Source organism: Streptomyces sp. NPDC047880, assembly GCF_040706515.1.
In the GTDB taxonomy this organism is placed as follows: domain Bacteria; phylum Actinomycetota; class Actinomycetes; order Streptomycetales; family Streptomycetaceae; genus Streptomyces.
In genome coordinates this window covers 1-225,903 of sequence record NZ_JBEZOK010000007.1, presented here as the reverse complement: position 1 = coordinate 225,903, position 225,903 = coordinate 1, and the positions used below count along the sequence as shown (strand labels likewise).

205 protein-coding genes and 22 pseudogenes (1 of these 227 only partly in view) are annotated in these 225,903 nt (G+C 70.5%); 113 read left to right on the top strand and 114 right to left on the bottom strand.

Translation table 11 applies throughout. The features are described from left to right. On the top strand, positions 1–2 hold a 2-nt sliver of the coding sequence (locus AB0937_RS14140) for a carbohydrate ABC transporter permease (protein WP_366711743.1). 817 nt of this gene lie to the left of the window's left edge; only 2 of the gene's 819 nt are visible here; the start codon falls outside the window, past its left edge; only part of the stop codon is in view: it crosses the left edge, with 2 bases visible at positions 1–2. Positions 3–35: 33 nt separating this feature from the next. Further along, positions 36–1,778: a trehalase family glycosidase gene (locus tag AB0937_RS14135; protein WP_366711742.1), complete on the top strand. Its 1,743-nt coding sequence runs from the start codon at positions 36–38 to the stop codon at positions 1,776–1,778. A 165-nt stretch (positions 1,779–1,943) separates the two neighbouring features. Here the strand turns inward: AB0937_RS14135 and AB0937_RS14130 are convergent. After that, positions 1,944–2,195: pseudogene (locus tag AB0937_RS14130) on the bottom strand (rhamnogalacturonan lyase); the annotation flags it as partial. Here AB0937_RS14130 and AB0937_RS14125 point away from each other — a divergent pair. Continuing rightward, entirely contained in the window at positions 2,170–2,319 is a 150-nt protein-coding gene (locus AB0937_RS14125; RefSeq protein WP_366711881.1) for a hypothetical protein, read from the top strand. The pseudogene AB0937_RS14130 and the gene AB0937_RS14125 overlap by 26 nt on opposite strands. A gap of 129 nt (positions 2,320–2,448) precedes the next feature. Then, positions 2,449–3,156, top strand: a complete 708-nt coding sequence (locus tag AB0937_RS14120; protein ID WP_366711741.1) for a GNAT family N-acetyltransferase — start codon at positions 2,449–2,451, stop codon at positions 3,154–3,156. Between the two features lie 20 nt (positions 3,157–3,176). On the opposite strand, the gene AB0937_RS14115 is transcribed toward AB0937_RS14120, so the two are convergent. From AB0937_RS14115 to AB0937_RS14100, 4 genes are all read right to left on the bottom strand, one after another. Further along, entirely contained in the window at positions 3,177–3,839 is a 663-nt protein-coding gene (locus AB0937_RS14115; RefSeq protein WP_366711740.1) for a 1,4-alpha-glucan branching protein, read from the bottom strand. Between the two features lie 85 nt (positions 3,840–3,924). Then, the gene (locus AB0937_RS14110; RefSeq protein WP_366711739.1) at positions 3,925–4,197 is read right to left on the bottom strand and encodes a hypothetical protein; all 273 of its coding nucleotides are present in this window, start codon (positions 4,195–4,197) and stop codon (positions 3,925–3,927) included. Continuing rightward, entirely contained in the window at positions 4,194–4,742 is a 549-nt protein-coding gene (locus AB0937_RS14105; RefSeq protein ID WP_366711867.1) for a SigE family RNA polymerase sigma factor, read from the bottom strand. Before AB0937_RS14105 ends, AB0937_RS14110 begins: the two co-directional genes overlap by 4 nt. 14 nt (positions 4,743–4,756) lie before the next feature. After that, on the bottom strand, positions 4,757–6,298 hold the full coding sequence (locus tag AB0937_RS14100; protein WP_366711737.1) for a sodium:solute symporter: 1,542 nt from the start codon (positions 6,296–6,298) through the stop codon (positions 4,757–4,759). 225 nt (positions 6,299–6,523) lie between these two features. Here AB0937_RS14100 and AB0937_RS14095 point away from each other — a divergent pair, with 225 nt between their 5' ends. Both AB0937_RS14095 and AB0937_RS14090 read left to right on the top strand, forming a co-directional pair. Beyond that, positions 6,524–8,689: a carbon starvation CstA family protein gene (locus AB0937_RS14095; RefSeq protein WP_366711735.1), complete on the top strand. Its 2,166-nt coding sequence runs from the start codon at positions 6,524–6,526 to the stop codon at positions 8,687–8,689. Next, the gene (locus AB0937_RS14090) at positions 8,686–8,871 is read left to right on the top strand and encodes a YbdD/YjiX family protein (protein WP_366711733.1); all 186 of its coding nucleotides are present in this window, start codon (positions 8,686–8,688) and stop codon (positions 8,869–8,871) included. The genes AB0937_RS14095 and AB0937_RS14090 overlap by 4 nt, the downstream gene beginning before the upstream one ends. A 10-nt stretch (positions 8,872–8,881) precedes the next feature. Here AB0937_RS14090 and AB0937_RS14085 read toward each other — a convergent pair whose 3' ends face one another. From AB0937_RS14085 to AB0937_RS14075, 3 genes and pseudogenes are all read right to left on the bottom strand, one after another. After that, a complete protein-coding gene (locus AB0937_RS14085) occupies positions 8,882–9,484 on the bottom strand; it encodes an acetoacetate decarboxylase family protein (protein WP_366711731.1) in 603 nt (200 codons plus the stop codon). 159 nt (positions 9,485–9,643) lie between these two features. Continuing rightward, a pseudogene (locus AB0937_RS14080) lies at positions 9,644–9,945 on the bottom strand (ABC transporter ATP-binding protein); the annotation flags it as partial. A gap of 93 nt (positions 9,946–10,038) precedes the next feature. Continuing rightward, positions 10,039–10,407 (bottom strand): hypothetical protein, encoded by a 369-nt coding sequence (locus AB0937_RS14075; RefSeq protein WP_366711729.1) that lies wholly within the window; start codon positions 10,405–10,407, stop codon positions 10,039–10,041. A 100-nt stretch (positions 10,408–10,507) separates the two neighbouring features. Here AB0937_RS14075 and sigJ point away from each other — a divergent pair, with 100 nt between their 5' ends. Continuing rightward, positions 10,508–11,425, top strand: coding sequence for an RNA polymerase sigma factor SigJ (gene sigJ, locus AB0937_RS14070; protein WP_366711727.1), 918 nt, complete (start codon positions 10,508–10,510; stop codon positions 11,423–11,425). Between the two features lie 56 nt (positions 11,426–11,481). Here the strand turns inward: sigJ and AB0937_RS14065 are convergent. Together AB0937_RS14065 and AB0937_RS14060 are read right to left on the bottom strand one after the other, a co-directional pair. Next, positions 11,482–11,580: pseudogene (locus AB0937_RS14065) on the bottom strand (IS5/IS1182 family transposase); the annotation flags it as partial. A gap of 168 nt (positions 11,581–11,748) precedes the next feature. Beyond that, positions 11,749–12,761, bottom strand: a pseudogene (locus AB0937_RS14060) (xylosidase); the annotation flags it as partial. 126 nt (positions 12,762–12,887) lie between these two features. Between AB0937_RS14060 and AB0937_RS14055 the strand changes: the two are divergent. Further along, positions 12,888–13,661: pseudogene (locus tag AB0937_RS14055) on the top strand (IS701 family transposase); the annotation flags it as partial. 216 nt (positions 13,662–13,877) lie between these two features. On the opposite strand, the pseudogene AB0937_RS14050 reads toward AB0937_RS14055, so the two are convergent. The 3 genes and pseudogenes from AB0937_RS14050 to AB0937_RS14040 form a co-directional block, all read right to left on the bottom strand. Then, a pseudogene (locus tag AB0937_RS14050) lies at positions 13,878–14,183 on the bottom strand (transposase family protein); the annotation flags it as partial. 1,441 nt (positions 14,184–15,624) lie between these two features. Then, positions 15,625–16,119, bottom strand: a complete 495-nt coding sequence (locus tag AB0937_RS14045) for a lactococcin 972 family bacteriocin (RefSeq protein ID WP_366711726.1) — start codon at positions 16,117–16,119, stop codon at positions 15,625–15,627. Positions 16,120–16,576: 457 nt separating this feature from the next. After that, positions 16,577–17,868, bottom strand: a pseudogene (locus tag AB0937_RS14040) (IS256 family transposase). Between the two features lie 43 nt (positions 17,869–17,911). Between AB0937_RS14040 and AB0937_RS14035 the strand changes: the two are divergent. Then, positions 17,912–18,778 (top strand): annotated as a pseudogene (locus AB0937_RS14035) (ATP-binding SpoIIE family protein phosphatase); the annotation flags it as partial. After that, entirely contained in the window at positions 18,775–18,936 is a 162-nt protein-coding gene (locus AB0937_RS14030; protein WP_366711879.1) for a hypothetical protein, read from the top strand. The pseudogene AB0937_RS14035 and the gene AB0937_RS14030, both read left to right, overlap by 4 nt. 28 nt (positions 18,937–18,964) lie before the next feature. Here AB0937_RS14030 and AB0937_RS14025 read toward each other — a convergent pair. Then, positions 18,965–19,102, bottom strand: a pseudogene (locus AB0937_RS14025) (LacI family transcriptional regulator); the annotation flags it as partial. 195 nt (positions 19,103–19,297) lie between these two features. On the opposite strand from AB0937_RS14025, the gene AB0937_RS14020 reads away from it, so the two are divergent. The 5 genes from AB0937_RS14020 to AB0937_RS14000 all read left to right on the top strand — a co-directional run bounded on the left by AB0937_RS14020 (position 19,298) and on the right by AB0937_RS14000 (position 23,229). Next, entirely contained in the window at positions 19,298–19,768 is a 471-nt protein-coding gene (locus AB0937_RS14020) for a hypothetical protein (RefSeq protein WP_366711725.1), read from the top strand. Next, entirely contained in the window at positions 19,765–20,613 is an 849-nt protein-coding gene (locus AB0937_RS14015; protein ID WP_366711724.1) for a hypothetical protein, read from the top strand. The genes AB0937_RS14020 and AB0937_RS14015 overlap by 4 nt, the downstream gene beginning before the upstream one ends. 38 nt (positions 20,614–20,651) lie before the next feature. Continuing rightward, positions 20,652–21,173 (top strand): roadblock/LC7 domain-containing protein, encoded by a 522-nt coding sequence (locus tag AB0937_RS14010; RefSeq protein ID WP_366711722.1) that lies wholly within the window; start codon positions 20,652–20,654, stop codon positions 21,171–21,173. A gap of 59 nt (positions 21,174–21,232) precedes the next feature. Beyond that, complete coding sequence (locus tag AB0937_RS14005) at positions 21,233–21,607, top strand: hypothetical protein (protein WP_366711720.1); 375 nt, start codon at positions 21,233–21,235, stop codon at positions 21,605–21,607. Between the two features lie 107 nt (positions 21,608–21,714). Further along, entirely contained in the window at positions 21,715–23,229 is a 1,515-nt protein-coding gene (locus AB0937_RS14000) for an FAD-dependent monooxygenase (protein ID WP_366711719.1), read from the top strand. A gap of 32 nt (positions 23,230–23,261) precedes the next feature. On the opposite strand, the gene AB0937_RS13995 is transcribed toward AB0937_RS14000, so the two are convergent. From AB0937_RS13995 to AB0937_RS13975, 5 genes are all read right to left on the bottom strand, one after another. Beyond that, positions 23,262–23,756 carry a lamin tail domain-containing protein gene (locus AB0937_RS13995; protein ID WP_366711717.1) on the bottom strand — a complete coding sequence of 165 codons (495 nt, stop codon included), beginning with the start codon at positions 23,754–23,756 and terminating at the stop codon, positions 23,262–23,264. A gap of 156 nt (positions 23,757–23,912) precedes the next feature. After that, the gene (locus AB0937_RS13990; protein WP_366711716.1) at positions 23,913–25,277 is read right to left on the bottom strand and encodes an FAD-dependent oxidoreductase; all 1,365 of its coding nucleotides are present in this window, start codon (positions 25,275–25,277) and stop codon (positions 23,913–23,915) included. A gap of 176 nt (positions 25,278–25,453) precedes the next feature. Beyond that, positions 25,454–28,189: a SpoIIE family protein phosphatase gene (locus AB0937_RS13985; protein WP_366711715.1), complete on the bottom strand. Its 2,736-nt coding sequence runs from the start codon at positions 28,187–28,189 to the stop codon at positions 25,454–25,456. A 132-nt stretch (positions 28,190–28,321) separates the two neighbouring features. Continuing rightward, positions 28,322–28,867, bottom strand: a complete 546-nt coding sequence (locus tag AB0937_RS13980) for a hypothetical protein (protein WP_366711714.1) — start codon at positions 28,865–28,867, stop codon at positions 28,322–28,324. A gap of 28 nt (positions 28,868–28,895) precedes the next feature. Beyond that, positions 28,896–29,480, bottom strand: a complete 585-nt coding sequence (locus AB0937_RS13975; RefSeq protein WP_366711713.1) for an ATP-binding protein — start codon at positions 29,478–29,480, stop codon at positions 28,896–28,898. A 230-nt stretch (positions 29,481–29,710) separates the two neighbouring features. Between AB0937_RS13975 and AB0937_RS13970 the strand changes: the two genes are divergently transcribed. Together AB0937_RS13970 and AB0937_RS13965 are read left to right on the top strand one after the other, a co-directional pair. Beyond that, on the top strand, positions 29,711–29,941 hold the full coding sequence (locus AB0937_RS13970) for a DUF397 domain-containing protein (RefSeq protein ID WP_234849312.1): 231 nt from the start codon (positions 29,711–29,713) through the stop codon (positions 29,939–29,941). Between the two features lie 151 nt (positions 29,942–30,092). After that, positions 30,093–31,004, top strand: a complete 912-nt coding sequence (locus AB0937_RS13965) for a helix-turn-helix transcriptional regulator (RefSeq protein WP_366711711.1) — start codon at positions 30,093–30,095, stop codon at positions 31,002–31,004. A gap of 50 nt (positions 31,005–31,054) precedes the next feature. Here AB0937_RS13965 and AB0937_RS13960 read toward each other — a convergent pair whose 3' ends face one another. After that, positions 31,055–31,882, bottom strand: a complete 828-nt coding sequence (locus AB0937_RS13960) for an SAM-dependent methyltransferase (protein ID WP_366711709.1) — start codon at positions 31,880–31,882, stop codon at positions 31,055–31,057. Positions 31,883–32,061: 179 nt separating this feature from the next. Here AB0937_RS13960 and AB0937_RS13955 point away from each other — a divergent pair. The 3 genes and pseudogenes from AB0937_RS13955 to AB0937_RS13945 all read left to right on the top strand — a co-directional run. Beyond that, positions 32,062–32,932: pseudogene (locus tag AB0937_RS13955) on the top strand (molybdopterin dinucleotide binding domain-containing protein); the annotation flags it as partial. Then, positions 32,929–33,419 (top strand): annotated as a pseudogene (locus AB0937_RS13950) (hypothetical protein). The pseudogenes AB0937_RS13955 and AB0937_RS13950, both read left to right, overlap by 4 nt. Before the next feature lie 217 nt (positions 33,420–33,636). Then, entirely contained in the window at positions 33,637–35,322 is a 1,686-nt protein-coding gene (locus tag AB0937_RS13945; protein ID WP_366711707.1) for a hypothetical protein, read from the top strand. A gap of 9 nt (positions 35,323–35,331) precedes the next feature. Here the strand turns inward: AB0937_RS13945 and AB0937_RS13940 are convergent, their stop codons facing one another. Continuing rightward, the gene (locus AB0937_RS13940; protein ID WP_366711706.1) at positions 35,332–35,976 is read right to left on the bottom strand and encodes a hypothetical protein; all 645 of its coding nucleotides are present in this window, start codon (positions 35,974–35,976) and stop codon (positions 35,332–35,334) included. A 147-nt stretch (positions 35,977–36,123) separates the two neighbouring features. Here AB0937_RS13940 and AB0937_RS13935 point away from each other — a divergent pair, with 147 nt between their 5' ends. Continuing rightward, the gene (locus tag AB0937_RS13935; RefSeq protein WP_078885282.1) at positions 36,124–36,297 is read left to right on the top strand and encodes a CsbD family protein; all 174 of its coding nucleotides are present in this window, start codon (positions 36,124–36,126) and stop codon (positions 36,295–36,297) included. Here AB0937_RS13935 and AB0937_RS13930 read toward each other — a convergent pair. The 5 genes from AB0937_RS13930 to AB0937_RS13910 all read right to left on the bottom strand — a co-directional run bounded on the left by AB0937_RS13930 (position 36,287) and on the right by AB0937_RS13910 (position 40,396). Next, positions 36,287–36,814, bottom strand: a complete 528-nt coding sequence (locus AB0937_RS13930) for a S26 family signal peptidase (RefSeq protein ID WP_366711866.1) — start codon at positions 36,812–36,814, stop codon at positions 36,287–36,289. The two genes, AB0937_RS13935 and AB0937_RS13930, sit on opposite strands and share 11 nt — an antisense overlap. After that, a complete protein-coding gene (locus tag AB0937_RS13925; protein ID WP_366711705.1) occupies positions 36,814–38,697 on the bottom strand; it encodes an ABC transporter ATP-binding protein in 1,884 nt (627 codons plus the stop codon). The genes AB0937_RS13930 and AB0937_RS13925 overlap by 1 nt, the downstream gene beginning before the upstream one ends. Further along, positions 38,694–39,248, bottom strand: a complete 555-nt coding sequence (locus AB0937_RS13920) for a redoxin domain-containing protein (RefSeq protein ID WP_366711704.1) — start codon at positions 39,246–39,248, stop codon at positions 38,694–38,696. The genes AB0937_RS13925 and AB0937_RS13920 overlap by 4 nt, the downstream gene beginning before the upstream one ends. Before the next feature lie 332 nt (positions 39,249–39,580). Beyond that, positions 39,581–40,132 (bottom strand): MauE/DoxX family redox-associated membrane protein, encoded by a 552-nt coding sequence (locus AB0937_RS13915; RefSeq protein WP_366711702.1) that lies wholly within the window; start codon positions 40,130–40,132, stop codon positions 39,581–39,583. Positions 40,133–40,204: 72 nt separating this feature from the next. Then, complete coding sequence (locus AB0937_RS13910) at positions 40,205–40,396, bottom strand: hypothetical protein (protein ID WP_366711701.1); 192 nt, start codon at positions 40,394–40,396, stop codon at positions 40,205–40,207. A gap of 305 nt (positions 40,397–40,701) precedes the next feature. Here AB0937_RS13910 and AB0937_RS13905 point away from each other — a divergent pair, with 305 nt between their 5' ends. Both AB0937_RS13905 and AB0937_RS13900 read left to right on the top strand, forming a co-directional pair. Further along, positions 40,702–41,700 carry an XRE family transcriptional regulator gene (locus AB0937_RS13905; RefSeq protein WP_366711699.1) on the top strand — a complete coding sequence of 333 codons (999 nt, stop codon included), beginning with the start codon at positions 40,702–40,704 and terminating at the stop codon, positions 41,698–41,700. 155 nt (positions 41,701–41,855) lie between these two features. After that, entirely contained in the window at positions 41,856–43,490 is a 1,635-nt protein-coding gene (locus AB0937_RS13900) for an RICIN domain-containing protein (protein WP_366711697.1), read from the top strand. Between the two features lie 48 nt (positions 43,491–43,538). On the opposite strand, the gene AB0937_RS13895 is transcribed toward AB0937_RS13900, so the two are convergent. Continuing rightward, positions 43,539–44,984 carry a glyceraldehyde-3-phosphate dehydrogenase gene (locus AB0937_RS13895; protein ID WP_366711696.1) on the bottom strand — a complete coding sequence of 482 codons (1,446 nt, stop codon included), beginning with the start codon at positions 44,982–44,984 and terminating at the stop codon, positions 43,539–43,541. A 160-nt stretch (positions 44,985–45,144) separates the two neighbouring features. On the opposite strand from AB0937_RS13895, the gene AB0937_RS13890 reads away from it, so the two are divergent. The 4 genes from AB0937_RS13890 to AB0937_RS13875 all read left to right on the top strand — a co-directional run bounded on the left by AB0937_RS13890 (position 45,145) and on the right by AB0937_RS13875 (position 49,866). Further along, a complete protein-coding gene (locus AB0937_RS13890) occupies positions 45,145–46,005 on the top strand; it encodes a hypothetical protein (protein ID WP_366711695.1) in 861 nt (286 codons plus the stop codon). 178 nt (positions 46,006–46,183) lie between these two features. After that, positions 46,184–46,621 (top strand): Fur family transcriptional regulator, encoded by a 438-nt coding sequence (locus AB0937_RS13885; protein ID WP_366711694.1) that lies wholly within the window; start codon positions 46,184–46,186, stop codon positions 46,619–46,621. Between the two features lie 68 nt (positions 46,622–46,689). Further along, positions 46,690–48,915 (top strand): catalase/peroxidase HPI, encoded by a 2,226-nt coding sequence (katG, locus tag AB0937_RS13880; RefSeq protein WP_366711692.1) that lies wholly within the window; start codon positions 46,690–46,692, stop codon positions 48,913–48,915. A 165-nt stretch (positions 48,916–49,080) separates the two neighbouring features. Next, positions 49,081–49,866: a carbonic anhydrase gene (locus AB0937_RS13875; protein WP_366711690.1), complete on the top strand. Its 786-nt coding sequence runs from the start codon at positions 49,081–49,083 to the stop codon at positions 49,864–49,866. Positions 49,867–49,916: 50 nt separating this feature from the next. Here AB0937_RS13875 and AB0937_RS13870 read toward each other — a convergent pair whose 3' ends face one another. Together AB0937_RS13870 and AB0937_RS13865 are read right to left on the bottom strand one after the other, a co-directional pair. After that, the gene (locus AB0937_RS13870) at positions 49,917–51,308 is read right to left on the bottom strand and encodes a Tat pathway signal sequence domain protein (protein ID WP_366711688.1); all 1,392 of its coding nucleotides are present in this window, start codon (positions 51,306–51,308) and stop codon (positions 49,917–49,919) included. 113 nt (positions 51,309–51,421) lie between these two features. Beyond that, positions 51,422–53,140 carry a VanW family protein gene (locus tag AB0937_RS13865; RefSeq protein WP_366711687.1) on the bottom strand — a complete coding sequence of 573 codons (1,719 nt, stop codon included), beginning with the start codon at positions 53,138–53,140 and terminating at the stop codon, positions 51,422–51,424. A gap of 216 nt (positions 53,141–53,356) precedes the next feature. Here AB0937_RS13865 and AB0937_RS13860 point away from each other — a divergent pair, with 216 nt between their 5' ends. The 3 genes from AB0937_RS13860 (at position 53,357) to AB0937_RS13850 (ending at position 56,326) form a co-directional block, all read left to right on the top strand. Next, positions 53,357–54,619, top strand: coding sequence for a glycosyltransferase family 4 protein (locus tag AB0937_RS13860; protein WP_366711685.1), 1,263 nt, complete (start codon positions 53,357–53,359; stop codon positions 54,617–54,619). Continuing rightward, positions 54,616–55,473, top strand: a complete 858-nt coding sequence (locus AB0937_RS13855; protein WP_366711683.1) for a transferase — start codon at positions 54,616–54,618, stop codon at positions 55,471–55,473. The genes AB0937_RS13860 and AB0937_RS13855 overlap by 4 nt, the downstream gene beginning before the upstream one ends. A 190-nt stretch (positions 55,474–55,663) precedes the next feature. Then, positions 55,664–56,326 carry a YceI family protein gene (locus tag AB0937_RS13850; RefSeq protein ID WP_366711681.1) on the top strand — a complete coding sequence of 221 codons (663 nt, stop codon included), beginning with the start codon at positions 55,664–55,666 and terminating at the stop codon, positions 56,324–56,326. Positions 56,327–56,379: 53 nt separating this feature from the next. On the opposite strand, the gene AB0937_RS13845 is transcribed toward AB0937_RS13850, so the two are convergent. The 6 genes from AB0937_RS13845 to AB0937_RS13820 all read right to left on the bottom strand — a co-directional run bounded on the left by AB0937_RS13845 (position 56,380) and on the right by AB0937_RS13820 (position 61,774). Then, entirely contained in the window at positions 56,380–56,871 is a 492-nt protein-coding gene (locus AB0937_RS13845) for a molybdenum cofactor biosysynthesis protein (RefSeq protein ID WP_366711680.1), read from the bottom strand. A gap of 427 nt (positions 56,872–57,298) precedes the next feature. Then, a complete protein-coding gene (locus AB0937_RS13840; protein WP_366711679.1) occupies positions 57,299–58,297 on the bottom strand; it encodes an MASE1 domain-containing protein in 999 nt (332 codons plus the stop codon). A 60-nt stretch (positions 58,298–58,357) separates the two neighbouring features. Beyond that, positions 58,358–59,188, bottom strand: coding sequence for a PP2C family protein-serine/threonine phosphatase (locus AB0937_RS13835; protein WP_366711677.1), 831 nt, complete (start codon positions 59,186–59,188; stop codon positions 58,358–58,360). Positions 59,189–59,311: 123 nt separating this feature from the next. After that, a complete protein-coding gene (locus tag AB0937_RS13830) occupies positions 59,312–60,115 on the bottom strand; it encodes a DUF817 domain-containing protein (protein WP_366711675.1) in 804 nt (267 codons plus the stop codon). Between the two features lie 27 nt (positions 60,116–60,142). Continuing rightward, on the bottom strand, positions 60,143–60,757 hold the full coding sequence (locus AB0937_RS13825) for a hypothetical protein (RefSeq protein WP_366711673.1): 615 nt from the start codon (positions 60,755–60,757) through the stop codon (positions 60,143–60,145). Between the two features lie 18 nt (positions 60,758–60,775). Beyond that, positions 60,776–61,774: an inorganic phosphate transporter gene (locus AB0937_RS13820; protein ID WP_366711672.1), complete on the bottom strand. Its 999-nt coding sequence runs from the start codon at positions 61,772–61,774 to the stop codon at positions 60,776–60,778. A gap of 138 nt (positions 61,775–61,912) precedes the next feature. Between AB0937_RS13820 and AB0937_RS13815 the strand changes: the two genes are divergently transcribed. The 3 genes from AB0937_RS13815 (at position 61,913) to AB0937_RS13805 (ending at position 64,791) form a co-directional block, all read left to right on the top strand. Beyond that, positions 61,913–62,512: a DUF998 domain-containing protein gene (locus AB0937_RS13815; RefSeq protein WP_366711670.1), complete on the top strand. Its 600-nt coding sequence runs from the start codon at positions 61,913–61,915 to the stop codon at positions 62,510–62,512. A gap of 89 nt (positions 62,513–62,601) precedes the next feature. Then, positions 62,602–63,807, top strand: a complete 1,206-nt coding sequence (locus tag AB0937_RS13810) for a glycoside hydrolase family 64 protein (RefSeq protein ID WP_366711668.1) — start codon at positions 62,602–62,604, stop codon at positions 63,805–63,807. Positions 63,808–64,119: 312 nt separating this feature from the next. Further along, complete coding sequence (locus tag AB0937_RS13805; protein ID WP_366711666.1) at positions 64,120–64,791, top strand: hypothetical protein; 672 nt, start codon at positions 64,120–64,122, stop codon at positions 64,789–64,791. Between the two features lie 223 nt (positions 64,792–65,014). On the opposite strand, the gene AB0937_RS13800 is transcribed toward AB0937_RS13805, so the two are convergent. Both AB0937_RS13800 and AB0937_RS13795 read right to left on the bottom strand, forming a co-directional pair. Then, the gene (locus AB0937_RS13800; protein ID WP_366711664.1) at positions 65,015–65,440 is read right to left on the bottom strand and encodes a DUF6003 family protein; all 426 of its coding nucleotides are present in this window, start codon (positions 65,438–65,440) and stop codon (positions 65,015–65,017) included. Positions 65,441–65,712: 272 nt separating this feature from the next. After that, complete coding sequence (locus AB0937_RS13795; protein ID WP_366711662.1) at positions 65,713–66,519, bottom strand: restriction endonuclease; 807 nt, start codon at positions 66,517–66,519, stop codon at positions 65,713–65,715. A 358-nt stretch (positions 66,520–66,877) separates the two neighbouring features. Here AB0937_RS13795 and AB0937_RS13790 point away from each other — a divergent pair, with 358 nt between their 5' ends. Continuing rightward, positions 66,878–67,186 (top strand): hypothetical protein, encoded by a 309-nt coding sequence (locus tag AB0937_RS13790; RefSeq protein WP_366711661.1) that lies wholly within the window; start codon positions 66,878–66,880, stop codon positions 67,184–67,186. Positions 67,187–67,393: 207 nt separating this feature from the next. Here AB0937_RS13790 and AB0937_RS13785 read toward each other — a convergent pair whose 3' ends face one another. Next, positions 67,394–67,639: a hypothetical protein gene (locus tag AB0937_RS13785; RefSeq protein ID WP_366711659.1), complete on the bottom strand. Its 246-nt coding sequence runs from the start codon at positions 67,637–67,639 to the stop codon at positions 67,394–67,396. A 108-nt stretch (positions 67,640–67,747) separates the two neighbouring features. Between AB0937_RS13785 and AB0937_RS13780 the strand changes: the two are divergent. Beyond that, a pseudogene (locus AB0937_RS13780) lies at positions 67,748–68,104 on the top strand (maleylpyruvate isomerase family mycothiol-dependent enzyme); the annotation flags it as partial. 67 nt (positions 68,105–68,171) lie between these two features. Here the strand turns inward: AB0937_RS13780 and AB0937_RS13775 are convergent. Next, the gene (locus tag AB0937_RS13775; RefSeq protein ID WP_366711658.1) at positions 68,172–68,570 is read right to left on the bottom strand and encodes a nuclear transport factor 2 family protein; all 399 of its coding nucleotides are present in this window, start codon (positions 68,568–68,570) and stop codon (positions 68,172–68,174) included. Positions 68,571–68,674: 104 nt separating this feature from the next. Between AB0937_RS13775 and AB0937_RS13770 the strand changes: the two genes are divergently transcribed. Further along, entirely contained in the window at positions 68,675–68,977 is a 303-nt protein-coding gene (locus AB0937_RS13770; RefSeq protein WP_366711657.1) for a hypothetical protein, read from the top strand. On the opposite strand, the gene coaD is transcribed toward AB0937_RS13770, so the two are convergent. Both coaD and AB0937_RS13760 read right to left on the bottom strand, forming a co-directional pair. Next, positions 68,956–69,372: a pantetheine-phosphate adenylyltransferase gene (gene coaD, locus AB0937_RS13765; RefSeq protein ID WP_366711656.1), complete on the bottom strand. Its 417-nt coding sequence runs from the start codon at positions 69,370–69,372 to the stop codon at positions 68,956–68,958. The genes AB0937_RS13770 and coaD overlap by 22 nt on opposite strands. Positions 69,373–69,567: 195 nt before the next feature. Beyond that, entirely contained in the window at positions 69,568–70,314 is a 747-nt protein-coding gene (locus AB0937_RS13760; protein WP_366711655.1) for a dienelactone hydrolase family protein, read from the bottom strand. Positions 70,315–70,421: 107 nt separating this feature from the next. Here AB0937_RS13760 and AB0937_RS13755 point away from each other — a divergent pair, with 107 nt between their 5' ends. From AB0937_RS13755 to AB0937_RS13745, 3 genes are all read left to right on the top strand, one after another. Continuing rightward, positions 70,422–70,904: a MarR family transcriptional regulator gene (locus AB0937_RS13755; protein ID WP_366711654.1), complete on the top strand. Its 483-nt coding sequence runs from the start codon at positions 70,422–70,424 to the stop codon at positions 70,902–70,904. Between the two features lie 441 nt (positions 70,905–71,345). Beyond that, the gene (locus AB0937_RS13750; RefSeq protein WP_366711652.1) at positions 71,346–72,080 is read left to right on the top strand and encodes a hypothetical protein; all 735 of its coding nucleotides are present in this window, start codon (positions 71,346–71,348) and stop codon (positions 72,078–72,080) included. Positions 72,081–72,255: 175 nt separating this feature from the next. Then, on the top strand, positions 72,256–72,699 hold the full coding sequence (locus AB0937_RS13745) for a hypothetical protein (protein WP_366711650.1): 444 nt from the start codon (positions 72,256–72,258) through the stop codon (positions 72,697–72,699). Positions 72,700–72,724: 25 nt separating this feature from the next. Here AB0937_RS13745 and AB0937_RS13740 read toward each other — a convergent pair whose 3' ends face one another. Continuing rightward, positions 72,725–75,301, bottom strand: a complete 2,577-nt coding sequence (locus AB0937_RS13740; protein WP_366711648.1) for a hypothetical protein — start codon at positions 75,299–75,301, stop codon at positions 72,725–72,727. 178 nt (positions 75,302–75,479) lie between these two features. Here AB0937_RS13740 and AB0937_RS13735 point away from each other — a divergent pair, with 178 nt between their 5' ends. After that, entirely contained in the window at positions 75,480–75,773 is a 294-nt protein-coding gene (locus tag AB0937_RS13735; protein WP_366711647.1) for a hypothetical protein, read from the top strand. A 25-nt stretch (positions 75,774–75,798) separates the two neighbouring features. Here the strand turns inward: AB0937_RS13735 and AB0937_RS13730 are convergent, their stop codons facing one another. Next, positions 75,799–76,374, bottom strand: a complete 576-nt coding sequence (locus AB0937_RS13730) for a dihydrofolate reductase family protein (protein ID WP_366711645.1) — start codon at positions 76,372–76,374, stop codon at positions 75,799–75,801. A gap of 455 nt (positions 76,375–76,829) precedes the next feature. On the opposite strand from AB0937_RS13730, the gene AB0937_RS13725 reads away from it, so the two are divergent. Further along, positions 76,830–77,591 (top strand): ZIP family zinc transporter, encoded by a 762-nt coding sequence (locus tag AB0937_RS13725; RefSeq protein ID WP_366711644.1) that lies wholly within the window; start codon positions 76,830–76,832, stop codon positions 77,589–77,591. 114 nt (positions 77,592–77,705) lie between these two features. Then, positions 77,706–78,920: an acyltransferase gene (locus AB0937_RS13720; RefSeq protein WP_366711643.1), complete on the top strand. Its 1,215-nt coding sequence runs from the start codon at positions 77,706–77,708 to the stop codon at positions 78,918–78,920. Between the two features lie 40 nt (positions 78,921–78,960). Here the strand turns inward: AB0937_RS13720 and AB0937_RS13715 are convergent, their stop codons facing one another. Next, positions 78,961–79,845 (bottom strand): NAD(P)-dependent oxidoreductase, encoded by an 885-nt coding sequence (locus AB0937_RS13715; RefSeq protein WP_366711864.1) that lies wholly within the window; start codon positions 79,843–79,845, stop codon positions 78,961–78,963. 170 nt (positions 79,846–80,015) lie between these two features. Between AB0937_RS13715 and AB0937_RS13710 the strand changes: the two genes are divergently transcribed. Then, complete coding sequence (locus AB0937_RS13710) at positions 80,016–80,654, top strand: TetR/AcrR family transcriptional regulator (protein WP_366711641.1); 639 nt, start codon at positions 80,016–80,018, stop codon at positions 80,652–80,654. 49 nt (positions 80,655–80,703) lie between these two features. On the opposite strand, the gene AB0937_RS13705 is transcribed toward AB0937_RS13710, so the two are convergent. Further along, positions 80,704–81,426 carry a YoaK family protein gene (locus AB0937_RS13705; protein WP_366711639.1) on the bottom strand — a complete coding sequence of 241 codons (723 nt, stop codon included), beginning with the start codon at positions 81,424–81,426 and terminating at the stop codon, positions 80,704–80,706. A 55-nt stretch (positions 81,427–81,481) separates the two neighbouring features. On the opposite strand from AB0937_RS13705, the pseudogene AB0937_RS13700 reads away from it, so the two are divergent. The 3 genes and pseudogenes from AB0937_RS13700 to AB0937_RS13690 all read left to right on the top strand — a co-directional run. Then, positions 81,482–81,721: pseudogene (locus AB0937_RS13700) on the top strand (MFS transporter); the annotation flags it as partial. A 396-nt stretch (positions 81,722–82,117) separates the two neighbouring features. Then, complete coding sequence (locus AB0937_RS13695; RefSeq protein ID WP_366711638.1) at positions 82,118–84,199, top strand: SpoIIE family protein phosphatase; 2,082 nt, start codon at positions 82,118–82,120, stop codon at positions 84,197–84,199. Positions 84,200–84,370: 171 nt separating this feature from the next. Further along, entirely contained in the window at positions 84,371–86,527 is a 2,157-nt protein-coding gene (locus AB0937_RS13690) for a SpoIIE family protein phosphatase (protein WP_366711637.1), read from the top strand. Between the two features lie 96 nt (positions 86,528–86,623). On the opposite strand, the gene AB0937_RS13685 is transcribed toward AB0937_RS13690, so the two are convergent. Continuing rightward, a complete protein-coding gene (locus AB0937_RS13685) occupies positions 86,624–87,811 on the bottom strand; it encodes a type III polyketide synthase (protein WP_366711636.1) in 1,188 nt (395 codons plus the stop codon). A gap of 524 nt (positions 87,812–88,335) precedes the next feature. Here AB0937_RS13685 and AB0937_RS13680 point away from each other — a divergent pair. Further along, on the top strand, positions 88,336–90,312 hold the full coding sequence (locus AB0937_RS13680; protein WP_366711635.1) for a glycosyltransferase family 2 protein: 1,977 nt from the start codon (positions 88,336–88,338) through the stop codon (positions 90,310–90,312). Between the two features lie 67 nt (positions 90,313–90,379). On the opposite strand, the gene AB0937_RS13675 is transcribed toward AB0937_RS13680, so the two are convergent. Then, positions 90,380–91,264, bottom strand: a complete 885-nt coding sequence (locus AB0937_RS13675) for an NAD-dependent protein deacetylase (RefSeq protein WP_366711634.1) — start codon at positions 91,262–91,264, stop codon at positions 90,380–90,382. A 347-nt stretch (positions 91,265–91,611) separates the two neighbouring features. Here AB0937_RS13675 and AB0937_RS13670 point away from each other — a divergent pair, with 347 nt between their 5' ends. Continuing rightward, the gene (locus tag AB0937_RS13670; RefSeq protein WP_366711632.1) at positions 91,612–92,427 is read left to right on the top strand and encodes an alpha/beta hydrolase; all 816 of its coding nucleotides are present in this window, start codon (positions 91,612–91,614) and stop codon (positions 92,425–92,427) included. A gap of 125 nt (positions 92,428–92,552) precedes the next feature. After that, the gene (locus tag AB0937_RS13665; protein WP_366711631.1) at positions 92,553–92,831 is read left to right on the top strand and encodes a GlsB/YeaQ/YmgE family stress response membrane protein; all 279 of its coding nucleotides are present in this window, start codon (positions 92,553–92,555) and stop codon (positions 92,829–92,831) included. Between the two features lie 150 nt (positions 92,832–92,981). Here the strand turns inward: AB0937_RS13665 and AB0937_RS13660 are convergent, their stop codons facing one another. The 10 genes from AB0937_RS13660 to AB0937_RS13615 all read right to left on the bottom strand — a co-directional run bounded on the left by AB0937_RS13660 (position 92,982) and on the right by AB0937_RS13615 (position 104,097). Beyond that, complete coding sequence (locus tag AB0937_RS13660) at positions 92,982–93,803, bottom strand: endo alpha-1,4 polygalactosaminidase (protein WP_366711630.1); 822 nt, start codon at positions 93,801–93,803, stop codon at positions 92,982–92,984. Next, a complete protein-coding gene (locus AB0937_RS13655) occupies positions 93,800–94,462 on the bottom strand; it encodes a spherulation-specific family 4 protein (protein WP_366711629.1) in 663 nt (220 codons plus the stop codon). The genes AB0937_RS13660 and AB0937_RS13655 overlap by 4 nt, the downstream gene beginning before the upstream one ends. Continuing rightward, the gene (locus AB0937_RS13650; protein WP_366711628.1) at positions 94,459–95,361 is read right to left on the bottom strand and encodes an NAD(P)-dependent oxidoreductase; all 903 of its coding nucleotides are present in this window, start codon (positions 95,359–95,361) and stop codon (positions 94,459–94,461) included. The genes AB0937_RS13655 and AB0937_RS13650 overlap by 4 nt, the downstream gene beginning before the upstream one ends. A gap of 7 nt (positions 95,362–95,368) precedes the next feature. Beyond that, entirely contained in the window at positions 95,369–96,082 is a 714-nt protein-coding gene (locus tag AB0937_RS13645; protein ID WP_366711627.1) for a sugar phosphate nucleotidyltransferase, read from the bottom strand. Positions 96,083–96,158: 76 nt separating this feature from the next. Beyond that, positions 96,159–97,160, bottom strand: a complete 1,002-nt coding sequence (locus tag AB0937_RS13640; protein WP_366711625.1) for a GDP-mannose 4,6-dehydratase — start codon at positions 97,158–97,160, stop codon at positions 96,159–96,161. A gap of 48 nt (positions 97,161–97,208) precedes the next feature. Then, entirely contained in the window at positions 97,209–98,627 is a 1,419-nt protein-coding gene (locus tag AB0937_RS13635; protein ID WP_366711623.1) for a hypothetical protein, read from the bottom strand. After that, complete coding sequence (gene pelF, locus AB0937_RS13630; protein WP_366711622.1) at positions 98,624–100,141, bottom strand: GT4 family glycosyltransferase PelF; 1,518 nt, start codon at positions 100,139–100,141, stop codon at positions 98,624–98,626. The genes AB0937_RS13635 and pelF overlap by 4 nt, the downstream gene beginning before the upstream one ends. 97 nt (positions 100,142–100,238) lie before the next feature. Beyond that, positions 100,239–102,368, bottom strand: coding sequence for a hypothetical protein (locus AB0937_RS13625; RefSeq protein ID WP_366711620.1), 2,130 nt, complete (start codon positions 102,366–102,368; stop codon positions 100,239–100,241). 400 nt (positions 102,369–102,768) lie between these two features. Then, on the bottom strand, positions 102,769–103,293 hold the full coding sequence (locus AB0937_RS13620; RefSeq protein ID WP_366711618.1) for a hypothetical protein: 525 nt from the start codon (positions 103,291–103,293) through the stop codon (positions 102,769–102,771). A gap of 315 nt (positions 103,294–103,608) precedes the next feature. Further along, complete coding sequence (locus AB0937_RS13615; RefSeq protein ID WP_366711863.1) at positions 103,609–104,097, bottom strand: helix-turn-helix domain-containing protein; 489 nt, start codon at positions 104,095–104,097, stop codon at positions 103,609–103,611. Between the two features lie 260 nt (positions 104,098–104,357). Between AB0937_RS13615 and msrA the strand changes: the two genes are divergently transcribed. From msrA to AB0937_RS13600, 3 genes and pseudogenes are all read left to right on the top strand, one after another. Beyond that, positions 104,358–104,867, top strand: a complete 510-nt coding sequence (gene msrA / locus AB0937_RS13610; RefSeq protein WP_366711617.1) for a peptide-methionine (S)-S-oxide reductase MsrA — start codon at positions 104,358–104,360, stop codon at positions 104,865–104,867. 118 nt (positions 104,868–104,985) lie between these two features. Next, positions 104,986–106,235: pseudogene (locus AB0937_RS13605) on the top strand (aldehyde dehydrogenase family protein); the annotation flags it as partial. A 104-nt stretch (positions 106,236–106,339) separates the two neighbouring features. After that, positions 106,340–106,531, top strand: coding sequence for a hypothetical protein (locus AB0937_RS13600; protein WP_366711615.1), 192 nt, complete (start codon positions 106,340–106,342; stop codon positions 106,529–106,531). Positions 106,532–106,791: 260 nt separating this feature from the next. Here AB0937_RS13600 and AB0937_RS13595 read toward each other — a convergent pair whose 3' ends face one another. Both AB0937_RS13595 and AB0937_RS13590 read right to left on the bottom strand, forming a co-directional pair. Next, complete coding sequence (locus tag AB0937_RS13595; protein WP_366711613.1) at positions 106,792–106,995, bottom strand: hypothetical protein; 204 nt, start codon at positions 106,993–106,995, stop codon at positions 106,792–106,794. Beyond that, positions 106,967–107,455: pseudogene (locus AB0937_RS13590) on the bottom strand (ATP-binding cassette domain-containing protein); the annotation flags it as partial. The pseudogene AB0937_RS13590 and the gene AB0937_RS13595, both read right to left, overlap by 29 nt. A 280-nt stretch (positions 107,456–107,735) precedes the next feature. On the opposite strand from AB0937_RS13590, the gene rph reads away from it, so the two are divergent. Next, on the top strand, positions 107,736–110,336 hold the full coding sequence (rph, locus tag AB0937_RS13585) for a rifamycin-inactivating phosphotransferase (RefSeq protein ID WP_366711611.1): 2,601 nt from the start codon (positions 107,736–107,738) through the stop codon (positions 110,334–110,336). 120 nt (positions 110,337–110,456) lie between these two features. On the opposite strand, the pseudogene AB0937_RS13580 reads toward rph, so the two are convergent. Beyond that, a pseudogene (locus tag AB0937_RS13580) lies at positions 110,457–110,776 on the bottom strand (MerR family transcriptional regulator); the annotation flags it as partial. Further along, positions 110,777–111,142 carry an STAS domain-containing protein gene (locus AB0937_RS13575; protein WP_366711609.1) on the bottom strand — a complete coding sequence of 122 codons (366 nt, stop codon included), beginning with the start codon at positions 111,140–111,142 and terminating at the stop codon, positions 110,777–110,779. It lies immediately after the preceding pseudogene. A 219-nt stretch (positions 111,143–111,361) separates the two neighbouring features. On the opposite strand from AB0937_RS13575, the gene AB0937_RS13570 reads away from it, so the two are divergent. Beyond that, positions 111,362–111,778 carry an ATP-binding protein gene (locus AB0937_RS13570; protein ID WP_366711608.1) on the top strand — a complete coding sequence of 139 codons (417 nt, stop codon included), beginning with the start codon at positions 111,362–111,364 and terminating at the stop codon, positions 111,776–111,778. Between the two features lie 66 nt (positions 111,779–111,844). On the opposite strand, the gene AB0937_RS13565 is transcribed toward AB0937_RS13570, so the two are convergent. Continuing rightward, on the bottom strand, positions 111,845–112,255 hold the full coding sequence (locus AB0937_RS13565) for a DUF6069 family protein (protein ID WP_366711607.1): 411 nt from the start codon (positions 112,253–112,255) through the stop codon (positions 111,845–111,847). Beyond that, positions 112,252–112,863 carry a TetR/AcrR family transcriptional regulator gene (locus tag AB0937_RS13560; RefSeq protein WP_366711606.1) on the bottom strand — a complete coding sequence of 204 codons (612 nt, stop codon included), beginning with the start codon at positions 112,861–112,863 and terminating at the stop codon, positions 112,252–112,254. Before AB0937_RS13560 ends, AB0937_RS13565 begins: the two co-directional genes overlap by 4 nt. A 335-nt stretch (positions 112,864–113,198) precedes the next feature. On the opposite strand from AB0937_RS13560, the gene AB0937_RS13555 reads away from it, so the two are divergent. The 3 genes from AB0937_RS13555 to AB0937_RS13545 all read left to right on the top strand — a co-directional run bounded on the left by AB0937_RS13555 (position 113,199) and on the right by AB0937_RS13545 (position 116,767). Further along, positions 113,199–113,819 (top strand): pyridoxamine 5'-phosphate oxidase family protein, encoded by a 621-nt coding sequence (locus tag AB0937_RS13555; RefSeq protein ID WP_366711605.1) that lies wholly within the window; start codon positions 113,199–113,201, stop codon positions 113,817–113,819. Positions 113,820–113,932: 113 nt separating this feature from the next. Beyond that, positions 113,933–116,182: a helix-turn-helix domain-containing protein gene (locus AB0937_RS13550; RefSeq protein ID WP_366711603.1), complete on the top strand. Its 2,250-nt coding sequence runs from the start codon at positions 113,933–113,935 to the stop codon at positions 116,180–116,182. 27 nt (positions 116,183–116,209) lie between these two features. Beyond that, a complete protein-coding gene (locus AB0937_RS13545; RefSeq protein ID WP_366711602.1) occupies positions 116,210–116,767 on the top strand; it encodes an XRE family transcriptional regulator in 558 nt (185 codons plus the stop codon). 70 nt (positions 116,768–116,837) lie between these two features. Here AB0937_RS13545 and AB0937_RS13540 read toward each other — a convergent pair whose 3' ends face one another. Next, complete coding sequence (locus tag AB0937_RS13540; RefSeq protein WP_366711600.1) at positions 116,838–117,431, bottom strand: dihydrofolate reductase family protein; 594 nt, start codon at positions 117,429–117,431, stop codon at positions 116,838–116,840. 80 nt (positions 117,432–117,511) lie between these two features. Between AB0937_RS13540 and AB0937_RS13535 the strand changes: the two genes are divergently transcribed. Continuing rightward, positions 117,512–118,090, top strand: a complete 579-nt coding sequence (locus tag AB0937_RS13535; protein WP_366711599.1) for a TetR family transcriptional regulator — start codon at positions 117,512–117,514, stop codon at positions 118,088–118,090. 83 nt (positions 118,091–118,173) lie between these two features. Here AB0937_RS13535 and AB0937_RS13530 read toward each other — a convergent pair whose 3' ends face one another. From AB0937_RS13530 to AB0937_RS13520, 3 genes are all read right to left on the bottom strand, one after another. Then, entirely contained in the window at positions 118,174–118,614 is a 441-nt protein-coding gene (locus tag AB0937_RS13530; RefSeq protein WP_366711861.1) for an ATP-binding protein, read from the bottom strand. Between the two features lie 172 nt (positions 118,615–118,786). Then, positions 118,787–119,278, bottom strand: a complete 492-nt coding sequence (locus AB0937_RS13525; RefSeq protein ID WP_366711598.1) for a DUF2975 domain-containing protein — start codon at positions 119,276–119,278, stop codon at positions 118,787–118,789. An 84-nt stretch (positions 119,279–119,362) separates the two neighbouring features. Next, positions 119,363–121,174, bottom strand: coding sequence for a S8 family serine peptidase (locus tag AB0937_RS13520; RefSeq protein WP_366711597.1), 1,812 nt, complete (start codon positions 121,172–121,174; stop codon positions 119,363–119,365). A gap of 644 nt (positions 121,175–121,818) precedes the next feature. Here AB0937_RS13520 and AB0937_RS13515 point away from each other — a divergent pair. The 3 genes from AB0937_RS13515 to AB0937_RS13505 all read left to right on the top strand — a co-directional run bounded on the left by AB0937_RS13515 (position 121,819) and on the right by AB0937_RS13505 (position 124,566). Continuing rightward, a complete protein-coding gene (locus AB0937_RS13515) occupies positions 121,819–122,823 on the top strand; it encodes a phosphotransferase (protein ID WP_366711595.1) in 1,005 nt (334 codons plus the stop codon). Between the two features lie 121 nt (positions 122,824–122,944). After that, positions 122,945–124,378, top strand: a complete 1,434-nt coding sequence (locus tag AB0937_RS13510; protein ID WP_366711593.1) for a protein kinase — start codon at positions 122,945–122,947, stop codon at positions 124,376–124,378. Beyond that, on the top strand, positions 124,375–124,566 hold the full coding sequence (locus AB0937_RS13505) for a tetratricopeptide repeat protein (protein WP_366711591.1): 192 nt from the start codon (positions 124,375–124,377) through the stop codon (positions 124,564–124,566). Before AB0937_RS13510 ends, AB0937_RS13505 begins: the two co-directional genes overlap by 4 nt. A gap of 211 nt (positions 124,567–124,777) precedes the next feature. On the opposite strand, the gene AB0937_RS13500 is transcribed toward AB0937_RS13505, so the two are convergent. Next, a complete protein-coding gene (locus tag AB0937_RS13500; protein WP_366711589.1) occupies positions 124,778–125,965 on the bottom strand; it encodes a spermidine/putrescine ABC transporter substrate-binding protein in 1,188 nt (395 codons plus the stop codon). A gap of 445 nt (positions 125,966–126,410) precedes the next feature. Between AB0937_RS13500 and AB0937_RS13495 the strand changes: the two genes are divergently transcribed. Further along, on the top strand, positions 126,411–128,687 hold the full coding sequence (locus AB0937_RS13495; protein ID WP_366711588.1) for a catalase: 2,277 nt from the start codon (positions 126,411–126,413) through the stop codon (positions 128,685–128,687). A 239-nt stretch (positions 128,688–128,926) separates the two neighbouring features. Here the strand turns inward: AB0937_RS13495 and AB0937_RS13490 are convergent, their stop codons facing one another. From AB0937_RS13490 to AB0937_RS13480, 3 genes are all read right to left on the bottom strand, one after another. Beyond that, on the bottom strand, positions 128,927–129,535 hold the full coding sequence (locus AB0937_RS13490; RefSeq protein WP_366711586.1) for a DUF6328 family protein: 609 nt from the start codon (positions 129,533–129,535) through the stop codon (positions 128,927–128,929). 122 nt (positions 129,536–129,657) lie between these two features. Then, complete coding sequence (locus AB0937_RS13485) at positions 129,658–130,401, bottom strand: hypothetical protein (RefSeq protein ID WP_366711585.1); 744 nt, start codon at positions 130,399–130,401, stop codon at positions 129,658–129,660. Positions 130,402–130,685: 284 nt separating this feature from the next. Then, positions 130,686–131,723: a DUF2332 domain-containing protein gene (locus AB0937_RS13480; RefSeq protein WP_366711584.1), complete on the bottom strand. Its 1,038-nt coding sequence runs from the start codon at positions 131,721–131,723 to the stop codon at positions 130,686–130,688. A gap of 158 nt (positions 131,724–131,881) precedes the next feature. Between AB0937_RS13480 and AB0937_RS13475 the strand changes: the two genes are divergently transcribed. Beyond that, positions 131,882–132,406 carry a hypothetical protein gene (locus AB0937_RS13475; protein WP_366711583.1) on the top strand — a complete coding sequence of 175 codons (525 nt, stop codon included), beginning with the start codon at positions 131,882–131,884 and terminating at the stop codon, positions 132,404–132,406. Here the strand turns inward: AB0937_RS13475 and AB0937_RS13470 are convergent. Beyond that, a complete protein-coding gene (locus AB0937_RS13470) occupies positions 132,392–132,571 on the bottom strand; it encodes a hypothetical protein (protein WP_366711582.1) in 180 nt (59 codons plus the stop codon). The two genes, AB0937_RS13475 and AB0937_RS13470, sit on opposite strands and share 15 nt — an antisense overlap. Before the next feature lie 50 nt (positions 132,572–132,621). On the opposite strand from AB0937_RS13470, the gene AB0937_RS13465 reads away from it, so the two are divergent. Beyond that, a complete protein-coding gene (locus AB0937_RS13465) occupies positions 132,622–132,945 on the top strand; it encodes a hypothetical protein (protein WP_366711581.1) in 324 nt (107 codons plus the stop codon). An 8-nt stretch (positions 132,946–132,953) separates the two neighbouring features. Here AB0937_RS13465 and AB0937_RS13460 read toward each other — a convergent pair whose 3' ends face one another. Then, positions 132,954–135,002, bottom strand: coding sequence for a CHAT domain-containing protein (locus AB0937_RS13460; protein WP_366711579.1), 2,049 nt, complete (start codon positions 135,000–135,002; stop codon positions 132,954–132,956). Between AB0937_RS13460 and AB0937_RS13455 the strand changes: the two genes are divergently transcribed. After that, on the top strand, positions 135,001–135,456 hold the full coding sequence (locus tag AB0937_RS13455; RefSeq protein ID WP_366711578.1) for a hypothetical protein: 456 nt from the start codon (positions 135,001–135,003) through the stop codon (positions 135,454–135,456). The two genes, AB0937_RS13460 and AB0937_RS13455, sit on opposite strands and share 2 nt — an antisense overlap. 50 nt (positions 135,457–135,506) lie before the next feature. Here the strand turns inward: AB0937_RS13455 and AB0937_RS13450 are convergent, their stop codons facing one another. Then, positions 135,507–136,655 (bottom strand): CATRA conflict system CASPASE/TPR repeat-associated protein, encoded by a 1,149-nt coding sequence (locus AB0937_RS13450; RefSeq protein WP_366711577.1) that lies wholly within the window; start codon positions 136,653–136,655, stop codon positions 135,507–135,509. Further along, positions 136,655–137,014 carry a CATRA system-associated protein gene (locus tag AB0937_RS13445; RefSeq protein WP_366711576.1) on the bottom strand — a complete coding sequence of 120 codons (360 nt, stop codon included), beginning with the start codon at positions 137,012–137,014 and terminating at the stop codon, positions 136,655–136,657. Before AB0937_RS13445 ends, AB0937_RS13450 begins: the two co-directional genes overlap by 1 nt. Before the next feature lie 647 nt (positions 137,015–137,661). Between AB0937_RS13445 and AB0937_RS13440 the strand changes: the two genes are divergently transcribed. Further along, a complete protein-coding gene (locus tag AB0937_RS13440) occupies positions 137,662–138,861 on the top strand; it encodes a S8 family serine peptidase (protein ID WP_366711574.1) in 1,200 nt (399 codons plus the stop codon). Positions 138,862–139,027: 166 nt separating this feature from the next. On the opposite strand, the gene AB0937_RS13435 is transcribed toward AB0937_RS13440, so the two are convergent. The 3 genes from AB0937_RS13435 to AB0937_RS13425 all read right to left on the bottom strand — a co-directional run bounded on the left by AB0937_RS13435 (position 139,028) and on the right by AB0937_RS13425 (position 142,101). Next, positions 139,028–139,522 carry a MarR family transcriptional regulator gene (locus AB0937_RS13435; protein WP_366711572.1) on the bottom strand — a complete coding sequence of 165 codons (495 nt, stop codon included), beginning with the start codon at positions 139,520–139,522 and terminating at the stop codon, positions 139,028–139,030. 168 nt (positions 139,523–139,690) lie between these two features. Then, complete coding sequence (locus AB0937_RS13430) at positions 139,691–140,776, bottom strand: alkene reductase (RefSeq protein ID WP_366711570.1); 1,086 nt, start codon at positions 140,774–140,776, stop codon at positions 139,691–139,693. 749 nt (positions 140,777–141,525) lie between these two features. Then, complete coding sequence (locus AB0937_RS13425; protein ID WP_366711568.1) at positions 141,526–142,101, bottom strand: hypothetical protein; 576 nt, start codon at positions 142,099–142,101, stop codon at positions 141,526–141,528. A gap of 36 nt (positions 142,102–142,137) precedes the next feature. Between AB0937_RS13425 and AB0937_RS13420 the strand changes: the two genes are divergently transcribed. After that, entirely contained in the window at positions 142,138–142,827 is a 690-nt protein-coding gene (locus AB0937_RS13420) for a response regulator transcription factor (RefSeq protein WP_356447073.1), read from the top strand. Then, a complete protein-coding gene (locus AB0937_RS13415; RefSeq protein ID WP_366711567.1) occupies positions 142,824–144,152 on the top strand; it encodes a HAMP domain-containing sensor histidine kinase in 1,329 nt (442 codons plus the stop codon). The genes AB0937_RS13420 and AB0937_RS13415 overlap by 4 nt, the downstream gene beginning before the upstream one ends. A 78-nt stretch (positions 144,153–144,230) precedes the next feature. Here AB0937_RS13415 and AB0937_RS13410 read toward each other — a convergent pair whose 3' ends face one another. After that, positions 144,231–145,082 (bottom strand): CAP domain-containing protein, encoded by an 852-nt coding sequence (locus tag AB0937_RS13410; RefSeq protein ID WP_366711565.1) that lies wholly within the window; start codon positions 145,080–145,082, stop codon positions 144,231–144,233. Between the two features lie 566 nt (positions 145,083–145,648). Continuing rightward, positions 145,649–146,254: a DinB family protein gene (locus AB0937_RS13405; RefSeq protein WP_366711563.1), complete on the bottom strand. Its 606-nt coding sequence runs from the start codon at positions 146,252–146,254 to the stop codon at positions 145,649–145,651. 483 nt (positions 146,255–146,737) lie between these two features. Here AB0937_RS13405 and AB0937_RS13400 point away from each other — a divergent pair, with 483 nt between their 5' ends. From AB0937_RS13400 to AB0937_RS13360, 9 genes are all read left to right on the top strand, one after another. Continuing rightward, positions 146,738–147,346 carry an AAA family ATPase gene (locus tag AB0937_RS13400; protein ID WP_366711562.1) on the top strand — a complete coding sequence of 203 codons (609 nt, stop codon included), beginning with the start codon at positions 146,738–146,740 and terminating at the stop codon, positions 147,344–147,346. A gap of 944 nt (positions 147,347–148,290) precedes the next feature. Beyond that, on the top strand, positions 148,291–149,823 hold the full coding sequence (locus AB0937_RS13395; protein WP_366711561.1) for an amino acid permease: 1,533 nt from the start codon (positions 148,291–148,293) through the stop codon (positions 149,821–149,823). Between the two features lie 39 nt (positions 149,824–149,862). Further along, positions 149,863–151,092 (top strand): arginine deiminase, encoded by a 1,230-nt coding sequence (locus AB0937_RS13390; RefSeq protein ID WP_366711560.1) that lies wholly within the window; start codon positions 149,863–149,865, stop codon positions 151,090–151,092. A gap of 21 nt (positions 151,093–151,113) precedes the next feature. Beyond that, positions 151,114–152,115, top strand: coding sequence for an ornithine carbamoyltransferase (gene argF / locus AB0937_RS13385; RefSeq protein ID WP_366711559.1), 1,002 nt, complete (start codon positions 151,114–151,116; stop codon positions 152,113–152,115). A 3-nt stretch (positions 152,116–152,118) separates the two neighbouring features. Continuing rightward, on the top strand, positions 152,119–153,042 hold the full coding sequence (locus tag AB0937_RS13380; protein WP_366711557.1) for a carbamate kinase: 924 nt from the start codon (positions 152,119–152,121) through the stop codon (positions 153,040–153,042). 123 nt (positions 153,043–153,165) lie between these two features. Beyond that, positions 153,166–154,086, top strand: coding sequence for a universal stress protein (locus AB0937_RS13375; protein ID WP_366711556.1), 921 nt, complete (start codon positions 153,166–153,168; stop codon positions 154,084–154,086). A gap of 192 nt (positions 154,087–154,278) precedes the next feature. Then, on the top strand, positions 154,279–155,223 hold the full coding sequence (locus AB0937_RS13370) for a universal stress protein (RefSeq protein WP_366711554.1): 945 nt from the start codon (positions 154,279–154,281) through the stop codon (positions 155,221–155,223). A 259-nt stretch (positions 155,224–155,482) separates the two neighbouring features. Beyond that, positions 155,483–156,508: a type I glyceraldehyde-3-phosphate dehydrogenase gene (gene gap, locus AB0937_RS13365; RefSeq protein WP_366711552.1), complete on the top strand. Its 1,026-nt coding sequence runs from the start codon at positions 155,483–155,485 to the stop codon at positions 156,506–156,508. A 121-nt stretch (positions 156,509–156,629) separates the two neighbouring features. Continuing rightward, complete coding sequence (locus AB0937_RS13360) at positions 156,630–158,375, top strand: GAF domain-containing protein (protein WP_366711550.1); 1,746 nt, start codon at positions 156,630–156,632, stop codon at positions 158,373–158,375. A gap of 311 nt (positions 158,376–158,686) precedes the next feature. Here AB0937_RS13360 and AB0937_RS13355 read toward each other — a convergent pair whose 3' ends face one another. Next, the gene (locus AB0937_RS13355; protein WP_366711548.1) at positions 158,687–159,670 is read right to left on the bottom strand and encodes a nitroreductase family protein; all 984 of its coding nucleotides are present in this window, start codon (positions 159,668–159,670) and stop codon (positions 158,687–158,689) included. 270 nt (positions 159,671–159,940) lie between these two features. On the opposite strand from AB0937_RS13355, the gene AB0937_RS13350 reads away from it, so the two are divergent. From AB0937_RS13350 to AB0937_RS13320, 7 genes and pseudogenes are all read left to right on the top strand, one after another. Then, positions 159,941–160,570 carry a hypothetical protein gene (locus AB0937_RS13350; protein ID WP_366711547.1) on the top strand — a complete coding sequence of 210 codons (630 nt, stop codon included), beginning with the start codon at positions 159,941–159,943 and terminating at the stop codon, positions 160,568–160,570. Positions 160,571–160,718: 148 nt separating this feature from the next. Next, positions 160,719–161,624: a universal stress protein gene (locus tag AB0937_RS13345; RefSeq protein WP_366711546.1), complete on the top strand. Its 906-nt coding sequence runs from the start codon at positions 160,719–160,721 to the stop codon at positions 161,622–161,624. 114 nt (positions 161,625–161,738) lie between these two features. Further along, positions 161,739–161,894, top strand: a pseudogene (locus AB0937_RS13340) (universal stress protein); the annotation flags it as partial. Beyond that, a pseudogene (locus AB0937_RS13335) lies at positions 161,891–162,553 on the top strand (acetate--CoA ligase family protein); the annotation flags it as partial. The pseudogenes AB0937_RS13340 and AB0937_RS13335, both read left to right, overlap by 4 nt. A 12-nt stretch (positions 162,554–162,565) precedes the next feature. Next, entirely contained in the window at positions 162,566–163,297 is a 732-nt protein-coding gene (locus AB0937_RS13330; protein WP_366711544.1) for a CBS domain-containing protein, read from the top strand. A 16-nt stretch (positions 163,298–163,313) separates the two neighbouring features. Then, positions 163,314–163,589, top strand: a complete 276-nt coding sequence (locus AB0937_RS13325) for a flavodoxin domain-containing protein (RefSeq protein WP_366711542.1) — start codon at positions 163,314–163,316, stop codon at positions 163,587–163,589. An 18-nt stretch (positions 163,590–163,607) separates the two neighbouring features. Further along, a complete protein-coding gene (locus AB0937_RS13320) occupies positions 163,608–163,766 on the top strand; it encodes a hypothetical protein (RefSeq protein ID WP_366711540.1) in 159 nt (52 codons plus the stop codon). 108 nt (positions 163,767–163,874) lie between these two features. On the opposite strand, the gene AB0937_RS13315 is transcribed toward AB0937_RS13320, so the two are convergent. Together AB0937_RS13315 and AB0937_RS13310 are read right to left on the bottom strand one after the other, a co-directional pair. Beyond that, positions 163,875–164,504, bottom strand: coding sequence for an alpha/beta hydrolase (locus AB0937_RS13315; RefSeq protein WP_366711539.1), 630 nt, complete (start codon positions 164,502–164,504; stop codon positions 163,875–163,877). Between the two features lie 356 nt (positions 164,505–164,860). Beyond that, complete coding sequence (locus tag AB0937_RS13310; protein WP_366711538.1) at positions 164,861–165,442, bottom strand: hypothetical protein; 582 nt, start codon at positions 165,440–165,442, stop codon at positions 164,861–164,863. Between the two features lie 534 nt (positions 165,443–165,976). Here AB0937_RS13310 and AB0937_RS13305 point away from each other — a divergent pair. The 3 genes from AB0937_RS13305 to AB0937_RS13295 all read left to right on the top strand — a co-directional run bounded on the left by AB0937_RS13305 (position 165,977) and on the right by AB0937_RS13295 (position 168,094). Further along, a complete protein-coding gene (locus AB0937_RS13305; protein WP_366711536.1) occupies positions 165,977–166,417 on the top strand; it encodes a pyridoxamine 5'-phosphate oxidase family protein in 441 nt (146 codons plus the stop codon). Positions 166,418–166,670: 253 nt separating this feature from the next. Continuing rightward, positions 166,671–167,366, top strand: a complete 696-nt coding sequence (locus AB0937_RS13300) for an LppX_LprAFG lipoprotein (protein ID WP_366711535.1) — start codon at positions 166,671–166,673, stop codon at positions 167,364–167,366. 95 nt (positions 167,367–167,461) lie between these two features. Next, entirely contained in the window at positions 167,462–168,094 is a 633-nt protein-coding gene (locus AB0937_RS13295) for a hypothetical protein (RefSeq protein WP_366711534.1), read from the top strand. Positions 168,095–168,414: 320 nt separating this feature from the next. Here the strand turns inward: AB0937_RS13295 and AB0937_RS13290 are convergent, their stop codons facing one another. After that, positions 168,415–169,077 (bottom strand): response regulator transcription factor, encoded by a 663-nt coding sequence (locus tag AB0937_RS13290; RefSeq protein ID WP_030832911.1) that lies wholly within the window; start codon positions 169,075–169,077, stop codon positions 168,415–168,417. After that, complete coding sequence (locus AB0937_RS13285) at positions 169,052–170,224, bottom strand: histidine kinase (RefSeq protein WP_366711531.1); 1,173 nt, start codon at positions 170,222–170,224, stop codon at positions 169,052–169,054. The genes AB0937_RS13290 and AB0937_RS13285 overlap by 26 nt, the downstream gene beginning before the upstream one ends. 175 nt (positions 170,225–170,399) lie before the next feature. Here AB0937_RS13285 and AB0937_RS13280 point away from each other — a divergent pair, with 175 nt between their 5' ends. After that, the gene (locus tag AB0937_RS13280; RefSeq protein WP_366711530.1) at positions 170,400–172,670 is read left to right on the top strand and encodes an MMPL family transporter; all 2,271 of its coding nucleotides are present in this window, start codon (positions 170,400–170,402) and stop codon (positions 172,668–172,670) included. Between the two features lie 705 nt (positions 172,671–173,375). Here the strand turns inward: AB0937_RS13280 and AB0937_RS13275 are convergent. Then, on the bottom strand, positions 173,376–174,611 hold the full coding sequence (locus AB0937_RS13275) for a GAF domain-containing sensor histidine kinase (RefSeq protein WP_366711529.1): 1,236 nt from the start codon (positions 174,609–174,611) through the stop codon (positions 173,376–173,378). Between the two features lie 299 nt (positions 174,612–174,910). Here AB0937_RS13275 and AB0937_RS13270 point away from each other — a divergent pair, with 299 nt between their 5' ends. Then, complete coding sequence (locus AB0937_RS13270; RefSeq protein WP_366711528.1) at positions 174,911–175,855, top strand: glycoside hydrolase family 16 protein; 945 nt, start codon at positions 174,911–174,913, stop codon at positions 175,853–175,855. Positions 175,856–176,154: 299 nt separating this feature from the next. Here AB0937_RS13270 and AB0937_RS13265 read toward each other — a convergent pair whose 3' ends face one another. Further along, on the bottom strand, positions 176,155–176,757 hold the full coding sequence (locus AB0937_RS13265; protein ID WP_366711527.1) for a hypothetical protein: 603 nt from the start codon (positions 176,755–176,757) through the stop codon (positions 176,155–176,157). Between the two features lie 191 nt (positions 176,758–176,948). Between AB0937_RS13265 and AB0937_RS13260 the strand changes: the two genes are divergently transcribed. Next, a complete protein-coding gene (locus tag AB0937_RS13260; protein ID WP_366711525.1) occupies positions 176,949–178,151 on the top strand; it encodes a serpin family protein in 1,203 nt (400 codons plus the stop codon). 30 nt (positions 178,152–178,181) lie between these two features. Here the strand turns inward: AB0937_RS13260 and AB0937_RS13255 are convergent, their stop codons facing one another. The 5 genes from AB0937_RS13255 to AB0937_RS13235 form a co-directional block, all read right to left on the bottom strand. After that, complete coding sequence (locus AB0937_RS13255) at positions 178,182–178,544, bottom strand: DUF4185 domain-containing protein (RefSeq protein ID WP_366711523.1); 363 nt, start codon at positions 178,542–178,544, stop codon at positions 178,182–178,184. Between the two features lie 522 nt (positions 178,545–179,066). After that, a complete protein-coding gene (locus AB0937_RS13250) occupies positions 179,067–180,545 on the bottom strand; it encodes a HAMP domain-containing sensor histidine kinase (protein ID WP_366711521.1) in 1,479 nt (492 codons plus the stop codon). Beyond that, positions 180,542–181,318: a response regulator transcription factor gene (locus tag AB0937_RS13245; protein WP_366711519.1), complete on the bottom strand. Its 777-nt coding sequence runs from the start codon at positions 181,316–181,318 to the stop codon at positions 180,542–180,544. Before AB0937_RS13245 ends, AB0937_RS13250 begins: the two co-directional genes overlap by 4 nt. 180 nt (positions 181,319–181,498) lie before the next feature. Further along, entirely contained in the window at positions 181,499–181,912 is a 414-nt protein-coding gene (locus AB0937_RS13240) for a PepSY domain-containing protein (RefSeq protein WP_366711518.1), read from the bottom strand. Positions 181,913–182,484: 572 nt separating this feature from the next. Next, positions 182,485–183,054, bottom strand: coding sequence for a hypothetical protein (locus AB0937_RS13235; protein WP_366711516.1), 570 nt, complete (start codon positions 183,052–183,054; stop codon positions 182,485–182,487). Between the two features lie 520 nt (positions 183,055–183,574). On the opposite strand from AB0937_RS13235, the gene AB0937_RS13230 reads away from it, so the two are divergent. The 3 genes from AB0937_RS13230 to AB0937_RS13220 all read left to right on the top strand — a co-directional run bounded on the left by AB0937_RS13230 (position 183,575) and on the right by AB0937_RS13220 (position 189,036). Further along, positions 183,575–185,824: a PAS domain S-box protein gene (locus AB0937_RS13230; RefSeq protein WP_366711515.1), complete on the top strand. Its 2,250-nt coding sequence runs from the start codon at positions 183,575–183,577 to the stop codon at positions 185,822–185,824. A gap of 646 nt (positions 185,825–186,470) precedes the next feature. Next, a complete protein-coding gene (locus AB0937_RS13225; protein WP_366711513.1) occupies positions 186,471–186,857 on the top strand; it encodes a gas vesicle structural protein GvpA in 387 nt (128 codons plus the stop codon). Between the two features lie 1,237 nt (positions 186,858–188,094). Further along, the gene (locus AB0937_RS13220) at positions 188,095–189,036 is read left to right on the top strand and encodes an EamA family transporter (protein ID WP_366711511.1); all 942 of its coding nucleotides are present in this window, start codon (positions 188,095–188,097) and stop codon (positions 189,034–189,036) included. Between the two features lie 27 nt (positions 189,037–189,063). Here AB0937_RS13220 and AB0937_RS13215 read toward each other — a convergent pair whose 3' ends face one another. The 6 genes from AB0937_RS13215 to AB0937_RS13190 form a co-directional block, all read right to left on the bottom strand. After that, positions 189,064–190,869 (bottom strand): radical SAM protein, encoded by a 1,806-nt coding sequence (locus AB0937_RS13215; protein ID WP_366711509.1) that lies wholly within the window; start codon positions 190,867–190,869, stop codon positions 189,064–189,066. Between the two features lie 385 nt (positions 190,870–191,254). Beyond that, on the bottom strand, positions 191,255–192,109 hold the full coding sequence (locus tag AB0937_RS13210; RefSeq protein WP_366711508.1) for an alpha/beta hydrolase: 855 nt from the start codon (positions 192,107–192,109) through the stop codon (positions 191,255–191,257). Positions 192,110–192,113: 4 nt separating this feature from the next. Next, on the bottom strand, positions 192,114–192,731 hold the full coding sequence (locus AB0937_RS13205; RefSeq protein WP_366711506.1) for a dihydrofolate reductase family protein: 618 nt from the start codon (positions 192,729–192,731) through the stop codon (positions 192,114–192,116). Positions 192,732–192,761: 30 nt separating this feature from the next. Then, positions 192,762–193,118 (bottom strand): hypothetical protein, encoded by a 357-nt coding sequence (locus AB0937_RS13200; RefSeq protein WP_366711504.1) that lies wholly within the window; start codon positions 193,116–193,118, stop codon positions 192,762–192,764. Further along, the gene (locus AB0937_RS13195) at positions 193,115–193,534 is read right to left on the bottom strand and encodes an arsenate reductase ArsC (protein ID WP_366711503.1); all 420 of its coding nucleotides are present in this window, start codon (positions 193,532–193,534) and stop codon (positions 193,115–193,117) included. Before AB0937_RS13195 ends, AB0937_RS13200 begins: the two co-directional genes overlap by 4 nt. Before the next feature lie 11 nt (positions 193,535–193,545). Next, entirely contained in the window at positions 193,546–193,893 is a 348-nt protein-coding gene (locus AB0937_RS13190) for a hypothetical protein (protein WP_366711501.1), read from the bottom strand. A 175-nt stretch (positions 193,894–194,068) separates the two neighbouring features. On the opposite strand from AB0937_RS13190, the gene AB0937_RS13185 reads away from it, so the two are divergent. The 3 genes and pseudogenes from AB0937_RS13185 to AB0937_RS13175 form a co-directional block, all read left to right on the top strand. Next, on the top strand, positions 194,069–194,377 hold the full coding sequence (locus AB0937_RS13185) for a metalloregulator ArsR/SmtB family transcription factor (protein WP_366711499.1): 309 nt from the start codon (positions 194,069–194,071) through the stop codon (positions 194,375–194,377). Further along, complete coding sequence (arsB, locus tag AB0937_RS13180; protein ID WP_366711497.1) at positions 194,374–195,483, top strand: ACR3 family arsenite efflux transporter; 1,110 nt, start codon at positions 194,374–194,376, stop codon at positions 195,481–195,483. Before AB0937_RS13185 ends, arsB begins: the two co-directional genes overlap by 4 nt. 15 nt (positions 195,484–195,498) lie before the next feature. Continuing rightward, positions 195,499–196,050: pseudogene (locus AB0937_RS13175) on the top strand (NAD(P)-binding domain-containing protein); the annotation flags it as partial. Positions 196,051–196,084: 34 nt separating this feature from the next. Here AB0937_RS13175 and AB0937_RS13170 read toward each other — a convergent pair. Beyond that, positions 196,085–196,459, bottom strand: coding sequence for a metalloregulator ArsR/SmtB family transcription factor (locus AB0937_RS13170; RefSeq protein ID WP_366711496.1), 375 nt, complete (start codon positions 196,457–196,459; stop codon positions 196,085–196,087). Positions 196,460–197,098: 639 nt separating this feature from the next. Here AB0937_RS13170 and AB0937_RS13165 point away from each other — a divergent pair. From AB0937_RS13165 to AB0937_RS13140, 6 genes and pseudogenes are all read left to right on the top strand, one after another. After that, complete coding sequence (locus AB0937_RS13165; protein ID WP_366711495.1) at positions 197,099–197,263, top strand: hypothetical protein; 165 nt, start codon at positions 197,099–197,101, stop codon at positions 197,261–197,263. 108 nt (positions 197,264–197,371) lie between these two features. Beyond that, on the top strand, positions 197,372–197,809 hold the full coding sequence (locus tag AB0937_RS13160; protein WP_366711494.1) for an NfeD family protein: 438 nt from the start codon (positions 197,372–197,374) through the stop codon (positions 197,807–197,809). Positions 197,810–197,838: 29 nt separating this feature from the next. Further along, a complete protein-coding gene (locus AB0937_RS13155; protein ID WP_366711492.1) occupies positions 197,839–198,948 on the top strand; it encodes an SPFH domain-containing protein in 1,110 nt (369 codons plus the stop codon). Between the two features lie 263 nt (positions 198,949–199,211). After that, positions 199,212–199,446 (top strand): annotated as a pseudogene (locus AB0937_RS13150) (transcriptional regulator); the annotation flags it as partial. Between the two features lie 164 nt (positions 199,447–199,610). After that, a complete protein-coding gene (locus tag AB0937_RS13145; RefSeq protein WP_366711490.1) occupies positions 199,611–200,903 on the top strand; it encodes a hypothetical protein in 1,293 nt (430 codons plus the stop codon). Positions 200,904–200,969: 66 nt separating this feature from the next. Beyond that, positions 200,970–201,758, top strand: coding sequence for a calcium-binding protein (locus AB0937_RS13140; protein WP_366711489.1), 789 nt, complete (start codon positions 200,970–200,972; stop codon positions 201,756–201,758). A gap of 152 nt (positions 201,759–201,910) precedes the next feature. Here the strand turns inward: AB0937_RS13140 and AB0937_RS13135 are convergent, their stop codons facing one another. Together AB0937_RS13135 and AB0937_RS13130 are read right to left on the bottom strand one after the other, a co-directional pair. After that, positions 201,911–203,029, bottom strand: a complete 1,119-nt coding sequence (locus tag AB0937_RS13135; RefSeq protein WP_366711487.1) for an acyl-CoA desaturase — start codon at positions 203,027–203,029, stop codon at positions 201,911–201,913. Between the two features lie 7 nt (positions 203,030–203,036). After that, entirely contained in the window at positions 203,037–204,092 is a 1,056-nt protein-coding gene (locus AB0937_RS13130; protein WP_366711486.1) for a ferredoxin reductase, read from the bottom strand. A gap of 87 nt (positions 204,093–204,179) precedes the next feature. Between AB0937_RS13130 and AB0937_RS13125 the strand changes: the two genes are divergently transcribed. From AB0937_RS13125 to AB0937_RS13115, 3 genes are all read left to right on the top strand, one after another. Further along, the gene (locus tag AB0937_RS13125) at positions 204,180–205,319 is read left to right on the top strand and encodes a helix-turn-helix domain-containing protein (RefSeq protein ID WP_366711484.1); all 1,140 of its coding nucleotides are present in this window, start codon (positions 204,180–204,182) and stop codon (positions 205,317–205,319) included. Between the two features lie 156 nt (positions 205,320–205,475). After that, positions 205,476–205,697 carry a hypothetical protein gene (locus tag AB0937_RS13120; RefSeq protein ID WP_366711482.1) on the top strand — a complete coding sequence of 74 codons (222 nt, stop codon included), beginning with the start codon at positions 205,476–205,478 and terminating at the stop codon, positions 205,695–205,697. A gap of 204 nt (positions 205,698–205,901) precedes the next feature. Continuing rightward, on the top strand, positions 205,902–206,552 hold the full coding sequence (locus tag AB0937_RS13115; protein WP_366711480.1) for a hypothetical protein: 651 nt from the start codon (positions 205,902–205,904) through the stop codon (positions 206,550–206,552). Between the two features lie 63 nt (positions 206,553–206,615). On the opposite strand, the gene AB0937_RS13110 is transcribed toward AB0937_RS13115, so the two are convergent. Together AB0937_RS13110 and AB0937_RS13105 are read right to left on the bottom strand one after the other, a co-directional pair. Then, the gene (locus AB0937_RS13110; protein ID WP_366711478.1) at positions 206,616–207,212 is read right to left on the bottom strand and encodes an NAD(P)-binding domain-containing protein; all 597 of its coding nucleotides are present in this window, start codon (positions 207,210–207,212) and stop codon (positions 206,616–206,618) included. 41 nt (positions 207,213–207,253) lie between these two features. Beyond that, positions 207,254–208,072 (bottom strand): 3'(2'),5'-bisphosphate nucleotidase CysQ, encoded by an 819-nt coding sequence (locus AB0937_RS13105; protein ID WP_366711477.1) that lies wholly within the window; start codon positions 208,070–208,072, stop codon positions 207,254–207,256. A gap of 136 nt (positions 208,073–208,208) precedes the next feature. Here AB0937_RS13105 and AB0937_RS13100 point away from each other — a divergent pair, with 136 nt between their 5' ends. After that, positions 208,209–209,117: a LysR family transcriptional regulator gene (locus AB0937_RS13100; RefSeq protein ID WP_366711475.1), complete on the top strand. Its 909-nt coding sequence runs from the start codon at positions 208,209–208,211 to the stop codon at positions 209,115–209,117. Positions 209,118–209,469: 352 nt separating this feature from the next. Here the strand turns inward: AB0937_RS13100 and AB0937_RS13095 are convergent, their stop codons facing one another. Next, positions 209,470–210,393: a LysR family transcriptional regulator gene (locus AB0937_RS13095; RefSeq protein WP_366711474.1), complete on the bottom strand. Its 924-nt coding sequence runs from the start codon at positions 210,391–210,393 to the stop codon at positions 209,470–209,472. A 71-nt stretch (positions 210,394–210,464) separates the two neighbouring features. Here AB0937_RS13095 and dapA point away from each other — a divergent pair, with 71 nt between their 5' ends. After that, positions 210,465–211,391 (top strand): 4-hydroxy-tetrahydrodipicolinate synthase, encoded by a 927-nt coding sequence (gene dapA / locus AB0937_RS13090; protein ID WP_366711472.1) that lies wholly within the window; start codon positions 210,465–210,467, stop codon positions 211,389–211,391. Between the two features lie 84 nt (positions 211,392–211,475). On the opposite strand, the gene AB0937_RS13085 is transcribed toward dapA, so the two are convergent. The 3 genes from AB0937_RS13085 to AB0937_RS13075 all read right to left on the bottom strand — a co-directional run bounded on the left by AB0937_RS13085 (position 211,476) and on the right by AB0937_RS13075 (position 213,629). Then, positions 211,476–212,222: a LodA/GoxA family CTQ-dependent oxidase gene (locus tag AB0937_RS13085; protein WP_366711470.1), complete on the bottom strand. Its 747-nt coding sequence runs from the start codon at positions 212,220–212,222 to the stop codon at positions 211,476–211,478. Between the two features lie 95 nt (positions 212,223–212,317). Further along, positions 212,318–213,424: an ABC transporter substrate-binding protein gene (locus AB0937_RS13080; RefSeq protein WP_366711468.1), complete on the bottom strand. Its 1,107-nt coding sequence runs from the start codon at positions 213,422–213,424 to the stop codon at positions 212,318–212,320. A gap of 103 nt (positions 213,425–213,527) precedes the next feature. Beyond that, entirely contained in the window at positions 213,528–213,629 is a 102-nt protein-coding gene (locus AB0937_RS13075; RefSeq protein WP_366711467.1) for a putative leader peptide, read from the bottom strand. 1,034 nt (positions 213,630–214,663) lie between these two features. Here AB0937_RS13075 and AB0937_RS13070 point away from each other — a divergent pair. The 4 genes and pseudogenes from AB0937_RS13070 to AB0937_RS13055 all read left to right on the top strand — a co-directional run bounded on the left by AB0937_RS13070 (position 214,664) and on the right by AB0937_RS13055 (position 218,596). Next, positions 214,664–215,938 (top strand): sulfite oxidase, encoded by a 1,275-nt coding sequence (locus AB0937_RS13070; protein WP_366711466.1) that lies wholly within the window; start codon positions 214,664–214,666, stop codon positions 215,936–215,938. A 227-nt stretch (positions 215,939–216,165) separates the two neighbouring features. After that, complete coding sequence (locus AB0937_RS13065; RefSeq protein ID WP_366711465.1) at positions 216,166–216,300, top strand: hypothetical protein; 135 nt, start codon at positions 216,166–216,168, stop codon at positions 216,298–216,300. A gap of 39 nt (positions 216,301–216,339) precedes the next feature. Further along, a pseudogene (locus AB0937_RS13060) lies at positions 216,340–216,657 on the top strand (SDR family oxidoreductase); the annotation flags it as partial. 415 nt (positions 216,658–217,072) lie between these two features. Continuing rightward, positions 217,073–218,596: an RICIN domain-containing protein gene (locus AB0937_RS13055; protein ID WP_366711859.1), complete on the top strand. Its 1,524-nt coding sequence runs from the start codon at positions 217,073–217,075 to the stop codon at positions 218,594–218,596. Positions 218,597–218,650: 54 nt separating this feature from the next. On the opposite strand, the gene AB0937_RS13050 is transcribed toward AB0937_RS13055, so the two are convergent. After that, complete coding sequence (locus AB0937_RS13050; RefSeq protein ID WP_366711464.1) at positions 218,651–219,157, bottom strand: hypothetical protein; 507 nt, start codon at positions 219,155–219,157, stop codon at positions 218,651–218,653. A 45-nt stretch (positions 219,158–219,202) separates the two neighbouring features. Beyond that, positions 219,203–220,297: a hypothetical protein gene (locus tag AB0937_RS13045; protein WP_366711463.1), complete on the bottom strand. Its 1,095-nt coding sequence runs from the start codon at positions 220,295–220,297 to the stop codon at positions 219,203–219,205. Positions 220,298–220,710: 413 nt separating this feature from the next. Between AB0937_RS13045 and AB0937_RS13040 the strand changes: the two genes are divergently transcribed. Together AB0937_RS13040 and AB0937_RS13035 are read left to right on the top strand one after the other, a co-directional pair. Further along, a complete protein-coding gene (locus AB0937_RS13040) occupies positions 220,711–221,430 on the top strand; it encodes a hypothetical protein (RefSeq protein ID WP_366711462.1) in 720 nt (239 codons plus the stop codon). A gap of 97 nt (positions 221,431–221,527) precedes the next feature. Next, complete coding sequence (locus AB0937_RS13035; RefSeq protein WP_366711461.1) at positions 221,528–223,360, top strand: FG-GAP-like repeat-containing protein; 1,833 nt, start codon at positions 221,528–221,530, stop codon at positions 223,358–223,360. Between the two features lie 319 nt (positions 223,361–223,679). Here the strand turns inward: AB0937_RS13035 and AB0937_RS13030 are convergent, their stop codons facing one another. The 5 genes and pseudogenes from AB0937_RS13030 to AB0937_RS13010 form a co-directional block, all read right to left on the bottom strand. Next, positions 223,680–223,850, bottom strand: coding sequence for a hypothetical protein (locus AB0937_RS13030; RefSeq protein WP_031106884.1), 171 nt, complete (start codon positions 223,848–223,850; stop codon positions 223,680–223,682). A 169-nt stretch (positions 223,851–224,019) separates the two neighbouring features. Next, a complete protein-coding gene (locus tag AB0937_RS13025) occupies positions 224,020–224,310 on the bottom strand; it encodes a hypothetical protein (RefSeq protein ID WP_366711459.1) in 291 nt (96 codons plus the stop codon). Between the two features lie 250 nt (positions 224,311–224,560). Then, positions 224,561–225,001, bottom strand: coding sequence for a hypothetical protein (locus AB0937_RS13020; RefSeq protein ID WP_366711457.1), 441 nt, complete (start codon positions 224,999–225,001; stop codon positions 224,561–224,563). 13 nt (positions 225,002–225,014) lie between these two features. Then, a complete protein-coding gene (locus tag AB0937_RS13015; protein WP_366711456.1) occupies positions 225,015–225,203 on the bottom strand; it encodes a hypothetical protein in 189 nt (62 codons plus the stop codon). Further along, a pseudogene (locus AB0937_RS13010) lies at positions 225,200–225,709 on the bottom strand (MBL fold metallo-hydrolase). Before AB0937_RS13010 ends, AB0937_RS13015 begins: the two are co-directional and overlap by 4 nt. Positions 225,710–225,903 lie beyond the last annotated feature (194 nt).

Below are 225,903 nucleotides of genomic sequence, written 5' to 3'. Positions count from 1 at the left end.
GACCTTCCCCCTGCTCGAGAAACGAGTGACCCCTCATGACCGCCAGCCGTTCCGGCCCGGCCTTCTCCGTCCACGACATCCCGTTCAGCACCTACGGATCCTGGTTCGGTATCTCGCCCGTGGTGGCCGAGAAGACGTACGCCGACGATCTGCACCTGGTCTCCCACCAGAACGGCATGCACGCCGTGCTGAGCCTGACCCCGCTGCACCCGGTGACGGGCGATCGGGCCCGGACCCGAGTGGAGGCGAGACCGGGCCTGCTCAGCTGGATCGGCGCGGACGGGCGCGTCGACCTCGCCTACGAGGCGCCGGACACCGTGCGACTGCGGGGGAGCGGCCTGGGGATGGCCGTAAGGGCGGCCGCGCGGACCCTGACGCCGTTCAGCGGCAGCTACTTCTTCCACGACGCCGCCGCCGGGGCCCACGTGTTCACGTCCTACGAGACGGGACGGCGGTACCGGGTCACCGCCTTGTCCGGCGGCCTCGACGCGACCGGCGCCCAGACGCTGGGCAGCGCCGATCGGGGTGTCGCCACCGCCGCCGGGCCGGGCGGGACCTGGGAGATGGCGATCGAGGAACTCGGCACCGCCCGCCCGCCGTACACGTCCCCCGCGGACTTCGCCGGCGTCGTGGCCGCCGCGCAGGACTCGTTCGCCGCGTTCGTGGACGCGGTGGCCCCCTGGCGTTCTCCCGCCACTCCGGCCGCCGGACTGGCCGCCTACGTGCTCTGGTCGGCCACCGTGAACCCGGCCGGTCTGGTCACCCGCCCCGCGGTGCTGATGTCCAAGCACTGGATGAACAAGGTGTGGAGCTGGGACCACTGCTTCAACGCCCTGGCCCTGGCGCCCGGTTGCCCGGAACTGGCCCGTGACCAGTTCGCCCTGCCCTTCGACCACCAGGACGGCAGCGGCGCCCTGCCCGACTCGGTGACGCACTCCGAGGTCCTGCACAACTTCGTCAAACCGCCGATCCACGGCTGGGCCTTCGGCCATCTGCGCCGCCGCCTGCCGGAGCCTCCCGGCCCGGCCGAACGGAGCGAGGTCTACCGCCGGCTGGAACGCTGGACGAACTTCTGGCTCACCGCCCGCCGCGTCCCGGGCTCCGCCTTCCCGCACTACCAGCACGGCAACGACAGCGGCTGGGACAACGCCACCACCTTCGACCCCGGGCGGGTGGTCGAGACCGCCGACCTGTCCGCCTTCCTCGTCCTCCAGTTCCGTGAACTGGCCCATCTGGCGGACGGATTGGGTCTGGAGGACGAGGCCCGCGCCTGGTTGCGAGCCGCCGAGGAGACTCAGACGGCCCTGCTGGACCAGCTCTGGAAGGACGACCGGTTCGTCACCCGGGGAGTGGGCACGGGAGACACCTGGAGCAGCACGAGTCTCCTCGACCTGATGCCCATCGTGCTCGGCGAGCATCTCCCGGCCCACGTCAGCGGCGCCCTGGCCGACCACATCAAGGCCCACCTGACCCCGTACGGCCTCGCCACCGAACTGCCGACGTCACCCCACTACCTCGACGACGGCTACTGGCGCGGCCCCATCTGGGCTCCCGCCACCGTCCTCATCGAGGACGGGCTGCGCCGCGCCGGCCACCACCGCCTGGCGGACGACATCAGCACGCGCTTCCGCGCCCTGTGCGAAACCCACGGCTTCGCCGAGAACTTCGACGCCCTCGTCGGGACGGGCCTGCGCGACCGTGCCTACACCTGGACCGCCAGCAGCTACCTCCTCCTCGCGGAGGCGCACGCACTCCGGGGCGACCACGACCTGACGTGAACTCCGGCGGCCCGCTCATGGCCGGGCGAGACGCACGACCCGGTCATGGAGGCGCCGCACGTGGTCCTCGGACTCCGGCTTCATCAGGACGCTGCGCAGGACGCGGGCGCCGTCGGCGTCGCCGGTGACCTTCGGGAAGGTGAGCCACAGGGCGGCGGCCGAGGCTCCGGCGAGGAAACGGTCGACGCGGTTGCCGTAGCTGTCGCCCCAGGAGGACACGGTGCCGCGGCCCGGGACGTAGTCCACGGTCTGCATCGCCTTGCCCGTCCGGCCGTTGAACATCGTCAGGAACCCGGGCCCGGACAGGACGTAGCCGCTGGAGTCGCGGTGGTCGGGGGAGGAGTCACCGATGACCGCGCCGGTGCCGTCGCGGGTGCCGTCGGCGGTCTTCATGGCGACCTCGGCCGTGCCGTCGCCCGTGGGCGCCTTCTTCTGCAACGACCACACCCACTTCGAGACGTACGGCGCCCAGCGGCTCGCCGGACTCGTCGCCGGTGACGTCCGCAGGCAGAACGTCCCGCCGGCCGCCTATCTCCGGTAGTGCCCGGATGCGGTCGTGACGCGCTGACTAGCATGGCTGCCGACATCCGACATCCGACATCCGACATCCGACGGCCGCGTCGGCCCGCCGGCCGACGGGCTCCGGCAGGACACGGAAAGGCGCAGCACGATGACGGGCCTCAGCGACGCCGCCGCACTCGACGACCCGGTGGGCGAATCGCTCCGCGGGCACCACGCGCATCTCGCCCGCCGCCTCGGCGGTGCCGCCACCTATGTACCCGGAGTCGCGACGTTCTCCGCGGTGCCCGCCGAGCCGGACGCGGCGGCCTGGCAGGACCTGGCCAAGTTGCTCGGACCGGGCGAGTTCGCGGACATGTTCAGCTGCCCGGCGATACCGCCGCCGGACTGGGAACCGGTTTTCGTCCTCGAGGGCCGCCAGATGGTCTGGGCCGGCGGCAGTGTCCCGGACCCCTCACCTGAGGGCTCGGAAACCGGCGTCGTCCGACTCGGCGCCGAGGACGTGCCCGAGATGCTCGACCTCGTCGAGCGGACCCGGCCGGGGCCCTTCCAGCCCCGCACGCACGAACTCGGCACCTACCTCGGCGTCCGCGACGGCGGCACGCTGGTGGCGATGGTGGGGGAGCGGCTGCGGCCTCCCGGGTGGACCGAGATCAGCGCCGTCTGCACCGCCCCCGAGGCCCGCGGGCGGGGGCACGCCGTCCGCCTGCTGCGCGCGCACATCGCACGCGTCGTCGCTCGCGGCGAACGTCCCTTCCTGCACGTGGCCGAGGCGAACACCGGGGCGCTCGCGCTCTACGAACGGCTCGGCTTCGAGACCCGCAAGCACGTGACGTTCCGCGGGTTCCGCACCCCGTGAAGGGGCCGGCCCTCGGCCGCCTACGCCGGTCCGGCGCTGTGCAGCACGGCGAAGACCCCCTGGGTGCGGGTGCCGTCCGGCATCGACCAGGCGCCGGTGACGTGGCCGATCGCGCCGTGCGGAGGGGAGGGCGGGCCGTCCGGGACGGGCTCCAGGACCCGGTGCAGGCGGAGTGCCGCACCCTGGGGCGTGGTCAGCGCGGTGCCCTCCCGGTCGTCGGTGACGGTGAAGTCCGTGAAAAAAGGGGAGTCCTCGCCGGTGCTCGCGACGACGACCCCCTGCGCGGGCGCGTCGCTGACGTCCTGGTCCTGAGCCTGCGCCCGTCCCCCGATCAGCGCCGTCAGCTCGGCGACGAGCACGGGATCGTGGCAGCCGTCGTAGGCCCAGCGCCGTCCCAGCACGCCGTGTTCCATCGTGCCGACGAGGGCGTGTTCCGCCCCTTCGAGCGGGCCGCCGCGATAGGTGAGCGGCACCAGGTACGTGGTCGGCCGGTGGCCGGAGGTGTCGGTGACCACCATGAACTCGATGCCCACCTCGCCGCTCGGATCGTCCAGCCGGAACCCGCCCGCCTTCGCCAACGCCGGCTCGGCCGCGCCGCCCCGGTACCACGGGCGGGACGGCAGCCAGGAGGTCACGAGTTCCAGCTTGGTCGGCTTGAGGGTGGTGTGATGGATGACGGCCATGCCGAGGTTCCCTTCCGACGCGTCCTGCGAGTGATCACACTGTCCCACCGTCCGGGTGCGGCAGGGCCGTCGCCGACCTGCCCGCCTACCCGGTGCCGCCCTGGGTGTCCGGAAGGCCCGAGAAGATCACTCCCGGATGGGACGGCGCCTCGTTCAGCACCCACAGGCCGATCAGTGTGGCCAACGCGAACACGACGGCCACGAGCACGGCGAGGACCAGCCGGCGGCGGCGCTCGCGGCGCAGCCACTCACCCCGTGCCGTGCGATAGGCGTCCGGCGCGGCGCGCACCCCGCCGGCGAGAGCGGCCAGGGCCTCGGTCAGCTCCCGCTCCGTGCGGTCCGGGTCGGTGTGGTTCATCGCCGGGCCTCCATCGCCTGGGTCAGTGCGGCGAGGCCGCGCGCGGTGTGCGTCTTCACCGAACCGGGGGAGATGCCCATCGCGGCGGCGATCTCGCCCTCCTTCAGCCCGAGCCAGTGCCGCAGCACGAGTGCCTCGCGCTGCCGGGCCGGCAGCTGTTGCAGCGCGTCGATCAGGACACGCTGGTCGTCACGGAGCAGCGCCGCGCTCTCGGCGGAGACGACGGTCTCCTCGGGCGGGTTCTCCGTGTGCTTGCGGGCGACCTGGAGGTGCCGGATGCGCATCCGCGTCAGATTGCACACCGTGGAGCGCAGATACGCCTCCGCCGCCTCGGTGTCCCGCAGGCGCCGCCACTTCCGGTAGATCTGGTAGTACGCCTCGGCCACCACGTTCTCCGGGTCGTCCGCGCCCAGCAGCACGGCCAGACGCAGCATCGAGGCGTAGTGCAGCTCGAAGAGCCCGGCGAGTCCGGCCTCGCGCTCCACCTCCGCCGGGTCGGCCGGCGCCGGCGCCAGTGCCTCGACGCCCTGGTCCGGCACCGGTATCGGGTGTCTGTGTCTCACTGCTGGTTCGCTCCCGTCTCCGGACGCCGCCCGACGGTCAGGCGGGACGGCAGGTCGGTCAGATCGGCGCCGCGCGGGACGCCGAGACGTTCGAGTACGGCGGTGCCCGCCACCGCGACGATCAGGTTGAGCACGAGCGCGGCGAGGCCGGCGTAGATCTCCGGCGGCCCCGAGCCGAGGCCCACGATGGAGGAGAATCCCTCGTGGACGACCAGGAACGTCCCGGCCGCCATGCCCACGCCCCACCCGGCGAGCAGCGCCCGGGGATGCAGCCGTCCGGTGTACAGGCCGACGGCCACGGCCGGGAAGATCTGCAGGATCCAGACCCCTCCGAGCAGCTGGAGGTTGATCGCGTCCTGGTCGCGCAGCCCGATCACGAAGGCGACGGCCCCGGCCTTCGCGATCAGCGAGACGGCCTTGGCGATGCGGACCTGCCGTTTGGGGGTGGCCGTGGGATGCACGTACTCGACGTACACGTTGCGGACGAAGCTGGTGGCGGCCGCGATCGACATCACCGCCGCCGGGACCAGCGCCCCGACGGTGATCGCGCCGAACACCAGCCCGGCCAGCGGCCCCGGCATCAGCCGGTCGACCAGCATGGGTACGGCCGCCTCGGCTCCGCCGTCCGGGGCCCGCACCCCGGCCGCGAGCGCCGCGAAACCCAGGACGCCGAAGAGCGCGAGCAGTGCCGTCCAGGCGGGCAGGGCCACCGAGACCTTGCGCAGGGTGCGCGGCCCGTCGGCGGCGAAGCCCGCCGTCAGCACGTGCGGGTACATCAGCAGGGCCAGCGCGGAACCGAGCGCGAGGGTGGCGTAGGCGGGCTGCTGGGCCGGGGTCAGGACCAGTGCCCGGTCGCCGAGCCGCCCGGCCGCTCCCTCGAAGACGGCACCCGGCCCGCCCAGCCGCTCCAGGACCAGCCAGGTCACCGCCGTGAGCGACACGAACACGGCCACCGCCTTGAGCGCCGAGATGACGGTGGGCGCGCGCAGCCCGTGCCGGTACGTGGCCACGGCGAGTCCCGCGAACAGCGCCACCATCACCAGGTCACCGGCCGCCCCGCGCGGATACACCCCGCCGGCCGTCAGCACGGCCCGGATGCCGAGCAGTTGCAGCGCCAGGTAGGGCATGGTGGCGAGGATCCCGGTCAGCGCCACGACCAGCGCGAGGGGCGCGGACCCGTACCGCCCGCGGACGAAGTCGGCGACGGTGACGTAGCCGTGCGCCCGGGCCACGGTCCACAGACGGCCGAGCAGCACGAAGGCGAGCGGACAGACGATCACCGTGTACGGCACGGCGAAGAAGGCCGCAGCCCCGTTGCCGTACGCCAGGCCCGGTACGGCGGCGAAGGTGTACGCGGTGAAGATCGTGCCGCCCAGCAGGAACCAGGTCCACACCGGTCCCAGGCTGCGGTCCGCCAGTGCCCAGCCCTCCAGGGACGGCAGCCGGTCGCTGGGACGCAGGCGCCGCGCGGTGACGGCGAGCAGCGACGCTCCGCCGATCACGGCGAGGAACGTCGCGGTCATGGTGCCGTCGGCCATGGGTCACCGTCCTTGGTGTGCCTGATTCCTCACGGGGGAGTTGCGCGGCGACCCCGATCGGAGGACACGAAACCGGCGGGAAATGTTCTGGACTTTCGCTGTCAACCGGTTCCGGCGGGTGGGCAACTCTTGCACAGACCGACAGCGGACGGGAGAGCCGCCGTCGCTGATCTCCGGGCGCCCCGTGACACGAGGTGCCCAGCACCGCCCCGGTGAGGAGCCGCCATGCCTGTGTCCACCCTGCCCGAAACCGACCTGCCAGCGCCCGGAAAGTCACGTATGCCGCTCCGGTCCGTCCTCCTGTGGACCGGTGTGGCCGTGCTCGGCGCCGTCGCCTGGGGCGTCCTCGCGCTGGCCCGGGGCGAGAAGATCTCCGCGGTCTGGCTCGTCGTCGCCGCGCTCGGTTCGTACGCCATCGCCTACCGCTTCTACTCCCGCTTCATCGCCCGCCGCGTCCTGGCGCCCGACGACCGCAGGGCCACTCCCGCCGAACGCCTGGAGGACGGCGTCGACTTCCAGCCGACCGACCGCAGGGTGCTGCTCGGTCACCACTTCGCCGCGATCGCCGGCGCCGGGCCGCTGGTCGGGCCGGTCCTCGCGGCGCAGATGGGCTATCTGCCGGGCACGCTGTGGATCGTCGCCGGAGTGATCTTCGCCGGGGCGGTCCAGGACATGGTGGTGCTGTTCCTGTCGATGCGCCGGGACGGCAGGTCGCTCGGGCAGCTGGCCCGCGAGGAGATCGGCCGGGCGGGTGGAGTCGCCGCCCTGGTCGCGGTCTTCGCCATCATGATCATCCTGCTCGGGGTGCTCGCCCTGGTGGTCGTGAACGCCCTGGCCCACTCCCCGTGGGGCACGTTCTCCGTCGCGATGACGATCCCCATCGCGCTGTTCATGGGCTTCTGGATGCATCGCGTCCGCCCCGGCCGGGTCGTCGAGACCAGCCTCATCGGCGTCGCCCTGCTCCTCCTCGCCATCGTCGGCGGCGGCTGGGTGCAGAACTCCTCCCTGGCCGACACGTTCACCCTCAGCCCCACCACCCTCGTCTTCTGCCTGGTCGGCTACGGCTTCGTCGCCTCCGTGCTGCCGGTGTGGATGCTGCTGGCGCCGCGCGACTACCTCTCCACCTTCATGAAGATCGGCACCATCGCGCTGCTCGCGGTCGGCGTGATCGTGGCCGCGCCCGTGCTCAGGGCGGACGCGGTGACCGACTTCGCGGCCTCGGGAGCGGGCCCCGTCTTCGCCGGGTCGCTGTTCCCCTTCCTCTTCATCACGATCGCCTGTGGCGCGCTGTCCGGCTTCCACGCCCTGGTCTCCTCGGGCACGACCCCGAAGCTGATCCAGAAGGAATCGCAGGTCCGGCTGATCGGCTACGGCGCGATGCTGATGGAGTCGTTCGTCGCGATCATGGCGCTGATCGCCGCGGCGACGCTGGAGCCGGGCCTGTACTACGCCATGAACGCCCCGGCGGGCCTGCTCGGCACGACGGCCGAGTCCGCCTCCCACGCGGTCGCCGGCCTCGGCTTCACCATCACACCGGATCAGCTCACCCAGGCCGCGAAGGCGGTCGAGGAACAGACCCTGATCGCCCGCTCCGGCGGTGCGCCCACCCTGGCCGTGGGTATGTCGGAGATCTTCTCCGGGGTCTTCGGCGGCACGGCGATGAAGGCCTTCTGGTACCACTTCGCCATCATGTTCGAGGCGCTGTTCATCCTGACCACCGTGGACGCCGGCACCCGCGTCGGGCGCTTCATGCTCCAGGACATGCTCGGCAACGTCTTCAAGCCGCTCGGCCGGGTCAACTGGAAGCCCGGCATCTGGCTGTGCAGCGGCCTGGTCGTCGCCGCCTGGGGTTACTTCCTCCACACCGGCGCCACCGACCCCCTGGGCGGAATCAACCAGCTCTTCCCTCTCTTCGGTATCGCCAACCAGCTCCTCGCCGCCATCGCCCTCGCCGTCTGCACCACGATCCTGGTCAAGTCCGGCCGTCTGCGCTGGGCCTGGGTCACCGGTGTCCCGCTCGTCTGGGTCACCGCGATCACCTTCACCGCCGGCTGGCAGAAGATCTTCTCCGCCGACCCGAAGATCGGCTTCTTCGCCCAACGGGCCCACTACGCCGAAGCCCTGGACGCCGGTCAGGTCCTCGCCCCCGCCAAGACGACCGCCGACATGCACACCGTGATCACCAACTCCACCGTGGACGGCGTCCTCATCGCCCTCTTCCTGCTCCTGGTCGCGGTGGTGATCGGCAACGCGGCGGTGGTCTGCGTACGCGCGATACGGTCCACGACACCGCTGCCGACCACCGAGGCGCCGTACGTCGAGTCCCGCATCGACCCGTCGGGCAGCCCCATCGAGCCCTTGGCCGGAGCCGGAGCCGGAGCCCGCTCGTGATCCGGCGCTGGGTACGGGCCGTGCGCTGGTATCTGCGCGAGCTGACCGGCGAGGCCGAGTACGACCGTCACTGCGAGCGGCACCGGCACCACCATCCGCTCGCCCCGGTCCCGACCCGCCGCGAATACCAGGTGCTGCGCCTGAGGCAGCAGGAGACCCGCACCCACAGCCGCTGCTGCTGAGCGGTGCGCGTCATGCATGGCCGGTATCGGCCGGGCCGCCCACGACGCCGCGGAAGTCACGCAGCGCGAGGGAGAGGAACGGCCGGTGCCGGCCGAGGACGGACAGGGAAGACGCGGGGCCGGTCGTGACGCGGCCACGGCCCAGGGCCGGTCGTCCCGTGATCCGCATGCGGACACGGCACTGAGAACCGCCGGACAACTGCTGGACCAGGTGGGCGCGGGCGGGCAGCCGGAGGGGCAGCCGCAGCACGTCGCGGTACGTGAGGCGGACCGCCGGAATCCCGGGAGCGGTCAGCTCGCCCCGGGCGCCCCGGCCGTCCGTCCGGACCGTGATCGTGCCCGGCTCTTTCGGAATGCCCCACAGGGCGCGTCCCCCGGCGAGGGACCGTTCGTCGTCGACCCATGCGGACACGGCGCAGGCGGTGAGGCGGTGGCCCTGACGCACGGCCAGGGCGATGAGGAACTCACGGTAGGCGAGGACGCCGCCGGGCCGGTAGTCGACCCAGAACGTGACCAGGGTGGCACGGCGCCGCACGACCCACGGGCGGACCCCGGGCGGCAGCTGCCAGGACGGCAGATCGCCCACGGGGACGCGCCACACCGAGACGATCATGTCACCGGTGAGGTGCCACGGAGAAGGCGGAAAGGGGAGGTCTGCTCGTTCCACGGTGTGCTGACCGGCTTCCTCGGCTCGGACTCGTAGGGCCGATTGTTCCACTGGGAGGGCGGGGGCGGGCTCGCGGCGCGGAGACACGGGCCCACCCCGGTGGCATCAGCGGTCGTTGGCCAGAGCGACGAGCTCGGCGAACAGGCCGCCGGCGTCGACGAGCTCCTCATACGTCCCCTGCTCGCTCACCCGGCCCTGGTCCATGACCAGAACCCGGTCGGCGAGCCGGGTGTTCTCCAGGTGATGGGTGACGGCGATCGTCATGCGTTCGGAGGCGATCCTCTTGATCTCCAGGAAGACGGCATGCTCGCCCCGCGTGTCCATCCGGGAGGTCGGCTCGTCCAGGATCAGCAAGGCGTCCGGCGGTACAGGGCGCGTCCGCACGCCAGACGTTGCCACTGTCCGCCGGGGCCGGGGGGCGGCCGAATCGCGGAGGTAAGAAGCGGCTGGGGCGCATGGGTTTCCGGAGCCGCCGGAGGGGGTGGGCCTTGTACTGGACCTCACCGCCGGGCCAGTGCCAGCACGCTCAGACCGAACATCAGTACCCCCAGGGGGAGATGGAGCGACGGGACGTGCGCGATGCCGAGCACGACCTGGAGCGAGGCGAGTGCGAGGAAACCCGACGCGTGCCAGATCGGGCGGGGCGAGCCGCCGCCCGGCTTCCACGCCAGCACCGCCGCGAGCACGTACAGCATCGACGCCCCGTACATCACCCGCGCCCCGGCACTGTGCAGCGTCTCCCCGTAGGACGAGGACAGCAGCAATCCGGCGGAGACCGCCTGGAGGAAGATGGTCAGGGTCTGCAGGGCGATCGCGATCTGCAGGAACGTGGCGCCACGCCGTGCCGTCGCCGTCACCTGAGTAGCCATGTCACAGTCCTCTCTTCCGCCCCGGGGCGAGAGATCGATAAGGTCTCACCAGCCCGACGACGCGGGGCTGCGAAAGGTAAGGCGAGGGGGACGCCACACCATGGGGACGGTCGGCACGAGCACGGACGGCATAGCCGGAGAGCAACGCCAACTGATCAATGTCGCCTACCGGTTGCTAGGTTCGGTCAGCGAAGCCGAGGACGCCGTGCAGGACGCCTACGCACGCTGGTACGCGCTGCCGCGATGCCGACGGGAGGAGATTCTGTCCCCCGGCGCCTGGCTGACGACGGTGACCAGCCGCATCTGCCTGGACGTGCTCGGATCGGCCCGGGCCCGCCGGGAACGCTATGTCGGCGCGTGGCTGCCCGAGCCGCTGCCCGACCGCGCCGAGTGGGGCCCCGCGGACGGCTCCGGCGCCACCGGTCCCGCGGACCCCGCCGACCAGATCGTCCTGGACGAGTCGGTCTCCGTGGCCTTCCTCGTCGTCCTGGAGTCGATGACGCCCGCCGAGCGGGTGGCGTTCGTCCTGCACGACGTCTTCCGGTACCCGTTCGCCGAGATCGCCGACGTCCTCGGCCGAACTCCCGCGGCCTGCAAACAGCTTGCGGCCTCCGCCCGGCGGCGGGTGAGCGTCGCCCGCTCCCAGCGGACCGCGCCCGGACGGGCCGACGTGGTGAGGCACGTCAAGGAGGCGTGGGAGAGCAAGGACATCGCCGCCCTCGTCCGCATCCTCGACCCGGCCGCCGTGATGACCGCCGACGGCGGCGGCAAGGCCGGTGCGGCCCTGCGCCCCGTCGAGGGCGGCGCGCGCATCGCCCAGTACATGGTCGCCATCGCCGACAAGGCGCCGGGGCTCGAACTCCTGGAACGGTCGGTCAACGGTGCGCCGGGCTTGGTGGCCCAGCACGCCGGTGTCGTCATGACGGTGGCCTCGTTCGACATCTCCGACGGCCGCGTCACCCGTATCTGGGCGGTCCGCAACCCGGAGAAGCTACGTCCGTGGGGGCGGGAGGCCTAGGGTCCGTCGTTCGGATCACGCCGCACAGGCGAGGGCACCGGGCAGCACCGTCACTTCTGTGGGACGACCGCACGGATGCCCCGGCGCCGCAGGCGGGCGCGGATGGCGCGTGAGGAGTACGCGCGGTCGGCCAGAACGGCCAGCGGCCGGGTCCGTGAGAACCGGTCAGCGGAGGCGTACCGCCGGTGAACCGAGCCGCACCAGGGGCGTCCCCCGAGCCCTGACCGTCTGCAAGAGCGACCACGGTACGAGCCGGTAGCCGCTATGCGAGGTCCGAGCCAAGAGCGGCCTTCGGCTTCGTCCGGTTCGCCGGTGGGGGGCGCTCAGGGGGTGGACAGTTCGAACCGGGTCACGCGGACCGAGCCGCCCAGCGCCTGCGTGGCGTGGTTGAAGTGGGCGAACCGGTAACCCATGAAGAACCGCCAGTCGTTGCCCAGGGCGAAGGCAGGGCCGAGGCGGGTGAAGGTGACGCCGTCGGCGCTGTAGGAGAAGGTGCCGGGCCGGGACGCTCCGGGACGGATGTCGGCGCTCGCCCGCAGCCAGAGGCGACCGCCCGGCACGCTCGCGCTCGCCCGCTCGATCCCGGTGCCGGTGGTGTTCCCATTGCCGTCCATGGTCAGCCCGTCGACCATGACCACCCGCGTCGCACCGCCGTCCCGCTTCAGGCCGATCCAGGCGGAGGAGTCTCGCAGCAGCGCGAGTCCGGCCCGGTCGCCGTCCCGCATCGCGGAGTGGTCGAGCTGGACCGTCGCCGTGGAGGTGGGTCCCTGGATGCGGTGGGTGAGGGTGTTGCGCGCCCAGTACAGGTCGTCGGTGACCGTGGCGGTGCGCAGGGTCAGACCGTTGTTCACCGACCACGTGCCGTTGTCCGGGTTGTGGTTCCACTCCCACCTGGGCTTGAGGACCGTTCCGTCGAAGGTGTCGGCACCGGTCAGGGGAGTGACCTGCCGGGGTGGCGGCGGGCCGACCGGACCGGGATACGACCTGCCCCACGCGCCGTTCACGAGCTGGACGACCGGCCAGCCGTCCGAGGTCCAGGTGACGGGCGCCAGGGCGGGTGCACACGGCCGCCGGGATAGGCGTCGACGAAAGCCATGTAGTACCAGGCACCGCTCTGGGTCCGCACCAGCCCGCCCTGGTGCGGAACGCCTCCGCCGGAGATCGGCCCCGGCAGGTCGAGCAGGATCTGCCGCAGGGTGTAGGGGCCGAAGGGGCCACTGGTGGACCTCAGGATGTACTGACCGTTGGCCGGACGGGTCAGAAAGATGTAGTAGCTCCCGTTGATCTTGTAGAAGCGGGAGCCCTCCAGAGTGCCGATGCTCGGCGGAGTACTGAACTTCTCTGCACTTCACTCTGCGGCGTGAACAGTGAGGGTGGGCGCGCCTGGACGATCGACTTGTATGTCTCTAGTAGCGCTTCGTTACGTTGAGTGATCTCGGCTGATCGTGGGAAGCTTCCCGGGGTGAGGTTGGGGGAAGTGGAACGGCTCCGGGCCGAGTTGGCGGAGTTCGTTGCCGATGTGTTCGGATCGTTGCCGCGGCGGGATCAGCTCCGGTGGGGCGAGTGCTATGTGCGGGGCCTGATGCTGGACGGCCGGCGCAAGTCGGTCCAGCCGATGGCCGAGCGGCTGCCGGACGGGAACATGCAGGCCCTGCAGCAGTTCGTGAACCAGTCGCCGTGGGATCCGCTGCCGGTCAGGCAGCGGATCGCCGAGCGGCTGTCCGAGGTGATCACTCCTGAGGTGTGGGTGATCGACGATGTGTCGTTCCCCGAGTGCGGCACAGCGTCGGTGGGGGTGGCCCGCTAATACTAGGGAGCGGTCGGCAAACGGGCGAACTGCCAGGTCTCGGTCAGTGTCCATGCCGCCACCGACACCGCCTCGTGCCCGTTGCAGTGGCAGTTGTATCTGCCGCGCGAGTGGACGGACGAGCCGGACCGATGCCGCAGGGCAGGAGTCCCCGACGACGTGGTGCACCAGGAGAAGTGGCGTCTCGCGCTCGGCCTGCTGGACACACTCGCCCAGTGGCAGTTGAAGGCGCCGGTCGTGGTCGCTGACGCCGGCTACGGCGTCGGCACCCCGTTCCGGCTCGGTCTGACGGAGCGAGGGCTGTCCTATGTCCTGGCCCTGAACGGGAAAGAAGTCGCCCACCCGGAGGACGTCGAGCCGCACCAGCCGACTTACGGCGGGCTCGGACCGCCCACCCTTGCCCACTACCGCACCCCACCGCGAGCCGTCTGCGTCCTCGCGGCGGAGACCCTCGGCTGGCGGACACCCGCCGAGCTCTTCGCTAGGCTCGTCGCAACACTTGAGTGATCGCGTGTTGCGACGATCGCCAGAATCCGCCGGTCCGCCGCGGCTTGGTCAATGCAACACCCCTCAGGGTCTGGTGCTGCGACCACCTCTAGAACCCAAGCTGTCGTCCGGGGCCATCGAAAAGTGTCGAAGCCAGGCGAGCGTGCCGTCCAGGAGGACGAAGTCCGGATTCTGCTCGCGTAGGACCTTCAGCAGGCCCGGTGCACGGTCGGCGAGGAGGTCGATGACCGCGCTGGTGTAGGCGTGGGCGGCGGACTCGCTGATCCCGAACCCGGCAGCGACCTTCGCCAGGGTGGTGTGCTCGCGCAGGTACACCAGTGCCACTATCGCGCGCTGGGACGGACGGAGCTTGCAGCGGCGGTCACCCTCACGGGTGACGATGAGCATGGTGACCCACTCCACGAGCGCATGTGGCAGGTCGAGTGCGGCAGGATAGACGACCAACGAGGCCCCTGACCAGCGTGGTTGAGACGTCAGACATCTCGATCAACTGCCCGGGGGCCTCGCTCGTTACGCTTCACGATTGTCACCCGATCAGTGGCCCGCCCGAAGAAGCACAGTGACTCTGGGTGGGTACACGAGCGCCCCCGGCCGGTTGCGGGGCCGGGGGCGGTGCCTGGGGTGACTTCGACGAGAGGGCAGCCGTCCGCTGCTCGGCCAAAGTGCGAGACCTGACGGGGTTTTGCAATCGGCTGCGGGGTTGGTGGGTGGTGAAAGTGAGCGGTGTGTCGCGCGCTCACCACTACTCGTAGTTGTCGTCTCTACCCAGCCATAGACCGGGGTGAGGGGAACACGCGCACGCGTATCTGATCCCCGCATGACGTGGTCACCCGACGGGATGGTGGAGCCCGTCGTAGCAGCCTCGGCGGGGGACTCGGTAACCCCCTGGGGAGCTGGCGGCCCTGGGCCGGCGCCTTCATCACCGTCTGGTGGCGGCTGACCACCCTCCCAGCCATCGCCTGACCGACCGACACTCGCCCCGACGAGAACCGAAGAGGAGAGGACCGCACCACCCCGGGAGACACGGGCGCTCCGCTGGGCCGATCAACGACCGACGGTCCCAGCTGACGAAATCGAGGCTGGACTTCAGAAGGTCACAAGGGCGAAGTGTCCCTTCTGGCGCGGTGCTGATCAGACTCCGCGGAACGAATACGCCGAGAGTGCCACCGACTCCGGATGGCGTGAATTACTAGAGCCAAAGCAACAACGCCCGCGATGAACCGAATAACATTCCAAGTAATTCCAAGGACCGCCCGTTGCCCATCCGCCTCTGCAGCCAGTTGCATGGAGGTCTCGAAAAGCGCTACGAGCGGAACAACCAGTCGGAATGGGAGACCGCCGACACTTGGAATTCGCGCCAGGTTACCCAAGAGCCCGACGGGTGCCCCAAGGGCGAAAGCTGCCATTCCCCATACAAGTATACTGGAGTAATTTACCTCGCCGGTGGCGCCAGATTCCAGTCCGGCCGGGACGGTGGGGCTCAGGTCCTTGAATACATAGTATGTGACCACGCCGATAGCCAACCCCAAAGAGGACAGCAACGCTGACTCAATTTTGGATCGGCCGAAATAGCCCACCAAGAACGCATAACAGACCCACGACCACCCATCAGAAAAAACAACATTCAGGGAGGCACAAACGGGATTGCCCCATTTTTCGGTAAGGGGACCCGCTAGTCCAAGCAGAAAACCGACCCCGGGGGGCACTGCGAGCGGCGCAACACGAGTGCGCGGAAAGTGTGCGATTTCTTCTTCCCTTTTCCGTGATTAACTCAAAAGTAGGAGGTGGCGCCACTCGGATACTGCGCAGCCGACGGAACAGACCCGAGTGGCGCACCAACCTACCCTTTAGCGAAAGGGTGACCGCGTCATGCGGGGATCAGAATCTACTCATCAAGACTGTAGAAGGTTTCACAGGTGTAGGCACCGCCCCCTGTCCGGTTGGCATAGGAGGTTTTGCCAGCGGCCGCGTAAGCGCTCCCCTTCAATGCGCCAATCTTGACCGAGGAATGGTGCATTTTAGTGCCGTGGTAGTAGTTCGAGTAGCAGTACTTACCGTCGGTGGTCAGCTCGTAGCCGTAGCACCAATTTCCGCCACTGGCACCGATGCAGCCCTGCGCCGCAGAAGGAGAATTGTCTATGTTTATCACCATCGCACCCCATTTTGAGGGGTTACCCAGCTCTGCGGGCGGCTTGGTCCCGTCACCACGCTTATGGAAGGTGACCTGGCCGATCTTGGAACCATCCGCGGCGACGACAGTGCCGGTCGCCGTAACGGTGGCGGCCTGAGAGGCGTCTGCGGCCGCCGGTGTAGCTAAGCTAAATGCTGCGAGTGCCACGCTCACAAAGCCGAGAACGATCGATCTGCCGGATATCCTCACGGTATTCCTCCCCTAACTCCCCCAGTGGGAGTTTTCGTAATGATCTTGGGTGAGGGAATGGGTGGCAGTCAATAGCCTCGATAAGGACTGTCCGAAAAAGGACTGTCCGTTAAAGGGCTGTCCGTTAAAGGGCTGTAGTGCAGCATTCGGCAGGATGTGGGTCAGTTCGCCGTCCTTGAACTGGACTTTTGTGGGCCTACGGTACGGGTCAGAGCCTCGCCACCCGTACTGGATTTTCCTGACGTGGTGCTCCCCGTGAGATGGGGTCACGGGAGTCGATGTCGGTGCAGTAGGCGTCGAACACGTCTCCGGCCGTGAGGGGGGTGAGGTCTCCCGCTCGCAGCCGACAGCCGTAGACGCAGTCTGGGGCCCCTGAGCTGCGGTCCTCATGACGAGTGAGCCGGGCAGAGCCGCGAGAGGGTCTGTCAAACGAGCGGTGTAACTGGGGTTGTTGGAGTTACTGACGGGCTGCGGAGAGGCGGCCGTCGAAGGTGATGTCGAAGGCGTTGAGTGCGGTCTTCCAGCGCATGGTCCAGCGGGCCTGTCCCTTGCCGGTGGGGTCGAGGGACATGATCGCCATGTAGACGCATTTCAGGGCGGCCTGCTCGTTGGGGAAGTGTCCGCGGGCCTTGACCGCCCGGCGGATACGGGCATTCACCGACTCGATCGCGTTCGTCGTGCAGACGATGCGGCGGATCTCGGTGTCGAACCGCAGGAATGGGGTGAACTCCTCCCAGGCGTTCTCCCACAGTTTCACGATCGCCGGATACTTTCGGCCCCAGGCATCGGCGAACTCGGCGAACCGGTCCAGGGCGGCCTCTTCGGTGGGAGCGGTGTAGACGGGCTTGAGAAGCTTGGCGATCTTGTCCCAGTCCTGGCGGGCGGCATAGCGGAAGGAGTTCCGCAGCAGATGCACGACACAGGTCTGCACGATCGTCCGGGGCCAGACGGTCTCCACCGCCTCGGGCAGGCCCTTGAGCCCGTCGCAGACCAGCATGAGCACGTCGCTGACGCCGCGGTTCTTGATCTCCGTGAGGATGTGCAGCCAGTGCTTGGCGCCCTCGCCGCCGTCGCCGGCCCATAACCCCAGGACCTCCCGTCGGCCCTCGGCGGTGACGGCCAGGGCGACATAGATGGGCCGGTTGGCGACCGCACCGTCGCGGATCTTCACGTGGATGGCGTCGATGAAGACCACCGGATAGACGGCGTCGAGCGGGCGGCCCTGCCATTCGGCCATGCCCTCGAGCACCTTGTCGGTGATGGTGGAGATGGTCTGGCGGGAGACCTCGGCTCCATAGACCTCGGCCAGGTGGGCCTGAACCTCGCCGGTGGTCAGGCCCTTCGCGGCGAGTGAGATGACCATCTCGTCGACGCCGGTCAGGCGCTTCTGCCGCTTCTTGACGATCTTCGGTTCGAAGGAGCCGTCGCGGTCGCGGGCACGGTTATCTCCACCGGGCCCACGCCGGTCAGCACGGTCTTGGAGCGTTTGCCGTTGCGGGAGTTGCCGCCGTTCTTGCCGGCCGCATCGTGCTTGTCATTGCCGAGGTGGTCGGTGATCTCGCCCTCCAGGGCGGACTCCAGCAGCCGCTTGGTCAGTTGCTGCAGCAGCCCGCCCTCGCCTGTCAGCTGCAGGCCCTCGGCCTGGGCCCGGTGCACCAGCTCGTCGATCAACTGGTCGTCCACGGCCTTCGCCGACACCGCCTCTGCCGACTCGACAGACTTGGGATCGGTCACGTTCTCACTGGTCATCGATGCATCTTCCATGATCGGGAGTTACACCGAACGTCTTACAGTCCCGACCCTGGCAGACGTCGACCTTCCGCCCGACGAGCTGCTCACCCACCTGGACGACCTGGTCGGTCACCTGGCCGCCGGGGCCGACGGCACCGGCGACATCGGGGCCACCTGCCTGTACGCCGTCTACGACCCGGTCTCCCGGAGCTGCTCCCTGGCACGCGCGGGGCATCCCGTCCCGGCGCTCCTCACCCCGGACGGGCGGGTGGAGTTCCTCGACGTCCCCGCGGGACTTCCCCTGGGCCTCGGTGGTCTGCCGTTCGAGGCCGTCGAACGGGAGCTGCCCAAGGGGAGCGTGCTGGCGCTGTACACCGACGGCCTCGTCGAGGCGGGGTCCCGTGACATCGACGAAGGCATGGACACCTTGCTCCGCACGCTGCGAAGCTCCGGCACCTCTCTGGAGGGCACCTGCGACGCGGTGCTGCGGACCATGCTCACGGAGAGGCCGGCCGACGACGTGGCCCTGCTCGTGGCCCGCACCCGTGCCCTGGACACCTTCCACGTGGCGTCCTGGGACGTGCCACCCGATACGGCCGCGGTCTCCGTGGCACGCAAGAACGCCTGCCGGCAACTGGCCGAATGGGGCCTCGACGCGTACGCGTTCGTCACCGAGCTGGTGGTCAGCGAGCTGGTCACCAACGCCATCCGGCACGCCGACCCTCCCATCGAACTGAGGCTGATCTACGACCGTTCCCTCATCTGCGAGGTGTCGGACGGCAGTACCACCGCCCCGCACATGCGGCGGGCCCGCACCTACGACGAGGGCGGCCGCGGCCTGCTCCTCGTGGCCCAGACGTGCCAGAGCTGGGGTGCCCGGCACACGAGCGACGGAAAGGTCATCTGGGCGGAGCAGACGCTGCCATGACGCAGCGACAGGTCACCCGCCTCGACCTTGTAGCCCTCGGCGGCCCGTGCCAGGGGCAGGGTGAGGGCGAACACCTTGCCGGGGTCGCGAGCGGCCGGTACCCCGGCTCGTCGATCGCCCGGCGCACCTTCGCGCGCATCTCGGGACTCGCGCCGTAGGCGTTGCGAGCACCTTGGACACCGTGGTCGTGGACACCTGGGCGTGCCGCGCGACGTCGGCGATCGTGACGCGGCGGGCGGTGCCGGCTGTTCCATCCCGGGCCCTTCGCAGGCGTGGGGAACGTTGCCGGAGAGTGCCCGTACCGGGCCGCGGCCCGCCGCGCATCCGCGGTCCACATCGATGCGGTATCGCACCACAACAGGACCGGTCCTGCTCACTTTGGATCGATCTCATCGCGCCCGTGCCCGCTCCACTGCACATTCATTTGGAAAATGCCAAAGCGCTCACCTGCGCCGAGCACATTCCGTAGTGTCGTGCTCACGTTCGCGGGAACTGCCGTGCAGGGGGAGGGGATTCGGCGTGCCCGGAATCGACGAGAGTCTGCTGGAAGCCATGCGCTTGCCAGGTGCTCGAGGGGCGTCGGTGGTCGACTGGATCAGTGGTCTTGCGCTGGGCGCGGTGGGTGACGCACCCGGTGGTGATGTCGAGGCGACGGCGGCGGAAACCGCCGAACTCGCCCGTCTCGCCACCGAGAGCGGCGCCCTCGCCCTGACCGGCAAGGCCCCGGGCGGACCGTCCGGTGACGACGCGATCGCGCCGTCCGGCCGTGACACCGGTGACCCCGGTGGCGCCGACGGGCCGACCGGCAAGGAGCCCCCCGTAGAGGACCTGATCATCACGAACGCCGACTCGTACCACCTGCTCAGGTTCGTCACGACGACCTTCGACAGCACCGTGTTCGTGCACCTGTGGCTCGACCGCAGCGAGGGGAACCTGGCCCTGGCCCGCATCCGGCTGGCCGAGATGACGGACCGGCTGGTACTCGGATGACCGCACCGACCCGGGCCCTGCGCACGGACGAGCCCGCCTCGGCCCAGCTGGGCACACTGGCCGCACAGGGTGCGACCGGCGCCCTGTCCACCGCGTCGGGAATCGTCTACCTCGCCGCGGGCCGCGTCGTCCACGTCGAATCCGCCGTCACAGCGGACCTCGGCGACCTGCTCACCCACAGCGGTGCGCTCGCCCCGGACGGCTGGTGGGAGGCGATCGACCAGGCCGGACGCCGCTGCCGCGTCGGGCGGCAACTGGTGGACAGCGGGCACCTCGCCGCCGGCGCCCTGGAACTGTGCCACCTGGGCGCCCTCTTCGACGCGGCGTACTTCGTCCTCGCCCACGACGGACCGGTCCTCCGGTTCAGGCCCGGAGCCGCGCACTGGCTAGGTGCGGTCCGTTCCGTCCCGGTGGACACCGTCCTGCGTGAGTCCAGACGCCGCCGCGAACTGCTGCACCGCATATGGCCCGAACCCGCCGTCGACCGTGCGCCCCTCGCCCGCGTGCCCGGCTCGGGCGCAGCCGATCTGCCGGCCCGCCGCGGCCGGACCCTCGCCCAGGTCGACGGCGTCCGCACCGCAGCCCAGATCGCCACGGCCCTGGCCTGCCGCACTTTCCACACCCTCGTCGAACTCCGCCGCCTCGCCGCCGCCGGACTGGTGGCTCCCGTAGCCCCCCGCGTTCCCGTCCCGGCCTCGACCCCTTCCCCAACCCCGGTCGAGGCCCCCGCCTCCGCCCCCGCTCCCGTGTCCGCCGAACCGGGCCCCCCTCCTCGTCCCACCGCACCGGACGAGCCCGAGACCGCACTGCTGCGACGGCTCCTGCACGCCTTGGAGGCACTGTGATCCGCGCGCGAAGACAGCGTGCCGAAAGGAGAATGCTCATGGCCGTCGAGACCGACGTCCTGGACGAACTGCGTCGGCTGCGCACCCGCATACCCCGGCTGACAGGATCCCTGGCGGCCACTGTCGACGGACTCGTCCTCGCCCACGACGTGCCGGACGCCGAACCGGAGGGCCTCGCGGCGCTCACCGCCGCCGCCCTCGGCGTCGCCTACCGCATGACGGACGCGGCCGCCCGCGGCGACTTCCGCGAACTGCTGGTGCGGGGCTCAAGGGGCTACGTCGCGACCTATGCCGCCGGAACGACCGCCGTCCTCACACTCCTCGCCGAGGACCGCGTCAACGTCGGCCGTCTCCACCTCGAAGGCCGGCGCAGCGGCGCCCGGATCGCCGACCTGCTGGCCACGCGGGTCGGCCCCGGCACCGGCCGCCACGCCGACCGGCCGGTGCCCGAGGAGCACCTCGCCACGGTGCCCCCGGCCGCGGACCGTCCCATCGGCACCCTCCCGGTCCGCACACCACAGCGGCCCACGCACCAGCAGCGTCCCCAGACCGGCATCTGAACCCACCCCGAACCTTCCGACCCACCGAAGTAGCAGACCCGAAGAAAGGAACCGAGCGCATGGCCAACACGGAGACCGCGCTGAAGGAATGCCTGAGCTCCATCGACGGAGCGACGGCCGTGGCCCTCGTCGACTACACCAGCGGCATGGCCCTCGGCACCCTCGGCGGTGGCAAGGACTTCAACCTGGAAGTCGCCGCCGCGGGCAACACCGACGTCGTACGGTCCAAGCTGCGCACCATGGAGCACCTGGGACTCAAGGAGGAGATCGAGGACATCCTCATCACCCTGAACACCCAGTACCACCTCATCCGCCTCCTGAAGGGCCGCGGAGGCAGCGGACTCTTCCTCTACCTCGTGCTCGACGGGAGCCGGGCCAACCTCGCGATGGCCCGCCACCAGCTGCGCCGCATCGAAGCCGACATGGAGGTCTGAGCCAGTACACCGGACGGGAGCCCTCCGCCACGCACGCGCCGCGGAGGGCCCCGGCACGCCGCAACGGCGACACCCGCGCACCACCGGCCGCGTCTACGGTATGAGCCATGACGGCACCCCTGGACGTGCTCGTGGTGGGAGCGGGCCCCACCGGACTCGCACTCGCGACCCAACTGCGCGCGTACGAAACCCCGTTCCGCATCGTCGACCGCTCACTGGACCGCGCCCGGGAGTCACGCGCCCCGGCGATCCAGCCCCGCACCCTGGAGATGCTGTCCGCGTTCGGCGTGACGGACGACCTCGTCGACCGGGGCAACGCGGCGGTGGGGCTGCACCTGCACCTGCCCCGGCGGGTGCTGCACGTCCCGCTGTTCGACGTGGGCTGCGACGACACGCCGTACCCCTTTCTGCTCTTCCTCCCCCAGTCGGAGACGGAAGCGACGCTGACGGCTCATCTGGCCGCGCGGGACGTGACGGTGGAGCGGGGCACGGAACTGCTGGGCGCCGAACCGGAGGGCGCGTACGTCACCTGCCGCCTGCGACACCGGGACGGCACCGAGGAGACCGTGCGGGCACGCCACGTCGTCGGCTGCGACGGCGCACACAGCACCGTGCGCTCCCTGGCGGGCATCGGCTTCGAGGGACACGCCTACCCTCAGACGTTCCTGCTGGCGGATCTGGAGGCCGACGGGATCGAACCGGGCGCCGCGCACACGTACATGAGCGGGGCCGGGCTGCTGTTCTTCTTCCCGCTCGGCACTCCGGCCACCTGGCGGATGATCGCGATGCACCCGCCGGGCGCACCCGATGACGAGGTGACACTGGACCTTCTCCAGCGGATCGCCGACGACTGGAGTCCCGGCGAGGTGTCCCTGCGCGATCCGGTCTGGATGACAAGCTTCCGCATCCACAACCGTGGTGCCACCCGCTACCGCAGGGGGCCGTTCTTCCTCGCCGGCGACGCGGCCCACATCCACAGCCCGGCCGGGGGACAGGGCATGAACACCGGCATCCAGGACGCGCTCAACCTGGGCTGGAAACTCGCCCACGTCTGCCGCGGCGCGGCGCCGGAGGAACTGCTGGAGACGTACGAGGCAGAGCGCGCCCCGGTCGGACACGGCGTACGCCGCCTCACCGACCGTGCCTTCACCGCCGGTACGAGCAGCAACCCTGTCCTGCGGCTGGCCCGCACGGCTTTCGCACCGCACGCGGCCCCGCTGCTCCTGCACGCGACCCGCGCCCGGGCCCGCCTGTTCCGCACGGTCTCCGAACTCGGCATCCACTACCGCCGCGGCCCCCTGACCGTCAGCGCTCCGCACCGCCCGCGCCGGGGCCCACGCGCCGGCGACCGGCTGCCCGACGCCCCGGCCGGCCTCCAGCGACGCGTCGCCGGGCCCGGCTACCACCTGCTGCTCACCGGCCCCGGTGGACACCGCCCGGAGGACCTGCCCCCGGGCGGACGGCGCGATCTGCTGGACGTTCAGCACCTGGGCCCGCGCAGCCCCTGGCCGGGCGTCACCCACGCTCTCGTACGGCCGGACGGATACGTGGGTTACGTGAGCCGGGGCACCGACCTCGCCGGCCTGCGGGCCTACCTCGACCGCTGGCTGCCGGCCCCCTGACACAGAGGGCCGGCGCCGGATTGGCGAAGGGATCAACCGTGGTACGTGATGTACCCGTTGCCGTCCGCGTCGGAGCCGCTCTTCGTGTACGAGTGCACGTCGGCGCGGCTGCCCGACGGCTTGTACACGTAGATGGTGTCCTTGTCGTTGTTCCACATGAAGTTGCAGTTGTCGCGATAGACGACGTTGTTCGCGTCGGAGTCGGCCCCGTTGCCGCCGCGCAGCTTCACGTAGTCGCCGGGCTGGAGGGTGTGGCTCGCGGTGAAGGTGAACTTGTTGCCCGCGGCGTCCTTCACGACGTACCCCTTGAGGTTCACCGTCGTGGAACGCGAGTAGTTCTCGATGGTCAGGTACTCGTCCTTGGTGTTCCCTCCGGAGCAGCGGTTCGAGTCGCTGCCGGGAGCGTCGTACTGGATCCCGCGGATCTTCAGCGCGGAGTCGTACTCGGCGGCCTGGGCCGGGACCGCCGACAGGGCGGCCAGGGCCCCGGCGGCGAGGGCCGCGGTGGTGACAAGGCGTATGCGCATGGACGTTTCGTCCCCCCTGCATGGCCTTCAGGTGAAGGCGATGTGATGGTTCGGTGAAGCATCTGGATCGTACACGCTTCAAGTACGCAGAAGGGCGGGTCCGGTGACATTGCCACCGAACCCGCCCGGCGGGAGGTAAAACGTCAGGGCCAAGCGTCAGGCGCCGCTGGCCCGGAGCATGTCCTCGCGCTCGACGATCTTCACGCGCTCGCGGCCCTCGGGCTCGCCCAGAGCCTTCTCCGCGGCGTCCAGCTGGTACCAGCCGTCCCAGGTGGTGAAGCGGATGCCGCGCTCGGCGAGGAACGCGTCCACGGCCTCGGGGCCGGGCGTCGCGGGCGTGTGCAGCCGGTCGTTGCGGTAGTCGTCCAGCAGGTTCGCCACCGTCTCGTTGGCGTCGCCCTTGGTGTGCCCGATGAGACCGATGGGGCCGCGCCGGATCCAGCCGGTGACGTACGTGGACTGCAGGTGCTCGCCCGACTCCTGCATGACCCGGCCGCCCTCGTCCGGAACGGTGCCGGAGTCCAAGTCCCAGGGCAGCTTGGGGAGTTTGTCGGACAGGTAGCCCACCGCGCGGTACACGGCGCCGACGTCCCAGGTGTGGAACGTGCCGGTGCCCTTGACGTTGCCGGTGCCGTCGAGTTCCGTGCGCTCGGTGCGCAGACCCACGACCCTGCCGTCCTCGCCGAGGACCTCGACCGGCGATTCGAAGAAGTGCAGGAAGAGCTTGTGGGGCCGGTCGCCGACGTCGCGTATCGCCCAGTTCTCCAGGGTCTTGGCCACCATGTCGGCCTGCTTGTTGCCCCGCCGTGTGGCGATCGAGCCCTCGTCGTAGTCGATGTCCTCGGGGTCGACGATGACCTCGATGTTGGGGGAGTGGTCCAGCTCCCGCAGCTCCATCGGGCTGAACTTCGCCTGCGCCGGGCCGCGGCGGCCGAACACGTGGATCTCCTTGGCCCGGTTGGCCTTCAGACCCTCGTAGACGTTCGCCGGAATCTCGGTCGGCAACAGCTCGTCCGCCGTCTTCGCCAGGACGCGCGCGATGTCGAGAGCGACGTTGCCGACGCCGAGTACGGCGACCTTCTCCGCCTCCAGCGGCCAGGTGCGCGGCACGTCCGGGTGGCCGTCGTACCAGGACACGAAGTCCGCGGCGCCGTACGAGCCGTCGAGGTCGATGCCCGGCAGGGAGAGCGCCCGGTCTGCCGTCGCGCCGGTGGCGAAGATCACACCGTCGTAGAACGCGCGCAGATCGTCCAGGCCGATGTCGGTGCCGTAGTCCACGTTGCCGAAGAGCCGGATCTGCGGCTTGTCGAGCACCTGGTGCAGGGCGGTGATGATGCCCTTGATCCGCGGGTGGTCGGGGGCGACGCCGTAGCGGATCAGTCCGAACGGCGCCGGCATCCGCTCGAAGATGTCGATGGACACACCGGGTTCGGCGGCCACCTCGGACTTGAGCAGGGCGTCGGCGGCGTAGATCCCGGCGGGGCCGGATCCGACGATGGCGACCCGCAGGGGGCGGGGCATGGTCAGGTTCCCTTCGAGCGGCGACAAGCGATCTCGAGGGGAAGCCTAAACTAAGGCATGCCTAACCCGGTACGAGGGTCCGGTCTATGAGCTCATAAGGCTACTTTATGGGAAGTCCCTGGTAGCGCTTATGGCCGGTCCCGTCCCCGTGCCACGGCCGTGCTCATGGGCCGGGTTCACGGCAGGGGCTGCTCCGCCCAGATCACCTTCCCCGCGGGCAGATAGCGCGTCCCCCAGCGCTCCGCGAGCTGTGCGACGAGGAAGAGACCGCGCCCGCCCTCGTCCGTCATCGTCGCGTACCGCAGGTGCGGTGAGGTGCTGCTGCTGTCGAACACCTCGCAGATCAGGTTGCGTTCGCGCAGCACTCGCACACGTATCGGTCCATCGCCGTACCGGAGCGCGTTGGTGACCAGCTCGCTCAGGATCAGCTCCGTGCTGAACGTCAGATCCTCCAGGCCCCACTCGGCCAGCTGCCTGCTGACCGCCGCCCGCACCTCGCCCACGGCGGCGGGGTCGGCCGGCACCGGCCACTCGGCGACCTGGTCGGCGGCCAGCGCCCGGGTGCGCGCGACGAGCAGCGCGATGTCGTCGCTGGAACGGGCCGTCAGCTGCGAGTCGAGCACGACCCGGCAGGTGTCCTCCGGCGACTGCCCGGCCCGGCCGAGCGCCTCGCGCAGCATCTCCAGGCCCACGTCGATGTCCCGCTCCCGGTCCTCGACGAGCCCGTCGGTGTAGAGGACGAGCCGGCTGCCCTCCGCCAGCTCCAGCTCCGCCGTCTCGAACGGCAGACCACCGAGGCCCAGCGGGGGACCGGCGGGCACCTCGGGGAACTCCACGCTGCCGTCCGGGTGGATCAGCGCCGGCGGGGGGTGCCCGGCCCGCGCGACGGTGCAGCGCCCGGAGACCGGGTCGTAGACGGCGTACAAGCAGGTCGCGCCGGTGACCGGGGCGCTGCCGTCCTCCTCCGTCTCGTCCTGGTCGATACGGCCGACCAACTCGTCCAGCAGGGCGATGAGTTCCTCGGGAGGCAGGTCGAGGGCGGAGAAGTTGTGCACCGCCGTGCGCAGCCGGCCCATCGTGGCCGCGGCGTGCAGCCCGTGTCCGACGACGTCCCCGACGACGAGCGCCACCCTGGCGCCCGACAGCGGCAGCACGTCGAACCAGTCGCCGCCCACCCCGGCCTGCGCGGGAAGATAGCGGTAGGCGATCTCCAGGGCGCCCTGCTCGGGAAGGTTGCGGGGCAGCAGGCTGCGCTGCAGCGTCACCGCCATGCTGTGCTCGCGGGTGTAGCGGCGCGCGTTGTCGATGGACACGGCGGCCCGCGCCACCAGTTCCTCCGCCAGGGCCAGCTCGTCCGTGTCGAAGGGCTCCTGCTTCTCGTAACGCCAGAAGCTGACCACGCCGAGCACCAGGGCACCGGCCCGCAGCGGCACGGTGATCAGCGAGTGGATGCCGTACGTGAGGATCTGCGCGGAGCGCTCAACGTCCTGCGCCTGCCAGCCGGGGGCCTGGCTCAGCCGTGGCTCCAGGACCGGGCCGCCGGTGGCGAGGCTGCGGCCCTGCGGTGAGGAGTCGACGAACCTGATCCGCTCGCCGGTCGGGTACAGCGGCGCGTCCTTGCGGATCCCGCTCACCGCCGTCCGGCTGAGCGTCGCCGCCGCGTTCGGCTGTCCGCCGCCCAGTACGGCGTCGAAGAGGTCCACGGTGACGAAGTCGGCGAACCGGGGCACGGCCAGCTCGGCGAGCTCCTCGGCCGTACGGGTCACGTCCAGGCTCGTCCCGATGCCCACCCCGGCGTCATACAGCATGTTGAGCCGCTCCCGCGCGGTCTCGGCCCGCCCGGACAGGGCCCGCAGCTCCGTGGAGTCGCGCAGGGTGGCGACGCTGCCCGGCGGGACACCCGCACGGTCCGTGGTCCGCTGGTTGAGGGCCAGGAGCCGGTCCCCGACCAGGTGCACCTCGTCCGTGGCGACCCGCCCCGAGGCCAGCAGGTCGGCGATGCCCGGGTCCAGGTCCAGACTCAGCACGTGCCGGCCCTCCGCGTCGTCGGGCAGCCCCAGCAGCCGGTGCGCCTCGTCGTTGGCGAGCAGCAGGGTGCCCCCGTCGTCGACGATGAGCACGCCCTCGCGCACGGCGTGCAGCACGGCGTCGTGGTGTTCGTACATCCGGGTCATCTCGTGCGGCCCGAGACCGTGGGTCTGGCGCAGCAGCCGCCTGCTCACCAACGCGGCGCCCGCGGTTGCCAGCGCGAGCGCCGCGGCTGCGGCCGAGAGCACGAGCGGCAGCTGGCGGTCGGCGGTCCCGCCGACGTTCTTGGTGGTGATCCCCGCCGAGACCAGGCCCACGACCCTGCCGTTCTGGTCCTTCACCGGCACGACGGCCTGGACGAGCGGGCCGATGGTGCCGTCGATCTCCTCGGTGAAGGACTTCCCGGCGAGCGCCGGGGCGATCGTACCGACGAACTTCTTCCCGATGCGGTCCGGTTTGGGGTGGGTGTAGCGGATGCCGTCGGTGTTCATGACGACGATGAAGTCGACTTTCGACCGCTCACGGGCGGCTTCGGCGCGCGGCTGGAGGACGGCGGTGGGATCAGGGCTCTGCAGCGCCTCGACGGTGCCCGGCGCGTTCGCGAAGGTCTCCGCGACCGCGAGCGAACGGTTGCGGGCCTCCTGTGTGGTGTCGTGCCGCACCTGCAGCACCAACGCCACGACGGCCGCCACGACGAGCAACAGCACGATCACCACGACGAGCAGGAACACCTGTCCGGCGACGCTGCGTCCGCCCAGCATCGACCGCAGCCCCGCCGCCGGTTGCCACCGCGCCGGGCCCGCCTCCCGCCGCTGTTGTGCCGACGGCGCAGCGCCGGGCCGCAGGGGCGATCGAGTCGCGGATCGACCCAGGAGTCGGACCATGTGCCATGTCTACACTGCCGAGCCCCGGGAGGCGAGGGGCATCACCTATGGTGACAGGGGGTCCTCACCGTTTCGTCACGTCCGAGGGCGGCCTGCGCGGGTTCCCTGCCCACCGCACACCGTACGACGGTCTCAGGCGCCCAGCGACCGGGCCAGCTCGTTCGTCGCCCGGGCGATCTCGCGGTCCTCGTCCACCATCAGCCGGCCGAGCTCGCCCCTCCGGGCCCGCACGGCCTGGCGGGCCGCACGCTCCCACACCACCGGGTTCTCCCGGTGGTTCAGCAGCTTCGGATAGACGGCGGCGGTGCTCTCCCACTGCCGTGCGTCGGCGATGCTCTTGAGCAGCCGGATGATCTGGGCACGGCAGGTCACCTGCGGCAGCTTGGCCAGCTCCCACAGGAACGGAACCGTGGCCGCGGTCGCCTGTTCCACGACGAAACCGAACTGGCAGATCCGTTTCCGCAAATCGTCGAGGGCGGAGCGGGCGGTGTCGGCATCACCCCCGGCGATGCCTTTGAGGAGGAGGGGGATGGCCGCCGCCGAGCCGGTGGAGTCCTGGATGTCGCCCCACGGCACGCGGTCCAATGCCGTGAGCGGCGTGTTCCGGGCCACCCCGGTGGGGGCGTCGGGGCGCTGGAGGCGCTCGCTGCTCGGGTGTTCCGTCGAAGCGCTGCGCATGGCGAGGGGCCTTTCCGCGGCAGTGGTGTCAGATGGGTGGACAGGGGGTGGCCGGCCGGGTGGCCAGCCGGGCCCAGACCGTCTTGCCCGCCGGGGGACTTGGGGTCCAGCCCCACTCCTCGGACAGGGCGTCGACGATGCACAGACCCCGGCCGTGCTCCTCCAGGGCGGCACCGGTCGGCGCGAACACGGGCGGGTGGTCGTCGAAGTCGGAGACGGTGACCAGCAGATGGCCGGGGTCCAGGAGGAATCCGAGCCGGATCTCCGGCGCACCCGGGCTTCTCGGCACCGCGTGCGTCGCTGCGTTGGCGGTGAGCTCGGTGATGACGAGGGTCGCGTCGTCACAGCGGTGGTCGAGTGACCAGTCGTGCAGCGTGTCGCGCGTGAAGGACCGGGCCCGGGCGAACCCCTCCCGGCTGCACTCGATCCGCAGTGCGACCGAGGCGGACAGGACCCCCGAGAACTGCGGGAGTGTCGTCGGCACCGAGGGCGGGGCCCCGAACGGCGAGGCGGTGGGCCGGCCGGACGGCACGGCACGGCACGGCACGGGGGCGCCCGCGTGCGCCGCGGCCCCACTCGGCGGCCGGAGCACGTGCTGCGCAGGTGATGACACGGCATCTCCCCGATGCGACGTCAGGACGAGGCGCCAGCCCGGGGGTTGACGCCGCAGCTATTATCCACGCTGAAGGCGCTCGCGTGCAATTGCACGAGAAATTGCGTGAAAAACCGGCCGTTGAGGGTACGCAAGCCGGGGCGAGTGCGGTCGAAAGGACGCGACCGCTCTCGGACGGACGGCCGGGCACACCGTGCGCGGCGGGGAACGAGAACAGCAAGGAGACTGCGGTGCCACCAGTGCGGAACGGAGTGCAGGCAAGCTCGTTGGAAGCCTGCTGGATCAAGAGCCGGCACAGCAACGCCGAGGGCAACTGCGTCGAAGTCGCCCCCCTCGTGGACGGCGGGATCGCCGTGCGCAACTCCCGTGACCCCGACGGGCCCGCCCTCGTGTACACGTCGGCGGAGGTGGCGGCCTTCCTGGCCGGCGCGAAGGACGGCGAGTTCGACCACCTGCTCTGAGGACCGGTGGTGTCTCGCGTGCGGTGCGGCACTCCGGGGAGAAGCGGAGCCCAACTCCCTACTTCTGCGGGGGTGCTGCGGGCGGATGCGTGAAGACCCGGTGAAGTGCGATAGTGTAGGTCGCCCTTGTGCCGGTCTGCTGGGAGTCAGGATGTCCGCCGCGTCGCATCGCATCTCCCGTCTGGAACCCTACCTGGACAGGTCCGAGCCGGCGCCGACTCTGCTGAAGATGCTGGTCGGTGTGCAGCTCGCCGGCTTCCGCGAGGACGCAGGACTCGCCCAGGACCAGGCGGCGCGCGCCGTCGGGTTCAGTGCCGCGAAGCTGTCCCGCATCGAGTCCGGCAAGGGCCGCCGCCCGCCGACGGAGAACGACGTCCGGGCGCTGCTGGAGCTGTACGGCACCGACGACTACGAGGTCTCGGTGCTGCTCAAACTGCTGCAGCGCGCGGGTGAGCCGGGCTGGTGGCAGCGGTACGACAAGCGGCTGATGCCCGAGTGGTTCGACCGGCTGGTCGGACTGCAGGAGGCCGCCACCATCCGTACCTTCGAGATCCAGTACGTGCCCGGCCTGTTGCAGACCCCGGCCTACACCCGGGCCGTGGTGGAGCGCGGCCTGCCGAACGCCCCGGCCGCTGAGGTACAGCGACGTGTTGAACTGCGCATGCAGCGGGCCCGGTTGCTGTCGCGGACGGACGCCCCGCAGCTGTGGGCGATCATCGACGAATCAGTGCTGCTGCGCGTCCTGGGCAGCGCCGAGGTGATGCGGGAGCAGCTCGCGCACCTCGTCGACATGGCCGAACGCCCCAATGTGACGCTGCAGATCGTGCCGCTGAGCGTCACCAACGCCTCGGCGCCGGCCATTCCGATCACGTATCTGCGCTTCGGCGGACTCGATCTGCCCGACGTGGTCTACCTGGAGCACATCAGGAGCGCGAACTTCCTCGAGGACCGCGACGAGACCGAGGAGTACCGGATCGCGCTGGACCGGCTCGCGGACGAGGCGCTCAAGCCCCGTGACTCGCTGGAACTGCTGCGGCAGACCATGGAGCAGCGCTACCGGTGACATGGAAATGCCTCGTGCGGGACGGTCGCCGTCCCGCACGAGGCATCACGTCACTTCTCCAGGGGTATCCGGCCGACTCCGCCGAACTCGATCCACTCGTGCGTGAGCTGACGGGGCGCCACCTCGGTGTCCGGACGCCAGGTGGACACCTCCACCAGCCCGGGCTCGAGGATCTCCAGGCCCTCGAAGTACGTCTCCACGTCCTTCGGTTCCCGCACGCGGCCCCAGTGGCCCTGGGTCGCCTGGTCCATGAAGTTCGTGACGAAGGCGCGCACTTCGGGGTCCTCGCTGACCAGCTGGCACATCACCATGAAGCTGCCGGGCGCGAGCCGTTCCCGCACCCGGCGGGCCACCGCGAGCGGTCCGTCGGTGTCGCTGTCCGGGATGCAGTGGAACACCGAGTTGAAGAGCACACACACCGGCTCGTCGAAGTCGATGAGCCGCTTGGTGTCCGCATGGCCGAAGATCAGGTCGGTTTCGCGCATGTCCGCGTGGATGACGGTCGTGCGCTCGTCCTGCTCCAGCAGCGCCCGGCCGTGGACCAGCACCATCGGGTCGTTGTCGACGTAGACCACATGGGTCGTGGGGTCGATGCGCTGGGCGACCTGGTGCACGTTGTCCTGCGTCGGCAGACCGGATCCGTGGTCCAGGTACTGCCGGATGCCGTACTCCTCGGAGAGGGTCTTCACGACCCGCTGCAGGAAGCGCCGGTTGTTCAGGGCCAGGCGGCGCGTGCTGGGCACGACCTTGTCGAGCTCCTCGCACGCCGCTCGGTCGGCCGCGTAGTTGTCCTTGCCGCCCAGGTAGTGGTCGTACATGCGCGCTGCCGTCGGCACGTTCGCGTCGATCTCGGTGGACAGCTGCTTCTCGGAGTGCATCGTTCCCCCTGCAAGGTGCCGCGCCAACGGGCTGGCTGGACGGGAAGTACATCCTAGGGAGCGGGAGTTGGGCGGTGCCAGCCCGTTGGCGAAGGTCCCCACGATCGAACGGCAAGACGATCGCCGCACCCGGCGCATATGTTCCTTGTGTAACCGCCCGTGCGCTTTGTGTCATGTGGGCCGTCGAGCCGCCCGGAGAGGCCCGCCCCGACCTGGACATCCTCCTCGACTTCGCCGCCCGTATGGACTTCCGCGACAAGGACGACGGGCCGCTGATCACCTGGCACGACCCCGAGTCGGCGTTCGCGGCGTGGCAGCGGTGCAGCGCGGGCCGCCCCTGCGACTACACCGGCCTGAGCTACGACCGGCTGCGCGGCGGCAGCGGCATCCGGTGGCCCTGCACCGACGAGGCCCCCGACGGCACCGCGCGTCTCTGTACCGACGGGATCGATTTCGCCCACCCCGACGTCTGTGAGAGCTACGGCCGGGACCTGGTCACCGGCGCGAGTGCGGAGCCCGTCGAGTACCGGGCCCTCAACCCCGAGGGCAAGGCGGTCCTGAGGGCCGCCGAGTACCTGCCGCCCCACGAGGACACCTCCCCCGGCCATCCCCTCCAGCTGATCACCGGGCGCACCGTGTATCACTTCCACACCCGTACGAAGACCGCCCGTGCCCCCGAGCTCGACGCCGCCGCGCCGGACGTCTGGGCTGAGATGTCGCCCGCCGAGGCCTCGGCCCAAGGCCTCGCCGACGGTGATCTGGTGCAGATCACCACCCCGCGCGGGGCGGTCCGGGCCCGGCTGCGCACCACCGCGATCCGTGACGGCATGGTGTTCCTGCCCTTCCACTACGGCTACTGGGACACCCCGGAGGGCCACCGCCCGCCCGACGAGGGCCCGGGCCGCGCCGCCAACGAGACCACCGTCACCGACTGGTGACCCTGTCTCCAAGCAGCCCCTGTTCAAGACCGGCGCGGCGCGCGTCACCCTCGTGAGCCGCCGCGCGGGCGACACCGCGGCACGGACCGACGCGGCCGGGAGCGGATCATGAGCGGCATCGGCATCACCCTGCGACTCCTGCACGAGGCGAACGCGATCTGGAGCAGGACCTGCCGGCCGCCGCCGCACGGCACCGCACCGACCACGAGTTCCACCACGTCGCTCTCGACGTCGCCCGCTGGTCCCGCCAACACGCCACCCGCCTCGCCGACGCGGGTCGCGACCACGGCCTCGACCTGCCCGGCCCGCGCGGCCACCCGTCGCCCGGGGCGCTCGCCGCGCTCCGGGAGAAGGCCTCCGAAGCCCTCGGCCGGCGCCCCGGGACCGGACTGCTCCTGCTGAACGACCTGCGGGACCTGCACCTGGCGGCGGCACGCAACTCGCTCCACTGGGAGATGCTCGCCCAGGCGGCTCAGGCCACCCGGGACGAGCGGCTCCTGGCGCTGGCCGGCGACTGCCACCCGCAGACCCTCCAGCAGCTCCGCTGGACCAACACCATGGTCAAGATCCTGGCGCCGCAGCTCCTGACCAGCGTCTGACCAAGCGGGTCACCTCCGCTGTGCGGCGATCATGGCCCGGTACCAGTGCGTTCTCGGTGACCACGCGGAAAGCCGGTCATGCCCTCCACCATGCCCGGGGCCCGGGGCAGCCACTGCGAAAACCGCTAATCTGGTAATACGAGAATGGATCACAAGGCGGATGGCGTGTCCGCGACCGCTATTCTCACGGCCCCGGCCGCTTTCCCAGGAGAAACCCATGGGCGACTATTACGACCTCGGCACGTACCGCCGTCCTGTCACCACGTCCTCCGACGACGCCCAACTCTGGTTCGACCGGGGCCTGATGTGGACGTACGCGTTCCACCACGAGGAAGCCGTCGCCTGCTTCGAAAGGGCGGCCGAGGCCGACCCGGACTGCGCGATGGCCTATTGGGGTATCGCCTACGCGCTCGGCCCGAACTACAACAAGCCCTGGGAATTCTTCGACGGCGCGGAACTCGTGGAAACCGTCGAGCGCACGCACACCGCCGTGGAAAGGGCTCATGAGAAGGCCGCCCGCGCCACCCCCGTCGAGCAGGCCCTCATCGGCGCGCTGCGGGCGCGCTATCCGCAGTCGCATGCCGTCGAGGATTGCTCGGTGTGGAACGAGCCCTACGCGGACGCGATGCGCGTCGTCTACGAACTGGCGCCCGGCGACCCGGACATCGCCACCCTGCACGCCGACGCCGCGATGAACCTCACCCCCTGGCAGCTGTGGGACCTCAGGACCGGCCGGCCGGCCGAGGGCGCCCGGACCACCGAGGCCAGGGCCGTGCTGGAAGGCGCCCTCGCCACCGAGACCGGCGTGCGGCACCCCGGCGTCCTGCACCTGTACATCCACCTGATGGAGATGTCGCCGACCCCCGAGCAGGCCCTGCCCGTGGCCGACCGCCTGCGCGGTCTCGTGCCCGACGCCGGGCACCTGCTCCACATGCCGTCGCACCTGGACGTCCTGTGCGGCGACTACCGCCAGGTCGTCGCCGCCAACAGCGACGCGATCGCCGCCGACGAGAAGTACCACCGGCAGGCCGGCGCGATGAACTTCTACACCCTCTACCGGGCGCACAACCACCACTTCAAGATCTACGGCGCGATGTTCCTCGGCCAGGCGCAGGTCGCCCTGGACACCGCCGCCCAGCTGGAAGCCGCCATCCCCGAAGACCTGCTCCGTGTCCAGAGCCCTCCGATGGCCGACTGGCTGGAGGCCTTCCTGGCCATGCGTGTCCACGTCCTGATCCGCTTCGGCCGCTGGAGGGAGATCCTGGAACTGCCCGCCCCCGCCGACCCGGAGCTGTACGCGACGACCGTCGCCATGCGGCACTACGCCCGGGGCGTCGCCCTCTCCGCCACCGGCGAGGTCGACCGGGCGGAGACCGAACGCGACCTCTTCCGCGACGCGGTGGGCCGGGTGCCCGAGACCCGGATGCTGTTCAACAACACCTGCCACGACATCCTCGCCATCGCCTCCGCCATGCTGGACGGCGAACTCGCGTACCGCAGGGGCGACTACGACGTCGCCTTCGCGGCCCTGGAGCGCTCCATCCTGCTGGACGACAACCTGCCCTACGACGAGCCCTGGGGCTGGATGCAGCCCACCCGCCACGCCTACGGCGCGCTGCTGCTGGAGCAGGGCCGCGTCGCGGAGGCCGAGGCCGTCTACCGCGCCGACCTCGGCCTCGACGGCACCCTGCCCCGGCCCCTCCAGCACCCGAACAACGTCTGGGCGCTGCACGGCTTCCACGAGTGCCTGCTGCGGACCGGCAAGACCGGCGAGGCGGCCATCGTGGCCCACCAGCTCAAGCTCGCGACCGCGCTCGCGGACGTACCCGTCGAGGCGTCCTGCTTCTGCCGTCTGGACACCATGGCCGCTCCCGCGGCGGCGAGCGACGGGTGCTGTCACTGACCCCGGGGGTCACGGCCGGTTCAGGCCCGCCTGCTCCAGTGCCCTGGTCATGGCCGGCCGGTCCCGCTGCCGCGGGCCCGGGTCGGTGGTGAGGTTCATCAGCAGCCCGGGCGTCAGCCGGTGGTTCTCGGCGTGCGCCAGCAGAGCCTCCGCGTCCTGGGGCGAGGTGGCACCGTGATCCTCGTCGGCGATGGTGCGCAGTACGTCGGCCCGGTCGGTGAAGCGGCTCATACTGCAGTCCAGCCCGCCGTCGTGAAGCGTGCCCGGGTAGGCGGCGCGGGCCCACGCTCCGTCCTCGTACCAGTAGACACAGCCCAGTTCGTATCCGCTCACCAGGTCCTTGAGCTGCTCGTGGGGGAGCCACCCGGGCCCGCCCGCGAGCATGTCGACCGGCGGTTCGTGCCACTTGACGCCGCTCGACTCGTCCTTGCCGAAGAGCACGTACCGCCCCTCGCCCCGCGGTGCGAGACCCCACCAGGTGCATCCGGCGTCGTCCAGGTGCAGCCCCGCGTCGTCCACCCAGGTCCCCGTACGGTGGTGACCTTGCCGCTCGGCCTCCGTGGTGGCCTCCAGGACGGCGATGAGCGCCCAGCGCGCCCACAGCAGCTCGGCCGGCGGCAGATCCCCGGGCAGTCCCGGCCGGTTGATGGTCATGCCCCGTCCTCCGGGCTCTTCGCGCTGATCATGATCAGGGCCAGGCTCTCATGGAGCCGACACCCGCGCGGCACGTTTGAGCTGCCCCTTTCGTGGTCACTCGGTGCGGTGACCCCGTAGTCGGATACGACATGGAGTGAACGAATCGTGGCTGGTGACCAGAAGGGCAAGGCCAAGGCCGAGCAGGCCAAGGGCAAGGCCAAGGAGACGATCGGCCGTGCGGTGGGCAACGAGCGCCTGACGGCCGAAGGCAAGGCGGAGCAGTCGAAGGGCGATGCCCGCCAGGCCAAGGAGAAGACCAAGGACGTCTTCAAGCACTGAGGGCACTGAGGGCACTGAGGGCACCGAGGTCCCGTGGCGGTGCCGCGTCCCCGCGACGGACGCGGCACACGACCACGGCGGTGAGCCGGTCCCAGGAGATCGGACCGGCGTGCCGCGAGTCCCAGCTGGTGTCACGGTGGTCCCCCAGGACGTACACATGCCGGGCGGGCACCACGCCGGTTCCGCCGTCCGCCACCGGCACCGGCTCGCCCGGCAGGGCCGCCACCCGTTTGATCATGCACGTCGGCACCGCCCGATCCGCGGCAGTCGGTGCAGTCGGTGCAGTCGGGGGTCTCAGCCTGATCGCGACCACCGTCCCGCGACGCACCATCGTCCGCGCCGTCCTCGCCGCGGACAACGCACCGGCCGTGCCGACGGGCAGCCTGACGGCCAGCAGCCGGTCCCCGTCCCGGTAGGTCGGCCGCATGCTCCCCCCGCTGACCTCCAGCAGCACACACGACGTGCGCAGGGCCGCCGCCACCAGGCCGGCGGCGCCCACCGCGGCGCCGATCCGCATCACCAGCACACCCCCTCCGTCTCCGGCTCGTCCCGGTAGCCGCTCGACTGGAGCGTGAACAGCCGGTGATACGTGCCGCCCCGGGCGAGGAGCCCACGGTGGTCGCCGAGTTCGGCCACCCGCCCGTCCGCCAGGACCGCGATGACGTCGGCGTCCTTGACGGCACCGAGCCGATGGGAGATCAGCACGCTCGTGCGGCCGGCACGGCGTTCCCGCAAGCGGGCGTGGATCTCGTGCTCGGCCGCCGGGTCCAGCCCCGAACTGGGCTCGTCCAGGATCAGCAGATCCGCGTCGGCGCGCAGGAACGACCGGGCGAGGCCCATCCGTTGCCACTGACCGCCGGACAACTGGACGCCGGTGTCGCCTCCGTCGCCCTCCGCTGAGCGGAAGGTCCGGCTCAGCAGGGTCGCGTAGCCGCCCGGCAACCGGGCGATGTCGTCGTGCATCCCGGCGAGCCGCGCCGCCTCCTCGCAGCGCCGGGGCGCGCCGAGGGACGACAACTCGCCGATCGCGATGTTCTCCCGTGCGGTGAGGTCGTAGCGCATCGGGTCCTGGAACGTGGCGGCGATGCGCGCCCGCAGTTCGGCCGGTGGGATGTCGCGCAGGTCGGTGCCGTCCCACAGGATGCGTCCGCGGGTGGGGTCGTAGAACCGGCACAGCAGCTTGACCAGGGTGGACTTCCCCGAGCCGTTGACGCCGGCGAGCGCCAGTGCGGTGCCGCGCTCGATCCGCAGGTCCACGCCCCGCAATATCCAGGGCAGTTCGTCCTCGTAGCGGAACCACACGTCCTGGATCTCGATGGCCTCGCGCAGCGGCCGTGCCCGTGCGGGGCGGCGCGGCGGGGGGAGGTCCGGGCCGAGGCGGACGACGCCGACGTAGTGGTCGAACATCACCAGCGAGTGGTGTGCCTGGCCGAGTTCGCCGGCCAGGCCGCCGATACCGCTCTGCACGGCAGGGATCGCCGCCAGCAGCAGGGAGACGTCCCCGACGGTCATCGCCCCGCGCGCGGCGGCCCCGACCGCCCACAGGAGACCGGCCCCGGCGAGGGCCGCGGCGGCGGTCTGGAGCGCCGACTGGATGCGCAGTTCACTGCGGTCCAGTCGTTCCCGCTGTGCATCCGCGGCCCGGCGCTCACTCAGCATCCGGCCCCGCAGGAAGCCCCCGGCGCCGTAGAGCCTGATCTCCTTGGCGGCTTCGACGCTGGTGAGCAGCGTGGCGTAGAAGATCTCCCGGCGTTCGGAGGGGCTGATGTCCCAGTACGTGCGGGCCCGTCGGCGGCTGAGACTGATCTCCGCCCACAGCACCGGAACGCCCGACAGGCACACCACGGCGGCCAGGACAGGGTCGAGGACCGCGAGGGAACCCACGAACCCGGTCAGCAGCACCGCGCTGCGGGTGAGTCCGGCCGCCCCCTCCACCACCTGCGACGGTGCGAGTCCGCCCGACTGCTGGGCCAGCCGCAACCGGTCCAGGAACTCGGGGTGCTCGAAGCGGCGCAGCCCGGTGAAGGTGTCGACCGCCGTGTGCAGGTCCTCGTGGGCGCGCAGGCTGGTCGCGCGCATCAACCGGGCGCGCAGATAACCGGTGAGCTGCGGGGAGACCGCCGCCACCGTACTGACGGCGGCCAGTGCGGCCGCCGGAGCGGCGATGCCGGCGGTGGAGGTCCCCGACGTGAGGATGTCGAGGATGTCCTTGACCAGCCACGTGGCCGCGACGGGAGTGGCGGCCGACAGCAGCGTCACGCCGAGATGCCACACCAGCACCCCCGGGGACGAGCGGAACGCCAGCGCGAGGGCCGCCCGCAGGGCACGCGCGAGGGCTCGGGCGTCGGGAGCGGCGGGAGCACGGCCGGGGCGTGCGGAGCCGGCGGGCGTGGCGTTCACGGCGCCCCGACCGGTGAGACGCCGAGCGCGGCCTTCCCCGCGGCCAGCACGGTGGGGGCCGTCCCGTCCTTCGCCGAGACGGCGAAGCGGCAGGGGAAGGCCGTGACACCGAAGGCCGAGGTGCAGGGGCCGTCGGGCGTCTCGGTCAGCACCCGCGCCACCGGGGAGAGGTGCCGTGTCATGGAAACGGCCTCCGCCGTCTCGTCCGGCGTGCCGCCGGGGGACACGACCACGGCGATCACCTGACGCCGCCCGTTCAGAGCCCCGGCCTCCTCGACGAAGGCGGGCAGCTCGGTCCGGCAGGGCGGACAGCCGGTGGTGAAGAACGCCACGAGTGCCCCGTCCGTGAGGTCGCTCTCGGTGAGGGGGGTGCCGTCCGTGCAGCGGGTGGTGAAGGAGCCCACGGCAGCCCCCACGGGGATCCCGCCCGAGTCGGCGGCCGGGGCGTCGTGCACCCGGTCGCGGAGTCTGCGGAGGACGGCGACGGTCAGCAGCAGATCCAGCGTGCACAGGGCGGCGACGGCCACGAGGGCGACGGCCAGGTAGACCATGGGGCCTCTCCCGGATAGACGGATCGGAATCATCCAAGGGGTCGGACGGATCGAACGGACTCGACGGGCCGGATGGACCCGGCGGGCCGGATGGATTTGACGGACTCGACGGGCCGGATGGACCCGGCGGGCCGGATGGATGAGACGGACCCAACGGGCCGGATGGACCGACGGGTTGGATGGATTTGACGGACCCAACGGGCCGGACGGACCGACGGGTTGGATGGATCTGACGGATCTGACGGATCTCGCGGATCGGACGGACTCAACGGGCTGGACCCGACGGGCCGGATGGATGTGACGGACCCCACGGGCCGGACGGGCCGCACGCTTCACGAAGGGGCGTGCCGGCTGCCGGGGGACCGGACGGGGCGAACCAGCGCCACCACGTTGTCCCCGGTCACCACCAGCACGGCGCACACCGCACCGGTGAGCCACGCCGCGAACCAGCCCTGCCAGGGCAGCGACCCCGCGTCCGGCCTCCCCGGCACGGCCGCCGCCACGGCGCCGAGCAGCAGCGCGTTGCGCACGAGCTGGGCCGGCCCGGCCGCGCGGTCGCCCGGGGCCCCGAAGCACCGGCACGCGACGGCTGTTCCGTCCCTCAGGGCGCGGGCGACGACGTACGTGAAGCCGGTCAGCAGGACCGCCGCCACCGGCAGCCCCGCGCTGCCCGCCCCCGGGAGGACGAGGAGGAGCGCGGTCGCGGCCTCCAGGGCGACGACTCCTCCCGCCACCCGGCCCGCCCGGGGGCGGGGGACTCGTGCGAGCGCTTCGACGGCGGTGGTGAACGCCCCGTACGCGGCCGGGGACCGCACCTTGCTCACGCAGGCGATCGAGAAGACCAGCGCCAGCAGGGCCTGGCAGGTGGCGGACAGGAAGGTCACGGGACGCTCCTCACGGAAGGGGCGGCCGGGCCCCGTCCCCCGGAGGCCCGGCCGCGCTGGGGCAGGACGGCCTTACGACGTGCAGCCGCACCGCACGAACTCGCGGCGGTTCAGGTCACAGGACCAGACGCGCTGCGTGTACTGGTAGTAGGAGGCGCAGGGCTGGTTGCGGATGCAGCGGTACACCCACTCGCACGCCCCGGCCGTCTCCCGCGGCACCAGGCGGTCCAGCATCCGGTCGGCGAGAGTGCGAATCGTCTTCATCGGCGATGTCCCTTCGTCGGGTGTCCCCCCCGTGGAGCACGGGCGGTCGATCCGGCCGCTCGGCCTCGGAACCGGGCTCGGCCGGCACGGCACCCAGCCTGTGCGGACCGGGGCGGCGCCCGCCAGGGACCACGGCTGTCCCGGACACCGCTGTGCTGTCCGGGCAGGTCACAGCCCTGTCCGGGACCTGTCCGGCCCCTCGCGCGGACATCCGGAAGGAGAGCGCCGTCGCCCTGGAGGTCCGGGACGGGATTGGCAGAATCCCGGATTGTCCCGTGCCCGGGGCTGGACCAGGATGCCGGGACATGGGGACACAGCGTCCGTCGCCGCACGAGGCGTGCAGCGCCGCCGAGTTCGTGGCCTGCATGCGCCGGCTCAAGGAGCAAGCCGGGCTGACCTACCGGCAGTTGGAGGCGCACGCCGAGCAGCAGGGTGACGTACTGGCGCGCAGCACGGCCGCCGACGTGCTGCGCCGGGACTCACTGCCCCGAGCGGAGGTGGTCGCCGCGTTCGTCCGGGCCTGCGGGAGGGGCGAGGACGCCTCCGACTGGCTGGCTGCCAGGAACCGGCTGGCCGCGGCCGGGCCGCCGTACCCCGACGAGGCCCCGGCGCCGGAGCCTTCCCGCCGGTCCTGGGGCGTGGGACCGATGAGGAACCGCCGCGTCCTCGCCGCGTCCGCCGGTGCCGCGCTGCTGCTCGCCGCCGTCGGGGCCTGGGCGTTGCTCCCCGGCGAGGGCGGCGAGCGTGACGCGGCGACGCGCGCTGCCGGTGCCGCGCCGCACCGCGCTTCCTCGCCGTCCCCGGACCCCACGACCCTCGTGGACGGCCCGGCACCGGGACGGTCCCGCATCCGGCCGGCCCTCGCCCCCCGGCTGTGTGTCACCGAGGGCCATGACCGCAAGGGCCGCTATCGGAGCCAGGTCGCCGTCCAGCGCCCCTGTGCCGACGCCACACCGCCCCGGCTCTCCCTGGTGACCGTCGGCACGACCGGCTCGTACTACCTCCAGTGGCGGCATCCCGTGTACGGCGACGGCTGCCTCACCGCGCTCGGCAGCGGCCACGTCGTCGAGGGCATGCTGGAGCCCTGGCCCTGGGAGAGTTGCTCGGCCGACCGGACCAGCCAGCACTTCTTCTTCGAACCGGTCGGCGACGCGCGGACCGACGGATACCGCATCCACGTGGTGCAGAACGGGATGTGCCTCGGGGTCAACGGCGCCGACGACCGGACGGCGGGTGCCGAGATCACCCAGCAGCGGTGCACGGGAGCACGTGATCAGGAGTTCCTGGTGGACGAGGTCGGGTAACGGCGGCACTCCCGGCCCTCGCCCCCCCGGGAGCGCTCCCGTTCCCAACTCGCCCCACCTCTTGACGTGTTGATTGCCGTCCTCAAACATTCGTCCGCGGGACACCCGTGAAGGTGGCGGACGGCTCGGCCACCGTAACGGTAGCCGCCAAGTCGGTGACCACCCTCCTCGTCGACGGCGTGTCGGGCACCGCGAAAGACGCCGCGCTCATCCGGACCGGTCACGTGTACCGCCTCCAGGGCACCCAGAGCGGCAGGTCCCTGACGCCGTCCGCCGAGGGCGACGGTGTCGTCGTGCGCACGGCCGATCCGGCCGCCACGTCGCAGCTGTGGTCCGTCAAGCAGCTGACGCGCGGCAACGGCAACCGTGACCGCTACGCCCTCGTCAACGCCGCGGACGGCAGGCGCCTCGCCGTACGCGGCGACGAGGCCGTACTCGAAGACGGGGACCCGCCGACCGCACGCTGGATCATGTCGACCACCGGGGAGGGCAGTTGGACCTTCGTCAACGCCGCGACGGGCCGTCTCCTCGACGTGGTCGGCCAATCGGCGGCTGACGGCGCCCGGATATCGGCCCACCTGCCGACCTCCTACGCGAGTCAGCGCTGGGGCCTGACCGACGAGACGGTGCTGAGCACGGAGCCGGCCAAGGCCTTCACCGTCCCCGGGCGCACCCCCGAACTGCCCAGGACCGTGAAGCCCGTGTTCCCGGACGGCGCCCGGGGCGCGCTTCCCGTCGCATGGACGCTGCCCTCCGCATCACGCTGGCGCACCCCCGGAACGGTTCGCGTGAAGGGCCGGGCCACCGATGCCCTCGGCCGGACCGTCCCGGCCGAGGCGGCCGTCACGGTGGACACGATCGCCTCGATCCTCCCGGCCCGCGCCAAGACCTACACCGGGGGACGGCCCGACCTGCCCGGCACGGTCACCGGTGTGGGACGGCACGGCGGGACCGCCGACCTCCCGGTCACCTGGGACCCGGCCCGTGAGGGCGCGTTCGACGGCACCGGCGTGGTGACTCTGCGCGGCACGGCCCGGGTACCCGGCGCGGAGTCGGCCGCGGCGACCGTACGCGTCCAGGTCACCGCGCCGAAGGAGACCAACGCGGCGCGCGACGAGGGCGTGACGGCCGGCGCGACCTACACCGAGAGCGGCTACTCCGCCGAGGGCCTGCACAACGGCACCACGTCCGAGAAGGCCTGGTCGAACTGGAGGGCCGGCACGAAGAACCCGTCCGACACCCTCACGTTCACCCTGCCGGAGGAACGCGATCTGACCCGGGTGGTGACCCACTTCCACCGTGACGGCACCAACGTGAGCTTCGCGGAGTCCCTCAAGGTGCAGGTGCGCGGCGCCGACGGCGGCTGGTCCGACGCGAGCGACCAGGTCGCGGTCGGCACCGAGGGGACGCCCGTGGCCGACGTCCCGGTGCGTGCCACCGGCCCGGTGACGGGGGTGCGCGTGGTGATGACGGCCCGTCCGGGCGGCTACATCACCCTGGGGGAGATCGAGGTCTTCGCCAAGACGCCGGGGGCCTCCGCCGACGCCGCGGCCACGTCGATCGCGGTGGACGGCACGCCCCTGAGCGGCTTCGAGCCGGACCGGACGGGCTACCGGGTGGCGGTCGACCGCCCGGACCGTGCCGAGATCACCGCCACACCGCGTGACCCCTACGCGAAGGTGACGGTCCGGCGGGACACGGCCGGGGGCAAGGAGGCCCGGACCGTCTCCGTGACCAGCGAGGACGGCTCACAGGTACGGGAGTACCGGATCGAGCTGACCCGCCGGTGACACACGAGAGCGCGGGGCCCGCACGCCCCGCGCTCTCGTCTTCCGGGGTCAGACCGCCGGGGCCGGGTACGTCGGGTACTCCACGCCGGAGACGTGCTGCACGACGCGGATGACCTGGCACGAGTAGCCGAACTCGTTGTCGTACCACAGGTAGAGGATCGCGTTGTCGCCGTCGACCTTGGTGGCGCCGGCGTCGACGATCGAGGCGTGGCGCGAGCCGATGAAGTCGCTGGAGACCGCGTCGGGCGCGGTGGTGAAATCGATCTGGCGCTTGAGCGGCGAGGTCAGGGAGACATCGCGCAGGTGGTCGAGGACCTCCTCGCGGGTGGTCTCACGGCCGAGCCGCAGGCTGAGGATCGCGATCGACACGTCCGGGACCGGGACGCGGATCGAGCTGCCGGTGATCGGCGCCTTGAGGTCGGGCAGCGCCTTGGCGACGGCCGAGGCGGCACCGGTCTCGGTGATGACCATGTTCAGCGGCGCGGACCGGCCACGGCGGTCGGCCTTGTGGTAGTTGTCCAGCAGGTTCTGGTCGTTGGTGAACGAGTGCACCGTCTCGACGTGACCGCGCTGGACCCCGAACTCGTCGTCCATCGCCTTCAGCGGCGGCACGATCGCGTTCGTGGTGCAGGACGCACAGGACAGGATCTGCTCGTCCGGCTTGATCGTGTCGTGGTTGACGCCGTGCACGATGTTGGGGACGTCGCCCTTGCCGGGCGCGGTCAGCACGACCTTGTCGATACCGGGGCGCAGGTGCTGGGACAGGCCCGCGCGGTCGCGCCACTTGCCGGTGTTGTCGATGAGGATGGCGTCCTTGATGCCGTACGCCGTGTAGTCGACCTCGGAGGGGTCGTTGGCGTAGATCACCTTGATCGCGTTGCCGTTGGCGACGATCGTGCTGCTCGCCTCGTCGACGGTGATGGTGCCCTGGAACTGGCCGTGGATCGAGTCACGGCGCAGCAGCGAGGCGCGCTTGACGATGTCCTGCTCGCCGCCTCCGCGCACCACGATGGCCCGCAGCCGCAGACCGTTGCCCGAGCCGGACTTCTCGATGAGCAGGCGGGCGACGAGCCGGCCGATGCGGCCGAAGCCGTACAGGACGACGTCGCGGCCCTCACGGCGCTCGATCTTGTTGGCGCCGGTGGCACCGGCGACGGCCTCCGCGGTGAACTCGGCGACCGACAGACCGCGGTCGTCCTCGCGGTAGGTCGCGGCGAGCATGCCGATGTCGATCTGCGACGGGCCGAGGTCGAGTTCGGCGAGGGTCTGCAGGAACGGCAGCGTCTCGGTGACCGAGAGCTCCGCACCGGCGATCTGCCGGGCGAACCGGTGGGTCTTGAGGATGCTGACCACCGACTTGTTCACCAGGGAGCGGCTGTGCAGCAGGACCGTCACGTCCCGCTCCCGGTGCAGCTTCCCGATGATCGGGATCATCGACTCCGCGATCTCCTCGCGGATCTTCCAGTTGGTGAACGAGTCGTCGTTGACAGTCACGAATCCATCTTTCGAGCTAGGCGGCGCTCATATGTTAAACCGTCGATTTTCCGGACGGTGAACGGGGTGGCTCCGATGCGTCCGGCGACCTCTCCGCGCGCCTCGACGGGCGGTGCCTGAGACGATCGAAACCGGATCTTCCGTATGAAAAGGGGTGCTCATGGACTACGACTCCGTGGCCGACGAGCTGTACGCCCTGCGCCCGGAGGAATTCACCGCCGCCCGCGCCTCCGCCGTCGCCGCCGCCCGCACCGCCGGTGACCGGGAACTCGCCGAGCGGATCCGCGCGTTGCGCAAGCCCAGCCTCGCCGCCTGGGTCAGCAACCTCCTGGTCCGCGGCAGCCCCGGAGAGGTCGAGCCCCTGCTGCGCCTGGGGGAGGGGCTGCGCCAGGCCCACCAGGACCTGGACGGCGCGCAGCTGCGCGAGCTGAGCCGTCGGCAGCACGCACTCGTCCGAGCCCTTTCCCTGCAGGCGCGGCAGCTCGCGAAGGAGGCCGGTCACCCGATCGGCGAGAGTGTCCAGCGTGAGGTCGAGAACACCCTGCACGCCGTCCTGGCCGACCCCGAGGCCGCCCGGGCCTGGGCCGGCGGTCGCCTGACCAAGCCGCTGAGCGCGTCCGTCGGCTTCCCCGCCGTCGCCGAGGGCGCCCGGCCGCAGCGCCCCGCACCCGCGCCCGCCCGTCCCGGCAAGAAGGCGGGCGAGCAACAGCGGCGCCGACTGGAACAGGCCCGTGAGGATGCCGAAGCCGCCGACCGTGAGCTGTGGGAGCTCCGAGGTGAGGCGGAGGACGCGGGCCGGGCCGCGGCGGAGGCGAAACAGCAGGTCGACGACCTCCAGCGGCGCGTGGAGGAGCTGACCGGGGAGCTGGAACGCACCAAGGGCGAACACCAGCAGGCCCGTTTCGCCGAACGGGCCGCCCGGGAGCGGATGCGCACCGCCGAACGCCACGCCCGGGAAGCCGGGCGCAAAGCCGCGACGGCCGCCGCCCGGCTCGAGCGCCTCACCTCGCCGGACGCGTGATCCACCGGCCGGCACGGCGGTGCGCGACGCCGGAGGACCCTCGTGGCGCCATCATGCGACTGTGACTGAACTCACATCCTTCAAGTAGCCCGCCTCGCAAAGGCCTCACGCGCCCGACACCAAAATTGAACCGTTCGTTTTCTTGAACGGATCGTGTTTGTGTGGCTAGGTTGGCCCCATGACCGCAACCGGGAACCCGACCACCGCCGAGGAGCTGCGAGGTGCCGGCCTGAGGGTGACGGCCGCTCGCGTCGCGCTGCTCGAAGCCGTGCGGGACGGTGACCACCTCGGTGCCGAGGCCATCGCCTCCGAGGTGCGCGGCCGTGTGGGCCACATCTCCGTCCAAGCCGTCTATGAGGGGCTGCACGCCCTCACCGCGGCCGGACTCATACGTCGCCTCGACCCACCCAACAGCCCGGCCCTCTACGAGGGACGGGTCGGCGACAACCACCACCACCTCGTGTGCCGCTCGTGCGGAGCCGTCGCCGACGTCGACTGCGCGGTCGGCCACGCGCCCTGCCTGACCGCCTCCGACGACCGCGGCTTCGCCGTCGACGAGGCCGAGGTCATCTACTGGGGCCTGTGCCCCGCCTGCTCCACCGCTCGCAGTTCCTGAGCACGTGATCCACCCGAGCACCGTGATTCACCCGAGCACCGTGATCCACCCCGTCCGGAAGGATTTCCATGACTGAGAACCACGACGCGATCGTCACCGACTCGAAGTCGGAGGAGGCGGGAGGCGGCTGCCCCGTGGCGCACGGCCGCGCCCTGCACCCGACGCAGGGCGGTGGCAACCGCCAGTGGTGGCCCGAGCGGCTCAACCTGAAGATCCTCGCCAAGAACCCCGACGTGGCCAACCCCCTCGGCAAGGACTTCGACTACGCCGAGGCGTTCAAGAACCTCGACCTCGACGCCGTCAAACAGGACATCGCCGAGGTGCTGACCGACTCGCAGGACTGGTGGCCCGCCGACTTCGGCAACTACGGCCCGCTGATGATCCGCATGGCCTGGCACAGCGCCGGCACCTACCGCATCAGCGACGGCCGCGGCGGCGCCGGCGCCGGCCAGCAGCGCTTCGCCCCGCTCAACAGCTGGCCGGACAACGGCAACCTCGACAAGGCCCGCCGTCTGCTGTGGCCCGTGAAGAAGAAGTACGGCCAGTCCATCTCCTGGGCCGACCTCCTGATCCTCACCGGCAACGTCGCCCTGGAGCAGATGGGCTTCGAGACCTTCGGTTTCGCCGGCGGCCGCGCCGACGTCTGGGAGGCCGAGGAGGACGTCTACTGGGGCCCCGAGACCACCTGGCTCGACGACAAGCGCTACACCGGCGACCGCGAACTGGAGAACCCGCTCGGCGCCGTCCAGATGGGCCTCATCTACGTCAACCCCGAGGGCCCGAACGGCAACCCCGACCCGATCGCCGCGGCCCGCGACATCCGCGAGACGTTCCGCCGCATGGCGATGAACGACGAGGAGACCGTCGCGCTGATCGCCGGCGGCCACACCTTCGGCAAGACCCACGGCGCCGGCCCGGCCGACAACGTCGGCGCCGACCCCGAGGCCGCCTCCATGGAGGAGCAGGGCCTGGGCTGGCGCAGCACCTACGGCACCGGCAAGGGCGGCGACGCCATCACCTCCGGCCTTGAGGTCACCTGGACCACCACGCCGACCCAGTGGAGCAACGGCTTCTTCAAGAACCTCTTCGAGTTCGAGTACGAGCTCGAGCAGAGCCCGGCAGGCGCCCACCAGTGGGTGGCCAAGGACGCCCCGGAGATCGTCCCGGACGCGCACGACTCCTCGAAGAAGCACCGCCCGAAGATGCTCACCACGGACCTGTCGCTGCGTTTCGACCCGATCTACGAGCCCATCTCCCGCCGGTTCTACGAGAACCCGCAGGAGTTCGCCGACGCCTTCGCCCGCGCCTGGTTCAAGCTGACCCACCGTGACATGGGCCCGAAGTCCCTGTACCTCGGCCCCGAGGTCCCGGAGGAGACCCTGCTGTGGCAGGACCCGCTGCCCGAGGCCGAGGGCGAGTCCATCGACGACGGCGACATCGCCACTCTCAAGACCAAGCTCCTCGAGTCCGGTCTGTCGGTCTCGCAGCTGGTGTCCACCGCGTGGGCCTCGGCGTCCACCTTCCGCGGCAGCGACAAGCGCGGCGGTGCCAACGGCGCCCGCATCCGCCTGGAGCCGCAGCGCGGCTGGGAGGTCAACGAGCCCGACGAGCTGGCGCAGGTCCTGCGGGTCCTGGAGGGCATCCAGCAGGAGTTCAACGCCGGTGCCGGCGCCAAGAAGGTCTCCCTGGCCGACCTGATCGTCCTCGGCGGCACCGCCGCCGTCGAGAAGGCCGCCAAGGAAGCCGGCTTCCAGGTGGAGGTCCCCTTCACCGCCGGCCGTGTGGACGCCACGGAGGAGCACACCGACGCCGAGTCGTTCGAGGCGCTCGAGCCGACCGCCGACGGGTTCCGCAACTACCACGGCAAGGGCAACCGCCTGCCGGCCGAGTTCCTGCTGCTCGACCGCGCCAACCTGCTCACCCTCAGCGCCCCCGAGATGACCGTCCTGGTCGGTGGCCTGCGGGTGCTGGGCGCCAACTACCAGCAGTCCCAGCTCGGCGCCTTCACCAAGACGCCCGGCTCGCTGACGAACGACTTCTTCGTCAACCTGCTCGACCTGGGCATCACCTGGAAGTCGACGTCCGAGGACCAGACCACGTTCGAGGGCCGCGACGCCGCCACGGGCGAGGTCAAGTGGGCCGGCTCCCGCGCCGACCTGGTCTTCGGCTCGAACTCCGAGCTGCGCGCCCTCGCCGAGGTCTACGCGAGCGACGACGCGAAGGAGAAGTTCGTCAACGACTTCGTCGCGGCGTGGGTCAAGGTCATGAACCTGGACCGGTTCGACCTGGTCTGATCACCCCCGCATGACAGGACGCCCGGGCCGACAGGCCCGGGCGTTCCCCCTGGTTGCCTGAGGGATCGTCAAAAGGCGTTCAAGGTAAGAACATCACTGACCCAACTCTCACCATGAATCGGCAAGAACCGCGGTCGAGCCGGCATTCGGGCATACGTTCTGGCCGTGAACTCACATGCCACCACCTCCCACAGAGGCACCGGCCCTGAACCCCACTCCTCCGCTGGTTCACGGCCCCCCGCCGGCGGCACCGTCCGCCGCACCCTGCTGCGCACCGCGCTGACCGGGGCCGCGGTCCTGGGCGCGGGCCTCGGTGCCGCGCACACGGCCTCCGCCGCACCCGGCACCGGCCCCGCGGAGCCGCGACCCGGCACCCCGGATGAGGCCTTGCGGGAGCTGGCCGCGGGCAACCGCCGCTGGCAGGCCTTCCGCGAACGTCATCCGCACGAGAACCCGGCCGTCCGGCGGACGTTGGCCACCGCTCAGCACCCCTTCGCGGTCGTGCTCGGCTGCATCGACTCGCGTGTCCCCCCGGAGCTGGTCTTCGACCAGGGCCTGGGCGACCTGATGACCGTCCGCACCGCCGGCGAGGTCCTGGACGAGGCCGTGCTCGGCAGCGTCGCCTACGGCGTCCTGGAGCTCGGCATACCGCTGGTCGTCGTCCTCGGCCACCAGTCGTGCGGAGCGGTGCGCGCCGCCGTGCAGGCGGAGCAGTCCGGGGAGCGCCTGCCCGCCCACATGCAGTACCTCGTCGACCAGATAGGCCCCGCCATCGACCACGGCCAGGAGGGGGACGCCCGGATCGACGCGACCGTGAGCGCCAACGTCCGGCTCGTGCGCTCCCGGCTGGCCGCGGAACCCGAACTCGCCGCCCGGATCGGCACCGGCAAGCTGGCGATCGTCGGAGCCCGCTACGAGCTCACCACCCAGGTGGTCCACCGCCTCGCCTGACGGGCGGCCGGCCCGGTCCGCCGCACCCGGCAGCGGGCCGGGCCGTTCCGTCACACCCGGAGCGGATTGAAGCGGGCGGAGGCCATCAGGTACCAGGCCGTCGCCCCGGTGTGCCGGTACGGGTAGTAACCGAAGCCGAAGCCCGTGTCCAGCGGGCTGCTGGCGGACACGACCCCGCTGCGCCCGGGCAGGGGTCTGCCCCCGACGGTCTGGCCGTCGCCCAGCAGCTCCTGTGCGCGCTCGATCGAGGCGAGCAGCCGCCGGGCACGCGCCTCGTCGCCACGCGCCCCGCGATCGCGCAGTGCGAGCGCGAGGTGTGCCGTCCCCTCGAACCACACGCCGTTGCGGTCGGGCTTCGGCTGGCCGTCGGCGATCGGCGCGTCCTCGTTCGCGAGGAGACTCGCCGAACTGAAGGTGACCCCCTCGTACGACTGCCCCACGGGCACGGTGCTGTTGGTGCGTCCGGAGTGGTCCACGACGGCCAGCTCCGCGACGGCCCAGTCCAGCGAACGGGAGTGGCGGCGGGAGGCGAGCGCGAGCTGCGTCCAGGTCTGCGTGTCCTCCGGAACCGGGGACTTGTTGACCGTCACACCGTCGTTCGTGCCGGTGTAGAAGAAGCCCCCGGACGGTTCCCACATCCGGCGCACGAACGCCTCGGCCCGTCCGCGCCGCTCCAGCCACACACGGTCGCCGGTCAGCCGGGCGAGCCGGCCGAACAGGCAGACCAGGTCGGTGTTGTGCTCGGTCGAGGTGAACGGCAGCTTCTGATTCGCCCCGTCCACCCCGAACTTGTAGCCGCCGAGGGGCTCGTCGGTCCGGCCGGTCCGCTCGATCCACTCGCCGATGCGCACCGCACCGTCGAGGAAGCGGCGCGCCCCGGTGCGGTGGGCCAGGGCGCCGAGCGCGATGCCCGCCCAGGCCATGTCGCCCACGGCCGTGCCGGTGAAGCCGAACTGCGTACCGACGTTGGCCGTGCCGTCCGCCCGTACGAAGCCGTCGGGCTGCAGCGAGCCGTCGTAGAAGGTGTACGGCCCGACGTTGTAGGCCTGCCGGAGCCTGCCGTCGTCATGGGCCGGGTCGTGGTTCTGGGCATGGAGCAGCGCGTCGCCCAGTGCCCTGGCCCTGATCAGGCCGGCCGGGGTCAGGGTCGCTAGGTGGGCCAGGAGCGCGAGGGCGTTGTCGTAGGTGAACGCGGTGCTGAACAGGCCGGCCTGGTCGGTGTAGCTCTGCGCCAGGCGGATGTCGCCGTGCTCGGGGTAGGCGTCCATGGCTGCGGCGAGGAAGGCGTACCCCCGGGCGGGGGCCGAGGCGCGACGCGCCCCGGGGGAGCCGGTCGCGAAGGCCTGCCCCGAGCCGGCGGCCGTGAGCCCTGCGGCACCGATACCGAGTCCGGCACCGATCAGCGAACGCCGGCTGAGCGCCGGGCCTTGTCTGCCAGTCATGGATCTCCCTTGAGAGCGCTCTCAATCAGTGGTGGCTCATTGTGCTGGCGCTCGCGGGCGGGGTCAACGCTCGTGTCGGAAGGAAGAGTTGTGGACGTGGGTGAACGGGGCGGTCACTCGCAGACGATCTCGTCGCGCGGGGTGTAGTGCGTGCGGTACGGCTCCCGCCTCACTTCGCGGCCGTCGATGTGGAAGACCCGCTCCACGGTGACGTCGAACCCTTCGAGCGGTGTCTGCGGCACGCACTCCTTGTCGTGGCTCACCGTCTTCTCCGGCTTGGTCACGTTGGTGCGCGGGCCCGTGACCGACGTGATCTCGTCGTACTTGCGGGTGCCAAGGAAGGAGACGGTGACGGAGGTGTCGGTGGACTCGGCCTGGATGTAGAGGGCCTTGCCGGAGTCGTTGGTGAACCGCAGGTCCAGGCTGCGCCAGGCGACCGTCGCCTCGCGGCCCTCGGGGTAGCGCTCGATGTAGAACGAGTGCGCTCCGTGTTCCACGGGCTTGACCCCGGCGAAGAACAGCGCGTTGTACACGGTCGTCGCCACGGACGACACCCCGCCGCCGGAGGCCTTGGTGAACTTGTCATCGAGGATGATGATGCCGTCCATGAAGCCGTTGGCCTCGGTGCGCTCACCGACGGTCCGGTTGAAGCTCCAGGTCTCGTCCGGCCGTACGAGGGAGCCGTTGATGAGTTCCACGGCCCGGCCTATGTTCTTGGTGCGGTACTCGGCCGGTTCGAAGTGGACGGTGAAGGAGGACATCTTCTCCGTCAGTCCCAGCCGGGCGGCGTTCTCCCGGGTCACTTCCGGTTGGGTCCGGTGTACCTGCACGTCGCCGCTGCGGTCGGCACCCGGCTTGGTGAGCAGTGGCAGTACGGCCTTGCCCAGCGCCTTGTCGTCGACCGACTGCCCCACCGTGGCGTCCTGGACCACCACGGCCTTGTCGCCCTCCGGCCGCAGCGTCGCGTTCTCGGCGGCCGTGGTGACGGCGTCCAGCGGGCCGGCCACGGTGGGCTCGGCGCGCAGGCCCCTGGCGTCGAGCTCCGGCTGGAGCCTGCCGCTGCCGTCCGGCCGCATGGTCAGGTGCTCGCCCAGCGTGTCCTCGCCGACGGTGAAGCGCCGGCCGGCCGCGGTGAGCGTGACGGGGGCCGACATGGCGGGCTCCGCGAAGGTGCGCACGGCCCGCCGCACCTCGCCGGCGGTGACCTTCGGCCGGGTCTCGCGGGTGGGCAGGGCAGTGGCCGTACCGGGGCCGCCCCGCAGGAAGGACTCGCGCAGGGGCTCGACCGCGGCGTTCACGTCCAGGGCGTACCCCGTCCGCGGCGCGACGGTCCGCACGTGCCCGTGGTCGAAGCTCACGGCACCGTCCCGGACCTTCTGGTCGAGTCCTTCCGCCAGCTGCTCGAGGGCCGCACGAGCCTTGCCCTCGTCGACGTGCACGACCGGTTCGATGTCGCCCCCCGAGCGGAAGAACCCGCCGAACACGCTGACCGGATCGGCTCCCGTCCGGGCCGCCCGGTCGACGGTCTCCTCGACGTCGTAGGCGAGCCCCGCGCGCCGCGGATCGACCCTGCCGGTGCGGTCACCGACTTTCACGGGCAGTTCCCGGGCGCCGGCCGGGCCCAGCTCCCGCTCCAGCTTCCGCACCGCCTCCGCCCGGCTCAGCCCTCCGATGTCCACCCCGCGCACGGAGGTGCCCGAGTCGATCTGGCCGCCGGTGAGGAGCAGCCCGGCGAGATACAGACCGCCGACCCCCACGGCCAGCGCACCGCCGGCCAGGGCGACGGGCGGGAGGGAGGCGAAGCGGGAGTCCGAGGTGGTGCGGGGGCGCATGGGTCTCCTGAAGATCGATACGAGGGTGCACCCGAGGACGCGACGATGCGCGGGCAAACACATCAAGCTATCCACACATCCGGAGCGAAACGGTATGGCCCAGACCACTTCTGTCCGAGATCGTTCCGGAATCGACCGGCTCGGCCCGGCCACCGGCCACGGCCACAGAGTGGTAACGGTGAACAACGATCGGATCGTCGGTACGGTCTAGCCACCATGAAGATCTCTTTCCTGATTCACAACGCCTACGGAATCGGAGGCACGATCACCACCACGTTCAACCTGGCCGGAGCCCTGGCCGAGCGGCACGACGTGGAGATCGTCTCCGCGTTACGCCACCGGGAACGCCCCCATCTCGTCCTGGACCCACGCGTGCGACTGCGGGCGCTGGTGGACCTGCGCAAGGAGGCGGACCATCCGCTGCACGGCAGACCGGCGAAGGTGTTCCCGGCCGCCGAGTACCGGCACCACCAGTACAGCGAGCTGACCGACCAGCGCATCGGCGAGTGCCTCGCAGCGCTCGACGCCGACGCCGTCATCGGCACCCGCCCGGGCCTCAACGTGCACATCGCCCGCCAGGCCCCGCAGCACGTCCTGCGTGTCGGACAGGAGCACCTCACGCTCGACAACCACTCGCCGCGGCTGCGCACCGCCCTGCGCCGCGCGTACCGGCGCCTCGACGTGATCACCACCGTGACGGAGGCGGACGCCGCCGCCTACCGGCGCAAGATGTGGCTGCCCGGGGTCCACGTCGAAGCCCTCCCGAACAGCGTCCCCGACCCCGCGCTGCCTCCCGCCGACAGCACCGCCAAGGTGGTGATCGCCGCGGGCCGCCTGGTCCCGGTCAAGCGCTACGACCTGCTCATCGAGGCGTTCGCCCAGGTCGCCGCGGCGCACCCGGACTGGCAGCTGCGCATCTACGGCAAGGGCGAGGAACAGACGAATCTGCGCCGGCTCATCGAGCGGCTCGGGCTGTGGAACCACGTGTTCCTGATGGGGGCCGCCACCCCCATGGAGGCCGAATGGGCCAAGGGGTCGATCGGAGCGGCCGCGTCCAACTTCGAGCCGTTCGGCATGACCATCGTGGAGGCGATGCGCTGCGGGCTGCCCGTCGTCAGCACCGACTGCCCCTATGGCCCCGGTGAGATCATCGAGGACGGGGTCGACGGCCGGCTCGTACCGGTCGGGAACCGCGACGCGCTCGCGGCGGCCCTGCTGGAACTCGTCGCCGACCACGAGCGCCGTCGCCGTATGAGCCGAGCGGCCCTGGACAACGCGCGCCGCTTCGCCCCCGGCCCCGTCGTCGCCCAGACCGAACGCCTGCTGGAGACCGCCGCTGCGGCCAGGAGCTCCGGCCGGACAGCCACCCCACGGGACCGCACCCACAGCCCGCTGGCGAGCCGGGGCCACGCCGCCCGCGACGCCGCACACGCCGCCGCCACCGGCGTACTGCGCTCCATACGGAAGGGACGCCGATGAACGCGCCGGAGGACGAGCCGACCCGGATACACGAGGGTGCGCCCCCGAGCCCGCAGTACGAGCCTCACCCGCGAGCGGACTGCACGATCGACACCGAGGGCCGCATCACCTTCCGGTTGCCGCCGGCCGCGGCCGCACAACCCCGACTGCTCCTGCGGCTGCGGCCCAAGAAGGGCCTGCCCGAGTCGGCCCAGCACATGCTCGACCTGGAGACCGACCCGGCCGACGGCCACCACCACGCCGTACTGGACCCGCATCCGGTCCTGGACGAGGGCCGGTGGGACGTGTACCTGCTGCCGGAATCCGGAGCGGAGCGCCGTCGGCTGCGCCCCGGCCTGCGGGACCTGCGCGCCCTCGTCGACGGCCACCTGCGCGACCGCCCCTCGCCCGTCGCGGTCCGGATCCCGTACGCCACGAAGGACGGCTTCCTCGCCCTCAGGGCCTGGCGGCGCACCGCCCACGCGGAGGCCCGGGGCATCGACCTCGGGGACCGGGCCGTCACGGTCACGGCCCGTCTGCACGGCGGCGAGCTCCACCAGGACGCCACCGTGCGCCTGCGCCTGCGCGGCACCGACACCGTACGCACCCTCGCCCCCCGGCTCGACGGCGACGGCAGGGGTTTCTCGTTCACCGCCGGACTCGGTGACCTGACGGCCGACGGTGGGGGAGCGGCCCGGATCTGGGACGTCTTCGTCCGCCCCACCGCCGGGGCACCGCCCGTCAGGGTCGGCCGGCTGCTCGACGACGTGGCGGACCGCAAGCAGGTGTACGTCTACCCGTCGGTCGACGCGGACGGATCCACGCTCCGCCCTTACTACACCGTCGACAACGACCTCGCGATAGAGGTGAAGTAACACCGATTCGCCGATATGCCCGACATGAAAATTCCAGGAGTTTCGCATGGTCGTTTCTGTGATGCGCTGCGACAGCTGTGTGTGGATCCTGTGCAAAGCGACGGCAAAAGCAGGCGGGGGCTGGTTCTCAACAGCCGCAAAACGGAAGGGGACTTGCGGCTATAACCAAACTCAAGTACCTAGATGAACCATGAACCTGTTCAACCGCGTTGTGCCGTCCCGTCGGCAGGCAGCGCCCTTCCCCCCACAGCACCGCACCGGCGCACCGGCATCCGCCACCGGCGTGCTGCCGGACCCCAAACTGGCGAATCTGTCCGGTGAATGGGTCGTCGACCCCGCACACAGCAGGATCGGCTTCTCCGTCCGGCATGCCATGGTGACCACCGTGCGCGGTTGTTTCCTGGAGTACGAAAGCCGGCTGTACTTCGACGCGCACGACCCCACACGGTCACGGGCCGATATCACTCTGTTCACGTCGAGCGTCGACACGGGGGTGGAACAACGCGACGCGCACCTGGTCGGCCGTGACTTCCTCGACGCCGCGACCTATCCGCGAATGCGCTTCACCAGCACGGCGGTGGAGCAGACCGGCGCGGACCTCTTCCGCATGTCGGGCGAGCTGACCATCAAAGGCGTCTCGCGCCCCGTGGTCCTCGACATGACCTATATCGGGAATGTCACGGACCCGTTCGGCTACGACCGGGCCGGCTTCGACGGCACCACCACCATCAACCGCTCGGACTGGGGCCTGACCTACGACAGCAGGCTGGCCGAGGGGGGCGCGATGGTGAGCGAGAAGGTACGCCTGCAGCTCGACATCGCCGCCATCCGCACGCCGCCGTCGGGTGGCTGACGACCGGCGCCGCCACCCGGACGCCGCCCGGGCGGCCGACCGCCCGGGGCCGTTCAGGACCCGTCGCCCGTCACGACCCGGAACGTGGCCGGGCCGAGCGTGAGCGCCCCGTCGCTCAGCGGGGTGCACCGCACGCCGCCCCGGCCGCGCAGGGCGCGTTGCGCGCCGGATCCGATGGTCACGTCCATCCAGGCGCAGGGCCGGGCGGGACGCCTCACGGCGAAGACCACGGGCCCGGTGCCGCAGTCGATCGAGAGCGTCGCCCCGACGAGGGAGTCGACGTCGACGCCCTGGAGCAAGATGTTCCGGCGGGTGTGCCGCAGGTCCGCGCCGGCCGGGAGGCTCTCGGCGGCCATGATGGTCACGGCCGCGTTCCGGTGGGCGGGCCGGGCGTAGTAGCGGTCCCCGACCAGGCCCAGCCCGCGGCGCACCTCCACCCGGCTGACCCGCTCGTCGGACGGACCCGGAGCCGGTCCGTCCGACGGCCGTCCGGCCAGCCGGTGCGCGGGCGAGACCAGCAGCTGCAGCACCTCCACCTGGGTCATGACGTCCAGCCTAGGTCCCGGACGAGCCGGGCCCTGGACGAGCCGGGTCCTGGACGAGCCGGGCCCTGGGCGAGTCGGGTCTTGGGCGAGCTGGGTCTTGGGCGAGTCGGGTCTTGGGCGAGCTGGGTCTTGGGCGAGCCGGGTCCTGGACGAGCCGGGTCCGGGGCGAGTCGGTCTTGGACGAGCCGGGCCCTGGGCGAGTCGGGTCTTGGGCGAGCTGGGTCTTGGGCGAGTCGGGTCTTGGGCGAGCTGGGCCCTGGGCGAGTCGGGTCTTGGACGAGCAGGGTCGGGGGCGAGTCGGGCCCTGGACGAGCCTGGGTCCTGGACGAGCCTGGGTCCCGGACGAGCCGGGTCCCCGACAGTCAGGGCCCCGGACCATCCAGGTCCCGCCAGCCCATGCCCCGGGCATCCGAGGGGCTGCCGGCCCTCACTCCTCCCGGCGCCCGAGCCCGCCCTCCTCCAGCGGAAGCCGGCCGCCCGCCGCCTCGCCCGCGGTGAGATGCTCCAGCACCTCGACCAGCTCCTGGCACGCGCGCTCCACGGACCGCCGTGTGTGGATCTGCTCGGTGATCACCGCCGAAAGGATCAGAGCCGTGAGTGCCATCGCCCCGTTGAAGGCCTGGAGCTTCATCATCACCTCGACCCGGCTGAGCCGTTCGAACGGCCCGACCCGGTCGGTCGCCGCCACCGTGGTCATGACCGAGGCGAAGAGCGCGCACAGCAGGCTGCCCGCGAGCTGGAACCGCAGCGCGGCCCAGATCAGCAGCGGATAGACGAGGAACAGCACGCTGATGGAGCTGCGCGCGGCCAGCGGCACGAGACAACAGGCGATGACCGCCAGCCCCGTCGCCTCCTTCCAGCGCGACGTGGCCAGCGGCAGACGTACGCGGGACAGCAGGAGCAGCACCGGCGTGACGATGAGCACGCCCATCGCGTCACCGACCCACCAGGCCAGCCACACCGCCCAGAAGCCGGACCATTCGATCTTGTCCGTGGCGATCAGGATGCCGGCGCCGGTGGTCGAGCTGATCAGCATGGCGGTGAAGGCGCCCAGGAACACCAGGGAGAGCCCGTCCCGCAGCCGTGCGAGATCGGTGCGGAAGCCGGCCCGCCGCAGCAGGAGACAGCCGACGACGGGTGCGGCCGTGTTGCCGGCCAGGACACACAGGGTCGAGGGCGTGAGGGAGGTGAGGGACAGGATGACGAAGAAGGCCCCCAAAGCGATCCCGGGCCAGCAGCGCAGTCCGAGGATCAGCAGACAGGCGACCGAGACGCCGGTGGGAGGCCAGATGGGCGTGACGACCGCGCCCTCGACGACCAGCTCCCGCAGCAGCCCCAGTTGGGCGGAGACGTAGTAGCAGGCGCCGACGGCCAGCGTCTGCAGAGCGACGACGGCCGGCGTACGCAGATCCTGGCTACCCACCACAGCAGCCATGAGACACCGAGGCCGCCGCCTCGGCGAGGCAGGAGCGGGCCTGGTGCGGCCCTATGGCTGAGCGTCCGGCCCGTCCAGGCCGACGACCAGCACGGCGGCATCGTCGTCGTGCCCCACGCGTTCGGCCCCCTTGATCACCGCGCCTGCGAGCGCGTCCACGTCCATGCCCGCCACCGCGGCCAGGCCCGCGAGCCGCGTCACCTGGTCCAGGCCCTCGTCCAGCCGCATGGACGGCCCCTCGACGACACCGTCCGTGAGCAGGATGAACACACCACCCGTCGCGAGCTCGTAGCGGGTCACCGGAAAGGGCGTCCCGGCCTGCACCCCGAGCGGCGGCCCGCCCTCGTCCTCGGTCAGGCCGGACTTCCCGTCCGCCGTGGCCCAGACGCAGGGCAGATGCCCGGCCCGCGCGCTCTCCAGTACGCCCGCACACGGGTCGAGCCGCATGAACGTGCAGGTGGCGAAGAGGTCGGAGCCCAGGGACAGCAGCAGATCATTGGTCCGGGCCAGCACCTCGCCCGGATCGCTCGTCACCGACGCCAGCGCCCGCAGACCTGCCCTCACCTGCCCCATGAAGGCCGCTGCCTCGATGTTGTGGCCCTGGACGTCGCCGATGGACAACCCGATCCGGCCGTCGCCCAGGGTGAAGGCGTCGTACCAGTCGCCGCCCACGTTGAGGCCCCGGTACGCGGGCGCGTACCGCACCGCCAGGTGCAGCCGGCGGGCCACGGGCAGGTCCCGCGGCAGCATGCCGCGCTGCAGCGCGATCGCCAGCTCGACCCGGGACCTCTGCATCTCGGCCTGCGCACGCGCCTGAGCCGTCAGGGCCCCGAGCCTGGTCAGCAGCTCGTCGCCGTCGTCCGTCGTGCCGGTGCGGGACATGGTTCACTCCGGCGAGGATGGCCACGGTAGGTGACGACCCCGAAGGCAAATCACCCGATTTACGTCCATAGGATGATACTCAGCCGAGTGCCTCCGCGACGACTCCGCGCCCCTCGGCAGCCCTCACCCGGTGTCCCGCACCGCCTCGGAACCCGTACGCCGCCCGACCGCCGCCAGCACGAACGTCACGCTGACGAGCAACGCCCAGGCGCCGAACTTCTCCACCCCCACCGGCTCCCAGCCGTGCTCCTGATACGGATACCGCCACGCGCCGGCCAAGGTCGCCAGATTCTCCGCCACCCACAGGAAGAACCCGATCAGCACGAACGACAGCGCCAGCGGCATCCGCCGGCGCGCCCCGCGCACCGTGAACCGCACCGACGTCCCCAGCGTCACGGCCACGAGCAGGCCCGCCAGCACCCAGCGCAGGTCGGGCAGCCAGTGGTGGCTGAAGAAATTGACGTAGACGGCGGCGGCGACCAGGGCCGTCGCGCGCGGCCGGTAGCGCACGAGGCCCAGGTCGAACAGATGCCAGGCGCGGCAGACGTAGCTGCCCACCGCCGCGTACAGGAACCCGCCGTACAACGGGACACCGGAGAACTTCAGCACGGCCGGCTCCGGGTAGCTCCAGGAGCCCAGCGACACCTTCACCAACTCGAAGGCCAGACCGATGACGTGGCAGGCCGTGATCGCGGCGACGTCCCGCCCGCTCTCCCAGCCGCGCGCCCAGAACACCAGCGTGAGCAGCACGCCGTAGACGACCAGGAGGTCGTAACGTGCCACGGGCAGATCGGGCAGCAGCGCGGAGACGGCCACGCCGGACAGCAGGGCGAGGGCGAAAGCGCAGGCCCGCGTCTGGGTCCAGGCGAACGCGAGCAGCTGACGAACCGGTGCGGCCCGGGGGCCGGCGACGCTTGCGGGGATCATGGTGCCCTGTAGGACGGCCCCTCGCGGCTACCGGTTGCAGGAGACCTCCCGGCCCGCGGCCCGGTCGTCCGTGTACTCCCGCGCCTGCGCCACGGCCTGCCGCAGCAGCCGGGTGAGCAGCCGCTCGGCGTCCGGTGCGGCGCACAGTACCCGGAGAGCCGCTTCGAGGTGCCGTCGCCCGGGCCCGCGCCACCACAGCGCATCGGAGACCCGGGACGCCGCACCGCCCGCAGGCGCGTGGGCCGGCCTCTGCGCCCGCCGGCGGCACGCACGGCCGTACCGTGCCAGAGGCCGGGACGCGGGGTGCACCCGAAGCGCCGCGTCCACGACCGTGCCGACGAGCAGCGGCGCGTAGTCGCGGCCCCGGGGGCGGGCATCGGCGAGGTCGACGGCCAGCGGCCACAGCGCGCGCCGGGCGTCGTCCCCGACGCTGTCGTTGACCACCCGGGCCAGGGCCGCGAGCGCCGGATGCGTCCCGGCCGGGCTGTCGGTGAAACGGCCGGAGGCCAGCAGGGCGGCGGCCTCCATCAGACAGGCACCGTCCTCCGGGTGCAGATGCGCGAAACGTGCGGGCGAGGGAAGACCGCCCGGGGCCCCGGCGGGGGATCCCGCGGGCCCCGGACGGTCAGGAAGGGCGTTCATGGGCGGCCTCCGCCGTGCTCACAGACCGGTGACGGCGTGCAGGAACAGATAGAGCGCCGCGGCCGGGATCCCCGCGCCGGGAAAGGTGAGGATCCAGGCGCCACCGATCGAACGGGCCACCTGCCAGCGTACGGCGGAGAAGCGCCGGGTGGCACCGGCGCCGAGAATCGCCGCGGTGATCGTCTGCGTGGTGGAGATCGGCGCCTTCACCAGGAACGCGGTCGTGTAGAGGACGGTCGCGGCGGCGGTCTCGGCGGCGAACCCGCGCGGGGGATCGAGGTGCACGATGCGCCGCCCGAGGGTGGTGATGATGCGGCGCCCGCCGGTGTACGTGCCGGCGGCCATGGCGATCGCGACGGCGGCGATCACCCACACCGGCACCGAGAAGTCCTCCTGCCAGCCGGCGGTGACCAGGGCGAGCACGATGACCCCCATGGTCTTCTGCGCGTCCTGCAACCCGTGCCCCAGACCCATGGCGGCGGCGGAGACGGTCTGCGCCATGCGGAAGCGTCCCATGGTGCGGTGGGGCGTCGAGCGGCGGAACGCCCACAGGATGCCCGTGTGCAACAGGTAGCCGAGCACCACGCCCACCAGCGGGGACAGCAGCATCGGCAGGATGACCTTGTCCAGGATGCCCGACCAGTGCACCGTGGCGGACGCGGCGAGCGCGGCGCCGACCAGCCCGCCGATCAGAGCGTGCGAGGACGAGGTGGGCAACCCGCGCCACCAGGTGAAGACGTTCCATCCGATGGCGCCGAGGAGTGCGCACAGCACGAGCAGCAGACCCGAGGTCGCCTCGGGTGCGCCGATGATGCCGCTGCCGACGGTCTGGGCGACCCCGGTGCCCAGAAAGGCGCCGCAGAAATTCATCACCGCGGCCATGGCCAGTGCCACGCGGGGCGTCAGGGCCCTGGTGGAGATGGAGGTGGCGATCGCGTTCGCGGCGTCGTGGAAGCCGTTGGTGAAGTCGAACGTCAGCCCCACGATGATGATGAGCACCACGAGAGTGAGCTCCATGCCCGATCACCTTTCGACACCCGGCCGCACGGTTCCATCGTGCGCTTCCCCGGCGGAGCGGGCCGGGTGACTACGCCACGCGAGGAGGCCGCGCGGGGGAACCCTCAGGAGACGGATGCCCGGCTTTACGGTGTCCTGATGCGATCTGTACCTACCTGGGCGCTGGTGTCATCGGGGTGTGCACCCGTCTTCCTGATCATGGGCTGGCTGATCGCGGCATCGCTGCAGGGACCCCCGTACGATCCCGCCGCCCAGACGATCAGCGTCCTCGCGGCCCCCGGGAACCAGGGGTCCTGGGTGATGACGGCGGCCTTCGTCGCCCTGGGGTTCTGCCACCTGCTCACGGCCTGGGGTCTGCGCCCGGCCGCGACCGCGGGGCGGGTGGCCCTGGCCGCCGGCGGGGTGGCGGCGCTGGCGGTGGCCGTGTTCCCGGCACCGAGCAGCGGTGGTTCGCTGAGCCATGGTTCGGTGGCCGCCGTGGGCTTCGCCGTCCTGGCGGCCTGGCCGGTGCTGGCCGCCAGGGCCGGTACGGCCGTGCCGTGGGCTCTGCGGCCCTTCCCGTGCCTGGGGGCGACCGTCGTCATGGCGGTCGGGGCGGCCTGGTTCCTGGTCGAGTTGCACCTTCACGGGGTGGCCGGAGTCGCCGAGCGTGCCGTGACGACCCTGCAGTCGGTCTGGCCCTTCGTCGTCGTCCTCTCCTGTCTGCGCGGACCGCTGCGCGCAGGGTGTCAGAACTGACCGGGGCCGCACATCTGTTGACAGGTACGGACCAAGGCGGGACATTGAGAGCGCTCTCAGACCGGCCATTCGTCGAACGGAGGCAGAGCGTGTTGCGAACTCTCAGGAACCGGGCCACGGCCGCGGGGCTGTCCCTGGCCACGGTCCTCGCCGGCTCACTGCTGGCGACCGGAACGGGAGCGCCGGCCCATGCCGCCGTCCCGGCGACCATCCCTCTGAAGATCACCAACAACTCGGCCCGCGGTGAGCAGCTGTACATCTACAACCTCGGCACGGAACTCTCGACCGGCCGGCAGGGCTGGGCCGACGCGAGCGGTACCTTCCACCCCTGGCCCGCCGGCGGCAACCCGCCCTCACCCGCCCCCGACGCATCGATAGCGGGCCCGGCGGCAGGGCAGTCGACCACGATCCGCATGCCCAAGTTCTCCGGCCGGGTCTACTTCTCCTACGGTCAGAAGCTGGTCTTCAAGCTCACCACCGGCGGTCTGGTCCAACCCGCCGTGCAGAACCCGACCGACCCCAACCGCAACATCCTGTTCAACTGGTCCGAGTACACGCTCAACGACTCGGGGCTGTGGATCAACAGCACTCAGGTGGACATGTTCTCCGCTCCCTACGCGGTGGGAGTGCAGCGGGCCGACGGCAGCACCGCGAGCACGGGCCGGCTCAAGCCCGGCGGGTACAACGGGTTCTTCAACGCCCTGCGGGGACAGCCCGGGGGCTGGGCCAACCTGATCCAGACACGTCCGGACGGCACCGTGCTGCGCGCGCTCTCACCGCTGTACGGCGTGGAGACCGGTGCTCTGCCGGCCACCATCATGGACGACTACATCAACCGCGTCTGGCAGAAGTACACCAACTCGACCTTGACGGTATCCCCGTTCGCCGACCAGCCCGGCACCAAGTACTACGGCCGGGTCTCCGGGGGCGTCATGAACTTCACCAACGGCTCCGGCGTGGTCGTCACGAGCTTCCAGAAGCCGGACGCCTCTTCCGTCTTCGGCTGTCACCGCAGGCTCGACGCCCCGAACGACCAGGTGCGCGGTCCGATCTCGCGCACGCTGTGTGCCGGCTTCAACCGCTCGACCCTGCTGGTCAACCCCAACCAGCCCGATGCCGGCGCCACCGACTTCTACAAGGACAGTGTCACCAACCACTACGCGCGCAAGATCCACGCCCAGACAGTGGACGGAAAGGCGTACGCATTCGCGTTCGACGACGTCGGTCACCATGAATCACTCGTCCACGACGGCAACCCCCGCCAGGCCTATCTGACGCTCGACCCCCTCAGCTGACCCCGCCTCCCCCCCCCCCCGAGCCGCCGGTGCCGCGAACTCTGCGCGGGACCGGCGGCCTTCGGTGTGCGGGGCCTTCGACATGGGCGGCTCCCCGGGGACGACCTGCCGGAGCGGCTCGAAAAGCAGGCGGGGCAGGCGAAGTTGGCTTTTCATCAGTTCTGGAAATCAATTACAACTTTGCCATCTCTTGGTGTAGCTGGACCGTCGATTACGTGAGCCTCGTTGGCATCACACAGTGACCACAACCCCGCCCGGAACAGCGGCAATTGTGGCCACATTCCCCCCCCACGCACATGCGAGGCAGCAACGATGACGAGGAACCACGCCCTGCGGTACGGCAGCCGCACGCTGGCGCTGACGGCCACCGCACTCGGGGTGATCGCGACGGCTGTGCCCGCCGCGGCCGAGGAGCAGCCCACCCCGGAGCAGATCATGGCCGACTGCGCTTCCGGGGAAGGCAAGTGCAGCTTCAACGACCCCCAACTCGGCAAGGCCTACCTGGGTGAACCCCGCCAGGTCTCCGAACTGCTCTTCAACTGCACGGCCTCACCCGCCTCCCAGTCGATGTCCTGGGCCGACACCGTGGGCTCCTCCCATTCGGTGGGCGGCTCGGTCACGGTGGGCGGCGGCATCGAAGGCATCATCACGGCGAGCGTGACCGCGACCTACAACTACACCTGGCAGAGCTCGCACACGGAGACGAGTTCGTTCACGGTGACCGTGAAGCCGGGAGAGGTGGGCTGGATCTCTCGTGCCCAGGTGATGCAGCGGATATCCGGCACGTGGCAAACCCACTACGACGACCCCAAGTGGGGGCACTACTACTGGTTCGTGCCCGACACCGTCACCGGCCCGGCCCCGAACGGCACGGACGGCAAGCACAGCGCCGTCGTGGTCAAGTCCCGCAAGATGACGGCCGACGAGAAAAAGCTGTGCGCCGACGGCTCCACCCGGAACAAGGTCTTCACCCGCAGCCGCTGATCCGGTCCGCCCCCCGGCAGCGGGCCTGATGGCGGGCGCTTCTTGCCGCTGATCCGGACCGCTCTCACAGCGGGCCCGGTGGCGGGGATCCCCGCCGCAGCGGCTCGTCACCCGCGGATCGGCATGCTTACCGAGGGCACGCCGATGGGCCTCGCCGGACGGTTCTCGCCCGGCGGGGCCGATCGCCGGACCGGGCGGGACCGCAGGTCTGCCCGCGGTGTCCTCACCTGCTCGCGGCGGCGGTCACCGTGGCGGGGTCGACGCCGGTCAACTCGACGATGCGGTGCGGTGCCACACCGGCGGCCAGTGCCTTGCCGATCAGACCGTCCCGCCCGTCCGTGCAGTCACGGTAGGCGAGCAGTTCCTGCTCGACCCGGGCCAGCGGCTGTGGGACCATCTCGTGGCGCAGACGGCTCAGCTCCTCCTCGCTCAGCGGGACGGGCAGCCGCTCGGCACCCTCGGGCACGGCCGCCCTCTCCTCCGGCGGCAGCAGGCGCAGATGGGGCGAGGCCGGCGAGCTTCCCTGGGCATCGAGCCAGGCGCGGACCGCGGGCGTTTCCATGCAGGCGAGTTCACCGACGGCGGCCGGCGACACACCGAGCTGCGCGGACGCGTCGTCAAGCAGGAACAGGTAAGCGTCGTCGGTCATCCTCGGCTCCTTCTCAAAGGCGTGCTGAACGACATCCCATTACCCCGCCACGCCCGTCTTACCGCCGGATCACCAGGCACTCAATCGAGTGAGACGGCACGGCGCCGGGTCTCGGTGATGTGGAGGTCGATGTGCGAGGCCAGGACGAGCGCGTCCTGGGGTTCGTCGGCCCGGAAGGAGACGCGGCGCAGCAGGATGACACCGTCGAGGGCGATGTCTTCGCGGGCGAGGACGAAGAGCAGGGTGAGGAAGGCGCAACGGGCGTTGCCAGGTCAGCACCCGGATCCGGCTGTCTCCCGCCCCGCTGCCCCGCCCTCCAGGGCGGCTTCCCAGGGCCGGGGGCCGGTGCCCTGCGTCCACGCCTCGAGGCCTTCCCGGTTCACGCACACGATCCCGCACTGCTCGGCGTAATCCACCGCAGGCGCGGTGAAGTCGCTCGTGGTGACCAGCACGGCGACATCGGCCTCATGCACGCTGTAGCACGTGCCGCCGAAGCGCTGCAGATCCTGCGAACCGACGCGGTTGGACTCGCCGTACTGCTTGCACTGGATCACGGCCCGGCGCCCGTCGGGTGTCACGGCCATGACATCAGCGCCCAAGTCCCCCGCACCGCCGACGACTTCGACCTCCGTGCAGCCGTCGCGCTCGCACAGTCCGGCGATCGCCTCCTCGAACCCCTCCGGAGTCAGGGCGTCGTAGTCGACGGGCGCGACGGCCATGGGGAGGGGGGCGGGGGTGGTGGTGGACGCGGGGGCGGACACGGGCCGGGCGGGGTCCGCGGGAGCGTCCAGCACCTCGGCCGCTTCCCTGGCCGCCTCGTCCAGGGCGGCCGCCGCCCGACGCGCCACACCCGCCAGGCGCCACCGGCGTCGTAGGCCGAGGCAGCCGGCGACACCTATCGCGACCAGCACGAACACCCAGGCGGGACGACGCTCCACAGCGCCCGCCGCCACGCGGGCGGCCAGGCCCAGGGCACACACGACCACGGCGAGAAACACGAAGAACAAGGCCGTCGACCGAAGATCGAACCGGTAGCGGCTCCGCTTCACGAACGGTGTACGACGCACAGGCACTGTCACGACATCCCCCCTCATGGGAGCCCCCTCAAGGGGCCAACAGCAAGATCACCTCCACCGTCTGCCCAAGATCACCACCTTCACCGCCAAACCCCGTGTGCGAAGCCCCACTTGCCGGCACCGCACGCGCCGGGAAGCACCGGCGAAGAACGTCGCGTCAGGCCCGCACACGAGATCTGCGGGTTAGGGTGACGGTTATGGGAGACGCACGTTCGACCGGTCCGACGGGCTTCAGGTAGCCCGCCAGGAGATACCTGGCGGTGGCTGCGAACGGAGTCCCGTGTCCCGCACCGCCCACCACCTGTCCCCTTCACCGAGCCGAAGCACCCGCGACGTCCCGTCAGGAACCCCTTGGCGTTCGGTGATCCTCCACGACCTGAGGTACAGCGCACGCAGCCTCACCGACGCGAGGCGAGAGTCCCGGAAGCCGTACCCTCAGCCGGTCCGCCGCACGGTGAAGGTCTACTCGTTCGCCCGATGCGGGCGGGACCGCTCCATTGCCGCATGGTCGGCGCTGGAGGAACGCCGGGAACGGCAGCGGCTGCGATCCCGAGCGGGGGCGCTGCTGGGCCTGGTGCACGCGGGCCTCGACGAACACGCACTCGACGCCGTGGACGCGCTGGACATCCCACCGGCACGCCATCGACGCAACTCGCTCTGGCACGCCTAGGGAGTGTCCGCAAGGTCCCTCCTGCCCGGCGGTGTTCGGCACGTCTCTCGCCGCGCCGGGCGAACACCCGAGTACCACCAGTACGCGGGTGCGCGCCCGGCACACCGAGAGCACGCACCGAAGGCCGCGGGGCCCGCCCTCCGGGCGAAAAACGCGACTTTGCGGACACCTCCGGCCGCCGCACCGCCACCGTGGCGGCAACCGCCCCTACTCGTGGTCGCGCAGGAAGGCGGCGATCTCGTCGCGGGTGGGGTGGTTCGGCAAGGGGGCCGGCTTGTCCTCGAGGAACGCGGTGACGACGGCGGCGGCACGGTCGTTGTTGCCGTCCAGACCGTTCCACATGTGGTGTCCGACTCCGGGCATGTACTGCGTCCGCCGGACGGCGGGGTCGTGAAGGAGGATCTCGGTCGCCCATCGGCGGACCTGCGAGGAGCACTCGGCGATCATCAGCATCGCGGGGGTCCGAGACTGTTCCAGTCGCCGGGCGAGGGAGGGCGAGTCCCTGACCGTCCGCTGGACGCGGAGGCTGGCGGCGGCGCTGAAGGAGTGGGGTCGGGCACAGCGATCGCCGGTTCCCGCCGGCTGGCTCCCACGACGTCGCCCCGCGAGCCGCTCCTCGACCTCCTCGTCCACGGACAGGACATCGCCCTGGCTCTCGGCCGGACGCGCCGGATGCCGCCGGCCGCCGCCCGGGACGCCGCCGACCGGGTGTGGACCATGCGCATGCCGCCCCGCCCGTGGCCCCTGCCGGAAGCCAGGCTCGTGGCCACCGACATCGAGTTCACACGCGGGGACGGCCCGGAGATCCGCGGCCCGATCACGGCCCTGCTCCTTCAGCTCGCCGGCCGCCCGGAAGCGGCCCGGGAGTGGGCCGAGCGCACCGGGGAGCCGTGGACGGGGGGCACGGCTCCCCGGTGACGCCCCGCGCGGCGTCCAGCGCCCCGGGCTCCGGCAGGCGCCAGGTGTGGGTCACCCCGGGGTGTGCTCACTCGGTCACCGTGTCGGCATGACGGTGAGCCACCTTCCACCCGCCGTCCTCGTGGCGGTACACCTGGGTGGCGCGCAAGGTGTAGGTGCGTGGTTCTCCGTCCACGGAGACGGAGGTGCGCTCGAGGCCGGCCGTATAGGCCATGTCTCGCGAAACGTCGCACGCCAGCAGTTCGAAGACGTAGGACGTGCAGTCGGAGAAGCTCCCCTCCAGTGTGGCGAAGAGACTGTCCAGCTCCTCCTGCCCCCGGGCGTTGCGCCACGCCCCGAGGACACTCACGGGCTCGTTGCGCGACCAGAGCGCCCGGCGCGGAGCCGCGTCACCGTTGTGCAGCGCCAGTTCCGCCTCGTACAGGGCGGTACTGACCCACCCCAGGAATTCGTCACGGCCGGTCATGCCTTCATCATGGGCCGGGACACACGCGCTGTCCGCGATGTCCGGCGGCGGCGCGCGGTGACTCCACGGACCGCGTTGTCAGTGGTGGCTGAGAGGCTGAACAGATGAACGGCGACGAGCAGCTGCTACGCGGCCGGGTCTACGGCCACGACCACGACGACCCCGACCCGGGCCCGCGCCCCGGGCGAACCTATGCCCAGCTCATCGGCGGGCCGCTGGACGGGCTGCTGCTGGACGTCACGGGCTGGACACCGGACGAGCTCGGCACGGGGGCCGCCCTCTCCACCGAACTCGGAAGATTCCCCGGAGGCCGCGCGCTGTACGGCCCCGACCCCGACCCCGGCGCCGCGCGCGCACCCGGCCCTGGGGTGACGTGCCGCTTCCCCTACCGTGGCGACACCCCTTGACCGGTGACGAGGCTGGAGGAGATGTGGGCCAGGGCGGGGTCCGCAGGGATGAAGAACGTCTCGACTCCGGCCAGTTCGTGGTTCATGCGCGCCATCGGCATCTCGTAGTCCAGGTCGGCAACACCGCGGACTCCGCGGACGACGACGTCGATGCCGACGCGGCGGCAGTAGTCGGCCAGCAGACCGCCGGTGTGGGAGTCGACCGTGACGTTGCCCAGGCCATTCGCTGCCGCGCGGAGCCGGTCCAGCCGTTCGGTGACGGGGGAGCGACCGGTCTTGCGCGGGTTGAACATGACGCAGACCACGACCTCGTCGAACAAGGCGGCGGTGCGGCGGAGAACGTCCTGATGCCCTTGAGCGACCGGGTCGAAGGATCCTGGGAAGAGGGCTCGCACGACCGGAGAACATAACAGCGCCAGGATGGGCCGCCGGTTGACCGCCGCCTCAGGCCGAAGGAGTGGCGAGCACCGTACGGCACTCGGATGAGACGTCGGCGCTCAGCAGATCCCGCAGTCCGGTGAACAGGGCGGGCATTTCGGGGCCCACTCGGCGCGCGGAAGGCGTACTCGGTCAGCACGATCCACGAGCGGTCAGCCGTCGGCCAGGGCACGGTCCAGGAGGGGGAGCAGCCGGTCCCAATGGCGTTGCAGGCCGGCGGGGTCGAAGGCGTCGGTGTCGGACATGGTGAAGCCGTGGACGGTGCCGGGGTAGATCTCGGAGGTGTGGGCGACTCCTGCCGCGTCCAATGCCTTGTTGAGCTCGCCGAGAGCCTCGGGTGTCAGGTCGGACGCGGCGTGCCCGAGATGAACCTCCGCGGTGATCGTGGACAGCAGACGGTGCAGACCGTCCGGCCCCTCACCCCCCACGGGGCCGTGGAAGCCGGCGACGGCGGCCACCTGGCCGGGGTGTGCCGCCGCGGTGGACATGGCCAGGAGACCCCCGATGCAGTACCCGGTCACCGCGACGGGCCCCGCGCAGACCTCGGGCCGGCTGGTGAGGAACCCGAGGTAGGCGTCGGCGTCGCTCAGGACCCGTTCGGTGGTGTGTGCCTCGATCAGGGGCATCAGCCGGGCGAGGAGCGCGGGCCGGCTCTCTTCTCCGATGTGGGCGGGCACTTCGACCACCGGTGCCGGGCCGTGCCGGTAGAAGACGTTCGGGACGAGTACGTAGTACCCGTGCGCGGCCAGTTCGCGGGCCAGGTCCCGCAGCACGGGCCGGATGCCGAAGCCGTCCATGTACATCAGCACCCCCGGGTGTCGCTCGCCCCGGTCGGGGAAGGCGGCGAAGGCGTCGGACGTTCCGTCCGCGGTGGGGATCTGGAGTGCCTTGAGGGGCAAGATCTGCCTTTCTGTCGTTCACTCGATCGGCGTTAGTCGCACTAACGGTTCAGGTTCGAGTGAACCTACATCGTTAGTGGGACTAACACAACGATAGAGTCGGACCCATGACCAGAGGCGAGGCAGCGGACATCCCCGGCGACGGCGCGCGCAAGACGCCCGACAGGCTGCGCCGGAGGGCGAGCCGGCTGCTGTCGCAACTGGCCGTGCGGTCGGACCGGTTGATCAACGAGGGACTGGCCCGGGCCGACGCCCGCAAGTGGCACTACGCCGTCCTCGCCTCACTGCAGGAGTACGGTCCGGCCAGCCAGGCGGAGCTGAGCACGCGCTCCGGGATCTACCGCAGCGACATGGTGGGGGTGCTGAACGAACTGGCCGAACGTGACCTCGTCGAACGGGAGCCCGACCCCGGCGACCGGCGCCGCAACGTCATCACGATCTCCGCCCGAGGCCGCCGCCACCTGCAACGACTCGACACGGTCCTGGACGACCTCCACGACGTACTGCTCGCGCCGCTGAGCCCGGCCGAACGCGACCACTTCGTGCAACTGCTCACCCGCCTGCTGGACCACCACACCCAGCCCTCCTGACGCCCGGCTCATCGGCCCGGGTCAGGGCTGTGCAAAGGACCGCCACCGTCGGAGCGGCTCGTGTCAGGATGCTCGGCACGCCGGATCGCGCGTTGAGCTTCGGAGCGGTGGCGGAAGCGTAAGAACGGTTCAGGCCGGGTACCCCGCGGGAGCTGTTCGACCTGGTGACGGCGTACGCGGGTCATCCCGTCCGGGGACATCTCTCCACCGTCTCGGCCTGTCTCGTCCTGCCGGCCTCGGAACAGCAGGAGGTGTTCAGCGGAGCATGCGGGTCCTTCCGGACCGGGTCGAGATGACCGCCGACCTCACCGTCCATCTCGCACGTCGGCGGCACGAGGACTGATCACGACCGCACGAGATCGGGGCCACCGGGAACGGCCCCGGGACTGGTAGCCTGCGCTCTTCGCCGGTGACCCGGTCGGAGTACCTCGGCAGGTTCCCATGTCCAGTCACCAGCAGCAGCTCATGACAGCGCTCGACGCCCTGGACCGCGTCATCGCCACGGAAGGGCCCTTCCCCGTCTCCGGGTGCACGTACTGCTATGGCGCCGAGGATCTGGCGGAGCTCTCCGGACCGCTCGACCGGATATCCGGCGACCTGGTGTCCGCCGTCGCAGCGGAGGTCCCCAGCCACTGGGACGACTTCCCGCGTCTCTACCGCCGGCTCGCCCCCCGCATCGTCCGCTCCGCCGTCACCGGCCGGCTCCACGTCGACGAGAACCTCATCGCCTCCCGCCTGCTCGCGGCGGGCTGGACCACTTGGGAAGCGCCCCTGGCGCAGGCACTTCGCGACGTCTGGAACGCCTGGTGGGCGGCCACCTTGCACACCAGCCCGAGCCCCGTGTCCGTCAGAGCGACCCTCAGCCTCATCACCGTCGCCACGGGCACTCTGCGCCCCTGGCTGGACATCTGGACCACCACCCGTACACCGGCCGCCGACGCCCAACTGGCCGACTTCATCGACGACGTGCTGGTCGAGTACGAGATCACCGACCTGCACATGGGCTTCTATGACGAGTACGACGCCTCCACGGAGCTGCTGAGCTGGCTCCTGACCGACGTGCACGACCGCGCCGCCGACGCCCGGCTCGACGAGCCGTACCTCCTCGAACACCACTGGGCGAGCATCCTCTCCGGCCGGCCGGACCTGCCGGAGAGGCCGTCCCGTCTGGCATGATCGAGAGCCCGTGGTGGTGGGGATAGGCGACCGTCCGGTGCAGTGGGGAGGCACTTCGGTGTGCAGGGTGGATCATGAGGCCGCAGCGGCTTCCGCGACAGCGGCCCTGACGGCTGCCCACCCGCACCTGACGCAGCGGACCGTTCCACATCCGGCACTGGAAGGGTGCGAGGACGTGGAGTGGCCGTCCCTACCCGGCTGCCCGGTCGACGTCCCGGTCGTCCTGCGCGGGCTGGTCGATCCCGATGCGGCCGAGATGGCCGAACGGGCACTGGACTGGCTGGTGATGGCAGGACCGATGTCCATCAGTGCCGTGATGCCGGCGGTCGTCCCGTACCTGCTGCGCCTGGCCGCCGAACCATCGACTCCGCGCCGCGGCGAACTGTTCGGGCTCGTGCTCGTAGCCGCCGCCCTGTCCACGCCGGCCGATCCGGACAGCGAGTGGGACATGGCGGTCGCCGGCCCGGAGGAGGACCACCCCGAACGGGCGCTGTGCCGCGCGGCCTTCGTCGCCGACGCGGCATGGGTGCGCCGTCTCCTGGCCGACGACGACTTGATGTCGGACCTCCGCCTGGGCGACGACGAGCGGGCCTCACTGATGCGGGCGGCCGGACTGTGACGCGCGCAGCACCCCGGGCCGGCCGTCAGCCCGGCCCGGGCTGCGAGGTCTCCACCAGGGATGCGATGGTGGCGTGCCAGCGCGCATCGGCCGTCGCGGGATCCTCCGCGGCGATCACCTGCACCGGCTCATAGCGGGGCGCGTAGCCGGCGAACACGAAGAAGCGGTCGACGACGTGTGAGTTGAGACTCCAGGGTGTGTCCCGCGAGAGCCATGTCTCATGCAGCTCGTCGAGGTAACCGCGGTCGCCCTGGCGCAGGCCGAACAGCGTCCTGCTCGTCCATTCGCGCCACCCTCGCAGCCCCGAGGCGGTCCGGATGACGCTGTCGGTCTGGGCGATGATGTCCTGGACCGCTGCCGCGTCGTCCGCCTGGCAGATCACCTTGGCGGCGAGGGCTGTGCGCATGGTGAGCGTCTCGCCGTACCGGTCGGCCTCGGAGAGAACGGCATCGCACTCGTCCAGCGTGCTGCGGCCCATCAGGGTCCTGCGCCACAGGACCGTCGCGTCGTTGTCCAGCGCCAGCTGGTGCTTGCCCTCCTCGCGGAGGTAGGCGGCGCGCGTCACCGGCCCGATGACGGATTCGTCCAACAGGCCACGGACGTAGGCCAGGTCGCTCTTGATGCGCACCGCCGTGGTGGGATCGACGAGGGGGTGGTCGGACAGGTGCCGGTGCAGGGCCGCGAAGTCCCCCTTGATCTGCAGTGCGCGCGCGACCTGGTAGCGCAGGAACTGCGACTCCGGCTTCTCGGCCAGCAGACCTTTCAGCAATTGCAGGGACGGCCCGAACGCGGAGCGGTTCCTGTGCAGATAGGCCAGCCGGAGTTCCGCACAAGCGCGGACGTCGCCGCGCAGAGGCCCCGTCAGGAACTCCTCCAGGCAGGCGACCCGCCGCAGCCCGGCCCTGCCGTGACGCCACGCCTCGAACATGCCGGACAGCTGCCCCATCCACGTCTCCTGCGAGGGAGGCGGCAGCCGTTCGGCGGTCCGGGCGAAACCCGGCAGGTCGGTGAGGGCGTCCGCCAGCCACGGGGCGACCAGGTCGTGCTCCGCGCACAGGCCGGCCGCGAGTTCCAGCACGTCCAGCCGGCGGTTGCTGTCTGCCAGCAGCGCCCTGCTGCGTCGTCCGAGGGTGTCCACGAGCTGCCGGGCCATGGCCGTCCGGTCGTCCGGGGCCCAGGCGCCGGGCTCGGTGACCGACTCGTGGGCGATGGCCGCCCGGACCGCGTCGTGCAGTCGGTAGGGGAACAGCGGGTGGTCGTCCCTGGTGACCAGCGTGCGCCGGCAGAACCGGTGCGTGTCCCCGAGCAGTCCGTCCGTGGCCTGGTTGATGAGGTCCTCGTCGAAGCGTGGGACGAGGCTGGCGGCACGGGCCAGTTCGCGTTCCGCCTCCGGCAGGTTGGCGAAGACCCGGGTGGCGAGTTCCGGCAGGGGGCCGCCGAACGCCGCCGCCGTGAGCGGCTCTCCCTGCCCGGCCCGGGCGATGGACAGGGACAGGCTGAGGTACAGCGGGAGGCCGTGTGCCCCGCTGCGGATCCGGGCGATGACCTCGGGAGACAGCTCCGGGTTGCCCGCCGTCCCCGACGCCGTGCGCAGGTATCGCTCGACGTCGGTGTCGGAGAGCTTGCCCACCAGATGCTGACGGGGATCCTCCTGCGTCTCCAGCCGCAGACCCGGCCAGGTCTGCGGGCCGGTCGCCGGAAGCAGCTGGTTGAGGTGGGGGGAGTCCCAGTCCAGCCGGTTGCGGGACGTGACCACCCACAGGACGCCCGGCGTGAGGTGCACGATGCGGTTGAACAGACGTTCCTGGGTGCGGTCGTCTCCCTGGACGTACTCGGCGGCGTCGGCGAACGTCACAGCGACGGGCCGCCTCTCGGCGGGCAGGTTCTCCAGGTCCCACGACAGCAGCCCGGCCAGTGTCGCCGCCACATAGTCCGACGGGTCCTGCTGCGTCTGGTTCATGATGTGGACGAGCGGCTCGCACCTGCGCAGAGTGCGGTTGCGGAGCCGGTTCTCCCGTACCGCCTCCACGATGCGGATCCCGGTGCGGACCGTCAGCGGGCCGATCCCGAAGCTCGCCCCGGCATCGCTGAGCGTCTCGTTGAGGGTGTCGGTGATCTGCCCCCGCACGTCGAAACCGCCGGCCGACAGGTCGGGCAGGGCCGTTCCCGGGCGGGCCAGCGACCACCAGGCGGCCAGGCCGAGGTCGAAGGCCGGAAAACGACGCCCCCGGGCGGCGACCGCCGCGCGCAGACGCAGCACGATGTCCACCGCGTTGACGACCCGGCTTCCGTGGAAGTCGATCCGCACCGAATGCAGCGGGCCTTCGGACGGGACGTCGCCCGACCACTCACCCGGATCGGGCAACTCCTCCCGTGCCCATGCCTCCAGGCGCCGCGACAGCTCCGTCTTTCCGATGCCCCCGACCCCGTAGAAGGACATGACGTTCCGTCGTGCGGCATGTCCCAGGGTCGCCGAGCCGGCCCGGACTCGTTCGCCGTGCACGCGCAGTGCCGAGGCGAAGGCCGTGTACTCGTCGACCCGGTTGGTGAACAACTCGGTCGCGGAGTACCGAGGTTCGAAGATCCGGTCAAATTCGCTCACAGGCCCCCGGCCCCCCTCGGCCGGACGCCCCGGCCACCCCTCCATGGCACCCTCAACTATGACCCACCCGCCCCCAGGCCAGGGCGGATTCCGCCCGATCCGGGCTCGATACCGCCCTCGGGAGCGTGCGTGCGGCCGAGGGCTGATAGGTGGCGCGGATCGGGGTACCTGCGTCGGCATGGCTTCGGAAACTGATCACGCTGAGTCCGTACGAGCCCTGCGGCAGCTGCGCCGGATGCGCACCTTCTACGCCGGGGGAGCGGTGCTGTGGGCCGCTTCCGCCGCGTCGGCGGGGTGGGCCGACCCGGGAAGCAGGCAGATGTGGGTGTCGGTGGTGTTCCTGGTCGTGTTCGCCTCCCTGCTGGCCATGACGGCCCTCTGGCTGAGGCGGTCGCAGGCCGGCCGGGTGGACGAGCCCGTCCACCATGCGGCTCCCCGCCGGACGGCTTGGCGACGTCACGCCAACGCCTGAGCGGGGGACGCCGCGCAGCAGAGGGTCAGTGCAGTGTGGGGCGGTAGGTGAGCTCCTGGATGTGACCGTCGAGCGTCCGGGCTTCGACCAGCTCCAGGTCGAAGTCCGCCGCGTCCCGGAAGACCGGGTCCAGGCCGGTCCGGCCGGTGATCACCGGGAAGAGCGTCACCTGCAAGCGGTCGACCAGGCCGGCGGCCATCAGCGCCCGGTTCATCGACAGGCTGCCGTGCGAACGCAACGGTACGTCGGACTCCTCCTTGAGCCGGGCGACGACGTCCACCGCGTCACCGCTCACCACGGTGGCGTCCGGCCAGTCGAGGGGGCCTTCGAGCGTCCTCGACACCACCGTCGTCGGCAGGTTCCTCATCCGCGTCACCCACGGGTCCCGCACGTCGGAGTTCTCCGTGCTCGTGGCCAGCATCTGCGCGAAGGTCCGGTAGGTGTTCGCCCCGAAGACCATCCGCTGCTCCTCGTCGTACAGGGCCAGGCGGCGGTCGAGCAGTTCGGGTCCTTGTCTGCCCCAGTAGCCGGTCCAGTCGGCGCTGGCGGCGCCGTAGCCGTCCAGGCTGGAAAAGACGTCGAAGGTGTAGGTGGCGGTCATGTCGTCCTCCTCGCGAGCGGCCGATCGGGGTGCGCTCGGCCCGGTGATCATCTGTCCAGGTGACTCTCGGCGACCGTCGCACTCATAGACCCGCCGCGCCTGCGAAACTCATCGCCATGACCACCACACGGGACCGCACACCCCCCGAACGGCGGAAGGCAAGCGGAACCCCCGGGTGGCCGGTCCGTGGGCGAGAAGGCTTCGCCGTGGGCTCAGGGACGCTGCCCGCCGGGTGGGCGGTCGAGGACGGGGTGGGGGCACTGCTCGCGGACGGGCGCCTCGTCGAAGCTGTCGGCACGACGGTGGAAGCCCGTCCGTGTCGGGTGCGGGCAGACGGGGCCGGAGACCGCGGGGCCGTCGAGCGGGCGATGCCGCGCCGGTCGCTCGGTGGTCCCGTCTGACCCCCGGTAGGCGGCCCCAGGTGCCGATCACGCTCTCGCGGGTACACACGCCGCATGTCCGAGGTGATCCAGGCAGGTGGTTGGGGGTTGCTGGCAGGAAGTGCTCTCCTGCTGGGGGCGGTGTTCGGCTACGGGATGCGCGTCCCGCAGAAGGTCATCGCGCTGGTGATGGCGTTCGGTGCCGGCGTGCTCCTCTCGGCCGTCTCCTTCGAACTGGTCGGCGAGGCCTACGAACAGGGCGGACTGGGCCCGGCGGCCGTGGGGACACTGGCCGGAGCGGCGGCCTACACGGGAGGCAATCTCTGGCTGGCACGCCGGGGCGCTCGCCATCGCAAGCGATCCGGCCATCACAGCGAGCAGACCCAGCCGTCCGAGGAGCAACAGAGCGGCTCGGGCCTGGCGCTGGCGCTGGGCGCGCTGCTCGACGGTGTGCCCGAGTCGGCGGTGATCGGCGTCAGCCTGCTCGACGGCGGCGCGGTCAGCCTGGTGACCGTCGCGGCGGTGTTCATCAGCAACATCCCGGAGGGCCTGTCCAGTTCGGCCGGGATGAAGAAGTCCGGGCGCGGCAAGGGGTACGTCTTCGCCGTGTGGGGAGCCATCGCCGTCGCGAGCACCGTGTCCGCCGTCCTCGGGTACGCCGTCCTGGGCGGCTTCTCGCCCACCGTGATCGCGGCCGTGACGGCCGTGGCCGCCGGTGCGATCCTCGCCATGATCGCCGACACGATGATCCCGGAGGCCTTCCAGGAAGCGCACCTGGCGATCGGACTGGTCACGGTCAGCGGCTTCCTCGTCTCCTTCGCGCTGTCCCACACCTGACGCCGCATCCCGGGGAAGCACCTCCTGGCGACCGGCCGGTGCGGGTATGGTCCTGCGCGCCCCTCCCCGCCACCATGGATGGCACCACGCACGCGAGTCGGGGGAGGACGCGGCATGGCGACGCGTACGGAGTGGGAACCACAGGCCGGTTCACCGGAGCGGCGGCCGGAGCTGGACGCGATACGCATGCTCGTGGTGATCGGGCTGATCTTCTTCCACTCGGCACTGGTGTTCGCGACGGAGGGCGACTTCTACGTCACGAACTCCGAGACGACGGAAGTCGTCACCGTCATCGCCGGGTTCGGGGTGGTCTGGGCGATGCCCCTCCTGTTCCTGATCTCCGGCCTGGGCGCCCGGCATTCGCTACGGCGCCGTGGTGAGGGCCGTTTCGTCACGGAGCGCCTGCTACGCCTGGGCGTTCCCCTGGTCGTCGCGACCGTCCTCCTGAACCCGCTGCCGCAGTGGCTCCGGCAACGCTCGTCCGACCCCGGCTACGACGAGCCGTACCTCGACTTCCTGCCCCACTTCTTCGATGTGCACGTGGAGTTCGACGAGTTCCCCTTCCTGGTGCAAGGGCGGTACTTCGAGACCGGCCACCTCTGGTTCGTCGTGCTCCTGCTGACGTTCTCCCTCATGCTGGCTCCCCTCCACCGATGGCTGCCGCACGCGCCTGTCCGGCGTGCCATGGACCGGATGGCGGCCGCGGCGTCCGTGCGGCGGGGCCTCGTGCTGCTTCCCGCCCTCGCCTTCGCCGCCCTCTGCGCCTTCGCCGGCATGGAGGAGGATTACGCGGGCTGGCACCGGTGGTCGTATCTGCTCTTCTTCGCCGCCGGTTTCGTCCTGGCCGCCGACACGCGCTGGCGCACCGCCATGCGGCGCGACGCGCCTGCGGCGGCCTGGCTCGGCGTGTTGTTGTTCGTTTCCGCGGCCCCCGGCTTCACCACAGCCGATGACCCCTTCACGCAGACGACCCCCCTGGCCATGGCGTCGCGCGCCCTGTTCGGGGCGGCCGGATGGTGCCTGGTCGTCGCCATCCCGGGCCTCCTCGACCGCCCGGGGCACCGCCTGCCACGGGAGCCTGTGACATCACCGGACAGGACCCCGCGCCGCCGTGCCTACGGCTATCTCGCCGCCGCCGTTCTGCCGCTGTACGTCCTCCACCAGCCGATCGTCGTGGCCGTCGCCTACCTCGTAGCGGGCTGGTCGGCGCCGATCGCGGTCGAGTACGTGGTGCTGGTGACGGTCTCCCTCGCGCTGACTCTGACCGCATACGAACTGCTGGTACGCCGGACACGTGTGACGCGCTTCCTGTTCGGAATGCGGGCCTGAGGAAAGATGCGTGACGCCCGATGCGTGATCCGACGTCGGCTCAGCAGCGTCGCCGTTTCGCCGTCCGGGTCTCCATGGCGTGCAGTACGGCCACCATGTCCAGGTCACCATGGCCCTGTTGGACGGTCTCGTCGTAGAGGGCGTGGCACACGTCCAGGAGCGGGGACATCAGGCCCGCCCCGCGGGCGGCCTCGGCGATCAGACGGTTGTTCTTCAGGACGTCCGCGGCGGCGGCCTGGACGGAGAAGTCCCGCTCCAGCAGCTTCGGCGCCTTGCCCCGGGAGACGGCACTGGCCATGGGGCCGGCGTCCAGGACGTCCCGGAGGAGGCGCTGGTCGAGCCCGTGCCGCTCGGCGAAGTGGAACGCCTCGGCGAGTCCCGTGACCAAGGTGATCAGGAACAGGTTCACCGAGAACTTCATCAGCAGCGCGCCCGGGACGGCCCCGCATGCGAACGTCTCCCGGCACATCGGCGCGCACAGGGGCCGTACGGCCGCCACGGCCTCCTCGCCGCCCGCCAGCATCCCCACCAGTTCGCCCCGCTCGGCGGGGACACGGCTGCCGGAGACCGGGGCCTCGACGTACTGCCCGCCCGCGGCCCGGACGTCCTCCTGGAGGTCGCGGGAGAAGCGGGCCGAGGTCGTGCCCATGTGCACGACCGTACGGCCGGCGACACGCAGGGCGAAGTCCGGTGTGCCGCGCCCCAGCACCGCGTCCACGGCCGCCTCGTCGGCCAGCATGAGGAACACGGTCGCCGCCCGGCGGAAGACCTCGGCAGCGCTCGCCGCCACCTCGGCGCCGGCGGACCGCAGCGCCTCGCAGCGCTGCGGGGTGCGGTTCCAGACCACGAGAGGTGTCCCGGCCCGGGCGAGACGGAGGGCCATGGGCTGGCCCATGACCCCCAGGCCGACGAAACCGACGTACATGACGCACCGCCTTCCCGGGCTCTGCGCGAAGGCCGGGCCGCCCTCCACTATGACCGCAGTCATAGTAGCGGCGATTATGACCGTGGTCATAGACTGCGGGCTCCGGAACGAGGCGCGAGAGAACGGCTCGAGAGAACCCGGAGCACGGGGAGAGCGGACGGAGGCCGACGATGGCGAAGGCCGAACGGGGGCCGCGCGAGCGGATGGTCTTCAGCGCGGCCCAGCTGATCCGCCGCGACGGAGTCCACTCCACCGGCATGCGCCAGGTCGCCGTCGACGCCGCGGCGCCCCGCGGATCGCTCCAGCACTACTTTCCCGGCGGCAAGACGCAGTTGGTCGACGAGGCGGTGGGCTGGGCCGGGCGGTATGCGGCACGCCGTGTTGCGCGTTTTCTGGCCGCGCTGCCGGAGCCCACGCCGAGCGGGCTCTTCGCCGAGATGGTGCGGCAGTGGACCGACGAGTACGAGGCCGCCGGCTTCGCGGGCGGATGTCCGGTGGCGGCCGCCACGGTGGAGTGCGCGGAGTCGGTCCCTTCCACACGGACGGCCGCGTCCGCGGCTTTCACGACCTGGACCGGTGCGGTCGGCGAGGCCCTGACCGGGATGGGCGTGCCCGAGCAACGGGCCGGCGCACTGGCCACGCTCATGATCAGCAGCCTGGAGGGAGCGATCCTGCTCGCCCGCGCCGAGCGGGACGTCCGTGCCCTGACGACCGTCGCCCGGGAACTGGGCCCCCTGCTCGACGCGGCCGTGCGGCAGGACGATCCCTGCCGAGGCCGAGGCCGACCGCGGCGGGGCCCGGCCCGGTGACGCCGACCCGGGGGCCGTCGCTGGCCCCGCGTCACGCGACCCGTACAGCTCAGGTCTCGCCCGGGCGTGTGACCGTGCCCGCCACCGCGAGGAGCAGCACCGCCGCCGCGATGACGAGCAGCGCACGCCCGGTGCCCAGCGGCACCAGCAGCAGCGTGCCGAGCACACCGCCGCTGAAGATGCCCCCCACGGTCGCCGTCCAGCGCGTCCTGGCCAGCCGCTGCTTCGCCGTCATCCCGCGCAGCGCGGCCCGCGGGCGTCTCAGTACGTCGTTGATGAGCTCGGCGATGGCCGTCTGGCTCAGCAGCGTCGGCATGCCCGGCACATGCACGCGCAGCACGGTGGAGGCACGTACTCCCATGGCCAGCGCGACGAGTGCCACGACCCCGTGGTCGTCAGGGGCGGGGACGGCCCCCGTGCCGTGTCGCGCCAGGGCCAGCGCACCGGCGCACACCAGCAGTACGGCCTCGCAGACGAGCCCGACCGGGAACCACGGCCCCCTGCGATCCGCGAGGTGCTGCAGTACGAGGCCCGCGACGGCTGCTCCGGCCACGAACGCGCCGATCGCGGTGGCGGGCCGCGCCACGGGGACATCACCGTCCCCGGCGAGCGCGAAGGAAAGGAAGAGCACGTTGCCGGTCGCCAGCGCGCAGAACACCTTGCCCATGGTCAGAAAGCTCACGGCGTCGACGGCACCCGCGAGCACGGTGAGCACGGTCATGACGGCCACTCGCCGGGCATCGGTCGCGAGGACCGGGGACGCATCGGACATGCGGCCAGTGTGATCAGCACCCGCCGCCGGCGACCGGACCGGGGCCGGGACACGCGTGAACGTCACGGTCATGGCCGTCCGGCAGGCCGCCACCCCCTACGGGATGCAGGGCCGCGTGGCGGCGACGACCACGTGTGCCGGCATGGGGCTGACCCCGATCGGCTCCCTGACCGGCGGACTCCTCGCGGCGGAGTGGGGGCTGCGCACCGGTCTGCTGGTGACTGCCGCGGGCATGATGCTGTCCCCGGTCGTGATGGCCCTGTCTCCGCTCGCCCGCCTGGGCCGGCAGCTCCCGGTCTCTCCCGGCGCTCCGCAGGTGGCCGCCCGCCCGGAGGCCCGCGGCCCCGCCCCGGCGGCGCTTCCGCCGGTCCCGCCCCCCGACGCCGACCCGCCGGACCGGCCTGGAACGACGAGCCCCCGCGAACCGTGACCTCCTCGGCCGGAGCCGGACCTGTGGAAGGCTGGAGGTGTACGGACCGACCTGCGAGCCGGACCCAGCGCGGATCACGTGCTGGTGCAACGGGCCGTGAGGTTCGACCTGGCGTGGCGCCCTCCCGGCGCGTCCCCTGGCCGTTCGCAGGTCGTGTACCGCATCGTGAACGGGTTGCTGACCTGCAAGGAGGCCGCCGCGGACGTCTGCTCGGGCAGGCGGGTGCGCCGGTCAGGTCGACAGGCCTAAGGGGCGAATGTGATGAGCCGAGCGAATCAGCTTTCCGAGCAGGCGGGAGATCCGGAGGGTTCGGCTTCCGGCCCGAGCGCGCTGATGGACGTGCTGGGTATCGCCGCGGTCCTGGTGGAGGCCGACGGCCGGATCGACATGTGGAGTCCGCAGGCCGAGGCCCTGTTCGGCTACACCGGTGACGAGGCGGTCGGGCAGTACGCGGTCGGTCTGCTCCTCCACCCGGAACACCGGAAGGCGGGGATGAGACTGTTCGCCGAGGTGATGGAAACCGGCCGGGGCTGGGCCGGATCGTTCCCCGTCCGGCACAAGGACGGCAGCACCCGCACCGTCGAGTTCCGCAACATGCGGCTGACCGACAGCCTAGGCGACCACTACGGGCTCGGGCTGGCCACCGACCGGGCCACGGTGCGGCAGGTGGAGCGCAAGGTGGCCCTCTCCAGCCAGCTCGTCACCCAGGCGCCGATCGGACTGTCCGTCCTGGACGCCGAGTTGCGGTACGTGGCGGTCAACGGCGCCCTCGCTTCGATGCACGGAGTCCCCGAGGCCGACCACGTGGGCCGCCACTTCCGGGAGATCCTGCCCGGCGCGCCGTTCACCACCGCGGAGAACCAGATGCGGGAGGTCCTGGAGACCGGGCGGCCCCTGGTGGACGAGCAGGTCGTGGGCCGGACCCGCGCCGACCCGGACCACGACCACGCCTGGGCAGTGTCGCTCTACCGCCTCGAGGACCAGGGCGGGCAGGTGCTGGGGATCGCGAACGTGGTGGTGGACGTCACCGACCGGTACGAGGCCGCCAGGAAGGCCGACCGGGCCCAGCAGCGCCTGCGTCTGATGGCCGACGGCTCGGCACGCATCGGGACCACCCTGGAGGTGGAGCGCACCGCCCAGGAACTGGCGGACGTCCTGGTGCCCGACCTGGCCGACATGATCGCGGTGGACATCCTGGACTCCGTGCTGCGGACGGGCCGCCCGGTCCACGGGGACGGTCCGGCGCTGTTCCGGGCGCTGGCGGTGAAGACCGCCTACCCCACCGGGGCCTCCGAGGCGATCATCGCGCCGGGCCACCTCACGACGTACCACGCGGACCATCCGGCAGCCCACTGCCTGCGCACCCGCAGACCGCTGCTGATCACGCATCTCGACAAGGGCGAGCTCCTCCGGATCGCGGCCGACGACGCCGCGGCCGGGCTGCTCGCACAGGCCGGTGTCCACACCGACATGGCCGTCCCTCTCATCGCCCGCGGAGAGATCATCGGCGTGATGGGGCTGGCCCGTGCGCGCAACCCGCAGCCCTTCGACGAGGACGACCTCACCCTGGCCTGCGAGCTGGCGTCGTCCGCCGCGCTGAGCATCGACAACGCCGTCCTGCACCAGCACATCCGCAACGCCGCCGAGACCCTGCAGCGCAGCCTGCTGCCCCGGCCCACGCCGCGCCGCCCCGGTCTGGAGATCGCCGCCCGGTACCGGCCCGCGGTGGCTTTCAGCGAGGTCGGCGGTGACTGGTACGACATCATCCCGCTCAGCGGGGACCGCACCGCCCTCGCCGTGGGCGACGTCATGGGCAGCGGGATCCCGGCCGCCACCGCCATGGGCCGGTTGCGCACCGCGACCTCCACGCTCGCCGACCTCGACCTCGCACCGAGCCGCATCCTCACCCACCTCGACAAGATCACACAGGGCCTCGACCCGTACATCGCCACGTGCGTGTACGCGGTGCACGACCCGCACGCGGGCCGCTTGCAGGTGGCCTGCGCAGGTCATCTCCCGCCGGTCCTGGTACGGGACGGCGGAGCCCCCGAACTGCTCGACCTGCCCACCGGCACCCCGCTGGGAGTCGGCAGCGGTCATTTCGAGACCTCTGCCGTCGCCATGAACCCGGGTGATCAACTCGTGCTGTACACGGACGGACTGGTCGAGACCCGTGACCACCCCATCGACGAGCGTCTGGACGACCTCCTGCGCCTGCTCTCCCCGCCGTGCGGCTCGGCGGAGGAGACCTGCGACCGGCTGCTCCGGGAGCTCCGGGGGCCCGCCGACCACGACGACGTCGCCCTGCTCATCGCCCGTGCCCGACCACTGACCTCGCTCTGAGCACGGCACCGCTTTCCGCCCCGGTGCCCGCGGTGGACCGCGCAATCGCTGGTGTGTGCGAACCGTTCCCCGGTGTTATTCAATGAGATGTGCGGTCAGGGATCTCGGGGCCCACCCGCACGGGTCCGCATACGGCCCCGGCACCGTGCCGGGGATTGCTGAGAGAGTCGCATGGACTCCACACCCTCGCCCTCGCCCTCGTCCTCCTCGGCGTTCGAACTGGTAAGCCGCGCCCTGGGGCGCTACTTCCCGCAAGGTGGCGCGTCGGCGGCCGACGCGCCAAGCGAGCACGCCACGCGCGAACGGGTCCCCGACGATCCGGCAAACGGCCAACAGGAGCAGATCCTCGGAGCCGTCAACCTGGACCGGGATCTGATCATCACTCGCTGCAACCTCGATGCCCCCGTGTTCGCGGGCCTGGAGGTCTGGGCCGGGAAGCCCTTCGTCGATCTCCTGCCCCCCGGGGACGTACCGACGGTCACCCGCCGCCTGCGGCAGGTCGTGGAGAGCGGCGAGGCGCACGTCGCCCGGATCCAGCGCCTGAGGCGCGGCGACGGGTCCGAGCTGGTCGTGTCGATGAGCATCCTGCCCGCCGCATCGCCCGAGGAGGGCCTGACCGTCTCCGTGATCGCCATGGCCCGGAGACTGCACCTCTACGCCGCCGAGACCGCCATCGGCACCTCGCTGGACATCGGCGAGACCGCGCAGTCGTTGGCGGAGTCCCTGCTGGCCTGGGGAGACGTGGCCGCCGTCGACCTCGACTTCGCCGTGTGGACGGGCGAGGGAGTGACCGGCAAGGCACAGGGGCGCATCCACCTGCGGCGGGCGGCGCTGGTGCCGGACCGGGTGTGGCCCGAGGGGTACCTGACCCCGGGCGACGACCTGCCCGGCGACGCGAGCCGGCTGCTGGCGCAGGCGGTCCTGCGCGACGACGCCCCGCAGACCATCGTCATCCCCGACCGGCAGGCGGTCGAACGGGTCTTCGGCAACCCCCGAGTGGTGCGTGCCCTGGTGCCCGGTGGCCGGTCGGCGGGCGTGGCCTGCATACCCCTGGTCCTGGACGGCGTGCCGCCCGTCGTCCTGGGCGTCGCGGAGGTGTGGCGGCGGGCGGACTGCCCCTTCCGGGACAGCGAGCTGTTCGATCTGCAGGAACTGGTGGCCAGAACGGCCCACCACGTGGACCTGGCCCGGCAGCACCAGCGCGAGCACACCCAGGTGCTGGCCCTGCAGCGCCGGCTCCTGCCCCGCGCCGGCGGCGACACGATCGACATCGCCAGCATCTACCAGCCCGCGACTCCCGACAGTGCCGGCGTCGGCGGCGACTGGGTGAACAGCTTCCCCCTGCCCGACGGCCGTACCGCGCTGGTGGTCGGCGACGTCGTCGGGCACGGCCTGGGGGCCGCGGCGACCATGGGCCAGCTGAGCATGGAGGCACGTGCGCTGCTGTCCGCGGGGCTCGCGCCCGACCAGGTGCTGGAGCACCTGGACGAGACCGTGACCTTGCTGGACGACGCGGAGTCCGGGCTGGCCGCCGGCTACAGCGCGCTGGGGTCGACCTGCTGCATCGCCCTCTACGATCCGGTCGGTCACCACGTGACGCTGTCGAGCGCCGGTCACCTTCCCCCGATCCTGGTCTCCCCGGACGGGCACGCGGGGGCGCTCTCGATCCGCCCCCACCCGGGCCTGGGCGCCGAGTTCGCGCTGCGGGAGCCGTTCGACGTGTACACCATCGGCGTGCCCCCGGGCTCGGTGCTCGCCCTGTACACCGACGGCCTGGTGGAGGATCCCGCCCTGTCGATCGACGAGGGGATCGACCGGCTGGCGGACATCGTGTCCAGGGTGCACCCCTGGGACTCCTTGCAGCAGACGGCACGGGACGTCGTCTCCACACTGGCGCCCGCCCCCCAGCGCGACGACGTGACCCTGCTGCTCGCACGCATGATCGGCTACCGCAAGGGTGACACGGCGACGTGGCGGCTGCCCGCCCGTAGCGACGCCCCCGCGCGGGCCCGCGAGCAGGTCGCGGCACTGCTTGAGCAGTGGGGGGCCACGGACGAGACCCGGGACAAGGCCATGCTGCTGGTCAGCGAGCTGGTCACGAACGCGGTGCGCTTCGCCACCGGCCCCATCACCGTTCGGCTGATCAGGGCCGGTCACGGCCTGCTGTGCGAGGTGGGCGACACCGGCAACGGCAGGCCCCGCCTGAGGCGCGGCGACCTGCTCGACAACGGCGGTCGTGGCCTGGGCATCGTGCACCGCCTCACCACCCGGTGGGGCGTGCGGTGGACCGACACCGGGAAGGTGGTCTGGGCGGAGATCGCGAGGTGACGCGGCGCACCCGTCTGCCGTTGCGCCGCCCCCCGGGGCCGGTCTCGTCCTCGGGCGGAGCCGCCGCCGGGGCAGCCGACGGCACCCTCCGGCGTACTACAGCCACTGCCCTTGCAGAGCGGTGGCGGTGAGTCCCGGTGCCGCCGCGTACAGCACCGCGCGGTTGCCCGGCTTCTGCTGCCCCGCGTCATGCGCCCGCCGCAGGATGTCGAACACCGCCGCACCTCCGCGGTTGCCGCTGGTGTAGCTGTCCCGGCTGTAGTCCAGCAGCCCCGACGGCCACCCGTCGGGCATCGTCTGCTCCATGTACTCCAGCACGCGGGTGCCCCCGGGGTGCGCGAGCAGTACGTCCGGGTGCCAGGAGCCGGGGTCGTCCTGATACCGGGTGCGCAACCACTCCCACATCGCGGTGACCGTCTCCTGTACGGCGCGTGGCCCACGCCGGTCCATCACGAAGTGGGTGCCGTCCGCCCGCGTCTCCAGCCGGTGCAGGTCCTGGGTGCCGGGCAGGGTGTGGTGCCAGGCCGCGTCGAGGCGCAGCAACGACTCCGGCCGCGGGCGACCCGTGACCACCGCGGCGACCGCGGTGTCCGCGAACAGCAGCCGGACGATCAAGGACTCGAGCGTGTCGTCCCCGGGCTGGTAGGTGGTGCTCAGCGCCTCCGAGATGACGACCAGGACCACCCGGTCGGGGTCCGCGGCGACCAGGTCCGCCGCCAGCGCCAGGGAACGCGTCCCCGCGATGCACGCCCACTGGGTGGCCGGCAGCAGCATCACGTCGTCGCGCAGCGGCAGCCTGTTGGCGAGGGCCATGTCCAGGCCGGGAAGGGCCGGGGTCGTGGAGTTACTGGTGATCAGGCAGTCGACGTCAGCGGCATCCAGCCCGGCGGTCTGCAGGGCCCCGCGTGCCGCACGCTCACCGTAGGCCTGCACGGCCTCCCAGGCGGGCGCGGTGCGCTCCTGGACGGTCTGCGGCGCGGGTATGGACTCCAGGGCGGCGATCACGCGCTCCACGTCCCGCGGGGTGAACCCGTCGCGGGTCAGCGCCTCTTGGGCCGGCTCGACGCCGAAAGCCCCCAGGCCGCCGCCCTTGCCCGGCGCGACCGCGGTTTCCAGCGGGAGCATCCAGCCGCGCGTTTCGATCCCCGTACTGGCCGCGATGCCGTCGATCCGCGGCGCCCACGCCGCATGCGGGTGCCGTTCGCTCACCTCCGCCACGATCTGGCTGGTCTTCACGGTGTGCTCGCCGTGTATCACGGCTGGCGGGCAGAGGTAAGCGGCCATGAGGGGGCACCTTCCGAGGGGATGCGGGGAGAATGTCGAGAGTGCTGTGTCATGGGTCACTTATGAACGTCGCGCCCAAGAGGATGCAGATAGGCCCCAGTTCGGGAGCACTCATCCGTTTCGAGCATGGACGCCAAAAGGACATTTCTGCTGTGATGTAGACAACTTGAGGGCATTTTTGAGGGTGTGACAAGGCACACACCGTCGTCTTCGAATGCCGCGCCACAGCACAGGAGTTGTCAGACGTCCCGTCGACGGTCCCGGTGAGATCCAGCCGGGAGAGCACCCGGCGGAAGGGAGATGCGGGGGAGAGGGCCGGAGGGGCCCGGCGCGCACCCGAACGGGTGGTTCCCGCACTCCGACAGCGTAGGAGGACGCCGCACGCAGCGCGGCGGAACCCGGTCGGGCCGGAAGCTCCGAGATGGGGCCCCGTCCATCTGCCCTCCCGCCGGAACGACCGCCTCCCTCGCCTCCGCCGCCTCACAGTCCGGGAACCCACCATGTCCCCTGCGAACCCTCCCCGCGTGAGCGTGATCATCCCCGCCTACAACTCCATGCCGGAACTGACGAAGTGCGTCACCTCCGTCATGGAGCAGACGCTCGGCCCGGACGAGATCGAGATCATCGCCGTCGACGACGGCTCGACCGACGGCACCGGCCCCGAACTCGACCGCCTCGCACGGACCTGCTCCCGCATGCGTGTCGTCCACCAGCCCAACAGCGGAGGAGCCGGAGGCCCACGCAACACCGGCCTGGACCTGGCCGGCGGCGACTACGTCTTCTTCCTCGACTCCGACGACTACCTCGGCCCGGACGCCCTGCGCCGCATGGTCGCGATGGCGGACGAGAACCGCACGGACGTGGTCCTCGGCAAGATGGTGTCCGTCGGGGGACGAGCCGTGCCGACGGCCGTCTTCTCGCACAACCAGCCCCGCACGGACATCTTCTCCTCCGCCGCCTACCGCACCCTCGGCTGCTGGAAGCTGTTCAGGCGCTCGCTGATCGAACGGCTCGGCCTGCGGTTCCCGCCGTACCGCAACTGCGAGGACAAGCCGTTCACCGCCGCGGCCTACCTCAACGCCGACGGCATCTCCGTCGTCGCCGACTACGACTGCTACTACTCCCGCAACCGCCAGAACGGCAACAACCTCACCCTCACCGCCGCCGACCTCGTCCACCGCATGGACGGCACCCGGCTGTGCTTCGAAACGGTCGCCCGCTACCTGGAGCCCGGTCCGCGCCGGGACCGGATCATGCGCCGGCATGTGGAGTGGGAACTGTGCGGACCGCTACGGGCCCTGCTGCCGCGCGAGAGCGAACGGCGGGCGAGAGAGCACTTCTATCCGCAGTTCCGGCAGTGGGCGCGGAGTTACGTGACCGATGGCCTCTTCCGGTCGCTCACCCCGCCGGACCGGCTGATCGTCCACCTGCTGCGCACGGACCGCTACGAGGACCTCATGGCCGTGGCGCGGAACGCCAAGGAGGACGCGGCGCGCGGCAACGTCGTGGACAAGGGCCGCGTCTACTGGTCCCACCCCTTCTTCCGCGACCCGGCGAAGGCGGTCCCGGACGCCTGCTTCGACGTCACGGACCGCATCCCGGTCCACCACGAACTGGCCGAGGTGGCCTGGACGGGCGACGGCGACGTGCTCCGGCTCACCGGACACGCCCGCATCGAGTCCCTCGGCCCGCTCCAGCCCACCACCCGGCTGATCCTGCGCCCGAACGGATTCCGGCACCCGGACATCCACGTGCCGGCGACCGTCGGCACCGCCCGGCACCCCGGCGACGACCCGACGGCCGGATTCACCGCCGACGTGGACCTGCGCACCGTGGACGCGGGGGCCCCGCTCGGCGACGGCCTGTGGGACGTCCACCTCGACGTACGCGCCCAGGGAGTCAGCCGAACCGTCAGGCTGCGAAACACCTCGACGGACGCGTACGGCCGACGGCCGACGCCACCGCAGCGAGAGCTGACCACCGTCGTCCGGCCCGGGGAGGAACCCGCCACCGCCTGTCCCTCCTTCACCGCCCACGGCCACTTCTCCTTGGACGTCCGACGCCCCGACGCCGCTGCGGCGTCTGTCGTGACGGAAGTCGCCTGGGACGCCTCTCGCCGCGCCCTCCTCGTCGTCAGCGGTCAGCTGACCGACGAAGCCGGAGGCCCCCGACCCACCGCGCTGCGCGCCGAAGCGGACCGGGGCACCGTACGAGAGGTACCCCTGCTCTACGCACGGGAGGACAGCCGCTCCTTCACCGGCCGCATGCCGGTCCGGAAGCTGCGGCCGGGACGGTGGACGCTGACGCTCCGCACGGACGCCCCGGGGCGTTGCCTCCCCGTTCCGGCCACGAAGGCGCTGCCCGGCACCCGCTGGTTCCGCGCCTCCCGGCTCGGCCGCCCCTACTACGCCAAGCCGCTGCGCAACGGCCGACAGGGAGCCTTGATGCTGCGCGTGGCGCCGATCAGGCTGGCGGCGGCCGTCCGGCGCCGGCTCGGCTGACACCGCCGCACGCGCGATCACCCGGCCGAGGGCACGGTCTCACCAGCCCGAGGCCACGGTCTCCCGCTCAGTCGAGGGGAAGGCCCAGCCGCAGTGCGACGGTGCTCAGGGCCGAGCCCAACGGGAGAGCGACCCTCGTGAGGGCGTGCCCGTCGCCCCGGGTCTGATCCCTGTTGACGATCAGCACCGGCTTCCCGGCCTGGGCCGCCTGGCGGACGAAGCGGAGTCCGGACATCACGGTCAGGGAGGATCCCAGCACCAGCAGGGAGGTCGCCGCACGCACCAACGCGCGGCAGTGTTCCACCCGCTGGGGCGGAACGGCTTCACCGAAGAACACGACGTCCGGTTTGAGGATGCCGCCGCATGCCGTGCAGGGAACCACGCGGAATCCGGCGACCTGGTCGTCCGTCAGGTCGGCGTCTCCGTCGGGGTTGATTCCGGCGGCCACGGGCGCGAACCCCGGGTTGGCCTCCTCGAGCCGCCTGGCCAGTTCCCCGCGCGGGCCGATGGTGCCGCAGGAGAGGCAGACGACCCGGGCCAGGGATCCGTGGAGTTCCACGACGCCCTCGCTGCCGGCGGCCTGGTGCAGACCGTCGACGTTCTGGGTGACGACACCCGAGAGCAGGCCGTGCCGTTCGAAGGCCGCCACGGCCCTGTGCCCGGCATTGGGGCGGGCCCGGCCGAAGGCGCGCCAGCCGAGGTGGCTGCGCGCCCAGTACCGGCGCCGGGCCTGAGCGGCGGCGGTGAAGTCCTGGTAGGTCATCGGCGTGTGCCGGCTCAGGCTCCCGCCCTCGCCCCGGTAGTCGGGGATGCCCGACTCCGTGGAGATGCCCGCTCCGCTGAGCACCAGCACCCCACCGGCACGCAGCGCGTCGGCGACCGGCTCCAGATCCGTGGTCCCGGGCGGCAGGTCGCCGGCAGGGGTCCAGCTCAGGGTGGGACGCATGCGCATGTCGCCAGGGTACGGAACGACAGCCCGGCGGAGCGTTCACCTTCATTCCATTGCAACGGGGTAGGGTAGGTTATTGCGTTAAGCGTCAAGGCGGTTGCAATGATTGAGCGTCTTTGAACTGCACTTATTGAAGTGACGCGTGGCAAGTGCGTTGCAGTCTATGTGAATGCAACGTAGCTTTTCCATTGTTGGAAACAGCGTGACGTGCGAAGCGAAGAGCACGATGCAGAAGCTCGACACCCTCGCCCCGTCTCGGTAACACGCTCAACAACACCGACGGCGCCGCCGCCGGTCCGACCGTCCACGCCACCACCGCCCAGGGCGACATCACCGCACAGGAGAAGGACATGACCCAGAACAACACGACGCCGCATCGCAGCAGTTGGACCGGCATGGTGCCGGTCGAGGACACGGCCCTGGCCGTCACCGACACCGGCGGCGCGGGCACCCCCGTGGTCTACCTCAACGGCCAGTTCGCCACGCAGGGGTACTGGCGGCGGACCCTCGCCGAACTGGGTCCGCAATGGCGGCACATCACCTACGACGAACGGGCTCGCGGCAAGTCGAGGCGTTCGGCGGACTACTCCTTCGAGGCGGCCGTCCGGGACGTCGACGCCGTCCTCGCGGCCAGGGGCGTGGACCGGGCCGTGGTCGTCGGCTGGTCCTACGGGGCGGTCGTCGCGGCGCACTGGGCCGCCCGGAACCCCGATCGCACCGTGGGCGCGATCCTGGTCGACGGCGCGTTCCCCCACGACTGGCTCGACGACGCCATGGAGCAGCGGATCCGCAAGCTGTTCCGGCGGTTGTCCTGGGTGATGCCGCTGCTGCGCCCGACGGGCCTCGCCCCGCGGATGACCGCCGAGGAGCAGGCGAACAGCAACATCGAGCTCGGCAGGCTCTCCCGCGAAAGCGAGTTGGGACCCGTGCTCGACCGCATCGGCGTCCCGGTGCGGTACGTCGTCGCTTCGGGGACGTCGTTCGGAAGCCGCGGCGACGAGCAGGAGCGGATCCGGGCGAGCCTCGAAGCGGTGACGGCCCGTCGTTCCAACGTCCGCAGCGTGAAGGTCGACAGCAACCACGGCGCGATCCTGAGGAAGGACTACCCCGCCATCGCCGACGCCGTCCGAGAGGTGGCCGGCCCCGACCGTTCCGGCTCTCGCTGAGCCCCGGCGAACTCATCGTGGCCCAGGGCGGACAGAGCCGATATCAGACGGAGACGTTTGGGAGCGCGGGATCGGCGCACCCGATGACTTAACAGAATCCTTATACGACGAAGCGGAGACGCACCATGGGCATCATCGCGTGGATCATCATCGGCCTTCTCGCGGGCGCCATCGCCAAGGTCCTGATGCCGGGCAAGGACCCCGGCGGCATCATCATCACCATGCTCATCGGTATCGTCGGCGGTCTGCTCGGCGGCTGGCTCGGCAAGGTCATCTTCGGCGTGGACTCCATCGACGGGTTCTTCGACCTCTCCACGTGGATAGCCGCGGTCGTCGGTTCCCTCATCCTGCTCGCCCTCTACCGCCTCGTCACGGGCAGCCGGCACTCGCACCGTCACGCATGATCCGTTGACGGCGAACACCTGAAAACACATCTGGACGGCTCCTCCCCTCCACACGAGGGAGGAGCCGTCAGGTTGTTCTCAGTCGTTGGCCGCCCCGTACCGGAGGCCCGCCTGCATGCAGCTTCCGTTCCAGCGGTCGTTGCAACACGCTCAGCAGGGGCTCCGCCACACCCCGAGCTCCGGCTCCTTCCGCATCGACGACAGACCCAGCCGGCGGGACTCGGCGCAGAAAGCGCTCCGTGGCTCCGCGTACTCCACGTGGAACACCGCCTTGCCCGCCGCGATGAACGGCGAGAGCTCGCCGCACTCGTCGTACTGGGCGCACTCCTCGTTGACCGCGAAGTCGAAATCGCGCACGAGCCGGGGGATCTGCGGGAGGTCGTTCTTCAGCCCGACCGACAGCCCTCGCTCATGGGCGATGTCCGCGATCATGCGGTTGTAGCGGAGCTGATCGCGTGCGGTGAGGGGAAATCCGGTGTCGTTGCCGTAGCCCTCCACCAGGTCCGGTTCCACCGCGTCGAAGCCCTTGTCGCGGCACATGTCGAAACGGCGCTCCATGATCGGTCGCAGCACCGTCAGCTGCCGGATGTCCAGCCAGCGTTCGCCCGCCCACCCGTTGGGCTCGCCGAGCACCGCTCGCGGGAAAGCACCCCGGTCCGGCCGGAAGTTCTCCCACGCCCCCACGTTGATGTAACAGATGACCTTCCTCCCCGCGCGGTGCAGCCGGGCCACGTCCGCCGCGGAGTTCTCGAAGCCGTCGATGTCGTAGACGGGCACGTCCGCCGACCCGTCGACCCTGCCGTCGAGCTGCCACTGCCAGGCGAGGCCCGGACGGGGCTTCCACACGGTCCGGGACGGCGACGCCGTGGCGTGCCCGTCATCGGGACGTCCGGCGCCGCCGGAGCAGCCCGTCAGCGCCGTGACCGTCAGCGCCGTCAGCAGGGCCGCGCAGGTCACCGCCCGCCTGCTCATCGACGCGCTCCCGTGAGCGCGGGTGTCAACTCGGCCCACGGGTTGGGCGGTTCGCCCGTCACGGGGCCGCACACCGCCGCCCCCCGGTCGTGCGCGGTGCGCACGGCGAGGGGCACGAGGGCCTCGGGCACGCCGTAGACGAGGTGGCACAGCCGGTCGGGCGGGTGCCGTGCGGTCCACGCCGGCCGGCTGAAGGCGGAGACGTACGTCGACCAGTGGCCCTCGAAGGTGACGGTCAGGTCGGCGAGGCGGGCGTACCCCGGCGCCGGATGGACGCCGGGGTTGAGGACGACCGTCCCCGCACCCAGCCTGCGTACCGCCCGCACCAGCCTGCGGCAGGCCGGCAGCCCCTCCGCGGTCGCCGTCACCCGGTCCAGGAAGCAGCCGTCCGCCGCGTACCACTCCTGGTGCCGGCGCACGTCCTCGGCGACGTCCTCGGGCGGGCGCACCCCGTAGTCGGTGTCGGCGTAGCCCAGCAGACGCGCACCCGCGGCCCGCAGCGCCCTCGCCGCCGCGGTGAACGCCGGGTCGGGCACCTCGCCCGGCCCGCTCGCCGGGTTGAGGACGACACCGTAGGTGCGAGTGGCGGCGATGATCAGCCGGTGCCAGGCGCCGGGATCCTCGGCCGGATGGATGTACAGCGGGATCAGCAGGCTCACGGCGTACGGCCGCCTTCCCACAGCGAGGTCAGCGCGTCGTCGAGGGAGTGGGCCGGACGCCAGCCCAGGGCCTGCTCGGCCGCGGCGATGTCGGAACATTGCCACGACACCTGCGCGGAACGGGCCGAGCCCGCCGCACTCGCCGTGTTCTCCTCGATCCGGCCCCGGAAACCGGCGAGCGCGGCCAGACCGCGCACCAGGTCGCGCACCGCGACGGCACCGCCCCCGCCGATGTTGAGGACGGGCGGCAACGGCCCCGGGGCCGTCGCCGCGAGAGCCGCCGCCCGCGCCACATCGCGTACGTCGACGAAGTCGCGGTGGGCGGACAGGTCGCCGAGCCGCAGCACCGCCTCCGGCCCCGGATCGGTCTCACGCAGCAGCGCGGCGATCCGGCCGGGCAGACCGGTGGGCGGAGCTCCGGGCCCCACGGGATTGCCCACCCGCAGCACCACCGCGTCCAGGCCGGAGCCGGTCACCGCGACCGTGCCCGCGAGCTTGGTCGCACCGTAAGGACCGGCCGGGCAGGTGGGAGCCGACTCCGTCACCGGGGTGCCCGGCGTGCCCGGGCCGTATTCGGCGGCCGAGCCCAGGTGCACCAGGCGGGCCGCGGGTGCCGCCTCGCGCAGGGCGGCGCACAGTACGGCGGGCCCACGGGCGTTGACCTCGGCGAGGGTGACGGCGTCACCGCCGGTCGCGCCCGCACAGTTGACGACCGTGTCGGGCGCGGCGGACGCGAGGGCCTTCGCCAGCCCCTCCGGGCGGACACGGGCGAGGTCGACGTCGAGGTCGGCGGCCGGTGACCGGCCGCCGCCGAGAACCTGCGCGCCCGGCAGGGCGCGCAGCCGCTCGACCACGTGAGCTCCGAGATAGCCGGTGAAGCCCAGGACGAGAATGCGCATGACGTGCTCAGGCTCCCTTGAGCAGAAGCGACTTGCGGGTGGTGAACTCGGCGTTGGCCCGGTCGTAGTCGTCCGGGCGGCCGATGTCCAGCCAGTAGCCGTCGAACTCGTAGGCGTGCGGCTGGTTGCCGGTCTTGAGCAGATCCAGCACCAGCTCGTCGAAGCCGAGGGGGAGTCCGGCCGTGTAGCCGTCCAGGGTGGCGCGGGACAGTCCGTAGACCCCCATGGAGACGCGGTAGTCCATGCTCGGCTTCTCGGTGAACGCCACGACCTTGCTGGAGTCCGTCGTCAGCACTCCGAAGTCGATGTGCACCTTGCGGGCGTACGTCGCGATCGTCAGCGGCGCTCCGGACGCGCGGTGCCGGTGCAGGACGTCGGCGTAGTCGAGGTCGGTGAGGACGTCGCCGTTCATGACCAGGAACGTCTCGGGCAGCCGGTGGCGCAGGTTGAGCAGCGGTCCCATGGTGCCCAGCGGGCTGTCCTCGGTGGCGTAGTCGACGGTCAGGCCCCACTGGGAGCCGTCGCCGACATAGGCGCGGATGATCTCCCCGAGGTGGCCGATGGCGATGGTGCAGCTGGTGAAGCCGGCCGTGGACAGCTGGCGCAGCACGATCTCCAGGATGGCGTGCTGGTCACCGATGGGCACGAGCGGCTTGGGCAGCGCGGTGGTGTACGGCCGCAGCCGGACGCCCTTGCCTCCCGCCAGGATCACTGCGTGCATGGGGCTCCTCCTTCGTGAACGCTTCGTGGACGTGCGCGGACGTGCGCGGGACGAGACGGACGAGATCCGCTGCGAGTCAGATGTTGTAGATGCCGGTCTTGTACCGGGCGAGGTTGGCCGGGTCGCGGAAGAACTCCACGGTGGCCGCCAGACCCTCCTCCAGGGAGTGCGCGGGCTGCCAGCCGGTGGCCGCGCCGAGCCGGCTCGCGTCGGCGACCAGCCGCATCACCTCGGAGTTGGCGGGGCGGATGCGGGCGGTGTCCTCGCGCACGTCGAGGGCGGTGTCCATCACCTTGCCGATGAGCGCGACCAGGTCGCCGACCGAGATCTCCCCACCGGTTCCGGCGTTGAAGGTGCGGCCCACGACACGCTCGGCGGGCGCGGTGCCGACGGCGAGGAAGGCCTGCGCGGTGTCCTTGACGAAGGTGAAGTCCCGGGTGGGCCGCAGATCGCCGAGGGTGATCGTGCGTTCTCCCGCGGCGACCTGCCCGATGACCGTGGGGATCACCGCGCGCATCGACTGGCGCGGCCCGAAGGTGTTGAAGGGCCGCAGCGTCACGACGGGGGTGTCGAAACTGGCGTGGTAGCTGTCCGCCAGCCGGTCCCCGCCCGCCTTCGAAGCGGCGTACGGGGACTGCGTGTTGATGGGATGGTCCTCGGTGATGGGCACGGTCTGCGCGGTGCCGTACGTCTCGCTCGTGGAGGTGTGCACCAGCCGGGGCGTGCCGAGGGCGCGCACCGCCTCCAGCACGTTGAGGGTGCCGGTGACGTTGGTGTCCACGTAGCTGTGCGGGGCCTGGTAGGAGTACGGGATCGCGATGAGGGCGGCCAGGTGGTAAGCGGTGCCGGCGCCCTCCAGGAGACCGCGGACCGAGCCCGGGTCCCGGACGTCGCCGAGGACGATCTCCACCTGGTCCAGGACGTCCGGGTGCAGGGTCTCCAACCAGCCGTAGGAGGAGAAGGAGTTGTACTGGGCCATGGCCCGCACACGGTGTCCGGAGGCGACCAGCGCCTCGGTGAGGTGCGAGCCGATGAAGCCCTCGGCTCCGGTGACGGCGGCGAGCGGTGCGGAGGTCAACTGGGTTGTCCCTTCGATGAGGTGAGAGGTGCGGGCGAGGAGCGGTGCTCAGGCGTGGGGTGCGGGCCGGCCGAGCAGCCACAGCACGCACGCCGACAGACACAGGGCGGCGGCGCCGCAGCCGACCGGCAGGGCCAGGGCTGCGCCCGGTGGCAGCCCGAACAGGACGACCGCTCCGGCGGCACCGGCCGCCGCGAGACAGATCCCGGCAGACGACCAGGCCGCCCCGAACGCCTGGAGCAGCAACGCGGTCCACAAGGCGGCGGCGAGCAGCAGCAGGGCGGCCGGGTCGGCCCCGGTGAGCAGGGCCGCGGGCAGCAGCGGTACGAGGTAGGCGATCAGGCAGAGGCCGAGGATGCCGGCCGAACGCAGCAGGAACCCGGCGGGCGTGGCGGTGGCGCGCAACGCGGCGACCGACAGCCCGCGGTAGCGGTAGAGCAGCCACTCCGCCGGCCCCATGCTCAGCGTCAGCACGATCACCGCGTAGGGCTCCTCCCGCCCCTCCAGCAGCACCAACACCCCCGCGGCCAGCCCGAACAGGCCGTACGGCAGGGACCACAGCAGCCGCGGCCGGGCCGCGCCGGCGACGGCCGGGACGGCGAGGGCGCCCCTCAGGACCCAGCCGGTGACGCCGAGCGTGCCCAGCAGCGCCAGCAGGGGCAGCCCGGCCCGGACCAGGGGGCCCGGCTCCCACCACGGCAGGACCGCAGCCCCGGCGAGCAGGGGGCTGAGCGCGGCCAGCAGCAGCCGTTCGCGACCCAGTACCAGCAGGACACCGGCGGCCGCCAGGTACGCGGACTGCGCGGCGGCCACCAGAGTCACCGGCCCGCCGTCGACGGGCAGCGCGGCCACCGCCGTGGCAACCGCCGCGCCGACGGGGGCACCCGCCAGGAGGGTACGGCCGGCCTCCCGTCGCCCGGTCGCCAGCCGCAGGTGCGCGCGGTGACCGAGCGCCTGCCCCCACGCCCAGGAGACGAGTCCGGCCACGACGAGGGCGGCGGCATGCCCACCGGCGTCCCACAGTGGTGCGGTCAGCAGATAGGCGAGCCCCGGCAAGGCGAACAGCACGCCCCGCAGCAGACAGCGCACGGTGTCGGGGCGCCAGGGGTCGGCCGCCGGAGAGGGTTCGGGGAAGGTGCGCGGCACCCGCTCGTACAGGGCGGAGGCGAGGGAGAACAGGTTCGGGTGACCGTACCGCTCGTTGATCAGGGAGGCGGACAACCCCTCGGCCTCCAGCAGCGCGGCGACCTCGTAGGGGTGGACGGCGGGTCCGATGCGGTCGGCGAGCTCGGCGGCGAGTTCACTGACGGCCTCCTCGTCGGGGCCGCGCCGGGGCAGCCGCATGGCGAGTGTGGTGTCGTCGAGAGCCCAGCGCGGCCGCCGACGGGGCGGGCGGGCGCCGGCCAGCCGGATGGCCAGTGTGTCCTGTTCGGTGCCCCCGGGTTCGAGGGATATCGGCCCGCTCACAGGGCGAGGCTTCCGGTGCCGTGGACGGCCGGGGCCGGCATCCTGACCGAAGGCATGACCGTCAACTCCTGTTCCGGGTGGGCCAGCTCCACGTAGATGGATCGAAACGTGTCAATGGTCTGCCGGAGGGTGAACTGCTCGATGACCCGCAGCCGGGCCGCCTCACCCATCGCCCCGCGCCGTCCGGCATCGCCCAGCAGCTCCAGCGCGGCCGCGGCCATGGCCTCCGGATCGCGCGGGGGCACCACGAGCCCGGTGTCTCCGACGGCCTCGCGTACCCCGCCCACGTCGGTGGAGACGGTCGCCCGGCCGCAGGACATGGCCTCGATCAGGGTGAAGGGGAAGCCTTCGCTGATGCTGGAGAGCATCACGACGTTCCCGGCGGCGTAGGCGTCCTTGATGTCGTCGACGCGACCCTCGAAGGTGACGGCGTCGGCGTGTCCGAGCTCGGCGGCCAGGGCTTCGCAGCGTTCACGGTAGGCCTCTCCGCCCCGTGGTGTGCCGCCGAACAACCGCAGCCGCGCGTGCGGGAGTTCGGCGCGGACCAGGGCGAAGGCCCGGATGAGGGTCTCCAGGTCCTTGATGGGGTCGACGCGGCCCGCCCAGCTGAGGGTGGGGGCGTCCGGCTCCGGTCCGGCCGCCGGGAACGCGGTGGGGTCGACGCCGTTGTAGACCGTGCGGATCGACTCCGGGTCGGCGCCGCCCTCCTCCTCCCACAGCCGGTTGTAGCGGTTGCCCGGGGTGATCAGCGCGGCCCGGCGGTAGCTCTCCTGCGCGAGCAGCCGGAAGAACCCGAGGATCACGGCCTTCACCGGCCAGCGGTAGGGCGCCGTGCGGTAGCCGAGGTAGCGCTCGCGCAGGTAGACCCCGTGCTCGGTGAGCAGCAGCGGAACACCGTGGCGTTCGAGGGCAGCGAGGCCGGGCAGGACGGCGACCCCGCCGCTGACAGCGTGCGCCACCCCGAGCTCGGGGACGGGCGCGGCCAGCGGGCGCAAGGCGTGCTCCAGCAGGGCGGTCGCGGTGAGCGCGTCGTGCAGCGTCGGCTGCGCCTCGCGCACGGCGAGACCGGGACGGTTCCACAGCGCGGTGAGGATTCCGATCGCCCGGTCCGCGCGCAGGAAAGGGCTCAGCGTCCCGTCCGAGGCGGCCCGTGCCAGGGCGTACAGGGCGGGGGCGAACCCGTCCTCGGCGCGCGGATCGAGCAGCGCGGCCAGGAACCGCTCGTAGGCGGCAGCGAGTTGGTTGCGGGCCCGGCCCCGGGGCGGGCGGCCCTCGGGCGGGGCGCCCCACATGGGGACGGACAGCACGCTCGAGACGTGCGCGGGCAGGTCCCATACGACCGGCTCACGCCCGGTGCCGGTGACGGCGATGACGTCGAAGGCGAGGTCGGGCATGCCCTGGACGAGCTGGTCGCACCAGACGCTGACGCCTCCGTGGCTGTGCGGGTAGGTGCCTTCGGTGAGCAGGGTGACGCGCGTCGCTCCGGTACGTCGCGCGCCCTGGGGAACGGGCATCGATGTGCTCCACGGCCGAGGAGTGGGGTGGTTCGGGCCGGTCCTGGCCGCTGCGGAGCGGCCGGGACCGTAGGTCGGACTGGGGTGGATGCGCCGTTCAGCCGTCTGCGGTGTGACCCACGGGATCGGTGACACCCGCGGGGACCCGGGTGCGCGGTGCGGTACCGGTGGCCGGGGCGGGCCCGGCCCCGGCGTCAGTGGCCGGTGCTGCCGCTGACGCGGGCAGGGTGAGCGTGAGCGGCGTACCCGTGGAGGGCGTCCAGCCGGACACGGCACCGGCGTACGCCTGACCGAAGGCGGCGCCGGCAAGGGTGGTGCCGGTGGGCAGGGTCGCGGTGACCGCCAGCCCGTTCGGCGCGTCGACGGTCACCGTGGCGCCGATGCGGTGGGCGGTGACCTGCCCGGCGCGCAGAGCGGCCTGCCAGTCGGCCCGGCGCCGGAGCTCGACGCCGATGTCCTTCATCCGCGGGTTCACCACGGGTGTGTCCTCGGCGAACAGTGCCTCGTAGCCGTCCAGGACGCCGTTGAGCACGGGGTAGGCGATGCGGTCCTCGGCCAGGTTCGACTGGTGGATGAAGTGCGGTTTGGGGTCGTTGGCCAGCACGTGCCCGAGGGCGATCCGCGTCTCCAGCGGGACGATGTGCTCGCCGTAGCCGGTGGCGGGGTTCAGCGGTGCCGGCAGACAGGTGGTGGTGGCCGGGTTGTCCTCGCAGATGCCGCTGCCGCCCTGGGCACGGCTGGTGTAGATCCAGTTGTACTCGTCGACCTGCTCGGCCGCCCGGCCGGCGTTGTAGAAGACGTTCATCGGGTAGCGGGGCACGGTCGTGGCCGGACCGACCCGGCGCTGGGCGGGCTCACGGGAGTTGTCGGAGCCGAGCCAGGCGATGCCGTTGTCGCCGAGGGCGAGCGCCAGGTTGGGGTTGTCCTCGGGCTGCTGCGGCAGCACCTTCATGCCCGAGTGTTCGCCGGTCACCAACTCGTCGTTCACCAGGGGCAGTCCGGCTCTCTCGCCCCAGACCCGGTTGGTGGCGATCTCGTCGGAGATGTCGTTGCGGCTCATCCACCGGGTGCTGCCGTCGGCGTCGGCCGCGCACTTCCAGGGCACGACGGTGGTGTCCTGCACGCAGCCGAGGAAGGGGTGCGAGTAGGTGTGGTTGATCCACCGGAACTCGCCCCGCCGCGCGATCAGCCGGTCGGCGAGCGGGTCGGCGCCGTTGTGGTCCTCGCGGTGGTCGGCGCTGCCGGCGCCGTTGTAGGCGAAGTCGAGGGTGAACTTCCTGCCGTTCTGCCAGTCGACGGCGTGGTCGACGTCGGCGGCCGTCATCCGGATCGGGTCGGGCGTCGCGGCGGGGTCTTCGCAGTCGACGTCGCCGGGTGTGCAGTTGAGCTGGCTGTTCCAGCGGTCGTCGGCGGCGAACACGTCGTCCACGTGGACGGAGAAGTAGTTCCGTGCGGCGCCCAGGTGCACCCCGCCGGTCATCCACTCCACGATGCCGCGGGCCAGGAGCCGGAACTGCTGCTGGTACTGGTTGTAGACGAAGGTGACGACCAGCTCGCGCCGCCCGTCGTGCCGGTACTCGCCCACCAGCGTGCCCTTGGCGGTCTGCCCGGGGATCACCGCCTCGACGTACGGGGTGAAGTCGGCCCCCGCGAGAGGCTTGGACAGGTAGGCGTAACTCTCGCCGACGTCCGGGTCGTTGTCCTCGAAGGGGACCGCGCCGTCGAGGTAGCCGAAGGGCCCCGACTTGCCGGCGGCGGTCACCTCCGCCCGCTTGCCGTCGATGCTGCCGGAGTAGCCGCCGTAGACGGGGTACTGCAGTCCGGCCTCGGGACGCGCGTAGGTGTAGGCGTCGACCTGCGGCACGTCGTACGTGCGCTCGTACGCCGTGAGTGCCGTCATCTCGGCTGAACCGGCCGGGAACGGGTTGTCGTTGGGCAGCACGATCGCCTGGAACTTGGCGCGCGGCCTGCCGTCAACGGTGTCCGCGAGGAAGTCGGCGTCGATCACGGTCCGGCCGGCCTGCGTGAGGTCGATCCGCGTGTACGGCGTTCCGGCCGCGGCCAGTTCGGCGGCTATGGCGTCGGTCGACGGGCCGCCGTCGCTCACCACCAGCACCCGCAGGTCGATGCGGGGGGTGGTGTCGGCGTGCGCCGCGCCGGCCGGCAGGCCGACTGCGGCGATGAGCGCACCCACCGTGAGCACGGTGGTGCGAAAGGTCCGCTTCATGCGGTGAGGTCCCCTCCCCGGGCAGGGGTGAGCACGGCTCCCGTGGAGCGGACGCACCCCCTTGCGTGCCGCCGGCGTCCCCCTCAGAAGCCAGTTCGTCACGCATCCGTTCGGGACACATAGTGATGTCTGTGTGGAGATTTTGCGGTCATGTTGCGGAACATGACGGAAAAGCGCAGGTGTCGAACAGGGCGGTTCCGAAAGCGAAACGAGCCGTTCCGTGCCGCCGGGTGAGGTCGGGTCCGGTGGGCCCCAGGGCCCGGCGTGCTGGTCCGGGCCCTGCGCGACGCACCGGCGGGCCTGGTGGGCCCGCCGGTCGGATTGCCAGTGGTCCAGACCGGAGTCGATACCTGGACGGCGAAACTTTCAGGTCACGGCCGCCGGCTCCGCGGACAGGGCGTCAGGAGCAGAGCACGCGGGTGACGGGCGTGTAGACCGGTCCGCCGCTGACGTTGGTCGAGTCGCTGAACTCGGCGTAGAAGTAGGAGTAGAAGCCGATGTTGCCGTTGCAGCCGGAGTCGGCGGCGACGTCCAGCGTCAGGGTGACCGTGCGGCTCTGACCGGGCGGAATGGTGGTGCCGTAGTTGCCGCCGAGGTTGGCCGGGCCGGTCCCGGTGCAGGGGGCGGCGCCGTTCGTCGTGGTCAGGCTGCACCCGGAGAACTTGTACTTCAGGTCGGGGCGCTGCGTGGTCAGCCACGTCGGTTCGATCGTCTGGTACACGAACCAGACGTCGTAGGTGTTGTTGTTGGTGAGGGTCATCGACAGCTTGACCGAGCCGCCCGGGGTGGTGGTGGCGCTGTCGGTGGTGAAGGTCAGCTCCGCCGGTGCCGGCGCCGCACTCGCGGTGGGCGCCAGGCCGAACACGGCGAGAGCGAGGGCGAGGACGGCGCCGAGACCGAAACGTCTCATCTGGGGTGATCGCATGGCCAGGGAGGCTAGGCAGGGGCCGGGCGCACCGTCTGCCCCGCGGACGAGGTGTGGCTCTCCACTCGGCTTGAAGTGTTCATGGCGTGATGAAGTCGTGTCGAAAATATGAAGGCGTGACGGAAGTCGCGTTTTCCCAGGCAGTCGCGCCGGCCGCGCGCAGCTGCGCTGGGCGGCCGCTGCCGGACGCCTCCTCGGCGCGTGAAGATGACATTGGCGCATATCGGATCGGCCGGCCCGCTCCCACCCACGCGCTCACCCCGGGGTTCCCGGCCACCCGCCGGTTTCCGGCCTGCGCGCCACCGGCAGCGTCCGTCAGGACGCCCCCAGGCCGCGCAGCAGTGTGTCGACCGCGACGTCCGCCGCCTGCGCGGGGCTCAGGTCAGGCATCTGCCGGGACACCAGGTGCATGAGCTGGGGCAGCAGTGCGCTCACCCATCCCGGGGGGAGGTCCGGGCGCAGCAGCCCCTCGTCCGTGGCGCGTTCGAGGAAGGTGTCGACTTCCCGGACGCAGGCGTCCCGGCGGGCGCGGACGCCGTCGTCGGCGAGCATGCGGGCGAGGTCGACCGGCCAGGTGCGGTTCACGGCGATGATGTTCTCGACGTAGCGGTGCAGGGCGACGGCGACCGGGGCCTCGCGCAGCCGGGCGTCGGCGATGGCGTGCTCGATGGCTGTGAGGCGGGACGCGTGGATCGCCGCCAGGAGGTCCTCGCGGGAGGCGAAGCGCCGGTAGACGGTGCGCCGGTCCACGCCCGCCTCGGCCGCGATGTTCGCGATGCTCGCGCCCGGGTCGGTGGCGAGTATGCGCGCTCCGGTGGTCAGGACGGCTTCCAGGTTGCGCGCGGCGTCGGCTCTCACCGCACCGAGTCTAGCGGCGCCTCGTGGAACCTGAGGTGACTAGTGCCTCGCCTGTGTGGCTGTAAGAGATCTAATTGTCACTGATGTGTAGCGGATCGCAGGGGCGTACCGCAAGGTGGCCCGGCCGTGACAGGCCGGCCCGTCACCTGTCAAGATGGTTACTGCAGTCGAGTGCGGACGGATACGGGCAGGAAAGGTGATGCGCCATGAGTGACGTCGAGGAGAGGGCGCTGCTGGCGGGCGGCTGCTTCTGGGGCATGCAGGAGCTGATCCGCTCGCTCCCCGGAGTGATCCGCACGCGGGTCGGCTACAGCGGCGACAACGACAAGCCCCATCCCACCTACCGCGACCACGGCAGGCATGCGGAGTCGATCGAGATCGTGTTCGATCCGACCGCCACCGACTACCGCGCGATCCTGGAGTACTTCTTCCAGATCCACGACCCGACGACCCGGGGCCGGCAGGGCAACGACATCGGTGCGAGCTATCGCTCCGCCATCTTCTACCTCGACGACGAGCAGCAGCGCGTCGCCCTGGACACCATCGCAGACGTCGAGGCCTCCGGCCTGTGGCCGGGCCCGGTCGTGACCGAGGTCGTGCCCGCCGGCGCGTTCTGGGAGGCCGAGCCGGAGCACCAGGACTACCTCCAGCGCTACCCGGAGGGCTACACCTGCCACTTCCCGCGCCCGAACTGGCGGCTGCCCAGGCGCGGTTAGTTCCGCGCGGCGGCGTGGCCGGGAAGGGCGTCGCCCTTCCCGGCCATTCGTCGTTCATGGCACCGGCGCGCGGCACGGGGAGCTGTAAGCACTACATTGGTGTGGCATTTAATGTTGCCTCGACCTCGCCTCACCGCACGACCAGTCGGTGATCGGGCGGGCGGCCCAGGCTCAGCCGGCCGACGTGGACCGCGCGGTCGCGGCGGCGCGGGCCTCGTTCGAGGCGGGTGCCTGGCGTACGGCCGCGCCCGGGGAGCGGATCTCCGCCCTGCGGCGGTTCAATGCGCTGCGCGAGGAGAGCGCGGAACGGATCGCGCACCTGATCTCGCTGGAGAGCGGCTCGGCCGGGTGGTTCACCCGGGCCGGTCAGGCCGGCCTGACCCGGCAGGCCAACGCCTATCTGAAGGCGGCGGAGGAGTTCGGCTGGGAGGAGACCCTGGAGCCCTCCGATCCGCCGTCCTCAAGGTGTCCCGGGAGAACTCGCTCAGCATGGGCTTCCTCGTCGAGCTGCTGGAGCGGCTGGACCCTGCCCGAGGGTGTGATCAGCGTTCTTCCCGTGGGTCGGGAGACCAGCGAGTACCTTGTGTCCCACCGGGAGGTCGACAAGATCGCTTTCACCGGCTCGACGCGGGCCGGACGCCGCATCGCCTCGATCGCCGGTGAGCAACTCAAGCGCGTCAGCATGAAGTTGGGGGGCAAGTCCGCCGCTGTCATCCTGCCGGACGCGGGTGTCGAGAAGGCGGTCCCGGGCCTGAAGTTCGGCTCCCTGCTCAACAACGGCGAGTCGTGCATCCCCCAGACCCGCGTCCTCGCCCCGCGCGGCCGTTACGAGGACGTCGTGACCGCGCTGAAAGAGCTGGTCGAGTCGCTGAAGGTGGGCGACCCCGCCGCACCCGACACCTTCATCGGCCCGATGATCCGCCCCGACCAGCAGGAGCGGGTGCGTGCCTGCATCCGGCTCGGCATCGAGGAGGGCGCCTGGTCACCGGCGACCCGCAGATCCCCGAGGGTCTGGAGAAGGGCAATTACGTCACGCCCACGGTCTTCGCCGATGTCGACAACTCCATGCGCATCGCGCGGGAGGAGATCTTCGGCCCGGTCCTGGTCGTCATCGCCTACGACGACGAATGCGGCGCCGTCCGCATCGCCAACGACTCCGAGTACGGCCTCTCCGTCGGCGTCTGGTCCTCCGACGAGGCCCGCGCCCTGGCGGTCGCCCGCCATGTCCGCGCCGGCACCGTCACGGTCAACGACGCCCCACTCGGCTTCTACGGCCCCTTCGGCGGCTCCAAGGCCAGCGGCATCGGGCGCGAGTACGGCGCGGTGGGCCTCCGCACCTACACCGAGTACAAGACGATCACCGTCTGACCCGTTCGGAGAAGTTGCCGTCACCGTCTTGACTGGTGACGCGGCAAGGTGCAGGCTGATGCTCGTCCAGGATGGCAGCGTGATGCGCGAAGGGGAGACCGGTCATGGACAGGGATCTGGCGACGGACGCCGCCGCGGCGGCACGGCGGGCGCGGTACGGAAAGCTTCCCGACCGCATCCGCTTCGCTGACATGGCCGAAGAGGTGGAGGCCAGGCCGGGCGGCGGGGTGCAGGCCTTTGGCCCCGAAAGCTCGTGGAAGTACTACTCCTGCCTCGCGCTCGACCTCGGTCTGTAGGCCCGGCCCGCTCAGGGCTTCAGGCGATGGGTGCCCGTGATGCGGAATGCGTCACCGCCTCAGCCGGTGCACCTGCACAGAGCTCGCCCGTCTCCACGGTTCAGCCCCCGTCGTCGCGCTCCGCGCACGGTCCGGTTCCCGGCGCAGCTCGCGGCCCCGCCACCGCCGGCGCAGCCAGCGGTCGTGGCTGGTGACCACGACCGCCCCGGGGCCGTTGGAGCCCAGGGCCTCCTGCGCGGGCCGTCGCACGTGCCGATGGCTCACACCTCGGGGGCTCCCGCCTCCGTGAGCGTGCCGTCCGCCAGGCGCAGCCGGCGGTTCACCCCGATCGGCGAGGAACTCTCGTCGTGGCTGAGCACCAGGAAGGCGCCCTGGTAGGCGTTGAGCGCGTTCTCCAGCCGGCCGGCACTGACCAGATCGAGATTGTCGGTCGGGACAGCCGTTGAAGTCCGAAAGCACGTCATGGAGCTGGTGGCGGGCCTCCAGATCGAGGTTGCTGGTCGGCTCGTCGAGCAGCAGTACGTCGGGACGCTTGAGCAACTGGGCGGCGAGACCGAGCGAGACGATCTGCCCGCCGCTGAGCGTGCTCAGGCTGCGGTCCAGGGGAAGGCCCGCCAGGCCGAGCCGGTCGAGCTGGGCGCGGGTGCGCTCCTCGATGTCCCAGTCGTCGCCGATGGCGGTGAAGTGCTCCTCGCTGACGTCCCCGGACTCGACGGCGTCCAGGGCGCGGATCACAGCGGCGACGCCGAGAACCTCGGCGACGGTGAGCCCGCCGGTCAGGCGAAGGCGCTGCGGGAGGTGGCCCAGTGCCCCCTGGACCGACAACGAGCCGGTACGGAGCTTGAGTTCACCGGCGATCAGCTTGAGCAGCGTGCTCTTGCCGGCACCGTTCGGGGCGAACAGGCCCGTACGGCCGGACGTGAGGCCAGGTCAAGGTCATGTGCAGCGTGACAGCCGCTTCAACGGGAGCCGCACGGCAAGAGCGGTCACAACAGCAGGAGCGGTCCCAAAAAGCACAAAGGGCAAGGAGATCTCTCCTTGCCTCTCCCAAGTTATAGCGCACAGGGGGGCTTGCGGCAAGGCCCCGGTCCTGCCACACAATCGTCGGCCGAAGCCACAACCTGCGGAAACGGGGACACGAGGTGCGTGTGTCGGACATGGGGACGTGCTCGTCCAGGAAGTCGACAGAACCGGAGGTATCGCGATGACCGAGCGGTACGTGCTGGACCTCCATGAGGTCGACCAGACGCAGCTCGCGGTAGTCGGCGGCAAGGGCGCCCATCTGGGCGCCCTCACGCGGATCGACGGCATCGGCGTGCCGGGAGGCTTCTGCGTGACGACAGAGGCCTTCCGGCGGATCATGAAGGAATCGCCGTCGATCGAGGGTCTGCTGGATCAGCTGGCGCGCTCGGACCCCGACGACCGGGAGTCGGCTCGCACGTTCGCCGAGCGGCTTCGCCGGACCATCGAGGCGATCGCCATCCCCGACGACCTGGCCGCGGCGATCACCGGGGCGCACTCCCGGCTGGGCGAACAAGCCGCCTGCGCCGTCCGGTCCAGCGCCACGGCGGAGGACCTGCCGACCGCCTCCTTCGCCGGCCAGCAGGACACCTACCTCAACGTCGTCGGCCCGGCGGCGATCCTCAGGCATGTCAGCCGGTGCTGGGCCTCGCTCTTCACCGAGCGGGCGGTGACCTACCGTCAGCGCAACGACATCGACCACCGTACGGTCGACATGGCCGTGGTCGTGCAGAAGATGGTCTTCCCGCACGCGGCCGGCGTCCTGTTCACGGCCGACCCGGTCACGGGCAACCGCAAGGTCGCCACCGTCGACGCGGGCTTCGGCCTCGGCGAGGCCCTGGTCTCCGGCCTGGTGAACCCGGATGTCTACAAGGTGCGCCACGGCGAGGTCGTCGAGAGGACGATCGCCGCCAAGCGGCGCGCCGTTCACGCCCTGCCGGACGGCGGCACGCAGCAGGTGGCCGTGGAAGCGCGGCAGCAGCGGCAACCCGCGCTCACGGATGCGCAGGTCGTGCAGCTCGTGCGGCTCGGGCGGCGGATCGAAGAACACTTCGGCCGTCCGCAGGACATCGAATGGTGCCTCGGCGACGACGGGTTCCAGGTCGTGCAGAGCCGGCCGATCACGACGCTCTACCCCGTCCCCGAGACCGACGACGAGGACAACCACGTCTACGTCTCCGTCGGCCATCAGCAGATGATGACCGACCCCATGAAGCCCCTGGGACTCTCCGTCTGGAAGCTGACGGCCATGGCGCCGATGACCGACGCCGGCGGAAGGCTGTTCGTCGACGCCACCCGGGCCCTGTCCTCGCCGGCGAGCCGTACCGGACTCCTGGACCTCGTGGGCAGAGGTGATCCCCTGACCCGGGACGCGCTGGAAACCGTCCTCGCGCGCGACGGCTTCGTCCCCTCGCTCCCGGACCCGGCTCCCGCCGGAGCGCGGGCCGGTGGTGCGCCCACCCCCATCGAGACCGATCCGGCCATCGTCACCGGGCTGATCGAGCGCAGCCGGACGTCCCTCGCCGCCCTGCGGCGCGACATCGCGACGAAGACCGGTCCGGACCTGTTCGACTTCCTGTGGGAGGCCTTCGAGGAGCACAAGAAGGTGCTCAGCGATCCGCTGAGCATCCAGGCGATCATGGCGGGCATGGAGGCCACCTGGTGGCTCAACGACAAGCTGCAGGAATGGCTGGGGGAGAAGAACGCGGCTGACACCCTCACGTTGTCCGCGCCCGACAACGTCACGTCCGAGATGGGACTGGCGCTGCTCGACGTCGCGGACGTGATCCGCCCCCATCCGGAGGTCGTGGCGTTCCTGCAGAACGCCGCCGCCGATGACGGTTTCCTCGACGAGCTGCCGAAGCTGGCGGGCGGCACCGAAGCGCGCGACGCCATCGAGATCTACCTCGACCGCTACGGCATGCGCTGCGCCGGGGAGATCGACATCACGAGGCCGCGGTGGAGCGAGCGTCCCGGCACGCTGGTGCCGGCCATCCTGGACAACGTCAGAAACTTTGAACCGGGCGCCGCCGCACGCCGGTTCGAGCAGGGCCGCCAGGAGGCACGGCAGAAGGAACACGACGTGCTGTCCCGCCTGCGGGCCCTGCCCGACGGGGAGACCAAGGCCGCCGAGACCAAGCGGATGATCGACCGGGTCCGCACCTTCATCGGCTACCGCGAGTACCCGAAGTACGGCATCATCAGCCGCTACTTCGTCTACAAGCGGGCCTTGCTGGAGGAGGCCGGCCGTCTCGTGCGGGCCGGAGTGCTCGCCGAGAAGGAGGACATCTTCTACCTGACGTTCCATGAACTCCAGGACGTCGTCCGCTCGCACCACGTGGACGACGGGCTCATCCGTCGGCGTAAGGACGAGTTCCTGACGTACCACGCGCTCACACCGCCCCGGGTGCTCACGTCCGAGGGCGAAACCGTCAACGGGGCGTACCGGCGTGCAGACGTGCCGCACGGTGCCCTGGTGGGTCTGCCGGTGTCGAGCGGGACGATCGAGGGCCGGGCCCGCGTCATCCTCGACATGGCGCACGCCGATCTGGAGGCGGGCGACATCCTGGTCACGGCCTACACGGACCCCAGTTGGTCACCCTTGTTCGTCGGCATCGCGGGTCTGGTCACGGAGGTGGGTGGCCTGATGACCCATGGTGCGGTGGTCGCACGCGAGTACGGCCTGCCGGCTGTCGTGGGGGTCGACCGGGCCACCCGCCTCATCCGGGACGGGCAGCGGATCCGGGTGCACGGCAGCGACGGGTACGTCGAGATCCTTTCCTGACAGCACCACCACCCAACGGGAAGGCACATCCGTAGCTGCCGGTCGGCGGCTGCCGGGAGTCGGTTCCCTTTCACGAACTCCGGCTACCCGTCCGCTGCCGACCAGCATTCCCGCTTGCCCCTCCTCGGAGAGCCGGGCCAGCTGGTGCAGGAGATCCGTCTCCTCGGTAGTGAACCAGCGCTCGGCCACCGCCGTCAGCTCAGCACCGCATGCCGCAGGCGCAGGACGCGGATCTGCACGGCCAGGGCTTCGGCGTGCGTCGCGGCGACCTCGGGAAGCGAGAGCTCCCTGCCCACGACCCTGCGGATCGTGGGCAGGTCCACCCCCAGGGCCCGCAGGGTCCCCACGAGGTGCAAGCGCGGGACGGCGTCATGGCCGTAAAGGCGGTAGCCGGCCGGGCTGCGGTCCGTAGGCGCCACGATCCCGCGATCGGAGGTGAATCAGGCGATCAGGGCCTGCTCCGTGGTGGGGTGGCAGGAGATGAGTGTGTCGACGCCGACCAGTTGCAGGACGCGGAGGACCGACTCCTGAGCGCCGGCGATGCGCACCCACCCGTCCGCGTCGCTCACCTGCTGGTGGGCGGCGACGAAGACGTTGATGCCGCTGGAGTCCATGAAGGTGACACCGCTGAGGTCGGCCACTATCCGCGGCGGGACCGCCTCGTCCTCGACCCGCAGGGCCTCGCTGAGCACGTCCCGGACGTCATGGTCGATCTCGCCCCGCAACGTCACGACACGGATACCTCCGGCGATGCGGTGTTCGGCGTGCAGCCGGCCCGGCCGGTCTGCTTCCTCAAGTGGGGACACCGTCTCCTCATCTGTGCTTAGGCTTACCCGATCACAATGCGCGCGACTGATTCTGCCCCACGGACCCGGCCACATGCACCCGTGCGGGTGTGCCGAACAACACCTCCGTGCATGCGGGGCGGCGAAACGGGTACCGGCGCGCGTGAACGGGGAGTGAGGGCGAGGCCAGTGAAATCTGATGCCGACGGTGACGGCTGTACAACGCCGGACGACCATCTCATGCGTGTCGGGTACGCCCTGGGCGAAGACGCGAGCTGCATTGCGGACGCCCGCCACCACGCCGTCGCCTTCCTCGACCGGGCGAGTGACGAGCAGCACCTTCCCGTCTCCGCCCGGGCGAGGGAACTCACGCAGCTGGTGGTCAGCGAGCTGGTCACCAACACCCGCAAGTACGCTCCCGGGCCCGTCCTGCTGGAACTGCGGGTCACCGCCCGCACCGTGGAGATCTCCGTGTGGGACAGCGACCCGACGGTCCCCGCACCCCGGGACGCCGACCCGAGCAGGATCGGCCAGCACGGCTTGGAGATCGTGAAGGCCGTGGTCGAGGACTTCGTGGTGCAGCGGGAGCCGGTGGGCAAACGCATCACCGCCAGCATCTCCCTGACCGACGGCCCCGGCGCGTCCCGCGGGGCGTGATCCCGGCCCACCGGACTGTCCACCGGGCCGCAGCCTTGGACCACGGGCGTAACGGCTTCCGGCGGGTCACGCCCCGGCGGTAACGGCTGCCGCACAGCAGGTCCTGCCGCCGTACCCCGGGATCAGTACCGCCGCCACCGCCAGATGCATGAGGGCGAGGGATGCCCGGGTGCCGCCGTCCATGCCGTCGCCGGTGAACGGCAGGAAGGACAGGGCCAGTACGGCGCAGGCCACCGCGGTCCAGATGGGGCGGGCGTGCCGGACCCCGAACCGCTCCAGGGCTGCCAGCAGGCCCCAGCCGGAGAGGGACACGAGCAGTGCGACGACCGCTACGGGGCCGGCGCCGATGTCGAGCGTCCGCGCGCCGTCGACGATCCGTAACGGGTGCCCCAGCAGCGGGTCCGCGACCAGCCACACCAGGACAGGGACCAGGACTCCCAGGGCCGCAACCCCAAGGCGTCTCTTCCGTACGCTCACGCGGCACCTGCCGAGAGCGCCCCGTGCAGGAAGACGTCCGCCAGCTCCAGGGGGGTCAGATCGGGTTCGTCGTCGGTACGTGGCTGGGTGAACAGCAGCCCGAAGAACAGGGCCGCGATCTGCTCCGGCGGCCTGCGCAGCGCGGCCTTGTCGGGCTCCAGCAGCTCGACGAGAGCCGCGCGGATACGGGCCGTCGACTCCTCGCGGCCCGCGCCGCGCACGGTGCCGGGGTGCTTGCCTCCGCGATGCCCCAGTGAGCCGAGGATCGCTCCCATCCTGGACATGTGGGCCTGCAGTGCCTCGGCTGCCTCTGCGAGCCGTTCGGGCAGCGGCTGGGACGGGTCGATCGCGTCGAGTTCCCGGACCGCGTGGTCGGGGGAGAGCGCCTCGGCCACGCATGCCTGCAGCAACTCGTCCTTGTCGGCGAAGACCCGGAAGATCGTTCCCTCGCCGATGCCCGCGGCGCGGGCGATCTTCGCGGTCGTCACGGCCGCGCCGTACTCGGCGATCAGCGGGATGGCGGTCTGGATGATCATTTCGCGGCGCTGTTCCGGCGACATCCCGGGAGCGCGGCGGCGAGTGGTCTGGTTCTCCTTGGGGGCTGTCATGACTCCGAGACTACGGAGTGAGTACTCACTCCGTCAATGAGTGAGTACTCACTCGCCCGTCCGTCCCGCGCCACTGCCGCAACGCGTCCGTCCAGACGCCGGAATGCCGAACCACCTCGCCGACGGTGGGGGCGTGCCGGAGTGTTCACGAGCCTGCTCTACCCTCGTGTGCGTGGCCGGCTGGCGCTATTCGGCCTCCGCGGGGATCGGCAGAGTCAGTTGCGCCGAGAGACCACCGGAGCAGGACTCGGACACGGGCGTTGACGCGCCTTGCAGGAGGACCGTTGCACCAGGATGAGCGGGCGGACCGGCCCGGAAGCCACGGAGAGCACCAGATGCAGCGCGAGTTGGGCACCACCGGCCGCGCTGATCGCTTCTACGACGAGCAGGTGCTGGACCGGCTCAACCCCAGAATGAGGGAGTTCGTCGCCCGTCAGGAGATGTTCTTTCTCGCCACGTCGGACGCGCAGGGCCAGTGCGACAGCACGTTCCGGGCCGGTCCGCCCGGCTTTCTCCACGTCCTCGACGACGCGACCCTCGCATACCCCGAGTACCGGGGGAACGGCGTCATGGCCTCCCTCGGCAACATCCGGGAGAATCCGAACGTCGGCCTGCTGATGATCGACTTCTCCGAGGACCGTATCGGCCTGCACGTCAACGGCCGTGCCCGCCTGGTCCCCGACGACACGATGCGCCGCAGCCATCCCGGCCTGCCCGTCGATCCGCTGCCCGGGCGCCGCCCCCAGATGTGGGTCGAAGTCGAGGTCGAAGAGGCTTACATCCACTGCTCGAAGCACATACCGAGGCTGCTCAAGGCACCGTTGCGGCCGCACGCCGACGAAGACGGCACCACCGCCGCGGTCGTGGAGCAGGCCTGGGGCACGGACGACGTCAAGCGCAAGGGCGGCGATTACTTCAAGGCCGCGGAAGCGAAGCGCAACCAGACGGTGCGGTGATGCACGCGCCGATCGGGCTCCGCCGACACCCCGCCATCCGACAGGGTTAAAGGAGTGGGATAAATTCTGGGCTAAGGTCCGCAGGGACCCGGGAAGCGCTGAAGGAGATCGACGTGGCCTCCGAGGAAGAGCTGTTCGCGTCCGTGGACGCGCTGCTGGAGGAGGAGCCGCAGCTCCCCCCACCCGCGGAGCGGGCCCGGTTGCGGGAGGCCGCCGGCATCACCCAGGCGCGTCTCGCGCTCGCGCTGAAGACTTCCACGCAGACGGTGAAGAACTACGAGAACGGCAGGTCGGAGCCGAAGTCGCCACGCCTGGAGGCGTACCAGCGGCTGCTGAAGGGCTGGGCGGCGCGGTACCCCGCCCACGGCGCAGCCGTTCACGGCAGCCTGGCTCACGATGCGCCCGTGCACGGCGCGCCCGTCCAGGCCGGCCCCGCTCACAGCGCCCCCACCCCAACACCGTCGACGCCGGTCCCGGTTCCGACGCCTGCCCATGCCTCGGCCCCTGTCCCCGCCGAAACCTCCGCCGACGCCCACCAGGAGCCTCCTCCGCAGGTGGCCGCGCAGTCCACCAAGCCCCCGGCGGCCCGGACGGCCCTCGCATCGCCGCAAGAGCCGACCGCATCCGCACGCCCGGCCCGTCGCCCGGTGACCTCATCGCGACGGCCCGGCGCGAAGACGACCGCAGCGCCCGCCGCGGACCCGCGTTACCCCCACGGACCGCTGGCCGTGCTGGACGGCGACGGCTCGGCGTACGGCGTCGACGGCATCGTTCTCGACTGCCCCGCCACCTCCGTGCCGCAGCTGGCGGAGTGGACGCTGCGCGAGTCCGGCCTCGGTGCGCCGCGCCTGCACCGCAACGGCAAGGACGCCGACCCGCTGGTGGTGTTGACTCCGGCTGCCGCGGTGCGGCTGGGACTGCCCGAGCGCTTGGAAGGGCACGAGCAGCGTCGTTCGTTGCGCCTGCCCGGTGATCACCCGGTCGTCGTGCAGGTGCTGAAGGCGGGGTGGCAGCTGACACAGCGTGGCTTCGGTCCCTGGGCCCGGATCTACCGCAAGGCTCGGGAAGGCCGGCGGCAGTGCGTGCAGTTGGCGGTCCTGTCGTGGGACGCCCTGGACGAGCGGTCCTGGCCTGGTGTGGCGGAGATGCAACCTGCCGACATCGCCCGGGTGCTCGGCGTCTACGCCCGGCGCGTCATCACCCCCCGCGGCAGTACGGCCGTGTCGGGCCTGGAGTTGATGACGGCGCTGCGTCCGCCCACCCGCGCGGTCCGGGACGAGACCACGGGCAACTGGGTGCCCGGTCACAACCCCGGTTCGCTCGGGACGGAACCGGTGGACCCGGCGCCGCCCGAGGCCACCCCGGAGCATCCCGTGGTCGTCGACTCCGGCTGGAGCGGGGGCTTCCTCGACGAGGAGGCCTACCAGTGGGTGCGCGAGGTGGACCTGCTGAGCGACGAGGAGTGCCATCTGCCCTACGCGGTCGGTCTGGACCTGAACACCGCGTTCCTCGCGGCGGCCGCCCGGCTCACGGTCGGACTGTCGGGCCCGGACCATTTCGTCGGCCCCCGGTTCAATCCGAAGATCCCCGGCTCCTGGCTCGTCGATCTGAGCCACGTGGAACTGGACCCGCGCCTGCCCAGCCCCTTCACGCCGACCGGTGTACGGCCGTCCGGCCCCGCCTGGTACCAGACCCACACGGTCGCCTACGCCCAGGAACTGGGCTACAACGTGCAGCCGCTGGAGGCCTACCTGCGCCGTGACACGGGCGCGTACCTGGACCCGTGGCACGACCGGCTCAAGAGCGCCTACCTCGACACCCTCGCCGACCTCGGCGTCACCCGCGAACTGGACGACCGTCAGTTCCTCGTGGCGATGGAGCGGCACAAGGACGCCGACCCCGCCCTGGCCGCCGTCCTCGCCGCGATCAAGGCCACGGTCAAGGGCGGTATCGGCAAGCTCCGTGAGCGCCCCCAGGGACGCCACTACAAGCAGGGGGAACGCTGGCCGGCTCTGGAACGGCCCACCTGGCGCCCGGACATCCGCGCGGCCGTCATCTCCAAGGCGCGGGTCAACATGCACCGCAAGCTGCTGAACATGGCCAAGCTGACGGGCCGGTACCCGCTCGCGGTGCTGTCGGACTGCGTCGTCTACCCGAGCCCCGGCCCCTCGCCGCTGGACTTCCTCCCCTACGCGGCCTCCGGCAAGGCGCAGCCCGGCGGCTTCCGCCTCGGTCCCTCGCCGGGCCTGGCGAAGCCCGAAGGCGTCCAGGAGATGCTCTGGGCGGTCGACCTGATGGAGAAGGGCCTGAACCCCGCCCGCCACGTCAAGGGCGGCGACGCCGTCCTGGACGAAGGCGAGTAGGGCCGACCTGCGAGAGGAACGCACGCCGTGGGAGAAATCGACGACGCCATCGAGCGCGCCGACCAGGAGGCCTTCACCCGCACTCCACCGAAGACCCTCAAGGGCCGGATCAACTTCCTGCTGAGGCAGCTGAAGACGACCCGGGCCGTCGCAGCCGAGCTGAGGGTGAGCCAGCGATCGGTGGAGCGCTACCGCACCGGTGAGCGCAAGCGCCCGCCGGAGGACATCCAGCAGCGGATCGAGGCCGCCGTCCGGTCCCGGTGGCAGCCCCAGGTCCGCAGACGCCGACGCAAGGAGGCCGCCTCCAGGGGCGGGATCACGGTGGAGACGCGAGCACGCTTCGGCTACACGGCGCCGATCGGCACCACCGACGACGGCCGCTTCCGCCGCCTCACCGTGCACCTCTCCCCGGCGTACGCGCAGCAGTTGTTCGACGCCCGTGAAGCAGGAGCCGACGACCGGCAACTGCGTCAGATCATCGCCGACGGATTCAGGGAGACCTATTTCCAGGACGGCGGAACCCGCGCGCCCGGCCTCTCGGACGTCGCCATCAACGACATCGACTACATCGACCTCGACTACTGAAGCCGGCCGGCCCAGCCGTGGAGCGTGAGTGACCGTGCCGGTCCCCACCCGTCTGTGCAGGGGGTGTGAGCTAGCGGCGGGTGAGGCGGGTGAGGGTGATCCCGTTGGGGAACGCGGTGCGCTCCGCGACATCGAGGACGGTGGGGTCGAAATCGCCCTCGACGACCGGGATTCCGCTCCCGGCGACGACCGGATAGGTCTTGATCAGCAGCTCGTCGATCTCAGGCAGCAGGGTGCCCGCGAGCCGGCCTCCTCCGCACAGCCAGATGTCCTGGCCCGCACCGCTCTCACCCTTCAGCTCGCGGACGAGGCCGAGCGGGTCGCCCGCCACGACGGTGACGGCCGGGGCGGTGTCCGGCTTGAGAGTGCTCGACACGACGTACTGGCGCAGGTGCGCATAGGGGCTGGTGATCCCGTTGTCGAGGGAGAGTCGGTACGTGCCTAGGCCCATGACCACCGTGTCGAAGCGCCGGTTGGGAGCCTGAGCCAAGCCCACGGCCGCGCGGTAGGCAGTCGGGACGGTCTCCGGGTACAGCGCGTTCACCCAGGTCGAATAGGCGGCGGCCTGCTGGTCGTCGCCCTGCGGGAAGAAGTCGAACTCGCCGCCGGGGCCCGCGATGCGGCCGTCGAGCGTGACACCGATGTAGTAGACGAGCTTTCGCACGGTGATCTCCCCTGGTAGCGCTACATGTAGTACTCTGATTGAAGTGGTTTGAACGTAGTACTACACATGGAGTGGTGTCAATGGTGAGGCGGAACGACCAGCGGCGCGCGGCTCTCGTCGACGCGGCGATCGAGGTGCTGGCCCGAGAGGGTGCGCGCGGCCTGACCTTCCGGGCCGTGGATGCCGAAGCCGCCGTCCCCGTCGGTACGGCGTCCAACTACTTCGCCAGTCGCAACGACCTGTTCACCCAGGCCGGCGCCCGGGTCTACGAGCGGCTCCAGCCCGACGAGGAGACGATCGCCCGGCAGCGGGAGGCCGGTCGTGACCGGGAGACCTACGTAGGACTGATGCGCGAGCTGGTCGGCCGCATCGCCGCCTTCCGCACCGGTTACCTGGCGCTGCTGGAACTGCGTCTCGAGGCCACTCGTCGCCCCGAACTGCGCAAGGTCCTCACCGAACGGGTCCGGGCCGACGTCGACGCCAACGTCGCCTATCACGAGGCCTCCGGCCTCCCCGGCGACGCCACGGCCGTCAAGCTGCTGATGCTGACGCTGAACTGGCTGATCGTCGAGCAGCTCACCCTGCCGGACGTCTTCACGGAGGCGGAGCGTGAGGCGCTGGTGACGGCCGCCGTGGAGCGCATCGTGGCGACCGGGTAGGTGGCGCGTCCGCGGCGCGGCGGCAGGTCGCCACTTCCGAGGGTCCGGGTGCGCTCCGTCGGCCCGGGCGGTTCGCGGTGGTCCTACAGCATCTGGCGGCCGGCCGCGGACCCGCCGGGGTCGTCGGCGAGCATGACATCGGCGGTGACGCGCTTTCCGACCGGCTCACGGTGGATGGCGAAGCCGACGCAGACCGCTGCCACGATCTCGAGGCCGTGCTGCCCGATCCGCCCGGGATCGGGGGCAAGGATCGTCGGCAGCTCGGTACCGCTGTCCCACACGCTGATCCGCACGGCCCCGCCCACCATGTCCAGGGTCAGCAGGCAGGGGCCGGGAGCGTACTTGCGGGCATTGGTGACCAGCTCGCTGACGACGAGCTGCACCATGCCCATGGCCCGGCCGGACACCGGCAGTCCGTGCTCGGACTGCACCCGGGTCAAGAAGGTCCGGGCGAGGTCCCGGGCCTCGGCGATCCCGGTGTCGTCGTCGAACGCGGCGGAGGCGGGAGCGACGCCGGTGGACACCGGATGGCGGCCGTTGCCTTCCGCTTCCTGGTCCGTGGAGTCCGCCGGGTTCTTCGAGTATTCGTACGACACGGGCCACGCATACCCGCGAAGTGTCAGCTCATGCCGCTGACCGGCCGACGACGGAGATCCTCTCCGGGGACGTCACCTCGACGCCGACGTTTGATCGGCATCAGATCACCTCGTCCAGCTCGGCCTGCATCCGCGAGGCCTCCACGTCGCGCGCGACGGCCTGGGCGAGCAGCATCCGCAGGACGAGCACGATGAGCGCGACCCCCAGGATGGCCAGGCCGATCCCGCCCATGATGACCGTGACGCCCGGGTCGGCCCGCTGGCCCGGCGCGTTGAGAATCGTGACCGCGAACCAGACGAGGGCCGCCAGCACGATCGCGCCGATCACGACGTCCACGTACCGGAAGGCGGCGCGGGAGAACACCGTCCTGCGCCGCACCATCGTCACCAGGCGCCATACGCAGACCAGGGCGGCCTGGGCCGACGCCAGGCCCAGGATCGTGATCACACGCAGCGGGGTCAGCGGGAGCGACCCGTCCTCCGGGTCGTTCCCGCTGACCAGCGCCCACACCATCGACGCCTGTACGAGCACGGTGCCGACGAGCAACACCACGAGCACGGCGCGCAGCGCGCACAGTGTCAGCTTCCCCATGGCCCATCCCTCAATCGACTTACGATGGGAAACTATCGAATGTCGATAGGTTGCGCAAGGTGGGCGATGGGGCGGCGGGCGTTGCTAGAAGGTGAGGTTCCAGGCGTCGATCCGCCCGGTGTCCTGCGTCGCGATGTCGCGGACGCGGAGCTTCCACGTCCCGGACGCGGTCTCGGACGAGGCGTCGACCGTGTACGTCTTCACCACGTCGTCCGCACTGTCGCCGTCGGCGAAGTCCTCCAGGGGATAGACCGATCCGTCGGGGGCGACGAGCGACAGCACCAGGTCGCCGCGGTAGGTGTGCTTGACGTCCACACCGGCCTTCAACGCCGCCGGGGCGTTGCCCGCCACGCCGGTCACGGAGATCTGTGACTCCACCGTGGCGTTGTCGGCGACGGTGACGTCGGTGGTGTTCTCGAAGTACCGCCCGGGCTGCGGCGGGGTGCCACCGATGGCCTTCAGCGCGTCGACCTGGCCCTCCCCGAAGAAGGCGTTCTTCGCGGTGGTGCCGGTGCAGCGGCTGTCGGACGGGCAGGCGATGTCCGTGGCCTGGGTGCCCAGCCGCGCGCGGAGTTCAGCGGGGGTGGCGGCAGGATCGGCACTCTTCAGCAGCGCGGCGACGCCGGCCACATGCGGCGAGGCCATCGACGTACCGTTCATGTTCCCGTACTTGCCACCGGGGAGAGTGGAGTAGACGCCGTAGGCTCCGTCGCCGCCCGGGGCCGCCACATCGATGACGTCCCGGCCGAAGTTGGAGTACGACGCCTTGATGTTCCCGTTGCCCATCGCCGCGACGGTCACGACGCCCGGCAGCTCCGTCGGGATGTCGACACAGGCGTTGGTGATCGTGCGGTTGACAGGGGTGGAGTCGTTCGGGCTGGAGTTGTCGGTGCGCTTGTCCGACAGGTCGTAGTTGGAGTTGCCAGCGGCCGCGACCTGCAGCGAGCCCTTGCCCTCCGCGTACTCCTGCGCCCGGCGCACACCCTCGATGATGGCCGCCTGGTCCGGGTCGTCGGGGCAGTTGAACATCCACGGGTCGGTGTAATAGCTGTTGTTGGTGACGTCGAAGCCGTGGTCGCCGGCCCACATGAACCCGCAGATGGTGTTCTCGGCGAAGAACATGCTGCTGCTCGGTTCGGCGATGCGCACGGAGGCGATCTTCACTCCCGGCGCGACACCGACCACACCCTTGCCGTTCTTCGCGGCGGCGATCGTACCCGCCACATGTGTGCCGTGGCTGCCGACGTCACGCCAGGCGCCGGCGCGGGCGTCGGCCTTGCCGTAGGCGCAGGAGACGGAGTCGGCCGCGTCGAAGTTGGGCGCGATGTCCTGGTGCCGGTCATCCACGCCGGTGTCGAGAACGCCCACGGTGACGGACGCCGATCCGGTGCTGACGGCCCAGGCCTTGTCGGCGTTGATCCTGGTCATGTCCCACCGCGCGGTCTCGGTGAGCGTCGTGGCCGACTGCGGAGGAGCGCTCGGCAGGGTGGGGGAGTAGGCGTCCGCGGGGACGTCCGAGGTGCGGGTGGCCCCCACCTTCTGCACGCCTGCGACGGAGCGCATCGCGGTGGCGAACCCGGCCGACGCGGAGTGTGCGACCACCACGCCGATCGCGTCGTAGTGCGCGAACACCGAACCGCCGTTGGAAGCCACGGCGTTGCGTACGGCCGTGGTGTCGCCGGGGGCGGCGATGACGAGGTAAGAGCGGGTGCCGGCCGCCCATCCGGCGGCGCTCTCGGCGAGCGTGACGGAGCGCGCCGCGGCCGGCCCCGGCGGAAGGCCGGTGTCCACATCGGCCGCGCCGGCGGGCGTGGCGAGCGCGAGAGCCGCTCCGGCGGCGGCGAGGGAGAGCAGCGACCGTCTGAGACGGTGCTGGGATATGCGGGGGGTTGTCACAGCATCCTCCGAAGGCCCGGGGCAGTGGGTGGCGCCGGCCGGGCCGTGGGCTGAAATGGGTCGACGCAAGATTTCAGATGAGTGCATGACAAGGGAAGGGCCTGTGGCGCACAGATCGCCGTGAGCGCACAAGTAGGTGACTCGGCTCCGGATTCGCCCTTCGCGGCCGGATGGCATGGGGGAGTGGCGCGGATCACCGCACACGCGAGCCAGGCCGGGGAACAACCACCATTGGTTGCCCGTTGAACGAACCGTGGGTGCGGATGGGACAGTGTCCCCGGGCCTCACCATTCGCCCACAGGGACGATCGTTCGGCTGAAGCCCTGTGGAGCCTTTCGCCGAGAGGCGACCGCCATCCGCACCCACATCGAGACCGCCCCGACCGTGATCCCCCCCGTCCGGTCGGGGCTTTCCGTTCGAGCGGACCCGACCGGTGGGGCTCCCCCCCCACGGGGCCGTGCGGCGCGGCGGGCGCACCGGTCGGCGATCCCGGAGCAAGGACCGGCTGAGCATCTCCCTTCCACGCCCCTGCCGGGGTGGTTGGGCCTGATCCGCCAGAGCACCCGGCTCCGGAAAATCGCTCGGCAGCGAGTGGTGGCCCGCATAGGGTGCGCCAGTTGTCGAGTGGAAAGGCGGGTCGAGGCATGGCACCCCGAACGGTGACGCGAGACGATCTGGCGGAGGTGGCACGGGGCGCGCTGGGCGGCGGGCGGCGGCTCGAGACGGTCGAGCGGCTCGCGGGCGGCAGCAGGAAGGGCGTCTACCGCCTGACGATGGACGACGCCACGACCGTCATCGCCTACCTCTGGGCGGAATCGGAGAACTACTGGCCGACGGCCGAGGGCGACGACGACCTCACCAACCCCCTCTCGCCGGGGGTAGGTCTCGCCCTGTTCGAGGCCGCTCACGCGCGGCTGGACTCGCTGGGCCTGCGGGTCCCCGAGGTCCACCTGATCGACAGCGATCACACTCATTGTCCGGCCGACCTCGTGATCCTGGAGGACTTCCCCGGCGAGAACCTGCTGGACCTGCTCAACCGCGATCCGCGCGCTGCGGAACCGGCCATGGCGCGCCTCGCCGAAGCGTTGACGGCGATGGGACGACACCGGCATCCGTCCTTCGGGAAGGTGGGCCTGATCGATGGGGGCGGGGTGTCGCGTGGGACGTCGTGCGAGACGGCCGCCCTCGACTTCGGGCTGCACTGCCTGGCCGAGGCGGCTGCGCGCGACGCGAGGATCGCGAACGCCCGCGACCTGCTGGAGGAACGGCTCCTCGCACTCACCGCAGCGGTGCGGCCGCGTGCCGAGTACTCCGTCGTCCATGGTGAGCTGGGACTGGACCACGTACTGGTGGACCCTGCCGGTCATCCTGTTCTGATCGACATCGAGGACCTGATGTACTTCGACGTCGAGTGGGAGCACGTCTTCCTGCGGCTCCGTCACCCCGAAGGTGTACACCGACGGTTGGTGGTGCAGGGGCTCGACGAGGAGAGGCTCGCGCTCTATACGCTCGTCCAGCGACTGTCACTGACAGCAGGACCGCTCCGGCTGCTCGAGGGGGACTTCCCCGACCGGGCATCCATGCGCGCAATCGCCGAGCATCACCGCAACGAGGCGCTGGCGCTGGTCTCGGTGGTGCAGACGCCGTGAGGGCAGGGTGCTGCGGTTCGCGCCGAGCGTTGTGCAAGGTGCGGCTGAATGGGTACCTGCGTTCGGCGGCCCGTCGACGACGGGTCTCCGAGCGGCGTGAGTGTGTGGAGTGGGGAGATCGATGGGTTTGCGCGAGGTACGGGGAATCCGGGCCCTTCGAGGCTGTGCCCGGATTCTGGCGGGCCGCTACCGTCTGGATGCGCTGATCGGTTCCGGTGGTGCGGCTGACGTGTACCGCGGGTTCGACCTGCGGCTGCGCCGACCGGTCGCTGTGAAGGTGTTCCGCCCCGGCACCGGCTTCGACACCGAGGAGGCATTCCGCAGTGAGGCGGTGATCCTGGCCCGCCTGCAGCACCCGGGACTGGTGACCGCCTTCGACGCGGGACGTCATGACGGCGAAGCCTTCCTGGTCATGCAACTGATCGACGGTCGTACCCTGAAAGCCCGCATCGCCGAAGGCCCCTTGTCGTGGGAGGCTGCCGCCGGACTCGGCGCGGCACTGGCCGAGGCGCTGGCCCACGCCCATGAGGAGGGGATCGTCCATCGGGATGTCAAACCGTCCAACATCATCCTGGACGCCTCCGGACGGCCCCATCTGACGGACTTCGGCATCTCCCGGCTGCTGGGTGCGACCACCCACACCGCCGCCGACACCCTTACCGGCACGGCCGCCTACCTGTCCCCGGAGCAGGTGCTGGGCAGGCCCGTCGGCACGCCCGCCGACATCTACGCCCTCGGCTTGGTCCTCCTCGAAAGCGTCACCGGCCGACTCGAGTACGACGGCGGCCCCCTGGAGGCCGCCATCGCGCGCCTGCACCGCCGGCCCACCCTCCCGGACTCCCTGCCCGACGGCTTCGCCACTCTCCTGCGGGACATGACCAGCCTGGAGGAACAGCTTCGCCCCACGGCGTACGACTGCGCCCGGGCTCTGACGCGCCTGCCCGCGACGAGCCCGGCAAGCTCCGCCGACCCCGGCGCCCGGCCCGCGCTCAGCATCGTTCCTCGCGATCCCGCAACGGCCGGCACCGACAACACGCACCGGGCTGTGCCGTTCGCCGGGAAAGAGCCCGGCAGCCCGAGCGCCACGACGGGACGCCCGGAGGGGATCGCGCGGTCCGCCCCGACACGCGCCCGCGTCCGAACGCGCGGAGCAGCGGCCGCACTGGCCGCGGTTCTGGCCTCCGGCCTGGTGGCCGCCAACGGTTTCTCACACAAGGACGCGACGGACGAGGCGGCCCCGTCCGCCCCTGATGCGGTCGCCCCTTCCACACAGCGGGGCACCGCCGATCACAGCGACGACACGCCCTCTGCATCGACGACGCCACCTACGCGTTCCCGTTCCGCCTCAGACCAGCCGCTGAGCGATCCCGCCCCCATCCGGACCGCGCATTCCCCCTCTGACAGCTCAGAGCACAGCCCCCATCCCGCCTCTCAGGCCGATCTGGAGCGCACCGCTGTGAAGACGGCCACGAAGAACAAGGCAAAGACCCAGGCCCACCCGCCAGGTCACGCGCGAAAGAACCAGAAGGGCAAGAACGCGGCACCTTCCAAGTGAGTAGAGCGGCTTGGGCGAAGTCTTGTTCGTACGACAACCTGGCCAACGCGCATGCCATAGCGGGCGATCGGGGCAGGGCCGTCGAGTTGTACGAGCGTCTCCTGGCCGATTGCATTCGGGTGTTCGGCCCTGACGACCAGCACACCAGACTCGTCGCAGCCAGCTTGGTGGCAGCCCGGCGCCATTGACCATGAGAGCTTCAGGCGTCGGTACGTGTTCGGCTCAACGCCGAGGAACGTCGCCGGATCGGCGTCCTGTGTGGATGGTCGTCGACGACGAGCGCCGTGGCGGCGACGCTCACCGTTGCTCACTCACGATGCGTCGACGCCGCACAGCCGACCCGGGTACGGCGGTCGAAGGCCGCCCCTTCACCCCCCGCCCGGCTCACCGCCGCCGCCCTCACAATCCCGCGATCCGATTCCACCGCCTGCCGAACTCCACGCGCTCCTCCGAGTCGATGTCCCGTGCGACGGCGAGCCGGCTGCGCATCTCCTCGTCGGGGAAGATCAACGAGTTCTCCGCGAGGGCGGCGCTCTCCTCGTCCTTGGCGGAGGCCAGGACGTCCTGGGCGGCTGGGACCGGGCACACGTAGTTGACCCAGGCGGCCAGCTCGGCGGCGACTTCGGGATCGTAGTAGTAGTCGATGAGCCGCTCCGCATTCGCCCTGTGGCGGGCGAGGTTGGGAATCATCAGCGACTCCGCCCACAGCTCCGCGCCTTCCTCGGGGACGACGAACTCGATGTCCGGATCGTCGGCCTGGAGCTGGATCACGTCCCCCGAGTACGCCTGGCAGGCCAGGACGTCACCACTGGACAAGTCCTTGATGTAATCGTTGCCCGTGAAGCGCCGGATCTGTCCCCTCTTCACCTGCTTCTCCACCTGGTCACAGACGGTGTGGAAGTCGTCGGCCGTCCATCGGGTGATGTCGACGCCGTTGCCCTGCATCAGCAGTGCGAAGGCCTCGTCCAGACCGGACAGCAGCGTGACCCGGCCCTTCAGGTCGCTCGCCCACAGATCCGACACCTGCCGTATCTCCCGGCCGATCCGACGCCGGTTGTAGGCGATTCCGGTGATGCCGGACTGCCACGGCACCGTGTACTTGCGGCCGGGGTCGAACGCGGGCGACCGCAACTGCGGGTCGAGGTACCGGGTGACGTTCGGCTGCCGGTCCCGGCCCATCTCCTGCACCCAGCCCAGTCGCACGAACCGCGCGCACATCCAGTCACTGATCACGATCAGATCGCGGCCGGTGGACTGATGGTTCATCAGCGCCGGGCTGATCTTGCCGAAGAACTCGTCGTTGTCGTTGATCTCCTCGACGTACTCGACCTCGATCCCCGTGCGCTTCTCGAAGGCCTCCAGAGTGGGCCGCCGCGAAGGGCGTTCGTCGTCGGTGTCGATGTACAGCGGCCAGTTCGCCCAGTTCAGCCGCTGGTCGGTGGAGGACAGATCGGTGGCGGCGCGGTCGCCCGGACGTACATACGCGGCCGGCACACCACACCCGGCGAGTCCGCCGAGCACCGCGCCGGAACCCAGCGCTCGCAGCAGCGTACGGCGGGAGAGCGGAGGGATCGTCTTGAGGGGCATGGAGGCAGCATGCCGCGTCAGCCGCGGCCGGACAATTGACACCGCGTCGAGAGGCCGGGCAAGGCGACCGGACACCTTGTCGGTCCCCGGCCACACCATCGCCCGGCTTCCTTCTGCGCGGGGCCCGCCGCACTCGCACGCCGTGCCGTGGCAAAGACGGATCGGCCTCGCCGTCAGGTGGTGCATCTTCGTGGTGTGGTGCGCGAGCGGGTGTGACCGGCGGGACGCCGAATCACCGGGCCCGTCGACGACACGGCACCGCCCTCACCCCCCTGACAGGGACCGGGTGCGCGGGGATCAGCGACGTGAGAGCTTGGCGGCGGTCGCGCCGTCAGCATGACCAGGGATTCGCCCGGCGCAGCCGGGTACCCGGCGCCGGAACTCGGAGCATCCGATCTACGTGGCCGTGCCGGCCATGGCCGGCTGAAGCAGAGGAACGATAGCGATGAGCCAGCCCAATCCCCTCAAGAGGGCGGCAGACAAGGTCAGCGAAGCCATCCAGGGCGCGGGCGCGGGACCGGATGAGGGGGTTCCCGGCAAGCCGGCGCCACAGTCCCCGAGCGTCGCGGAACCGACGGAGCAGTGCGAGCCCCTGCCGCCGAAACCGGACCAGAGCGGGCCCGACACCATGTCGCCCACCGGGCAGGCGACCGGCGTGGCCCAGGCGCGAGTGGCCCAGTCGGGCGCCTACCTCACGGACGCCCAGGGCACCCGGCTGTACGACACCGACCACTCGCTGAAGGCAGGCCCGCGCGGGCCGGTGCTGTTGCAGGACCACCACCTGCGCGAGAAGGTGATGCACTTCGACCATGAGCGCATCCCGGAGCGGGTGGTGCACGCCCGCGGCGCGGCGGCGCACGGCGTCTTCAAGAGTTACGGCACGGCGTCCGCCGTGTCGAAGGCGGCGTTCCTGGCGGCGGGCGCGCAGACGCCGGTGTTCGTCCGCTTCTCCACGGTGCTGGGATCCCGGGGCTCCGCCGACACGGTGCGGGACACGCGCGGGTTCGCGACGAAGTTCTACACCGAGGAGGGCGTCTTCGACCTCGTCGGCAACAACATGCCGGTCTTCTTCATCCAGGACGCGATCAAGTTCCCGGACGTCATTCACGCCGGCAAGCCGCACCCGGACCGGGAGATCCCGCAGGCCCAGAGCGCGCACGACACCTTCTGGGACTTCGTCACCCTGCACACCGAGGCCACCCACCACACCCTGTGGAACATGTCCGACCGGGGCATCCCGCGTTCGTACCGCATGATGGAGGGCTTCGGCGTCCACACCTTCCGCCTGGTGGCGGCCGACGGCTCCACGACGCTGGTGAAGTTCCACTGGAAGCCGAAGCTCGGTGTGCACTCCCTGGTGTGGGAGGAGGCGCAGATCGCAGGCGGTGTCGACCCCGACTTCCACCGCCGCGACCTCGCCGACGCCATCGAGGCGGGTGCCTACCCGGAGTGGGAGCTCGGCATCCAGACCTTCCCCGACACCCCGGACCAGACCTTCGAGGGTATCGACCTGCTCGACGCGACGAATCTCGTTCCCGAGGAGCTGGCCCCCGTTCAGCCGATCGGGCTGCTGACCCTGAACCGCAACCCGTCGAACTACTTCGCCGAGACGGAGCAGGTGGCCTTCCACGTCGGTCACCTCGTGCCCGGCATCGACATCACCGACGACCCGCTGCTCGCCGGACGGCTGTTCTCCTATCTGGACACCCAGATCACACGCCTGGCCGGTCCGAACTTCTCGCAGATCCCCATCAACCGGCCGCACTCGCCGGTCAACGACATGCTGCGGGACGGCTACCACCAGGACGCCGTGCACCGGGGCGTCGCACCGTACCGGCCCAACTCCCTCGACGGCGGCTGCCCGTTCCTCGCCGGGGCGAACACCGGTGCGTACATCGAGACACCGGTACGGGTGCCGGAGGCGACGAAGGTCCGGGAGGCCCCCGAGTCGTTCTCCGACCACTTCAGCCAGCCGCGCCGGTTCTGGCTCAGCATGAGCGCGGTGGAGCGCGAGCACATCATCGGCGCCTACACCTTCGAGTTGGGCAAGTGCTACGAGCAGGCCGTCAAGGAGCGGGCACTGCAGGTGCTGGCCAACATCGACGCCGAGTTGTGCGCCGGTGTGGCCGAGGGGCTCGGCCTGCCGGCGCCCGAGCCGACGGTGCCCCCGGCCGATGTCGAACCGAGCCCCGCGTTGTCGCAGGTCGGGCAGTCCTGGCCCACCGACGGCCGCCTCATCGGCATCGTCACCGGCCCGGACGGGGACCTGGACGGTGTGCGCGCGGTGCGTGAGGCGGTTCTCGGCGCGGGAATGGTGCCGTTGGTCATCGCGCCCAACGGCGGCAAGTTGGGCACGGGTGACGACGCCGTGACCGTGCAGAGGACTTTCGCGACCGCGCGGTCCATCGAGTTCGACGCGCTGCTGCTGGCCGGCACACCCACGGCGGGCGGCGACGCCCACGGTTCCCGCGATGCCAAGGCCCTGCCCACCGGTCCGCGGGGGGCCGTCGATCCGAGGGTGAGCCTGCTGCTGTCGGAGGCGTTCCGCCACGGCAAGGCGATCGGTGCCTGGGCGGGCGGCGACGCCGCACTGGAAGCACTCGGCATCCCGGCGGATGCCCCAGGTGTGATCGTCGGCCGGGAAAGCACGCCCGTACTGGAGCGGATGCAGGAACTCATGGCCGAACACCGCGTATGGGATCGGTTCACGACGACCCCCTGAACGCCTCTCTGGCTTACCTCGCCCAGGTCAGGACTGGCCTGACCGCGGAGACGGAGGACACCGAGGACACCGAGGACACGGGAAGACGGGGGACACGGATACGGACACCACCGCCGTCACCCTGACGAGCCGACGTCAGGGGTGACGGCGGCTCGTCAGGGGTGACGGCGGCTCGTCGCACCAGGCGTATGGGGTGCGCCCGGACCGCGCGGACACGGGTACTTGCTCTGGCGGTCACTTCACGGCACGAGAGGGCCGCCCCCGGCGGCCGGGGTGCGCTGGGCGTCCCCTGCGCGGGAACGTCGATCGGCACGGCGCCGAAGACAGAGCGGCAGCGCGTACCAGCACAGCCCGAACCACAGCATCACCCCGGCGACCAGCATTTCGGCGAGCACACCGGGAACGACGAAACGGAGTATCAGCAGGAGCGTGCAGCCGATGGTCAGGGCGAGGAGGACCATGCCGCACATCATCAAGCGGGCGGCGATCTCCACCACGTCGTCCTTCATGCGCTGACCGGACAGAAAGCGGTGGATGGAGACCGGCGCTATGAGCGATCCGGTGGCCGCCGCACCGAGCACCACGGTGGCGACGTAGATGCCGCGGTCCAGGGCCTCCAGTTCCCTGAAAAGCGGTGTGAAGGCGACACTGAGCAGAAAACCGAAGAGAATCTGCACGCCAGTCTGAGTGACTCGTGTCTCCTGCAGTATCTCGTTCCAGCGTCTGTTGACCCGTTCATGCGGTGTCTCGGGCGCCTCCTTCTCCGGTTTCGCATGCGGGCCGTCGTGCCGCTGGCAGCAAGTGCTGTTCGGGCCTTCGGGCTCAACGGACTGCTCGGTCACGGCCATGTCATCCTCCCCATTTCAGAGACACCGTTTGCCCCGTCTGGCGGGGTTCCATGCAGGTGGAGTGGGGGAGAGGCGCTCCTTTCCGTGGCGCACGGACAACGGTACCCGGCAATCACCCGGCCTTACGAGAGGAGGAAGTCGACCATCTGATAGGGCACGAGGAAGAGACCGGCGGCGAAGAACGGCAGGCCCAGGGCGAGAGGTCCCGTCGCCTGCAGGGCGACGTGCCGGCCGGGCAGTGCCGGCCTGGCACGGCTCGGGCACTGGGGATCAAAGACGATCTCGATCCGCGAGGGGTCGCCACGGTAGTGCCTGGGGGAAAGGTACGGTTTGATCTCGTGCTTGTGGCCTTCCACATCGGCGTAGGTGAAGGTCCGCTTGGTCCCGAAACCGCGGGCGTAGGTGGCCATGACGGAGATGCCCCGGCGGTTCAGGACCAGCCAGTCGTACACCCACGTCACACCCGGTGTGAGGATGAGCGCCCCGAACGCCAGGGGCAGGACGCCGAGGCCCCACAGCATCGCCCGGGCCGGATCGCCCGCAACAAGCATCAGGGTCAGACCGCCGAGATGGACGAGGAGTACCGGCACCACGACCAGGAGGGCTCGCCTGCGCCTGGCCGGTGTTTCGGGCTTCGCCCCGGCAACCGCCCCGATCAACTCGACGAGTTCCCCGCCGTCCTGGGGCGGGGTCCCGGGGGTGCGCGGTGGCAGCGCTCCGTTGACGACTTCCGCGAAACAGGCCGCCGACTTCGCGCTGCCGCCGTCCAGCCGGTACACCGTGGCGGTGGTGTCAGGGCTCGCTGTCAGGACGACCTCGACGCACCGTGCCCGCTTCGTGGCGAGCCGGACCTCCTGGATTGCCATGAGCGGTATGCGTCGCCGAAGACCGCCCTGGGTCAGCTGGACCACATCACCGTCGAGCCAAACGCTCCCGTCCCGCCCGCGCACCGCAACGGAAGGCACGGAACTCCCGGCACCACCGCTCATGTCGCCCCCCGTCAACCTTGTGGCGCACTGTACCGGCGGTGAACACACTGGAGCGAGGAACTGTCGGGGAGCACCACGTCGGCCATGCCGGTTACTGTCTCCAGCACAAGCAGCGAACCAAGGTCGGCGCACTGGGGCTGCTACTCGGGTCTGGAACCGCCTCATTGCTTCGCCAGCCACGACAGCAGACGGCCACGAGACCAGCAGCGGCCGAGGGCCTCGGCATGCCGAGCCGCCCGGTCGAGAACAGCGATGCCGATGATGCTGTGGCCGGAAGCGCGGCGATCGCCAAGGGTCGGGATCGTCGGCGCGACTCCGACGCCCTCTGCTGACACCCACGCCACCGGTCGCCCGGCCGCCGCTTCCACGAGACGCTCAAGGAAGCGGCGACGGCTCTCGAGGGGGAAGTGGGACAGGGCCCACGTCGTGGTGATGACCGGCAACGCGTCTGCGGGCACACACGCGACGGCGTCGGGCAGAACCTCGACGGGGGCGCCACGCAGGGGCAGAGGAGGGACAGCCGCCGCCAACGCCAACTCCGCGTCGAGTGCCGCGGCACGCTCCGGCTGGTCAGGCCACACACAGGCACGCAGCCACCGGCTGTCGCCCGCGTCGGTCACGTCCACCGGATCGGCGTCGACGCTGACCCGGGCCACGACCTGCGGCATCACAAGCGTCGGGACGGGCCGGTCTCCCACGACCGACGACGTCATCTGCACGGGAGACGACGGGTCGCCCACGGATCGGCCGTCGCTGTACTCGATGCCGACGCGATCGACATGGAGATTGAGCCCGGCAGCGCGGCCGACGTCGATCAACCCGACCGCACGCGCCCCTGCCCGGCGCGCCGCCTCGGCAATGGCTGGATACAGCACGGTGTGGCGTCCGGTCTCGTCGGGTCGCATCGTGCGCCGCACGGCGATGGCCACGACATCGTCGGTCATGTGCAGCAGCGTGCCGATCGCCGCGTCGGCGGCGGCGTCACGATCCTCAGCGGCATAGGCCGCGGCAAGCGCAGGGGCACGTCCGGCCAGAGCGAGGTCGTGCAGCGCGGCGAGGATCATCGTGGGGTGCCGCTTACGCGCCGGCACCGCCTCGATGGCGCGCAGCACCTCCTCGCACTCACTCAGGGCGACGGCGACGCGCTCGTACAGCGGCGACGTCCCGGCTGCGTCCACCTGCCCGAAGCGCCGGTACACCTGAGCGAGCCTGCGGCCCCCGTCCACGGGCGCAGCCCTTCCTGCAGTCGGCTTCGGCACCCTTACGATCCTACTGAGAACGCACCTGCTGTGCTCACATGATGAACCCGCCGGAGGGGCCGTGACGGGGGCTTCGACGGCTTCGAGGGAGGGGGTCCGTGGATCTCAGCGCGGTGATCATCGCCGTGGCAGGCGTGGCGGGAACTCTGGGAGGCTCGCTCCTTACCCAGCGAGCTGCCGAGCGGGCGAGACGCAGGGAGCTCGAGCTGGTCCGGGACCATGAGGACGTCCGCGAGTACCTGCTCCTCCGACGTACCTGCTACGCGGAACTCAATCGGGACGCACGGCAATTCACCACAGCTCTCAACCGTCATCTGCATCTCCTGCGGGAAGGCGGTGTCGAGGAAGCCGACAAGCATGCACTCGAAGAAGCGAAGAGAGCTCACCGCGACCGCTACTCGGCAGCACAGATGATTGCCCCTGACGATGTGCTCGCACGGGCGAGCACGGTCAACCAAGCCCTCAACAAGGTCTACGGTCAGGTGAAACGCATGGAACGAGGAGAACCTGAGCCAGGGGAGACGATGGCGGACGCGTTCCATGCCCAGGCTGAGATCTGGGACATGCTGCGCGCCATGAGGACCATGATGCGTCGCGACCTGGGCGTGTCAGCGCCGGAGTGATGTCGCGACCCACAAGTCCGGAAGGGAATGCCCCTCGGGCCCGAGATCGCAGACGTGGAGCGGAACATCGCCGCATACGATCAGCAGGCCGAAGGCCACGCCGCGCCGCGCAACGTCCGCCGGCCGCAGCCGCGGCAGCATCACGCCGTCTTGATCCAACGCCATGCCGAGCACCCTAGCCCGCTCGCACGACGAGGGTGGGCAGAATCGTTCGCGTGAATGCACACCAGCCACCGGAGACTACCCCCGACGGGCATTACGTCGTCATCGGCGGAAGGAAGTGGCGCGCAACCGATCCGTCCCTCCCCGAGGAGATCGCAGCGCGTCTCCGGCATCACCTCATGTCGGCTCGTCGGGCGGTGCGCTCGGCGACGACCGCGGGCGATGCGACCACCGAGAGGGCAGCGCGTGCACGCGTGCACCAGGCAAAGGTCGCGCTGGGCGAACGTGGTACCCCCTGGTGGGACCAAGCTGAGGACGAGCGCCGACGACGTTGGGAACAGGGGCTCGCGCTCCTTGATTCCGAGGCGCAGAGCTGAGGGCGGTGTCAGGGACCGACGTGCACATACGGCGCCCACAGCACGGGGGCGTCCGGCCGGGCGCCGCGCAACAGGACGAGCGCCTCGTGTGCGGCGGTCGCGGGTGAGTCTCCCGAGGTCAGTGCCTCGTAGATGCGGTCCGTCGCCTGTGGCGCGCGGGTGTCGCTCACCGGCCAGAGAGTGGCGATCACATGGCGGAATCCGGCGGTCTGCAGGGCGCCGGCGACATGGGCCGCCTCGTCGGCGAGGTCGGGGTCTCCGAGGGCGGTCTCACAGGCCGAAAGGACCGCCAACTCGGCACGCTCGCAGCGCAGTCCGGCGATGTCGGCGCTGGTCAGCGGGGCGCTGTCCGGGTCCTCGGCGTCCCAGCAGTAGAGCGCGGCCCCGCCCTGGCTCGGCGGGCGCTGCTCGGCGTGGCCCGCGAAGTGGAACCACGAGCAGGTGGGGAGCTGCGCGAGGATCCGTCGGCGGGTGGCCTGTGAGCCGGCGAGTGACACCGCCGGAGTGAGGCGCCGTGTCAGTCGGGCCGTCTCCTCACCGGCGTGTGGCAACGGCCGGTTCCCGCCGTCGAGATGGGGCACGGTGGCGAGCAGCAGGCGGGGAGGCCGCTCTGCGGCGGGCCGGGCGCGGGCAGCGAGCAGGGCGCGGATGGTGGGTGTGTACGAGGAGACGCAGTGGTCGGCGACGCAGGTGCCGTCCGGCAGCAGTGCTGCGTGCAGAGGGAGAAAGGAGAGCTGCCCGGTGAGACACCACCAGATCCGGGCGCGAGGCTCGTTGCTCTCTGATCCACCCTGGCCGTCCCGGTTGTTCCGGAAGTGCGGCTCCACCCGCCGCAGCCGCTCCAGAACAGGCAAGGCGATCCGGCTCCCCAGCCAGCGGAGGACGTCGAGGAACACCGGGTGGGCCTCGGGTGGATCCTCCCCCAGCAGGTCCTGGGCCCGGCCCAACAGCCTCGCCTGCCGGTTCACAGTCGCGCGGGTCACGTCCGGGAGCTCAACGAGTTCCAGGTCGCCCTCGGAGGTGATGATCAGCGCGTCACCACGCGCCTCCGCGATGTTCACGACGATCACCGGACCGTGTTCGCCGGCGGGTGCGAGCTGCTGCCAGGAGGGAGGACGGAGGAAGTCGGCGCACCCCTCGACCTGCCGGATCTCGTCCACCAACGCGTCCCAGCGCCGATGCAGACGCTGCCGGTCGTCTCCGTCGAGAGCGGCTGCGGCGGCGCCTGCGAGACCGGCCGCCGTTCGATCCGGACCAACTCCCGGGACCCCACCCGCGAAATCCAACTGCTCGCGCATCGAGCTGAGTTCGTGAAGCTTCTCGCGGACCTTCTCACGGAGCGGCACCGGGACATCGCGGGCCGGCAGCTCCGTACCCGCCCGTTCGTCGTGGGACTGCCGCATCAGTACGCCCCGGCCTTCCTCCAGCAGTTCGACCGCGAGGTGCTTCTCACCGAGGTCGAGGGCCGTCGCCGCGGCCTCGCGGGCCAGATGGAACACGGACGTGGCGAGCACATGCGCGCGGTCGTCGCGCTGCAGGCCGTGCCAGGCGGCGAGCGGCAGCAGCTCCATCGCCGTGCGGTAGCCGGACAGCGCCTCCCGCGCGTCGCCCAGCAGCGCGTGGCTGCGCGCGTAACCGTACGCTGCGGGAAGCCGGTGCCCTGCGGGCAGGAGTGTGCTGTGCATCGCCCGCTCGTACAAAGGCGCGGCCCGTTTCAGGAACCTGGGGTTCCCCGTTGCCTCCCACCTGGTGAACCATGTCACGGCACGAGCTGCCAAGTACGTGCCGAGGTCGGGGCTGTTCTCGGGCAGGTGCGCAAGGGCGCGGCGGTAGGCCCGGTCGCTGCGCGACAGTTCCCGCTGGTCCCTCGTGGCTTCGTACCTCAGCCGGTGCAGTTCCCCGGCCAGGCCGTGCGTCCGGGCCCGCAGTCCCGTCTTGTCGGGCCGGCCGGGCCGGACGGCGCGCAGCGCCTCGAACGCCTGGTCGAGGTAGTCGGGCCGTTCGGTGAGCCGGGCCAGCGTGGCGAGTGTGGCGGCCAGCAGGAACCTCGATTCCATGGCCCCCCGCTTCCAGGCCGGGCCCGACGGCGTCGATCGCGGCGCGCAGGGTGTCGGCGGCCTCCGTTCCGTACTGCTCGTCCTCGGTGCGTACGTACAGGTCGTTGAGCGAGACCGCGAGGCTCCCCAGTGCGGACTCGTACATGGTCGGCTGGTGGTCCCGCGCCAGGATGACGGCTTTACGTTCCAGTTCGACCGCCCGCCGCAGGTCCGCCAGGGCGTCGGTGGCGGAATAGCGGCTGTGCAACGCCCGGGCCACGGCACTGAGCAGAGCGATCGACTGGAACGGTTCGGTGTCCTCCGCCAGCCCGGCGGCCCCGGTGCGAATCGCTTCGTCGACGTACTCCAGGCCGGCCGTGCGGTCCGCCAGATCAGTGAGGAAGCCGACGAGGGCGGCGAGGTAGGCGATGCGGTGGGGTTCACCGAGGGGAGGGCTCAGTGCCGCCTCCCGTAGGCAGCGCTCCGCTTCCTCGATGAGGGCGGGCCGATCGGACCAGCGCTCGGTCAGGCACAGCGCCTGGGCCAGCGCGACCCGGTACAGGGTGTGGCGGGGACGTGTGGGTGGACGGGTCGCGTCGACCGCGAGACGCAGCAGAGCCACGGCGCCGTGCACGAGATCCGCAGGGCTGGCGTGGTCGGACGGGTCTGCGGTACCGGGCGTTTCCGGCGGTCGTGGATTCGCGTACCGATCGGTGGGGTCAGGGGAGGAGGAGGCCATACCCAGACACGCCCCAGTGAGGCGATCAGGCCGGCCGAGTGCCCTTGCAGTCGGGCCAGTTCGACGGAGGCGTCGAGCAGCCTCCCCGTGGCCACGCGGCCCGCGACCACTCGTGGATACAACTCCGTGAGCATCTCGACCTGGGCGTCCACGGCGAACTGAGCGCTGTGCGACGCCTCCTGCGACCGCGCGTGCACCCCGGCCTCGTAGCGCAGCTTGCTCGCGTGCAGCAGGTATCGGGTCAACGGCGCCAGCCGGGACGTGCCGTCGACCCAGGACCAGCAGTCGAACGCCTCCTCCGCGCTCTCGGAAGCCAGCGCGAGCAACCGCCGGTCGCCGGCGGCTTCCGTCGCCGTACTCGCGGGCACCTCGCACAGCGCGAAACCGGCCGTCGTACGTACCCAGGACCCGGGCGGGACCGGTGGCTGGAACTGGGCGGCGGCGCCCGGCGTCGTGCCCAGGTCGCGTCGCAACTCCAGCAGGGCGTCCGTCAGCGAGGCGTCCGGCAGTGGCGACGCGGGATGCAACAGGCGGTGCACCCGTACGGTGCCCAGCAGGCCCGGCGTGGCGGAGGCAGCGGGCAGTGCGGGCACGGCGTCGTCCCACAGGCGTTCCAGTTCGGCCCATGACCTCCCGGGGGCCGGGTCCAGGACCACGGCGATGCCGGTGACGTCGTGCACGGAGTACAGCAGTGCCTGGAACTGCCCGGACCGTCCCGGGTCTTCGACCGCCGCTCTCAGCCGCAGGGCGCCGGTCCAAGCCGGTTCAGCAGGGAAGTCCGTTCCGATGCCGGGCAGTGCGGGAACGCTCATGCCCAGCCGGACGGCACAGCCGTCCCACACGGCGCGCAGGAAGACGCCCGCCTGCTCCGGGCGGGCGCGGGAACAGAACTCCGTGGCCGCGAACATGTGGATCACCAGCGAGGTGCGGGCCATCAGCGAGGGGCGCCCTGGCCGGGGTCGGGGTGCGCAGGGGGCTCGTCCGGGTCGGCCGGCGGCTGGGTGGCGGATCCCGTTCGCTCGTCATGGATCAGGCGGTTGACGCGTTCTTCCAGGGCCGGCGGCGGCCCGGTCGACTCGGGCTCGGCCGCGCGCCGTGCACGCCAGTGCGAGCAGTAGTCCTCCAGGTTCCGGGCCGCGCCCAGGACGGCGTCGGCGTCGGAGTCCCGCATCGCCTCCTCCAGCCGGGTCACGATCGTCTCCACGCGCCTCCACCGTGCGACGGGAAGTCGCGCGTCGCGCAGCAGGGCCAGGGCGGCCGACGCTTCCCGCAGAGCCACGTCGAGTACGGTCATGCGGGCATCTTTCCCCACCCGCGCGGGGTGAATGCCGAGGCCTCGTGCGAGCGGTCGCCGCGTGACGCGATGCCACGGCTCGCGTGAGCGGAACAGGCACCGGTCAGCCTACGGGCCCGCCCGAGGAGGCAACAGCTCGCGATCACCATCCGGGAGTCGAGTGGGGTCACGCGACGGGGTGGTCGTGCAACCGGCCTGCGAGGAAGGCGATTTCGCGGGCGAGTCGTTGAGACAGGTAGCACATGCCGTCGGGCACATCGCGCGGAAGTGTCAGGCCGGGGTAACTAATCGGTCTGGTTCATGCTGCGAGGCGCGGTCTGCAGCAATTTTCGGATTCTACGAACTGCCCGTCCGAAATCGCTTGCTGCGGAACTGGCGCTGTCTACCCAGATTGTTCGAAGCCACCGCCCCTCCGGCCGCATGGTCACACATTCTCGACACAACGTCCGTAAGAGCGTCAGGCATGTGATGAAGGAACACGCCGGGGAAGGTGGCCGATTCATGCGCTGCTGACCTGCTGAGACGGCGCGGGTTGGCGTGAAGCTCTTGATCTGCGCACATCAATGAGTCAGGTTCTAGGCGGGCCGAACGCAGTTCCGGTCCGAACCCCCCACACCCCCCACGAAAGTGACGAGGAGAACCCTCAGATGTCAGCTCGCGCATTCACACGCAGAATGCAGGTCCTCACCGCCACGGCTGTCGTCGCGACCCTGACGACCTTCGGGACGGCGCACGCACAGATCGCTCCCGAACCCGCCCCCGCGGAAGGCACCGTGTACGGCCTCGGCGCCAAGGGAGCCGTACCGGGCACCTTCATCGTCACGCTGGACGACAAGGTGAACAAGAGCGCGCTCGCCAAGGAGTACGGCGGCAAGCTCCAGCGCACATACAGCGCCGCCCTCGACGGCTTCTCCGCCGGCGGCCTCTCGTCCGCCGAGGCCAAGCGCCTCGCCGCCGACCCGTCGGTCGCCAAGGTGGTGCAGGTCAAGAAGTTCAGCATCAACGCCACGCAGGACAACCCGCCCTCCTGGGGACTCGACCGCCTGGACCAGGCCGACACCGCCGGCGACAGCAAGTACACCTACCCGGACGGCGCCGGCGAGGGCGTGACCGCGTACGTCATCGACACCGGCGTACGGACTACGCACAAGGACTTCGGGGGACGAGCCGCTTCCGGCTTCGACGCCGTCGACAACGACAACGACGCCACGGACGGCAACGGCCACGGCACCCATGTCGCCGGCACCATCGCGGGCGCGGCCCATGGTGTCGCCAAGAAGGCGAAGATCGTCGCCGTCCGGGTGCTCGACGACAACGGCTCCGGAACCACCGAGCAGGTCGTCGCCGGCATCGACTGGGTCACCAAGAACCATCAGGGCCCGTCCGTCGCGAACATGAGCCTGGGCGGCGGCGCCGACGAGGCCCTCGACGAAGCCGTACGCAAGGCCATCGCGGCCGGCGTCACCTTCGCCGTCGCGGCCGGCAACGAGTCCGCGGACGCCGGGCAGGGTTCCCCGGCCCGCGTCAAGGAAGCCGTCACCGTCGCGTCCTCGACCAAGGACGACAAGCAGTCCGACTTCTCCAACTTCGGCTCAGTCGTGGACGTGTACGCCCCCGGCTCCGACATCACCTCGGCGTGGAACGACAGCGACGAGGGCACCAAGACCATCTCGGGCACGTCCATGGCCACACCGCACGTCGTCGGCGCCGCGGCCGTCTACCTGGCGGGCCACAAGGACGCCACGCCGGAACAGGTCGCCAAGGCACTCACCGACGGCGCCACAGCCGACAAGATCTCCAACCCCTCGCAGGGCACCGCCAACAAGCTGCTGAAGATCGTCGAGTAGGGGTCCTCGACCGGCGCTCGCTGTGCTGTCCTGACGAGGCACGGCGAGCGCCGACGCCGTTGTGCGCGGCAGACACCGAGCGCAGGGCCTGACCGCGCGCCTGCGCGAAGGACATGGCGATGCCCGTGCCGGCCCGCCGCCGCCCGCCGGTCAGTCCCGGAGCACGTCAATGCTCGGCGTTGCCGGTGTGGGCGGCGAGGTTGGTTTCGAGGCGTTCGAGGACGGCGAGGGCATCGCCGAGTTCGGCGCCCGTGAGATCGCCGGCGACGTAGTCCTCCAAGCGGGCCCAGAGGTCTTCGACCTGCCGGCGCAGAGCCTGGCTGGCGGCAGTGGGTTCGACCATGACGGAGCGCTTGTCGCTGGTGGAACGCACGCGACGCACGAAGCCGGCCTTCTCCAGGCGCTGGATGGTGCGGGTCATGGTGGCGGCATCAGCGCCGACGTGCCGGGCCAGGTCGGTCTGGCGCATCCTGCCGCGGTCCCACAACTGCATCATGACCAGCTCCTGGGCCGGGTGCAGACCGACTTCGCGCAGCAGCTGGCCGGCCAGCGTGCGGTGCAGACGGGCCACCCGGAAGATCGCATGGCTGATCGGTCCGCGGCGTGCGGCCTCGGGGAGTTCCCCGGTCTCGGGGACCTGGGGCGTTGCCTCGGATTCCACGGTGCTTCCTTCTGCTCCCTCACGTGCGGCCGTCCCTGCGGCGCCTGTATGCGGGAGTCGACGCCGACGCCGACTCCCGCATACAGGCTCCCAGGTCTGCCTCCTGAGAGCAGGGTATGCGCCGCTCAGGTTCGGCACGCCCTGAGGGCTGGGCCCGTCGCCGAACCGTCAGGCGCGGGCTTCCTCCAGCGTGGGGTAGTCGGTGAAGCCCTTCTCGTCGCCGCCGTAGAAGGTGGCGGGGTCGGGCGTGTTGAACGGCCCACCGTCGGCCAGGCGGGCGGGCAGGTCGGGGTTGGCCAGGAAGAGGGCGCCGTAGGCCAGCAGGTCCGTGGTGCCGTTCTCGACGAGTTCCAATTCGGCCGGTCCGGTGGGCTCTTTGCCGGTGAACGGGTTGATGACGAAGGTCGACGGCCATGCCTTGCGCAGCCGGAGTGTCAGGTCGCGCACTCCGGGGGCCTCCAGCTGGTGCAGGTAGGCGAGGTTGAGCGGGGCGAGGGCTTCGACCAGGGCGGTGTAGGTGGCCTCCGTATCGGCGGTGTCGGACTCGTCGATGTCGTTGTAGGGGTTGCCCGGGGAGAGACGGAAGCCGACCTTGTCCGCGCCGACGGCTGCCACGACGGCGTTGGCGATCTCCACGGCGAAGCGGATGCGCTTGTCCGGGCTTCCGCCCCATGCGTCGATGCGCCGGTTGCTGTTCGGGGCGAGGAACTGGTGGATGAGATACCCGTTGGCGCCGTGCAGTTCGACGCCGTCGAAGCCCGCATCGACGGCGTTGCGGGCGGCGGTGGCGTAGTCGGCGATGGTGGCGCGGATCTCGGTGTCGGACAGTTCGTGCGGGGTGACGAAGTCCTTGGGACCTTCGTGGGTGTACACCTGGCCGACGGCCGCGACGGGGGAGGGGCCGACGGGCTGCAGGCCCGTCAGCGCGGGGTGTCCGACCCGTCCGGTGTGCATGATCTGCAGGTAGATGACGCCGCCCTGGGCATGGACGGTGCCGGTCACCTGGCGCCAGGCGGCGACCTGCTCGGCGGTGTGGATGCCGGGGGTGTCGGGGTAGCCCTGGCCGACCCTGGAGGGCTGGACGCCCTCGGTGACGATCAGCCCGGCGGAGGCACGCTGTGCGTAGTACTCCGCCATCAACGGCGTGGGGGTCTGGCCCGGGCCGTAGGCGCGGCTGCGGGTCATCGGGGCCATGACCAGACGGTTGGAGAGGCGCGTGCCACCCAGCTCGTAGGTCTCGAATGCCTTGGACATCGTCATCTCTTTTCGCGGGAAGGGAAGCTCTTCAAGCGACCGCGCGGGGTCTCCACAAGGTCGTTACTTGTCCGAACAGGGAAATCCGGCTCCGTCTTCCCGGAGGTATGTGTGAGCCGCATCACTGCCGTGGGACCGTATCCTGGCGCTAAAGGCGCATGGGATCGCAACTCTGCATGGCGGCGAACCCTACGGGCTGATCGCTCGATACTTGCCCGAACAAAATGGTCAGGTTCAAGTCGATGAGAAGCGGCCCCGCACCGACTCGGCATCGATGGGAACTGTGCGGGGCGGGCGGCGACTCGGCTGCGCAGCCCCTTCAGCAGCACATCCAGGTAACGGCGGCCGGACTCCAGGCGCGTCTGCCGGTCGTCGCCGTGGACGGTGTCGGCGAAGGCGATGCCGCAGATGGGCCGGACACTTCCTGCCCGAAGAGACACCGGAGGAACTCAGCAACGCAGTAGTGGATTTCCTGCACCGACCCGGCGCTGCCCCGCATGCCAGCCGGTGTGGTGTTCGCAGCTGCTCGTGGCCGAGCCGGCCGTGGCCCCACCCGACGAGATCACCGTCGAGGACGGGCCCGGAGCGAGCACGGCCTGGGTGTCGACGGCGAGCAGGGCCCGGAAGCCGGGGGTAAGCGGCTCTCCAGCTCCATGGCACGGAAACGGATTTCGCTCGGGGTGGTCATGTTCGGTGTCCTGGCTTCTTCATGACGGGCCCGGCGGCCCAAGGTGCGTTCCCTCAGGGCGTCACCAGGACACCTCGCGGACGTCGGCCCGGCTCTGCGGCTGGATCGTGGCCGTGATCTCCGACCGGTGGCGGCTCGCCGAGAACGTCACTGTGAGCGTCTGCGCCTCGGTCCGGCTCGTACTCACCGTGAACCCCTGGTTCGGTACCGCCGAGATCAGACACACCGCGTCGTCACCGAACCGCACGGTGGCCTTGCCGCCCTCGGACGGCACCGTGTAGACGCCGGCGCCGCCTTCCTGGCATCCCGAGCCGTCCGTGCCGGCCGGCGCGGGCGGGGTGCTGGTGCGCGCGGTGGGTGACGGCTTGGGCTTGGGCGCCGGGCTGGGATCGGTCGCAGGCTCGCTGCTGCGGGGCGGCGGACTGGGCCTGCGGCTGCTCGCCGACGGACTCGGGGAGGGCTTCGCGGTGGTAGGGCCGGGCCGCGGGGACTTCAGGGGCACACTCGGCGCGGACTGCGCGACCGGCGCGGTCGGCCGGGTCGACCCCACCACGAAGTGAATCGTGAGGATGACAGCGGTGACACTGGCTGCCGTGCAGGCCAGCCATATGATCAGGTAGCGCAGGAGACGGGACACGGCACCATAGTGACGGACCGGCTAACGTGCTCGCTCATGGCCTCTGTACTTGTCGTCGAGGACGACCCCGTCATCCGGGCTGCGCTGATCGAGGTCCTGACCGGGCACGGCTACGCGGTCAGGACCACCCACCAGGGTTTCGAGGCGCTGCGCGAGATCACCCAGAGCCCGCCGGACATCGTGGTGCTGGACCTGGGGCTGCCCGATCTCGACGGCCTCGACGTGCTGCGCATGATCCGGGGCATTTCCCGCGTGCCGGTCCTGGTCGCCACCGCCCGTGACGACGAGAGCGAGATCATCCGGCTGCTCAACGCGGGGGCCGACGACTACCTGGTCAAGCCGTTCTCCGGTGGTCAGCTCGCCGCCCGGCTCGCCGCCGTGCTGCGCCGGTCCGTGCCCGCCGACGTACAGGCGGCCCGGCGGCCCGTCCTGCAGGTGGCGGACCTGCGCATCGACCCGGCCGCGCGCACAGCGCACCTGGCCGGCCGGGAACTTCCCCTGACCCGCCGCGAGTTCGATCTGCTCGCCTACCTCGCCGCGCACGCCGACCAGGTCGTCACCCGTCAGCGCATACTCGCCGAGGTGTGGCAGCAGCCGTACGTCGAGGACCAGACGGTCGATGTCCACCTCTCCGCACTCCGCCGCAAAATGGGCGAGAAGGCGCGAAAGCCCCGCTATCTGCGGACGGTTCGCGGCCTGGGTATCAAGTTGGTCAGTTCGCCATGAGACGCGCACTTGCCGGGATCGCCCTGGCCGTCACCTCGATGGTGGCCCTGTCCTTCCTCATCCCCCTCGCTCTCCTCGTACGCGAACAGGTACGGGACCGGGCCACCACGGCTGCCGAGCAGCGGGCGTCGGCCCTGTCGCCGGTGCTCGCCCTCACGACCCGGCGCGCCGACGTGCAGCAGGCCGTCGCCGAGCTCGGGTCCTCCGACCAACTCGTCGTGCGTCTGCCCGACGGCAGCTTCGTCGGCACGCCGCACGCGCCCCGGGCCGCGCTCGACCGGGCCGTGCGCGGACGCGAGACGCTGGCCGTGGACACCGCCGGCGGCTGGGTCTACCTCCAGCCCGTCGTCCTGCAGGGCGACCGGGTCGCGGTCGTGGAAGCCTTCGTGCCCGCCGCAGACCTCACCCGGGGCGTGGCCGCGTCCTGGGGCGTCATGGTGCTGCTCGCGCTGGGTCTGGTCGGCGGTTCGGTACTCGTCGCCGACCGGCTCGGCGCCCGCGTCGTCCGGTCCTCGCGCAGTCTCAAGCGCGCCTCACTGGCTCTCGGCTCCGGCGACCTGGACGCGCGTGTCGAACCCGACGGCCCGCCGGAACTGCAGGAGGCAGGAGCGGCGTTCAACACCATGGCCGACCGCGTCCTCGACCTGCTCGCCGTCGAACGCGAGCTGGTGGCCGACCTCTCGCACCGGCTGCGCACCCCGCTGACCGCCCTCTATCTGGAGGCCGACCGGATGGGGTCGACGCCCAGCGCCCGGCGGGTCGCGGAGGCGGCCGGCCAGCTGGAGAGCGAACTGGACTCGATCATCGCAGCGGCCCGCACACCGCTGGCGTCGGCGCGGCCGGCCCGTGCGGCGGCCGGCGCGGCGAAGGCGTGCGACGTCGCCGAGGTGGTCGCCATGCGCCTGGACTTCTGGTCAGTCCTCGCCACCAAGCAAGGACGGCCCTATGAGCGCTCCCTCACGCCGCGATTGGTGCCCGTCGCCTTCCCCGAGGACGACCTCGCGGCCGTCGTCGATGCCCTGATCGGCAATGTCTTCAGGCACACCCCGGAGGGCACCGCCTTCGCCGTGCGCGTGGAGCGGGCGGATCGTCACGTGTTCCTGACGGTCGACGACGCGGGACCGGGCGTGGCGGACCCCGACGCCGCGCTCACGCGGGGTGTGAGCGTCGGCGGTTCGACGGGGCTGGGCCTGGACATCGTGGCCCGGGCGTCCCGCGCGGCGGACGGTGAACTGACGATCACCCGGGCGCCATTGGGCGGCGCCCGGGTGCGGGTGTCGTTCGTACTGGCCGATGCGGACGGGACCGGCGGCGGGGTGCGGTGACCGGGGCCGGCGACCAGCGCAGGCGCCAAGGGGGGAGCGGGGCCGACGACCGGCGCAGACGGCCAGGGGGGAGCGAGGTCAGCGACCGGCGCCGAAGTCCTGCGTCCACCAGGGGCCGCCGTCACCGAAGTGGACGCCCACGCCCAGCTCCTTGAAGGAGCAGTTGAGTATGTTCGCGCGGTGTCCGGGGCTGTTCATCCAGGACTTCATCACCGAGGCCGCGTCCGCCTGACCCTGGGCTATGTTCTCGCCCAGGGTCGACCACTGGTACCCCGCGGCCTCGACCCGGGTCGTCATCGTCGAGCCGTCGGGGCCGGTGTGGGACATCACGCCGCTGCTCGCCATGACGTCGCTGAAGTCGTCGGCGGCCCGGGTGAGCCGGTCGTTCGCCGTGAGCGGGGAGCATCCCGCCGCGGCCCGCTCCTTGTTGACCAGCGCGAGCACCTGCGCCTCGGGCCCGCCACCGCCCCCGGAGCCCGTCCCGGAGCCCGATCCGGTGCCGCCCGGCAGCCTGCCGCCGGAACCGCTCGCCGCCCCGCCGCCGCTGCTCTTCGCCGCCGTCCCCGCCGGTGCCTTCGACGCGGGGACGGTCGACTTCCGTGCACGGGGGGCGGGACTCGCCGATTGCTTCAGCTTCTCCTTCGGCTTCACGCTCGGCGAGCTGCTCGCCGTGGTGCTCGGGCTCGCCGAAGCAGAGGCGAGCGGCGTCGCCCTACCGGATGCGTCCCCGGCGCCCGGCGTCCTGTCCGTGCTGTTCGCGACGACACGGTCCGACGCGTCGCCGTCCTCGCCGCTGACGACGGCCACGGTGATCCCGACTCCCGCGATCGCGGCGACGGCTCCCATGGCCAGCGCGGGACCGCGCCTCTTCGGCCCACTGCTGGGCCGGGCGTGGAAGCGGGACGGACGAGCGGCTCGGCGGGAACCCATGCAGGACACCTCGGTTGGTCGGTCGGCTGACTCAGCCCCGAATCCGGTGGCCGCGATCGCGGCCACCGGACCTGTGGGGGGTGTTCGAGAGCCTAGAACCCGGCCAGGGCGGAAACCTCTGTTCGAAGGTCATCTTCAAGAACCCTTAAGAGAGCCGCCAAAGTCCGCTGAGGAACGCTTGAAAGCGTCCCGACCTGTCATGCGGCGGCGTAGTGCGCGCTCCCGGACACCGAGAGGCCGGGCGCCGGAGCGAGAGTGCGCGCGTCGCGAAGACTGTCGCCGAACGCGCTCAGTGCCACGGGCCGGCCTCGGTCCATACCGTGAAGCGGCGATGCACCGTGGCGGGCGAGATGCCGACGTCAGCGGCAGATGCCGTCAGGCACAGCCGCTGGTCATCGCGTACACCACTGCCGTGAACACGGCCCGCCCACCAACTCGGGGTGGTCCCTCCACCATGCGGAAGAGCGGCGAACGACGGCAGCAACGGGGCAGCCGTCTCTGAGAGTTCATCAGGAACAAGACAATTCGATAGATCGGCACCTACGACCGGCAGTGCCGCACGAACATCACGTCACGTCAGACACACTGTCAGTCTTGATCGGTGCGGCCGACCTGGCGGCCTGCTCGATCTTCGCGCAGTAGGCTGCGCGGGCTTCCACGTCGATCCGCTGCTCGTTCTCGGCGCGCACCCCGGTCCGTCCGTCGAGGCCCTCGCGCAGGATGTCGGCGTGCCCGGCATGCCGGATGGACTCGCCGAGGACATGGACCATGATGGCGAACAAGTTCGTGTTGGGATAAGGCCCCGGCCACCACGGCACATGGCCGGGGGCGTCGAGCGGAAGCTCGTCGATCGTCGCGTCCGAGTGTTCCCACGTGCGCCGGTAGAACCCGATGATCTGATCGCGGGTCTCGTCCTCGGTCGCCCACAGATCGCTGCCGTTGTAGTCCTGCCACCGGGGCAGCGGCTCCGGACAAGGGCGGTCGAAGACCTCGCCGAAGTACCTGGCCTCGACGGTGGCCACGTGTTTGACCAGACCGAGGAGGTTGGTCCCGGTCGCGGTCAAAGGCCGGCGGACGTCGTACTCGGACAAGCCGTCGAGCTTCCACAGCAGCGCCTCGCGGTCCCGCCGCAGTCTCCCGTGCAGGGTGTCTTTCGCGAATGAATCGATCATGCGGCACGAGCCTGCCATGGGCTGTTCGTGCTCTCAAGATCCCGTGCGCGGTCCGCAAGGACTGGCAGAGTCGAGGCCTGGCCGTGGCTGCCGCCCCGACCTGTTACAAGAGAGCAAAGATCACGGCAGTCCTCGTACCCCGGTGAGGGTGGCTCCGCGAGGAGCACGCGGATGCCGAGGGCGTGCGCTGGATGATGCTGGACATCGAGCTCGACGATCCGGCCCAGCTCGGAGAGGAGGGGTACGACCTGATCGTCATGCGGCCGATGTACCCCTTCCTGACACGCTCCTGCCAGCTTGCGGCTGCCGGACGTGGGGACAGGCGTTGCCCATGCGCCGGAACCGGCTTCAGTTGGTTTCGGCCCCACTTGACGATCGTTCGGGCATGATCTGTCAGTGTATTTTGGCCCACCCGCGCGGCGCGGCGTGTGGTTTGGGGGACGGGTGTGCCCCGTGGGGTACTCCATCGACGGGGAGATGTCTGTGATCGTCTGGGTGAACGGCGCGTTTGGCAGCGGGAAGAGCACGTTGGTGGATGAACTGCGTCCGCGCTGGCCCGAGGTGCTGGTCTATGACCCGGAGATGGTTGGCTTTGTGCTGCGCAAGATCGTGGAGGTCCCGACGGGCGATTTCCAGGATCTGCGGCTGTGGAGGCGGCAGGTCGCTGATTTGGCCGTGGGACTCGTCGAGGAGTATCAGCGGCCCGTCTTGGTGCCCATGACGCTGGTCAACCCCGGCTATGCCGACGAGATCTTCGGTGCGTTGAAGGGTGCGGGGATCCCTGTTCACCACTTCTTCCTCAAAGTCTCCAAGGAAGTGCTGGAGAAGCGAATCGCCGGACGGAGCTTCACGCCTGACGACCCCGCGCAGGATGAGCGGGTGCGCACGTGGTGCAAGTCCAAGATCGAGTCGTGCATGGCCGCAGCGGATATCCTGCCCAGTGACACCGTCTTCCTCAACGGTGAGCTGAGCCCGCGGGAGCTGGCCGACGCCGTGCTGGCCCGCGTCGGCCCCTCCAGGGCCGCTAGTGCGAGTTCTCGTGCAGGATCAGCCGCTGCGCTGCTGGTTCGTGGTGGGGGCGACGCGCTATGAATCAGTGCCGGTCTCGATGATGTTGCCATCGAAGGCGAGCCGGTTCACGATCGCCGCGCCCCGACATCGACGCCGGCAGGCCAACGCGCACGGCACACCGCCAGAACGACTTCCTCGCCCGGACTTCACCATCGGGCGGGGTGATCGATCGAATGCTGCTGTCCGTTCTCGGGTTCTGGCTCAACTTCTGTGGAGCTGTAACTGAGCGTTACCGAATCGGGCAAGGCGGTCCTGGTGACTGTGGCGGGATCGCCGGTGAAGCTAGGCTGCAGATTCGATTGGCCCGAGGAGAGTTTGATGCCCAGCCGCCCGCGCGTGGAGGAAGCCCTCGGCGTCCTGCGCTCTGAACTGGATGCCGGGCGATCGCCGGTAACCGAGTTGACCACACAGGATGCCTGGCTGGCTCGCGTCTTGGACGCCGGCCTGTGGGACGCAGCCTGAGATCGCAGCGAAACCTGTCAGGATCGCCCTTCAGTTCAGGTTGTAACGGCGTCACCTGGCATAGGTTGTAGCGCCCCTCCATGGGCGCCTGGTTGCTTCGGCCTGAGTAGAAAATCGCAGTTCAGGATCCCGCAATTCCGGGACAGTCCGCATAGTTGGAGATGGCTGTGTGCAGGCGGGGTGCGGCGAAGCCCCCGGTATCCACCCTGAGGGGTCCTGTGTGTGGAGCCGTGAGATCGGCTGCGCCTGCTTTGCGATTGCACTCGGCCACGCGCCGTGGCACCAGCGTTCAATCGACGGGGCATCAGGCGAGTCCCCAACGTTGTGAGAGGAGCAGGCGTTTCCGGGTGGTACCGCGGTGTCGTGGGCCGGTCGGAAGCGATCACAGGGACCATCGGCCTTCCTCGGTGGACCGGTAGCCACTGATCGGCACGCTCCCGGCGCAGCAGGATCAGTCACAGATCGACTCGCCCGCTGAAACGGCCGGAACCAGGAGTGCTGCCATGCCCTCGACTTCAAGAGAACCAGAATCCCCGGGTGGGGCAGGTACAGACCGCCTGCCCGGGGCCAAGTCCTCGCTCGGCTTGCCGGCAGCCACCGCCCTGGTGATCGGCAGCATCATCGGAACCGGGGTTTTCGCGCTTCCGTCCGCACTCGCGCCGTACGGGCCGATCTCCCTTGTGGCGTTCGTGGCGGTCACGCTCGGCGCGCTGGCGCTGGCGGTGACCTTCGGAGCACTGTCCAAGCGCACCTCGTCCAGTGGCGGCCCTTACATCTACGCCCGGGAAGCGTTCGGGGAATTCGCCGGGTTTCTCAACGCCTGGTCGTACTGGATCACCGCGTGGGCCGGAAACGCGGCGATCGTGGTGGCATGGGTCGGGTACGTCGAAGTGTTCGTCAACACCGGCCACCGGGTGAGCGGTTCGGTGCTGATCGCCCTGGTAGGACTGTGGATCCCCGCAGCCGTCAACCTCACTGGCGTGCGCAACACGGGCGCCTTCCAGATGATCACGACGGTGGTGAAGTTCGTACCGCTGATCTTCATGGCCACCATCGGGCTGTTGTTCGTGGACCCGGACAACTTCGGTCCCTTCAATGCCAGCGGGCAGTCCACGCTGGGGGCGATCTCGGCGGCTGCGGCCATCGCCCTTTTCAGCTATCTCGGTCTGGAGGCAGCCTCGGTGGTCGCCGGGCGGGTGCGGGAGCCCGGGCGCAACGTGCCCCGCGCCACCGTCTACGGAACGTTGGCCTGCGCGGTCATCTACATCCTGGGCACGCTCGCCGTCTTCGGTACCGTCTCGCACGGCGCGCTGGGCTCGTCCACCGCACCGTTCACCGACGCCGCCAACAACATCTTCGGCGGCACGTGGGCGGGTAACACCGTGGCCGTGGCTGCCATCGTCTCCGGCATCGGCGCACTCAACGGCTGGACGATGCTCTGCGCGGAAATGCCGTACGCGGCTGCCCGTGACGGCCTCTTCCCCGGTGCCTTCGCCAGGACGCGAGGGGCCGGCGGAGTACCGGTCTTCGGCATCGTCGTCTCGACCGTACTCGCCTCCCTGATCACGGTTTTCAGCTACACACGCTTCGACGACGTCTTCACCAAGATCGTCCTGCTGAGTGTGCTCACCGCGGTGATCCCGTACCTGTTCTCCGCCGCCGCACAGTTGTACTGGGTCCTGGCCGCCCGTGGCCGGGACGGCCTCACGCGCGGCCGACTGGTCCGGGACGCCACCGTGGCCGCACTCGCCATGGCCTTCTCCTACTGGTCGATCCAGGGCAGCGGGTACCAGACGGTCTACTACGGCCTGTTCGTGCTGTTGCTCGGCCTGCCGGTGTACGTCTGGCTCAAGCGAACCCGCCAAGAGGTCGGAGCGCCCGACGGCCCCGCGCCGACGGCGTCCGACAGCTCGTCCGACTCGGCCGCGACCATCCTTCCTGGCCCACGAGCACCGGAGACAACGCCCGCTCGTCTTCCCGGCCGCCGGACGACGGTCGTTCGCTTCCGCAGAAGCGCCCGGCGCCACCGCCACTGACCACTACTCGCCATCCCTCCCTCACTGGAGCTTGCGACCATGACCGTCTTCCACGTCGACTCCGAGGTCGGGCGACTTCGCCAGGTCATCCTGCACCGGCCTGGACTCGAACTGTCCCGCTTGACCCCTCGCAACGTCGACGCCCTGCTGTTCGACGACATCCTGTGGGCCAAGCGCGCCCGCGAAGAGCACGACGCCTTCGCCCAGGCCCTGCGGGACCAGGGCGTACGCGTCCACTACTTCGCCGACCTGCTCGCCGAGGTCCTCGACGTGGCCGAGGCCCGCACCTGGCTCCTGGAGCGGATCATCACGCCGGGGGCCGTCGGCCCCGCCCTCGCGGAGCCCATACGGCACCTGTGTGCCGACCTCGACGGTGAGACACTCGCCGGCTACCTGATCGGCGGCCTGCTCAAGGACGACCTGCCGCTGACCACTGCGAACAGCCTGTTCTGGAGCGCACTCGGTGAGGAGGACTTCGCCCTCACCCCGCTGCCCAACCATCTGTTCCCACGCGACAACTCCTGCTGGATCTACGACCGGCTCTCCGTCAACCCGATGGCGAAACGTGCTCGGCGCCGAGAAAGCCTGCACGCTGCGGCCGTCTACCGCTTTCACCCGCTGTTCGCCGAGTCCGCCACCAGCCCGATCCTGGAGCAGTCCTCGGCGCCCGGCGGCCCGGGCACCCTGGAAGGCGGTGACGTCCACGTCCTCGGCAACGGCTCGGTCATGGTCGGCATGGGTGAACGCACCACCTCCCAAGCCGTCGAGGCCCTGGCCACCCGCCTCTTCGCCGAGGGCACGGCCAGGCGCCTGCTGGCCGTCCAACTCCCCGCCACACGTGCGTACATGCACCTGGACACCGTCTTGACCATGGTCGACCGGGACGCGTTCGCCGTCTATCCGGGCCTGGCCGACTCCCTGCGCTCCTGGTCCTTGGTGCCCAGTGAGGACCGTGCCTGCGGCTTCGACGTCATTCCCGAGTCCGACCTCGCCACTGCCCTGGCCGAGGCCCTCGACCTGGACAAGGTCCGCATGTTGTCCGCACCGCAGGACGTACGCGCGGCCGAGCGCGAACAGTGGGACGACGGCAGCAACTTCCTCGCCGTGGCCCCCGGTGTCGTCGTCGGCTACGAGCGCAACGTGACCACCAACACCTATCTGCGCAAGCAGGGCATCGAAGTGATCACCATCGCCGGCGCCGAACTCGGCCGCGGCCGGGGCGGCCCCCGCTGCATGAGCTGCCCCATCGAACGCGACCCGGTCGTCTGACCGCCACCACGAGGAACCGCCATGAGCATCGACCTGCGAGGCCGCTCCTACCTGAGCGAGCTCGACTTCACCGCACGCGAGATCAGTCATCTCCTGGACCTCGCCGCCGACCTCAAGAAGGCCCGGCGCCTGGGCACCGAACAACCGCGCCTGACCGGCCGGCACCTGGCCCTGATCTTCGAGAAGACCTCCACCCGTACCCGCTGCGCCTTCGAGGCCGCCGCAGCCGACCAGGGAGCCGCCACCACCTACCTCGGCCCCGGGGACACCCACCTCGGCCAAAAGGAGTCCGTCGCCGACACCGCCCGAGTGCTCGGCCGCATGTTCCACGGCATCGAGTACCGCGGCTCCGGCCAGTCGGTCGTCACCGACCTCGCCGCATACTCCGGCGTGCCGGTCTTCAACGGGTTGACCGACACCACCCACCCCACCCAAAGCCTCTGCGACGTCTTCACCATGCGCGAGCAGAGTTCGAAACCCTTGGCCGAGATCAGCTTTTGCTACCTCGGGGACGCCCGCAACAACATGGGCAACTCCCTGCTGTCCATGGGCGCCCTGCTCGGTATGGACGTGAGAATCGCCGCCCCCAGAGCGCTGTGGCCCGAATCCGGTCTCGTTACCGCGTGCCGCTCCCTCGCCGCCGTCAGCGGGGCACGCATCACCCTGACCGAGGATGTGGAGGAAGCCGTCCACCGCGCCGACTTCCTGCACACCGACGTGTGGGTGTCCATGGGCGAACCGACAGAAACCTGGCGGGAGCGCGTCGAACTGCTGCTGCCCTACCGCGTCGACGACAAGACGATGGCGGCTACCGGCAACCCGGACACCAAGTTCATGCACTGCCTGCCGTCCCTGCACGACCGCAGCACCCGTCTGGGCAGGCAACTGTTCGACGCCTACGGGCTGGACGGACTCGAAGTCACCGACGACGTCTTCTCCTCGCCCTCCTCCCTCGTCTTCGACCAGGCCGAGAACCGACTGCACACCATCAAGGCCGTACTCGTCGCCACCCTGGAGGACTGAACCATGCGCATCGTCGTCGCCCTCGGCGGCAACGCACTTCTGCACCGGGGCGAACGCCCCGACGCAGCGGTGCAACAGGCCAACATCGACAGGGCTGTCACCGCCCTCGCCGTACTCGCCCGCGACAACGAACTCGTCATCACGCACGGCAACGGCCCCCAGATCGGCCTGCTGGCCGTCGAAAGCGCCGCCGACCCCGCCCTGACCACTCCCTATCCGCTGGACGTCCTGGGCGCTCAGACGCAGGGCATGATCGGATCTTTGCTCGTCCGGGCACTGCGAGGTGCGCTCCCCGGACGGCAGGTCGCCGCCCTCGTCACCCACACCGTGGTCCGTGCGGGCGACCCGGCCTTCGAGCGGCCCACCAAGTTCGTCGGCCAGGTCTACTCCCGGGAGGTGGCGCACGTCCTCGCCCGCGAGCGCGGCTGGCACATCGCCAAGGACACCACGGGATGGCGCCGCGTCGTCCCGTCTCCGGCGCCCGAGGCCATCGTGGAGACGGACACCGTCCGCGCCCTGCTGAGCAGCGGAACGCTGGTCGTCTGCGCCGGCGGCGGAGGCGTCCCCGTCACGGCCGATCACGACACCGGAGAACTGACCGGAGTCGAAGCCGTCGTCGACAAGGACCTCACCGCAGCCCTGCTGGCCGAGGAACTGAAGGCGGATCTTCTGCTCATCCTCACCGACGTCCCGAACGTCTACGTCGACTTCGGCACGCCTCGTCAGCAGCCCGTGCTCGACGTGACCCCCGCGCAGCTTCGGGACGGGGCCTTCCCCGAGGGTTCGATGAAGCCCAAGACCGAGGCCGCTGCCCGGTTCGTGGAGCGGACCGGTGGTCTGGCCGCGATCGGAGCCCTCGATGCCGCGTACGCCATCGCCCACGGAACGTCGGGGACGCTCGTACGACCCGAACTCGCCCTCGGATGACATGCAATTGACGGCGAACCCGAGAGCCGGTGCCGGGACGGTCGGCTTCCGGTCAGGGCCCAGTGGCCCCTGCTGCCACCGCCTGACGGGACGAAGACTTGAAACAGCCTGAGGAGGATTTCCATGACCCGCACCATCACCGTCGGACTGGACGGCTCGCCGGCGAGCCTCGCCGCCGCAGACTGGGCCGCGCGCGAAGCACAGCTCAGGGACCTGCCCCTGAGGCTCGTGACCGCGTGGGAGTGGCAAGCCCCCGCCTTCGCACCGGCGACCGGACTCGCTGTGCCGGTGCCGCCGAGCGACCTCCAGCGGGCATCGGCCCAGCGCCTGCTGGCCCAGGCGCGGTCCCGCGTCGGCGAAGCCTGTCCCGGGCTGCGGATCGTCACGGATGAGATCCCCGGTCTGCCCGTCCCGGCCCTGCTGAAGGCCGCCGAGGCCGCCGAGCTGCTGGTGCTGGGCTCCCGCGGTTTGGGCAAGGCGGCGGGATTCATACTCGGCTCCGTCTCCCATGCTGTCCTGGCCTCGTGCGAGCAGCCCGTCGTCCTCGTCCGTGCCGTCGAGAACGGGGAGGAGGCTGCGCTGCCGGAGTTCTCGGCACACGACGTCTCCGCCGTCAGCGGTGGCCGTGACGTGGTCCTCGGCCTGGACCTGCACAAGCCCGACGACGCCGTGATCGACTTCGCGTTCGACGCGGCTTCACGGCGCGCCGCACGCCTACGGATCATTCACGGCTGGACGCTGCCGCCCTATTACTACGGTGGCGCGCTCATGCCCGAACTGAACGACGGCCTGGTCACGCAGGTACGGAACGAACTGTCCGACGTCCTGCGACCGTGGCAGGACAGGTACCCCGCCGTGGAGGTCAGCGCGCAGGCCACGGTCGGTGGCGCGGGCCGCCACCTGGTCGACGCCTCCCACGACGCCGCTCTCGTGGTGGTGGGCAGGCAGATCCGTCGGGCGGCGGTCGGTGCTCATATCGGTCCGGTGACCCAGGCGCTGCTGCATCATGCCGTCGCTCCTGTGGCGGTGATCTCCCACGATTGACCGAGAAAGGACAGCCCCGGACAGCGAACGCCCCCAGGAGGGCTCCTGTCGGACCGGTCGGCCCGGGTGCGTGCGTGACGTTCCGGAGGGACCATCGGCGCCCTGCCGGGGCTGTACGGCCCGTGGACCGTCGGCACGGCCGGCATGAGGCTGTAAGTCATCGGAACTCAACGACCAGGGAGGGGACACGTCATGCTGCACGACATCGTGGTGGGGATCGACGGATCGGCCGAAGGACTCGCCGCCGCGCACTGGGCGGCCCATGAGGCTCAGCGGCGAGGAACCGGGCTCAGCGTGATCCACGTCTGGCACCCTCACCCCCACCCCCCGCCGTACGTCCCCATGGACAGCACCGAGCGCCACTGGGCCGAGCAGCTCCTGCGTGAGGCCGTACGCAGCGTCCGTGCCGCCCACCCGGACCTCCGGATCACCGACCGGCTCGTGTGTGACGCCACGGTGGCCGGCCTGCTCAAGGCCGCGGCCGACGCCGACCTGCTGGTCCTCGGTTCCCGTGGCCTCGGAGCCCTGGGCGGCTTCCTCATGGGCTCCGTGTCCCAGCGTGTCGTCGGCCGGTCCGCCCGCCCGGTCGTACTGGTCCGCGCGGGACGGTCCGCCGCCGACGAGCACCTGCCGGCCTCGGACGGGGTCGCCCCGGAGGAGATACCGGAAACGCCCTACCGTCAGGTGGTCCTCGGGCTGCAGACAGACCGTCCCTGCGACGAACTGATCGAGTTCGCCTTCGACGCCGCCCGCCGGCGGGGCACCGGCCTGCGTGTGGTCCACGCTTTCCGGACCGCATTCCGGCCCGCCCCCGTTCCGTCCATGCCCCTGGTGTCACCGGCCCCGGAGGGCCCGCCTGTCATCCCACGGCCGCAGGCCGGGACGCAGGCGGACGAGGAGGGCACCGTGGCGGCGGTGCTGCGTCCCTGGCGGGAGAAGTACCCGGCCGTCCCCGTGACCGAGACGGTCACCGAGGGACGCGCCGCGGTGGTCCTGGTGCAGGCCGCCCAGGACGCGGGCCTTCTGGTGGTGGGCCGCCGCGGCACCGATCACCAGGTCGGTGTCCACACGGGGCCGGTCACACACGCCGTCCTGCACCACGTCGGATGTCCAGTCGCCGTCGTCCCGCACGGCTGACCCCGCCCTGCGCCCTGACGTGGCCGTCCTCGACGTGCGTCTGCCCGACGGAGACGGCGGCCGGTCCCTGCTGGACGCCTGACGGCGGCCTGGACACGGCGTTCCACGCCGAGGTCGGCGCGCAGCCCAGCAGGGGACCAAAGGTCCCAACAGTCCACGCCCGCCCGGCCCATACCCGGGCGGACACCCGAGCGGCAGGCTGAGAGCGATCCCGGAACACCTCCGGGCAACGCCGCACCAAAAGGGGAGGACGGAAGACATGACCGTGCGAGTGGGGATCAACGGCTTCGGCCGCATCGGCCGGAACTACCTGCGCTGCGTACTGGAACGGACCGGCGCCGCGGCAGCGCCGCTGGAGGTGGTGGCGGTCAACGACGTCACCTCACCGGCGGCGCTCGCGCACCTGCTGACGTACGACTCGACGTACGGGCGCCTGAACCGCCCCGTCGAGCACGACGAGACCTCGCTGACCGTGGACGGGCACCGCATCGCCGTGACCGCCGAGCGCGACCCGTCCGCGCTGGCCTGGGGAGACCTCGGCGTGGACGTGGTGATCGAGTCCACTGGCCGCTTCCGCACCCGTGAGCAGGCCGGCCTGCACCTGGCGGCCGGCGCGCGCAAAGTGCTCCTGTCCGTGCCCGGCAAGGACGTCGACGCCACGCTCGTCATGGGCGTCAACGAAGGAACGTACGATCCGGAGCACCACCACGTGATCTCCAACGCCTCGTGCACCACCAACTGCGTGGCCCCCATGGTCAAGGTCCTCCACGACCACTTCGGCGTCGTCAAAGGACTGATGACCACGATTCACGGCTACACCAACGACCAGGTGGTCCTGGACGGCCCCCACAAGGACCTGCGCCGGGGCCGCTCGGCGGCGGTCAACATCATCCCCACCACCACCGGCGCCGCCCGCGCCGTCGGCCTGGTCCTGCCGGAGCTCGCGGGCACGCTGGACGGCAGCGCCCTGCGCGTCCCCGTCGAGGACGGCTCGCTGACCGATCTGACCGTGGTCCTCGGCCGGGCGGTGAGCGCCGAGGAGATCAACGCCGCCTACCGCGAGGCCGCCGAGGGACCGCTGAAGGACGTCCTGAGGGTGTCCGATGCCCCGATCGTCTCCCGAGACGTGGTCGGCGATCCCGCCTCCTGCATCTTGGACGCCCCCCTCACCCAGACCCACGGCGACCTGGTCAAGGTCTTCGGCTGGTACGACAACGAGTGGGGCTACACCAACCGCCTGCTCGACCTCACCTCGTACGTCGCGGCCCGACTGCCCCGGAGCTGACAGTTCCTGTCAGCCGGTCGCGCGGCGGCGCTGATCCCTTATCGTCTCCCTGTTCGAGCCGTTACCGTGGCAGGTGCACGGTAAGGCTGCCGACATGCGGTGAGGCGTTGGAGGAGCAGCGGTGGAGAACGCCGAGGAGGCCCGCGAGGCACGGGTACGGCTGCCCCAGTTGCGGCTGGACGAACTGCTGGAGGAACTGCAGGCCCGTCTGGACGCGGCACGCGGCACCCGGGACCGGGTGCACAGCCTCCTGGAGGCCGTGCTGTCGGTCGGCCGGGAGCTCGACTTGGAGCAGGCACTGCGCAGCATCGTCGAGGCCGCGGCGGCCCTGGTCGACGCGGAGTACGCGGCCCTCGGCGTGATCGGCCCGGACGGCAAGCGGCTCTCCGCCTTCCACACCGTGGGTGTCGGCGCGGAGCAGATCGCGCGCATCGGCCCCTACCCGGAGGGGCACGGCATCCTGGGCGAGCTCATCCGCCACCCCGAGCCGCTGCGCCTGACCAAACTCTCCGACCACCCCGCTTCCTACGGGTTCCCGGCCGGCCATCCGCCGATGAACACCTTCCTCGGCGTACCGATCCGGGTGCGCGACCACATCTTCGGCAACCTGTACCTGACGGAAAAGCGCGGCGGGCAACAGTTCGACGAGGACGACGAGTCGGTGCTGGCGACGCTGGCCGTGGCGGCCGGCGTCGCCATCGACAACGCCCGCCTCTACGAGGAGTCCCGGCTGCGCGAGCGCTGGCTCCAGGTGAACGCCGAGATCACGCACACCCTGATGTCCGGCGCGGACCAGGGCGGGGTGCTGTCGCTGATCGCTGAACGTGCCAGAGAGATCACCGCTTCCGCCCTGGGCGTGGTGGCCATGCCGGTGAGCGGAACCGACAACCTCACGGTGGAACTCGCCATAGGCCACGAGGCCGACGTGTGGCGCGGGATCGTACTGCCCGTAGAGGGCACACTCATCGGACAGGCGTTCGCCCAGCGGGCGCCGGTCAGCAGCCCGGACGTCTCGTGCGACTCCCGGGTCTCGGCCGGTCCGCCACGCTTCACAGGGCTCGGACCGGCCGTCGCCGTGCCGATCGGCACGGGTGACGAGGCCCGCGGTGTGGTGCTGCTCGTCCGGCAGTCGGGCGGCCGGGAGTTCTCCGAGAAGGAGACCGAGCCACTCCAGGTCTTCGCCGCGCAGGCCGCCGTCGCGATGGAACTGGCGGAACGCCGCGAGGACGCCGAACAGATCGCCCTGCTGGAGGACCGCGACCGGATCGCCCGCGACCTGCACGACCTCGCCATCCAACGGCTGTTCGCCACCGGTATGACCCTGCAGAGCGCCGGTCGCCGCATCCAGGACTCCACGGCCTCCGAACGGATCCTGCGGGCCGTGGACGACCTCGACGAGACCATCAAGATCATCAGGTCGACGATTTTCGGCCTCCGCTCCCGTGACGACGACGCGGCCCCCGCCCTGCGCTCCCGCGCGGTGCGGGCGATCGGCGAGGCCGCCCCGCTCCTGGGCTTCGCTCCCAGTGTCCGCATGGAGGGACTGCTCGACACGCACGTGCCAACCCAGATCGCCGACCACGTCATGGCCGTCCTCACCGAGTCCCTGACCAACGTCGCCCGGCATGCTGCCGCGGACTGCGCCGACGTCGTGCTGGAGACGGACGGCAAGCAGGTCCGCCTGACGGTCACGGACGACGGCGTCGGCATTCCGGACGAAGGCCGCCGCAGTGGTCTGACCAACATGGCCGAGCGAGCGCAGAAGCTCGGCGGCGGCATGGAGCTGGAAAACCCCGGCGGAAAGGGGACACGGCTGGTGTGGCACGCGCCGCTGGCGCAGTCCCCGGACACAGCAGGGGGCGGTTGACCCGCCCGTGACGCACGGCGTCAGCTGACGAGCGGCAGTGGACGCTTGAGGCCGCGGACGAACGAGGGCAGGCCGCGATGCGCGCGGTGGTCTCCCACCGCGCGGTGAGCACCACACCGGCCCATGCTCCCGAGGCACAGGTGCACGTCCGGTGCCGGCCTGAGAGCGCGGAGACACCGCAGGTCGGCCAGGAAGCAGTGGCACGCAGGCGTGGGGTGACACGCGCGGCGGACGGGCATCGAGTGCCCGCGTCGGCCGACGCAGCAACGACCCCGCCCGGCCGCGTCATCGACGGGACCGGGCGGCCGTGATCACACGTCGCCCTCCACCGTCTCCTCCAGCGGACGGCGCGGCGAGGCCGGTCCTTCGATGCCGTACCCGAGCCGGATCACCATCTGCGTGTGCACGCGACGGCCGTCGACCGGGAGACCGTCGAGGACCCGGCGCAGATCGGGCCACTCCATGGCCTGGTGAAGAAGCGAGGCGCGCACTCCGCGCCAGGTGGCCAGCAGAAGCACGCGTTCCAGGGCCTGGCCGGCCCGCAGCCAGTCCGTCCTCCGGTCGTGTGTCGTGGACAGCAGCGCGAGGGCCGGACGCGTCTCGAAGGCGCGGGCAGGCAGCACGTCCGGATGCCGGTGGGCCCCGAAGTCCCGCATCGGGATGCGGTCCAGCGCGTCCTGCGGGCCCAGTGCCGCTGACGGAAGTCCCAGCGTCCGGGAGTGTGGGCCACTGACCAGTCGGCGGCTCTCGGCTGCGCGATCGGCGTCCGCCCGGTTGCGCCGCTCCGCCTCCCACGTGGCGCGCAGCACCCGGTCGGTGTCGTCGCGCCCCGGGAAACGCAGGGTCGCGCCCTCCAGGTGGGCCGCCTCGGTCAACTCGGCGAGCACGTCCGTCGGCAGCGGTCGCCCGGAGAAGGGGAAGCGACTGCTGTGCCGGCGCGACACCGCCTCGTACAAGCCGGTTGCCGGTGCACCACGCACCGATTCGGCGAGCCGGACCGTGGCGAGCAGAGCGGGACGGTCCGGGCACGGGAGCAGCCGGGTCACCGGCTCCCAGCCGAAGTGGGCGGCGGCGACGCGCAGATTGAGGACAGCGCAGCCCACGGACAGGTGCACGGCGCGGCCCGTCGGGTCGGTGTGGCGCAACGCCCGGTCCACAGCGGCATCGATCCGCACCGTACGGGTAGCGGTGTCGAGCCGGAAGCGCCACGGCTGGGTGTTGTGCAGGGACGGTGCGGCCACGGCCGCCGCGACCAGCCGTTCCAGGGCCGGGGCGTCGAGGGTTGACGAGCTCATCGGGACTCCTTCCCGCCCACGTCCGAGGCCGGCTGGGCTGGTGGGTGAAACCCTTTCCAGCCTTGGTCCGCGCCCGCGGGCGCGAAAGGGGCCGTGCGGGCCTCGCCGGTGCCGTTCGGCCTTGGCGCCCGGTGGTGGCCGAAGGTCCCTGTGGATGGGGGCTGTTGAGCCCTCGGGTGCGGACCTTCGGCGTCGGGTGCGGTGTGGTGGGAACCGGGAGAGTCAGCGGTGTCAGGAACCGACCGGATCTTCCCTGAAGGGGTCACTGTCATGGCCATGCACCACTCCACGCACCGCAGTTCGGGTTTCCGCCTGCCGTCGTTCCGCCGTGACGGCGCCGCTTCGGCGCCGGGGGCGGCCGGGTCGGTGGAGGCCGGCACGCTCACCGCACGGGCCTACGTCTTCGCCTCGGCGCGTGTGCTGATGGGCTTCGTCTTCCTGTGGGCGTTCCTCGACAAGACATTCGGGTTCGGTTACGCCACCGCGTCCGGGAAGGGCTGGATCGACGGGGGCTCGCCCACGGAAGGCTTCCTGGGGCACGTGGCGGTTGGTCCGATGGAGTCGACGTTCCACTCATGGGCCGGGGCGGCGTGGGCGGACTCGCTGTTCATGCTGGGTCTGCTCGGGATCGGGCTGGCGCTGACGGCGGGGGTGGCGCTGCGTCCGGCCGCTTTCGCGGGGACAGTGATGATGGCGTTGATGTGGGTGGCGGAGTGGCCGCCGGCGAAGCACCTGTCGGACGGGTCGGCGAGCATGTCGACGAACCCGTTCGCCGACTACCACCTCGTCTACGCCGTGGTGTTGATCGCGCTGGCCGTGGTGTCGGCCGGTGACGCGCTGGGGCTGGGCCGGGTGTGGGCGCGGCTCCCGCTCGTCCGCGACCACGCGTGGCTGCGCTGAACACGGCTGGTGGGGCGGGCCCATCACAAGACCCGCCCCCGCCTGCCGGCAGGCACTGCCGGCCCCAACCCGGGACCACAGGCCCTGCCCCTTGAGATCGCCCGAAAAGACGCTGAGAGCAGAACGAATGACACCGGAGGTGGCCAGCATGGCCCGCACGATCACCGTGGGACTCGACGGCTCGCCCGAGAGCCGGGCAGCCGCAGAATGGGCGGCCCGCGAAGCGGCGCTGCGTCAGGTGCCGGTACGGCTGCTGCACGTGTGGCTGCCCGTACCGGAGCCCATGGCCCAGGCTCCGCTCCTCGGTGCCGAGACGCACCGGCACTGGACCGAGCGGATCCCCCGGGAAGCCGCCGAGGGGCTGAGGCTGCGGCACCCCGGGGTGGAGGTGACCGTCGAGCAGCGGGCCGGGACTCCGGCGGAGGTGCTGCTCGAAGCCGCACGTGACGCGGAACTGCTGGTGCTGGGCTCGCGTGCCCTGAGCGGCCTCGCGGGCTTCCTGATCGGGTCCGTCGGCCAGTCCGTCGTCGCCCACGCCGAGGCGCCGGTGATCCTCGTCCGAGCGGGCGAACAGGCCGCCGACGAACACCTCGAGGACCCCGCCGGCATCCCGTCTGCCGCCACAGGCTTCCGGCCCGTGGTCGTGGGGCTCGACACCGGCAGCCCCGACGAGAACGTCCTCGTCTTCGCCTTCGAGGAGGCGCGGCGCCGTGGGGCCCCGCTGACCGCCCTGAGGGTCTGGAACCTGCCGTCCTCCTCCGCCTACAGCCTGGCCGCCGGATTCGACCCTCGCGAGGAACTGGCCCGCGTCCAGGCCGAGGCACTCACCGAGGCACTACTGCCCTGGCGGGAGAAGTACCCGGACGTCGAGGTGACCGAGACATGCCGGCTCGGCAGTCCCGCCGAGCACCTGATCGACGCGGCCCGCGACGCCTCCCTCGTCGTCGTCGGACGCCGCATCCGCCGCAATCCGTTCGGCGTGCACATCGGTGCCGTCGCCCACGCGGTCATGCACCACGCCACCACCCCCGTCGCCGTCGTCGCGCACGACTGACGTGGCCTACCGCAGCGAGGCACAGAAGGAGCAGGCACCATGAGACAGCGATCGTCCGGGAGTTCGGCAAGCCCCTGGTCATCGAGGAGAGGCCCGTTCCGGAGCCTGGTCGTCGAGGGGCCTGCCCGCCGCGTGTTGCTGAACGCCTCGCACGAGGCGGACCTGCTGGTCGTCGGCCGACGGCGTCCCGGGCAGTTCGGGCTCCGCCTCGACCGGGTCGCCCACACGCTCCTGCACCACTGCGCCTGTCCGGTCGCGGTCGTACCCGATGCGCCGAACGCCTCTCCTGCTACGGCATCCCCCAGCAGCCCTGGGCCTGGGCCGAGACCGAGAACGACGCCGTACGCGCCGCCGAACGCCTGCGCGGCAGCGACGGCCGAGTGGTCCTCAAGGCACACTGGCCCGGACTCGTGCACAAGAGCCTCCAGCACGCCGTCCACCTCGACCTGCGCGCCGAGGCCCAGGTGCGCACGGCCTTCCAGGACCTGCGAACCCGCTTCGAAGGACTCATGACCGGGGTCGTCGTCCAGCCCCTCGCACCCCGCGGCACGGAGCTGTTCGCCGGCGTCGTCCAAGACGGCGTCTTCGGCCCGCTCGTCGTTTTCGGCCTGGGAGGCACGGCGACGGAGGTGCTCGCCGACCACGCCGCCCGCCTCGCCCCGCTCACCGCTCAGGACGTGCACGACCTGATCACCACCCCGCGCTGCGCCCCCCTGCTCTTCGGCAGGCAAGGAGGCGGTCCCGTCGACCTGGAGGGACTGGAACAGGTACTCCACCGGCTGTCCCGGATGGCCACGGACCTGCCACAGCTCGCCGAAGCGGACTTCAACCCGGTCCTCGCCACACCCGGCGAGGTCACCGTTCTCGACGCGCGGATGCGCCTGCTGCCCCGTCGGCCGCAGGACCCCTGTCTGCGCCGACTGCGCTGAGGAGGAACAGACATGAGGAACCAGAAGGTCGGCTCCGTGATGACCACCGAGGTGATCCGCGCCGAGTACGGCACCCCCTTCAAGGCTGTCGCCAGGCTGCTCTCCGAACACCGTGTCAGCGGACTGCCCGTGGTGGACGACGACCAGCACGTCATCGGCGTCGTCTCCGAGACGGACCTGATGCTCCACCAAGCCGCGACGCCGCTCGCCTACGAGCCGCCCCCGCGGTTCCGCGTCGCACGGCTGACACCCCGCGCCCGCCGACGGGCGGCCAAGGCCCGGGCCCGCACGGCCGGCCGCCTGATGACCGCTCCCGCCGTCAGCGTGCACGCCGAGGACACCGTCGTGGAGGCCGCCCGCACCATGGTCGAGCACCGGGTGAACCGGCTCCCCGTACTCGACGAGGACGACCGCCTGGTCGGCATCGTCACCCGGCACGACCTGCTGGGGACCTTCCTGCGCCCCGACGCGGAGATCCGCGAGGAAGTGATCCGCGAGGTGCTGGAACGCGGACTGTGGCTGGTCAACGGCGGCATCGACGTCACCGTGACGGAGGGAGTCGTCACGCTGGGCGGCCAGATGGAGCGAAAGAGCGAGACCGAGATCGCCGTGGCCATGACCCGAAGGACCGACGGAGTCGTCGACGTCGTGAACAGGCTCACCCACCGCTTCGACGACTCCCACTTCCGGGACGACACGCGCGTTCTCGGCGGCGTCGCGGACGACTGGCTGCGGCGTTTGTGAAAGGAGGCGGACCACCATGGAGCAGAGGGTGCTGGTCGCCCACCGGTCGACCGACGGATCGACGGAGAAGATCGCCGAGACCGTGGCGGAGGTGCTGCGGACGGTGGGAATCATGGCCGACGTGCTGCCCGCCCGGTCCCTGACGGACCAGGATCCCTACAAGGCCTTAGGGGCCGGCGGGGCCCTGTACACGGGGCGCTGGCACAAGGACGCCAGGCGCTTCGTACGGCGGCACCGCGGAGCACCGGCCGGTGTGGTTCCGCAGCTTCGACCGCTCGACTCGACGGCCTAGCAGCGGGACACCCCGACCATGCCGGGCGTCCAGAGGGCCATGGCCAGGCTGGACGTCCGTGGGCACGCCTCCTTCGGCGGCCGCCTCACCGAAGGCGCGCACGGTCGCATCGCCCCCGTCATTCTCCGCAACGGCAAGGGCGGTGACTTCCGCGACTTCGCCGCGATCGAGCACTGAGCGGCCGATGTGGCACAGGAACTCGGTGCCATGGTGCACCGGTGAACAGCCGTGTCGGCACGATCCGCCGTGCCCCCGACGCCCGGTCTCCCGGCGCCCGGGGCACGGTCACGACCGCGTACGAGCCGACCATACGGGTGCTGAGGTGCGCCCGGCCACATGGTCGGTGAAGCAGTCGGCCGTCAGCCGCAGGACGTGGTGCAGGGCTTCGGCCGAGGAGACCGGATCAGCGACGTCCGGTATCTCGACCACGCGGTGGAGACAGCGCAGCCAGTCGGCGGCCAGCCGGTTGCGGCTGAGCAGCGGTTGGCCGAGGTCGCCCGTGACCAGCAGGACGGGAACGGACACCCGGGCCGGCGCGGACGGGCGGGCGAGTCCTGGCCGCCCGCTGACGGAGACCACCGCGCGGAGGGATTCGTGTTCCGCCGCGGCCTCGAGCGCTGCGGCCGCCGCCGTGCCGCGGGCCGCACAGCCCACGGGAAAGCTGGTGTGCTTGTGCAGCCAGTCGCAGACCGCACCCGGACGGCGGGCCAGCATGACGACGTCGAAGGCGTTGCGCCTCTCTGCCGGCCGGCCCGTCTCCCACAGGTTCAGTGTCAAGGCGCCCAGGCTGGCGCGGTGCAGCGCGGCGGCGGAGTCCTGCCACGCACGGTCACCGGTGAGCAGGAGCATGCCCCGGGCGGCCACGGGCACGGCCAGCCGACCGGTCAGTTCCACCGGCCCGGCGGGTACCGTCACCGCGCGGTCCCGCGGCGGGAGGTGGCGGAGGACCGGCTCGATGGCCGGTCGACTGACGACGGCAGTCGCGCGGACGTCATCTGGGGCGCAGCGGCCCGCCTCATGAGGGTCGTCACCGTGTGCGGGAACCACAGTGCGCTCAACACGACGGGCCGACGCGTCGTGCCTTCCGCGTGGGTGCGGCAGCGCATGAGCTGCCACCTCCTCCGTACCGCGGAGGCGGTGTGGCGGCGCGCGGCCCTGATACCAGTGCAACGCGCCGCCGTTGCCAGGAACAGAAGCGACCGGCCCCGTGACGAGGGCCGGTCGGGCCTTGCAGGGCGAGCCGAGAGGACGGGGCAAGGTCCGTCGACGGATTAGCCCGCTCGCTGGCTCCACAGCGGACCGACGAGCCGCCACTCCGCGTCCCACCGAGCCATGCGTCGTCGGTCGAGGCACCGCCGGGCGAGGGAGGCCGTACCGAGAGTGGCGCCGGCGAGGACGGAGACGGAGCCAAGACCGAGGAGCACGGACGAGACAAGGGCGTCGACCGGTCCGGTCGGCGGGGTGGCGAGCTTGTCGCGGGCGTCCACCCAGACCGTGACCTGCGCGCCGGGCTGCGCATGGCTGCTCACCAGCGTCCGGCCGGTGCGGTAGGTGCCGTCCGGGTGCAGCCAGCGAACGGTCGCGAGGGTCCGGTAGGCCGAACCCTCGACCGATGCGGGACTCTGCGCGGCGTTCGTGAGCACGACGGCCCGCACGGGGTTCAGTTCGGTGCGCTCCCGGGCGAAGCCGTCCTGAGCCGTCTGAGCTGTCACCGGTCCGGCGACGGCTCCTCCGCACACGATGACTGCCCACACCACCAGCACCATCCAGGATTCGATGATGTCGTCGCGCCGCCGCAGGGGATTGCTGCGCCACCGCCACAGTCGCTTCCGCGGAATTCTGTGCACACCCATCAGCTCCGTCTCCTCGTCCGTTGCTCCTCCGAACATGGCATCCGGCCCGTGCCGGCGTCTTGGGCCGACCGGTGCCCCCAGAGACCGATCGGCCCTGCCCCGCACGCTCACGAAGTGCTCCCCGAGAGATGCGCAAACGCGCACGTGACCGGATGAGCGCCGGTCAGCGGACGGGACCGGCCGGCGGGCGAGGGCCGTCCGGACCAGGCCATGGCGAAGGGAGGCGGAGCACCGTGGAAGCAAGAGGCCGAACACCTGTGGTGCCAGCACCCCGGCTCGCATCTGCTGGTGGCCGTCCGCAATCTCCAGGCTCCCGCCGCGGACAGCCTCGTGCCAGGCGGACCACCGCGTGAGGTCATCGAGGCGGGCGCAGCCTTGAACGCGGAACCGGCGGATACGTCGGAGGGGTGGGCCCCAACGGGACGAGGGCCGTTCCGCGACAGGTCAGGGACTGTCGGCCCACGCCCCCGGCCGCTTCCCCCGTGAAGGATGGGAGCCCGCGCACCGGACGACACACGGAAAGACGACCGGCCGATGTACCGCAATGACGGATTCCGCGAACTGGACCGGCAGGAAAGCCTGCGGCGGCCGGCCAACGCGTCCGTGGGCCGCATCGTGCACACCCGTGATGCCCTGCCCGCCGTCCTGCCGGTCAACTTCCTCCTGGAGGAGAGCGGTGCCGTGCTGCTGTGCACATCGGCCTCTTCGGAGCTGGTCCGTGCCATCGACGGCGCCGTGGTGGCCTTCGAGGCCGACGAAGTCGACACTGCGGCGCAGTCCGGCTGGAGCGTCGTTGTCACCGGCCCCGCCGCGGTGGTGACCGACCCTGACGAACATGAGCACTTGGTCCGCATCGGTCCCCGCCCCTGGGTGCCCTGGCCCGTGGAAGTCTTCGTGCACATCGAAGCGGAGCTGGTCACCGGCCGGGAGCCCGGCTGGCCCGACGGCACGGTGTGCTCCGTCAAGTCATCATGAGCATCACCGTTCGCATCCTCGTCGGTCTCTGACGCCTCCCGAAGGTGGTGAAAGCCAAGGCCAAAACTCTCGGGTCCCGCAACCGGTTTCGTGCGACGATCTACAGGCCCTCTCGGGCTTCACCCTGCCGCAATAACGATTCCCCGGAGAGTTCATGCGCCGCGCCCACCTCCTCTCCGCTGCTGTCCTCCTGCTGTGCACCGCCTGCTCCGGCGGCGCGGACAGTGGTTCGGAGGAGAGTGCGGAGAAGACCATGGATCACGGGGCGGCCGTGCGTGCCGCGATCGAGAGGACGAGCGCGGACAGCGCCCGCGTGGATGAGAAGATCGAGCTGAAGTCCGCCGACAGTCCCAGGACTTACGTGTTCGCGATCGCCGGAGCGTTCGACCTGGCGGGGGACAGGGGACGGCTCACGGTGGAGTTCGAGGACAGTGGCATGGATCCCATCGAGGAGGTCTTTGTCGGCGACACCGTCTATGTGCGGGGCTCGCGGGAGGTGGGCGAGGACAGGTGGGCCTCGGCCGTCCGCAGCGAGGCACTCACTCGCTATCTCCTGCGGTCGCCGCTGAATGACCCGGAGCACCTGCTGCGCCAGGTGAAGGCAATGCGGCAGGTGTCGAACGAGGGCAAGGAACAGGTGAATGGCACCCCTGCGGTGCACTACCGGGGCACGATCGACCATGCCACCGCGACGCTCCGGATGACGGCGGAGACGAAGCGAGGGCTGAACGACCTGCGCGAAAAGCTGGGCGACGACATGCCGGTCTACGCGGACGTGTGGGTCGATGGAAAGGGGCGCGCCGTTCAGGTCCGGCTGTCCTGCTTCGGCGGTGTGAAGGCCATGACGACGATGACGCTGTCGAACTTCGGGACGCCGGTGAAGGCCAAGGCGCCGTCGGCCGAGCGGATCGTCCCTGTGACGGCGGGTGAGGATGTCCTGCTGGCCTGAGCGCAGGCCTCCGGGGAGCCGCTCCAGGACCGCTTCATCCCCGCTGCGCCAGGTCGCATACGGTGAGCGGATGGTTCTCACGAGGGTTTCCAGTGGTGGCTAAGAAGAAGAACAGGCGTGCGGCCAACGGGTATCAGCTGCCACCGCACGTGGAACGGGCCCGCCAGGCGGCCAGCAGGGCAGCGGGGTGGAAGCCAGGTCCGAAGCCTCCACAACGCCGCGTGATCCTGGCTGGGTTCGGCATGTCTCTGCTATGTCTCGGGATGACTGCCGCCTTCTGGTTCCCGGCACACGCCCTGGCAGAGGACCTGCGCTCCAGGGGCGTCACTTCCGCTGCCACCGTCGTCGGCATCGACAACAAGCCCCAGTACGTCAAGGTGCGTCTGGTAAGCGGTCCCCGGACCGGAGACGAGGTCGAGTTCTCGGACTACGCCGGGATGTATCCCGACGTCCACCGTGATGAGGCGATGATCGTCACGTACGACCCTCAGCAGCCATCGCGGGTCCTCTCCCGCGACTGGGTAGAGGATCCCCCGGCGAATCTGCCGGCGTACGGAACAGCGGCCCTCACCCTGCTGTGCCTGAGCCTCACGACTACGGCAGTGATCCGTCGTCTCCGAATCCTGCGCAGGTCCGGCCCTGGTGTGCAGCCCGGCTCGTCGGCGGAGAGGAGCGATGGCCAGCCATGCGCCCCCCGTACAGCCGCAGCGACTGATCGAGAGGCTTGAGACCGCTCGTGAGCGGCTTCGGCCGGAAGACTGGTCGAGCGGTCTGCACTCCTCACCTTGCCGCGGCGGGTTGGGACTCCCAGAGCGCGTGTCGGGTCGTGACCATCGGGTGGTCCTGGTGAGGTCTTTGATCCAGATCATCGAGGCGTGCAGGTGGACACTGGCGAGGTGGCTGTCGGGAGTCTTGTCGTATGGGTGTCTCACCGTCCCAGTTCCGGCCTCCTGCCGCTCTGGGCGGGTGAGGCACGTGGAACCGACGTGAGCCGACCGGTGCACTGATGTCCGGGCGGGGACTCATGGGACATGGCCCGGCACCCGGCTCAGGTGCCGGGGAGGATACGGCGCGTTTCGTAGGCCCACATCGCGATCTCGACCCGGTTGCGGGCACCGAGCTTGGCCATCAGGCTGGCCAGATGCGTCTTCACCGTGCTGAGGCTGATGTGCAGTGCATCGGCGATCTCGGTGTTGGTCAGCCCGCGAGCGACGGCGAGGAGCACCTGCTCCTCGCGGGCGGTGACGGGGGAGACCGGCTGGGCCACGGGCCGGCCGGCGGGCAGGTCCGCGAATGCCTGGAGCAGACGCACGGTGACGCTGGGCGCGATGAGCGCCTCACCGCCGGACGCCGACCGTACGGCCTGCGCCAGAAGGTCCGGTCCCGTGTCCTTGAGGAGGAACCCGCGGGCGCCGGCACGCAGCGCGCCGTAGACGTACTCGTCGAGGTCGAACGTGGTGATGACGACCACGGCCAGCGGGTCGGCGACGCCTGGGCCGGCGACCAGCCGGGTGGCCTCGAGCCCGTCGAGTACGGGCATGCGGATGTCGAACAGACAGACGTCGGGGCGCAGTTCGCGGGCCAGACGGACCGCCTCCCGCCCGTCGGCGGCCTCGCCGACCACCTCGATGCCGGGCTGGGCGTTCAGCATGATCCGCAACCCGGTCCGGATGATCGTCTGGTCGTCAGCGACGAGGACGCGAATGGACACCGCTCTCGCTCCTCGCTCTCGGCAGTTCGGCGTCGACATGCCAGCCCCGGTCGGTACCCGGGCCGGCTCGTAGTGTGCCGCCGAGCAGCGTCGCGCGCTCGCGCAATCCGGTAAGTCCGTATCCGTCGCGACCCCGGCCGGTGCGCCGGCCGTTGTCGTACACGCTCACCCGCACCGTGTGCCGTTCCGCGGCGACCCTGACGACGACCTCGGTCGCGTCGACCGCATGGCGCAGCGCGTTGGTCACCGACTCCTGAACGATCCGGTAGACGGCCGCGTCCACGGCCGGGGGCAGCGCGTCCAGCTCGCCGTCGAGCCCCAGGTCGACCCTGAGGCGACCACCCGGGGTGCGCACCAGGCGCTCCAGATCCGCGACACCGGCAGGCGGCGCCAGCTCGGCGCCGACCCCGCGGTCGCGCAGCGCGGCGACCATGGCGCGCATTTCCTCCAGCGTGCGCGCCCCTTCCTCCTCCACCCCCTCCAGCGACTCGACGGCGGCGGACGGGTCGGTGCCCGCGAGCACCCGGCCCGCCTGGGCGATGATCACCATGGCCGAAACGTGGTGGGCCACCGTGTCGTGCAGTTCCCGGGCGAGCTGCTCGCGCTCGCGGGAGCGCACCTGCTCCAACTGCCGCTCGCGAGCGGTCACCCGGAACCGCACGGCAGCCCCGACCACGCCGGGCAGCAGCAGGAAGACGATGCCCACGACATTTTCGACGACCGGGGTCTCGTCCGTGACGGAACACAGCGCGCCGGCCGCGAGGATCACCGCGCCGCCCAGCACGATCTCGCGCCCCGATCCCCACCGGGGCAGCGCGTACACCAGCACGAGCACGACCGCGCCGGTGTACAGGCCGACGGGCTCGCGCGGTGCGGCGACGAGCGAGGCCACCTGAAGCAGGATCACCGAGCCGAACGCCAGCGTCACCATCGCCAGCGGGCGGGTCCGGCGCCACAGGGGCAGCAGGCACAGCCATACGGCGAACACCACCGCCACCGGCCGCCACACGACGTTCTCGCGCAGGGTGGCCTCCAGCACCACACCGGCAAGGCCCGCGGCGAGCAGCGCCCAGTCCCGCCGCACCCGGGCGGGCGCGTCGGGCGGCCGGGGTTCGGTCCACAGGGTTCGCAGGTCGTCTCGGAGCACGGTTCTCAGCCTACGGACCGCGGCGTGCCGCGCATCGGCCGAAAGGACGGGTCGTCACTCCGCCCCGGGGCCGACGGATCCGCGGCCCGCGGGCCGATGCCGCGGAGCGCCGTGGCGACGAGCCTCGGCATCGGCGGCCGTACAAGGACGGCCGACGAGGTGGTTGGAGGACCCGATGCTCTCGAAAGCCCTGTTGCGCCTGGGCGCAAGCGCCGCCCGCCATCCCTGGCGGGTGATCGCGGCATGGCTGGTCGCCGCCACGCTCGCCGTCCTCGCCGCCGTCGCCTTCGGCGGGCGGAATGCGGATTCGATGACCGCTCCGGGACTGGACTCCCAGCGGGCCGCGGAACTGATCGAGCGGGCCGGCACCGGCCAGGAGGGGATGACCGCCCAAGTGGTCGTCACCCCCCTCGACGACGGTGCGACGTTCTTCGACGACGGCGGCGCGCGCACCGCTCTCACGCGGCTGCGGGCCGAGGTGAAGCGGCTGCCGCACGTGCTCGGCACGAGCGACCCGGCGGGGGCGCTCGACGCGGGCGGGGACACCGCCGTGCGCGGCGGCCTCGTTTCGGCCGACGGGCGGATCGCGGTCGTCCGGGTGCAGTACCCCGACCAGAGCCGGCTGTCGGCCGAAGACCTCGACGCCCTCGTCGATCTAGGCGACCGGCTGCGCGCCGAGCTGCCGCTGCGCATCGAGATGGGCGGGCACCTCTTCTACGTCTTCTCCGACCCCGACGGCGGCGCGAGCGAGCTGATCGGCCTCCTCGCCGCTGCCACGATCCTGTTCCTGGCGTTCGGTTCGCTCGTCGCCGCCGCGCTGCCGATCGGCATGGCGGTCTTCGGGCTGACCGTCGGGGTCGCCACGATGACGGTACTGGCGGGGGTGACAGAGGTCCCCACCTTCGCACCGGTCCTGGGCAGCATGGTCGGGCTCGGAGTGGGCATCGACTACGCGCTGTTCGTGCTCGCCAGGCACCGGGAGTACCTCGCGTGCGGGCTCGATCCGCAGGCGGCGGCCGGACGAGCGGTGGCAACGGCGGGGCGGCCGGTGGTCTTCGCCGGCGGCACCGTCGTCGTGTCGATCCTCGGCCTTGCGGTCGCGAACGTGCCGTTCATGACGGTGGGCGGGCTCGCCGTCTCGATCGTCGTCCTGACGATGGTGCTGGCGTCGGTGACGCTGCTGCCGGCCTTCCTCGGCGCGGCGGGCTCGCGCCTGGCCCGGACAGGCCGGATCGGCCGGGCTCTGCAGACCAGAAGGTTGAGCCGACTCGCGCGGCGACGGGACCCGGCGGCAGGCGCCGCACACGATGCCGGGTGGCGTCGCTGGATCGGGCACGTCAGCCGGCACCCGGTGCCGTACGCGGTCGGCGCGGCGGGGTTGCTGCTGACCGCGACGCTGCCCGTGCTCGGCCTGCGCGTCGGCCTGCCCGATGACGGCTCACTGCCCCACAGCCGTACCGAGCGCCGGGCCTACGACCTCGTCGCCGAGGGGTTCGGCCCGGGCACCAACGGTCCCCTCGTCATCGCCGCGGACCCCACCGGTGATCCGGGAGTGCTGGACCGACTCGTCGAGGCGGTCGCGGCGGATCCGGGCATCGCATCCGTCGCGCCGACGCACATCGATCGGGCCACCGGCATCGCGACCCTCGTGGTGTTCCCGACCACCAGCCCTCAGGACAAGGCCACGGCCGACACCATCGCCCGGCTGCGCACCGGCGTGCTGCCCACGGCGATCGGGCACGGCCCGGCCAGGGCCCACGTCGGCGGCGCCGCCGCGAGCCTGTCCGATGTGGGCCGACGCACCAGCCAACGCCTGCCGGTGTTCGTCGCCGCCGTGCTGGCGATGTCGTTCCTCCTGCTGATGCTGGTCTTCCGCTCAGTACTCGTACCGCTCAAGGCGGTGCTGCTGAATCTGCTGAGCATCGGCGCGTCCTACGGCATCATGGTCGCGGTCTTCCAGTGGGGCTGGGGAGGCGCACTCATCGGGCTGGAAGCGACGGTTCCGATCGTGTCGTTCATCCCGATGTTCCTCTTCGCCATCCTGTTCGGCCTGTCGATGGACTACGAGGTGTTCCTCCTCTCCCGCGTACGCGAGGAGTACCTGCGCACCGGCGACAACGGCACGGCGATCGTCGAGGGCGTCTCGCGCACCGCCCGGATCATCACCTCGGCCGCCCTCATCATGGTGGCGGTCTTCCTGTCCTTCGCCGTCGCCGAGGACCCCTCCACCAAAATGTTCGGGCTCGGCCTGGCCACCGCGATCTTCATCGACGCCACGGTCGTACGCATGGTGCTGGTACCGGCGACCATGACACTCCTCGGCCGGACCAACTGGTGGCTGCCGAAGTGGCTGGACCGGATGCTTCCCCGCGGCCCGGTCGGCACCGACGACACCGACCCGGAACCCACGGGCGAGGCCCCGCGTCCACGGCTGGTTGACCGTTGACTCAACTCCTGCCCGCCCTTGGCGTCCGGCATCTCAGCGCGTCACCCAGGGGCACATCGAGTCGTGATCATCGGGCGGTCCTGGTGAGGTCCTTCGCCCTGGCGGCGCGCACGCGATGGGGTCGGGTGCGCGGCCTGCCGGCCCAAGACGCGGGACACGGACATGGAATGAGCTGCGCCCAGGTGCGTGGCTTGCCCTGCTATTGGAGTCGGCGTCCGACTTCGCCGCCGAAGAGGACGCCGTCAGCGACACCGGCATCGGGATCCCTGAAGCAGAACAGCGCCAACTGTTCACAAGCCTCTTCCTCGCCTCCAACGCTACCACTGGGCCCTCCCCGGCACGGCGGCCTCAGCCTCGGCCTGGCGATCGTCCACGCCATCATCACCCACCACGGCGGCACCACCCACGTCCGCTCCGTCGAAGGCAAGGGCACCATCACCGCCACACTGCCGCCGTGCCGTGTCGCGATAGGCGCAATCGCCTGGTGCAACGTGCTCCCCATTCGGGGCCCCTGAGGGCACGGTTCGATGGCCGGCGGAAGACCGCCGCCGCGTGTCGTCAGCGTTGGCTGTCCGGCTACGCCTTCTGGCGGAGCCAGGCCCTCCGTGTCTGAGGCCGGAAAGGAAGAGGAGTCTGCGGCGATACCTGTGGCATCGTGTCGTGGTCTCCGTGCTCGCACAGCAGCGTTCAGGCCGGGGGCGGCTGTCAGTTCGGTGTGGTGTCGGTGGGCAGGGTGAGCACAGCGGTGGTGCCGCCGCCGGGTGTCTCTTCGAGGCGGAGGGCGCCGCCGTGTGCGGCGGCGATCCGCTGGCAGGTGGCCAGTCCGATGCCGGAGCCTTCGACGTCCGGGTGCACACGGGTGAACAGGCCCATCACACGCTGCCGGTCCTGCGGCGGGATGCCGCGGCCGTTGTCGACGACAGCGATGTCCCAGCCGTGCCCGTGTGCTCCGGCGGTGATGACGATCTGGCAAGGGCGGTCGGTTCTGCGGAATTTCAGGGCGTTGCTGACGAGGTTTTGGAGCAGCACGCGCAACTGGGTCGCATCGGCGATCACGAGGGGCAGGTTCTCGACGGTGACGCGCGCACCATCGGTGCTGACGGGGCCGTCGAGGTCCTCGATGACGGCGTGGGCGAGGGTGTTCAGGTCGACGGGTTCGAGGTGGAGTCGTCCGCCCGCGCTGGCCAGAGCGAGCACGTCTTCGATCATGGTGTGCATGCGGTGGGCGGAGCCGATGACCCGTTGGGCGCAGAAGGAGGCGTCGGGGTCGTTGGCGACCGCCGGGATGCCGATGAGGTTCTCGGCGTGGCCGAGGACGCCGGTCAGCGGGTTCTTGAGGTCGTGGCTGACCTGTCCGGCGAACTGCTGCAGGGCGCGGTTGGAGCGTTCGAGTTCGGAGCGTGCCTCATCGGCGGCTTGCAGTGCCTGATGAAGCAGTGCCTGGTGACGGTGCAGGTCGAGGACGTCGACGACCATGCGGGCCAGTTTGTCCAGCGCGCCACGTTGCGAGGCGGTCAGATGGCGGACCTCGGTGTCGAAGACGCAGAGGGTGCCGAGGACTGGTCCCTCGGGGGTGCGTAGCTGGGAAGCGGCGTAGAAGCGGATGTCGCCGAGGATGCCACTGACATAGGGGTTGTCGGCGAAGCGGACATCCAGCCTGGCGTCCGGAACGAACACCGGCGCCGGCTCGACGAGAGTGACCGCGCACATGGAGTCGCCGCGGGCACAAACCGTCGGTTCGAAACCGACCGCGGCGATCAGATTGGCATCTTTGGCGGAGATGATGTTGATCACCGAATGAGGGACCTGGCAGACATAGGAGGCGAGTTCCACGATCGGCGCCAGGTCCGGTGGGGCCGGTGCCGTCAGGATGCCGTACCGCTGCAGGACTCGTAGACGCTCGGGCTCATCAGCGGTTACCGGGAACGATGCTTTGGCCACGATGTCCGTCCTTTCCTGCCTGGTGGGTCGAAAGATCGTTTCCCGTGCGACACCCGCGGCCACGGAGCCGACGTGCGGATCACCCGACGGGTCCCCTCTTGCGGTTGAGGCCCGGACGGTGCCGACACGGCGCCCTCGGTCTGTCTCACCGATCTGAGCGGCCGCACCAGGGTGCGGATGGTGCGCCATGCGCCGTATGGGGGACCCCGTCACCGAGCAGAAAGGACAGTTATGGGCATATGGTGCAAACCGTATGTTCTTGGAGATCATTGACCACCAGCTCAGCGAGGTGCAGCCCGATGAGAATGCTCTTGCGTACCCGCCGCGCCCGGGTGGGCCTGGCGGCTGCGCTGACCGCTCTGTGCGCGGGCCTGGTCCCGCTGGCCGCAGGCGGCACCCCCGCGTCAGCCACACACGTGTGGAGGACTGCCTGGGCGGACGGCTTCAGCGGTTCGGCAGGGACCCTGCCCGACAGTGAGAAGTGGATGGTCGATATCGGCACCGGGTACCCCGGCGGCCCGCCCAATTGGGGTACCGGTGAGGTGCAGACCTACACGGCCGATCCCGCCAACGTCAGCCACGACGGCCGGGGCAACCTGCGCATCACCCCCCTGCGCGACGACGCCGGGCGGTGGACCTCCGGGCGCATCGAGACGCGCCGCAGCGACTTTCGGCCTCCTGCGGGCGGACGCATGCGCATCGAGGCCCGCATCCAACTGCCCGCCGTCACCGGCGCGGCGGCCGAAGGCTACTGGCCGGCCTTTTGGACCCTGGGCGCCTCATACCGCGCCGGGGTCCCCTCTCCGACGTCCGGTGAGTTCGACATCATGGAGAACGCCAACGGCCTGAACCGCATCTGGGGCGTGATGCACTGCGGCACGCCCACTGCAGGCCCCTGCAACGAGAGCACCGGCCTGGCCGCCAGCACCACCTGCCCCGGTACACGTTGCACCGGCACCTTCCACACCTACACCCTGGAGTGGGACCGCCGCACCTCCACCGAGCGGCTGCACTGGTTCGTCGACGGACGGCGCTACCACACCGTCAGCTCCACGCAGGTCGACCCGGCCACCTGGCAAGCAGCTACCGCCCAGGGCCACTTTCTCCTGCTGAACCTCGCTATCGGCGGCGGATTCCCCGACGCGCTGGCCGGGCATGCCACCCCCACGACGCAGACCCGCCCCGGCTATCCCATGCTCGTCGACTACGTCGCGGTCCTCACCGCCATCCCGCACCGGACTTGACCAGCCAGCAGATCTGCAGCCACCTGTCGCGCGGGCTGGTCGCTCACCCGTGGCCTCTTTAGCGTCTTCGCGGCTTCGCCATGGGGCCTCCGGGCTTCGGGTCCGGCATGACTTCCCCCTCCTGTTGTTGATGATCCAGGGGTGGTGTCACCGGGTCCGAGGCATCGACGGACCGCTGATGAGGGGCTTGAGCTCCGGCTTGCCCGAGCGACACTGGGGGTGGCGGGAGAGGTGCGGGAGGTTGCCTCCTCAGCCAGCCGTAGGTGGCTTCGAGTTTGCGGTTCCGGATGCTCCGCCGGTCAGGGCCGGTCGAGGACAGCGCCGAACAGGGGATCAAGCGGATCGCCTTCGTAGCCGAGGACCAGGCAGTCCTCTGCGGCCTGCCCCTCGGAGAGTTCCACGAGTCGAGCCAAGACCGCCGCCTCGGACGGAAGTCCGGCTGGATCGAGACCGAGTGCCCGGGCTGCGCGCTCACGTCGCCGGTCGAGATCGGGCAGATCATCCCGGTACTGGTCGGCGACCGCCTGGAGTTCCTCCGCTGTTCGCCCGGGAGCATCCCGCCACCACGGTGCCACGAGACACAGCCGTACAAGCTCCGGCAGCCCGAGCGCAATAGGGCCGGCTTCGCCGTCGAGGCTTACGTACACCACCGGGCGTTCCTCGCCGCCCTCGCCGACGAAACAGAACGCGTCTCCTGAGCCCGCCCGCGCGAACTGCTCAAGCCGGGCACCGGAGGCGAGCCGTACCCCGTCCTCCAGCTCGCGGTAGGCCGGGTCCGTCGCGTCGAGGTCCGCAACCCCGGCAAAGAAGGCGATGACCTCTTCATCGGATTCCAGGAGAGGCAACAACCCGTGGGGCTGATCGCGGATGCCGAGGTTGCCCGGTTCATGCGTTTCATTCACGCGGCAACCGTAAACGACGACGTCATCGTGGAGGACATCGGCGAAGGCAGCGACGGCGGGGAGTTTCCCGGCGCCTCCCACTCCGTCGAAGTCAGGTAACACCCCCAGAACATGCCTCTGGGGCGGATGACGGTGACATTGAAACCGACATACGACTGGCGCGTAATATGCGCGCTGACAATGGGGGCGGAATGGGAGTCACGACGACAACGGTTCGCGCGGTGAACGGGTTGACCGCCCGGTGGGCGGGTGTCTCGGAGGACGGCACGGTGTTCTCGGCGGCGGGGGTGTGGCCGCTGCTGGCCTACCTGGCCGACGGTGCCGAAGGTGCGGCGCGGGCCGAGTTGGCGGAGGCTCTTGGGCTCCCCGCCGGGCAAGCAACCGGCGCCGCAAACGAGTTGTTCGCCGCGATGGGCGCCTTGCGAGGGCTGGAGACAGCTCTGGGGTTGTGGACGAAGCGCACGCTGGAGCTCAGGGCGGAGTGGGAGGCAGGGCTGCCGACCGACTCCCACGGGGTGCTCACCGGGGATCCTGTGGCCGATCACCGGGCGCTGGATGCCTGGACGGTGAAGCGGACCGGCGGGCTGATCGACCGTATGCCGGTCACGCTGTCCGAGGACACGCAGATGGTGCTGGCGAGCGCGCTGACCATGCGCACGCAGTGGCTGAGCCCTTTCCAAGAGGTGGAACTGGAGACTGCGTACGAACCCTGGACCACCAAGCCGCGGCTGGGCCTGCGGCGTTCCAGTGCCGTGCTGGACCGGGTCGGGGTGGCGGACACACCCGGCGGGTACGTCACCGAGCTGAAGGTGCTGGGGAACAATGCCCTGGACGTGCACCTGCTGCTCGGCGAAGAGGACATGACGCCGGGGCAGGTGCTGGGAGCCGGGATCGACATCCTCGCCGGCCGGTACGCGGTCGTGCCGGGGCCGCGGCTGCCGTACGGGAACGTGGGCCCCGGCCTGCGGGTGGAGAAGGTGCGCTGCACGCGGCCTGAGCCGCCGTCGCTGGAGGTGACGACCGCGGCGTACCACATGAACGCGAGCCACGATTTGCTGAAGCTGCACCGGCTGTTCGGGCTCACGACGGCACGGGACACCTCGCGCGGGCACTTCCCGGGCATCAGCGGCTTCCCGCTCGCCATCGGGTCGGCCGAGCAGAACACCATGGCCAGGTTCGGCGCGTTGGGCTTCGAGGCCGCCGCGGTGACGGCGTTCGACGCGGTCGCCGGGGGCCTGTTCGACCTCCGCTACGTCACCACCCAGATCAGCGCCGCCTTCGACCGGCCCTTCGGCTTCCTTGCCCTGCATCGCCACACGCGGCTTGTGCTGACGGCGGGCTGGGTCACCGATCCATTGCCGTTCCCCGAGTACGACTGGGAGGACGAGCGGTGAGCGGGACGTCAACGCGCACCGTCCGCGCGGTCAGCAGACCGACAGCACGCTGAGCCGGACTTCCGCGACGAGGCCCTCGATGCGGTAGTCGCCCTGGTTGAACCAGGTCAGGACCCGCTGGCCGTAGAGCAGCCGCAGGCACGGTTCGCCGAAGGTTCCGTCCAGGACGGGTGAGGGCGGGTTGCCCCATGCCCAGCGGCTGTCGGGGCCCCGTCCCCACAGCTCGTAGGCGCCGGGGTCGGTCAGCCCGTCGGGGCGGACCCGGTGCAGGATGATCGGCTTGTTCGGCTGGAACCCGGTGGGCAGGATGTACACGTGGCCGTCGTCGCCGAGGGCCCAGGTACTCGGAGGTGTCGTGGTCGTACGGCCACAGCTGCCGGGCGTGCTGTCCACCTACCGCACCGGTCCAGACGACGGGGCGGCCCGGACCGTTGAGGCGCCCGTAGAGCGCCACGGGCGAGCGCCACCATCCGCCGCCGACCCCTGCCTCCTCGAACGTGTCGCCGAAGACGAACAGGGTCAACGGCGGTGAGCCCGTCGTCGGTGCCGCGCTCGGCATGGCCAGATGGCCGAGCAGCAGTCACAGCCGGACGCGCACGCCGCGCGGCAGGGTGTGGTCTCGGGCCAGGGGGAGAGATGAGCCGCAGCAGGCAGGGCAGCAGCCGGATCGCCTCGGTCAGCAGGTTCCCGCGCGGGCGGACGAGGGCCAGGGAGACGAGGGCGAGTAGCCAGAGCAACAGCAGCCCGACGGCCACTGCCAGGGCTGTGACCACAGACGTTCACCGGCGGTGTGCTTCCCCGTTCTGGCGGACAAGGTACGCGCCGAGGGCGGCACCGCCCACCTGCTGCGCCTGACCCTAACCGACTCGCGAAGATGCCCAGCCGTGGCGGTGGACGCGGCGGGGTTGTGGCCCATCAGCGGTGTGCGTGTTCCGGGGCGCCGGTGGGTTTGGGTGGAGCGGGTCGGAGGGGGGCTTGGGGCTGTGCAGGGAGGTCGGCGGGTGCTCGGGTGTGCGGAGCGGTGGCGTGGGCCGGGCGCAGCAGGACGGTGGCGTCGACTCCGCCGCCCGGGGCGGCCTCGAGTGTGATGTGGCCGCCGCTGGCGCGGGTGAGTTGTTCGACGATGGGCAGGCCGAGGCCGGTGCCGTCGTGGTGGGTGTCGGAGGCGCGCCAGAACCGGTCGAAGGCGCGTAGGCGTTCGGTCTCGCTCATGCCGGGGCCTTGGTCGATGACATGCAGTTCGACGCCTTGTGGCGTGGGGCGGGTGGACAGGGTGATGGTGGTGCCGGGCGGTGAGACGCGCAGGGCGTTGGCGAGCAGGTTGTCGATGATTTGTTCCAGGGCGCCGGGGACGGCCTGGACGAGTCCGGCCGGGTGGCCGGCGGTGGTGATGTGGACGTGGTGTTCGGCGGCGAAGGGCGCCCAGGTGGCGGCCCGGTCGGCGATGACGGCGTCGAGGTCGGTGGGTTCCGGGGTGGTGGCGGTGGCCTCGAGGCGGGCCAGGGAGAGCAGTCCCTGGATCATGCGGGCGAGGCGTTCGGTCTCGCCGATGGCTTCGTCCAGGCTGTCGTGGACGGCCGGGTCGAGGTGGGGTTCGAAGTTCTCCAGCCGGATCCGCAACGCGGTCAGGGGGGTCTTGAGCTGGTGGGAGGCTTCGGCGGCGAAGGCGCGCTGGGAGGTGAGGAGATGCTGCAGGCGGGTGGCGGTGTGGGTGAAGGACGTGGCCAGGCGGCGCAGCTCGGGCGGGCCGAGGTCGGTGGCGGGCGGGTTGGCGAGGGTGCCGTCGGCGAGCTGGGTGGTGGCGCGTTCCAGGGCGTGGACGGGGCGGATGATCCAGCGGGCCAGAGCGAGGGCGACCAGTGCCGCGGCTGCCAGCACGCCCAGGCCAGTCACAGCGAGGGTGAGCCAGATGTCGCGGACCCGGCTGTCCAGGACGTCGGTGGGGTAACTGAGCCGTAGGGCACCGCGGATGGTCTCGCCGGACGATCCGGGGACGGTGACGTAGCGGGTCTGGGTGCCGCTGTCCGGGTCGGGCGCGGTGCCGACGGTGGTCCGGTTGCGCAGGGCGGTGGCGATGTCCGGCTGCGCGGACAGATCGGTACCGGCGGGTGTGGTGGCGGCGGAGTCGGTCAGGACAGCGCCGGTGCGGTCCACGACAATCACCCGCGCTCCGGTCCGCTCCGCGTAGTCGTCTGCCAGCTCGGGCAGTTCGTCGGTGTTGTCCTCCTCGATGCGTTCCTCGGCGAGTTCAGCCAGCATTCCGGCGTCCCGCTCGACGCTGTTGGACAGCCGGGACGTTTCGGCCCGGGCGAACAGGAGGCCGAAGGGAATCTCCAGACCGAGCAGGACGAGCAGCACGAGGCCGAGATAGCTGCCCAGCAGACGCCTGGTCATGTCCGGGCCCCCTGACGCGGGCTGCCGGGCGGCGCTGCAGTGTCGGGGGTGTGGAGGCGGAAGCCGACCCGGCGGATGGTCTCGATCCAGGTGGGATCGCCGAGCTTGCGGCGCAGGGCGGCCACGTGCACGTCCAGCGTCTTGGTGGGGCCGAAGAAGTGCGGGTCCCATACCTGGTCGACGATCTGCTGTCGCGAGCAGACCGCCCCCGGGTCCAGAGCGAGGTAGGCCAGCAAGTCGAATTCCTTCGGGGCCAGGACGATGGGAGCTTCGTGGAGGTGGACCTGCCGGGTGCGGCGGTCGATGACCAGCGGCCCCACAACCTGCGGTGCGTCCGAGGGCGCGGGTCCCCGGACACTGGCCGACTGACCAGACGGGCCCTCCCCGACTGCGTCGCCGGGGACGCGGGCAAGCGGTGTCTGAGGGCGGGCGCGGCGGGTGACCGCGCGGATGCGAGCGACCAGTTCCCGGACGCCGAACGGCTTGGCCATGTAGTCGTCCGCACCCAGTTCGAGACCCAGGACCCGGTCGATCTCCTCACCCCGGGCGGTGATCATGATGATCGGTACGTCCGAGCGCCGACGCAGGGCCCGGCAGACGTCGATACCGTCCATGTCCGGCAGGCCCAGATCGAGCAGCACCATCTCCGGCTCAGGCGCGGCCAGCGCCGCCGAGCCGGTGCGCGCCCGCTCCACGGCGTATCCGTAGCGGGCCAGACCCTCGGCCAGCGGGCCGGCGATCCGTTCGTCGTCTTCAACGAGCAGCACCTGCATGGCGTCAGGCTCACACCCCCACCGCTCCACGGTCGTGATCACACCAACCCGTCCCGGTCTTCCGGACAGCACCTGATACGCGTTCGGGGGCGCACCCGCTCAACGAGGAGGGCCGAACTCGTCGGCTGCGGGCAACCCCGCAGCCGCGCCGGCGACCCCGGCCCCGAGGTTCTGCCGAAGTCAGCCCTCGTCGCCGGCCTCGTCCTTGGTCTTGACGACCTTGTAGGTTTTCGGGTCCAGGTAGACCTCCACCTCACTGCCGTCAGCCTTCTTGATCTCGACCGCGTACGTGCCCGGATTCTCTGCGTCCTTTTCGGACTTGACCACCGTGCCGGGGAAGGCGGCCAGCGCCGCGGCCTCTGCCTTCTGCTTGGCCGCACCGGTCAGCGGGGTCTCCACCGCGTCCCCGCCCTCGTCACCTTCGGCCTGCGCGCCGCCCTCCCCGGCCTGCGGGTCGCCGGCAGACTGCCCGGCCGCCGCGCTGTCGGAGGACGAGGCTGAATCGCTGGAGTCCGAGCCGCCGCAGGCGACCAGCCCGACCAGCAGGACGGCGGTGGACACAGCGGCGGCCAGGGCGCGCTTGGAAGCGTTCATGTCGAAGATCTCCAGGGAGAGTCGGGGGGGGCGTCGTACAGGCCGGACAGCGGCGGAACACCGCAGGTCCAGGCTGGTTCGGGGACGTCAACGACCTTAGGAACAGGCACTCAAGCAGGAGGCCAGAGAGCGGCCAGGAAACCGATAAGAAACGACCAACCTTCAAGGGCGGCGGCCGTAGATGCCCACCCTGGCTCTGTTCACGAGAAGCTCGTGAACATCGGACACGACGCCGCCAGGGTCCCGCCCAAACTGGTGAACAAGCTGTTGCAACTCGTGAACAAAGCCACCCACCCCCTGGCACGAAGGACAGGACTGGACTTCCCGTAGGAGCGGCGATGGGCGGCGTGGACCAGCCGGCGAGCGGGGCGCGTGCTTCGGCCTGCGCGTCAAGAGTGCCGCCGCGTAGCGCCGTCACGGCGGCGTGGCCGTGAGAGGGACGTCAGTGGGGGGGGGGAAGTCGGTGCGGGGGCGGTGGAGGCGCGCGGGGTGGAGTGCGCGCCCACGAGTGCGTCCTCGAGGTCCTCGGCTGCCTGTGGCTGCTCCTCTGAGCTCGGCGGCGCGGCCGGAACTCAGTTCGGCTGCTCGTATTCGTCGATGGTGCCGTCTCCGTTGTCGTCGTACATGTAGTCGTACGCGTCGCCGTAGCTGTCCCGGTAGCGCATGCAGGTGCCCTGGGCGCGCAGTTCGGGCTTGTGGTCGTAGTAGCCGAGGTGGAGGGTGATCCGGATGCCGTCGTCGAGGGTGGTGGCGATGCCGTTGTCGACTTTCTCGACGGTACGGCCCTCGGTGCGCCAGGTGTTCCGGAGGGACGCCAGCGCCGCGCGGTAGTCGTCGTCGGTCGCGAAGTCCAGGTCCCAGGTGAAGACCGGCTCGTCCCGGCTGACGCCGCTCTCGTCGAAGCCAAGGTCGTCCACGCACGAGGAGCTGCCCTGCTGGGAGGCGTACGGCTCTTGGGCCGGCGCCGGGGACAGCGCGCGGTAGACATCCTCGCCGGCCCGGGTGGTGGCCCGGACATGGTCACGGAACTCCTCGGTGCTGCGAACGGGCCCGCCCTGTATCGCCTCGCATCCCTTGGCCGTCAGCCCGAAGAGCGCCACCAGGGCGACGCCGAGCACGGGGACCACGATCTTCGACTTCATGCCGTCGATCAAAGCCGCCCCGGCGGGACGCGCGGCAGCGCTCTGCTACTCAGCCGGTCTGAGCCGCGGTGCTCAGTCCGGTCCTTGCGGAGGGATGACGTCACAAGACGGAGGCTTTGTGCCACCCGGCTCGTTGCAGGGCCCAAAGCTACGGTGCGCGGGCGACGTTGCCGGGAAGAATGGCCGCCAAGGTGGAGGGGCAGGCGGATGGAGCTCGGGTATCCGGTAAGGCCGAGCTCGTACAGGCGGGCGATGCCGAGGAAGGCCCTCGGTCCATCCCGGTCTTGACCGGAGGATTCTCAGAAATCAATGGTCTGTTGAAGCCAAGCGGACAGTTTCGGCCACTGAGGGGCCAGTAGTGGGCATACGCGGATGCGGTGGACGCCGGTGCGCTGTGATGGCCCGATTCCTGTAGATATGCCAGCCGGGTGGGGCCGCCATGCACGACGATGACAGCACAGTGCCAGCGCGCGGGGCCGGGGTGACGAAGACGCCGTCCTGTTGCTGCGGTACCGCACCCATGGGGGATGGGCTGGCGGCGGACGAGGAGCGGTTTCGGGGGCTGTTGGAGGCGGCGCCGGACGCGATGGTGATTGTGGACGATGCGGGTCTGATTCGGTTGGTCAACGCGCAGACCGAGTCGCTGTTCGGGTACGGGCGCGCGGAACTGCTGGGCCAGTCGGTGGAGTTGCTGATCCCCGGACGGTTCCGTCCTCAGCACTCCGGGCACCGGGAGGCGTACGCCGCGAGCCGGCAGGTGCGGCCGATGGGGGCTGGGCTGGAGCTGCACGGGCTGCGCAAGGACGGTACCGAGTTCCCCGTGGAGATCAGCCTCAGCCCGCTGGAGACCGCCGACGGCCTCCTTGTCTCCGCGGCCGTCCGCGACGTCAGCGACCGCAAAGCCGCCGAGGAGCGGTTTCGGGGGCTGTTGGAGGCGGCGCCGGACGCGATGGTGATTGTGGACGATGCGGGTCTGATCCGGTTGGTCAACGCGCAGACCGAGTCGCTGTTCGGGTACGGGCGCGCGGAACTGCTGGGCCAGTCGGTGGAGTTGCTGATCCCCGGACGGTTCCGTCCTCAGCACTCCGGGCACCGGGAGGCGTACGCCGCGAGCCGGCAGGTGCGGCCGATGGGGGCTGGGCTGGAGCTGCACGGGCTGCGCAAGGACGGTACCGAGTTCCCCGTGGAGATCAGCCTCAGCCCGCTGGAGACCGCCGACGGCCTCCTTGTCTCCGCGGCCGTCCGCGACGTCAGCGACCGCAAAGCCGCCGAACAGCACATCAACCAGCTCGCCGCGCTCGTCGAGTCCTCTCAGGACGCGATCCTCGCCAAGACCCTCGACGGGCACATCACCTACTGGAACGCCGCCGCCCAGCGCCTGTACGGCTACAGCGCCGAGGAGGCGATCGGCCGCCACGTGGCGTTGCTCGCCCTGCCCGACCGCACCCACGAAATCACCGCGCTGCTGGAACGGCTGGCCCGCGGCGAGAAGATCGAGCACTTCGAGACGCTCCGCGTCACCCGCGGCGGCCAGCTGCTCGACGTCGATGTCACCCTGTGGCCCACCCGCAGCGCCGACGGCATGGTCCAGGGCGCATGCGCCATCGTGCGCGACATCAGCGACCGCAAGCGGGCCGAGGCCGAACTCCACGCCCTGTACGAGCAGCAGCGGCACATCGCCCTCACCCTGCAGCGCAGTCTCATGGGCACCCCGCCGGCCATCCCCGGCCTCGCCGCCGCCCACCGCTACCTGCCCGCCACCCAGGGCGCCGGGGTAGGCGGCGACTGGTTCGACCTCATTCCCTTGGGTGCGGGCCGGGTCGGCATCCTCATCGGCGACGTGATGGGGCGCGGCCTGGACGCGGCCGCCGTCATGGGCCAGCTGCGGGCCGCCGCCCACGCCCTGGCCAAAACCGGTATGGAACCCCGCCAGCTGATGCAGGCCCTCGATGCCATCGTCGCCGACCTCGACCTGCCCGACCAGCTGGTCACCTGCTGTTACCTGATCCTCGCCCCCGACACCGGCGAGATCACCGTCTGCTCGGCCGGCCACTTGCCCGCCCTCCTCGCCGACACGGGCGGGGTGCGGGTACTCGAAGCACCCATCAGCGCGCCGCTCGGCGTCGGCGGCATCCTCCACCAGCAGACCCGCACCGCCGTGCCCCCCGGGGCCACGCTCGTCGTCTACACCGACGGCCTGATCGAAACCCCCGGCAGCGACATCGAGCACCGCCTCGCCGATCTCACCCGCGCCCTCGGGGCCGCCTTCGCCGCCACCGACGCCCTGGAGGCCGTAGCCGACCGCGTCCTGGCCGCCCTGCTGCCTGGTACCGACAACCATGACGACGACGTCACCCTGCTCCTTGCCCAGCTTCCCGCCGCCCCGCTGGCCACCGCCACCACCGACCTGCCCGCCCACGCCTCCTCCGTCGGTGACGGACGCAGCTTCCTCACCAAGACCCTCATCACCTGGAACTGCGCCCACCTCGCCGACGACGCCCGCCTCCTGGTCTCCGAAGTCCTCACCAACGCCGTGCAGCACGCCCAGGGCCCCCTCGGGCTCCACCTGCGCCGCACCGCCACCGAAGTCACCGTCGAGATCAGCGACCACAGCCCCCACCTGCCCCAGCCCCGCCTGGCCGCTCCCGACGACGAATCCGGCCGCGGGCTCCTCCTCGTCGACGCCCTCGCCCACAGCTGGGGCGTACGCCCCACCGACCACGGCAAGACCACCTGGTTCACCCTCCCGGCACGCAGCACAGCACGGTGACCTCCGAGCACGCGACCGCACCCCGCAGCGCACCTTCAGAAGCAACTGGCGGATCACATGTCGGTTGATTCTCCGCTCACCAACGGCTCCGCGAGGTAGTCGATTGAGGACCTGTCTTTTCGGAGGGACAACGGACGGGGGTCGGGTCCGCCGCCGGCCAGGTCGATGCGGTCGCCACCGACAGCGGCGCCTTCGCGCGCAAGCTGCGCCACCGATACACCGTCCGCTCGGTGATCACGACGTCATCGGTTCAGCCCTGCGAGGTCCAGGATGGTGGTCGATCAAGGGGGTGCCCTTCGGATATCGGGCCCGGACGGAGAAGACGCCGGGCCGCACGTGGATGGTGCGCTCACCTGATCACCCAGGGGAGCGGAGGCGAGCGGGGGAGGGGACAGGGCGTGATCGGACGTGCGCTGAACGGTCACGCAATTGAGCTCGTGCACCCTGTACTGGCGTCCAGCGCATCCCGGACCGACTTGGCAAGTCATCGCCCCCGCTGCGTAACCACCCTGTCCAGATCTTCGCGCCTCGTACGTGCGTTTGATGCGGTGAATTGGGGTCATCCGCATGCCAAGCCTGCCTCCCAGCGGGGCAGCGCCGACAGCTTTATGCGGGGAGACGACGCGGACGACGAGGGGTGAACGCGATGACCGTCGCGACACAGCAGGGTGGTGGAGGCGGTTCCAGCGGCCTCTACGACGTTCTTGAACTCATCCTCGACCGTGGGCTGGTGATTGACGCGTTTGTGCGCGTCTCCCTCGTCGGTATCGAGATCCTCAAGATCGACATACGGATCGTGGTAGCCAGCGTGGACACCTACCTGCGCTTCGCCGAGGCGTGCAACCGTCTCGATCTGGAGGCGGGGCCGCGCAAGCCGGCCGGGCTCACGGAGCTCGCCGGGAAGGTCACCGAGTCCGGTGCCCGCGGCAAGACCAAGGGCGTCCTGTCCGGTGCTGCGGAGACCATCGCCGACGCCTTCCAGCAGGCCCGAGATGAAGGCCGGGATCGTCAGGCGGGACGCGGCCGTTCATAGAGCAGTGCAGGGAGCGGTGACCACGCCGGGGCACCGCGACGCGCCCCGCCGGGGTCGCGGAGCACCAGGACACTTCCTGCCCGCAGGCGGTGGAGGAGGTGCAGTGGACTTCACCTCCTACGCCAGCGTGCTCCTGGCGGATGACACGCGTGGGCCGGTCACCGGTCCTGAAACTGCAGCGGGGTTGGCCAGCGGTGGCCGCAACCGTGGCGGTGGTGGCCCCAGGAGACGTCGTTGATGAAGCGGCCGCGGCCGTTGCGCAGGGCGGCGGTGTCGGAGCGGTTGTCCCGGACGTAGTGGCGGCGTGGGACTTGGTGGGGCCCGGGTGCTGTGAGCGATGGCGAGCTGGGGCGACGGCTTCTTCCCCCATGTCCTGAACAGCATCCAGCCGATCGTGCACTGTTGCCTGCCCTCGGGTGACGTCCCGAGCGCTTGAGGCCGTCTTCTTCGCCGCAGCGGCCCTCGCAGTCGAAGCCGTGGGTTCGCGTGCCCAGAAGTCGGTGCCTGCCCGTGGTGGCTACCCGGCGGACTCCTATCTGACCTGCGCTCAGGAGCGGCTTCGCCCTTCCCTTCCCTTGAGGCGTCGTCCGTGCCGTGGGTGTTGCCGCATGTGGTGACGGTATCCAGTTTCGGGCGGCGGTGCGGCGCCGCGACAGGCGCTCCGTTCTTGTCGTCTACACGGCGCCGCGTAACGCGTACGGCCATCGTCGTCGGCGGCGTAGGCCATCGGACGGTGGTGCGGGCCGGCCCGGATGGTCCCGCGCGCCGTGCTGCCAGCCCTGGCCCGCACCCTCTTCCGGGGGAAGGGTCGGGGCTCGCACACGGACGTCGCGCGTCCGCGAGCGTCCGTTCAGTGCCCCCGGAGGAGCCGCACCAAGAAACGATCGCGCCCCAGAGCCTGGCTCCTGGCCCTCGTCATGCCCGTGCTGACCGCAGCGCCGCCGCTCCCCGTGCGACACCTCCGTCGCCGCATGGGCCCTGCGCGCTGCGCTCGTTGCGCTGTCATCTCGGCTTGCGCGAAGGCGTGAGGCACTTTCACTTTGCTCACATGCCCCCTACGGGTACCCATGGTCGCCATCGGTGCCTGGAGCTCGAGTGCCGCACCCGATCTTCCCCATCGGCTCTGGACCGCCCGCTGACCGGAAAGCGCGGGTCCCCGCCATGCGCCTCCCTACGATGCCCCTGTGTGGTCGCATGGTTGACGGAGCGTCATACGTCGCGGTTGGCTGGAGGACATGTGAACGCGCGGGACACACGAGCCGGGGCTGCGGCGGCGCAGAGGGCGCACGATGCCGCGCCGAACCCGGCGCACCAGCTCCGGGCCACCGCGATCGGCGCCGGGGCCGTACTGCTGTGGGCCTCGCTGGCCCTGTTCACCACGCTCACCGGACGGATTCCGCCGTTCCAGCTCACCGCGATGGCGTTCGCGGTGGGCGGCGTCCTCGGACTGCCCCGGGCGCTGCGCGGCGGCGGGGAACTCGTCCGCGCGGTGCCCCGCGGAGCCTGGGCGCTCGGCGTCGGCGGCCTGTTCGGCTACCACTTCTTCTACTTCGTGGCCCTGCGCAACGCCCCCGCGGTCGATGCCGGCCTCATCGCCTATCTGTGGCCGTTGCTGATCGTCGTGTTCTCCGCGCTGCTGCCGGGTGAACGGCTGCGCTGGTGGCATGCGGCTGGCGCGGTGCTCGGACTCGCCGGTACTTTCCTGCTGGTCACGGGTGGGCAGGGCGTCCAGTTCCGTGGGGAGTACCTGGCCGGGTACGCGGCAGCCGCAGTCTGCGCGGTGGTGTGGTCGGCGTACTCGGTGGCCAACCGGCGTTATCCGAAGGTCCCGACGGACATGGTGGCACTCTTCTGCCTGGCCACCGCGGTGCTCGCGGCCGTCTGCCATCTGCTGTTCGAGGACACGGTCCGGCCCGACGACGGGCAGTGGCTGGCGGTGCTCGCGCTGGGCCTCGGGCCGGTCGGCGGCGCGTTCTACATCTGGGACCACGGCACCAAGCACGGCGACATCCGGCTCCTGGGCACCCTGTCGTACTTCGCCCCGCTGCTGTCCACCGCTCTGCTGATCGCGACGGGACGGGCCGACGCGAGCTGGCCCGTCGCCGCCGCCTGCGTGTTGATCACTGGTGGCGCCATGCTCGCCTCGGCGGGCGCGCTGCGTGCGGCGCGCCGGGGCTGAACCGGTCACGACCGCGTCGCGAACCCGTCAGGCGTCCACGGGCCAGGTCCCGCGGCGGACCATTTCGGTCACCTTGTCGGCACCGTTGGCGCGCACCAGCAGCTCCAGCCGCATGCGCTCGATGTCCTCCGCGCTCCACCTCTCCGTCGCCATGGTCGCCTTCTCGTGCGACCAGCCGTTGTCGTAGTGCCGTACGACGTAGTCCTTCTGGAAGTCCCACATCCTGGTGCCCGGCAGCGGGGTGACGATGAAGGGGTTGGCGTACGCCATCCCGTGGCGCATGAGTGTGACCGCGTAGTCGATGGTCTTCTCGACCTGCTCCAGCGACTCGATGTACGGTTCGGCCCCGGGCTGCTCGGGCGGGTTGACGAAGCCGAGCATGAATCCGCCGGTGACTTGGATGCCGTACTCGGTGAACATTTCCACGATCTCGCCCGTGGCCTTCTGGAAGGCGTTGAGGCGGGGCTTGCCTGACTGCTCGAGGCTGTCCTCGTTGGCGCTCTCCACGGCGAGGTAGACGCTGTAGCAACCGCCGTCGGCCATCGCCCTGATGAGGTCGCGGCAGGTCAGTCCGGAACGCATCGCGGAGAGGACGTTGCAAAAGTTGGGGTTGCGCCGCTCGGCGTCGTCCATGCCGTTCGCGAACTGCTCGCCCAGGTGCAGCAGGACGAGGTTGAACAGGCTCAGGCCGCCCTCCTCCACCCACGGCAGGTCGTGCTTGCGCAGCAGTTCGAAGACGCGCATCGCGTACAGCGGGTCGTGCAGCAGATGGTCGTCCTCGATGAGTACCTCGGTCACACCCTGCTTGGTGATCTCGGCGAGGTGCAGGTCGAACCAGTCGATGCCAAGCGCCCGCCAAGGGCCGTTCACCATCGGGATGTAGCAGAAGTCGCAGCCGACGTTGCAGCCGATGGTGGAGAAGATCTGCGCCCAGGAACCGTGCTCGCGCACCCGCTTCCCCGACGAGTGGTACGCCTGCTCGTACTGGTGCATGTCCAGCATCCCGAAGTCGGGCAGCGGCATCATGCCGAGCCGCTGGTCAAGCCCCTGCCGCTTCGGCAGGATGCGCATGTACGGCGACTTGGCTGTGGTTCGCACCACGGCGAGATCGGCCCGCCGGTAGGCGACGCCGGGCACCGCGTCGATGTCGCCGCCCTCCTCGGTCAGCGCCTGCAGCAACGCGGTGAAGGTCTGGTCGGCCTCGTTGATGACGACGTGGTCGAAGGGGGAGTCCGGTACGGCGTACTGCCAGTCCCCGCTGGGATGGGCGCCGCCCGTGACCGTCACGATCGCCGGGTCGATGTCCTTGACCAGGTCGGCCAGGGCGCGCGCGTTGCCCCACTGGACCGTGTAGATGCACTGGACACCGACGACGTCCGGCTCGAACTCCTCAATGATCGCGCGCAGCTGCGAGTCGTTGAGCCCGTAGCGGACCAGGCTGCTGCCGGCGCCGAGGTCGACGAGCCGACGTTCCTGCTCCCAGCCGGCGAAAGGCGAGTCGACGATGCGGACGTCGAAGCCGGCGAGGCGGGCGTTGGCCGCGATGCGCAGAAGCCCGATCGGGGTGCCGGCCCGCTTCATGACCTCGAAGGTGTTCAGCCCGAACGCCCTGAAGCTGCTGCGGTCGGGGGAGGGCTCCACGACCCGCGTGTAGGAGGGCACGACGAGCAGAACGCGGGGCGCCTCACCACGGGCGCGCCGCCGGGCGCCGGAGACCGAAGTGCGCAGGGAGGGCCTGCCCAGATGCCGCAGGGGCGGGCGCTGCGGGGCGCTGGAGAACTTGACGACCGGATTCTCGACCACCACGGGTAAGGGGGGTGGGGCATGAGTCACGAGCGCTCCTTATGACTGGTTGACCAATGGACCGATGCGAACGGGAGTTCGCTCGTTATCGTGGCGTGCCTCACACTGCCGTGAGCGGCATTCCATCAGAAATGGCGTGAAGCGGACCCTCGGGCTGAATGGGGAAGACGCGGCAGAAGACCCGTCCTGGTTCGCGAGCATGTTCCCGCGGAGCTGTGGCATGGGGTCTGCCCAGGCCCTACCGCTCCGGCGTCCGCATCCCGCGCCGAGGGCACGCATGACGGTGGTCGGCATCCTCGCTGCGAGAGTGGTCGTCGCCGTCCTCGCAAACTTCGTGTGCACTTGTCCCTGGACCCGCAGCACGGCGCCCCAGCGCATGGGGAGCATGGTCGGATCACCGTCCTCGGCCCGTCCTCTATCCGAGCCCGAGCATCGCCTCGGTGATCTCGTCGGCCGCCGCATCGGGGATCGCGGTGGTGGCCTCCTCGAGGACGAGCAGCCGTGCCCCGGGGATCTCGCGCGCGGTCGCCTCGCCGTTGCCGACAGGGAAGAACCGGTTGCGGCGGTCGTGGACCACGAGCGTGGGAACCTCGATCTCGGGCAGGCGCTCCCGCCGGCGCGGTGTGCAGTCGAGCTTGGAGAACACCATGCCCATCTGGTTGGCCATCTGCACCGGGGGTGCGGTGCTGGGCGTGCGGTCCCAGATGCGCGCGGCGCTTGCGTGCGCGGCGACGGGGTCGTCACCCAGGATCTCCGCGCCGGATGCGGCGTACTCCGCAACCGCCGCGCGGTCGGCCCAGTCGGGCATGGGGCGCGCGAGCAGCCGTCTCGTCGTCGCCCGGTCATGGTCGGGAAGGTCGTCGCCGGGCGGGCCGGGAGCGACCGGCCGGGTGCTGACGAGGGTGAGCGCCGAGAACTTGCCCGGGTGGTCGAGCGCGGCCACCTGGGTGACCATCCCGCCGACGCCGACGCCGACGCCGACGCCCGCGAGGTGCGCGGGTCCGCCGCCGAGTGCGTCAGCAAGGGCCGCCGCGTCGGCGGCGAGGTCGCGCAGGGTGTAGGCGGGTGCCCGCGGATCCGCTGTCGTGGACTCTCCGCTGTCGCGCAGGTCGTAGCGCACCACACGGCGCCCGCCGGCGGCGAGGCGCTCGCACAGCGCGTCCGGCCAGGAGAGCATCGTCGTGCCGCCCGCGAGCAGGACCAGTGGCGCGTCGTCGTCACCGAACGACTCGATGCCCGAAGCGACGCCGTTGACGTCGACAGTGGTCATCGGATCACCGGTGGACGTCGTAGGTCAGGTGCGTGGCGGTCGACGTCGGGACCACGCCGCGCGGGACCAGCGTGTGTGTCGCTCCACCGGCGAACAAGGGCGTCCCGGCGCCCAGTACGACCGGCGCGAGGTGCAGCGACAGCACGTCGACCAGTCCGGCCTCCAGCGCCGAGCCGATAGTGGCGCCGCCGCCCATGAGGATCACGTCGAGGTCCTTGCCGCCGGCCGACGACGCCGCCTCGGCTCGCTCGCGCGCGGCGGCGACGGCGTCGGCCAGTCCCGTGGTGACGAACGTCCAGTCGAGGTCGGTGAGCCGCACCGACCTCGGCGGCGTGCTCGTCACGACGACGAATGCGGGCTTGCCGACCTCGCCGGCGCCGTAGCCGGACGTGTCGTCCCAGCCTTTCGGCCCGTCGACCACGTCGAAGAGGCGCCGGCCCAGGATGACGGCGCCTGAGCGGTCGGTCGCCTCGCGCAGGACTCGACGGTCGTCAGGGTCGTCGGAGAACGCCCAGGTGTGCAAGGCCTTGCCGCCGGTCCCCAGGCCGTTGTCCGGGCCGGGGTCGGGGCCGGTGACGAAGCCGTCCAGAGAGACCGAGATGTCAGCGATGATTCGAGTCATGCAAGGGTGGACCCGGCTTGCTGCCGGAACTCATCGCTCACGCACCATGCACCAGGGGCTGCCCTGCCGGGAGGCGTACGGGTCCCTGGCCGGCGCCGGGGGCAGCGCGCGGTGGACATCCTCGCCGGTCCGGGTGGTGGCCCGGACATGGTCGCGGAACTCCTCGGTGCTGCGAACGGGCCCGCCCTGTATCGCCTCGCATCCCTTGGCCGTCAGCCCGAAGAGCGCCACCAGGGCGACGCCGAGCACGGGGACCACGATCTTCGACTTCATGCCGTCGATCAAAGCCGCCCCGGCGGGACGCGCGGCGGCGCCCTGCCGGCCGGCGGTGTATCCGGCGGGGCAGATGACGACGTTCCGCCCGCCGGTGTCCGGCATGGAGGTCACGCCTCCTGCTGGGTGTCGATCTCGGCGATCAGGGCCTCGACGCGCTTCTGGATCTCGTCGCGGATGGGGCGGACGGCTTCGACGCCCCTGCCGGCTGGGTCTTCCAGGGCCCAGTCGAGGTACTTCTTGCCGGGGAAGATCGGGCAGGCGTCGCCGCAGCCCATGGTGATGACGTAGTCGGACGCCTGGACGGCCTCGGTGGTCAGGCTCTTCGGCCTGGCGTCGGCGATGTCGACGCCGACCTCAGCCATGGCCTCGACGGCGGCCGGGTTGACCTGGTCGCCCGGGACGGATCCGGCGGAGCGGACCTCGATCCGGTCGCCCGCGAGGTGGTGGAGGAATCCGGCGGCCATCTGCGAGCGGCCGGCGTTGTGGACGCAGACGAACAGCACGGAGGCGAGCGGGGCGGGGGACATGCGTTCTTCCTTCATGGGTGAGTGGCAGGTGGTGCGGGGGATTCAGGTGCCCGGCAGGCCGGCGAGCAGGCCGGTGATGCGGGCGTTGATGTCGTCGCGGATCCGGCGCGGACGACACCGAGCGGGGCGCCCTCCGGGTCCGGCACCGGCCAGTCCGGGTAGCGGCGGCCGGGCACGATGGGGCAGACGCCGCCGCAGCCCATGGTGATGACGATGTCGGCGGCCCTCACGGCCTCGTCGGTCAGCGGCTTGGAAAACGCGGCGGCCGCATCGGCCCCCATCCGCGTGACGACCAGGTGCGTGGTGACCGTGGCGGTTTCGGCCAGGCGCCGATAGGCGTCGGCAGGCAGGACCTGCACGGTCGGCCGGGAAGCGGCCGGCGTGCAGGGTGGCGAGCCGGGCTGCGCCGGCGGCCCGGTGCTCATCGGGCACAACGGGCGGTGAGGGGGAGGCGGACATGGAGAGACCCTTCCGACGGGCCTGCAAATCAACCCGGACTGGTATCAGCCTGAGATGATGTGACAGTATCAGTCCATGCTGACGTCAGTCGACACTGAACTGATCCGGGTGCTGGGCGAGCCGCTCAGGCTCCAGATCGTGACGCTGCTGGCCCGCGAGACGCTGTGCACCACGCACCTGGTGGAGGAGACGGGCGCCAAGCAGACCAACCTGTCCAACCATCTGAGGGTGCTGCGCGAAGCGGGAGTGGTGGAGACCGAGCCGTGCGGGCGGTTCGTCTACTACCGGCTCAAGCCGGAGGTGCTCGAGAGCCTCGCCGGCCAGTTCACCGACCTCGCCGCAACCGCCCGCGCCAACTCCGACACCAAGAGGGCCTGCCCGTGACCCGCACCGAAACCCCCGCAACCGCGGAGGAAGCCTCGATCGTCGCCAAGCTCTCCACGCTCGACCGCTTCCTGGCTGTGTGGATCCTCGCCGCGATGGCCGTCGGCCTCGGGCTCGGCCGACTCATCCCCGGCCTGAACGACGCCCTGGCGAAGGTCGAGATCGGCGGCATCTCCCTGCCCATCGCCATCGGCCTGCTGATCATGATGTATCCGGTCCTGGCCAAGGTTCGCTACGACAAGCTCGACGCCGTCACCGGCGACAAGAAGCTCATGGTCTCCTCGCTGGTCATCAACTGGCTGATCGGGCCCGCGGTGATGTTCGCGCTCGCGTGGATGTTCCTGCCGGATCTGCCCGAGTACCGCACCGGGCTCATCATCGTCGGTCTCGCCCGCTGTATCGCCATGGTCATCATCTGGAACGACCTCGCCTGCGGCGACCGTGAGGCCGCGGCCGTCCTGGTGGCGCTGAACTCGGTCTTCCAGGTCCTGGCCTTCGGTCTGCTGGGCTGGTTCTACCTCGACCTGCTGCCCGGCTGGCTCGGGCTGGGCGAGGGTGAGCACTTGAACATCTCCATGTGGAAGATCGCACTGAACGTGGTCATCTTCCTCGGTGTCCCGCTGCTGGCCGGGTTCCTCACCCGCCGCCTGGGCGAGAAGAAGATGGGCCGCGAGTCCTACGAGGAGAAGTTCCTGCCGAAGATCGGCCCGTGGGCGCTGTACGGGCTGCTGTTCACGATCGTCATCCTCTTCGCCCTGCAGGGGAAGACGATCACCTCGCAGCCTCTGGACGTGGCCCGGATCGCCCTGCCGCTGCTGGTGTACTTCGCGGTGATGTGGTTCGGCACCTTCGCCCTGGGCAAGGCCATCGGCCTGGCCTACGACCGCACCGCCACCCTGGCCTTCACCGCTGCGGGCAACAACTTCGAGCTGGCCATCGCGGTCGCCGTCGCCACCTTCGGTGTCACCTCCGGCCAGGCCCTGTCCGGTGTGGTCGGCCCGCTCATCGAGGTCCCGGTCCTGGTGGCGCTGGTGTACGTCTCGCTCGCCTGGCGGCGGAAGTTCAGCGCTTCCCAGGAGCTGGTCCCGGCCTCTCAGGGGAGCTGATCACTGCCTGGACTGGTGCCCGGCCGCCTCATGCCGTCCCAGCCCGGCGAGCCCTTCCCGGACGCCGGGCATGTGGTGGTGGAGTACCTGGCCGACTACGAGAAGCGCTACGAGCTGCCAGTCCAGCGCGGCGTCCGGGTCGAGGGCGTTCACCGGGGCGGGCCGCATCTGCGGGTCGAGACCGACTCCGGCGCGTGGCATGCGCGGGCTGTCATCAATGCCACCGGGACCTGGTCGCGGCCCTTCCTGCCTTCTCTTCCCGGCGGCAGGGCGTGCACCGGCCGTCAGGTGCGTACCGTCGGCTACTGCCGCCCGGCCGACTTCGCCGGCCGGCGCTTCGTCGTGGCCGGCGCCGGTAACTCCGGCGCGCAGATCGCCGCCGATCTCGCCCTGAACGGGGTGGAGACGGCGTGAGTCACGCAGCGCCCGCCGCGCTACCTCGCCGACGGCATCGACGGCCGGGTTCTGTTCGACGTGGCCAGCGCCCGCCGCCGTGCCCTCGATGCGGGTCGTACCGACACCGGCGGTGTTGCCTCGCTGGAGGACATCGTTGCTGTCCCTCCCGTAGTGCCCGACTGGAGTGACTCTGTTCGTTCGGTCGTCAGACCGCGGCGGGCAGAGTCAGCAGCTTGCCCATCGCGGCGAGCACCGACGGCTCGACCCGGTAGTAGACCCAGGTGCCGCGCCGCTCGGAGGTGAGCAGCCCGGCCTCCTTGAGCTTCTTCAGGTGGTGGGAGACGGTGGGCTGAGAGACGCCGACATCGGAGATGTCGCACACGCACGCCTCCCCACCCTCGTGCGAGGCCACCGCGGAGAACAGCCGCAGGCGGACCGGGTCACCGAGCGCTTTGAACATCCGCGCCGCGGTCTCGGCCTCCTCGGCGGTCATTGGACGCTCGGTCAGCGGCGGGCAGCACGGTGCCACCCCCTGACCGTCGGCGGGCTCGAGCAACGGCAGCACCTTCGCATTCGACATGCATCTATGTTGACACACGTCGAACCAGTGTGGAGAGGTCCGTCACCGGCGTGAGAGGTAGCCGACCAGACGCCGGGCCACGCGGTCGGCGTCCCGGCTCACGCCGCGCAGCGAGTTCGACGACAGGCACCTCGACCGACACGGCCCTGCCCCGTCATGACCGCCGGCTCGGTGGTTGGCGTGGTCAGCCTGCTGATCGTGGCCGCGGCCCCGAACGTCCCGGTCTGAGTGGTCGGCCTGACGCTGCAGAAGCTGGTGGACAGCAGGCGGCAGCGCCACGGGATGCTCGCCCATGCGCAGGTGAGGCATGTTTCCGCCCGTGAGATCGGAGCGCGTGAGAACAGCGACTCGTGTGATCGGCATTCCGTACAGCAGCATGAGGGCCCGGCGGCCGCCACCTTGGCGCATGATCGGCACAGATCAGGAGCACCGTTGCGCGCCCTGACGTGGATGGCGGTTGTCCAGCCGTACGGTCCGCACTTGCCCGGCGTCCTCCCACGCAAACAGACCCCTCCAACAGCAGCACCCGGCGGTGCGACTACCTCGTCCGACCACACGCGGATACCGGGGGCGTCCCGCAGGCCGTATCGGCGTCTACGCCGACACGGTGCGCGAATCCCTCGGGTCCACAGGGAGCTCATGCTGCTGTTCGGTATCGCCTTCGGCATCGGCGATCAGACGTCACCCATGCAGGACATCAACATGGGACGCATCCCCTTGCGGGAGAGCATGATCCTTCACAACACCCCTGGCGTCCTCGACAACCTCCAGGCCCAAGACCGCCAGGAGCGTCGACCGGAATGAACGCTCATGAACGCGGTGGCCGCTCAGCTGCCCTCGCCTCCCGTGCCCTGTCTGCCCGGCCTTCCGGGCGGTAACTTGATAGGAGAGCCCTAGAAGGAGGGCGATGCGATGCCGTGGTTCGCATGGCTGCTCGCTGCCGCGGCACTGGGTGCCGCGGAGTTCTTCACCCTTACCCTGGTCTTCGGGTTGCTGGCCGGTGCCGCGCTGGTCGCCGCCGTGGTGGCCGGTGTGGGCATCGGTCTTCTCGGCCAGCTCCTGGCCCTGGTGGCAGCAGCCGCAGCGGGCCTCCTCGTACTCCGCCCTGTCGCGCTGCGGCACATGGCACAGCAACCCCTCGTACGCGACGGCGCCGACGCGCTGATCGGCAAGCGGGCGGAGGTCATGCAGGAGGTCACCGCGACCCGCGGCCTGATCAAACTCTCCGGCGAGGCATGGTCCGCCCGCGCCCTCGACGAGAGTCATGTGATCCCGGTGGGGGCGCTGGTGGACGTCATGGAGATCGAGGGGGCCACCGCCATCGTCTACCCCCGCGAGTTCCTTCCCTGAACGGCTGAACACACAGCAACGGAGGCACTGTGGATCCAGTTGTCATCCCCATACTCGTGGTGGCCCTCGTCATCGTCTTCCTCGTGGCCTCCTCCGTGCGGATCGTCCCGCAGGCCCGCCGCTACAACATCGAGCGGTTCGGCCGGTACCGCCGGACACTGCAGCCCGGACTGAACCTGGTCGTGCCGGTGGCCGACCGCATCAACACGAAACTCGACGTGCGCGAGCAGGTCTACTCGTCCGACCCCAGGCCGGTGATCACCGAGGACAACCTCGTGGTGAACATCGACACCGTGCTCTACTACCAGATCACCGACCCGCGGGCGGCGGCGTACGAGGTCGCCGACTACCTCCAGGCGATCGACCAGCTCACCGTGACCACGCTGCGCAACGTCATCGGCAGCATGGACCTGGAGGAGACGCTCACGTCGCGTGAGGAGATCAACTCCCGGCTGCGCGCCGTTCTCGACGAAGCCACCGGCAAGTGGGGCATCCGCGTCAACCGTGTCGAGATCAAGGCCATCGATCCACCGCACACCATCAAGGAGGCGATGGAGAAGCAGATGCGGGCCGAGCGTGACAAGCGGGCGGCCATCCTGCACGCCGAAGGGGAGCGGCAAGCCAAGATCCTCACCGCGGAAGGCACCAAGCAGAAGGACATCCTGGAGGCGCAGGGCACGCAGCAGGCCATGATCCTGCGGGCGGACGGCGAGGCCAAGGCGGTGGAGCTCGTCTTCCAGGCCGTCCACCGCAACAACGCCGACCCCAAGATCCTGGCCTACAAGTACCTGGAGACGCTCCCGCACTTGGCGAGGAGCGACAACAACACGTTCTGGGTGATCCCGGGGGAGCTGACCGAGGCGGTCCGAACCGTCACCCGCGCGTTCGGCGACGAGCCGACGGCAGGTCCTCCCCGCCCCGCGCAACCCGAGGAAGCAGCCGGCGCCGGTGATGCCGAAGCCTCGCACGAGACCCGGGTGCCGCTGCTCGACGGGGGGTCGGCGGCCGCGCTCGACGCCGCCGCGGCCGCCGACGAGGCCGGGAAGCAGGCCGCCGCAGCGGTGAGCGACGCCAAGGCGGAGGCGGAGGCCGCGAAGTCGCCGCAGGTGCCGCATCTGGGGCGATCGTCCGACGACTGAACCCCGCCGTCGGCTGCCGCCGTGAGCCCTGTCGCGCACACCGGGGCCACATCGCCTGCCGAAACCGCGGACAGCCGAGCGAAGCTACCGATCAATCGCACAGACGGCGGCGGGCCTCGCCCGGATGGCGGCGTACCAGCCCTGCGCCCCCGCCGACGGCTCCGACTGGTGATACCCATCCGGCGGTGACACCCCCGTCGAGGACCTGCAGCAAATGAGCACGGTGCGGACGCTCTCCTCCGACACGTCTCGGAAAAGTCCCGGCACCGTCCTGAACCGGACTCGACGTGCTGCTCACCGCGGGCGGCGCCCTGTCCCCCGAGCAGTGGTCCGACGCCTTCACCGAGGCCCGGCCCGGGCAGCGGGTGAGCCGGTACCTGGTGGACAGCGGCCACGTCCCCGAGGGCGCGCGGGACCTGTGCCCCCCTGGGGGCGCTGTACGACGCCGCGTTCTTCGTGCTCGGCCCGGGCGGCGGCCAGGTCCGGTTCCGGCACGGGGGCGCCGGCTCGGGCCCGTGCGCCCCGCCGATGTCGGTGTGACGTCTGAGCACGTGGATGCGCTGAATAGTTGCGGCTGGTTTGTGTGACGGCTGTGAGTAAGCCATGTTCATGTGAACCGGGGGATCAGAGTGGCATCGCATGCAGCACGTCATCGGCGTTCGTTGAAGCGCCGTTTCCTCGCCGGGGCTTCACTCGCTGCGGCGGCGGGGACGGCGGTCACCGCGACGATGTCGATCAACGCCGAGGCGGCGTGGACGTCGGCATGGAACGTGTCGGCGTCCGGCTGGTTCGCCGCCGACTCGCCCCAGGTCTCCGTCGACCGCCAGGGCGACGCCCTGCTGGCCTGGACGGCCGGCGACCTGTCGACGACGTACTCCTACCAGCGGGTCCAGACCAGGGTGAAGTTCGCGAACGGCACCACGGGAGCGATCCGCACCCTGTCGCCCGACGGCGCCGCCGTGTCCTGGCCGGAGACCGGCTCCGACGACACCGGTGATTCCGCGGTGGTCTGGCAGCAGGACAGCCAGGTCGTGGGCCGCCGGGTCGCAGCCTCGGGCAGCCTCGTCGGACCGCTCCAGAAGCTCTCCACGTCGGCGCCCGCGACCACCCCGGTCGTCGCCGTGACGCCGGGTGGCACCGCGATGGCGGCGTGGACGGAGATCCGCGACGGAAGCTGGTACGCGGTCGCCCGCCGCCTCAAGCTCGACGGCACGATCGGCGCGGCCATCACCCTCGGCTCAGGCTCGGCCGAGAAGCCGGCCATCGGCGTCGACCGGAGCGGCCAGTTCGTCGTCGCCTGGGCACGCGCCTCGGACGTCGTGGCCAAGCGGATCACCTCGACGTCCGTCTCCTCGACGAAGGTGCTCACCTCGCCGATCGCGTCGTACGGCGGCTTCGGCATGGTCCGGGTCGGTGTCGACCGGGACGGCGACGCCGTCATCAGCTACCACTCCGGCGGTGGCTCCGTGGCACAGGTCTGGGCCTCGCGCTGGAGCCGCACCGGCACCCTGTCGGCTCCTCTGCGCATCTCGTCCGCCACGGACAACGTGGGCTTGCACCATGCCCTGGCGACGGACCTCGACGGCGATTCGATGATCGTGTGGACCCGATACAGCAGTGGCAAGCTCGAGTTGCTCGGCCATCGCCTGTCCGCGGGAGGCACCCGCGGCAGCGTCACCACCCTCGGCCCCGGCGACCGTCCCGACCTGGCCCTCGACGATGACGGCGACGGCATGGTGGTCTTCCACACGGTCCTTCCGAAGTCGGCGCCGCCGTACAGCTACACGAAGAGCAGTGCCCGCCTGATCAGCCGCTCCGGCACGTTCGGCACCACGAAGACGCTCACGTCGGATGGCCGGGTGCCCCAGGTGGACGCCCGCCCCAGCGCCCTGTTCACGGTGATCTGGCAGCAGGAGACCTTCCCGTACACGATCAGGTCCGTCACCGGCCCCTGACCGGCATCAAATGCCCCGCCCTGCTCCGCTCGGCGGTTCCCACTCATCACTCCGTGAAGGAGACACATGCGCAAGCGCGCTGTCTTTGCCGTATCCACAGCCGTCGCCACAGCGGCGGGCTTCATCGTCCCCGGTGCCTACGCGGACGACAACGTGGGCGACATCCAGGTCGACGGCGTCGCCGTCAACGGCGGCAAGAACATCGTGGTCGACACGGCCGACAAGACGATCACGGTCTCGGTGACGGCCACCGACCCGTCGGGCATCTGGGACGCGGACTTCAACCTGTGGCGGGGCCCGGACGGCAGCGACCCCTACTACAGCGCCGACGACATGATCGATCCCAACGAAACCACCACACCGGCGGACTGCGTCGCCTCCAGCAGCACGACGTCGACCTGCTCGAAGACCTTCACTTTCGAACCGGACTGGTGGCTCACGAACGCCGACGCCGGCACGTGGAAGGTCCAAGCCCAGGTGTCGGCCAACGACGGCAGCTACACCGACCGGTGGGCCTACACCACCACCCGCCTCCAGCGGCACTCCAAGCTGACCGTCAACGCGAGCCCGGAGCCGATCGCCAAGGGCAGAACGCTCACCATCACCGGCAAGCTCACCCGGGCCAACTGGGACACGCTCGACTACCGGGGCTACACCAATCAGCCGGTCAAGCTCCAGTTCCGCAAGGCCGGTACCACGACGTACACCACAGTCAAGACGGTGTACACCTCCAGCACCGGCTCCCTGACGACCACGGCCCTCGCGTCCGAAGACGGCTACTGGCGCTGGAACTTCGCAGGCACGACCACCACGCCGGCCGTCCCGGCGACCGGCGACTTCGTGGACGTGCAGTAGCCCGAACACCGCCGCGCCCGCACGGCAACCACATGAAGGGTGCCCTCGTTCCTCTCGGAGGAGCGAGGGCACTTGCCGGTCTCTGACGGGTTCTCGAAAGCGCCCCGGCGCTGCCGCCGGTACGGCCGGGAGACCCGAACCAGTGCCGGGAATCAGGCCGCTACGAGTTCCTGCTCGCGGTCCGGCGCTTTGACCTTGGGCTTCTTGTTCGGCAGCGAGAGCCGGACGACCTTGCGCCAAGCGGAGAACACCTGCTTGGGCAGCGGGCCGGTGACGTACTCCAGCTCATACTTTTCGAACAGCGCGCGCACCTTCACCGCGACCTCGGCGTACCGGTTGCTCGGCAGGTCCGGGAACAGGTGGTGCTCGATCTGGTGCGAGAGGTTGCCGGTCATGAAGTGCATGGCCTTGCTGCCGCTGATGTTCGCCGAGCCCATCATCTGGCGCAGGTACCACTGGCCGCGCGTCTCGCCGTTGATCGACCGGCGCTCGAAGACCTGTACGCCCTCGGGGAAGTGTCCGCACATGATCACCGAGTGGGACCAGAGGTTGCGGACCAGGTTCGCGGTGAACGTGGCGGCGAGCGTGGGGAGGAACGACGGGCCCGACAGCAGCGGGTGGATCACGTAGTCCTTGAGCACCTGCTTGCGGATCTTGCGGCCCACGGCCTTGGCCCGCGCGCGGAACTCCGGGTTCTTGCGGCGGCGCTTGTGCAGGTTCTTGCCGAGCTCCAGGTCGTACGCTGCGATGCCGTACTCGAAGAAGCAGGCGTTGATGAAGTTCCACAGCGGCTGGCCGAGGTGGAAGGGGTGCCACTTCTGGTCCTCGTCGACGCGCATGATGCCGTACCCGAGGTCGTTGTCCTTGCCGATCACGTTGGTGTAGGTGTGGTGCAGCTCGTTGTGCGAGTGCTTCCACTGGTCGGCCGGCGAGACGTGATCCCATTCCCAGGTGGTGGAGTGGATCTTCGGGTCCCGCATCCAGTCCCACTGGCCGTGCAGGATGTTGTGGCCGATCTCCATGTTGTCCATGATCTTCGCCACGGACAGCCCGGCGGTGCCGAGCAGCCACGCGGGCGGGAAGAACGAGAACAGCAGCACGCCCCTGCTGACCAGCTCGAGCTTGCGCTGCGCTGAGATGACCTTGCGGATGTAGGCGGCGTCCTGCTCGCCACGGCTGGCGATCACCTCGTCGCGGATCGCGTCCAGCTCGCGGCCGAGCTCCTCGATCTGCTCCGCGGTCAGGTGGGCGGTGGGGTCGATGGCGGTCAAGGTGGTCCTACCGTTCGATGTCGCAGGGGCCCGCCGCGGCGGACACGCAGGTCTGGATGAGGACGCCCGGTTCGGCTTCGGTGATCTCGCCGGTGCGCAGGTCGCGGACGGCGCCCGCCTTGAGCGGTGTGATGCAGCCGAAGCAGATGCCCATGCGGCACCCGGAGGGCATGAGTACGCCGGCCTCCTCGCCGATGTCCAGCAACGGCGTGGCGCCGTCCGCGTCGACACGCTTGCCGGTGGCGCTGAACGTGACCTCGCCGCCGTCGCCGGCGACGACGATGCTGGGGCGGAAGCGTTCGGTGTGCAGGCGCTCTTGTGCGCCGAGCTCGCTCCAGTGCTCTTCGGCGGCGTCGAGCAGGCCCGCGGGCCCGCAGGCCCAGGTCTCGCGCTCGGCCCAGTCGGGTACGAGTTCGCCGAGACGGGCGATGTCGAGCATGCCGTCGGTGTCGGTGTGCACCTCGATGAGCCGCAGCTTCTTGTCCGCGACCAGGTCGTGCAGTTCGTTGCGGAAGATCACGTCCTGCGGCTGTGGCGCGCAGTGGACCATGACGACGTCGTCGAACTCGGTGTCGCGCAGCATGCCCATCACGGGCGTGATGCCGCTGCCGGCCGTCAGGTAGAGCACCTTGGCGGGTTTGGCCTGCGGCAGCACGAAGTCACCGGTCGCCTGGTCGAGCTGGATCAGCGTGCCCGGTTTCGTCCTGCGGACCAGATGGTTGCTGACCTTGCCGTCCGGGATCGCCTTCACGGTGATCGTGATGCGGCCGTCCTGGCGCTTTGCCGGTGAAGTGAGCGAGTAGGCACGCCACAGGCGCACCCCGTCGACGTCGACACCGACCCGCACGTACTGACCGGCCGTGTGGCCGCGCCAGCCCCGTCCCGGCCTGATCACGATGGTCGCGGCGTCACCCGTCTCGGGGTGCACGGCCTCGATGCGCCCCCGCAGGTCGGCGCCCGCACGCAACGGGCTGACCAGGTCGAGGTAGTCCGACGGCATCAGCGGCGTCGTGACCATCTCCAGCAGTTTCCACGCCCTGCTGCGGAGGGCTGTACTCGTCATGGCTACAGCTTGCTGCGTCTCAGGGCGTAAAGTCCTGACCGAAGGACGTGAATCTGGTCAGTGGAATTGTTCACAGGGAATAAAAGCGTGAGTCATGTAATCCGGAGGGCCAGCGAACTGGCCTTGGACGAGACGACGGTCACAGTACTTCGGGCCGCGCTGAAGAGCACCGCCGACGAGGTCGTCCAGGCGATCATCGACGAGGTTCCTTCCTACGCCAACGCCCTCTCGGGTCACATGGGTGCCACCATCCGCCGAGCCGTCCGCACCGCCCTGGGGCACTACCTGGACCTCGCGAGCGGGAACGCCACAGGCGGCGACGGCGGTGACGCGGCCTACGAGCTGGGCCGCGGCGAGGTCCGGGACGGCCGTTCGATGGACGCCCTGCTCAGCGCCTACCGCGTCGGTGCCCGTGTGGCCTGGCGATGCCTGGCAGCGGGTGCCGTACCCGCCGGTCTGCCCGCCTCCGAGGTCGCCAAGTTCGCCGAGCTGACCTTCGCCTACATCGACGAGCTCTCTGCCGCGAGCGCCGCGGGCCACGCCGACGAACTGGCCGCCCGGGGCAGGGACCACGAGCGCCACTTGGAGCACCTGGCCCGCGACCTCCTCGCCGGCGCGAGCCCGGACGTGCTGCTTGTCTCTGCTCAACGGGCCGGATGGCAGCCTCCGGCTTCGCTGACCGCGGTCCTGCTGCCCGCCGCCCAGGCCCGGCCTGCCTACCGCGTGCTCGACCCGGGCACCCTCGTCCTCGACGACCTGCCGGACGCCACCGGTGTGCTGTTCGTCCCCGACGCCGACCGATCACATCTCTTGCGGCAGCTGACCGACCGCACCGCCGTGGTCGGCCCGGCCCGGCCGTGGACTCGTGCCTCCGCCTCGTACGCACGAGCCGCACGCGCGCGCTCCCTCTCCTCCGATATTCGCGACACCGAGGACCACCTGCCCGAGCTGGTGCTGAGCGCCGACCTGGACGCGTACGCAGACCTGCGTGCCCGAGCCCTCGCACCGCTGCAGAGTTTGCCTGTCGCGACCGCACGGCGGCTGGAGGAGACGTTGCGGGAGTGGCTGCTGCACCAGGGCAGGCGGGACGCGGTGGCGGCGGCGTTGTTCGTCCATCCTCAGACCGTCCGGTACCGGATGTCGCAGCTGCGGGAGCTGTTCCCGGACCTCGCATCGCCGCACCGGGTCCTTGAACTGACGCTGGCGCTCGGTCTTCCCGTCAGCTGACGCGTACTTCGACCGTCCACGACCGCGTCCGCGAGGGGTGCAGGCGCGCGAGCTTGCCGGAGGCGCGTGGGTCGGCCGGCGTTTCCCTGAGCTGCCTTTCCGGCGTGGCCGTTGCCGTGTACACGTCCCATCTGGCCGCTCATGGAGTCCCTTCGAGTGCCCGTGATCAATGCATCCGTCTGCGTTGGGCGGGCTGGGTTCAATCGCGACTGGGTGCGCGCGGGTGTGGGCGTGGGTCTGTGCGGGCAGTTGGTTTGTTCGCTGGAGGGCTGGCCGGTGGTGCGCTGGGCGCGGAGGCGCCTGCACGACACGCCGCTCGCCGAGGCCATGGACCTGGCCCTGAACGTTCTGCTGATCGTGCTGCGGCCCGGGGTCTGAAGCGCGGCGCGGTGCTCGCAGGCCTCGGGTGCCCGGGTCGCCCGTCCGCGCCGCCGGGCGCGCATGAGGAGGGGGCGGGCGTCAGGATGGTGCTGCGTCTCCCGGGAGGTGTCGGCCCGCGCCTCCCGGCCGGCGGGTGGCCGGTCGACGGCCCGCCCGGCCGTCACGGCCCGACTGGCGTTCTGGAGGTACACCGTGCACGACATGCCGCTCACCAGGAGCGTCGGTGAACTGCTGCACCGGCGGCACGGTGCCTCCCGGGGCGTCCGCCCCGAGGCAGGGCCTGACGGTTACGGCCTGGACAGCTGGAGAGCGGGCCAGTTCACCGCCGGAACGCTCGCACCGCAGGACGAGACGCGGCTCGCCGACGAGGTCGCGCAACTCCTCCCGCACAGCTGGGACATCCCCACCAAGTCGCGGGAGGCCCTGACCACGATCATCGACCATCTGGGTGGCCAGCAGGAGTTGATGGCCTGGCTGGACCGCTACCCGGGCCGGCCGCGGCTGATCGCGCGTCTGTACGTCCTCATGGGCCACCTCGACCGCTACAGCGACGACGCCACGGTGGTCGGCGCCCTGCGGTCCGCCCGGGAACAGGACCCGTTCCCGGCGGGTCTGCGCGACTACCTGCTGCCGCAGACCACCGACGAGACCCTGGGGACGCTGTCCAGCCGCATGGAGAAGCTGCTCGTGGAGCAGCGGGAAGAGGACGCGAGTGCCCTGGCCCTGGCAACCACCGCATGGCTCCAGGACGTCGCCGAGAACGCGGACAGCCCGGGTCCGGCGGTGCGGGAAATGGGCAGCGTGATGGGGCATCTGCATCAGGACATCGAAGAGTCCGCCGGACACCGGTGAGCCCCGGACGTCGCAACCGCCGCACCACGAGGCGGCGTTCGGCGCGACTGTCTCCGGGCCGGATCAGCGGGCGACCGAGATCGCGAAGGGCGCGAATCCGCTGGACCGAATCACGTGCGGTACGAACAGAATCGCTGCCTCTGTCGCGCGGGCGGTTTGGATCCCGCCGAGATCAGTGATCCACTCCTTGCGCCAGCCGAGGTCGATGAGCAGTTGCCGGACGGTCTGCCTGGCCTGCGGGTCGTCGCCGGAGAGGAAGGCGTCGGGCGCCCGGGTGAGCATGGCCGGCGCGGTCATCACCGGGAAGAGCATGGTGTTGAGTGTCTTGACGACGCGCGTTTCGGGAAGCGCTTCTTGAAGTTGCTCGGCGAGGCTTGAGCCGGGGTGGATCAGGTGGTCGGGCAGTCCGTCGGGCCCGTCGACAGTGGCGTTGGAGACGTCGACGAGGATCTTGTCGCGCAGTTCCTCGCGCAGGGCGACGAGCCGGTCCAGCGAACCGGCTCCCGGGGTGGCGTTGATGACGATCTGGGCTGTCCGGGCAGCGTCGGCGGCGGCGCCCGGCGCTCGGTCCGCCACGGTCACCTCATGCCCTGCCCGGGTGAGGGCCGTGGCCAGACTGCCGCCGACGCGGCCGTTTCCGAGAACTGCGATCGTGGTCATGGTGATCTGGTCCTTCCGTGTGTGCAGGTTGTGGTGCGCGGTCAGCGTGAGAGCGTGGCGACGGCCTCGGCGTGGACGCCGGGCGCGGCGGCCAGGAGGCTCTCGCTCTGCGGCGTCCAGGGGCGGCCCTCGGCGTCGGAGACCTGCCCGCCGGCCTCCGTGACGAGAAGCGCCCCGGGCAGCAGGTCCGCGCGGGCGCCGGCGAACTGCCAGAAGGCGTCGATCCGGCCGGCGGCCACGTTCAGCAGGTGCAGGGTCGCGGGTACGGCGGTGCGGACGACGAGCGCGTCGAAGAGCATCGCGGTGATCGAGGAGCCGACGCGCCGCACGACTTTCTCGTCCTCGTCCGGCCGGGCCTGACTGGTGGCCACGATGCTCAGTCCGAGGTCCGCGGTCCGGGAGACGTGCATCGGCCGGCCGTCGAGGTGGGCGCCACCGCCGGTGAGCGCGGTGTAGGTCTCGCCGGTCAACGGGAGGTGGACCGCGGTGAGCACGGGCTGGTTCTCCCGCACGAGCGTGGCGGTCACCGCCCACTCCGGCAGGGCGTGCAGGTGGTTGACGTTGCCTTCGGCCGGATCCACGACCCACCATTCGCCGGGCGGCAGCGCCCCGCCGTCCAGTTCCTCCTCCACCCAGCCGGCGTCCGGGCGCAGGCGCGTGAGGCGGGGGCGCAGGGTGTCGAGGACCGTGTCGTCGTTGGCGGCGAGCGCGCGCATCAGCTCTTCGCGCGTCTCGTGGCGGACCACCTCACCGAAGCGCTCGCGCAGCGCCGAACCGGCCGTGCGCACGGCGCTCGCGGTCTGGCCGAGCAGGTCGGCGTCGGAGTCGGCGACGTCAGTGGTTGGAAGCGTTTCGGACATGGTGGTACTCCCGAGTGAGGAGGGGGATGAGGCGGGTCAGGGCAAGCTGTGCGTTCGCTCTTGCGCTCTCGCCTCGAAGGTATGCAGGCCCTCAATTAACTGCAAGTGCATGTAAAGCACGGCTAGAGTTACTCGCATGCAACTGGATCTGAATCTGCTCGCCGCGCTCGACGCGCTGCTGGAGGAGGGAAGCGTGGCTGGGGCAGCCGCGCGCCTGCACGTCACCGCTCCCGCGATGAGCCGGAGTCTGGGCCGAATCCGGCGCACGACCGGGGATCAGATCCTCGTGCGCACAGGCCGCACGATGACGCCGACGCCGTATGCGATCGCCGTCCGGGAACAGGTGCACGAGCTGCTGCACCAGGTCCAGGGGGTGCTGGCACCGAGCCGCGAACTCGATCTGGCAACGTTGGAGCGCACCTTCACACTCCGCTGGCATGATTCCTTGGTCGCCTCGAGCGGCCCCGCACTGCTCTCGGCCGTGCGCGGACAGGCGCCGGGCGTGCGATTGCGCTTCGTCGCGGAATCGAGCATCGACACCCCCGAGTTGCGGCGCGGCGAGGTCGACCTGGAGGCGAACGCCAACCTCCCGAGCGCACCGGACATCCGTGCCGAGCATGTGGGCGATACTCCCCTCGTCATCGTCGTGCGGCAGGGGCACCCCCTCACCCGCGTCAGGACCGTCACGGCAAAGCGTTACGCCGCCGCTGAGCACGTCAACGTCTCGCGGCGTGGAAACCTCAGCAATGCCCTCGACGACGCTCTCGTGCGGATCGGCCTCACCCGCCGCGTAGTGGCGACCGCGCCCACGGAAGCGGCCGCGCTGGAGTTCGCGCGCGGCTCCGATCTTTTGATCAGTGTCCCCGAAGCCACGACGCGGTCAGTGGTCGCCGACCTCGGCCTGGTCGTGCTTCCCCTCCCGCTCGAACTACCGCCGGCGCCGATCTACCTGTCGTGGCATCAGCGCTACGACACCGACCACGCCCACGCCTGGCTGCGCGAGTTGGCGCGAACCGCGCTGGCCAGGTGCGGAGCGTCGTCGTAGTCGGCGCCACCCGGCCGCTTCACCCGTGGGCCCACGCGGAGTCGGTGATGCCAGACGTGCCGTCTCTTCCGGTCGTACTGGGCGAAGAACACCGGAAGCATGGTTCCGCCGCGCTTGAGCACGCGCGGGAAGCGTGAGCTGTCCGGGCCACCGCGGGTGCCGATCACCAGGCCGACCCCGCTGACCACGTCCATGGCCTGCGTGCTGGTGCAGTCGATGAACTCATCGGCGCCGACCCCAAGCAGTGCTCACGCGCGCTGTGTCCGTCGCGCATCTGTCGGCATCGCCCGGGAACAGGTTGTGCAGGCTCAGCGTCCGGCCCTGTGGAACGGCGGCCAGGCACGCCGTGCGATCAGTGGGAGGCGCGGCCCGTGGTGCCCACCGCCGTTCGCGCCGCCGCCACGAATGCCGCGATCGCCGGGTGGGTGCCGCCGCCCGCGCGGAAGGCGACCTTCGAGCGGCGGAACAGGGGGAGCCGGGTCAGGACCACGTCCTCGGGGGCGTGGGTGGTGGCCATCTCCGGTACGAATCCGGCGCCTTGCCCGGTGGCGGCCAGTGCCAGGACCGTACGGAAGTCGTTGACCTGATGGCGGATGCGCGGCTGGAATCCGGCCGCCTGACAGGCCCGTACGGCCATCGCGTGACCGGTCGTGCCGTCCCGGGCCGTGATCCAGGGGGACATGGCCCACGGTCCGAGCAGCTCCGCCAGCGTTTCGCCGCGGGCGACGTGGCCGGTGGCCGACGTGGTGCCGGTGGCCAGGTACATCGGCTCCTCCAGCAGGGGCACCCGGTCGACCGTGGTGTCCGGTGACGCGGGCACGAAGTCGTAGTCGTGGACGAGGGCCACGTCGAGTTCGCCGGCGCGCAGGCCGTCGGAAACCCGTGCCGAGTCGATCTCCCGCACCATCGGTTCCAGCGCGGGATGCCGCCTGGCCAGCTCGGCCAATGTGGCGGGCACGATCGCGGGGCCGCCAGAGGGAAACGTCCCGATCCGCAGCGGCCCGCCGATGCCTTCGCGTGCCCCGGCCAACTCGGAGACCGCCAGTTCGAGGCGCTCGAGGACGGCATCGGCGTGGGTGACGAGGGTGCGGCCCGCGGGGGTGAGCACGACCCGTCTGCCGCTTCGCTCCAGCAGGGGGACGCCCGCCTCGCGCTCAAGCACGCTCAGCTGCTGGGAGACGGCAGAGGCGGTGAAGGTCAGCGCCTGGGCGACGGCCGCGATGGTGCCGCGTCGATCCAGTTCGCGCAGCAGGTGGAGACGTCGAACATCAAGCATAAGGTGAGCTTACGCATGAGCGAAGAAATGTGAACTGGATCTACTGGGTTTGTGTCGGTCAGGCTGGACGCATGAAGCCCGAAGCGAATCTCACCGGCCTGTTCGTCCCCCTGGTGACTCCGTTCACCGACGACCTGCGCCTCGCCACGGACGCGCTCGCCTGCCTCGCCGACGAGGCGCTGTCGGCCGGTGGCGCCAGGGGACTTGTCGCCCTGGGGACCACCGCGGAGGCGGCCACGCTGACGACCGAGGAGAAGCGGGCGGTGGTCCGCATCTGCTCGGCGGCCTGCCGGGCGCACCGAGCTCCGCTGATCGTCGGCGTCGGCACCAACGACACCGCCGCCGCCGTCACGACACTGCGGGAGCTCGCCGAGAGCGGTGACGTCGCCGCGGCGCTCGTTCCCGCACCGCCCTACACCCGGCCCGGCGAGGCGGGAACGATGGCGCACTTCACGGCACTCGCCGAGCACGGGGGTCTGCCGCTGGTCGTCTACGACATTCCGTACCGCACCGGTCAGTCCCTCAGCGTCACGACGCTGAACGCGCTCGGGAGCCTGCCGGAGGTCGTAGGGGTCAAGTACGCAACCGGCGCGATCGACGCAGCCGCGATGGAACTGCTCGGCTCGCCGCCGCCGGGCTTCGCGGTGCTCGGCGGCGACGACGCCGTCATCTCGCCGCTGCTCGCGGCGGGCGCCCACGGCGGCATCCTGGCGTCGTCCAATGTCCGCACCTCTGATTACGCCGAGCTGATCTCGCTGTGGCAGCGCGACGCCGCCGGACCGGCCCGCAGGCTGGGAGCCGAGTTGGCCCGCCTGTCCGCCTCGCTCTTCGCCGAACCGAACCCGACCGTGATCAAGGGGGTGTTGCACGCCCAGGGCCGTATCCCCAGCCCGGCCGTCCGGCTGCCACTGCTGGCCGCCTCCGCCGATTCGGTCCGTCGAGCGACCGACCTGGCCACCGTACGGACCCACCGCGCCCACCAAGAGACCGCGGCCTGACACCGGTCCGTGGTCCTCGCGCCGCGATGCACTGAGCAAGTGGGATGGGGGGACCGCAAGAGCGGCGCCTGCGCGTCGGCCTGCTCAGATCCACGGGCGTGACCAGCGGTCGAGAAGGCGGGCACGCGCGCGGGCCAGAAGGTGGGCAGGTACGGGCCGTAGCGCGAGCCCGTACCCGAGGTAGTAGCCGGAGCGGCAGCGGGCGGTGCCGGTCTGCCAGGGCACCGCCATCCACCGCGTCAGGTGACCCGGACCCTGCGCGTGCAGCGGACCGTCGACGCCGAGGGCCGTCCGCGGGGTCAGCACCTGGCCGTAGTCGGTTTCGGGGGTGCCGGGATCGCGGTGCCGCACCCGGAAGGGAGCCGAGTACAGCGTGCTGTGCCGCATCGGCCAGGACATCTCGCACCCCGGGTGGAACGCGTCGGCCAGACAGAACGACAGGGCCGCGCGGTCGAGCATGCCCGGCCGGTCCGGCAGTGGCACCTCGTCGAGGCCGGCGGGCGGCACCACTGCAGGGTCGTAGTCGGCGACGAAGTCTCCCGCTGCCCACCGGGCCAGGGACCGGTACTGCAACGAAGACAGCGTCAGGTGCTGCCGCGCGGAGACCGGCCACACGCTCATCGAGTCGCCGTACAGTGGCGGCCACGGCACGGGCGAGAGCCCGTCACGCTCGAGGTCCCGCATCGTGGCCCAGATCTGCTGGCGCAGCTCCGCGTTGCGGGGCCCGGCCTCGGCCAGCCGGGCGAGCCGCTCCGGCGCCAGGAAGTGCTCGCGACCGCCGTGCCCGAACAGGGCGGCGATACCGCGGTTGACCCACTGGAGATCGCACAAGCGCCGCAGGATCGGCAGGACGTCACGGGTGAACGAAACTCGCGCGGCGCGACATCAGGGCGTCACCTCCTGGGAATGTGCCGGATCCGGTGCCGCTACTTGACGCCGAGACCGGCGTCGTCGACCTCGTCCTTGCCCTCGGCCTTGAGGACCTTGTTGAGCGGTGCGAGATCGTAGATGCCCTTGAGGTCGGGCTTCTCCAGCAGACCGGCCTTCACCGCGTGCTCCGCCTCGGTGGTCAAAGTGGCGGCCAGCGGGTCGTCGAGGAAGGTGATGGACTTCCAGGCAGGGTCGATGACGTCGGAGGGCAGTGCCTTGCCCGACAGCTTCGCCAGTGCCTCGTTGGCGGATGCCTTGGCCTTGTCCGGGTTCGCGTTGATCCACTCGTTGGTCTTCACGGCACCGCGCAGCACGGCTTCGACGACGTCCGGGTGCTCCTTGAGGAACTGCTGCCGCACGATGATGTTCGTGATGACGAACTTCTTGTCGGGCCACAGGGTCGATTCGTCGAGCAGGACCTTGCCGCCCTCGGCGACCAGCTTGGACGCGGTGGGCTCCGGCACCCAGGCGCCGTCGATGGAGCCGGACTTGTAGGCGTCCGGGGTGATCTTGTTGTCGGTGCGGACGACGGAGACAGCGCCCTTTCCGCTCTGCGGGTCGATCTTCCAGCCCTGCTCCGCGGCCCAGTTGAGGAACGCGACGTCCTGCGTGTTGCCGAGCTGCGGGGTGGCGATCTTCTTGCCCTTGAGGTCGTCGACGGACTTGATCTTGTCCGGGTTGACGACGAGCTTCACGCCGCCGGAGGCGGAACCGCTGATGATGCGCAGGTTCTTGCCGTTCGACTTGGTGAAGCCGTTGATCGCGGGGGAGGGGCCGATCCAGCCGATGTCGATGGAGCCGCCGTTGAGCGCCTCGATCTCGGAGGGGCCGGCGTTGAACGTCGAGGGCTTGATCGTGGTGCCGCCGAGTTCCTTCTGGAGCAACCCCTCCTGGACGCCCACCAGCGCGGTGGCGTGCGTGAGGTTGGGGAAATAGCCGATCTTCACGTCATCGGCGGAGAGTTTCTCGGCGTCTGCCGCGACGCCGCTCTGCTTGTCGTCGTCAGTGGCATCGGAACCGTAGCCGCAGGCGGTGAGCAGGAGGGGAAGTGCGGCTGTGACGGCGAGGGCGCGCAGGGCGATGCGTGGTCTTACGGCAGACACGAAGGTGTCCTCTCAAGGATGAGTGATCAAGGAGATACGAACGAGCGGGCCGCGCTGTGTCCCGGTGCGGGGAGGGGGCGGCGAGGTCAGGGTTTAGGGGGCGTCACGCAGGTCGACAGATGGCACTGGCCGTGCGGTGGAGGTCGACGTGACGTCGTGAGGTCAGAAGGGGCAACGACTGAGCTGCACGGCTGAACGTGCGCATGGCGACCCCCTCGATCCCTAGTTTTCCTACCTGATTGCTGGGGATAGTGGCAGACGGTGGCCTGAATCCAAAGAGCTGGTTCGTATTGTGGACCCATAAATCTCATTTATTGAGATAGCGATGAGTGATCACCGCGGCGCGTCGCCGATACGGTCGGCGATCAGGGCGCCGGTGACGTAGCTCCGCCGGCCGTGGGCCGGTCCGCGCCGCCACCCCCGAGCGCGCAACTCTCGCGTAGAGGAGTTCCTGGCCACGGCGAACGAGCTCTTCAAGTCGGTTCGGCGGACACGATCGCCCGTAGCGCCACCAGTCGGCCTAGCCCACCCCCACGGGGTCGCCGGCAAGGCTCATGGCGGTACTCCCGGCACGAAGGAGGAGGGACGGCAAGCGTGGGGACACCGCTGGGCAGGCAGCCGCGCCCGTGTGCGCACGGGGCAGCGGTCAGCGTGATGCGGCGGAGAGAAAGCGGGGCGAAAACCGGAGCGAAGCGTCAGCTCACGGTGGAACAACACGTGGTGGTGACGCGCACGTAGTCGACGTGGCGGCGGGTCACGAGCACGGTCGTGGAGCCAGGTAACCACATGCGGGCGGCAACACACCTGATCGGCCAGGCAGTCTCATTCGATGTGACGCATGCGGACCCCCGCCGGCTTCGACCGGGCCACTGCCCCGCGCGTCGCAGCCGCGATGATCGCGCCCAGCCGATGATGCACGGCAACTCCACCGCGGACATGCGGAGTTCGGACCGGTTGTCGCATCCGCCCACGCGACCGGCACCGTTGACACGTTCCGCCGCACGTGCTTGCATCCCGCCATGCCGTCGCCGGAGCCTCTGACTCGCCGCCGCGTCGTGGACCTGGTCCGCGTGGCGGCCGCGCTGTGTCGGACGACCGGTTGATCGCGCGCTTCCCGTAGACCTGGCCGACCGCCGTTCCGCACACCTGGATGCAGGCGGCAGCCGCACCGCCGGATGCCCGCGCCCGGCCCGCCCGGCCTCTGCCGTGCCCCTCCGCCCCTCATGACGAGGATCCACCATGCCTTCTCCCCGCCCTGTCGGTCATCGCATCGAAACCGACTACGACCGCCGAAGGCTGCGCCAGTGGCTCGCCGGCGAGGCCAGGGCCGACGGGGTCACCCGCCGACGGCTGCTCACCCTGCTCGCCGCCACCGCCGCCGGAACCGCCCTCGAGGCCGCCCGGCCCGCGCGCGCAGCCGGCGGACCCATCGTCAAGCCCCTGTCGCCCGAGTGGTTCATCCAGCGGGGCACCAATGCCGAGACCCGCTGGGAGGCGCTGCGCGGAACCGGCCATCACACCCCCAACGAACTGTTCTTCGTCCGCAACCACACCGCCACCCCCGTCCTGAACGCCGACGAATGGCGGCTGCGGCTGTGGGGGAGCGGGCTGCGCGGAACCCCGGGCGAGGACCGGCCGGTGGAGTTCGGATACGACGATCTGCGGGCTCTCCCGGCCGTCACCCGGACCGCCTTCGTCGAGTGCGCGGGAAACGGCCGCTCCTACTACACGAGTCAGCAGGGCGAGACGGTCAGCGGCACCTCCTGGGCCCTGGGCGCGATCGGCGTCGCCCGCTGGCGCGGAGTGCGCCTGGCCGACGTGCTGCGCAGGGCCGGGCTGTCCCCGTACGCCGTGGACGTGCAGCCACGGGGCCTGGACGCCGAGTACGTCAGCGGCGGCGAGAACCTGGGCCGGGTACGGCGTCCGCTGCCGCTGGCCAAGGCGCTGAACGACGTACTGCTCGCCTACGAGATGAACGGTGAGAGGCTTCCGTACGACCATGAATATCCGGTGCGTGTGCTGGTGCCCTCCTGGGTGGGAATCTCGTCGATCAAGTGGGTCGGCGACATCGAGGTGTCCGTACAGCCGCTCTTCTCGCCCTGGAACACCGCCTTCTACCGGCTGTTCGGCCCCTCCCATCCCGAGGGCGGCAGTGCGCCGCTCACTCGGCAGACCACGAAGAGCGCCTTCGAGCTGGCGAACGTGGCCACGTTCGCGGTGGGACGACGGCACGTGCTGCACGGACGGTCGTGGTCCGGTGCGGGCGCGGTCGCCCGGGCCGAGGTCAGCACCGACGGCGGGGCGAACTGGCGGACCGCCCGTCCGCACGACCGGCCCCGCACCAGTACCTGGACCCGCTGGTCCCTCAGCTGGCAGCCCGAGGCACCGGGAGCGACCCACCTGCTGGCCCGCGCTACGGACTCGGCGGGCCGCACTCAGCCGGACCTCGCGGTGCCCAACACGCTGGGTTACCTGTTCGACGCGGTGGTTCGGCATCCGGTGAACGTGGTGTGAAGCGTGGAGAGAAGGGCGGCGCGGCAGCACGCATCAGCTGACCTCGACGGCGACGGCAGCAGGTTGGAGCGGCGTTCCGTGTACAGCCACGGCGTACGCTCTCGACTCGCGCCGCCGTATCGAGCCGGACTCGCGCGGGTTCCAGACGATCAACATGCTCGGCAGCGCTCTCCTGGCCGTATCCGCCGCTGCCAGCGGGGCAGAGCCCTCCGTTTACCTCACACTTCGTGTGGATCCTCATCGGCGTACAGGCGCTGGTCGGCGCGCGCCGCGGCTTCGGGTCGGCGGCCGGTCGACTGGCGACGCTCACCTCGCGTCGTGGCCAGACGGACGAGCCGTCGGGCCACGCGCCCGGGCATTGAGTCGTCCAGGGGAACACGCCGGCCCGCAGCAGCCAGTCTGCTTCCTCGGCCTGCCCCGGCCGTGCCTCCTACCACGCCTCCAAACACGGCGTGATCGGCCTGACCACCGCGGCCCTGGAGTACGCCCCGCGCGGCATCCGCATCAACGCGGTCCGCCCCGGCACCATCGATACCCCGTTGGTCAGCGACATGATCGCCAAGGGGGAGCTGGACCCAGCCGAGGCCGAGGCCGGCCAGCCCATCAACCGGCACGGCACCGCCGACGGGATCGCTCAGGCCGTCCTGTGGCTGTGCAGCCCGGGAGTCGGCTTCGTGGTGGGCGTCGCCCTCCCCGTCGACGGCGGCTACGTCGCCCGCTGGCGACGCGGGAACTCGCCGTCACACGACGAACGGCGGCTCCTGCGTGGTCAGATGCCGAGCGCGCCGGAGGCGGCCCGTGCCAACCGTCCAGCCAGGTGACATGACGTGCACCGCCGGAAGTGCGAGTTGCTCGCGACCTACAGCCGCGACCCCCTGTGAGTGACCTGCTATCAGCCTGCTTTCCCGCTGGGCCGGGGAGAGGGGGGCCCGCACGTCAGTGGAAGAAACGATCCTCTACCCTCGGTGTGCTCTGTCTGGAAATTCCGTTTGTACATACATTCCCCTTTCTGTGGCCTCCGGGTGACGGGAGCATTTGTCCGCGGATGCAAGACGATCGGATCTCGAGACAGGGGCGAGGTATGACGGTAAGCCAGGACCGTCCGGAGCGGCTGCGAGGGACGGGGAGAGGCCGATGAGCACTGCCCAGCCAACCACAGGTGACGAGAACGCCGTTCCGCCGATCAGCACGGTCTCGGGGACCGGGGCCGCAGGATTCAAGGGGGACAACGAGCCGGCCGTTTCGGCTCAGGTCAATCGCCCGTACGGCATCGCAGTGGACAGCACAGGAACCCTCTACTTCTCTGACTTCAACAACCATCGCGTCCGGAAGATCACGACCGACGGGAAGATCAGCACGGTTGCGGGAACCGGGGTCGCGGGCTTCAGCGGGGACAACGGCCCTGCCGTCGCCGCCCAGTTGAACTGTCCGCGCGAAGTAGCGGTGGACAGTGCAGGCGCCGTCTACATCGCCGATGGCAACAACCACCGGGTGCGGAAGGTCACCCCGGACGGACGGATCAGTACCGTCGCAGGCACGGGCGCTGCGGGCTTCAGTGGGGACGACGGTCCCGCCACCGCCGCCCGGTTGAATCTCCCCATGGGGGTGGCGGTGGACAGTGGCGGCGCTCTCTATGTCTCCGAGTACCACACCAATCGCGTTCGGAAGATCACGGCCGACGGCCACATCAGCACGTACGTCGGCACCGGGGCCGTCGGCGCCGGCGGAGATGGCGGCCCGGCGGTTTCCGCGCAGCTCAACCGTCCGCACGCACTGGCGGTCGACGGCACGGGCGCCCTCTACGTCGCGGACTACGCCAATCACCGGGTCCGCACGGTGACGGCCGACGGGAAGATCAGCACCGCCGCCGGCACGGGCACCGCGGGCTTCAGTGGAGACGACGGTCCCGCCGCCTCCGCCCGGCTGAACGGCCCGGTAGGAGTGGCGGTGGACAGCGCAGGCGTTCTCTGCATCGCCGACTACGGCAACCATCGAGTTCGCAGGGTCGCGGCGGACGGGAAGATCTGCACGGTGGCCGGCACGGGCACCGCAGGCTTCGGCGGTGACGGCGGCCCAGCCGACAAGGCCCAGCTGCACCACCCGTACGGGCTGGCCGTGGACTGCGTCGACACTCTCTACATCGCCGATCACGTCAACAACCGAGTCCGGAAGATCGCGTCGGCGAGGCTGGCCGGGCTGCCTGACTCGGGCACTGTGGTCTCCTGGGCCAATGTGCGCAGCAGGCTACGGATGGGCATCGTGCGCGAGTCCGTCAAGGACGGGGCGGAGGTCCATCAGATGCTCGCCGTGTCCAGGGACCATCAGCGGTGGAGGGTGGTCGCGGCGGGTCAGCACGACGGCGACGTCCTGTACCGGATCGAGAACGTACGCAGCGGTAAGGTCCTGGAGGTCGTCGGAGCGCAGGAGAAATCCGGGGCAGTCATCGCACAGCGCGGTTACGAGGGAGCTGACGCACATCACCAGCAGTGGAGGCTGATCCCGGTAGGCCCGGTGGACAGCACTCCCCGCGTGTTCGAAATCGCGAACCGTAACAGTGGTCTGCTCCTGCGGGTCGACACCAATGCCCGCGCGGCGATCACCCAGGACGGGTCGGAGGCCGACCACCAGAGTCGGCAGTGGCAGATGCTTCCCGTATGACACATGAAGGGCAGGGGCGTTGTCGCCCCTGCCCTCTCTTACGCCGACTCGGTCCTATTGGGAACGGGACGGCTTCTCCGCGGTCGCCTTGGGCGCGGTGGGTGCCTCAGGTGCTTTCGGCGTCTGCGGGGTCTTGGGTGGCTGGGTGTAGTCGCTCCTTTTCGGCCTGCTCCCCAGATCCTCGTCCTTCTGCAGATCGCTGTGATCTTTCACTGTCGCCCTCGCCTTGTTCATGCCGGCGGATGCTGCCTCGCTCACCGAGCCGGGATCGTTGGCGTACTGGGCCTGTGCGTGGGCGGACGACTGGGTGGTGTGGATGAAGGAGCCGAGGAAGCCCAGGACGGCCCGCGCTTCGGGCGACGTCTCCTGCACGATCTTCGCTCGGGAGGAAGCGCCATGGATCGCGCTGTTGAACAGGCTGGTGCTGGTGTCGTCGTACGTGTCGTCGTCGGCGTCCTCGAAGTCGACGTCCTCGCCGAACGGGGGCTTGGTGCCGTCAGTGGTCACGGAGAACAACCCCGTGCCCGTGCGCGCGGAGTTGAAGATGTTGTCGAACACCATGGTCGTCACCTCGGTCGTCGTCGTTGTGGTGGCGGTTACGCGTGGTCAGGGCTGCTTGTACAGCGTCTGCCGGCTGGCGGCCAGGTTCTCGCCGTCGAGCATCGTGTGGTGGACCTCCAATGCGGAGACGACCTCGGCCAGTCCTTTCATGCGGAAACCGCCGGGTGCCAGGTCGATGTCGCCGATGTCCCGGGCGACCAGTTGGTCGAGGCCGGGGTAGGTACCGGACTGCGGAGGGGACAGGACCGCCACCGGCACGGCGTACTTCACTGCGATCAGTCCGGAGAAGGTCACCGGGATCTCGTAGGTGTACTGCTTACGGGTGCGTCGCTGCGTGACGAGGGTCTGCACGCGGGAGTTCGGCGGGACCTTGCCGGAAATCTGCGACTTCGAGGCCCAGCTGGTGTTCAAAGAGCCGCCCACGGTGGCCGCGACACCCAGGGCCAGCTGCGCGTTGAGCGTCGCGTTGCCGGTGGCGCTGCCGGTAGTCGTGAATCCCACCGAATTCGTCATCCCGTTCGACGAGGAGTTCGTCGCGGAGCTGCTCGCGGACGTTTCGGTAGTATTGGCGTTGTCGACTCCGACGCTGTCCTTGCTGTTCTTGTTGGTCACGGTGTTCGCGTTCTTGTTCGCTGTCCCGTTCTGGCACGACGCCTGCAGCTGCGACTGGAGGTCGAGTCGGAGCTGGTTCTGCAACTGCAGCTGGAGCGAGGCGCCGACGCTGCCGCCGAAGGTGAGCTTGGCGTCTCCGTGGAGCGACCATGTGACGCCGTTCGAGACGGTGAAGTCGACCGAGTCGGTGAAGGTCATCTCGGATTGGCTGCGGTTGACGTAGGTGCGCGAGGAGAACGTGTCGGGCGGGGGCTGGGTGATGTCGCCGCGCACCTCGATCAGCGGCTCCCCGAGGTTCATGTAGGCGAGCCAGCCCAGCTGGAACGCGCTCCCGGGGAAGTTGCCGAAACTCGACTTGTTCACGGAGAACCCGACGGGCCTGTGCTTCGCACCGTTATTGTCGACGTAGATCAGGCTGGGATGGTTCAAGATGGACTGCCAGGTCTGCTGGATGTTGAGTTCCCGCAGGTTCTTCTTGGTCAGCGGCTGACGCTTGGCCTGTACCAGGTTGTACGCGTTGGAAGTCATTCCCCGTCCTCGACTGATATGGCCGAATTTCACTCGGTGAATTCTGCACAAGGATCTGCGCGCGTTCCCGAAAGGTGAAGCTAGCACGCCCTGCGTAATCGCAGAAGATGGCGTCGGGTTATGCGCTCAATCGAGTGATGTGGCATCCGGGGTATTCTCAACCGCCCTATACGGCAACTAACTTGAGAAGCTGTCGGGCACTCGGATGTGACTACATCCAATGCTGGCCAAGGGACGTCAAAATGACTTCGCAGGCTGTTGCTGTAGTTTGAATATGTGTCAGCTGTCGATGTATGTGCGGGTAGTGTTTCGGCCGAAGTCGATCGAACTCGCGGCAGTGAATTACGGCAGGCTCCTGCATTGAGTGTCCGATGTGTTGTTCTCCACATTGAGGGACAGGTGAGGTTTCCGCGATGTACACCCAAGAACGCACGGCAATGTCGAACCTGGTGGTCGGCGGCCCGGTGGCGGTGAACAGCTACGACAACGCGATCGTGGCGGCGCTGGTCGAGAACCGGCCGGTCATGCTCGTCCACGCCTTCAACGGCGGCTACCTGCGGCCCGCCGAGCTGAAGGAGGAGAGCCACGACAAGGGCGTCAAGCTCGCCACCACGCTCGACGAGGCCACCAAGGAGGCGAAGGGCCACCTCTGGCACATCACCCCCGCTGGCTTCTTCGGGCAGCGACCGCTGTACTTCGTCGAGAGCGCCGCAGGCCAGGTCACGACCAAACCCCCCGGCGCGAGCGAGGCCGACGCCGGCCGCGGCGACGACGGCGCGCCGAAGCCGAAGCGCAGGCGCATCACCGTCCACCAGGACGCGCCCAAGAGCACCTGCGACACCGTCCAGGTCGGCCTCCCCGACAAGGTGGGGGACAAGTGGCGTGGAAGGAACGGCGCACCCGAGGACAGCCAGCTCTGGGTCGTCACGGTGACGCCTTGGGGCGGGATCACCTTTGTGCCGATCACCCACCCCGACACCATCCTCGGGTTCAAGGACCACGCGGTGGCGGCCGACAGCGAGGCCCGTGTCACCCGCAACTGGGGCGGTGACTTCACCGGGACGGTCATCAACACCTTCTACCCGCGGCTGCCCAACGAGTGGGACGTCCCCTATCACCACGTCTTCACGTGATCCTCGGCCACCGCCGCGCCACACCCGTCCCGAGCCGAGGCCGGCCGACTGCCGCAGGCCGGCCGCGGCGCCCCAACCGCCTGGAAGAGGCATCACGATGCCCGTGCCCATCGAAGACCTGAAACTTCAGATCGTCAACGCCGCCACGGGAAGGACCCTCGGTGCCAAGGCCGCGCCGGGCGCGGACGGAGCGCTCGTCGCCCGCGACGTCCCCGATGGCGGCCAGAGTCCGCAACTGTGGCAGCTCACTCCGGTACAGGCCGCGCAGGGCGACCGGATCCATGTGATCCGCAACGCGATCAGCGGCAAGGTGCTCGACAACCCCGCGACGGCCGAGCGCGGCGTCCGTCAGTGGGACGCCTCCGCCGGCAAGAAGAGTCAGCAGTGGCGCGTCGTCCCCGTCGACGGCGAAGCGGGCCTCTACTTCATCGAGGATGCCACCGGCGGCGCTGTCCTGGACCTCGGCGAAGCAGGCCCGGACGACACCCGGGTCGTCCTGCGCGAGTACGACGACAACGCGGAAACCCAGCGCTGGCGGTTCGTCCCAGCCGAGCCGGAGCGCACCAGCGACTCGGTACTGCGCTGGTCATCACTGGATCACTGGAACGGCCGCCGGTCCTGGCGGCTGGCCCGGTCGGCTTCGCTGCGGCCGGCACCCGAAGCGACGCCCTCCTTCAGCGATGTGCTGCTGGTCCTCAAGCGGTTCGGCAGCGACCAGGACGCCGGCGGGTGGAAGAGCGACAGCGCGGGCCACCTCACCGACGGGCAATCCACCCGCTGGGCCGGCCTCGGCGCGCGGTTCCTGACCGACACCACAGGAACAGGGCGGATGGACATCGTCGCAATCAAACCCGCGAAGGGTGCCGTGACCGCGTCGGGCCGGGGCGACGGGACCTTCGACGACACCGAGCGCCTCCTGCACCCACCCGCGCCCTCGCCTCATCCCGCGGACGTGTGGACTCCACTGGACACGACGGGCGACGGCAGACCCGACATCGTCGTACTCGCAGTCGACGGAGTCCGGGTGACCGCACAGGACGAGAGCGGGACCTTCGCACCCACGGGCGGCAAACTGGTTCTCAAAGCGTTCGGACACGGCCAGCAGGCCGGCAGCTGGCTTGCCGGCAAGCACCCCCGGTTCCTCGTCGACACCACCGGCGACGGGCGCGCCGACATCGTCGGCTGCCACGACGACGGCGTGTGGATCTCGCTCCAAGGCGAAGACGGCACGTTCGCCCCGATCGGCGACACACCGGTCCTCCGAGCGTTCGGCCACGACGAGAAGGCGGGTGGCTGGCTCGTCGACACGCATCCACGGTTCCTCGTCGACACCACCGGCGACGGGCGCGCCGACATCGTCGGCTGCCATGACGACGGCGTGTGGATCTCGCTCCAGAGCGAGGACGGCCTCTTCGCCGAGCCTCGCTACGTTCTGGACGACTTCGGGACCGACCAAGGGTGGAGCTCAGTCCAGGAACACCCTCGGTTCCCCCTCACGACCACCGGTGGCGGTCCAGTGGACATCGTCGGATTCGGCCCTCAGGGCGTTGTCGTCGCACGCGGGCGGGGCGACGGCACGTTCGAGCCGGCGCAACTCGTCCTGAACGACTTCGGGCTCGCCCAGGGGTGGACGGGCAGCAGACACCTGCGCTTCCTTGCCGACGTCACCGGCGACGGCACCCCGGACATCGTCGGCTTCGGCGACGAGGGAGTCTGGGTGTCGCACAGCCGCGGCGACGGCCGCTTCGAGCAGGCACAACTGGTGTGCCGCGGCTTCGGGTACGACGACGACGCCGGCGCCTGGCGGGTCGGCCGCCACCCCCGCTTCGTCACCGACATCACCGGCGACGGACGGGTCGACATCGTCGGATTCGGCGGCCCCGGCGTGTACGTGGCCCGAAACCTCTTCCGTCACTTCAGAACTCGATAGCGTCTCGCACGTCTGTCATCTTCTCGCTCCGGCGCCGACAGGCCTGCCGATCCCGCGACGCGGAGACGACTCGTCTCCTCTCCAGCCGTCAGTGCTGCGCTTCCTCCGGCGTGCCCGCACGAGTCTCCAGTCGGAGCGCACAGCGCCATCGTTCTCGGCAAGATCCTTGCCGAGAACGCTGAGCAGGTGGCGTGAAGGTGTTCGACGGGCGCGGCCGAGGGCAACTCTGGAGTACGACGGCGTCGCCATCAGGCCGGACATGCTTGTGGCCCCCGGGTCTTCCCGGGGGCCACAGGCTGGCTTCTGTGTGACTGGTGGGTTACCAGCGATACCAGCGGCCCTTGCGGCCACCTGTGTCCGCACTACGCAGCACGAAGCCCAGCAGCCAGACGACCAGCACGATGACGGCGATCCACCACAGCGCCTTCAGCGCGAAACCGGCGCCGAAGAGGATCAGAGCCAGAAGCAGGACAAGAAGCAGGGGAACCATGGATATCAACCTCCATTGCTCCTCGTGCCCGGCGATTCGTAGAACACGCGGCTGATCTGCCTGGTTTATTCATTCTTCTTGCGGGAACTGGGCTCCATTTCGTTAGCGGCGTTCACCTCAAGAATGGCGGGCGCCCGGCGCGCCGCCGGCCGGTTCCCTTCCCGCCGCCTCAGGGGCGAGAGTGAAGCGGACGGGGGGTCTTGGGGGCAGCAACCGCAGAGGAGGTTGCCGCCCCCAAGCCCCCCGAGTGGGGAATCGGCCAGTCGATGATGGTGTGGAAGAACAGGACGCCCGCTCCGAATCCGGCGCCGGCGGCCAGGGCTGCTGCTGGCAGCGAGTGTTGGGCGAGGTAGGTGAGTACGCCTGCGCCGATGTCGGTGAGGACGCCGAGCAGCAGGATGATGGCGTTGCGCAGGCCGAGCACCTGTCGAGTGCCGGGCTGCTGGGTGTTCTGGGTCACGGTGAACTCCGTGGGAGGCAGAAGCCCTGCACAGGACCGCAGCCGCGGCCCGCACCCAGGCACGCAGGAAATCCGCCGTTCTCAGCGCTATCCCGACGTCGTCCGCGATCCCCCAACAGCCCCGGAAGGCCAGCGACGACATTAACGTCGAAGACCCCGGGCTGCTTCTCCGCCGGGTGAAGCAATCTCCGGGCCCCATCCGCGACTGTCGCTACTTGCCGGCTGCCGGATCGCCGTCGCCCAGGCCGATCTACCAGTGTCCGTCATCCTTGACCAACACCAAGTTCTGCCGCTGGCCGGTCTCCTCGTACGCCAACGTCACCGGGTTGAAGTAGTCGACGGACCCCTCCAGCACCGTGACCTCGACCTGCCCGCCCGCTGCTTCGCCGTACTCGCGCACATACTTGGCTGCGGCCGGTCCGGGCTGTTTGTAAGCGGGCCCGGCGAGCTCGGCGAGTCCCTTGGCGTCGCCGTCTTTGAGCCGTTGCACATAGATCCGGACGAGGGTGTCGACGTCCTTGGCCGTCTCCTGTACGTCGGGGTACACGGACTTCTCCGCACGCACCGTCACGTCGACCTTCGGCGAATCGGCCAGGGCATAGGGTGCCCGCAACCACTTCCACCACACCGCCGCTGCGATCCCGGCCACGACGAGTACGCCACCGCACAGCAGGATGACCCGCTTCTTCATACGCATCTTCTCCTCAGTACCAGTCTGGCTTGACGCGGATGATCGAGTAGTCGGTTCCCTTGTCGGATCTCGTCAGGTACTCGCTGAGCGGCTTGTCGATCCGGTTCTTGTTGTGGGCGGTGATGTAGGCCTTGCCGTTCTTCACCTTGGTGATGACGCCTGCGTGGTCGTAGCTGCCCTTGGCCGACTGCCGTCCTCTCACAGTTCGACGCTCTCGCCGGGGCGGAGCCGCCGGATCTCGGCACCCGCCCTCTCGGCCTCCATGGCGAGGACGTCATCCAGGACCTTCAGGCCCCACTCGTTGACGAGCCGTCGTGAATCGCGTAAGCACGGCGCGGTGTCATCCGGCGCAGGTAGCCGATCATGTCAGGCACCGTCAGCCACGGTGCCTGACCAGGTAGCAAAAGCGTCGGGGCGTCGACCACCGTCAGTGCGTCACCCGGGTGGAAGACTTCTCCGTCGATCAGGAACCCGACATTGTCGGCCGGAGGCACATCCGGATGGCTGAAGTGATGCTTGTCGCCCGACACCGTGAAATCCCCGCAGTCGATCAGTATCGAAGTGGTCAAAGTGTTCGTGAGTGATGAGGACAGCCTTGGCCCCCGCCAACGCATCGCGCTCGGGAGTCATCACACCCGGGTCGATGACGAGAGCCTGGCCGTCCCTCTCCAACCGCACACAAGCGTGACCGAACTTGGTGAGCCTCATGGCCTTCACCCTGCCAACGACCTGGCGCAGTGACACCAACGTTCGCTATCCGCCGGGAAAAATACAAACCAGGCATGATCACGATCTGCGGCCGGAGTACTAGGCCGTTTCTGATGGCTCTTGGTGGGCTGGGTGGATCTCGTGGTGGGCCGGGCAGGATGCCCGTATGGTGCGGCGACACGAACTCACGGACG

Excerpts from the sequence above, each read along its gene's own strand:
- AB0937_RS14135 (WP_366711742.1), top strand. The coding sequence starts at position 36 with ATGACCGCCAGCCGTTCCGGCCCGGCCTTCTCCGTCCACGACATCCCG.
- AB0937_RS14125 (WP_366711881.1), top strand. The coding sequence starts at position 2,170 with ATGGCGACCTCGGCCGTGCCGTCGCCCGTGGGCGCCTTCTTCTGCAAC.
- AB0937_RS14120 (WP_366711741.1), top strand. The coding sequence starts at position 2,449 with ATGACGGGCCTCAGCGACGCCGCCGCACTCGACGACCCGGTGGGCGAA.
- AB0937_RS14115 (WP_366711740.1), bottom strand. The coding sequence starts at position 3,839 with ATGGCCGTCATCCATCACACCACCCTCAAGCCGACCAAGCTGGAACTC.
- AB0937_RS14110 (WP_366711739.1), bottom strand. The coding sequence starts at position 4,197 with ATGAACCACACCGACCCGGACCGCACGGAGCGGGAGCTGACCGAGGCC.
- AB0937_RS14100 (WP_366711737.1), bottom strand. The coding sequence starts at position 6,298 with ATGGCCGACGGCACCATGACCGCGACGTTCCTCGCCGTGATCGGCGGA.
- AB0937_RS14095 (WP_366711735.1), top strand. The coding sequence starts at position 6,524 with ATGCCTGTGTCCACCCTGCCCGAAACCGACCTGCCAGCGCCCGGAAAG.
- AB0937_RS14085 (WP_366711731.1), bottom strand. The coding sequence starts at position 9,484 with ATGATCGTCTCGGTGTGGCGCGTCCCCGTGGGCGATCTGCCGTCCTGG.
- AB0937_RS14075 (WP_366711729.1), bottom strand. The coding sequence starts at position 10,407 with ATGGCTACTCAGGTGACGGCGACGGCACGGCGTGGCGCCACGTTCCTG.
- sigJ (WP_366711727.1), top strand. The coding sequence starts at position 10,508 with ATGGGGACGGTCGGCACGAGCACGGACGGCATAGCCGGAGAGCAACGC.
- AB0937_RS14030 (WP_366711879.1), top strand. The coding sequence starts at position 18,775 with ATGACGCAGCGACAGGTCACCCGCCTCGACCTTGTAGCCCTCGGCGGC.
- AB0937_RS14015 (WP_366711724.1), top strand. The coding sequence starts at position 19,765 with ATGACCGCACCGACCCGGGCCCTGCGCACGGACGAGCCCGCCTCGGCC.
- AB0937_RS14010 (WP_366711722.1), top strand. The coding sequence starts at position 20,652 with ATGGCCGTCGAGACCGACGTCCTGGACGAACTGCGTCGGCTGCGCACC.
- AB0937_RS14005 (WP_366711720.1), top strand. The coding sequence starts at position 21,233 with ATGGCCAACACGGAGACCGCGCTGAAGGAATGCCTGAGCTCCATCGAC.
- AB0937_RS14000 (WP_366711719.1), top strand. The coding sequence starts at position 21,715 with ATGACGGCACCCCTGGACGTGCTCGTGGTGGGAGCGGGCCCCACCGGA.
- AB0937_RS13995 (WP_366711717.1), bottom strand. The coding sequence starts at position 23,756 with ATGCGCATACGCCTTGTCACCACCGCGGCCCTCGCCGCCGGGGCCCTG.
- AB0937_RS13990 (WP_366711716.1), bottom strand. The coding sequence starts at position 25,277 with ATGCCCCGCCCCCTGCGGGTCGCCATCGTCGGATCCGGCCCCGCCGGG.
- AB0937_RS13985 (WP_366711715.1), bottom strand. The coding sequence starts at position 28,189 with ATGGTCCGACTCCTGGGTCGATCCGCGACTCGATCGCCCCTGCGGCCC.
- AB0937_RS13980 (WP_366711714.1), bottom strand. The coding sequence starts at position 28,867 with ATGCGCAGCGCTTCGACGGAACACCCGAGCAGCGAGCGCCTCCAGCGC.
- AB0937_RS13965 (WP_366711711.1), top strand. The coding sequence starts at position 30,093 with ATGTCCGCCGCGTCGCATCGCATCTCCCGTCTGGAACCCTACCTGGAC.
- AB0937_RS13960 (WP_366711709.1), bottom strand. The coding sequence starts at position 31,882 with ATGCACTCCGAGAAGCAGCTGTCCACCGAGATCGACGCGAACGTGCCG.
- AB0937_RS13945 (WP_366711707.1), top strand. The coding sequence starts at position 33,637 with ATGGGCGACTATTACGACCTCGGCACGTACCGCCGTCCTGTCACCACG.
- AB0937_RS13940 (WP_366711706.1), bottom strand. The coding sequence starts at position 35,976 with ATGACCATCAACCGGCCGGGACTGCCCGGGGATCTGCCGCCGGCCGAG.
- AB0937_RS13930 (WP_366711866.1), bottom strand. The coding sequence starts at position 36,814 with ATGCGGATCGGCGCCGCGGTGGGCGCCGCCGGCCTGGTGGCGGCGGCC.
- AB0937_RS13920 (WP_366711704.1), bottom strand. The coding sequence starts at position 39,248 with ATGGTCTACCTGGCCGTCGCCCTCGTGGCCGTCGCCGCCCTGTGCACG.
- AB0937_RS13910 (WP_366711701.1), bottom strand. The coding sequence starts at position 40,396 with ATGAAGACGATTCGCACTCTCGCCGACCGGATGCTGGACCGCCTGGTG.
- AB0937_RS13905 (WP_366711699.1), top strand. The coding sequence starts at position 40,702 with ATGGGGACACAGCGTCCGTCGCCGCACGAGGCGTGCAGCGCCGCCGAG.
- AB0937_RS13890 (WP_366711695.1), top strand. The coding sequence starts at position 45,145 with ATGGACTACGACTCCGTGGCCGACGAGCTGTACGCCCTGCGCCCGGAG.
- AB0937_RS13885 (WP_366711694.1), top strand. The coding sequence starts at position 46,184 with ATGACCGCAACCGGGAACCCGACCACCGCCGAGGAGCTGCGAGGTGCC.
- katG (WP_366711692.1), top strand. The coding sequence starts at position 46,690 with ATGACTGAGAACCACGACGCGATCGTCACCGACTCGAAGTCGGAGGAG.
- AB0937_RS13870 (WP_366711688.1), bottom strand. The coding sequence starts at position 51,308 with ATGACTGGCAGACAAGGCCCGGCGCTCAGCCGGCGTTCGCTGATCGGT.
- AB0937_RS13865 (WP_366711687.1), bottom strand. The coding sequence starts at position 53,140 with ATGCGCCCCCGCACCACCTCGGACTCCCGCTTCGCCTCCCTCCCGCCC.
- AB0937_RS13860 (WP_366711685.1), top strand. The coding sequence starts at position 53,357 with ATGAAGATCTCTTTCCTGATTCACAACGCCTACGGAATCGGAGGCACG.
- AB0937_RS13855 (WP_366711683.1), top strand. The coding sequence starts at position 54,616 with ATGAACGCGCCGGAGGACGAGCCGACCCGGATACACGAGGGTGCGCCC.
- AB0937_RS13850 (WP_366711681.1), top strand. The coding sequence starts at position 55,664 with ATGAACCTGTTCAACCGCGTTGTGCCGTCCCGTCGGCAGGCAGCGCCC.
- AB0937_RS13845 (WP_366711680.1), bottom strand. The coding sequence starts at position 56,871 with ATGACCCAGGTGGAGGTGCTGCAGCTGCTGGTCTCGCCCGCGCACCGG.
- AB0937_RS13835 (WP_366711677.1), bottom strand. The coding sequence starts at position 59,188 with ATGTCCCGCACCGGCACGACGGACGACGGCGACGAGCTGCTGACCAGG.
- AB0937_RS13830 (WP_366711675.1), bottom strand. The coding sequence starts at position 60,115 with ATGATCCCCGCAAGCGTCGCCGGCCCCCGGGCCGCACCGGTTCGTCAG.
- AB0937_RS13825 (WP_366711673.1), bottom strand. The coding sequence starts at position 60,757 with ATGAACGCCCTTCCTGACCGTCCGGGGCCCGCGGGATCCCCCGCCGGG.
- AB0937_RS13820 (WP_366711672.1), bottom strand. The coding sequence starts at position 61,774 with ATGGAGCTCACTCTCGTGGTGCTCATCATCATCGTGGGGCTGACGTTC.
- AB0937_RS13815 (WP_366711670.1), top strand. The coding sequence starts at position 61,913 with ATGCGATCTGTACCTACCTGGGCGCTGGTGTCATCGGGGTGTGCACCC.
- AB0937_RS13805 (WP_366711666.1), top strand. The coding sequence starts at position 64,120 with ATGACGAGGAACCACGCCCTGCGGTACGGCAGCCGCACGCTGGCGCTG.
- AB0937_RS13800 (WP_366711664.1), bottom strand. The coding sequence starts at position 65,440 with ATGACCGACGACGCTTACCTGTTCCTGCTTGACGACGCGTCCGCGCAG.
- AB0937_RS13785 (WP_366711659.1), bottom strand. The coding sequence starts at position 67,639 with ATGCTGATGATCGCCGAGTGCTCCTCGCAGGTCCGCCGATGGGCGACC.
- AB0937_RS13775 (WP_366711658.1), bottom strand. The coding sequence starts at position 68,570 with ATGACCGGCCGTGACGAATTCCTGGGGTGGGTCAGTACCGCCCTGTAC.
- AB0937_RS13770 (WP_366711657.1), top strand. The coding sequence starts at position 68,675 with ATGAACGGCGACGAGCAGCTGCTACGCGGCCGGGTCTACGGCCACGAC.
- AB0937_RS13755 (WP_366711654.1), top strand. The coding sequence starts at position 70,422 with ATGACCAGAGGCGAGGCAGCGGACATCCCCGGCGACGGCGCGCGCAAG.
- AB0937_RS13750 (WP_366711652.1), top strand. The coding sequence starts at position 71,346 with ATGTCCAGTCACCAGCAGCAGCTCATGACAGCGCTCGACGCCCTGGAC.
- AB0937_RS13735 (WP_366711647.1), top strand. The coding sequence starts at position 75,480 with ATGGCTTCGGAAACTGATCACGCTGAGTCCGTACGAGCCCTGCGGCAG.
- AB0937_RS13730 (WP_366711645.1), bottom strand. The coding sequence starts at position 76,374 with ATGACCGCCACCTACACCTTCGACGTCTTTTCCAGCCTGGACGGCTAC.
- AB0937_RS13725 (WP_366711644.1), top strand. The coding sequence starts at position 76,830 with ATGTCCGAGGTGATCCAGGCAGGTGGTTGGGGGTTGCTGGCAGGAAGT.
- AB0937_RS13720 (WP_366711643.1), top strand. The coding sequence starts at position 77,706 with ATGGCGACGCGTACGGAGTGGGAACCACAGGCCGGTTCACCGGAGCGG.
- AB0937_RS13715 (WP_366711864.1), bottom strand. The coding sequence starts at position 79,845 with ATGTACGTCGGTTTCGTCGGCCTGGGGGTCATGGGCCAGCCCATGGCC.
- AB0937_RS13710 (WP_366711641.1), top strand. The coding sequence starts at position 80,016 with ATGGCGAAGGCCGAACGGGGGCCGCGCGAGCGGATGGTCTTCAGCGCG.
- AB0937_RS13705 (WP_366711639.1), bottom strand. The coding sequence starts at position 81,426 with ATGTCCGATGCGTCCCCGGTCCTCGCGACCGATGCCCGGCGAGTGGCC.
- AB0937_RS13695 (WP_366711638.1), top strand. The coding sequence starts at position 82,118 with ATGAGCCGAGCGAATCAGCTTTCCGAGCAGGCGGGAGATCCGGAGGGT.
- AB0937_RS13690 (WP_366711637.1), top strand. The coding sequence starts at position 84,371 with ATGGACTCCACACCCTCGCCCTCGCCCTCGTCCTCCTCGGCGTTCGAA.
- AB0937_RS13685 (WP_366711636.1), bottom strand. The coding sequence starts at position 87,811 with ATGGCCGCTTACCTCTGCCCGCCAGCCGTGATACACGGCGAGCACACC.
- AB0937_RS13675 (WP_366711634.1), bottom strand. The coding sequence starts at position 91,264 with ATGCGCATGCGTCCCACCCTGAGCTGGACCCCTGCCGGCGACCTGCCG.
- AB0937_RS13670 (WP_366711632.1), top strand. The coding sequence starts at position 91,612 with ATGACCCAGAACAACACGACGCCGCATCGCAGCAGTTGGACCGGCATG.
- AB0937_RS13665 (WP_366711631.1), top strand. The coding sequence starts at position 92,553 with ATGGGCATCATCGCGTGGATCATCATCGGCCTTCTCGCGGGCGCCATC.
- AB0937_RS13660 (WP_366711630.1), bottom strand. The coding sequence starts at position 93,803 with ATGAGCAGGCGGGCGGTGACCTGCGCGGCCCTGCTGACGGCGCTGACG.
- AB0937_RS13650 (WP_366711628.1), bottom strand. The coding sequence starts at position 95,361 with ATGCGCATTCTCGTCCTGGGCTTCACCGGCTATCTCGGAGCTCACGTG.
- AB0937_RS13645 (WP_366711627.1), bottom strand. The coding sequence starts at position 96,082 with ATGCACGCAGTGATCCTGGCGGGAGGCAAGGGCGTCCGGCTGCGGCCG.
- pelF (WP_366711622.1), bottom strand. The coding sequence starts at position 100,141 with ATGCCCGTTCCCCAGGGCGCGCGACGTACCGGAGCGACGCGCGTCACC.
- AB0937_RS13625 (WP_366711620.1), bottom strand. The coding sequence starts at position 102,368 with ATGAAGCGGACCTTTCGCACCACCGTGCTCACGGTGGGTGCGCTCATC.
- AB0937_RS13620 (WP_366711618.1), bottom strand. The coding sequence starts at position 103,293 with ATGCGATCACCCCAGATGAGACGTTTCGGTCTCGGCGCCGTCCTCGCC.
- msrA (WP_366711617.1), top strand. The coding sequence starts at position 104,358 with ATGAGTGACGTCGAGGAGAGGGCGCTGCTGGCGGGCGGCTGCTTCTGG.
- AB0937_RS13600 (WP_366711615.1), top strand. The coding sequence starts at position 106,340 with ATGGACAGGGATCTGGCGACGGACGCCGCCGCGGCGGCACGGCGGGCG.
- AB0937_RS13595 (WP_366711613.1), bottom strand. The coding sequence starts at position 106,995 with ATGACGTGCTTTCGGACTTCAACGGCTGTCCCGACCGACAATCTCGAT.
- rph (WP_366711611.1), top strand. The coding sequence starts at position 107,736 with ATGACCGAGCGGTACGTGCTGGACCTCCATGAGGTCGACCAGACGCAG.
- AB0937_RS13570 (WP_366711608.1), top strand. The coding sequence starts at position 111,362 with ATGCGTGTCGGGTACGCCCTGGGCGAAGACGCGAGCTGCATTGCGGAC.
- AB0937_RS13560 (WP_366711606.1), bottom strand. The coding sequence starts at position 112,863 with ATGACAGCCCCCAAGGAGAACCAGACCACTCGCCGCCGCGCTCCCGGG.
- AB0937_RS13555 (WP_366711605.1), top strand. The coding sequence starts at position 113,199 with ATGCAGCGCGAGTTGGGCACCACCGGCCGCGCTGATCGCTTCTACGAC.
- AB0937_RS13535 (WP_366711599.1), top strand. The coding sequence starts at position 117,512 with ATGGTGAGGCGGAACGACCAGCGGCGCGCGGCTCTCGTCGACGCGGCG.
- AB0937_RS13525 (WP_366711598.1), bottom strand. The coding sequence starts at position 119,278 with ATGGGGAAGCTGACACTGTGCGCGCTGCGCGCCGTGCTCGTGGTGTTG.
- AB0937_RS13515 (WP_366711595.1), top strand. The coding sequence starts at position 121,819 with ATGGCACCCCGAACGGTGACGCGAGACGATCTGGCGGAGGTGGCACGG.
- AB0937_RS13510 (WP_366711593.1), top strand. The coding sequence starts at position 122,945 with ATGGGTTTGCGCGAGGTACGGGGAATCCGGGCCCTTCGAGGCTGTGCC.
- AB0937_RS13500 (WP_366711589.1), bottom strand. The coding sequence starts at position 125,965 with ATGCCCCTCAAGACGATCCCTCCGCTCTCCCGCCGTACGCTGCTGCGA.
- AB0937_RS13495 (WP_366711588.1), top strand. The coding sequence starts at position 126,411 with ATGAGCCAGCCCAATCCCCTCAAGAGGGCGGCAGACAAGGTCAGCGAA.
- AB0937_RS13490 (WP_366711586.1), bottom strand. The coding sequence starts at position 129,535 with ATGGCCGTGACCGAGCAGTCCGTTGAGCCCGAAGGCCCGAACAGCACT.
- AB0937_RS13485 (WP_366711585.1), bottom strand. The coding sequence starts at position 130,401 with ATGGCAATCCAGGAGGTCCGGCTCGCCACGAAGCGGGCACGGTGCGTC.
- AB0937_RS13470 (WP_366711582.1), bottom strand. The coding sequence starts at position 132,571 with ATGGCGTTGGATCAAGACGGCGTGATGCTGCCGCGGCTGCGGCCGGCG.
- AB0937_RS13455 (WP_366711578.1), top strand. The coding sequence starts at position 135,001 with ATGGCCCCCCGCTTCCAGGCCGGGCCCGACGGCGTCGATCGCGGCGCG.
- AB0937_RS13460 (WP_366711579.1), bottom strand. The coding sequence starts at position 135,002 with ATGGAATCGAGGTTCCTGCTGGCCGCCACACTCGCCACGCTGGCCCGG.
- AB0937_RS13450 (WP_366711577.1), bottom strand. The coding sequence starts at position 136,655 with ATGGCCCGCACCTCGCTGGTGATCCACATGTTCGCGGCCACGGAGTTC.
- AB0937_RS13445 (WP_366711576.1), bottom strand. The coding sequence starts at position 137,014 with ATGACCGTACTCGACGTGGCTCTGCGGGAAGCGTCGGCCGCCCTGGCC.
- AB0937_RS13440 (WP_366711574.1), top strand. The coding sequence starts at position 137,662 with ATGTCAGCTCGCGCATTCACACGCAGAATGCAGGTCCTCACCGCCACG.
- AB0937_RS13430 (WP_366711570.1), bottom strand. The coding sequence starts at position 140,776 with ATGTCCAAGGCATTCGAGACCTACGAGCTGGGTGGCACGCGCCTCTCC.
- AB0937_RS13420 (WP_356447073.1), top strand. The coding sequence starts at position 142,138 with ATGGCCTCTGTACTTGTCGTCGAGGACGACCCCGTCATCCGGGCTGCG.
- AB0937_RS13415 (WP_366711567.1), top strand. The coding sequence starts at position 142,824 with ATGAGACGCGCACTTGCCGGGATCGCCCTGGCCGTCACCTCGATGGTG.
- AB0937_RS13410 (WP_366711565.1), bottom strand. The coding sequence starts at position 145,082 with ATGGGTTCCCGCCGAGCCGCTCGTCCGTCCCGCTTCCACGCCCGGCCC.
- AB0937_RS13405 (WP_366711563.1), bottom strand. The coding sequence starts at position 146,254 with ATGATCGATTCATTCGCGAAAGACACCCTGCACGGGAGACTGCGGCGG.
- AB0937_RS13395 (WP_366711561.1), top strand. The coding sequence starts at position 148,291 with ATGCCCTCGACTTCAAGAGAACCAGAATCCCCGGGTGGGGCAGGTACA.
- AB0937_RS13390 (WP_366711560.1), top strand. The coding sequence starts at position 149,863 with ATGACCGTCTTCCACGTCGACTCCGAGGTCGGGCGACTTCGCCAGGTC.
- argF (WP_366711559.1), top strand. The coding sequence starts at position 151,114 with ATGAGCATCGACCTGCGAGGCCGCTCCTACCTGAGCGAGCTCGACTTC.
- AB0937_RS13380 (WP_366711557.1), top strand. The coding sequence starts at position 152,119 with ATGCGCATCGTCGTCGCCCTCGGCGGCAACGCACTTCTGCACCGGGGC.
- AB0937_RS13375 (WP_366711556.1), top strand. The coding sequence starts at position 153,166 with ATGACCCGCACCATCACCGTCGGACTGGACGGCTCGCCGGCGAGCCTC.
- AB0937_RS13370 (WP_366711554.1), top strand. The coding sequence starts at position 154,279 with ATGCTGCACGACATCGTGGTGGGGATCGACGGATCGGCCGAAGGACTC.
- gap (WP_366711552.1), top strand. The coding sequence starts at position 155,483 with ATGACCGTGCGAGTGGGGATCAACGGCTTCGGCCGCATCGGCCGGAAC.
- AB0937_RS13355 (WP_366711548.1), bottom strand. The coding sequence starts at position 159,670 with ATGAGCTCGTCAACCCTCGACGCCCCGGCCCTGGAACGGCTGGTCGCG.
- AB0937_RS13350 (WP_366711547.1), top strand. The coding sequence starts at position 159,941 with ATGGCCATGCACCACTCCACGCACCGCAGTTCGGGTTTCCGCCTGCCG.
- AB0937_RS13345 (WP_366711546.1), top strand. The coding sequence starts at position 160,719 with ATGGCCCGCACGATCACCGTGGGACTCGACGGCTCGCCCGAGAGCCGG.
- AB0937_RS13330 (WP_366711544.1), top strand. The coding sequence starts at position 162,566 with ATGAGGAACCAGAAGGTCGGCTCCGTGATGACCACCGAGGTGATCCGC.
- AB0937_RS13325 (WP_366711542.1), top strand. The coding sequence starts at position 163,314 with ATGGAGCAGAGGGTGCTGGTCGCCCACCGGTCGACCGACGGATCGACG.
- AB0937_RS13320 (WP_366711540.1), top strand. The coding sequence starts at position 163,608 with ATGCCGGGCGTCCAGAGGGCCATGGCCAGGCTGGACGTCCGTGGGCAC.
- AB0937_RS13310 (WP_366711538.1), bottom strand. The coding sequence starts at position 165,442 with ATGGGTGTGCACAGAATTCCGCGGAAGCGACTGTGGCGGTGGCGCAGC.
- AB0937_RS13305 (WP_366711536.1), top strand. The coding sequence starts at position 165,977 with ATGTACCGCAATGACGGATTCCGCGAACTGGACCGGCAGGAAAGCCTG.
- AB0937_RS13300 (WP_366711535.1), top strand. The coding sequence starts at position 166,671 with ATGGATCACGGGGCGGCCGTGCGTGCCGCGATCGAGAGGACGAGCGCG.
- AB0937_RS13280 (WP_366711530.1), top strand. The coding sequence starts at position 170,400 with ATGCTCTCGAAAGCCCTGTTGCGCCTGGGCGCAAGCGCCGCCCGCCAT.
- AB0937_RS13270 (WP_366711528.1), top strand. The coding sequence starts at position 174,911 with ATGAGAATGCTCTTGCGTACCCGCCGCGCCCGGGTGGGCCTGGCGGCT.
- AB0937_RS13260 (WP_366711525.1), top strand. The coding sequence starts at position 176,949 with ATGGGAGTCACGACGACAACGGTTCGCGCGGTGAACGGGTTGACCGCC.
- AB0937_RS13250 (WP_366711521.1), bottom strand. The coding sequence starts at position 180,545 with ATGACCAGGCGTCTGCTGGGCAGCTATCTCGGCCTCGTGCTGCTCGTC.
- AB0937_RS13245 (WP_366711519.1), bottom strand. The coding sequence starts at position 181,318 with ATGCAGGTGCTGCTCGTTGAAGACGACGAACGGATCGCCGGCCCGCTG.
- AB0937_RS13240 (WP_366711518.1), bottom strand. The coding sequence starts at position 181,912 with ATGAACGCTTCCAAGCGCGCCCTGGCCGCCGCTGTGTCCACCGCCGTC.
- AB0937_RS13235 (WP_366711516.1), bottom strand. The coding sequence starts at position 183,054 with ATGAAGTCGAAGATCGTGGTCCCCGTGCTCGGCGTCGCCCTGGTGGCG.
- AB0937_RS13230 (WP_366711515.1), top strand. The coding sequence starts at position 183,575 with ATGGGGGATGGGCTGGCGGCGGACGAGGAGCGGTTTCGGGGGCTGTTG.
- AB0937_RS13225 (WP_366711513.1), top strand. The coding sequence starts at position 186,471 with ATGACCGTCGCGACACAGCAGGGTGGTGGAGGCGGTTCCAGCGGCCTC.
- AB0937_RS13210 (WP_366711508.1), bottom strand. The coding sequence starts at position 192,109 with ATGACCACTGTCGACGTCAACGGCGTCGCTTCGGGCATCGAGTCGTTC.
- AB0937_RS13205 (WP_366711506.1), bottom strand. The coding sequence starts at position 192,731 with ATGACTCGAATCATCGCTGACATCTCGGTCTCTCTGGACGGCTTCGTC.
- AB0937_RS13195 (WP_366711503.1), bottom strand. The coding sequence starts at position 193,534 with ATGTCCCCCGCCCCGCTCGCCTCCGTGCTGTTCGTCTGCGTCCACAAC.
- AB0937_RS13185 (WP_366711499.1), top strand. The coding sequence starts at position 194,069 with ATGCTGACGTCAGTCGACACTGAACTGATCCGGGTGCTGGGCGAGCCG.
- AB0937_RS13170 (WP_366711496.1), bottom strand. The coding sequence starts at position 196,459 with ATGTCGAATGCGAAGGTGCTGCCGTTGCTCGAGCCCGCCGACGGTCAG.
- AB0937_RS13165 (WP_366711495.1), top strand. The coding sequence starts at position 197,099 with ATGCTGCTGTTCGGTATCGCCTTCGGCATCGGCGATCAGACGTCACCC.
- AB0937_RS13160 (WP_366711494.1), top strand. The coding sequence starts at position 197,372 with ATGCCGTGGTTCGCATGGCTGCTCGCTGCCGCGGCACTGGGTGCCGCG.
- AB0937_RS13140 (WP_366711489.1), top strand. The coding sequence starts at position 200,970 with ATGCGCAAGCGCGCTGTCTTTGCCGTATCCACAGCCGTCGCCACAGCG.
- AB0937_RS13130 (WP_366711486.1), bottom strand. The coding sequence starts at position 204,092 with ATGACGAGTACAGCCCTCCGCAGCAGGGCGTGGAAACTGCTGGAGATG.
- AB0937_RS13115 (WP_366711480.1), top strand. The coding sequence starts at position 205,902 with ATGCCGCTCACCAGGAGCGTCGGTGAACTGCTGCACCGGCGGCACGGT.
- AB0937_RS13110 (WP_366711478.1), bottom strand. The coding sequence starts at position 207,212 with ATGACCACGATCGCAGTTCTCGGAAACGGCCGCGTCGGCGGCAGTCTG.
- AB0937_RS13105 (WP_366711477.1), bottom strand. The coding sequence starts at position 208,072 with ATGTCCGAAACGCTTCCAACCACTGACGTCGCCGACTCCGACGCCGAC.
- AB0937_RS13100 (WP_366711475.1), top strand. The coding sequence starts at position 208,209 with ATGCAACTGGATCTGAATCTGCTCGCCGCGCTCGACGCGCTGCTGGAG.
- AB0937_RS13095 (WP_366711474.1), bottom strand. The coding sequence starts at position 210,393 with ATGCTTGATGTTCGACGTCTCCACCTGCTGCGCGAACTGGATCGACGC.
- dapA (WP_366711472.1), top strand. The coding sequence starts at position 210,465 with ATGAAGCCCGAAGCGAATCTCACCGGCCTGTTCGTCCCCCTGGTGACT.
- AB0937_RS13075 (WP_366711467.1), bottom strand. The coding sequence starts at position 213,629 with ATGCGCACGTTCAGCCGTGCAGCTCAGTCGTTGCCCCTTCTGACCTCA.
- AB0937_RS13070 (WP_366711466.1), top strand. The coding sequence starts at position 214,664 with ATGCCTTCTCCCCGCCCTGTCGGTCATCGCATCGAAACCGACTACGAC.
- AB0937_RS13055 (WP_366711859.1), top strand. The coding sequence starts at position 217,073 with ATGAGCACTGCCCAGCCAACCACAGGTGACGAGAACGCCGTTCCGCCG.
- AB0937_RS13050 (WP_366711464.1), bottom strand. The coding sequence starts at position 219,157 with ATGGTGTTCGACAACATCTTCAACTCCGCGCGCACGGGCACGGGGTTG.
- AB0937_RS13045 (WP_366711463.1), bottom strand. The coding sequence starts at position 220,297 with ATGACTTCCAACGCGTACAACCTGGTACAGGCCAAGCGTCAGCCGCTG.
- AB0937_RS13040 (WP_366711462.1), top strand. The coding sequence starts at position 220,711 with ATGTACACCCAAGAACGCACGGCAATGTCGAACCTGGTGGTCGGCGGC.
- AB0937_RS13035 (WP_366711461.1), top strand. The coding sequence starts at position 221,528 with ATGCCCGTGCCCATCGAAGACCTGAAACTTCAGATCGTCAACGCCGCC.
- AB0937_RS13030 (WP_031106884.1), bottom strand. The coding sequence starts at position 223,850 with ATGGTTCCCCTGCTTCTTGTCCTGCTTCTGGCTCTGATCCTCTTCGGC.
- AB0937_RS13020 (WP_366711457.1), bottom strand. The coding sequence starts at position 225,001 with ATGAAGAAGCGGGTCATCCTGCTGTGCGGTGGCGTACTCGTCGTGGCC.